The sequence below is a fragment of the Hungatella hathewayi WAL-18680 genome (assembly GCF_000235505.1).
Lineage (GTDB): Bacteria > Bacillota > Clostridia > Lachnospirales > Lachnospiraceae > Hungatella_A > Hungatella_A hathewayi_A.
In genome coordinates this window covers 137798-368483 of record NZ_JH379029.1, presented here as the reverse complement: position 1 = coordinate 368483, position 230686 = coordinate 137798, and the positions used below count along the sequence as shown (strand labels likewise).

Sequence of the window (230686 nt, the reverse complement as noted above, 5' to 3'; positions counted from 1 at the left end):
AAGAGCCACAGCCAGCAGATTGGCGGCACCGGGCTGGGGCTGTCGATTGTAAAACACGGCGCGATTTACCACAAAGCCCAGGTGCTGATGGACAGCCAGGTGGGGGTGGGGACTACGGTGAAAATTGTGTTTTGACGGCAAGCATGAATAAAAAGCGCAAAAGAGCAGAGGCGGCAGGTATCGCATCCTTACCGCTTCCTGCTCTTTTCTTTGTATTCAGAAGGTGAATCCCCGGTCATGTTTTTGAAGATACGGCTGAAATAGTGTGGGTCCGGATAGCCGGTCATCTCAGCGATGGCGGCAAAGCTCAAATCGCTGTTCTCGTCAATCAGCCGTTTGGCTTCCTCCATACGAAGATTGGTCAGACAACGCATGGGGGGCAGTTCCTTATATTTTTTAAATATCCTCGATATGTAGGAAGGACTGAAGTGGAACACATCACTGATGGTTTGGAGGGTGATAGGTTCCAGATAATGTTCATTGATGTATTGCCGGATGCTTAAAAACAGCTCCCGGGAGGATTCCTCCGGGGTACACAGGCAGTTTACATAATCCAGCAACTGGCTTTCCAGTTCCCGGTACATGGCATCCAGGTTCCAGGCAGTGGCGATAAGCTCCATAAGCTGAGAGTGGAGATACTCCGACCCTGGGGACGGGGATGAAGAATCACCGCGGCCAAGTTCCTCCAACTGGGTGGTGATGTCAGTCAGGTAGGTCTCTAATTCCGCCTGTGAGATTCCGGTTTCCCGGCACAGCTGCAAAAATTCGGATATATGTTCTCTGGCGGCGGGTATCTGCCCATGTTTACAGCAAAAAACTGCCGTGTGCAGAGACGCCGTAAGTGTCTCGGCTCCGGCGGCCTGAAGGCGGGACGGACTTATCAGTGATGCCTGGCAGGCGGCAGTACAGATAATATGCGAGCTGGTACAGGGAACCAGGCGGTGCTGCAGGCAGGTTCTCAGCTCCTGGGCACATCTCCATATCTCTGTGAAGGAGACGGAATCCTGGGCGCTGCAGACGGTAACAGTTGGATATGGCGCGGTTACCGCCTCATTGGTGGGAGCGGGTACCTGTACCAGATGGGAAAAGAATTCCGCCCCAAAATCCGGCCGCGCACAGGTGGTGATCAACATTTTGCGGTTCGGCGATTTTTCATCAGTCAGCCACCACCGGTCCTGCTCATCCAAAAGAGCCGCCGCGGTTTCCGGAACGTGGACGCGGTTCCACTGGCTGTGAATGGTGTTTACATTCAGTCCGCCCAGACAGTTATCATGAAGGTTGCCGACACAGATTAAATGGAGGGTAAACCGGTGCTCCGAGAAGGCGAAAGGCAGGTTTGGAGCTGTCTGGGAAAGCTGCTCTCCGTGCAGGCTTCCGGTAAGTATTTCCCGTTCATGAAACGTGGTCGAGTCATCCAGAATCCGGCATAATTTTTCTGCGGTCTCGGCAAGAGCCGCAATTTTTACCGGTTTCAGCAGGTAATCTGCGACTCCGAAGCGAAGAGCTTTTCTGGCATACTCGAATTCGTCATAACCGCTGATAATGACAATCTGCATGCCGGGAACGGTGGCGGCCGCCTGCTCAATCAGGGTCAGACCGTCCATCAGAGGCATACGGATATCGGTGAAGAGGATGTGGGGACGGTATTTCCCCACAAGCTCCAGGGCGTCCTCCCCGTTGTAAGCGGTTCCCACAATCTGAAGAGGCAATTCCAGGCTCTCAATTTTCTGAACAATATTTTCAAGAATCAATGGCTCATCTTCTGCAATGATGACCTGATATGGATTTCTAAAACTCTTCATAGGTAAGCTCCTTTCCTCCAATTGTCACGGTGGAACCCTCTCCGTCCAGGTTTAAGATTTGGAATATGGCGTCCTCTCCATAGCGCAGTTTCAAACGGTAATAGATATTGAGAAGTCCGGTTTTTTCCATGTTGTCGGAGGCAAAGTGGAATGTGTCGGAAGCCATGTTTTCCTGGAGGAATGCAAGAACCTCCTGGTCAAAGCCGACGCCATTGTCAGTCACGGATATACTCCAGAGGCCATCATGCATTTGGCCTTTGATCTCAATCAGCCAGGGAGCCCGTTTGTTGAAGGCATATTTGAAACAGTTTTCGATGATGGGCTGAAGAATCAGTTTTGGCACCTGGACACGGGTTAATTCTTCGGGAATTTCCGTGGTGACCGTAAACTGAGCCGGGTAACGGTTCTTCATCAACCGCAGATATTTCTCCAAATAGTCTAACTCCACGGCAATGGTGACAGATGCGGAACCTTCTTTGGCAATGTAACGCAGCATGGAGGACAGGTTGTCGCACATGTCCACAATGTCCATATCCCCATGATTTTCCGCCTTAATGCTGATGGTGGTCAGGGTATTGTAGAGAAAATGCGGATTCATCTGGGCTTGAAGCGCCAGCATCCGGGCCTGAATCTCTTGTGATTTGGCAGTTACCGTCTGCTCCAGCGAGGTTTGCAGACGGTTCACCATGCTGGCATAGGCATCATTTAACTGGTCCAGTTCATAGGTGGTGTTCGTCCCGCGGGCGGCATCTTCAGGGGACAGGTCTCCAAGATTCAGCCGATTGATACTTTCCTGGATGTTGTGGATCGGCACGGTGAGCTGGGAGGCGATGATATAAGTGATAAGCAGTGTCACCAGCAGCACCAGGAAGCCCAGCAGCAATAAATTGTTTCGAAAGCTTCTGAGAGGAGCCAGAAGCTCTGTCCGGGATTTCCCGGCGATGACGGTATAACCGGAGTAGTCGGAGACGGAGTAGGCGACGATGCGTGCCGTCCGGGCTTTTTTATCGCTTAAAGTTCCGTAAGGTTCCCCGGTTTCGGCAATCTGCCGATAGAATTTAAGACCCAGTGCATCGGCGGCGCCATCTGTGTACGGGTAAATCTGACTGCCACTTTTATCATAGACGAAGGCAAACGCACTTTCTCCCTGGGATGGAATCGAGATGTTGGATTCCACGAACTGGGCAAAGGTGCGGTATTTTTCCTGTATCTCAACAATGCTGGTATACTCAGCGCCGAAAACATCATAGAAGGCCCGGTTTAAGGAGATTACAGGCGCGCCGGAGGTGCGCCACTCACTGACGCGGGGGGAGGAGAGGGTGAAACGTCCTTCCTTTTCCAGACATTCCCGTACCCAGGGAAGTTCCCTGATGAAGTCCGGATTCTGCTCCCTGATATCGAAGGATTGTCCATACTCTGCAAAATGTCCGTCTGTGCAGATGAGATTAATCTGGTAGTCGAGGACGCTCCCGGATAGGGCGAATAACTGCTGGAACAATTTCCAGCGGTTTTCCAGCATCTGGGATTCGGAGGTATCCCTGTCATAGAAGATGTCCTTCACGATCTGGGAGGAGATGACCCGGTTGGCAAGCTGGTTCATATCCTGAAATTTTGCGTCAAAAGCCTGGTTGGTGTTGATGGTCAGCTGTAAAAGTGCATCGGAGGCCTGCTGCTCCAGGGTCTTCGAGGTATAGGAATAGAACAGGGAGACAAACAGAACCGTCAGAAGGATGACGATACTGGAATAATATATAAACAGCCGGCCCCGTATGGTGCGAAAAAATTTCATGACAGAATTCATGACAGGACTCCCCTCCCTCTTCCATCTCTGGTAATATCTTATAGTAAGACTATCCAATATATCCGGGAATGTCAATAGAGAATCCTGACCGGGAAGTTTTGGCAGGTGTTCATTTTTATCCAACAAAACTGTCCAGTTTCCTGTATTCCGTTTACAGGGAAAATCCGGTATGATTGAGTCATCAGTAAAGGGTGCGGCAAAGCACGAAAGGAGAGGGCGGTAATATGAGAAAGATATGGAAGAAACGTTTGGGGATTGCACTGACGGCAGCGATGATAGCGGGGCTGACAGGCTGCTCCGGTAGTGAGACATCATCTACAGAGGCGCCAAAGGAGACGGCAGCCACGACGGCCGGCACCACAGCAGCCAAACCGGAAGAGACGGAGGCTGCCAAAAAGAAGGATGTGACACTGACCTATGTGGTATCACAGAACTGGGTGAATAAGGGCTCCAATGTGGACGATGAATTAAATAAGAAATTCGAGGAAGAGACCGGTATCAAGATTGATATGCAGGTGATTCCGGATGACCAGTATGTCAACGTGTTAAAGACAAAGCTGGGCACCGGCGAGGTCCCGGACATATTTATGGTATCCGGTGGCGTGGGAGCACAGAAATTTATGCCGGAGAAATATTTTGCAGACCTTTCGAATGAAGAGTGGGTATCCCGATATGCGGAGTATGCAAAGCAGGGAACGACCATTGACGGTAAGATTATGGGGCTGATGACCTGGAACGTGGATGGCTGGGGCATTCTCTACAACAAGGATTTGTATGAGGAGAACGGACTTAAGGTTCCGGAGACCTTTGAAGAATTCTGCTCAAACGGTGACGCGCTTTTAGCCAAGGGTATCACGCCAGTATATGAGAGCGGGAAAGAGGCCTGGCATTGGGCCATCTGGCTTTCCAGCTATGGTCCTTACGCGGCAAAACAGCATGAAGGTCTGTATGACAAACTGAACAAAAATGAAATGAAGTTTGTGGACGTGCCGGAATTTGAGCAGTTCCTTGATGAATTCAAGACCATCTATGACAAGGGATATCTGGGACAGAACAGTTTAGCCAACACCTGGGATGCGGCTTATGAGGCGCTGGGAACCAATCAGGCAGCCGGCTATCTCGGGTACCAGTCCTACCAGAACGAGGTGAAAGACAAATATGCGGACAGCACGGCCGAGACCTGGGAAATGTTCCCGATTCCGCTGGCTGGCAACAACATGTATTCCCATTCAGCCGGAGGCAACATGAGAGTGGCCTACAAGGATTCTCCGAATCTGGAATACGTAAAAGAGTTTTTCAACTTCCTGACAAGGGAAGATAACCTGAAGATGTTTTATGAAGGCAGAGCCGACTTACAGTCCAACCCGTCCTTTGTAGACGTGCCTGGGAAAGCAACTGCGGCAGGCGAATCCATCTTAAAGAATTCTGAGGGAGAAGGCATGGAGATGGAGTATGGAGTCCTGTACTGGGATAATACGGCTGTGGGCAAGTATATCCAGGAAATGCTGCTGGGTCAGAAGAGTGCAAAGCAGGTGCTGGAATCCATTGATAATGACAGACAGAAAATGTTTGCCGCAACTGGTCAGTAAGCGCCGGTGAGTGTCAGATACGAGGTGCCGGAGAATAACCCGGCACCTCATTTTATACGGGAATGCGATAGTCTGTTCCGTCTTGGGAACTTTCGCAACCGGAACTTATGACTACACAGGGGGTAAGAAACATGGATTTAAATAAAGCGTATAAAAAAATATATATCCTTCCGGCGTTTCTGGTTTTCTTTGTACTGTTTCTTCTGCCGAGCATTCTGGGATTGTTCTATTCCTTTACAAACTGGAATGTGATGAGTGACGATATCCGTTTTATCGGCCTGGACAATTACAGGAATATCTTTTCGGACTCATCCATGTGGAAGGTGTTTCAGAATACTGGATTTTACGCGGTGCTGACCTCCATTTTGAAGGGGGCAGTGGGGCTTATGCTGGCGCTGGCCTTAAACAGGGAGATTCGAAGCCGGAATCTGCTGCGGACGTTGTTTTTCCTGCCTATGATATTATCCAACTTAATTGTAGGTCTTGTATTTCAGCAGGTATTCCATCCGGATACCGGGATTTTAAATGAGGGACTGCGCATGATAGGGCTGTCCGGTCTGACTCACGGCTGGCTTATTGAGCCGGATATTGTCATGTGGTCCTGTGTGGCGATTGAGGTATGGAAGGCGGCGGGATTTAATATGGTGATTTTCCTGGCCGGACTGCAGCTGGTTCCACAGGATATGTATGAGGCCTGCGAGATGGACGGGGCAAACGGCTGGCAGAAATTCCTAAATATCACGATTCCGTTTATTGTTCCATCTATCACGATTAATATGCTGCTCAACGTCATTTCCGGGCTGAAGGTATTTGATGTCATCTTCGCCCTGACCAATGGCGGGCCGGGAAGGTCCTCGGAGGTGGTCAACATTACTATTTTCAACCAGTTCTCCATGGGGGATTATGGATATGGCACGGCGCTCAACACGGTTATGTTTCTGGTGCTGTCGGTGATATCAATTGCGGTTATCTGGTTCTATACCAGCCGTGAGGAGGTGGAGTAGGATGAAGCGGAAAAAGAAAACTCTTAATATTGTGATAGCGGTTCTGCTCTGGATATTGAGTCTTGTTATTATTATTCCGTTAGTCATGATTGTTTTGAATTCAGTGAAAAATGTAACCGAGTCTGCGGTTATGAGTTTGAAACTTCCAACGGAATATCATTTTGAAAATTTCAGGGTGGTGCTGGAGGACCCGAAGATGGTGCGCTCGTTTGGCAACAGCGTGCTGATATGTGTCAGTTCCACGGTATTGACGCTGTTGATGTCCTCGCTGGCGGCCTATGTGCTGGTGCGTAACCGCAGCAGGAGCAACCGGGTCATCTACATCGTCATGCTTCTCGGTCTGGTGGCGCCGATCAACTATATTGCTACGGTGAAGGTGCTTCAGGGGCTTCATATCATTAATACTTATACCGGCGCTATCCTATTGTACACGGCGCAGTACATTCCGTTTACTGTGTTTATCTACTACGGATTCATCGGAAGTATACCCAGAAATCTGGATGAGGCGGCAATGATAGATGGGTGCCGGGGGATACGGCTGTTTTTCAATATCATTTTCCCGCTGTTAAAGCCGGTTACCATGACGGCGGTGATTATCAATATGCTGAACTGCTGGAATGATTTTATTGTGCCGCTGTATTTTTTGAATTCATCAAAAAAGTGGGGAATGATTATGCTGATGTACAATTATTTCAGCCAGTTTGTCAGCTCGTGGAATTTGGTGTGCGCGGTGATGTTAATCAATATAGCGCCGATTGTGATACTGTATATCTTTGCACAGAAATATCTGATTGCAGGGATGACGGCGGGAGCCGTGAAAGGCTAGGAAAGGGCAGGATAAGAAGATTATGTCGATTTCAGTGTATCAGGAACGGATATTCATGCTGAATACGGAGCGGATGTCCTATGTCATATATGTGGATAAAAGCGGGCTGCTCGGAAATGCTTACTGGGGCAGCAGGCTGGAGCGGGTGGAGGATTTTGAAGACGCGGCGGCCAAACCGGGGTATCACAACTGCAGTGAGAGCCATCATGTGATGGAGGAGTGCTCTTCCTACGGGAGTTTTCATTTTAAGGAGCCATCTGTGAAACTTCAATATAAGGATGGCACCGGGGACTTCCGTTACCGGGTGGATGGATATGAGATAGATGGAAATGTGCTGAGCATCCGTTTGCGGGATGTGGGATATCCGTTTGAGGTGGTGTTACATTACCGGGTGTATGAAAAGGAAAATATTGTGGAGAAATGGCGGGAGGCCAGGAATCTGGGCGAGGAGCCGGTGATGCTTCGAAGCTTTTATTCAGGAGAGTTCGGGGTGCCGGGTACCGGATACCAAAGCATCAATTTTACCGGATTCTGGGGCGGAGAGTTCCAGTATGCCCAGGATTCGCTGACAGCCGGAAAAAAAGTTTATGAGAGCCGGTTTGGTTTGACGGCCCATGAGGCTAATCCGTGTTTTATTGTACACAGGGATGCGGATGAGGAACATGGGGACGTGTATTATGGGGCGTTGGCCTATTCCGGTAATTTCAAGATATCTTTGGAAGCAGTTTCCTGTGATTATGTCAATATTCTGGCCGGGATTCAGGACATGGATTTTGAGTGGGAGCTGGGAAAAGGAGAGCGTTTTGTAACTCCCTCTGTGTATGCAGGATACAGCAGCCATGGGTTTGGGGAAATGTCCCGGACCATGTCCGGCTTTGCAAAGAGATACCTGATGCCGGAGGAGCGTGCAGGTAAGGTACTGCCGGTGCTTTATAATTCCTGGTGTGTGACAGAATTTGACGTGTCTATGGAAGAACAGCTGAAGCTGGCGGAGAAAGCGGCGGCGCTGGGGGTAGAGCTGTTTGTCATGGATGACGGCTGGTTTCAGGGACGGACCTGCGATAAGTACGGACTGGGGGACTGGTATCCCGATACGGAGAAATTTCCCCGTGGACTGGGAGAGCTGATTGGACATGTCAATGATATGGGAATGAAGTTTGGAATCTGGGTGGAACCGGAGATGGTAAGTCCACATAGCCAGCTGTATCGGAATCATCCGGATTGGGCGCTGCATTATGAGAACAGGGAAATCCTGATGTGGCGGAACCAGTATGTGCTGGATATGACGAATCCGGAGGTTGTGGCTTATCTGGTTGAGCAATTGGACGGTCTTTTGACGGAAAATCATATTGAATATATCAAATGGGATATGAACCGGTATCTGGCGGAGACTGGGAATTGGAAAAACAAAGAGACACCAAAGAGGGATTTCTGGTATCAATACGCACAGGGCTTCTACTCGCTGGCCGGAGAATTGAGACAGCGGCACCCGGATGTGGAGTTTGAGGCATGCGCTTCCGGCGGCGGACGGGTGGATTACGGCGTCATGCGGTATTTCGATGAGTACTGGACCAGTGACAATACGGATGCTCTTGACCGGCTGTACATACAGGAAAGTTACAGCCTGATGTACCCGGTACGGTATATGCGGGCCTGGGTCACAGATGACTTAGGGATGAATCACAGGACAAAGGTGCCGCTAAAGTTTAACTGCTATGCTGCCATGTGTGGAGTGCTGGGAATCGGAATGAATATCAACGCGATGCCGCAGGAGCAGCTTGAGGAGGTAAAATTTTATGTGGAGGAATACAAAAAAGTGCGGGGCATTATCCAGAATGGAGAACTGTACCGCATTGCTTCCATGAGAGAGGGCCAGCTTCAGGCAGTGCAGTATGTAACGTCCGGGGAATCACGTGATGAGCTGCAAAGTGTCGTTTTCGTGTTTTCAGACAGGGGACATTACGGGCGAAGGTTTTTCCAGATAAAACTGCAGGGGTTAAATCCGGATGTGATTTATCGGATTGAATCCGAGGGAATCTGTCTGGAGAGGAGTGGAGCATACTGTATGAAGGTGGGGCTGGAGACTGAACTCATCGGAGATTATGGATGCCAGATGTTTTGTCTGAAAGCCATTTAACGTCTTCAGTGTCAAACGCAATATAGTGCTGTGCATAAATCTGGAATTCTTGCTCCAGCCCGGAGCGGGTGAAATCGCCGGACAAGTTGAAGTAGGCATGGTTGGATGGATTAAAAGAGGAAAATTATATCTATGACGAGTGGATACGGTTTTAGATAGAAGATGGATTTGTAAAAAGAAAGCAGGGAGTTCTGGGCAAAGATGTGTATCGCCTGGAGTTCCCTGCTTTTTTGAATTGTGCAGTTGATGATTTTGAATCCTGGTGACTGGAGTTTAGTGTGTAAAATCCTGATGTCCGTAGCCCGGCACCTTTTGGTGATGTGGCGGTCTTTTATGAAATGTGTTCCGGGGTCTGGTTTACGATAATGACATCAAATTTATTTTTATCGCCACGGTAGCGTGCCAGGGAATATTCCAGGGGGATGCCGGCCTCAGTACATCCGATGGAGGTAAAAAACAGCAGAGGACTGCCCGTTTTGATATGCAGCTGACGTGCATCCTGGCTGGATGCACCGATGGATTCGATGGTACGTTTTACATAATGAATCTTCATACTGGCCTGGTGTGCTTCCAGTGTTTGATACAGGGATTCTTTTGAAAAGTCATGCTCCATTAAGAATGCGCATTTGTCATAGGGAAGGAAGGTGTCAAGGAGAACCAGAGGGACCTGGTCCGCAAAACGCCTGCGCTGCAGACAGATGACCTGGCTGCCCGAGTCAAGCATAAGGGCTTTCGCTGTCTTGGCGTCCGCGGGAATCACACGGAAGTCCAGAACCTCCGTGGAAGGGGTCATACCAAGACGGGCAATTTGCTCGTTAAAGGGTTCCAGCCGTTTGATAAAATCCTGGTTGATCTTGGGCGGGGCTACAAAGGTTCCTTTGCTTTTGATGCGATAAAGCCAGCCCTCCTGCACCAGTTCGGTGATAGCCTGGCGGATGGTGGTCCGGCTGATATCGAAAAGCTGGCTAATCTCATATTCTGTGGGAATCATGCTGTCCGTGGGATAATTGCCGTTTTTGATCTCGGTGAGTATAATGGATTTCAGCTGATAGTACAGCGGAATTGGAGTTGATTTATCTAACTGGTAGTTGGAAAGCACAAGGTTACCTCCTGAATATTGTATGGAATATCTTTAGTATAACATTGTGACATTACGCAATCAAGGATAGATGAGAGAAAATAAGAAAATAAGCGGTGAAATCATTGACAAATAGGAGATATCAGTGTATTCTTATACCACAAAGTAATTATGTCATTACAAAGGAACAAAACAAAAAAAGAAAAGAGACGGGCGGCAGAGCGGCAGGAAGAAGCAGTCAAATGGCAAAACAATATGAAGCGTAGTGATAAGGCGGCATGCAGAAAAAAGAAAGGGGTATTACATGGAGTACAAGTATCTGGGAAGGACGGGCATGAGAGTAAGTTCTCTTTGTCTGGGAACAATGAATTTTGGTTCCACTACGACGGAAGAGGAAGCATTTCAGATTATGGATGCGGCGCTGGAGGCTGGAATCAATTTTTTTGACACAGCTAACAACTATGGATTCCTGACGGGGGACCAGGGAATTACGGAACGGATCATAGGCAGATGGTTTGCCCAGGGCGGAGGAAGGCGAGAACGGGTAATTTTGGCGACCAAGGTTCATGAGGATATGCATGATGAGAACGACGGGCCGAACACGGTACCAGGACTCTCCATCTATAAAGTGAGACGGCATTTTGAGGCATCCTTAAAACGGTTGCAGACAGACCATGTGGAAGTGTATTACATGCATCATGTGGACAGAAGAGTGAGCTGGGAAGAGAAGTGGGATGCGTTCCAGAATTTGTACGAAAGAGGAATGATTGATTACATCGGCGCCAGCAATTTCCCGGCCTGGGAGATAGCCAGAGCGCAGGGGGAGGCGAAGGCCAGACATTTCATGGGGATTTCGGTGGAGCAGGATAAATACAATCTGGCCTGCCGTCTGCCGGAACTGGAGCTTCTTCCGGCCTGCCGGGAATACGGGATTGGAGTCACGACATGGAGTCCGCTGGAGGGTGGTCTTCTGAGCGGCAAGGGCGCGGAGACATTGCGCAAGAAGAATAATGCCGCACTGGAGCAGAAGTACGGACCGCAGCTGGCACAGTATAAGAAAATCTGTGGGGAGGCAGGTTTGGAGGAAGCGGATGTGGCTCTTGCGTGGCTTCTGCACAATCCAATTGTGACATCTCCGATCATTGGGGCAAGAACTCTGGAGCAGATGGAAAAATCGATCCGCGCTATGGAGATTAAGCTAGACGATGATATGCTGCGGGCATTGGATGAAGTATTCCCGGGACCAGGGGGAGAAGCCCCTGAGGCATATGCATGGTAGGCAGTATACAGTTAAACAGTGTGCATTAAAACAACACTCAATCAATTATCAAATATGAAAGAAGAAGGAGAATTTATCAATGAATACAAATTTAACCCCCAGCGGGCTGGCGGCCTATTTTGATCATACCCAGCTTCGGGCCTACGCAGTTCACGACGATTTTGTAAAACTCTGTGAAGAGAGTATGGAGTACGGTTTCAAGATGGTTGCCATCAATCCGGCCCAGGTCATCCGATGCAAAGAACTGTTAAAAGGCAGTCCGGTCCATGTGGGCGCCGCGATTGGCTTCCCGCTGGGCCAGACGACCATAGTGGATAAGATAAATGAGACAAAAACCGCTATTGAGAATGGCTCGGATGAAATCGATTATGTGATTAATATCACGGAATTAAAAGAAAAAAATTACAACTACATTGAGAAAGAGATGGCCGGAATTGTGGACATCTGCCGTGAAAACCATGTAATTTCCAAGGTGATATTTGAAAACTGTTATCTTACGGAAGCAGAGAAGGAAGAACTTTGCAAAATTGCTCTCAATGTAAAACCGGATTTTATTAAAACTTCCACCGGCTTTGGCACCGGAGGAGCAACTCTGGAGGATATCGCCCTGATGAAGCGGATGGTAGGCGATAAAATCATGATAAAAGCCGCCGGAGGAGTTAGAAATTTGGATACCGCTCTGAAACTGATAGACCTGGGTGTTAGCCGTATTGGCTCTACCGCCAGTGTGACGATTCTGGAAGAATATAAGAGCAGGCTGTAAGACTGGCTGATACATACGGAGAAAAGACCGGATATGACAGAAGGGGATTTACCTGGAGTTGTATCCGGTATCTTTATTTCTGACCATCAAAGATTGTGGGGGGGGGGGATTTCCGGATTGTTAAAAAATAGTTTACTTAAATCTAAAAATAAGACACCAAATAGAAAGAATGAACGTTTCTGAAAAATGGAAGAAAACGTAAAATAATAGACAGAGAAAGCAGGAGGTTTATATGAAAGCATTAATTGTAAATGAAAATGGGGAGTTATCAATTCAAGAGATTAAAAAGCCAACATACGGTCCCTGTCAGGCGCTGGTGAAACTGGAAAGCTGCGGGGTCTGTAATGGAACGGACACCAAACTGATTCACAAGACATTTAAAAATTTTCATGATTATCCGGCTATCCTGGGTCATGAGGGCGTGGGGCGTGTTGTGGAGACGGGGGCGCAGGTGGAAAATCTGCATGTGGGAGATTTAGTGCTGCTTCCATTTCTCGAGGAGAAGACGGACGGTTGTACGCCGGGCTGGGGAGCATTTGCGGAGTACGCGGTGGTAGGAGATGCAGGGAGCTATATTCGTCATGGCATGGGACCGGGCACGGAAAAATGGAGCGAAAGCTATCTGGCGCAGAGTATCATTCTCCCGGAGGACAAGACGGATGCCATAGGCGCGTCCATGATTATCACATTCCGGGAGGTGCTAAGTGCAATCCGGCGTTTCGATTTCCAGCCTAATGAAAATGCTCTGGTTTTGGGTGCGGGTCCCGTGGGACTGTGCTTTACAAAATTTTTAAAGCTGTTGGGGCTTAAGACAGTCATCACAACCGATATCTCGGATGATAAAGTGGCAGCGGCGAAAGAGATGGGAGCCGACTACGCATTCAATACCTCTGTCTGCGACATTGAGGCGGAGGTGAGAAACCTGTTCCCGGACGGTATCGACTATGTGGTGGATGCGGTGGGAATCAACGCACTGATTAACCAGGCCATGGGACTTATCAAGTATAATGGAAAGATATGCTGTTACGGGATATCTCCGAAGCTGGGAATGGAGCTGGATTGGAACTGCGCGCCTTATAACTGGACTCTTCAGTTTGTGCAGTGGCCCAGCAAGGCGGAGGAAGGGGAAGCCCATGCGCAGATTATGTCGTGGATTAACCAGGGAGTTTTGAACCCGATGGATTTCATCTCGAATGTGTTTGATTTTGAGCAGATTCTGGATGCATTTGCACTGGTAGAAGAACGGAAACCGACAACCAAAAAATTGTGATTAAATTTTAGGAGGAAAAACAGATGAGAGAGAGTAAATTATTCTGCACATTGCCGGATTATGTGTGTACACCGGACGGAATGGCGGTCGACAAATATGGAAACCTGGTGCTGTCATGCCCCAATTATGCGGATGAGAGCTTATCCGGCTGTGTGGTTAAAATTGACCGGGAGGGAAATGTCACCAAATGGTTTGATGTTCCGGTGCATCCGGAGACCGGTGTGGCGAGAAATATGGGGATTGCATTTGATGAGGAATGGAACATTTATCTCTGTGACAACCAGGGCTGGAGTGAGAGGGAAGAACTCTTGTTCAAGGGGCGGATTTTGAAGATCACCGTGGACGATGAGGGGACAATCCTTAAAACCACTGTGGTGGCCGAGCACATGGAGCATCCTAACGGTATTCGTATCCGGGATGGCTATATGTACGTGACGCAGAGTTATCTCCATCCGGTGAAACGTCCGGACGGAAAGCTGGCAAGCTGTGTTTACCGGTTTGGCCTGGACGAGGAAGGCATCCAGATAACCAATAGCCTGGAGGATTCCCACATCTTTGCAACGTTTGTGACGGAAAATCCGGAGTGCCAGTATGGCGCCGATGGCATTGTATTTGACCGGGAGGGGAATCTCTATGTCGGGAATTTTGGAGACGGAGCGGTCTATCGTATCACCTTTAACGGGGATGGAAGTTTAAAGGAGAATCAGCTTTTCGCGGTAAATCCAGAGCAGCTTCAGAGTACGGATGGCATGATTTTTGATGAGGACGGTAATTTATATATCGCTGATTTTTGCGCCAACGCAATTGCGAAGGTGACTCCTAATGGGACGGTGGAGCGGATTGCCCAGAGTCCGGACTGCCGCGGGGCGGATGGAGGGCTGGACCAGCCGGGAGAACCCATTGTCTGGGACGGGAAGATCATCGCCTCCTGTTTTGATCTTGTGACAGGACCTGATAAAGTGAACTTAAAGCATGAGATGCCGGCGGCCCTGGTAGAACTGTCGCTGTGAGGAGGTACTTATGAATGCGTATATGTTAGCCCATGATTTGGGAACCAGCGGAAATAAAGCCACGCTGTACCGTACAGATGGCCGCCTGATGGCTAGCTGTCTGGCCGGGTATCCAACCAGCTACCCCCGTGAGGGATGGGCGGAGCAGAATCCGTGGGACTGGTGGGAGGCGGTCTGTCGCTCTACAAAAGAACTGCTGGCCAAGGCGGATGTGGATGCCGGGGAGATTGCAGCCGTGTCCTTCAGCGCCCAGATGATGGGATGTCTGTTAACCGATGGAGAAGGGGCGCCTCAGCGCCCGATGATTATCTGGGCGGATACCAGGGCGTCTAAGGAAGAGGCCTGGATGATTGAGCGGATTGGAATGGAGCGTGGATATCGGATTACAGGTCACAGGCTCAGCGCCTCCTACTCGGCGGCCAAACTGTTGTGGGTCAGAAACCATGAGCCGGAGGTATACCGCCGGAGCCGCTGGATGCTTCACGCCAAAGATTTCATTATCTATCATCTTACAGGACAGTTTGTGACGGATTACAGCGATGCGTCCGGCACCAATCTGTTTGATATCGAAAGGAAATGCTGGTCGGATGAAATTTTGCAGGCACTCGAGATTGATAGAAACTTACTGCCGGTACCCAGACCGTCCACAGACCTGGCGGGAACGGTGACTAAAAAGGCGGCGGAGGCAACTGGGCTGCGGGAGGGGACACCTGTGATTATCGGTGGCGGTGACGGGAGTTGTGCCTGTGTGGGAGCCGGTGTGGTGGAGCAGGGAAGCGCTTATCATGTCCTGGGCTCCTCTTCCTGGATAGCAATGGCTGATAAATCGCCCTATTTCGACCCGGAGATGCGGACATTCAACTGGGTTCATTTGGACCCGTCCTTATATACACCCTGTGGAACCATGCAGGCTGCCGGATATTCCTATCACTGGTATAAGGATACCATGTGCGGTCAGGAAACCTATGATGCTATCAATGAAGGCGCTCTTTTAGCGGAGCCGGGAGCCGGTGGACTTTTGTATCTTCCTTATCTGCTGGGAGAACGGTCGCCTCGTTGGAATCATGACGCGCGAGGCGCGTTTGTAGGACTTTCCATTACTACCACGAAGAAGGATATGTCCAGAGCGGTTTTGGAGGGTGTGGGATATAATTTAAAGGTGATTCTGGAGAGCCTTAAAAGAGCGGGAACTGTCAGGGAGCTTATGATGATAGGCGGTGGGGCCAAAGGGGAAGCCTGGCTTCAGATACTGGCGGATGTATTTCAGATGCCGCTGAAACTTCCTGTCTATTTGGAGGAGGCCACCAGTCTGGGAGCGGCGGTCTGTGCTGGCGTGGGAGTTGGTATTTATCCTGACTTTTCTGTGGCAAAGAAGATAAACCAGATTGAGAGAACCGTTATGCCAGATGAAAATCTTGCAGAACGCTATGAGAAATTATATTGGATTTTCAACCATACTTATGAGGCGCTGACCGGTGTGTACGGGGAACTGGGGGATTACCGGCGGAACTTTTGAGATGATATCAAAGGAGAGGAGAAGAAGGAGCGCGGTGGAAGAACGAGAGAGAGAAAACAAAAGAAGAAAGGCGGCGCTTGCTTTGCTTAGTATGCAGCGGCATTCCTGGGAGCAGGGCGCAGCCATGCAGGCATTTTTAGAAATGGGCGAGATGGAGACCGTGTGTGCGATGGCAAGAGAGGCCGTGTACCGGAGCCTGCCAGATGGAAGGGCCGCTACAATTGGAGTGACGGATGGGGTGACGGACCCCTGTGCCGTGGGGGAAGCGCTGATAGCTGCCTGCCGACACACAGGTGATTCCATGCTGGAGAGCGGACTGGAAGCCCTTCTGGACTGGACCCTTCGAAAGGCGCCCAGAAATGAGGAGGGAATTCTCTACCATCTGACCACAGGTAAGCAGTTCTGGGTGGATTCCATGTATATGCTTCCGCCGTTTCTGGCAGCCGCTGGGAGACCCCGCGAGGCATGGGAGCAGATGGATGCATACTGGAACGCCCTGTATGACCGGGAAGCGGGGTTGATGTGCCATATGTGGGATGACGGGGAGCAGGTTTTCATCCGGGCGGCTCACTGGGGAAGCGGAAACGGCTGGGCGCTGGCGGGAATGACCCGGCTTTTAGGGCTTTTGCCCTCCGGGGAATACAGGGAGGAAAAACAAATTCTGCGTGAGAGAATAACTCGTCTGTTGGAGCGTGTGCTTACTTGGAGAAGAAAGGACGGACTCTTTCATGATGTGGTAGATGACGGGAGTTCCTTTGTAGAAACGAACCTGTCGCAGATGGCAGCATACACGATTTACTGTGGAATGAGGGAGGGGTGGCTAAATCCCGCCCGGTATGAAGCGGAAGGGGATGCCATGTGCGCAGCGGCGGAGCGCCGGATGGATGAATTCGGCTTTATCCGCGGAGTATGCGGAGCGCCAACATTTGATAAACCAGGCTTCTCTCCGGAGGGGCAGGCATTTTATCTTCTGATGGAACAGGCAAGAGAGGATTGGAGAAAATGAAGACAGTGCTGGTTACGGGAGCTGACCGGGGACTGGGGTTCAGCCTTTGTGTAGAGTTTTTAAGACGGGATTATCTCGTCTTTGCGGGACAGTTTCTGGCCGGATGGCCGGAGTTAAAACATCTGGAATGTCATCATCAGGGACGTCTGGTGATTGTCCCATTGGATATTGGGAATGATTTGTCCATCGAGAGGGCGCAGGCTGTGATTGCGGAGCATACGGCGGTTCTGGATGTGCTGGTTCACAATGCGGGCATTATCGGTGGGGAGGATGGGTTCTCCACCGGGGTTCGGGCGGAGGAAAACCGGAATGTTTTTAATGTGAACAGCATGGGGCCGGTCTGTGTAACCAGATATTTCCTGCCCATGATGGAGGAGGGAAGCAGAAAAATCTGTTTCGTTTCCTCAGAAGCGGGAAGTATCTCCCTGGCTCACCGGGATGGGATGACGGGATACTGTATGTCGAAGGCGGCGCTTAACATGGCGGTGAGAATCTTAAATAACGATTTGGGAAAGCGGGGATATGAGATTCGGCTTTATCATCCGGGTTGGATGCGCACTTATATGGAAGGCGGGGAACTGATGAATGGCGAATTGGAGCCGGAGGTTTCAGCCCGTGAGGCGGTCCGGTATTTTTTAAAGCAGGGAGTGGAACCGCTGGAGCTTGTGGATGTGTACGGAATGGCGTGGCCATTTTAGTGGAGGGAGATATGATGATGCAGGCAGAACAAGATCTGACCGCGGTTATATGGGGGAGAAAGACGGCGGTCTGTGCAGGAATCGAAGAATGTCTGAAACGTAACGGATGGAGGACTGTTTATGCTTCGGCGGAAGACGGCGGAGAACTGGTATGGGACTTAGAGTATGACTGCCCGGACTGTCCCCTGGACCTTCTGATTTTCGGGGATGACAGTGATCTGTTTACCCATACGGGAACTATATATGAAAACCAGGAGCGGGCGGCGGTTCTTGGGGCTTTTGACTTCCATGTAAACGGAGCGCTCTATGCCCTTCACACCCTGCTTCCGCGTCTGGAACGTGGAAAACTCAAGCGTATCTGCTATGTGACGACGAAGGAATCCAGCAACAATATGTGTTACGACAACGAATCCTACGGAGAACATATGATACGGGTGGCCAGGAATATGCAGGCCCGGATTATGATGAACCGGCTGCGCCCGGAAGGATATACCTTCCGCGTATTTTGCTGCTGCACTCCGTGGAAGCAGCAGGAATCGGGGAAACGGGCGGCGGCTTATTTTCTGAAGGACAGAAGCCGGGATGAATCGAATCTGCTGCATTCTGATGAGGACCGTCTTGTGATGCGTGATGAGGCGGGGAGGGAGATTCCATGGTAAGAAACGAAAAAAAGGCGCTGCTGTACGGAAAACGGGAAGCCAGGTATCATTCTATCCGTGGAGTGGACCTGGCTTTCTCGGAAATTCTCCCAAGGTGGCAGATTACGGTGACGGAGGACACTTCCGTGTTTGAGAGCGGGACGCTCTCGGAATATGATATGGTAATTTTATATGAAGAATTTGAGGAACGGCCGTGGACGGATCGAGAGACGGCAGGACTTTTGTCTTACACAGCGGGCGGTGGCGGGGTCATGGTGCTTCATAACGGGATCTCTGTGCAGACGAGACCGGAACTGGCGCAGCTTCTTGGGGCCGTGTTTGTGAGCCATCCGCCTTATGAGAAGCTGCCCGTGCTGACCTTTGCTCCGTCTGGCGGGGGACTTGCTGGCGCGGGGCATCCGGTGATGAAGGGAATCACTGGTTTTTTACTGGCGGATGAGGCGTATCAGTTTCAGTTTGATTCCTTTGTGGAGTTGGAAATTTTGATGGAATACCAATATGAGGGGGGAAGATATCCGGCTGCGTGGGTCCGCGGTTATGGAATGGGCCGGGTGGCATATTGCTGCTGCGGTCACGAGGTGGCAGGATTTGGACATCCGCAGGTTCGAAGGTGGATTTCAAACTGTGTGGACTGGCTGACTGAAAACAGGGAAAGGTAAGGATTAAGAGAGATGGAACAGAACGGTTATGAGGAAACATATAAAATAAACCTGTGTGACGGCAGGGGAGCGGTGAAGGAATGTTCGGGACAGGGGGAGACGGCGGAATTAAGACCGTCATCTCCCTACTGTCCGGGGGATGTGATTGAGGTTGTGTGCAGTCATGCGCCGTGTTATGCGCTGGTGTCGGCAGACCCTGCCCTGCCGCCTGCCAGGGTGTGGATTACAGAGTCCCCCATGCGGTTTCCCATTCCCTTCGGGGAAGAGCGTCAGGCATATCCGCCGGAGGCATTTACGGGAGAGAGAAGGGTGCGGGTGGAGCCGGTTCCTGAAACGGAGCGGAATACATATGGCAATTTAAGTGAGAATCCGCTGGACAGAAGAGGGGATACCACCTATTATCCCCACTGCACTGCGTCGGTTGAGACAAGAGGGGAATCGGTCTTTGCGGCCCGCAATACGGTGGACGGCAGATATGAGAATACTTATCATGGAGAATGGCCATATACCAGCTGGGGGGATAATGAGGACCCCGATGCCGAAATCTGTATCGAGTTTGGGCGCCCTGTTCTGGCCGACCGGATTGATATCCTGATTCGTGCAGATTTTCCCCATGACAATTACTGGAAGCATGCGGTAGTGGAATTCTCGGACGGAAGCGAGTTGTCGGCGGAGCTTAGAAAGACGGAGCAATGGCAGTCTATCCCGTTTGCGGCCAGAAGCATCACCTGGGTGAAACTGACACATCTAATCCGCTCGGAGGAGGAATCCCCATTTCCTGCATTGACACAGTGGAGGATTTTTGGACGGAATTGTCAATAAGATATAAAAATAATACACTATTTAAAAAGATTATGTGTTAATTAACCAAAAAAAACCTGTTATACTTTGGATATCAAAAAAAGGAATATTCCAAGGCCAATTGGTAACATGATGATAATGAAAAATGTATAAGATGGAGGAGTTCATATGAAAAGAAAGATAGTATCTCTTGCACTTGCAGCAGCGATGGTGTGTTCCCTGACTGCATGTGGCGGAAAGAATGAAACAGCAGGAACTACGGCAGCGGGTGCAGCTGAGACACAGGCAGCACAGAGCGACACAAAAGCAGAGCCGGCAAAGGATGCGTCAGGAGAGAAGATCACCTTAAAGGTATTCACAAACCTGCCGGACCGTACATCAGGACAGGGCCTGGTAGAGCAGACACTTCTGGATGAGTATACAGTGGCCAATCCAAACGTATCCATCGAGGTGGAAGCGCTGGATGATGAAGCATATAAGACAAAATTCAAAGCATATGCGGCAGGAAGCCAAATGCCTGACCTTGTCAGTGTCTGGGGACAGCCGGGATTTATTGATGAGGTGATGGATGCCGGACTTTTGGCAGAGCTGAATCCGGATGATTATAAGGATTATGGTTTTATCAACGGTTCCTTAGATGGCTTCAGCCGTGACGGAAAGCTGTATGGACTGGCCAGAAATACTGATGTTATGTGTTTCTACTATAATCAGGCCATGTTTGATGAAAATGGCTGGAAGGTTCCAACTACCTATGATGAGCTGATGACTCTTGGCGCAGCAATCAAGGAAAAAGGCATCATTCCCGTATCGATGGACGGCGGTGACAAATGGCCTCTGTACATTTATGTAACCGATATTATGCAGAAGCTAGACGGAGAAGGCGTGATGGAGAAAACCCACAACGCGATTGCCACCAAAGACTTCTCTGACCCGACATTTACCAAGGCAGTTGATATCTTGACAGATTCCGCGTCCAAGGGATTGTTCCAGAACGGATTTGAGACCACGGATTACGGTACGGCCCAGAACTTATTTGCCAATGGCCAGTCAGCGATGTTCTACATGGGAAGCTGGGATATGAGTATGGCTACCAACCAGGATATACCGGCTGAGGTCCGTGACAATATCAGAGTATTTACCATGCCATCCATCGAAGGCGGAAAAGCAGATGAGACAGCAATTACGGCCTGGAACGGCGGCGGATATTCTGTGACAGCCGGCGCTGGACAGAAAGAAGAGGCTATCAAACTGCTGAACTATATGTTCCGTCCGGAAGGCTGGACCAAGATTGCATGGGAAAATGGTGTCTGCATGTCAGCACAGGATTTCTCCCAGTTTGCAACAGGCAGTGAGACCGAGCCGCAGAAGCAGTTCATGGAGATTGTCAGCAAGGCGACAAACCTGTCCGGTAACCCTCTTGGTGATATGGGAACTTCCGAGTTCAAGACTACCTGTGAGGACCTGGTTCAGGAAGCTGCAATCGGCAAGATTACGACCGAAGACTTTTATAAGGGCATTGCAGCTGCATGTAAGTAAATAAGAACATTTGTAATGGCCGCCTCTCAGTTTTGGATAGGCGGCCATCTGTATAAAGGAGGATTACATGCGTAAGGCATACAGCAATAAAAAAATCATCTTTACTCTTGTTTTCCCGGGCGTGGCGATGTTCCTGTTTGCAATTCTGGCACCCATCTGTTTGAGCTTTTATTATGGGTTTACTGATTTCAGCGGGCTGGGGAAAGCAAACTTTATCGGTTTGCAGAACTACATAACCATGGCGAAGGATACGGCGTTTTGGTATTCCCTGCGCAATTCTCTGCTGTTGGCGGCCGGATTTATCGTGATTCAGCACCCCCTTGCCATTATGACGGCGGCGCTGCTGGACCGGATGGGGAGAAGGGCGGAAGGATTTTTCCGCTGTGTCTACTTCCTTCCCAATGTTATCTCTGTGGCAGTTATCGCGTACCTGTGGAAATTTATCTATAACCCTAATTTTGGCCTGTTGAATAATATTGCCAAGGCGTTTGGATTTGCAGGCGACACCAACTGGCTGGGAAGCGGAAGCGCTATCTGGGCGGTTCTGGTGGTTTTAATCTGGCATGGTTTTGGCTGGGGAATGTTAATCTATTATACCGGAATCAAGAATATTGACCCGGGACTTTATGAGGCCGCAGCCATTGACGGGGCGAACAACAGTCAGACGTTTCTGAGGATCACGCTTCCGTTGATGAAGCCGGTCATCCAGGTTAATGTGACGTTGGCCATCATTTCTGCGTTGAAGCAGATGGAAACCGTATACTTGCTGACTAACGGCGGACCGGGAAATGAGACCCAGTTTATGGCCAACTATCTGTATAAGCAGGCGTTCAGTTCCTTCCGGTACGGTTATGGAAACGCGATCAGTGTGATATTCGTGATTATCTGTATCCTGTCGACCCAGGTGCTGAACCGTATATTCCGCGAAGAAAAGGAGGCATGACCGGATGAAAAAGAAAAAATTTACTCCCGGAAAGATTGTGCTTTGGATGGTTCTGATTGCGGTAGCTGTCATCCAGATATTTCCGCTGATCTGGCTTTTGGATTTTTCCCTGGCCAGCAGTAATGAGATGTTTACCAACGGCCTTTTAATCATTCCCAAGGTGATAAAGTGGGATAATTATGTGAAAGCGTTCGTGGACGGCCATTTCCTGTTATATTTTAAGAACAGCCTTTTGATTAATGTGCTGGCGGTGGCCGCGGTTCTGGTGATCTCCATTATGGCATCCTTTGCCTGTACGAGAATGCACTGGAAACTGTCGGGAATGGTGAGAAACTTAATCCTCCTGGGGATGATGATACCTATCCACGCAACCCTGCTTCCCAACTATGTGATTTACGATAAGCTGCATCTGACAGACAGTATCTGGGCGTTGCTGATTCCCTACATCGCGTTTTCGCTGCCACAGGGGCTGTTTTTAACCAGCAGCTTTATGGACAGCATTCCAAAGGAAATAGAGGAAGCAGCCATGATTGATGGGTGTGGAATCTACCGGATGATTGCGGTTTTAATCACCCCGATGCTGAAATCTTCTCTGGTGACGGTATCTATCATGACATTTTTGAATAACTGGAATGAATTTATGATGGCCAGTACCTATTTGAGCAGTCCCAAGTGGAAGACACTTCCGTTCTCCGTGCTGGAGTTCACGGGAATGTACTCTTCGAATTACGCGGTACAGTTTGCGGTTATGGCGCTGACGGCGGCGCCGATGGTGATTATTTATATCATTTTGAACAAATATATTACAAAAGGCGTTGCCATGGGGGCGGTAAAGGGATAAACTGGAAGCAAAGTATTGCCGTAGGGAGGCCGCCATGAAGAGGGAGAAGGAATCATCAATGCTGAAGCAATTTTACCAGAAGTTGAAGATACGTCATAAAATTGTATTTGCCATTTATCTTGTTCTTTTCCCCACGCTAATCATAGGTGGCGGGCTGATTTACAGCAGGACATACCAGACGACCATGGAGGAAACTACACAGCTTTATCAGCGGTTTACGCAGACAGCCTGCGATGATATCGCGTATCTGCAGCAGGATGTACAGGATATCTCCACGTATTTTGCGGTGAATACGGATATTCATAACGTTTTAGTCGCGCAGAAGGAAACCTTGGGAGAAGACACTCTGTTTTGGGAGACCAGAACGCCGGTTTCATTTCTCCAGGACATCCTTGCAATCAAAAGCCAGATTAAGACGGTGATTCTCTACCCGGAAAACGGTGCGGAGCCATTCTATATCAGCCGTGATGCCAGTGTTCACAATACGAATCTTGAGGAAATCAGAAATCTTCCTATTTATCAGACGGTGGATGAAGCGAGAGGAGATGTGGTCTGGCTCAGGCAGGAGGCGGGACGGGGCGGAATCTATCTGAACAATAAATCGGATAAAATCATCGCCTGCCGGGCTCTTTATGATTTGTCGAAACGCCGTCGGCTGGGATTTCTCGCCATTGGAATGGAGGCGTCCAGGTATTATGATATCTGCCACCGGACGTTAAATGCACCCAATGAGGGAATCGTGGTTCTGGACCGGGAAGGAAAAGAACTGACGCGGGCGGGAGAAGTCAGTGAACTTGTGCTGGAGCATATTCGTGACAGTGAAAATGCAGGACCGCAGTCTGGAGATGACGGTCAGGGACGGTATGTCAGGCAGGAAGGGTATTATATTTTCTGTTCACAAAATGAGAATACGGGGATTGAGGTCTGCTATATGTCGCCCAAGAGTAACTGGAATGACAGAATCCGCCAGAGTCTGACGATGCCGGTTCTGCTGGCGTTTGCCATTCTGATTTTGACATGGACGCTTTCCAGCGTGGTCTCAAGAGCGCTGACCAAACCCATAGCCGCGCTGTGCCAGTCCATGGAGAAATTCAAGGAAGGTGATTTTAGCCAGACGATGAAGACGGACAGCCAGGATGAGATTGGGCAGCTGTCACAGACTTTTAACGACATGGTATTGGAAATCGGCAATCTAATCAATAAAAATTATGTCATGGCGCTGCGGGAGCGAGAAAGTGAATTGAATGCTCTTCAGGCGCAGATTAACCCGCATTTTCTGTATAATGTTTTAGATTCGCTGTACTGGCAGGCGATTGGCTCCGGCAATGAGGAACTGGGCGAGGATGTACTGGCGCTTTCCAAGCTGTTTCGTCTGTTGCTTAGCCAAGGGCAGAGTGAAGTGAACGTAAGTACGGAGATTGAGCTGATTACCTGCTATCTTCAGATTCAGAAGATGCGTTTTGCAAAGAGATTGTCCTATGAGATTCATGTGGATGAGGATATGATGAAGTGCATGATTGGGAAGCTCACGCTGCAGCCGTTTGTGGAAAACGCTATTGTCCACGGGCTGGAGGTGCGCCAGGGAGGCGGAACGGTGAGCGTTTCGGGGCGTAAGGAGTCAGGAAAGCTGGTTTTTGAAATCAGAGACAACGGTGTGGGGATGGAGCAGGAAGAGGCGGATAAACTTTTGGTGATTGACGAGAAGACCCGTTATTCCAGCGCAAGAATCGGCCGCTATGCCATACGAAATATTAAAGAACGGCTGACTTTAAAATACAACGATAACTATACTTTGGAGATGCACAGTGAACCGGGGAAAGGAACTCTGGTCAGAATTGTCATCCCGGAGGAATATTAATCGGAACACGGCAGGGGGAGTATCTATGGAACAGTCTTCATTCCGGCTGCTCATCGCGGATGATGAGGAGACGATATTGAGGGGAATGGAAGCATACATTACAAAATATACGCAGTGTTTTCACAAGATTTACTGTGCGTCGGATGGTCAGGAGGCGCTGGATATGATCTTCAAGTATCATCCGGATGTGATGCTGATAGATGTTCAGATGCCAGTGAAATCGGGCCTGGATGTAATGCGGGAGGCGTGTGCGGTGGGCCTGTGTCCGAAGACGGTGATCCTGTCCGGGTATGATACGTTTTCCTATGCGCAGCAGGCCATCCGGATGGGAGCGGTCGATTATTTGTTGAAACCCTGCCGCTCCTCCGAAATTCTGACAAAGCTGGAATCGGTGGCGGCCCCGTGGATGGCGGAGAAGGTGGAAACACCGGCAGGAGAAGGAAATCTGCTGGTTCGGACGGCCATGGAATATATGATGGACCATATGTCGGAGGATATCAATCTGACCATGGTGGCGGAAAAGGCGGGGGTATCTACGGCTTACCTTTCTACGTTATTTACGCAGAAGGTGGGCTGCGGTTTTGTGGACTATTTAAATAAACTGCGCATTGACTGCGCTTGTGATTATATGCATGACGGGCGCCTGAAGGTGTATGAGATTGCGTTTAAGGTCGGATATCACGATGAAAAATATTTTTCTAAGGTGTTTAAAAAGATAACGGGTCAAAGTCCGTCTACATACAGGCGGAATATTGGAATTGGTGAGTGAGTATAGAAAACGGAAGGGAAAATAAATATGAAATGTTTATGGGAATATACGACTTATGAGAACCGGGTGGAGAAAACTATGAAGGAGGAAATATCATCCTATGCGGATGAGGGACAGGAGAGAGACGCGGTGAACCTGTATCCCGATATGACATACCAGGTGTTTGAGGGCTTCGGAGGTGCGCTTACGGAGGCGGCGGCCTACACATGGCATCAGATGGGGGACAAGAATAAAACCCATTTTCTGGAAGCCTGTTATGGGAAAGATGGCTTGGGATATACGCAGGCGCGCATGGCTTTGGACAGTTGCGACGCATCTCTTGGCAATTATTCCGCCATGGAGGATGAAAATGACCGGGCGATGGAAAGTTTCTCCTTAGAGAGGGACGAAAAATATATTCTCCCATTTTTAAAAGCCGTTGAGGACGTAAAAGGAGAAGCACTGAGTGTAATGCTGTCTCCGTGGAGTCCACCGCCGTTTATGAAGACCAACGGGGAGAAGAACCATGGGGGAAAATTGAAAACGGAGTACTATGCATGGTGGGCGGAGTATGTTTGCAAGTATGTTGAGGAATATAAAAAACGTGGGGTTAAAATCGTGCGAATCAGTATTCAGAATGAACCCGATGCGACCCAGATATGGGATTCCTGCCGTTATAATGCCGCGGAGGAGAAGACATTTTTGAAGGATTTTCTGTATCCGGCTATGGTGAAACACGGACTTTCTGATATTGAGGTGTTTGTCTGGGACCACAATAAAGAGCGGGCTTTGGAGCGGGCTAACGGGATTATAGATGAGGAGACGCGGGATATGGTATCCGGGATTGCGTTTCACTGGTATTCCGGGGACCATTTCGAATCACTGGATATGCTTCATGAGAAGTATCCTGACAAAAAGCTGGTATTTACGGAAGGGTGTGTGGAGTACAGCCGTTTCACGTCCTCTGACCAACTGGAAAATGCGCGGATGTACGGGCATGATATTGCAGGGGATTTAAATCATGGGGCCCATGCTTTTATCGACTGGAATGTGCTGTTGAACAGCCAGGGCGGGCCTAATCATGTGGATAATTTCTGTGATGCGCCGATTATGTATGACGTGGAGAAAGATGTCATGGAAAAGAAGCTGTCTTACACTTACATCCGGCATTATAGCCGGTATCTGGTTCCGGGCAGCGTGCGGATTGGGATGAGCCGGTTTACCGATAAACTGGATGTAACGGCGTTTCGGCGTCCAGATGGAAAGCTGGCGGTGGTGATGATGAACCGGATAGGGGAAGATATGGCGGTTTATATCCGGGTCTATGGGGAGGTCATCCCGCTTACGGTGCCGGGGGACGGGATTGGAACGGCGCTGATTGAGATGTAGATAAAAGGATTATAAGTAAATTAGGTGTGATTGGGCTTTGAACAGGAAATAGGCCGGCTTTATTCTTCCAGCCGGCCAAAAATATCCGAAATAGAGAAGCAATCTGAATCAATATACGGTATAATGTCGTTAATGCCCGGTAGCAGCATGACTGCGGGGTGAGAAAAACAGCGGAAAACGAGGAGAGACGGGATGAAGCCTGTGTTGAGATTTGGAGAGATGGAGATTTTGGGGGCTGATTTGGGGGAGAGGTCCGGGGTGCCGGATTTGTCCGGGGAGGTGATTTTGCAGAATCAGCTTCGGTTTGACTTGGAGGAGGACGATGAGCTTTTTGAGGGGTATGGGAGAAGAAGGAATGCTTATCCCTATCGGAAATATGACAGCTATACCAGGGAATTGAAGAAGAGAACGGTGAAGACAGCGGAGCTGGAAAACCAGTATCTGAAGGCGGTGTTTCTGCCGGAGTATGGCGGCAGACTGTGGTCGCTGGTGGATAAGGAGACGGGGAGAAATCTGCTGTATACCAATGATGTACTCCGGTTTAGCAATCTGGCTGTGTGCAATGCCTGGTTTTCCGGAGGAGTGGAATGGAATATTGGGGTGATTGGACATACGCCGTTGACGACGGAGCCGCTTTATGTGGCGCAGACAGAGGATGGGGCCGGGAATCCGGTGCTTCGGATGTATGAGTATGAGCGAATTAGCGGCGCTTTCTATCAGATGGATTTCTGGCTGGAGGGAGAAGGGCGTTTCTTAAACTGCCGCATGAGAATCTCCAATGAGACGGATGAGGTGGTGCCGATGTACTGGTGGAGCAACATAGCGGTCCCGGAATATGAGGGCGGACGGGTTGTGGTTCCGGCCAGAAAGGCTTACACAAATCAGGGAACTCTGGTGTTGAAAACGGATATTCCATATGACGGGGAAGTGGACGTGACGGATTACAGGACGATTCCCCGCTCCCGTGATTATTTCTTTGATATTGAGGATGACAGCCCGAAATATATTGCCAGTCTGGATCAGGATGGTTATGGACTTTTGCAGTTGTCAACAAAACGGCTTCGGGGAAGAAAGCTATTTTCCTGGGGGAATGGGGAAGGCGCTGACCGATGGCAGGGATTCCTGACCGAGAATGCGGGAAGATATTTGGAGATTCAGGCGGGATTTGGTAAAACCCAGTATGGCTGTGTGCCAATGGCGCCGCATAGAACCTGGGAGTGGATGGAGCAGTATGGGGCCGTCCATATGGGGGCAGATTTTATGAAGACAGGCCATGAGGAGCGCTGGGAAGCTCTGACAGAGAAGCTTCAGGGGGAACAGGCTTTTGAAATGCTGGAGGGAAAACTGAAGGAGACGAAGTCCATGGCCAAAAGTCCGGCCGCGCGGGTGGAAAGAGGCAGCGGCTTCGGAGCTTTGGCTATGCGGGGAGAGAGCACCGGTCATCTGGAGTTTGCGGTGACGGAGAATGGACTTAAAAGGTGGCAGGAATTTCTGTCTACCGGAATTTTGCATACGCCTTCTTCCCAGGAGCCGCCGGAGGAATTTTTTGATGACAGGAAAAGTTTTATCCTTCTGAAGGAGACCGCATGGAAGGAGAACCGGGATAACTGGTATGCTCACTATCTGCTGGCGGTTCGCTATTTCCAGATGGAGGAGTATGAGCTGGCGGAACAGGAAGTGAGAGAATCCCTGAAACTGGAGGAAAATCCTTGGGCTTATCACTGCCTGGCCTGTGTGGAATACTTAACAGGAAGAAACGAAGAGGGCGCGGATGATATGAGAAAGGGAATGGAGTTCAGACGTGATGACTGTTCCTACCTGAAGGAGGGGTTCCGGCTGTTATATCAGTGCCAGGCGTATGAGAAACTGATTGCCTTTTATGATGGTCTGGCAGAATCGGAGAGGGCGATTAACCGCCTGCGCTTCTTCTATATCAGCGCACTCCATAAAACTGGGTGCGACGGGAAGGCCTACGAGCTGATGGAAGAAAACGGAGGTCTGGAGCTGGAGGATATCCGGGAAGGTGAGGAATCCCTGGGGCAGCTGTGGGAGGAACTTCATGAGGCATTGTACGGTGAAAAAGGGGAAATGCCAAAGAAGTATCATTTTAAAGCGATGTGAGCAATTGGCGTTTTAGAATACATACAGGATGGTTCTGTGTAGTTGTTGAGAGAGTGGAATAAGAAGAAAGCAGGGAGTTCTGAGCAGATGGAGGTGCTTGGAACGCCCTGCTTTTTTAGTATTTCGACAGAATGAAAAACAAAAAAATGTTGGTTTGTGTTGAAAGTGATTTAATAAACAAACATAAAAACTGTTGAATTTAAATAAAAACAACTAGGAAATATTGCCGTTATACATATAGATAAACTAACAAAAGGTATATATAATCAATTTAGAAACAACAAAAAACAACATAAAGTAAAATGGTAAAGGAGAAATGGATAACATGACTTGGCAGGAAGAAGTAAACAAAATGGCAAGAGGAATTCGATTAAGAGTGTTGGAGCATACAATAATGGAAAACGGAGGGTATTTATGTCAGGCATGTTCATCCGCTGAGATCATGTCTACCCTGTATAAAAAAATTCTTAAACTTGAAAAATTAGACAAGCCATTAATGCCAGGGCCATTTACAGGTACACCTGGAAAGGACCATAAAGCGGTAACCGGAGTAAGATTCAATGGCAATCACAATCCTGATTGTGATTCCTTTATTTTATCACCGGCCCAGTATGCGTTAGTCCTGTATGCCGCATTGATTGAAGCGGGGAGGATGGATGAAAACGGAATGAAGGAGTATAACATGGATGGCGGTTCCGTTGAAATGATAGGAGCCGAACACTCTCCGGGAATGGAGGTTACAACAGGTTCTCTTGGACAGGGTATCAGCCAGGCGGCAGGAATTGCATTTGCCAGAAAGCAGAGAGGAGACCAGGGCAGGGTTGTAGTATTATTGTCCGACGGGGAGTGCCAGTCGGGTGAATTTTGGGAGGCGGTGCAGGCAGCCAGTTTTCACCATCTGGACAATATCCTGGCATTTATTGATGTCAATGGATATCAGTGTGATGGTAAAATGACTACGGTCATGAATATTGAACCGTTTGAGGAGAGGCTTCGTTCTTTTGGGGCTTGTGTACATAGAATTGACGGTCATGATATCGAAAAGATTGCTGAAATGGGGAAAATGGAAGCCTGTGGCAAACCCACATTTGTGTTGTGTGATACAGATCCCTGCCATGGTCTGGAATTTTTAAGAGAGAGAGAACCCAAATATCATTATATCAGATTTTTAAATCAGGAAGATCGGGAGCGATATCGAGGATATTATGAAAAGCTTATTACGGAGGAAAATTAATATGGAAATACTAAAAAATGTCCATGCCCGCAATCTGGTTGAGTGGGCAAAAGATAAACCGGAAACCTATGTCCTTTCTGCTGACCTTACCAGTTCTTCGGAAGCGCACCTGTTCCGGGATGCCTATCCAGCAAGATTTCTTTCCATGGGAATAGCAGAACAGAACATGCTTGCCTTTGCCGGGGGAATGGCAAGAGAAGGTTTGATTCCTATGATTCACACCTTTGCAGTCTTTATTTACAGACGCGCGTATGATCAGATTGCCATGTCGGTGGCATATCCCAATCTTCCCGTCATTATGGTGGGTTTTCTACCTGGAATTTTAACACCTGGAGGAGCTACACACCAGGCCATTGAAGATATATCCGTGATGCGTTCCCTTCCCAATATGACGGTTTTGGAGACTGCTGACGCAACAGAGGTAGAATCGGTATTGGATGTGGCGCTTGAAGCACAGGGACCGGTATACATCAGAATGCTTCGCGGCGAGATTCCGAGACTCTTTGATCAGAAAGAACCGATGAAGCTGGGAAAGGCTAGAAAACTTCGGGAGGGAAATGATTTTGTCCTGATATCAAGCGGCATCTGTACAGAAGAAGGAATGAGGGCCGCTGCCGCTCTTGCGGATCAGGGAATCCATATAGCCCACTATCACATATCCACATTGAAACCGTTTGACCATCCGGAGATTATGGAAGAGATTGCAAAGAGCAAATATGGAGCCATCACATTTGAAAACCACAGTATTATTGGAGGGCTGGGAAGCATTGTGGCAGAACAGATGGCTGAATATGGAGTTGGTAAAAAGCTTTATCGCCTGGGATTAAATGACACGTTTGTCCACGGGGCCAGCAAAGAGTATCTAATGAAGGAATATGGACTTGATGCCATGGCTCTTATCTCAAAGGTAGAAGCTGTGACCGGGGAGCAGTACGGTATTAAAGAAGAATCTCTTGCGGAAACATATCATCCGGCATTACATAGTGAGGCAAAGCCAGAGGCTTTGTAAGAACGGGGAAGGGAGGTGTATGTGATACTATGTATTTTGAAGATTTTAATAACGAACTGCTAAAAAAACAGCTCAGTGGCGAGCGATTTACCATTGTCTATGAAATATTTGGTTCGGAGGGAGACGCTCGTCAAACAGCAGAAGAAATCTGCATTGAACAGACAGTTGAATTCCCTGAGTCAGCACTTCCCAAAGGAGAAATCAGGGATCAGATTTTGGGAAGAATTATGAACTTTAAAAATCTAAAAGAACATGTTTATGAAGCAGAGATAAGCTTTGCTGTGGAAATCGCGGAATGCGAGTTTACACAGTTGTTAAATGTAATATTTGGAAACTTCAGTATCAAAGAAAATGTCAGAGTGGCAGATATCAGACTAAGTTCTGCTTTACAGGCAACATTGCAAGGCCCGCGGTATGGCATTGAGGGAATCCGGAAAATAGTGGGAGAGGAGGAATTGCCATTATTATTTACCGCGCTAAAACCAATGGGATTATCTTCGGATAATTTTGCAAATTTGGTTAAAGTATTTGCAGAGAACGGAATCAATATTATTAAAGATGATCATGGTTTGACGAATCAGAGCTTTTCGCCGTTTAAAGAACGCGTGCGGGTCTGCAGTGACGCAATCAAAGCAGCATACGAAAAGACAGGGAAAAAGGCAATGTATGTACCTAATGTTACTGCTCCGTTAAAGAAGATTAGAGATAATGCACGGTATGCAAAAGAATGTGGTGCAGATGGAATTATGATTGCGCCTGGACTGGTGAGCCTGGATATCATGAAGGAATTAGCAGAAGATAACGAGATCGGTTTGCCGATTTTCTCACATCCGGCTTTTTCCGGCTGTTATGCTATTAACCGGCAGGGATTTACTTTTAAAGCCTATTACGGGCAGCTCATGAGAATGGCGGGTGCAGATGCAGTGATTTTCCCTAATTATGGGGGACGGTTTTCGCTGAGTTTGGAAGACTGTATTGCAATTGCCAATGCCGGTAAAGAACCCATGGGGGGGATGAAACAGATGTTTAGCTGTCCGGCAGGGGGAATGCAGTTAGATCGTATTGAAGATATGGTGAGCAATTATGGCAAAGATGTATTGCTTTTGATCGGTGGTGGACTGTTCACCTGTGGAGAGAATCTGGCGGCTAACTGCAGACAGTTTACGGCAGCAGTGGAGGCATTAAGAGGGTAGTGGTCTAAAGGGCCTGGGTGGAATCCACCGCAATCACTTTGTTCTTGGCAAGATGAGTACGCCAATTGGAATCTAATGCGTGATCGGTGATCAGGTAATCAATTTCAGAAATATCGGCAATATGGATAAATGAAGTAGAGCCGAGTTTGGTATGGTCTACTAAAAGGTAAGACTCATTACTTCTTTGGATTGCTAATTGCCGGATCACACTTTGGTTCTCATTGGAATCTGAAATTCCGTGGGCCTGGGACAGAGAACGGCATGAAACAAAGGCCTTATCTACATAGTAATTAGACAAAGCCTGGTTGGCGGCGGCACCTAAAAAGGACATGGATATCTGGTGAAAGTTTCCGCCTATAAGAATCAACGAAATATGGGGACACAAAGTTAATTCCTGGGCAATCATTAAGGAGTTGGTAATGACATACAAGGAATAATCTTTAATCATGGATGCAAGGCTGAGGGCTGTGGTGGAACAGTCAAGGAAGATCGAATCCCCATTGTGGATATATTTTAAAGCAGAATGGGCGATGGCCTGCTTGGCATCAATGAGGATATTTTCCCGGAGCACGACATTGACATCATTTTGTACGCCAAGTGTGCTGTAAGCACCGCCGTATACACGGGTAACCAGGCCCTCGCTTTCGAGTTTATTCAAATCGCGACGGATGGTTTCCTCTGTAACGGAAAACTGAAGGGCTAAATCAGCAACCATAACGCTTTTGTTTTTGCTGATGATATTTCGAATTTCATTTAATCGGTTGATTGCAAGCATGAAAGACCTCTTAATCTTTAATAATGTTTATTATACTTTAACCATTTCTATTATTCAAGAGGGCTTTGAAGAGACAGGAAAACAATTTTTTAAATGCAGAGGAGGGTTACGATGGGGAAGAAAGTATTGGTCATGATGCTGACCGTAGGAATGATGATTTCTTTAATAGCATGTGGAACAGGAACAAAAGACAACAGTAATGCAGCAGAAGATGGGTCTGTAAAAGTTCCAAGTATTTGTGTGGTAGTGGGCAATGCCAGTGACAAATCTTTTTCCGAATCAGCGGCGAGAGGGGCGGAAATGGCGGCTGAGAAGTTTGGCTGTAAAACAAAAGTAATTGAGTATGGGGAGGATGAGACAAAGTTTCTGCCAACCTTGGAGGATATATCGGATAGTGGCTGGGATATTATAGTGGCTACGGGATATGCATCAAAGGAGGGAATAGAGTCCATGGCGAAAGAATATCCCAATCAAAAATATATGTTGCTGGATCAACGGGTAGATGATGGATTCTCCAATGTGTATTCTGCGGATTACAAAGGAAATGAGGGCGCCTTCTTGTCGGGAGCATTGGCGGCTATGATAACAACCGCCTCCCAGGACGAACTGGCCTATGCCAACGAGGATAAGGTTGTTGGTTTTGTGGGCGGTATGGATATGACGCTGATCAATGATTTCACAGTGGGATTTATTCAGGGCGCACAGTTTATCGACCCAGAAATAAAAGTGATTACATCTTATACGAATTCTTTTACCGATGCGGCTAAGGGAAAAGAACTGGCAAAGATCATGTATGATTCCGGGTGCGATGTGGTATATAACGGTGCAGGAGGGGCCGGTATGGGGTGCCTTGAAGCGGGAAAGGAAGCCGGCAAGTATTCCATAGGAACGGACTCTGACCAGGCCTTGCTTTTTAAAGATGATCCGGATAAGGCAAACTTAATTCTGGCATCACAACTGAAGTGCCTGGATGAAAATATAATTCGGGTAGTTGAAAAATATATAGCGGGGGAAGAAATTTTCGGAAAAAATGAAACATTGGGATTGACAGAGGGCATGATCCGGCTGGCAGATAATGACTATTACAAAACCAATGTGCCAGAATGGATGAGAGATAAAATCCTGGAACTGACAGAGATGATAAAGAATGGCGAGATTAAAGTCGATACGGCATATGGGATGGAGGACGCTGATGTGAAGTCAATCATTGATGGTGCTCGTCCATAGAATAAGGGGTAGTTTGATGAAAGAACCTATATTATGTATGAAAAATATCACCAAAGTTTATGGGAATGGAGTTTTAGCTAATGACCGCATGAATTTTGAACTGGAAAAGGGGGAAATCCATGCACTGATGGGAGAAAACGGTGCAGGAAAATCCACGCTGATGAAGGTTCTGTTTGGAAATGAGACACCGGATGAGGGAACCATTGAATACAGAGGGGAAATCGTAACTATCGACTCGCCAAAAAAGGCAGTGGAATTGGGGATTGGTATGGTATACCAGCATTTTAATTTAGCGGAATCCCTGACGGTGGCTGAAAACATTGTAGTTGGACAGGAACCAAATGCAGGTGTGTTTTTTGATAAAGAGAATGCCTGTAAATGCATTAATGAACTGGCACAAACTTATGGATTTCATATTTCAGCCAAAGAGCTGGTAAGGAATATTTCGGTAGGACAGAAACAAAAGGTTGAAATATTAAAAATCTTGTATCGGAATTCCAAATTGATTATTCTGGATGAACCGACGGCTGTATTGACACCCCAGGAAACTGACGAACTATTTGAGCAGCTGCTGAAACTAAAGAAGAACGGTTATACCATTATTTTTATCAGCCACAAGATTGAAGAAGTGATCAGGATTTGTGATCGCTTAACAATCATAAGAGCCGGAAGAGATGTTGGAACATACCAGGTCAACTCCCTGACAGCACAGGAGATTTCCAGGCTGATGGTGGGGAGGGACGTAATACTGGAGACGGAGAAACCAGAGCATGAACCAGGCGGTACTGTTTTAAAGGTCCACGATCTGTGCTTTTATGATAAGCATGGGGTGAAGGTGGTTGATCAGGTGAACTTCCATCTTCATAAAGGTGAAATTCTGGGGATTGCCGGTGTGGAAGGAAGCGGACAAAAAGAAGTAAGCGAAATTATAACAGGCATTCTGAAGGCGTCATCGGGCAGTGTGGAGATCGAGGGGATGGACACCACAAATTTAAGTGTAAGAAAAATAAGAGATTTGGGGGTATCCCATATTCATGAGGACCGCATGGTATATGGCGCCGCGTTGGAAGAATCCATAGAAGAAAATATGATATCCACCCGTTGCGAGGATAAAAAACTGGGTAACCGTATGTTTTTTGACAAAAAAGCAATTGAAAAAATTGGGAAAGATTTGACTGAAAAATATTCAATTCTCTGCAAATCTCCAAAGGTTTTACTGAAAATGTTATCTGGTGGAAATATGCAAAAGGTCATCGTCGCAAGAGAAATGTCTGTAAACCCGAAGATTCTAATTGCAAACCAGCCTACCAGGGGAATTGATGTGGGGGCGGTAGAGTTGATTCACCAAAAATTAATAGAGGCAAGAGAACGAGACTGTGCGATCCTGCTGATCTCCTCGGATTTAAATGAGGTTCTGGATATGTCAGACCGTCTGCTTGTGTTCAGTGCAGGCAAAGTGGCCGGATGCTTTCGCGATGTGAAGGCGTTAACCGATGAAGAACTTGGATGGTATATGTTAGGCTTGAAACAACAAACAGAAGAAGAGTTGAAAGAGGCGATTGTGTAATGAATATCAGTAAAAAATTTAATTTAATAAAAACGCTTATGGCAATAGTCATTGCACTTTTTTTGACCATTGTAATTATCTTTTGCATTAGTGAACAGCCCCTGGATGCAATCAAATATTTTCTGTTAGGGCCGGTTATGAAATTTAAGAGGCTGGCAAATGTGATTGAGATGATGATGCCACTGTTATTTACCGGGTTGTCTGTTTCCCTGATCTGTCGTACCGGCATTTTCAATCTGGCAAGTGAATCTTCCTTTTTTATCGGAGGTTCTGTCGCGGCAATACTAGCCATTAAATTGCAGCTGCCAGGGATGCTTCTTCCAATTGCCTGTATTCTTTTTGGAGGCTTGGCAGGAATGGCCTGTATGTATATCCCGGTAAAAATCAGACAAAAATTTGGTTCCAGTGAGATCGTATCCTCGCTGATGCTTAATTACCTGATTTTCTATTTGTGCAGTTTTTTGATCCGAAGTTTCGTTAAGAATCCTGATTCCGGGGAATTGCGGTCACTGGATTTTCCGGAAAACGCCATGCTGTTTAAGTTGATTCCCACGACGAGGGTACATGCGGGTCTGCTCATTGCCATTGTGTTTGTGATTGTGTTCTGGCTGTATTTATTCAAAAGTAGATGGGGTTATAAAATGCGGATATCGGGAAGCAGTCCTAAATTTGCACTTTATTCTGGAATTGGAGTCAGTACATCGGTAGTCATTGCCCATTTACTTGCAGGATTAGCATGTGGAGTAGGCGGAGCCTGTGAAATGCTTGGAATGTACAGCGCGTTTAAGTGGACCATTGTCCCGGGACCTGGATACGGATGGGATGGAATCATAGTGGCGACTCTTGCCAGAAATAATCCGGCATTGGTGCCGGTCGGAGCGTTCTTTTTGGCTTATATGCGTGTTGGAGCAGATATTATGACCAGATTGACAGATGTTCAGAATGAGATTGTTTCCATTATCCAGGGAGTTGTAATCATTCTTATTGTTGCACAGAGCTTTCTTGGCAGCATGGAAAGGAAAGCAATTTATAAAGAGGCGACAGCGAATGCCGGAAAGGGAGGTGAGTAAAGTATGGATGTATTTCATCTTATATTTAACGCTGATTTTCTGGCGACAACGGTGAGGATGACAACGCCGATTATGTTTGCTGGTCTGGCCGCATTGATCGTCAGTCAGGCGGGGATGATGAACCTGGCGATTGAAAGTACGATGCTGACATCAGCTCTTGTAGGAGTTATCGTCAGTGCATGGACTCATAATGCGTGGGCAGGCTTAATCGGAGCAGTTTTGATTGGGATTCTCATGTCAGGAGTGATTGGATACGCGGCGCTTGTTTTAAAAGCTGATATGTATATGAATGGAGTTGCGTTTAACCTGATGATGTCAGGAGGAACGGTATTCATCATGTACTTAATATGTGGAAGCAAGGGTATGACCACAGGACTGCAGAGTGCGGTGCTCCCTACGGTGACAATCCCTTTGATTAAAGATATTCCTGTCCTTGGGAAAATTATATCAGGCCAGTATCTCTTAACATATGCAGCAGTATTATGCACGGTTTTTATGAATCTTTTTCTGTATAAAACCAAGATTGGATTGAGACTAAGAATGGTGGGGGAAAATCCGGAAGCGGCGGAATCAGTCGGTATCAATTCCGTAAAAATGAAAATGCTGGCAATGTGTATCAGTGGCGGGATGTCCGCGCTTGGCGGGGTATTTCTCTCCATGGGTTATGTCTCCTGGTTTCAGGCAGGAATGACAAATGGCAGAGGATTTATTGGAATGGCGGCTGCAGCGCTGGGAGGAAACAGGCCGTTAGGCTCATTGCTTGCCTCGCTGTTGTTTGGCTCGGCCGACGCGCTGGCGATGATACTCAGCACATTAAGTATCCCGTCGGAATTAGTTTCCATGATTCCATATTTTTTAACAATCGTAGGTCTTATAATTTCTTCGATTATAATGAAGAATCGGATGGAATATAAGGCTTCTTATCAAAAAACGGAGGAGGAAAATAAACATGGTTGAGTTTTTGCCAGATATGATTTGTACAGAACCGGATATGATCGCGGAGACAGTTCTGCTGCCGGGAGATCCGCTGCGGGCAAAATATATTGCGGAGCATTTTTTGGAGAGGCCGGTTTTATATAATACGGTCAGAGGTTTATATGGGTATACGGGGTGGTACAGGGGAAGCAAAGTTTCTGTGCAGAGCACGGGAATGGGGACTACCTGCATTATGGAATGTGCTTACCAGTTGATTGAAAAATATGGATGTAAAAACTTAATCCGTATTGGGACAAGTGGTTCTGATAATCCGGATATTCATGTGGGGGATACCATTTGTTCTTTAGCATCCTCCAATTTGTCTAACATTACGGTGGAGGAGTTTGGAACTTATGATTATATTCCTACCGGTGATTTTAAATTAATAAAAATGGCTTCGGAAACAGCGAAAGAAAATCATTTGAGACTTTTAGTCGGCCCCACAAAATGTGGCGACATGCTGTATCCGGAAACGGATTCTGTGCCATCATTTTTCTTAAACCCGTTAAGTGCTTATCGATTTGTGGGTGATGAAATGGAAGGAGCCGGCCTTCTTGTGGCGGCATCTCATTATGAGGATGTCAGGGCCATGGTGATGATTACATGCAGTGATCATCAGATTTATGGGGACGAGGATACCCCTCTTGCACTGAGAGAGAGTAAGTATACAAATATGATGAAAATTGCGCTGGAGGTTGCGCACAAGCTGGATGAGGGAGGAAAATAATATGGGGCTTTGTCTTACAGGAACTGCGGATGAGGTAGCAGATATCGTTTTCCTGACAAACGATTCTTTAAACGTTGAATGGATTGCCGCAAATCTGCTTACCAATGTAAAGTTTTATAATGATATTCGAAATATGCGGGGATGTACAGGTGAATATAAAGGAAAACGGGTATCTGTGCAGGGAGAGGGAATCGGACCGGTAAATGCCGCGATGTATGCAGTTGAAATTATGAACGAATTTGATGTAAAGAAAGTTGTAAAGATTGATACCTGCACAGCACTGAAACATAATATCCTGCTTGGAGATATGATTCTTCCCCAGTCCGCCCATACAACAAGTTCGATTAATAAACGCCGGTTTAATGGAATCACATTTCCGGCGGTGGCGGATTTTCAGTCACTTGACCGGGTATATGACCAGGCGGTCGAAAAGAACATTCCTGTTCATGTAGGTCCGGTTGTATCCATTGAACACAGAGGGGAGATGGAGCTTGCAAGGAAATTCGCATTAAGAGGGGCGATTGCTATTGATCTGGAGATGAATCAGACGTTTACAGCGGCACAGAGATTTGGGATTCCTGGCGTAGGGATATTGATTGCTACTGAAAATTTAATAACAGAGGAAACCATGCAGCGGTCGGATAAACAAAAGGCGTTTGCAAAGGTAGCTGAATTTGCTTTAGAGAGTATATTGATGGAGGAAGCATGATGAGTGTTGTGGATAAAATTGTATCGGTTCGGTTGGAGGATGATAAGGATGCTTTGGTGATTTTGGACCAGACTCTTCTTCCCAATGAGGTGAAATATCTGGAGTTAAAGAGCAAAGAAGCAATCTTTGAAGCAATTAAGAAATTGCGGGTGAGAGGTGCCCCTGCAATTGGGATTGCAGCGGCATTTGGAGTTTATCTGTGTACAAAACATGTGGAGACAGATGACTATGATGAATTTAAACAGGCATTTACCGAGGTCATGGAGTATCTGGCATCTTCAAGGCCTACTGCCGTGAATTTATTCTGGGCACTGAACCGTATGGAGAGAAAGCTGGATTCGGTAAAAGGTCTCGGTATCGCGGAAATTAAGAACTGTTTAAGACAAGAAGCATGGGCAATCAGAGAGGAGGATGCAAATGTCTGTAAGGCAATTGGCGAGTACGGACTTTCACTCCTGAAACCTGGTATGGGGCTGCTGACCCATTGCAATGCAGGAACTATAGCTACGGCCCAGTATGGTACAGCTCTGGCACCATTTCATCTTGGACAGGAAAGGGGCTATCAATTCAAAGCGTATGTGGACGAAACAAGACCATTATTACAGGGGGCCAGGCTGACCGCTTGGGAGTTAAAGGAATCCAATGTGGATGTGACTTTGGTTTGTGATAATATGGTATCGTTATTGATGCGCAATGGCTTTATTGACGCGTGTCTGGTAGGCTGTGACCGTATCGCTGCAAACGGAGATTTTGCGAATAAGATAGGAACTTCAACATTGGCAGTGGTGGCAAATCATTATGGAGTTCCGGTATATGTTTTTGGTCCGACATCTACGATTGACATGAAATGCGAGAGTGGGGACGATATAGTCATCGAACTTCGTGATGAAAGCGAAATCAGCGAACTGTGGTATGAAAAACGTATGGCTCCGGTAGGAATCAAGGCATATAATCCTGCTTTTGATGTGACATCACACGAATTGGTTACGGCAATCATTACAGAGAAAGGAATTATTAAGCCGCCTTTTGACAAGAGCCTTGCTAAAATAATGACCAGGGAGATGAAGCATGTTAAAAAAGATGTCGAATAACAGACGAATCACCATCACGGCTTTTTTCGTAGTGGTGTTCATGACGGGATATGCATTATCTATCGCCATGTATAGCGGTTTGCTGCCTGATTTAATACAGTATTATGGTTTTTCACTGATTGAGGCATCTTATTTTGACATGATGAATGAAATTGGCCAGATTCTTGCTATGGTAATTGGATTATTTCTTCTGGACCTCCTGGATAAAAACAGGACACTGACTTTGATGATGATGCTTTTTGGCGGGATGATGGTATTGACCGGCTTTGCGCCGGCAATCCTCCTGCTCATGATGTGCCGTTTGTTTATGGGAGTCAGTGGTTCTATTGTGGATAATCTTACCGCGACATATATTGCTGATTTGTATGGAGAAAAAAGAGCGCGCTATGTATCGTTGCTGCATACTTTTTTTGCCATAGGAAGCATGATTGGACCCCAGGTTGCCGCTTATATGATGGGGCGGAATTATGGATTCAGAGAGACCTATCAGATGGTTGGGTTTGTTCTGTTAGGAGCGGTGATTCTTTTCTTCCTTACAACGGTAATTGTTAAGAAACCTGTTCCGGCCGTGGCTTTTTCGAGAAATGAGAAAGGATATAAAAAGATTCCGATTGCCTTGATTTTAAAAAATCAAAACATTCAGTGGCTTTGTGTAGGAACGGCACTGGTTGGCGGCGTTTATTATATTGATATGTGGATGCCTACCTATCTGCAAACGGTATATGGAAGCCGGTTTTCACCTGGTTTTTGTTCGTTTATTATAACGCTGACGTATTTGGGGATGTTGCTCAGCCGTATTATTTTTGGTATTGTTTCATCAAAAATATCTGCTAATACCTATATGAAGTTCAGCTGCATCTCCAGTGCGATTGTGATTGTGGTAATGATTTTAATTCCGGGTCATGGGAGCATGATAGCAGGAATGTTTTTGCTGGGCCTGTTCAGCGGCGCACAGCATACTGTTCAATATATCATGGCATTTGAAGAGTTTCCTGATTATTCTGCAACGGTTGCTTCTATATCGGCTATTTTTTTGTCACTGGGCATTATGGTGATTCGGTTGATTATAAATGGGATTGCGGATTTGGGGTATTATAGAGAGGCAATGATGATTCCGGCGGCCGCGCTGGTTTGCTGTTTCTTTGTGTTTGGACTGGGGTATCAAGAAGTATCATTTTAAAGCGATGTAAGCAATTGGCGTTTTAGAATACATACAGGATGGTCCTGCGAAAACGCTCGCCGGGGGCGGTGAGATGATACTGTTCCGGTGCGATATGAGGAACGTCCGGAATATCCTGGGCTTCCAGGGCGATGGCACAGGAAGTGGAGGAGATGGTATTTCCCGTAAGGAGGTGGCCGTCTCCAATGTAGCCACCGGTGTACAGTACAACGGCGGGCGCATCAGTGAATAGGGTTAAGCTTCTGCCGGAGGCGTTGTCTTTTAAGGACAGCGCCTTTTTTAGTTGTCTGGAACAAGGCAGGGAGGCCGATGCAGGAGTTTCGTAAGCAGGAAAATCATCCAGCAAAAAAGCGTTATTGTAGCCGTGGGCAATTTTTAACTGACCGTCTTCCGGAAAGTTTTGCATCTGTGCAGCGGGTGCTATGGGCGTGGAGAAGTCAAAAGCGGTGCCGGCGCAGGGAAGGATTGCGGCTGGTATATGCTCTTTATCATTTGCAACGTAAAGAGTCGCATAAATCTGGAGTTCCTGCTCCAGCCCGGAGCGGGTGAAATCGCCGGACAAGTTGAAGTAGGCATGGTTGGATGGATTAAAATAGGTGGGCATGTCAGATTCTGCTTCATAAGCGACTTCCAGAATGCCGGGACGTTTCAGGGTATAACTGACAGAAAAATTGCGGTTTCCGGGAAAGCCATCCAAGCCATCCGGGAGATGGAGCTTGAAGGTTACGGAGCAGGAATCTGGGGATTCCTCATAGGTTTTGATAGACCAGTTTTGGAAGGAGGCATTTAAAAATCCGCCGTGCAGATTATGGCGGCCGTCGTTTTGAGACAGGCGACAGAGGCGGCTGTGAATGGGAAGTTCCGCCCCCTTAATCCGTCCGGCAGTGGGGGCGAGCGTGGCTCCGGCATAAAGCGGATTGTTTTGATAGCTGCTGTCAGTTTGATAGCCAAGTACGACATTTTCCAAAAGGCCGTTCCGATTTGGTATCATCAAACGGCTGATGGCGGCGCCGTAGGTGAGAAGGGTGATCTGCATCCGCTTTTCATCTTCTAAAATCACATGAGATACCTCGGTATTATTGTTTGAATTTGTCTTATAAAAATCAGGGATATTATCTATTTTTACATGCATCATGACACATCCTTTCCAGGGACACTTGCTGTTTTCAACAAGATTATATCAATTTATACGAAAACAAATCAATATAGGGAGTTGAATTGAGCAAAATTTATAAACGCATGGGCAATTTAAGGTAATGCTTTTGCCCTGTGCCTGCGGCTATAATAAAAAACATGAATTGACGGGAAAGAAAAGTTCCGAAAAATACAATACAAATATATTCAGTGCCGTTTCGTGACAGACACCGTGCCGAAAAAGTCATACACTGGATTTACAGAAAAGAGGTGTATGGTGTTTGAGGGAAAGTGAATGGAGGATATGGGAAGTCAGGCAGATACCTTCTTTCCGTTGCAGGCTGGGAGAAGGATGTGTCTGGGATGCGAGGAGCGGGCGGCTGTATTTTGTGGACATCGAAGGATGTAAAATCCATTGGTTCCGACCGGCGGATGGAAGTGCAGGCGGGATTGATACTGACGATATGGCTGGCTGTTTGGCGCTGTGCCGGGCTGGAGATGGAGACATAGTGGCGGCAATCGGCCACCGTCTGGTCCGTATCACAGAGGACGGGGCGAAATCGGAGATTTTGACGGAGCTTATTCTTCCGGACTATGTGAGATTTAATGATGGGAAATGTGATTCCCAGGGACGGTTATGGGTGGGAACGATGGCGAAGAACCAGGAGCATCCGAAGGCAAAAGGATGTGGAAGTCTCATCTGCATAGAAGATAACCGGGTGACGGCCGAATATCCGGGCTACACCATCCCCAATGGAATGGCGTGGGATGGGGAACGGTTTTATCATATCGATACTTCCAAAGGAATGATTGAGGAGTACCGGATGGAAGAAAACGGAAGGCTGGGCGGCAGAAAAACTGCGGTGTCCGTAAATCCGGCAGACGGTTCGCCGGATGGGATGAGCATTGATGAGGAAGGAAATCTCTGGGTGGCGATGTGGGGCGGCCAAAAGGTGTGCTGCTATCATCCACAGACAGGGGAGAAACTTGGGGAAATCCCGGTACCGGTGAAAAATGTGTCCTGCGTCACCTTTGGGGATGAGGACTTGAAGACTTTGTATATCACGACGGCTATGGACGGGGATGGGCTTGGAGGCCAGTTGTATGCGGTCCGGCTCCCGGTGGCCGGTGTATTGCCATATGAGTATGGAGGAAGAAGATGATGAGACAGAAAACAGCTTTGATTACAGGGGCAGCCAGAGGAATCGGCAGACAGATAGCCATCTCCATGGCGAAAGCTGGTTATGATATTGTTGTGAATTACAGAAGTGACAGGGAAGCGGCCAAGGAAGTTTGCCGGATTGCAAAAGCGTGTGGCAGAAGGGCCGAGGCGGTCTACGCCGATATGGGGGTGCTGGAGGATATCCGGCGGATGTATGAGAAAGCGTTTGACATATTTGGAGTGGTAGACGTGGTGGTGAATAATGCGGGAATCAGCAGCGAGGTGTATTTCCTGGATGCCACGGAAGAAGATTTTGACAGGATGACGGCGGTGGACTGGAAAGGCGTGTATTTCAGCAGCCAGATTGCAGCGAAGCGGATGATTGAAAAAGAGGTGAAGGGAGTGATTATTAACATCTCTTCCAACCAGGTGATGGGGTGCTGGCCACGGGCGACGATATACGCACCGACAAAAGCGGCGGTATCTAAGTTTACCAGGAACGCGGCAATGGAACTGGCCCTAAAAGGAATCCGCATGGTGGATGTGGCGCCTGGCTACACGGATGTAGGCTGGGAGCCGGGAGATATCCGGCTGGAGGCGGCAAAAAGACTGCCACTGAGACGGTTTGCTACCACAGAGGAGATTGCGCAGGGTGTTCTTTATCTGGCTTCCGACGCGGCGGATTATATAACGGGAAGCACGCTGACGATTGATGGAGCGGCTACGCTGCCAGTTGTGGCGGCGAACGATTTTGTGTAAGAAAGTGTATGAAAGGACCGTATGGAAAAACATTATTATAATCAACTGCTCCAGGGAGATGGCGGGGCGTTGAAGCGGGCGCTTTACAAATCCATGGGATTCACGGATGAGAGTTTGTCAAAACCGCTGATAGCCATTGTAAATACCTACACCAACGCAACCCCGGGGCATTACGGCATAGATGAGTTATGTAAACAAGCGGAACGGGGAATCGAGGCGGCCGGAGGCACGGCTATGACCTTTGGAACCATTGCTCCCTGCGACGGGATTGCGGAGGGACATGACGGGATGCGCTACATTTTACCGTCGAGAGATTTGATTACCTCCTCGGTGGAATGCATGGTACGGGCCCATAAGTTTGATGGCCTGGTGCTGCTTGGCTCTTGCGACAAAATTGTGCCGGGGCTTTTGATGGCGGCGGCAAGACTGGACATTCCGGCGGTGTTCTGCAACAGCGGTCCCATGATGCCGGCAGTGTACAAGGGAAAGCATTATGACGGCAATATCGTCACGGAGGCTGTGGGCTGGAAACAGCGTGGAGAGATTGATGAAACGGAATTTGAGGAGATAGAAAATCTGGCGGAGCCGTGTGCCGGTTCCTGCGCCATGCTGGGCACGGCTAATACCATGGGATGCATGGCGGAGGCCCTGGGAATGAGCCTGCCGGGAAGCGCGGTAGTGCCTGCCATCTACGCAAAGCGGATGCAGATTGCCTATGAGACGGGCCGGGCGGCCATGGAGATGGTGAGAAAGGGAATCACAGCCAGGCAGATTATCACGAAGCAATCCATTGAAAATGCGATTACCGTGCTTATGGGAATCGGAGGTTCCACCAACGCCATCATGCATTTGCAGGCAATACATAAAGAAGCGGGACTGGGGCTTCTGCCTCTGGAAACGTTTGGAATATTCAGCAGGAACATTCCCCAGGTGGCGCCGGTGTACCCGGCTTCTCCCTATGATATGGTAGATTTTTATGAGGCGGGCGGTGTACCGGCAGTGATGATTGAGTTGAGGGATTGGCTTCACACGGATTGTATGACGGTGAGCGGCCGCACGGTGGAAGAAAATCTGAACCAGGAGCTGGAGACTACCAGGAGAGAAGTGATTAAGACGGCGAAAGAGCCGTTTCATCCAAACGGCGGCGTCTCTGTGCTGACTGGCAACATGGCTCCCCTGGGGGCGGTGGTGAAACCTGCGGCAATCCCGGAACATCTTCTGAGATTTACCGGAACGGCAAACGTATACCAGAGTGAACAGGAAGCCTGTGCCGCCATACTAAACGGTGAGGTAAAACCGGGAACCATGGTTGTGCTTCGATATGAGGGGCCCAAAGGCGGACCTGGAATGCCGGAGATGTACCGGCCTATGAAATGTCTGGAGGGTATGAACTTATCTGACAGCTGTGCCGTGGTGACAGACGGTCGTTTCTCAGGCTCCAACCGTGGATGCTTTGTCGGACACATTTCACCGGAAGCCTATGAGGGCGGTGTGCTGGCCCTGGTGGAAGACGGAGATGTGATCCGGATTGATGTACCGGGCGGCGAGTTGAGCCTGTTGGTGGATGAGGCGGTTCTGGAAGAGAGAAAGAAACGCTGGGTTCGTCCTGAGAAAGAACTTCCGGACGGTTACTTGAGCACTTATCAAAAAATCAGTAAATCAGCGGCAGAAGGCGCGGTTGTGGAGTGAAGGACAGCGGGTGCCGCGGCCAGAATAGGAGTGTATCATGATAACATGGAAAAACGATGAAGAATTATTTGCGCTGATGCGGGTGGAGCTGTACTCCGCAGTCATCGGAGATATCTTAGATAAATTGCATTATTACCACCAGTTTCTGCCATACAGGATTCAGCCAGTCAAGGAGCATATGGTGGTGGCCGGCCGGGCGATGACCGTGCTGGAGGCAGATGCATTTGAGGAGTTGTCTGCCGGGCAGAATGCGGTTATGCAGAAACCGTTTGGACTGATGCTGGAGGCACTGGATGATATCAAAAAAGATGAAGTTTACATCTGCACCGGCTCATCGCCGTCTTATGCTCTGGTCGGCGAGTTAATGTGTACCAGAATGCAGATTCTCGGTGCGGCGGGGGCGGTAGTAAACGGATTCCACCGTGACACGAAAGGGATTGTAGGTTTGGATTTTCCCTGCTTTTCTTACGGCAGATACGCCCAGGACCAGGCGCCGAGAGGCAAGGTGATTGACTTTCGGGTGCCAATAGAGATTGAGGGTGTCCGGGTGAATCCGGGAGATATTGTTTTTGGTCGATTTGGACGGCGTGGTGGTTATTCCGAGGAGCATTGAGGAAGAGGTAATCCGGTTGGCCTACGAGAAGGCTACCGGCGAGAAAATGGTGTCGGAAGCCATCCGGGCCGGTATGGGAGCGAAAGAGTCCTTTGATAAGCATGGAATTATGTAAACTAATAACTGTGAAACAACGCAGGGGGCAAACATGAATAAGACAGAGCAGTTGATACTGGAACTCATGTCCGGGGGCGGTTACGAGGTGGTGATGCAGAATGCGGGAATTTTTCGTTTCCCATCCAACTACCGTTTTGAATCCCACAGCCACATGGCCTACGAAATCAATTACATCAATACCGGCTGCTGCATTATGGGAGTCGGGGATGATTATGTCCCACTGAAACAGGGGGACTGCATCATTGTCAATCCCTACGCGTCCCACTGCTTCATGGTGGACGTGAAAAATGCATGCAGGATTACCCAGGTGGAGATGGCTGTCATGATGCCGTCCCACATAAAGCCAGGTATTTCCTTCCTTGAGCATGTGGGCGACTACCATAAACTGTGTCATTGTGAGGGCATTTTGCGGCAGCTGGAAAATATCTGTTACCTTCACCGGATGAAGCGGGAGGACAGTTATATGAAGGCCCAGCTGGATTTTGCCATGGCCCAGCTGTACGCGGGTCTGTCCTACTATATTGATGAAAAGAAGGCGGAGCAGAGCCCCAGAAAACAGGACCGGATTGGCAAGATGATACGCTACATCAACCAGAATCTGGAGGAAGATATCAATCTGGAAGAACTGTCGGCCCAGTTTGGCATCAGTTCCCGCTACGTGCGAAAATATTTTTTGCAGCAGATGGGAATGAAATGTACCGAGTACATCACCATGCTGCGTATTGGCAAGGCGAAAGAACTTTTGTGGGAACCGTCCTACTCCATCACGGATGTGGCGTTGATGGCCGGTTTTAACAGTTCCCAGTATTTTTGCAGAAGCTTTCGAAATTATGTGGGCATGACACCGGCAGAGTATCGCCGCATGTGGAGAGATAAAGAGGCAGAGGGCTAAATGCAGAAGGATAAGGGAGCAAAGGAGAGGAGGAGGTAATATGGGAAGTGTCTTAGAGTTCAAACACATTTCCAAGTATTTTCCGGGCGTGAAGGCGCTGGATGATATCTGTTTTCAGGCATTCAGCGGAGAAGTGCTGGCGTTTCTCGGTGAAAACGGGGCCGGTAAATCCACGCTTTTGAAGGTCTTAAACGGGGACTATCAGCCGGATGAGGGAGAATACTGGCTGGACGGGGAGAGGAAGCATTTTAAATCCCCCCAGGAGGCGATCGAGGCGGGAATCAGCGTCATTTACCAGGAGAGGCAGATTCTCATGGAGCTGTCAGTGGCGGAAAATATCTACCTGGGCAGGATGCCGGTGAACAAATTTGGTGTTATCAATATGAAAGAGGCCAACCGGATGGCGGGGAAGATTATTGAGGACTTTGGTCTTCCCATTGAACCGGACGCAAAAGTGAAGGATTTGAGCATCGCCTACCAGCAGATGGTGGAAATCATGAAGGCGTACAGCCGGGATGGATTAAAGGTTATCTGCTTTGACGAGCCGACGGCCAGCTTGAGCGATTCGGAGATTGACAGTTTGTTTTCCATCATAGAGAAGTTGAAATCAGAAGGAAAAATCATCATTTACGTATCCCACCGTATGAACGAGATTCAGCGGATTACCGATAAGGTTGCCATCTTCAAGGACGGCAGATATGTGAACACCGTGGTGACCGGCGAGGTGCCGGAGAGCGAGATGATCAAGATGATGGTGGGCCGGGATTTGGGCGATATCTACGAGAACCTGGACAGGGACAAGGAGATAGGGGAAGTTCTGCTTGATGTGAGAAATGTCTCCTCCGACTACGTGAAACCGACCTCCTTCCAGCTGCGGCGGGGAGAGGTGCTTGGTTTCTCCGGACTGGTGGGAGCGGGCCGGACGGAAGTGATGCGGGCTATTATCGGGGCGGACCATTTAAGGTCCGGCGAGGTGTGGCTGGAAGGAAAGAAGATTGTGAACAAATCCCCGAAGGACGCCATGGACAACGGCATCGTCCTGGTGCCGGAGGACAGGAAAATGCAGGGCATTTTGGCAAATTTGAGTGTCAGCGGCAACATCAATATTTCCATGCTGGATAAAAACTCCAATAAGCTGGGGATTGTCAGCAGCAAAAAGGAGGCGGAGGTGGCGGACCAGGGAATCAGGGATTTCCGGATTAAGACACCTTCACCGGACAAGAAAATCGTGGAGCTGTCAGGCGGCAACCAGCAGAAATGTATCGTGGCCAGATGGCTGACAACCAATCCCAAGGTGCTGATTTTAGACGAGCCGACCAAAGGGATTGATGTGGGAGCAAAATCTGAATTTTATAACATGATTTGTTCCTTTGCAAAGCAGGGGCTGGGCGTTATCCTGATTTCTTCCGAACTGCCGGAGGTAATCGGACTGTCCGACAGGATTATCGTTATGAAATCGCTGAAGATATCCGGAGAAGTTTCCAGGGAGGAAGCAACCGAGAGCAAACTTCTCAGTCTAGGAATGATAGGAGAGAATGAATCATGAAAAATGTAGAAAAGATGAAAAAGGCAATAGGTGGAGACAAACTGGTACTGATGGCGGCCATTGTGGCGGTGTTTATCCTGTTTACATCTTTAAACCGGAACTTCATGACCATGGCAAATATCATTAACCTTCTGGTTGCGTCCTCTCTGGTTGGACTGGTGGCCATCGGGCATACATACCTGATTATTGCGGGGCAAAACGATTTGTCTCCTGGGTCTCTGGCGGCATTATCCGGCGTGATTGCGGCGCTTTTGGTGAGCTGGGGCGTGCCCTTTATGGCAGCGGTTCTGATTACCATTGTGATTGCGGCGGTAGTGGGCGTGTTCAACGCCTGGATGGTGAATAAAATCAAGCTGGAGGCATTTATTGCAACTCTGGTGACCCAGTCGATTATCCGTGGATTTGCTTATATTGTGTGCGGAGGAAAACCGATTGCAATCAGCAACAAGACGTTTATCACCCTTGGGAAGGCAAGGATTTTGAACGTACCGCTGTCCGTTTGGATTATGATAATTGCCATTGTGATATTTGGATTTATCCTGGCGAAGACCAAGTTTGGACGCAGTATCTACGCTATCGGAGGCAATAAGGACGCGGCCCGTCTGGCGGGACTGAATCCGGAGCGGATTGTGTTAATCTGTTATGTGATGATGGGCGTGCTGTGTGCCCTTGGCGGTGTGGTGTTTGCGGCACGTATGAATTCCGGCCAGCCGGCGGCCTGTGTGAACTTAGAGTTTGACGCCATCACGGCGGTTATTCTTGGCGGCGTGTCATTTGCGGGCGGCGTCGGAACCATGGGCGGGACGGTGCTTGGTATCATCCTGATTCAGGCGTTTAATATGGGACTCACCATGGTAAATGTGCCATCCTTCTGGCAGTATGTGGCAAGAGGCGGACTGCTGTTATTCGCACTGACATCCGACTATATCCGTAAGAGAAACCGCGATAAAGCGCTGCTGGCGGCAAGTATGAAGAACAGCTAAATAGAAACAATTCACATTATTTGTGTGTTGTGATAGAGCAAAGAAAATAAAAGGAGAGAGAGAACATGAAAAAAACAACAGCATTACTGATGGCGATGGCCATGACAGCATCCTTAGTGGGATGCAGCACTGGAACAGATGCACCGGCAACCACGGCAGCTCCGGCGGCGGATACTACGGCGGCACCGGCAGCAGACGCACCAAAAGCAGAGGAGCCAAAGGCAGAGGCACCGGCAGGCGACAAGCTGGTCGTATACGGAATCTACAAGGCTGGTGACCAGACCTGGTTTATCGACGAGGGAGCGGCGGCACAGAAGGCCGTGGAAGATTTGGGCGGAGAGTTCATTTATGTAGATGCAAAAATGAGTCCGGAGGAATATTTGAAGGCCATTGATAACGCCATTGCCAACAAGGCATCCGGTATCGTGACCTGTATTCCGGACCAGACCATGTCACAGGCAGTGGTTGACAAGGCAAATGAGGCAGGCATCCCCATCGTGGCGGCCGATGATGCGCTTCAGGATGCAAGCGGCAGCAAGCTGGCTCCGTGGGTAGGGATCAACGCCTATGTGATTGGTGAAGCCAACGGCGAGTGGCTGGCTAACTATGCCAAGGATAACAACCTGGTGACAGACCCGGAGGTAGGACTTCTCATCATGACCATGGACACCGTGTCCAGCTGTGTGCCGCGTGCGGAAGGCGAGTTTGATAAATTTACGGAGCTGTGCCCGGACTTTGACCAGAGTAAAATCTTCAAAGCAGATTATGACGGAACAACCGATAAGGGCAATACCGCCGCTACCGCGGTGATTACCGCTCATCCGGAAATCAAGAAATGGCTGGTTACCGGTGCAAACGAGGAAGGCTGTGTAGGCGCGGCACGTGCATTGGAGAGCGCCGGTCTTGATGCGGACGCCTGTGTAGTTGGTCTTGGCGCGTATATGGCAAAAGATGAGTTCAAGAAAGAGGGCGGTTCCTGTATGAAGGCTTCCGCATACTTCTCCGCTGATTCTGTGGGCGCAGGTTCTGTCAATGTGCTGATGGATATCATCAATGGAAAAGAGCCGGTGATGGAGACCGCGGTGGATGCCATTGTTGTAACACCTGAGACATACAAAGAGGTAATGGGCAAGGCAGCAGAGTAGAGATAGAAGAAGGGGCCGTCCTGCTAGACGGTCCCTTCTGTGCTGCTGTATTCCCGGTAGCTGCTGGGGGTAGCGTTTACCCATTTTTTAAAGGTGGTGCAGAAGCTGCTCTCACTGGCAAAACCGGTGAGAAAGCAGATTTCCTTGATGGAGGCGGATGTGGTCTTTAATAAAAATTTAGCCGAGTTGATCCGCATGGCAATGAGATATTCGTGGGGAGTGAAGCCGGTTTCTTTCTTGAATAGCCGGGTGAAATAGTAGGGGCTTAAGGAGGCTCTGGCGGCTAAGTCGTCCAGGGTCAGCGGTTCGGTCAAATGCTCGTTCATGTAGGCCGTGGTTTCCTCAATGATATCCGAAGGCTCCGAATGCCCGGACGGATTGTCCCGGGAGACTAAAAGTTCTGTCAGAATGTTGGTAATGTACTGGGATACCAGCGCTTCCTTGATGGAAGCATTTTCCCGGAAAAGCTGGTAGATTTTATGTAAATATTTTTCAAAACGGTAGGAATCCCGGAGGGTGATAATAGGGCCGGAAGCCTCGGTAATCATCTGGAAGTAAGCTCTGGCGGCAATGCCGTCAAAATGAATCCACTCCGACTCCCAGCCGGTGTTGGTGTAGTAGCCATGAGGCTTGTAGCAGTCCAGGAGGATAATCTGGTTTTCCCTGGCGGTGTAAGTCTGGTTGTTGGTAGTGACGATGCACTGGCCTTTTTTCATATATACAATCAGGAAACTGTCGTAGGAACTGCGCTTCAGCGAGTAGGTGGCATCATAGAGAAAATGTCCCACGCACACGGGATAAAAAAATGTTTTTTCAGCCAGGGAACTGGCGGTATAGACATAATAATCGGAGTCTTTCATCACTCCGGGCTCATAAGAAATCATAAAATCACCTCCGTTAGATTCAGTATAGTTTCTTTTAATAAAATAATCAATGGATAATAGCAATTTTTTAAAATTAACAGGCAAGTTAGGATAATGAAAAACGAATAAAATCAGTATATAGTTGTATTGTAGAGATAGATGGTTAAGAATTGTTTTTTGAAATATAGAACAGGAGGAAATGACAGATGGAGCAGGTGAAAATCTGGGAGGAGCAGGTGGTTATCCCGACGTATGAGATTGGGGAAGCGGATAAGAATCCGATATTTCTGGATAAGCGTGTGTATCAGGGCAGCTCCGGGAAAATTTATCCCTATCCGACGGTGGAGACCATCAGCGATGAGAAGGTGGATAAGGCGTACAGGGCGGTCTGGCTGGAAAATGAGTATCTCCGGGTGATGATACTGCCGGAGCTTGGCGGGAGAATCCAACGGGCTTATGACAAGACCAATGACTATGATTTTGTGTATTACAATCATGTGATTAAACCGGCGCTTGTGGGGCTGACGGGACCGTGGATATCCGGCGGGATTGAGTTTAACTGGCCCCAGCACCACCGGCCGACGACCTACAATCCGGTGGATTATAAGCTGTCGGAGGGAGCGGATGGAAGTAAGACGCTCTATGTCAATGATGTGGACCAGATGTATGGGACCAAGGGGATTGCGGCATTTACCCTGTATCCGGGAAAGGCTTATATTGAGATTCGGGGCCAGCTCTATAACCGGACGCCGCTGCCGCAGACCTTTTTGTGGTGGGCCAATCCGGCGGTGCCGGTCAACGACTACACCCAGTCTATTTTCCCACCGGATGTGCATGCGGTGATGGACCATGGGAAGCGGGATGTGTCGAGATTCCCGATTGCGACAGGCGTGTATTATAAGCATGATTACAGTGAGGGCGTGGACATTTCCAGATATAAGAATATTCCGGTGCCTACCTCCTATATGGCGGAGAAGTCTAGCTATGATTTTGTGGGCGGGTATGACCATAGGCTGAGGGCGGGGATTCTTCATGTGGCGGACCATCATATCTCTCCAGGGAAGAAGCAGTGGACCTGGGGATGCGGGGATTTTGGAAAGGCGTGGGACAGGAATTTAACCGATGAGGACGGCCCGTATATTGAGCTGATGACGGGAGTTTACACGGATAACCAGCCGGACTTTACCTGGTTGAAGCCTTTTGAGGAGAAGACGTTTAAGCAGTATTTTATGCCGTATAAGGCGGTGGGAGAGGTGAAGAACGCCACCATCCGCGGCTCGGTGAACTTAGAAGTGAGGGAAGAGGGAATTTATGTCTGCGCTTATGCCACGGAGAAGTTTGAGGATACTGTGGTTTTGGTGAGCTATGACGGGGAGGATGTGTGGAAGGAGTCGGTGTGTCTCTCCCCGGTGGACATTTATGAGAAGACGATTGATGGTAAGAGTATTAGTGAAAAAATGCTGCTTGGTGAGTGGGCTTATGAGAAGGCGGCTGGAAGTTTTGATGAGACAAAACTGAAGGTAGAAATCCGATGTGGAAATGCTTTGATTGTGGAATACCGGCCGGAGAGGCAGGAGATTTCGAAGATGCCGGAGCCGGCGCAGGCCGCGAAGGAACCGGAGGAGCTTAAGACCAATGAGGAGCTTTATCTGACGGGCTTACATATTGAGCAGTACCGGCATTCCACTTATCTGCCGGACCCGTATTATCTGGAAGGATTGAAACGGGACCCGGGGGATATCCGTATCAACAATGCGTATGGGGTTCTGCTGATGCGCAGGGGAATGTTTGTGGAGGCGGAGCATTATTTCCGAAAAGCTCTGGAGCGGGCGGTGTGGAAGAATCCGAATCCCTATGACAGTGAGCCATATTACAATCTTGGCTTGGCGCTGTGGTATCAGGGGAAGATGGATGACGCTTACGACGCGTTTTACAAGGCCACTTGGTCCAATGAGCAGCAGGAAATGTCCTTCTACTATCTGGCGGCTATTGATGCCAGGCGTGGGGAGTTTGTCCGGGCGCTGGAATTGGTGGAAAAGGGACTGGTGAAGAATATCCATAACGTGAAGGCCAGAGGGCTGAAGGCATATCTGCTTCGGAGGCTGGGACGGATGGAAGAGGCGAAACGATGGACGGCAGAGAACTTAAAAGTGGATGCGTTTGATTATGTTTCGCTTTATGATACGGTGCTTTTGGAGGAAATGCGGCAGAATGAGGGAGAAGACCAGGAATGCCGGGACGGCAAACTGGAACAGATGAATCATCTGATGCGGGATTTTGCGGAAAATTATCTGCAGGCGGCCAGGGACTATGTTGAATATGGCGCTTATGAGGAGGCGGTACAGGTACTCTCTTTGTGTACGAAGGATCGACCGATGCTTGCTTATTATAAGGCATATTACCTTGGAAAGCTGGGTGATGGGAATGGGAAGCAGAGCGCATTGGCGGCGGCGGAACATGCCTGTCCGGATTACTGCTTCCCCAATAAGCTGGAGGATATCCAGGCGCTTGAATATGCGATACGAGAGAATTTAGATGGTGCAAAGGCTTATTATTATCTGGGGAATCTGTACTATGACAAGCATCAATGGGAAAAAGCGGTTGCTTTGTGGGAAGAATCTGTCAAACTGGATGGCACGTTCCCAACCGCATTCCGCAACCTGGCGCTGGCTTACTATAACAAGGCAGGACGAAAGGATGAGGCAAGAGGGGTGATGGAGAAGGCATTTTCCCTAAATCCGTCAGATGCCAGAATCTTCCTGGAGCTGGACCAGCTTTATAAGAAGCTGGGAGTGACGGCGGCAGAGCGGCTTCGGAATTATGAGAAGAACCGGGAGACATTTGCGAAGCGGGATGATGCGTTTATTGAGTATATCACGCTGCACAATCTGCTGGGGCATTATGAGGAGGCGTACCGCCTGACCATGAGCCGGAAGTTCCATCCGTGGGAAGGTGGAGAGGGCAAAATAACGACCCAATACACGGTGTCACTGGTAGAGATGGCGAAAGAGGCTATGAGGCAGAAGGCGTGGGAGAAGGCGAGAGAGCTTCTCAACCGTGCGCTTGTCTATCCGGAAAATTTGGGCGAAGGAAAGCTGGAGGGAACGAAGGATAACCACGTGTATTATTATCTTGGGTGTGTGGCGGAAGCTTTGGGAGAGGACAGTGAAGCGGCGCTTTGCTTCGAGCGCGCCACGATTGGAACTGATGAACCAGCCGGCATGATGTACTACAACGACCAGCCGGCGGATATGATTCTTTACCAGGGACTGGCAAAGAATAAGCTAAACCGGACCGCCGAGGCCAAAGCCCGGTTCTACCGCCTGATTGATTATGGTGAGCAGCATGTGGATGATGAGGTGAAGATTGAGTATTTTGCTGTATCACTACCGGATTTCCTGATATTTGAGGATGATTTGAATGTGAGAAACAAGGCTCACTGCTATTATCTGATGGGGCTTGGGAAACTGGGGCTGGGGGATAAAAAGGAGGCCGCCGCCTGCTTCGACAAAGCCCTGAACTATGACCCAAATCACCAGAATGCGCTGCGGTATCGGGCGGAGACGGTGTAAAGGGGAAAGTTTTATTTATAAAAATAAAATATCGTACCGGCTTTTGTTACAGTCAGCCGGTACGATATTTTTAATTCAGCAAATCTACATTGTATCGTTCAATCTCCGAGAGACTGCTTTCCTGAAAGTCTTCTGCCGCATACTCTCCTCTTTGATACCATCTTTTTCCGGAAAAATATTGATTTAGTTCTTCGTTTTGGAAAGGATATCCATGTCTGGCATAAATCTCATTCTTTGCAAGCCAGCGGTTATGTTCGTCCAAAGCGGCTGCTTCCTGTGCAGATAGTTTTCTTGTGCTGCTGTCGAATATAATAAAATCCGAAGAGTTTAGTCGAATATAGGTTGCAGGTGTTTCAACGCCTCCTTTTGTCACTTGAATCACGTCGTCCTCCACAAGTTCAAACTCAGAACGGCCATAGGCACTGTATTGTGTTTGAAATTTATTTGAATCTTCCTTGTAACGAAATTCCTGCTGGATTTCCAATACGTCCTCTGCTGACTGAAGAACAAATGTTATCATGTCATATGTTTCGTCTGCTGACTGGCTAATCTCCAGATAGCTGTTGAAATTTCCATATTGATAGTATCTGCCGTAGAGGTGTTCTTCTTTATATTGCTGCAATTTCTGTTCTTCTTCCTGTTGTTCTTGAAGCTGGCTTTCGATAGCTTCCTGGGACATAAATCCCTCAGGAAGGCCGATTCGTTTCTGCAGATTTGGTAATACCCGCTGCATCAGCGCGGTTTGGCCTGTTTTAAATGGTATCTTATACAGTTCATATTCCAAAGGGGAGACCTTACCCTCTCTTTTCAGTAATTGAGATCGATATAATGCGACCGTGTATTGACTTAATATCTGGTCATGGATGGATTCGCTCTGTGCTGTCTCGGCAGCCATTGCGACACTTCCCATCATTGTAATGGCGGTTGCGAAATTCGCTGCCTGTCCGTCCTCCGGAATATGCTCTCCAACCATTATCAGATTTTCACAAAAGTCCTGGACTTTGGCGCTGCTCTGGATTCCGGGAAGAACGTCCCAGAGCGTTTTCGTGTCTGCTTTATGAAATAAATATAGACTGGCAGCCATCAAGACAAACAGGCATAGGAAGCTGCATGCTGCTAAGCGTCTTAATTTTTTTCGTTTTCTCATAAACGACTCCTCCCATGTATGATTATTGTATGGTATCTGAATTTTACCATAAATAGGGTTCTTTTTCTATGATACTTGGTTGGGTGTTGATTTTTTTGTGGGCAAAGTTCATTGCATTTTCATCATATATGTTCTATAATTGGAGCAGGGGGTTCCGCTTGGAGAGTTGCGCTTTTAAAAGAAAGCGAGGAACCAATATGAGAGAGGCGTTGTTAGAAATGAGTACAATTGAGGATGTTTATGCTCTTCCAGATGGGGAGCGGGCTGAGCTGATTGACGGTGTGCTTTATATGATGTCAACACCTACGAGGAAGCATCAGCGGATTATAGGCGAGGTCTATTATGCCATTTCAAAACACATTAAAGAGCATGGTGGCAACTGCGAAGTGTATTTTGCACCATTCGGGGTCTATCTGTTTGACGATGACAGTACTTACCTGGAGCCGGATGTCATTGTGATATGTGACGGCGGGAAGCTGGATAATAAGGGCTGTCACGGCGCGCCTGACCTGGTGATTGAGGTGTCGTCTCCATCAACCAGAAGCAGGGACTGTCTGCTGAAACTGCGAAAGTATGAGGCGGCCGGTGTGCGGGAGTACTGGATTATTGACCAGGAGAGAGAACAGATAGACGTGTACCGTTTTGAAAAAGAGCGGGTAGATAAATATTCTTTCAACGACCAGATACCAACCGATATTCTGGAGGGATTGTCTATGGACTTTCCTGTTATGAATATTCAGTAAAGATAATATTATAAGAAAAAGGCAAACGCCTTCTGTATCTAAATCATATTGGATGCAGAGGGCGTTTGCGTGTTTAATAGGCAATGGTTTAAATGCCATGTTTGCCCTCCTCGCCATTCATGCAGCCATTTTAAAGAGGAGGCTGTTTTCAAATATTATGATTGCCTCACACATATTTCTACGGTATAATGAAACTGGGATTTAAAAATTCATAAGAGAAACGAGGTAGAGTATGGAAGAAAACACATTAAAAGAAATTTTACAAAAGCTGGGGCTGTCTAAGAAACAAGGTAGTGAAATTGATACCAGCGAATTAAAGGTAAAAGAAAATATCATTTACTACTCTGACGGGGATAGCCATGAGACAGCCTTGCAGATATCCAGTATTTCACAGATTAATGCCGGACCTGCTCCGAAGGAAAAAGTTCCAGGCATTGTTTGGGGATTATTAATAGTTGGATTAATTATCATGTCTTTTAATCTGGTCGTAGGTTTTCTTTTCTGTGCATGTGCGGTAGGGATTATTTATTTTCTTATTCAGATTAACAAAAAAGCAGGCGATGATTTGACGATTTTCTTAAATAGCGGGCGATATTATATTTTTAATTTTAAAAATAAGGCTTTTCTGGAAAAGGTTTTTTTGACCTTGATTGATTGTATTAACCACAAGGTGTCTGGAGAAATGACGATAAATATCTCCAATAGCACTATCCAGTCAAGCACTATCGGGAAAGATAATATCGTAAATTATTGAAATTATATGCAGGCTAAATAAACATGGTTTGTAAGGAGGAATATTGTAATGAATATCTCTATATCAGGCAATAATGAGATTCATCATTCTGTAATTGGAGCAAACAACGTGGTTATAAACAGTGACAGTGACATAGATTGGGAACAGTTACAATCCCACTGGCTGAATATTTTAAAACAACTTCCCCAGAACTCAGAAGAATATAATGTGAGCAGTAAAATGCTTAATTCTATATTAAATAAGGATAAGGCAAAGTTATTAGCAAATCTGCAGGCATATGCTGCTTCTTTTAGCAGCAGCTTATTTGCGAATGTTGCCAGTCCATTTTTATTAGAGTTTATTAAAAGATTTATATAGTACCTGATTCCGTGAAACTGAGTGTTTTTTTATGCTGACCCTGACACAAGCCAGAATCAGGTACTTGTTGACTTTTTATGGACTAAGTTCATTGCATTTTCATCATATATGTTCTATAATTGGAGCAGGGGGTTCTGCTTGGAGAGCTGCGCTTTTAAAAGAAAGCGAGGAACCAATATGAGAGAGGCATTGTTAGAAATGAGTACAATTGAGGATGTTTATGCTCTTCCAGATGGGGAGCGGGCTGAGCTGATTGACGGTGTGCTTTATATGATGTCCACACCTACGAGGAAGCATCAGCGGATTATTGTGGAAACTTTGTATGTGTTTAACAAACACATCAAGGAACATGGTGGAAACTGTGAGGTAGATATCGCGCCATTCGGGGTCTATCTGTTTGATGATGACAGTACTTACCTGGAGCCGGATATCATTGTGATATGTGACGGCGGGAAGTTGGATAATAAAGGCTGTCACGGCGCACCTGACCTGGTGATTGAGGTGTCGTCTCCATCAACCAGAAGCAGGGACTGTCTGCTGAAACTGCGAAAGTATGAGGCGGCCGGTGTGCGGGAGTACTGGATTATTGACCAGGAGAGAGAACTGATAGATGTTTACCGTTTTGAAAAAGAATGCGTAGATAAATATTCTTTCAACGACCAGGTGCCAACCGATATTCTGGAGGGTTTGTCCGTGGATTTCTCTGCCATGAATATACGTTAAAAAACATGGCTCTGTCATCGGTATGATACCGGAGACAGGGCCATGTTAGTGTATAGCAAGTTTTTTACCATCCTTTTACTTTAGATAGATTTAAAAGTGACGTAGACTCATGGTCAAAATACAGGAACCAGTTTGGATGGTCTAACAGTGCGGTCCCTGGTATATTGATATCCCTTTCAGGAGCTTCCAACACTGCTTTTACGGCAGCAGCTTTCACCTGGTAAGGAATCAGGCTGACAATATTCTGAAACGAATGGATGAATGGCACCGAAGCGCTGACTGCCTGGTCCGGTACATCCTCAATGGATGCAAACCATCCTTCTCCGACCTGCTGCTTTTTGCATCTTGCCTCCAAGGTGACAATGTGGTAAGCGTCAGGACATTCAAAATCAGCAGGCGGGTCATTGAATGCAATATGTGCGTTTTCCCCAAAACCAATCATGCCTACGTCAATGGGTTTTTCCGCAGCGATTATATTTAATTCGGAAAGTGTCTGGTTTAAATTTGACATGCCGTCAATGTAGTAAACACATTTTGGGGTAATGTGGGAAACGAAGCGCTCACGGATATATTTTTTAAAGCTGGCGGGATGTGTTTCCGGCAGGTTGCAATACTCGTCCAAATGAAAGATTTCAATCTTATCCCAGGGGATATCTTCGGCAAGCAGTGCGTCATAAAAGGGCATTTGTGACTGGCCGGTGGCAGCCATAAACCGCGCTTCGCCTTTTTCGAGAACGGCCGCTTTCAGCAGTGCAGCAGCTTTCTTTCCAGCCAATTGGCCGGCTTCCTGTGCATTTTTTAAAATACGAATTTCCATTAGTAGATCTCCTTTTTATTTATATTGATAGGTTGTGTTACCTTGAATCATAACCCGTTTGATGTTAATGTCATCATCAAAAATAACCAAATCGGCATCTTTTCCACAGGCAATTGCCCCTTTCTGTTTATCAATTCCGATAATTCTTGCGGGGGTTTCACACATCATTCGGACACAGTCGATTAACGGAACATCGGCATCTTTATACATAGTTCGGATTAAACGGTCGTCTGTGGCAATGCTGCCTCCAAAGCCGCTGCGGTCCATAAGTTTGGCTACCCCGTCTTCAATCAGAACAGGAAGGCCGTCAGTAAGACATCCCAACACCGATTCCTTTGCATCAGTTCCGGCACATCGCATGGAATCACAGGTAAGTGATGTGTAGTCAGCCCCTTTGGTGCGATAGGTCATGGAGAGAAGCTCCGGCGGCAGGTGACAGCCATCTGCAATTATCTCTACCGTCATTCCGTCCAATATAAGCGCACTTTCCAGCACACCCGGATATCGGAATCCGTCCCGGCGCGTGATGGAAGACATAGCCGAGTACAGATGAGTTACATGGGTATAGCCGTGGCGGAAAGCCTCCTGTACCGTCTGGTAATCAGCGGCGGAATGTCCTATGGAGGCACAGATTCCGTGACTGGTCAGATAGTCTCCCATCTCCAGGGCTCCAGGAAGCTCAGGAGCTGTGGTCCAACGTAGAATTGCCCCTTTGTAATTCTCAATTAAAGAGATATATTCATTCGGATTGGGCAGGCGCAGATAGGATTCATTCATGGCTCCCTTGTAGATAGGATTTAAATAAGGTCCTTCCATATGCAGGCCTAGCAGGTTAGGGCCATTTTTTAGTTTGCTTTTGGCTGATATAAAATTTTCCACACATTTCTTCGTATCTTCCGGACTTGCTGTCAGGGAGGTGGGAAGCAGACTGGTAGTTCCATGTTCCATATGGGTGCGGGCAGCTGTGAGGAAAGCGGAAACCGTTCCATCCATAAAATCAGCCCCCCCAGCCCCATGGGTGTGCAGTTCCACAAAACCAGGTGATAAGTATTGGCCATCCACATTAATTTTTTCATCGGCCTCAATACCATCCGCTGGTACTCCTGACTCGACTGCAAGAATGGTTCCATGGTCAGTCAGAACATATCCATACAGAATCTCGTTTCGCAAAATTATGTTTGCGTTATACAACAATACCCTCATCGTTTCCTCTCCTTAAAAATCACATAAAAATCATTCTAATTGCAGTGAGTCACACAGTAGGTTAAATGGCGTTCCAGCACTTCCAATGCCTGCTTTTCATCACACCGTTTGATAGCATCCAGAAGTTCAATATGTTCTTTGTGTGCCAGAGCCATGTTGACTTCCTTCAGATTCATGATACGTACCCGGTTGAAATGAAGCATGATATCATCGAAAAGATTGTAGATTTGTTCTTTGCCACAGGCTCTAAAAATCAATCGGTGAAAGGCATCGTCCTGAAGGAACCACTTGTCAACATCCCCTCTGGAAATATAGTAGGAGCTAAGAAACAGATTCTCATCCAGCTGGCTGATATAATCTGCTGAAATACCCTTACAGGCGATAGACATAACGGCCCGCTCGATGGTCAGACGCAGAAAACAGGCATCGGATACCAGGTTGTTATCAATCTCCGATACGAAGGTTCCACGCTGGGGCTCAATCTGTACGATATGTGCTTTTTCCAAATCCTTAAATGCTTCACGGATAGGGGTGCGGCTCATGTTCAGCTGTTCTCCGATTTCTGACTCGCTTATGAGCTGGCCAGGAGCCAGGTTCAAGTGCAGGATGTTGTAACGCAGAACGCGAAACGCATACTGATGAGCGGTTTCAGATTTTTCACGAGGTAAAATTTCTAACATAGGACATCTTCCTCTCAAGTTTATTGATGGAACGTGAATAGAGCGAAATATTACCGTTCACAACTTTATACTAGCATACAAGCTTGGGAAAGTCAAAGGGTAATTTACATGTATTTCCATTAATTTTAGATAAAATAACGAAAAATTAAGAGATTTTAGTTAATAAATATTAAATGTTGACAATGAATAAAAATACATGTATACTAGTATCATAACAAAGGGGAGGAAATACCGAATGAATGAAAATGAAAGAAGACGGCTTCTGGGGTTCTATGAGAACGAGTTGACAAATCATTTATTATATTTTTGGCTTGGTCGATGTGAGGACAAGGAAAACGGAGGTTTCTTCAACTGTTTTGACAATACCGGAAGCCATCTTATGAGTAAGGATAAATACATTTGGTCCCAGGGACGATTTGTGTGGATCTTTGCTTCGCTTGCCACGATGAGAGCAGCGACTTTCAGTGAGCTTCAGAAAAAAGAATTCAAACGACTGGCAAGACAGGGACGGGATTTCTTATATAAGTACTGCTTAATCGCTGAGAATGATTACCGATGTGTCTATCTCACGGATGAAGCGGGGAGACATAAGCTGGCAGACGGATGTGATGTGCTGGATTCCAGCATCTATGCAGATTGTTTTGTGATTAATGCGTTTGCGAAGGTTGCCTGGATGGATAATGATATGGAAACGTGGGAATTTGCCAAGCGGTTATACCGGTCAGTCCGCCGGAGACTGAAGGCAGGAACATATTATACACTTCCCTATCCCATGGGACATGAATACAGAGCGCATGGGATACCTATGATTATGACCAATGTAGTGAAGGAGTTGTATGATGCGGCACTTGTATTGGAGCCATCCTGGTGTGGGGAATTGAAAGAGGAACTTTCAAAAGATGTGTGTGATACACTGGAGCATTTCACAGATGGGAATCACATGATACGAGAGGTAATCCGTTCGGATAATACCTATATTGATAATCTGTTCGGTACACACGTGAACCCTGGCCATACCATAGAGAATATGTGGTTTATTCTGGATGCAATGGAGATTTCGGAGGATTTGAATACCCCGGCTCTGCTGGAAGAAATCTGCATGATTACCAAAAAGGCACTGGAGGCAGGGTGGGATAAAGAGTACGGTGGTTTGTTTCATTATGCCAGTCTTACAGGCGGACCTCTCACAGGAGACGCGGGGGAACTGGAAGAAGAGCCAGTGATGGTTTATGCCAGACGAAACTGTATGGGAAAAATTTGGTGGGTTCATTCCGAGGCTCTTTACACAACACTGCGGCTGTATCTGGAAACCGGTGAGAAAGAATTCTGGGATTGGTATGAGAGGATTGAGGCCTACGTGTTCCAGCATTTTCCAAATCCGGATTCAGAGATACGTGAGTGGATTCAGACGCTGGACCAGTTTGGACATCCAAAGAAAGAGGCTGTGGGACTTCCGGTCAAGGACCCTTATCATATTATGAGAAATGTACTGCTGCTCATTGAATTACTCAACAAGTAAGAGGGAAAGGTAGGCAAACAGCTATGAATAAAAAACCAAGATGGTCGAAAAAAACCAAACGGGAAATGGTGAAAGGGTATTTGTTTATTGCACCGAGTTTCATTGGTTTTATTGGGCTTTCTCTGTTTCCGTTGATAATGACTCTGGTTTTAAGTTTATCAAAATGGGACCTGGTATCTGGTCTTGGCGGCATGGAATTTATTGGGATGGAGAATTTTGCTAAATTACTCCGAGACAATACATTCAAGATTTCCTTTAAGAATAATGTGTTATTTGCAGTCTGGTCCATGCCGGTTCTTCTGGTTATGGGTTTTATAGGCGCGGCGATGATTAATGGGCTGCGGCGGGGAAAATCCTTCTTTAAGGTGATATATTTTCTTCCTTATATATCCAGCTCTATAGCCGTGGCGGCGGTGTGGAGGGTTATCTTTCAGCCGACTTATGGACCGGTCAACAATATTCTGCGCGGATTGGGAATGGCAAACCCGCCAAAATGGCTGGTTTCACCGGATTGGGCGCTGTTTGTCATCACACTTATGTTTGTATGGCAGCAGCTGGGATATTATATCCTGCTTTATACAACGGCGCTGGCGGCGGTGCCTAATGATTTATATGAGGCAGCACAGATTGACGGAGCGGGTAAGATTCAGACCATGCTTAAGATTACGGTGCCGATGGTGACTCCGACTACCTTTTTTCTGTCGGTCACCGGAATTATTGCATCATTTAAAGTGTTTGATTCTATTCAGGTACTGACACAGGGCGGTCCCGGAAATTCCTCTTCCGTTTTAGTCTACTATTTATATAAGGTTTCGTTCCAGCAGTATAAGTTTGGTTATGGTGCAGCCATTTCCATGATTCTGTTCCTCGTGGTGTTCCTTATCACTGCCATTCAATGGAAAGGGCAGAAATCATGGGTTAATTACTAAATGATTCAGTGCATAGGAGAAGAGCATATGGAAAAGAAAAAAGCATGGAGCTTACGCCAGATTATATGCTGGCTGATTATAGCGGGGCTTGGCGTGATGATGGTTTTCCCGTTGGCCTGGATGATTAGTACCTCATTTAAATTTGAGGCGGATGTATTCAAATATCCGATTGAATGGATTCCTTCCCGGAGTAAAGGGTTTGAGAATTATACAGAGGTCTGGAACGGACGGATGCCATTTGGTCTATATTATTGGAACTCCATCAAGACAACTGTAATTTCTGTGTTTCTGTCACTATTGATTGGATGCATGGGGGCATATGGTTTTTCCAAAATTGATTTTCCGGGGCGGGATAAGCTGTTTGTTTTGTATTTAACGACTATGGCATTGCCGGAACAGGTTACTCTGATTCCACGATTTCTGCTGTTTAAACAGATGGGGCTGGTGGACAGTCATTGGTCGATTATCTTAAACAGTGTATTTAGTGTTATGAGTGTGTTTATTCTGCGTCAGGCCATGGTGGCGATACCGGATGAATATTCCCAGGCGGCAAAGATTGACGGTGCGGGACATCTAAGGACCCTGTTTACTATCATTATGCCGATGGCAAAACCGTCGATTGCAACTTTTGCGATTCTGAAATTTGTATGGACTTGGAATGATTATCAGAACCCGTTGGTATTCTTGACGAACTCCAGGCTTTACACCATCCAGCTGGGAGTGAAGATGTTCAGTGATGCGTTTGGAAGTTTCTACGCGCTGACCATGGCGGCTGCGGTATCTGCAATCGTTCCACTGCTGATTATCTTCTTAATCGGTCAGAAGCAGATTATTGCCGGAATCAGTGACGGTGGTGTCAAAGGATAAGTATCCGGATGGCTTATGAGAGCATTTTGGTTACCTATAACATTTAGAAGCAAAAAATGAAAAGAAATGAAAGACAAAGGAGAGAGTAAAATGAAAAAGAGGTATGGTAAGAAGTTATTGTCGCTGCAGCTTGCAACAGTGATGGCAGCATCGATGCTGACTGCCTGTGGAGGGGGACAGGCAGCGAAAGAAACGGCAGCGGATGCGGGAACAACGGCAGCTGGCGCAGAAACAGCCGGCGGTGAAGAGAAGGTAGTCTTGAAATGGTATACCGATACCGATGAGATTGCCAATGAAACCCTTTATAAGACTCAGGACATTGCAGATGAGTTCATGAAGCAGAATCCCAATGTGGTCATAGAGATTCAGCCTCTGGTTGCAGCCACGGATACCACGAACTATCTTCAGAAGGTAGACTTGATGCTTGCGTCAGATGAACAGATTGACATCATTTATTTCAGTGGAGGAAACCAGGCTTATCAGAAAATTCTTTCTGATTCCATCATTCCGTTAAATGATTTGGCTGCAGAGCGCGGTATTGATCTTGCAACGGAGTATACCAACTCTCTGGCGTTTGGAGAGGACTATTATACACTTGCAAGAGAGGATTCAGTTTACATAACATTCCTGAATAAGCAGATGCTGGATGAGGCAGGTCTGCCGATTCCGCCACTGGACTGGACGTGGGAGGACTACTATACCTATGCAAAGGCATTGACAAAAGGAGAGGGCCCTGACAAGGTATATGGCTCTTACTTCCATACATGGGATACCATGTACCAAATGGGGTATTTCCCGGATACGTTATTCTTTAAAGAGGACGGAAGTTCTAATTTTGATAATCCATCCTTTGGCGATTTCCTGCAGCTGCGCTATGATATGGAGCAGGAGGGAGTTTCCACACCGCTGGCAGAAATCAAATCCCAGGGTATGGCATATCGCGAAATGTTCTTTAACGGCAAGGTTGCCATGATGCCTCAGGGCACCTGGTTATTGGGGGACTTAAAGGATATTGACAAATATCCTCATGATTTTGAGACCACTTTCGCATCACTGCCGCGCCTGACGAAGGACCAGACGCCGAATGCAACCATCGGTTCAGGCGGAAGCGGATATGCGATTGCAAAATCCTGTAAGCATCCTCAGGAAGCGTTTGATTTTATTTATTTCCTTACCACATGGGGGGCAGATTATAATAAATCACGTATTTCGGCCTGGGCAAAATCGGATGCGGATGCGGTAGCAAAAGCAGTTATGGGAGAAGATGAGTCTCTGTATGATTTTGAGGCATACAAGAATGTGATGGATTCTATCTACCAGATTCAGTTATCCCAGTTTCCGGAATATAACACGGATGTAATGCAGGTGTTCAGTGAGGAATGTGAGATGGGGATGACGGGAGCACAGACTATTGAACAGACAGTAGCAAATATGGTGAAGCGCTCTAACGAAATTATAGATGAAAATAAATAGGACATCCCTGTGGAGGAATGAATAATGGTTATCGTGGAACATAAAACGGCAAATGCAGTGATAGTCATGCCAAAAGAGCCGACTCCCGTAGAGAGGTTTGCGGCATTAGAATTACAATATTACATTGGGAAAATGTCAGGTGCGATGATTCCGTTGATTACCGATGCGGAGACATTTGCAGGTAACAGACTTCTTATTGGGGGTCCGGAACACAACGCGTATACCAGAGATTGTATCAGTTCTGAGGATTTTAAAGCTAAAGTTCCCGGGCCGGAGGGGATGATGATTCAGACCTTTGGGGAACAGAATCTGGTGCTGGCCGGCAGTGATGGGGCGGCATATGAGCGGGAGAGAGGGACTCTGTATGCGGTGTATGAGTTCTTAGAGCGTTGGTTTGGATGTTCCTTTGCGGCGTATGGCTGCCGGGGCTCTGAGATAGGAGAAGTTGTGCCGATGTCAGAGACATTGAGCGTAGGTGATATTTCTTATGTCAAGAAAAACTGTGATTTATGGTATCGTACCGCGATTGTCCAGTTTGATGCGTTTGAAGTGAATTCCCTTCCGCATCATGAGTTGACAGTGTCTCTGATTGACTGGCTGGCGAAGAACCGTATAAACCGTGTAATGCTGATGCTTACATCTTATGAAATGGTTAAGAAGAGTGAATTGTTTGAAGAATTTGTAAAACGCGGTATTTGCATGACTGTTGGGCATCACGATTCCGCCATGTTTTTCCTGCCACCCTATGGCAATGAATTCTTCACGGAGGAGTACTATGTATCCCATCCGGAGTATTACAGGCTAGAGGAAGATGGTACCCGTTTTAATCCTTCGACGAAATGGCATGGACAGCTGATTTTTGATATGCGGAATAAGGAAGGGATTGAGCAGATAGCAGACAATATGGTTCGCTGGGTGGAAGCCAATCCGTATGTAGATATTATCAACTTCTGGCCAAATGATGACGTGGACCCACAATGCTGCTGCGAGGAATGTGGAAAACATGATAAGGTTGACAACTATGTGTGGATGACCAATGAGATTGCTGCACGGGTGGGAAGAAAATGTCCTGATGTTCAACTGGACCTCCTGGTTTACCAGGATTTGTGGGAAGCGCCGGAGAAAATGTCATTTGAGAAAAATCTACTGATTGATGTTGCTACCTGGGGACCAAATATGATACGGAAGTTTGGGGCGAAGGACGGCAGCGGTTTGATTGGAAGCGATACGGAGAAGAATGCTCTGGGCTGGGCGGCCTATACGGATAATCTTGTATATTACGATTACTATATGACGAATTTTGGAAGTAACCAGGTCTATTGCCCGATGGCAGATGAGATTATCAAAATCTATGAGCATTTTGTGAAGACAGGATACTGTAAGGGATCCGGTACGCAGATGGAATGTTACAATCTTTGGAATTATTTGTTCAACTTCTATGTACATGGAAGAAAGGGATATGATGTGTCACTTTCTTATGAAGAGCTGGAAGATAGATTTCTGATAATCTTTGGAAAAGCGGCTCCTTATGTGAGAGATTACCTGGATTATGTGGAAGATTTCAGTGACGGTCAGGGAGAGAATGGAAATGAGTGCGCCGCCTATTTTGCGGCACATGTGGACACTGACAAGGTATACCATCTCTTTGAACAGGCGTATGTGGCAGAAGAGAATGAGATTTTGAGAGACAATCTTCGTTTGCTGCGTATGGCGTTCCGTTACTCAGACTTGCAGACCAACGAGCCGGATGCGGATGAGATAATTTATATATCAAAAGAATTTGGAAGTTTCTGGGGAGAACTGGGGCAGGCGGGGTATGGCATATCAGCGTATGCCAAGCCTGGTGAGGTGGCTTTTATACCGGATAAGTGGTACCAGATTTATAGTAAATAATCATAGCAATAAAACACCCTCGGACAAGATTTAGAAAGGAATCTGTCGGAGGGTGTTTTATTGTATTAATCTTTTCGAACCACGACCGTATGAAATTCATAGACATCATACCGATGGTAACAGACAGAATACTCAAATAACTGTCCATTGCTTAAAAAGGCTGTCTGAGTGACGGCAATCACCGGTTCCTCAGGTTTTAAATTTAAATATCCGGCGATTTCTTCGGTGCTCTTGATGGCCCGGATGGATAAGTGTGAGCTTGTTACCTTCAATTGCAAGGTATTTTCGATAAAGGAATAAATGGAAGTCTCCGCGTTGGCAAGTTTTAAGCCGGGCATAAGTTCCAGAGGCATGTAAGTTTCCTCAAGTACGTTGGGGAAATCATCTACGGAGCGAAGGCGCTTGATGAAATATACAAAATCGGAAGGCTGAATCCCCAACTGCTCCGCTATAAAATCAGATGCGGGAATGACTGTGTATTCCAGAACCTTCGTATGAACGGTCTGTCCCTTGTGGCTGGCGCTGAATCCGGTCAGGTTCTGGTCTTTATACCGGTCACGAATATTATTCAAAGGGGACTCCGTTAAATTTTTGACAAATGTGCCAACCCCTCTCTGCTTGTAGACCAGTCCCTCGTCCACGAGAATATCAATGGCTTTTTTCAGAGTCATTTTACTTACATTATATTCTTTGCACAGTTCTACTTCTGTCTTTAAGGCCTGATTCGGTGCCAATTCCTTGGTATTTAGGATTTTGTCACGAATCTGATTGGCAATATAGGTTGACTTGTTCATAGAAAGCTCCTTTTGCAACAAGATAATATCATCATACAGCCTTAATATATCATATTTCTGAGTCAGAAACAATGAATTGAAATATATTTAAAATTTTTGTTAACTATGCATATAAAATAAAATGTATATTTGTATATTATTAATAAGTATATACTTTTAAAATAAAAAGTATTGACCTTGGTAGTGGAATGTGCTAATATCAATTCACAGGCAATGCGAGAAAAGCCGTGATATTTCACAGTAAAAGGAGAAGGAAATTTATGAAAAAACGGATGGTAAGCATGTTAACGGTTATGGCGCTGGCAGTATCCATGATGAGTGGATGCGGTTCATCAGGAGAGAAGACAACTGGGGGTCAAAGCGGAGAGAACGGCAGTGCGAAAGATGGAGTTGAATTAAGCATCGGATTTAATGTAGAAACATCTGATGCCACCTATGAGAGAGATATTGTTCCAATATTTGAAGAATTTAAAAAAATGCACCCGGAGGTGACCAATATCACGCTGACCGGTATGGGGAAAATGGGAGAGGACCAGCAGGTGACACGTCTGACAGGCGGAAAGTACGACGATGTCCTGTTATTGCCTATGTCTATGAAAACAACGGATTTGCCACAGTATTTTGCACCTCTTGGGGATGCGAAAGAGTTGGGTGAGAAGTATTTTTATGGAGATTACATTCAAACCGGCGGGCAGAGTTATGGACTTCCCATCGGCGTGGTATATGAGGGCCTGATTTACAATCAGGAAGTGCTGGATGAATGCTATGGCGGGAAGGTACCAGTCACCTATGATGAATTGATGGAATGCTGCGAAGCAATCAAGGCCAGCGGGAAGAACTGTTTCTATACTAATGCCGGAGCTCAGTGGCCGCTGCGTTTCTGGGACAATCTTGCAATCACTATCTCGGAGGACCCGGCTTATGCCAATACCATCGTTGATAACAAGACACCGTGGGCTGAAGGGGAGCCATTATATCAGTCCTGCAAACTATTAGGTGATTTGGCAGCAGGGGGATATATTGAAGGCGATGTGGTGACAGAGCAGTGGGATAACTCCAGAGTCTCCGTAGCCACAGGCGATACCGCGTTTATGTTAATTGGGACATGGGCGCTGCCACAGATAAAAGAAGTGGCACAGGAGATGGGAAAAGACCCGGAAACTATTAAGTTTGCACCGTTTCCATATAAGAACAATGTAAGCGCGGACAATAAACTTCAGGTGCGCGTGTCAGAAGACCTCTTTTTAGGGGTGAATAAGAATTCACCGAACCTGGAACTGGCAAAAGAATTCTGTGTATTTTTCTGTGAAAATGTATCGCTCTCAAGAGGTATGAATGAGAGTATGAAGGAAGGCGGAAGACAGGTGGAGGACTTAAAGTCCCTTCAGGATTTGGATTACGTTGAGTATTACAGTTCTCCTGCAAAGGATACAAAGATAGCAGATATGGCAGGAGCTGCAAAGATAGATGTATTCTCTGTGGGAACCTATCTTCAGGAATATATTATCCAGCCGTCAATAGATGGAAAAGGGGCGCAGTTTGAGGAGCTTAACAAACTCTGGGCACAGAATTTCCAATAAGGAGCTAACACGATATGAAAAATACAAGGGGGACGTTGCGGCGTCAGAAACGGGAACGTTCGATTTTAATCTTTTTGTTTTTACTGCTGCCAATGGCATTGTTGATACTGTTGACTGTGTATCCGGTGCTCAGCATCTTTTTTTACAGTTTTACTGACTGGGGCGGAGTATCGAGACCGGAACATTTTGTGGGACTGGACAATTACATAAAAGTATTTACAACCCAGAAGTACTGGAATGTATTCCGGACAGCGATTTATTACCTGGTGGCAGGATTGATTCAACAGGTGGTGGCGCTGTTCCTGGCCACTATCCTGTACAAGGGGCTTCGGGGAAGCAATTTTTTCAAGGGCGTGATATTTTTCCCGTTTATTATGAACACCGTGGCGGTAACCTTAATTTTTCAAATGTTTTTTGAAATCAACGGCGGTCTGGACAGCATTCTCACCATGTTGGGACAGGAAGCATGGATTCGGAAATGGATTGCCGACAGCTCCATTGTAAATATGAGCCTTGCGTTTATCTATCTCTGGAAAAATATCGGATACAGCTTTATTATCTATCTGGGCACAATGCAGTCTGTGCCCAGAGACTTATACGAGGCGGCGGAGATTGACGGGGCAAACAGCTGGGCGCAATTCTGGGCGATTACATTTCCAAATATCAAGATGATTATTGGACTTCTGACTACTTTTGCGGTGGTCAATTCGGTGGCAATCTTTGATATTCCGTTCATTTTAACGAAGGGACAGAATGGAACCAATACCTTTACTACCACACTGATTGAGACTGCATTTAAGTTTAATCTGTATGGGGAGGCAAGCGCCATGGCTATCGTCCTTCTTATGGTTGTGGCAGTTGTACTGGTCTTTAAAAATATTGTCTTTAAGGAGGAGGATTGAGATGGCTAAGCTGAAAAAATATGGAATAGCGCTGCTAAAATATGCCGTATTAATTGTGGTCACGCTCGTTACCCTGATTCCGATTATCAGCGTCATACTTTCATCTTTCAAGACAAAGATTGAATATCTGACTACCGGAAGACTGGTGCTGCCGGAAAACTGGCTTAATTTTGAGAATTTTGTTACATTATTTAAACATGGCAGAGTGCTGACCGGTTTGATGAATACGGGTATCATTATCGTGGTTACCCTGATAACCTCTACCCTGTTTGCAACCATGGTGGCATATTGTATCACACGGTTTGAATTTACCGGAAAACGGTTGATAGAGAAGATGTATCTGCTGGCCTCGTTTGTTCCCGGAGTGATTGTACATTTGATAATATTTAAAATATTTGCAGGATGTAATCTGGTGGATAATCTGATGAGTATTGTGATACTGTACTCCGGTGTGGATGTGGTAAGTCTCTATCTGTATAAGCAGTATATCAGTCAGATACCGTTATCACTGGACGAAGCGGCTATGGTGGAAGGCTGCTCTTATTTCAACATTTACAGGACAATCATCCTGCCACTTTTAAAGCCGGCTATTACGACAGCGGCAATTTTGAAGGTGACTTATATTTACAACGATTTTTATACGGCATTTCTCTATCTTCCATCGGAGGATAAGGGCGTAATGTCAACAATTTTATACCGCTTTATCGGTCCGTATTCGTCCAACTGGAGTGTGATTGCGGCGGGAATCCTGATAGTGACAATTCCGATTTTTATTGGATTTTTGTTATCACAGAAATTCATTTACAAGGGATTTATTGACGGAGCGGTGAAATCATAGGAGCATGATCATGGAAGGTTATTTGGTATTTGATATGGGAGGTACCGGAGTTAAATATGCGGTATGTACCGGGGAAGGCGAAATAGTAAAAAAAGGAACCTGTGAGGCATATCCGGATGATTTTGACCAGCTTTTGGAATCGATGGGAAGAATTTTTGATGCGCAGCAGAAGGAGTATTCTCTTTCCGGGATTGCCATAAGCTCTCCGGGATTTGTGGACCAAAGGCGTGGCATTGTCCATGGACTGAGCGCGCTTCCCTGTATTCATGAGTTTCCAGTTGCAAAAGCGTTGTCAAAGAGGATGGGCGGCCTGCCTATTGCGATGGAAAATGACGGTAACTGCGGCTGTCTTGGAGAGTATTGGAAGGGCAGAGGAAAGGGCAGGCAGAATGTAGTCACGCTGGTATATGGAAGCGGCATCGGCGGCGGGTATGTCAAGGAAGGAAAGATAGGTCAGACCCGAAGGTTTTGTTCCAGTGAATTCGGGTTTATGCCACTGATTTATGAAAATGGAAGATACCGGAGTTGGTCCAGCTATTCCGTGGTAAACACGGTGAACCGGTTTAATGAAGAACAGCAGAAAAACCTGACAGGAGAGGAGCTGTTTTGGTTGGCAGAGACAGATGAGAAGGCAAGGGAATACATAGAACGTTTCTATTATTATATGGCGGCAGGATGTTTGTCAGTCAGCTTTGCCTTTGACCCGGATATCATTTTAATAGGCGGAGCGATAAGCAGACGGCCGGACTTAAAGGCAAGGCTGGAAGAAAAACTGGTACAGCTGAAACAGGAAGATGAAGCGTTTGGATATAGTGACACGGAAGTGGATACGGCGGCACTGGGCAACGATGCTAACTTATACGGCGCTCTTTATAACTTCCTTTATTTAGAAAGGTGCAAGTTGGAGGGATAGAATAGATGCAGTATTATTTTAAAGAGAATTTTATGTGGGGTGCGGCATGTTCGGGACCTCAGACTGAGGGAAGTAAGGGGAAGGAAGCGGAGTCCATCTGGGAGTATGACTGTACACGCCAGGCGGATAAATATTTTGACGGGGTCGGCAATATAACAGCCTCCAATTTTTACAGGGATTATGAAACTTATATTCAAAATATGAAAAAAGTGGGAATCCGCTCTTACCGCACTTCCATTCAGTGGAGCAGAATCATGAATGACCGTGATGGCAGTATTAACCGGGAGGGAGTGCAGTTTTATCACCAAGTGATTGACTGTCTGCTGAAATATGGGATAGAACCCATGATTTGTCTGTTTCACTTTGATACTCCCATGTTCTGGATGGAAAAGGGGGGATTTGAAAATCGGGATATCACCGATGCATTTGCGGACTATGCGGAGTTCTGCTTTCGAGAATATGGTGACAAAATTCACTACTGGTCAACCTTTAACGAGCCGGTGGTGGTGGCAGAGCAGGGATATCTGTACCAAGTGCATTATCCGGAGGTGTGTGATATGAAACGGGCCGCCCAGGTGGCATTTCACATTCAGCTGGCCAGTGCCAAAGTGATAAAACGCTTTCGGGACATGGAGATGAGTGGAGAGATTGGGATTATTCTGAATCTGACCCCAACCTATGTGCCAGAAAATGCCTGCGCGGAGGATGTGGAAGCGGGAGAGCGGGCCAATCTGTTGTTTAACAGATGTTTCCTGGATCCTTCCGTAAAAGGATATTATCCGGAAAAATTGACAGCATTGGCCAGGGAAGATGGTTTCCTTCCGGAATATCAAGAGCAGGATATTCAAATAATTCGTGAGAACACGGTGGATTATCTTGGTGTGAATTATTATTCTCCGAGGCGGGTGAGGAGGAGAAGTACACCCTGGGAAGAAAAGAAGCTGATGCCGGAGAAATACTTTGAAACCTATACATTCGATGGCATGAAAATGAATCCTTACCGGGGATGGGAGATTTATGAGGAGGCGCTTTATGATATCGCCATCAACATCCGGGACCATTATGGAAATATCAAGTGGTATGTGTCAGAAAATGGGATGGGTGTGGAGGATGAAGAGCGTTTCCGAGATGATCATGGACAAATCCAGGATGATTACCGGATTGCATTCATCAAAGAACATCTGCGCTGTCTGCATCGGGGAATTGCAGAAGGCAGCAATTGTTTCGGGTATCATTTATGGGCGGCGTTTGATAATTGGTCCTGGAGAAATGCTTATAAGAACCGCTACGGTCTTATCTCAGTAGATTTAAAAAATGACTGTGCACAGAGCATAAAAAAATCCGGGGAATGGTTTTTAGAACTGTCTGCAAACAACGGATTTGAGGATTTATGAAAATCCCCGGCCGGCGAAGAGGCATTGTGCCGCCCGCCGGCCGGGGTTTTATACTTTTATGGTGGTATCGGATATCTGTTCCCGGCAGAGTTTCTGATACTTTTTAGGGGAAAGGCCATAAAAGGTTTTGAACAGATGGTAAAAATGGCTTAGATTGTGAAATCCGCAGCTATCGCACACATCCAGAATATCGGCAGAAGGTTTTGACAAAAGGAGAGCCGCCTGGTTCAGCCGGATGTTGTTGATAAACTGAGTGGGGGTTAAATCCAGGTATTTTCGGAATACACGGTTTAGATATTCCTGTGAGTAGCCGGAGAGACGAAGCAGAGCTGGGAGGCCTTCCTGCATGTTTTCACCGAGATGCATGTCGGTGATCAAATCAGAAAGCCATGCTGGCAGCAGCGGCTTCTCCGGAGAAATATCTAATGTCTGAAAGCAATGAGTCAGAAACATGTTGGCCAGAAGCAGTTTAAAATGAATTTTCGCCAGAGAATGCTTTTGCTGTTCCACCAGGTTCATGATTTCTTCGAATTTTAGACGCACGTTGGAAAGCTCCGGTTCTTCCAGCTGAATGATGGGGGAGGAAGCGCGGGAGAGAAGCCCGGTTATGTGGCTGTCACCGTTAAACAGATTGATGACCTTATTGAACTCGTAGTTTTGAAGACTGATATTGTAAAAATCAAACTGCTCGGACTGGTAAAAGCTGTAACAGTGGACGTCACTCTGCCGGACCAACACGAATGAACCTTCGGTCAGTATATCGACCTGATCGTTGGAGATGTGCAGGGCTTTGCCGTGGATGACAAGAAATGCCTCTATGAAATCTTTGTGGGAATGCAGGGGAGCTGTCTGAGATACACTGGTCTGGTGAAGAACTCCGATGCCTTCCGGTTCATTGGTATAGGTGACAAATTCCATATGGGCCTCCTCTTTATCAATATCTATAACGAGTATAGAAGGAAAGAAGAAAAATGTCAATATAGTACAAAAAATGGTCAACGCCAGACAAGATAAAATACGGTGGTTATTTTATAGTAGAGATAACATAGATAGAAACCTTTGGAGGGAAAAAACGATGATAAATGCAGCAGAAGCAAAGAGACAGGCTGAATATTGTATCCATTTTACGAACGTGTACCGGGAGGAGAACGATAAGTATCTGCGGGAGGCCAAATGCCTTAAAATGCAGACAAATCATATTCTGGTGGACATGGATGAGGATGACCTGATTGTAGGACGGGTGAAACATGGGATTGTGGGGTTCAGCCCTCAGTACGGCGGACTCTATACGTACTATTTTAACGAAGAAATTGCCCAGGATATTCTTGATGCCTATCCGGAGGACTGGGGGAAAAACCAGGAGTTTCTGGAAGCTGTATCCTACTGGAAAGAAGAGAACACGTTAAAGAAGTTGAATGACCGTTTCACAGAAAAACATGCCGATCTGGAGAAGTACAAAAAGACAGGCGGAAACATGGGAAAAGATATCCGGCTGGGAACAGGAAGCACTCCTACGGGAAGACTGGCGCTCACAATTCCGGATTTGGATAAATTAATACAATTAGGTATTCCAGGTCTGCGGGTAGAGGTGGAGGCAAACCGCAAGGATGACAGTCGTCTTTCCGATGCATTTTTGCTGGCGATTGATACCGTAGTGGACGCAATTGAATTTTATGAGAGAGAGACGGAGACACTTATCGAAAACGCAGGCGAACAGGAGCATCTGGTAACTCTTCTAAAGGCATTGCGGAATATAAAAACAAATAAACCGGAGACTTTTATCGAGGGATTGCAGCTTTATTGGATTTATGCGGTGCTTTCTGATTTGATGAACCACGGGCGCATGGATGTCTATCTGGGAGATTTGTATGCAGGCGATATCGATGCAGGGGTAATGGATGAGGAGACAGCCATACGATACCTGACTCATCTGTATAAGCATTATGACTTTATTGGAAAAGTGCATGATACCAGAGTGGTTATCGGAGGGAAAGGCCGCAGGAACGAAGAAAATGCGGACAGACTGGCGATGGTTATCATGGAGACCTCCAGAAGAGTGAAAGGGGTGGTTCCACAGCTGACGCTGAGATACTATAAGGGAATGAAGGAAGAACTGTTCGAGAAAGCGCTTAAGGTAAATGCCGAAGGCTGTTCTTATCCTATTTTGTACAGCGATGATACCAATATACCGGCGGTCATGAAGGTGTTTGATGTGCCGGAGGAGGATGCAGAATCCTATATACCGGCCGGATGCGGGGAATATGTGCTGGAGAGCCGGAGTATTGGGACGCCTAACAGCGGTGTTAACCTGTTGAAGGGTCTGGAACTGACGCTTCACCATGGCAGGGACTGCTTTTACAATGTGACAGCCGGACCGGATACGGGGGATGTGGAGGAGTTTGTCAGCTTTGATAAATTGTGGCAGGCATTTACAACCCAGATTGACAGTGAACTGGCTATCGTGGCATGGGCCCAGAAGGAATGTTATAACCTGATGGAAGAAAATGGGGCATTTCTGCATTTGAGTATATTGATGAAAGACTGTGTAGAACGTGGAAAACCGATTTTTGAAGGCGGTGTGCGGTATCTGAACGGAACAACTGAAATTATGGGAATGATATCGGCTGCAGACAGTCTGACTGCAATTAAGAAACTGGTATACGATGACAAGGTTATGACCTTAAAGGAACTGGTACATATTCTGGACTGCAATTTTGAGGGGTATGAAAAGGAACGCAGAATGATGCAGAATTGTCCGAAGTATGGCAATGACGATGCTTATGCGGATGATATGGCACTTTTAGTATTTAACTATGTTGCACGGAAAAGTATCGAATATACGGATATTATCGGTTTGAACAAATATAACATGGTGAGTGTCAATAACAGTGAAAGCGCCGTGTGGGGAACTTATACTATGGCTTCCGCCTGCGGCAGAAAGAATGGAGAAGCCATGGCCAATGCCAACGGCGCTTCCATCGGCGGGGACAAAAACGGAGTTACGTCACTTCTCAATTCCATGAGTAAATTTGACCACTCCATCCATGCTGGGGTTATCAACAATGTGAGATTCTCCAAGGAACTGTTCCAGACCAGCTATGAGAAGGTGAAACTGGTAATCCGTACGTTCCTGGAGCATAACGGGAACCAGATGAATCTGATGGTAATAGGAAGAGATGATTTGATCAATGCGAAGAAGCATCCGGAAGAATATCAGAATCTGATTATCCGGATTGGCGGTTTCAGCGCCCGCTTTGTGGAACTTGATTCTGTGGTGCAGGATGAATTGATTGCCAGAACGACCTATGAGGCAAGTTAGGAGAACGATGGGAATTGTATTTGATATTCAGAAATTCAGCGTACATGACGGACCGGGAATACGGACTACCGTGTTTTTAAAAGGATGTAATATCCGGTGTCTCTGGTGTCATAACCCGGAATCCTTTACGGTTTCTCCCCAGCTTTCCTATAACAGAGCGCAATGTGTTTCCTGTGGGGCCTGTGTTTCGGCCTGCCCCACAGGGGCACATAGGATGACGGCAGAAGGCCACAAGGTAGACTTTTCCAAATGTAAAGCCTGCGGGGCCTGCATTACAGAGTGTCCGGAGCAGTGTCTGAAGATATTTGGCAGGGAGATGTCGGCTGAGGAAGTGGTGGTGGAGGTTTTGAAGGACCGGGTCTACTATGAAAGCTCAGGGGGCGGCGTTACCATATCGGGCGGAGAACCGACGGTGCAGTTTGATTTTCTCATGGAGCTTTTAAGGCTGTGTAAATCTTCCGGTCTTCATACCTGTATTGAGACAAATGGAATTGTGGCAGGAGATAAATTCAGGGAGCTGGCAGAAGCGGTGGATTTGTTTTTGCTTGATTATAAAGCAACGGGGGCCAAAAAACATGAGGAGTTGACGGGGCATACCAATGAAAAGGTGCAGGAGAACCTGTCATATCTGGCATCCGTGGATAAACCAGTGATACTGCGGTGCCCAGTGATTCCGGGGTTAAATGATACGGAAGAGCATTTCAGTACGATCCGGCAATGGAAGCAGTTATACCCGAATATCCGTCAGGTAGAGATTATGGCGTATCACTCACTTGGTAAGACCAAATGGGACTCTCTGGGGAAGGATTACAGTTTAAAAGAACTGGAAGATGTGGATGCTTCATTGAAGAAACAGTGGGAAGAAAAAATCTTATAGGGAAGAGAATTGATGGCAATATGGAAAGAGGGCAATGGGAGGGCGCTGATAGAAGATTTGAGCAGGCGCTGTTTATCTCTACAATATCCGGCACACTGATAAACAGTATGCTTGTGGTGCTTCTAGTTCAGGGAAAAGGATATCAGAGCAGCCAGGTGGGACTGGTTGCCGGTGTCACTCCCCTTCTGGCAGCCTGTACCTGTATTCCCTGGGGAAGAGTGCTGGATGCGGGAAAGCGGCTTGTGGCGTTCAGTAGTGTGATTCAATTTTTGAACGCGGGCCTGATTTTTCTGATGCTTGTAGTCAAAGATTTTACACTATTTTTTATTTTAAATCTAATACGGAATATTCTGACACTGCCATGTTCGGGCATGCAGGAGGAATATCTGCTTCATCTGGTCAATACCAAGGAAGTAAAATACGGAAGAATTCGAAAGTGGGGTACCATCGGATATGCGTTTACCGGTCTGGTGGCACCGGTACTGGTGGGCAGTGCTGGGCTTGATGGTATTCTGATTTTGGGCGCGGTTCTTGCACTGGTGGCCGGAGGTCTATTTGGAACTCTGCCTGAGATTGGAAAACGGTCCAAGGAAGTCCAGGTGGAACGTGTGGAGAAAGCGGAAGACCATCTGTTGGGACAACTGATTAGACTGATACATAACCGCCAGTTTTTGACCATCATGATATTGTCATTTACCGTATATGGAGTCCTTACATCAGCGTCTAATTATGGGATACAGACAATACTGATGGACATGGAGGCGCCGACGGAGATAATCAGTGCGCTGCCGTTTATCACAGTGGTGATGGAAATTGTGTTTCTGACGGTGGCGGACCGAATGGACTTGAGGGGGAAGGAAAATCGGATTTTTCTACTGGCGGTATTCTTGTGTATGGTCCGGTGGGGGATGATGTCGGTTACAGATTCCTACTGGGTGGTGTTTTTGCTGGCTGGAATTCATGGGATTGTCTGTGGTATGACGCTTGGGATCCAGACATCCATGGTAGGGAGAGACGTAGAGCCGGAAGTGCGGTCCACGGCATTTTTAATACTTTCCGTGGGGGGATTTCACATTGTACCGGCGGTGTTGAATCTGATGTTGTCTTTTGAGGAAGTTAATATAGGAGCGGTATATTTTCTGATATCCGTACCGGGAGCATACCTTGTTATCCGGCAAGTAATTTGGGAGATACAGATTCGAGGGGCTCAAAACGTGAAAGTGTAGAGATAATCACACCGTTCCGTCTCTTGGGGTTGTCCGTTTATCGTTTATCTGCTAAAATGGATAAGGAAAGACAAGGGAGGATTACCATGGACGACAGGGAGAAGGCCGAAGAGAGATATTGCTTATACTGTGATATGATTAACCAGTTGGATGAAGGGTGCCGGCTGATTCTGGAATATGATTCCATACCGCACAACTATGGGACGGAGACGATGTACCAGGCGGAATCGCAGATTATTCATATTGTGGGGAAGAATCCGGGGATCACTGCGGCGGAGATTGCGGCTCTTTTGACAAAGACGCCAAGCGCCTGTTCCCAGCTGATTCGAAAACTGAGAAAAAAGGACTGGATTGAGCAGATTCGCAATCCCGAGAATAACCGGGAATATCAATTGTTTTTGACGGAATCCGGCTGGAAGATTTATGAGGAGCACGACCGGTTTGAACAGGCCTGTTATAAGAGAAGTTTCAATAATCTAAAAGAATTTTCTGAAGAAGACCTAAAAAAATACATCTCCATACAAAAAAAGCTAAATGAAACCTTCGCAATTGATGTAAAAGAGAGCAAAAATACCTGAATATAAAACGGATAAAAGTAACGCATTGTGAAAATGAATATTTTTAATGGAAATATGGAAACAGATATTGACAAAGTGCACAACAGGTGTTATTCTTTAATCACATAGTAAAGGTGCTTAACGATTCATATACTTAATTGCTTCCTGATAGCGGCGGGGAGCAATTTTGTCCCGCTACTGTTAAGCAACTTAATAATTTAGAAACTCACTGATGGTTTTAGGAGGGAATACCTATGAGAGAAAAGAAAAAATTTAAAATGCCGCATCTGTTGTGGATTATGACCGGTCTTATTTTGCTGGCCAGTATCTGTACCTACATCATTCCGGCGGGACAGTTTGGAACCAACGAAGCCGGCCAGATTATGGGAGACTCATTTTCCTATCTGGGATATCAGACGCCGGTATCACCGTGGAGAGCGATCTTCCTCTTTTTAGACGGACTTACCGGTTCCGGTCTCATCATTTTTACGGTTATGGCAATGGGGGCCAATGTAGCCGTTATTTTGGAGACCGGCGCTGTGGATGACTTTTTGAACTGGGCCATCTACAAGCTGAAGGATAAAGGAGAGGGAATCCTGATATCCATTCTGTTCTGCCTGATGGTTTATCTGGGCGGTTTTGGCGGAAGCGACGCTTTGATTGCGGTTGTGCCGATTGGTCTTTTATTTACCAGGAAATTAAAGCTGGACCCGATTGTCGCTATCGGCGTGACGACATACGCTACACTGATTGGATTTGGTACTGGACCAACCAAGCAGGTGACGACACAGATGCTTATGGATGTGCCGGCCTACTCAGCCTTTGGAACCCGATTCTTCTTTATGAATCTTTTTATGGTGATTGGGTTGATATTCCTGCTTAGATATGTTAAGAAAGTAAAGAAGGACCCAACAAAATCTCTGATGTACGGCGCCGGATGGGACCCGAACCAGGTTGTGGCGGCAGACGAGGAGTCCAGCCTGATTAAAGAGACCAAGCTGACCTGGAGAACAGCGGCGATTATGACGATTTTCTTTGGACAGTATTTCATCATTGTGTTATTTGGCGGCGGCGGAGCCGGGCTTTACAACTTTATGGTGGCAGTCAGCCTGATTAGTGCCGTGATTGCAGGAATTATCGGGAAAATGAGCGCGGACCAGCTGGCCGGCGCGGTTGCGAAGGGCCTGGCCAACATGGCATTCGTAGGATTCGTTATCGGTCTTGCCAGAGTTATGAGCCTGGTTATGACAGAGGGAAATATTATCCACACGGTAGTTTATGCACTTACAAGACCGCTTATGGGTCTTCCAAAATCCGTATCCAGTATCGGTATGACCGTTATCATTGCGATTATCAACCCATTTATTCCATCGGCGACTTCCAAGGCTGCAATCCTGGTGCCGATTATCAAACCGATTGCGGAGACGCTTCATCTGGCTCCACAGCTGGCAGTTCAGGCATTCCAGTTTGGAGATGGTTTTACCAACCTGATTTCCCCGGCTCTTGGATGGACCGTGGGCTCCTGTGCGATGGCCAATGTACCCTTTGATAAATGGTTCCGCTGGGTATTGCCGAAGGTAATCTTTTTCATGGCTCTTTCCTTTGCATTGATGTTTGTTCTGACGAGCATCGGCTGGGGGATATAGGCAGCGGATAGCAGAAAGGAGCAGTAGATGAATCAGGATATAAATCAGCTTATCATGGAGAAGGCGAAGGAGTATGAGTCCTATGTGATTCAGCAGCGGAGACATTTCCATACATACGCGGAGGTTACGGCAAAGGAATTTGAAACTTCCAAATATTTAAAGGAGGAGGCTGCAAAGCTGGGTCTTCCCATTCAGGAACTGAAAGGAACCGGTTTTATTGCCACTCTGGACACGGGGAGACCTGGGAAAACACTGGCAATCCGCTCGGATATTGACGCCCTGCCTATGGATGAGGATTCGGAGAATTTAAAAGGGCCAAAGACCTGCGTGTCGGTCAATCCGGGAGCCTGTCATGCCTGCGGGCATGATGCCCACATGGCGATTGCCCTGGGCGCAATGAAAGTGTTGTGTGATATCAGGGAGCAGCTTAGCGGAAAAATCCTGTTCGCTTTTGAGGAAGGGGAGGAGCAGGGCACCGGCTGGCCGGTCATGTCGGAGGCGCTGATTGCCCATAAGATTGACGCTATTTACGGAAACCATGTCACGGCGTTTATGGATGCGGGCACCTTCTGTGCGGACGAAGGCCCCAGGATGGCGGGAGCCATCGGCATCGAGGTGACGGTGAACGGAAAGAGCGGCCACGGTTCCAGACCGGACCTTGCGGTGAATCCGATCGTGGCAGCCAGCCAGATTGTGACCCAGCTTAACACGGCGTGGAGCACCAGGCTGGATGTGACCAAAACGGTGACGCTGTCTGTCTGCATGTTCCAGGCGGGCCATATGTCCAATATTATTCCGGATTCGGCCTTTTTGGGCGGTTCCTGCCGTTACTTTGATATAGAAGAATCCCACAAGGCCGCGGCTATCATCGAGCAGGTGGCAGAAGGCGTGGCGGCGGTCAATGAATGTACCGTTACCTTTGGGAAAAAGCAGGGAATTATCACAACTCCCGTTATGAATACGCCGGAGCTGGCGCAGTTGTCACAGAAGGGAATCCAGGAGATGATGCCGAAGGGATCGCTGGTTCATGATGTGAAATGGTTTGCCTCGGAGCCGTTCAGCCGTTATTACGACCTGTTCCCCTGTATGTTCAATTTTATCGGGGTGTGCAATGAAGAAAAAGGCTGTGGCGCGGAACATCACAACGGGAAGTTTGATATTGACGAGGATGCGCTGCAGGGCGGCGTGGCAGTGACGGCCAAATTTGCAGTGGATTTTCTGGCAGGCGGGAAAGGAGAAGCCGATGATTAGTGAGTTATGTAAGAAGTATGAAGACTATATGATTGAGCAGAGACGGTGTTTCCATATGTATCCGGAGGTGTCTCTCAAGGAGGAGAACACCTCCAGGATGATAAAGCAGCAGCTGGACGAGATGGGGGTTCCCTATGAGGAGCTGCCTCCAAACCATGGCCTGGTTGCCACGATCCAGGGGAAAAGCGGAACAAAAACCATCGGCGTCCGGGCGGATATCGACGCTCTTCCCATGCAGGAGGAGAGTGATATTCCATACAAGTCCAAATGTGACGGAGTGATGCACGCCTGCGGGCATGATGCCCATATCGCCATGCTGCTTGGCGTGGCGAAAGTGCTGAACGATTATAAGGAGCATCTGGAAGGGACAGTCCGGCTCATCTTTCAGTCGGCGGAGGAAATTGGCAAGGGATATGTGGAAGTTCTGGATTATCTGGACCGGACCGGCGGCGTGGACCGGTTGATTGGACTGCATATCTGGAGTACACTTCCGGTGGGGGAGATTCTCCTGATACCTGGCTCCGTATTTGCGGGCGGAAGCGGATTTACCATTACGGTGAAAGGGCAGGGCGGCCACGGCGCCAGGCCGGATTTGACCAGGGAGCCAATCAAGGCGGCCTGCGACATGGTGCTTAAGATGTCGGCCATTCCCAGCAATATGTACGATGTGCTGGACCACTCGGTTGTATCAACAGGTATGATTGAAAGTGGAACTTTGGGCAATATTTTCCCGGACACTGCCACGATTAAGGGTACGACCCGGTATTACAAACCGGGCGGCGATGAGGCTCTGATGGAATGTATCAGAAGGATTGGAGCGGGCGTCGGCATGGCTTATGGCGTGGAGGTGGACTGCAATTTCAGCGGAGGCATCCCGCCGGTATACAACCAGCCGGAGCTGATTGCCCATGCGAGAGAGCTGGTGGACGGCATTGACGGTTTGGTAGTCAGCCCCCAGCAGGACCCTATCTGTGCCGGTGATAACTTTGGATGCATTCTTCGGAAATATCCTGGTTTTTACGGAGTTTTAGGCGCGGAGAATAAGGAAATCGGATGCAGCTGGCCACAGCACAATACGAAATTCAATGTGGATGAAAGTTCCCTTAGAAAGGGCTGTGAGTTTATGGCTGCCTATGTGGCGGATTATTTGAGATAACCGCATCTGCCGGTTTATCCGGCGGCGGTGGGAAAGGACAGGAAAGACAGCTATGCTGAAGATGAAAAAAGCGGTTCTGTTTGCAATTCTTGGAAATGTGATTTTCGGCTTCAGCTTCCTGGCTTCCAAAATCGCCCTGCGGACGGTGGACCCGGTGCTTTTGCTGGCCATCCGTTTTACAGTTGCATTTGTTGTTTTGAATGTACTGCTTTTACTGGGAGCGTTCAAGGTCCGGTTTAAGGGGAAGAGCCTGGGAGTACTGATTCCCATGAGTATCTGTCAGCCGGTGATATACTTTCTGTGTGAGAATTATGGGCTTCAGTATGCCACGTCCTCTTTTTCCGGACTGATGATTGCGATGATACCGGCCGTGACATTTTTGCTGGCGACCGTCATTTTAAAGGAGCCATTCCGTATGAATAAGTTTGCCTGGGCCCTCTGCTCGGTCGCCGGAGTCTGTGTGATTTCGGTAACCGGGGGAGGGGACGGCGGCGTGAGCGTGAAGGGAGTGCTGTTTCTCACGGGAGCTGTTGCTTCCGGCTCCCTGTACGCGGTGCTCAGCAGGAAGTGTTCGGATACCTTTACCGCGATGGAGCGGACCTATGCCATGTTTGCGGCAGGATGTGTCAGTTTCCTGGCAATCGCGTTCACCCGGGAAGGCGGAAATCTGGTGCCGGCCTGTGTTCAGGCATGCAAAACCCCGGAGTTTGTCGGCGCTGTGCTGTATCTGGCCGTGGTGTCATCCATTGTAGCATTTTTCAGTATGAATTATGCGGCAACCTATCTGCCGGTAACGCAGACCAGCTCGTTTGCCAATCTGGCTACGCTGGTTTCCATTGTGGCCGGTGTGGTGTTCCTCGGTGAGACGTTTGGAGCGAAGGAAGTTGTGGGAGCAGTGTTGATTTTATGTGGTGTATTTATGCTGAACCGGGCAGATAACAAAACGGCTGCGGCATAGAAACAAATATAGGAAGAAATGGAGATAGTGATATGAAGTATGATTTTACATCAATTATGGACCGTTGTGGAAAGGATGCTATTGCAGTAGATGGTTTGGGAAGCAGACCGGGATTTGCTCCGGACCCGCCTAAGGAGGGCTTTGATATTATTCCCATGTGGGTTGCGGACATGAATTTCCCCACCGTGCCGACGATACCGGAGGCAATGATTGAGAGAGCAAAACACCCGGCTTACGGGTATTTTGACGCGTCGGATGCGTATTATGAGTCTATTATCCAGTGGCAGAAGGTGCGCAACGGTGTGACGGACCTTACCAGGGAATGCATCGGATATGAGAATGGCGTGCTGGGAGGCGTAGTGTCCACGCTGGATGCATTTTCCGCACCGGGAGACGCGGTGCTGCTGCACAGTCCGACTTATATCGGATTTACCATGGGTATCGGCAACTGTGGGCGCAAGATTGTACATAGTCCGTTAAAGCTGGATGAGAACGGTGTCTGGAGAATGGACTACGAGGATATGGATGCCAAGATTAAGGCGAACAAAATCCATGTGGCGGTATTCTGCAATCCTCACAACCCCTGCGGACGTGTCTGGGAGCGCTGGGAGCTGGAAAAGGCTATGGAAGTGTACAAGAACAATGACTGTGTGGTAATCTCGGATGAAATCTGGTCGGATATTCTGCTCAACGGACATAAGCATATTCCGTTGCAAAGCATCAGTGAGGATGCGAAATACCGCACCGTGGGCCTGTATGCGCCGTCCAAGACCTTCAACCTTGCGGGTCTGGTTGGCTCCTACCATATTATTTACAACAAATATCTGCGGGAGCGGATTGTGGCGCAGAGCACGAAGCCTCATTACAATGAGATGAATGTGATGAGTATGCACGCGTTAATCGGAGCTTACAAGCCGGAGGGCTATGAGTGGACGGATGAACTGTGCCAGGTGCTCAGTGAAAATGTGAACTATGCCTGTGAATATATCGCGGAGCATTTTAAGGGCGTGAAGGTTTCAAAGCCGGAGGGAACTTATATGCTGTTTGTGGACTGCGAGGAGTGGTTGAAGGAGCACGGGAAGACGATTGAGGAGCTTGAAAAGGCCGGCTGGGATGTAGGCGTGGCATGGCAGGATGGGAAAATGTTCCACGGCCCCAGCTCCATCCGTATCAATCTGGCGCTGCCTCTCAGCCGTGTGAAGGAAGCGTTTGAGCGGATGGATAAGTACGTGTTTAACGCATAAAAAGGAGACTCTATGGGACGGTTAAATGAAGGACAGAACATGCCGGACTTTTCCTTTCGGACTCCGTTTTGCCCGAAGCTGACCTTGAAGGAGTTTATGGCAGGGCAGAAGACGGCGATTGTTTTCCTCCGATATTTTGGCTGCACGCTGTGCCAGTATGATATGGCGCAGTATGCGGCTGGGTATGAGGAGATAAAAGCGGCAGGCGGGAAACTGCTGGTGGTGTTACAGAGTGACCCGGAGCTTCTGGCCCAGGATTTGGGGACGGAGGACGCGATGCCATTTACCATCGCCTGCGATGCGGAGGGAGAACTGTACCGTGAGTATGGGATTTTGCCGGCGGAGAGTAAGATGAAGATGGCGGGAGCGAAGACGGTGGTCAAGCTGGCCAAGGCAACGGCAGCCGGTTATAAGCATGGGCGCTATGAGGGGGAGGAGCTGCAGCTCCCCGCAGCGTTTGTGGTGGACGGGAAAGGAACGATCACCTGGGCCCATTATGGGACTACGGCGGGAGACGCTCCTGACGTGGACAAACTGGCCGGGTATTTGAGGAAGGCGTCATGTTAAAGCTGTGTATCGTATTTGCAGTGATTGTGCTGTTGATTTGGATGCGGCGGCCGCTGTTTATCGCCATAAGCGGCGGACTGGCGGCGGCCGTTATCTGTTACCGGATACCGGTTCCGGATGCGGCGGGCATTATCGGGAGAGGGGCGGTGGCGGCGGAGACGATCTCCGTGGCGCTGAGCTTCTATCTGATTACCTTTTTGCAGCGGATGCTGGAAATGCGTGGGCGTCTTGGACAGGCGGAGGAAGCGCTGGACGACATTTTCCACAACCGGAGGGTGAACGCTTCCATGGCGCCGGCTGTGATTGGGCTGCTGCCGTCGGCAGGGGCTCTGCTTATATCAGGAGCTATCGTGAAGAATTCCTGCGGGGATTATATGAGCGATGAGGATATGACGTTCACAACCAGCTTTTTCAGGCATATACCGGAGAGTTTTCTGCCCACCTACGCTTCTATCCTTCTGGCGATTACGCTGAGCGGCGTCAGCACCGCCGGGTTTGTGTTTTTCATGCTGCCTATGGTGGCGGCGCTGTTTGGGCTGGGGTATTTGTTCATGCTTCGCAAGCTGCCGGTTGAGGATAAGCGTGAGAGCGGTGTCTCCAGGAGGGAGGCATGGGGGCGTTTTGCAAGAAGTCTCTGGTCAATTGCTTTTATTGTGCTCCTGATTCTGGTGTTTGACATGCCGGTTTATGTGGCGGCCCCGGTGGGAATTGCGGCGGATTTTCTGGTGGACCGGTTTTCCGTGAAGGAGATACTGCCGGTATTTCGAAGTGCGTTCGAGCCGGCGATTATCGGAAACACGATTCTGGTCATGATTTTTAAGAATGTGCTGGCTTATGTGGGAGTGATTGAAGAACTCCCGGTGGTATTCTCCCAGCTGCCTTTTTCACCGGTGGTTATTTTTGCCATGATTTTCTTTGTGGGCACAGTAATCAGCGGCTCCCAGGCTATCATCGCCCTGTGCATGCCGATGGCGGTTGCCGCGGTGCCGGCAGGCGGTCTGCCGTTCGTGATACTGCTGATGTGCATGACCTACGCCGCCATGCAGGTATCCCCAACCCATATCTGCCTGTTTATCGCGGTGGAATATTTTGGGACGCAGATGGGGGCTTTGATACGAAGGACTTTGCCGGTGATAGCATGTTTTTGCGCGATTGCGTCGGCTTATGCGTATGTTTTGTGGATGGTTATGAGATAATGAATTGTTGATAGTAAAAGGAGAGAGACCGAAAAATTGGCATTGGTAAATGCTGGTTTTTCGGTCTCTTTTTTCGATGAAATTTTATTTTTTAGATTGATTTAAGGAATGGTAAGTATTAGAATAGTATTAGAAGGTATTAGAATACTATCAGAAAGTATTAGAATATATTAGAAGGTATTTGAATATAATAGAATCATAGTAGAAAGGAGTCAGAGTATGCTATTTGAAAATAAAGTAATTGAGTTTAAACGGGAATATGTGGATGATATCAAAAAGACGGTGATTGCATTCGCCAATACGAATGGCGGGGATATTTATATTGGGATGGAAGATGACGGGATGCCGGTCGGCGTTGAGGACCTGGATGGAACGATGCTGAAGGTGACGAATGCGGTCAGGGATTCTATTCATCCGGATGTGACCATGTTTGTTTCCTGTGAGGTGGAACGGATTGGCGCGGCGGATCTTGTGGTGGTGCGGGTGCAGAAGGGGACAGCGTGCCCCTATTATCTGGCGGGAAAGGGAATTAGACCGGAAGGAGTTTTTGTCAGGCAGGGGGCATCCACTGTGCCGGCCAGTGAGCAGGCCATTTTGAAAATGATTAAGGAAACGGATGGGGAGCGCTATGAGAGATGCCGCTCTTTGAACCAGGACCTGACATTTAAGAAGACAAAAGAAGTGTTTGAGGAAAATCACCTGGAGTTTGGCGTATCGCAGATGAGGACCCTGCATTTGCTGAATGAGGCTGGACTATACAGCAATCTGGGGCTTCTTTTGTCGGACCAGTGCAAGCATTCTATTAAATTAGCAGTGTTTGAAGGAACATCCAAAACGACATTTAAGGACAGAAGAGAATTTTCGGGGGCTTTGTTTAGCCAGTTGGAGGAAACCTTTGACTATATAGACCGTTACAACCGGGTTCGCTCAGAGATTTATGGATTAAAACGGGTAGACATACGGGATTATCCGGTGGAAGCATTGAGGGAGGCGCTTTTAAATGCGATTGTCCACCGGGATTACGGTTTCAGCGGGAGTACGCTGATTAGCATTTTTGATGACAGGATTGAGATTGTAACGCTGGGCGGGCTGGTGAAGGGGATATCAAAGGAGGATATTGATTTAGGGGTATCCATACTGCGCAACCAGTATCTGGGAGATATTTTTTACCGTCTGCATTTTATTGAAGCGTACGGAACCGGAATGCCTAAAATCAGAGAATGCTATATGGATTATGAGGTGAAACCTAAAATAGAGATTTCGGACAATGCATTTAAGATTACACTGCCAAACATCAATATTCCGGCAGAGCAGCCGGTCATTCAGCCTTTGGAACGGGAAATTCTGACAGAAAGAGAGCAGGAGGTGGTCGCCCTGTTTGAGGAAAACGATTTGATTATCAGAAAAGATGTGGAGAGCGCACTGCACGTGTCTCAGCCGATGGCGGTAAAACTTCTGCGCCAGCTGACGGATAAAGGGGTAATCGAGCGTCTGGGAGGCAGTAAAAATATAAGATACCGTTTGAAATAACCAGAGATTCCCGGATTGGGGCTGGAGAGAAAACTGTGGAAAGCGGCGGGTATTAATGGTATACTATAAAGGCAGTATGATGGAAGGAGACAAAAGAGATGACGAAATTGATTTCCTGGAATGTCAATGGACTCCGGGCCTGTGTGGGTAAGGGGTTTTTGGAATATTTTAATGAGGTGGATGCGGATGTATTCTGTATCCAGGAGAGTAAATTGCAGGCGGGACAGATTGACCTGCCGCTGGAGGGATATTATCAGTACTGGAATTATGCGGAGAAGAAGGGGTATTCCGGGACGGCGATGTTTACGAAGGAGGAGCCGGTCTCGGTGGCCTATGGAATTGGGATAGAGGAGCATGATAAGGAGGGGCGCGTGATTACGGCGGAGTTCCCGGAGTATTATGTGGTGACCTGCTATACGCCAAACTCCAAGGACGGGCTGGCGAGACTGCCTTACCGGATGGAGTGGGAGGACGCGTTTCTGGCTTATTTAAAGGGGCTGGAGGAGAAGAAGCCGGTGATATTCTGCGGGGATTTGAATGTGGCCCATCAGGAGATTGACTTGAAGAATCCCAAGACTAACCGGAAAAATGCCGGGTTCTCGGATGAGGAGAGAGGAAAGTTCTCGGATGTGCTGGCGGCGGGATTTATCGACACGTACCGGTATTTTTATCCGGATAAGACGGAGGTTTACTCCTGGTGGTCTTACCGGTTCAGCGCGAGAGCCAAGAACGCGGGGTGGCGGATTGATTACTTCTGTGTGTCGGAGGCTCTGAAGGACAGGCTGGTGAGTGCGGACATTCATATGGAGGTGCAGGGCTCTGACCATTGTCCGGTGGAGCTGGTGATATCATGAATTTAGTGACGATTGAACATTTGACAAAATCATATACGGAGCGGCTGTTGTTTGACGATACCAGCTTCAGCATGGGAGAAGGGGACAAGATTGGGCTGATCGGCATCAACGGAACCGGGAAGTCCACGCTGTTGAAAATCGTGGCTGGGCTGGAGGAGCCGGATGAGGGGACTGTGGTGAGAAGCAGGAATCTGGATATCCGGTATCTGTCTCAGAATCCAAAGTTTCATGATGGGGACACTATCATTGAGAGTATTGTCCGGGACAACGAGGGCCACGACCATCCCTGGGATTTGGAGAGCCAGGCGAAGACCATGCTGACGAAGGTGGGCATCTTTGATTTTGACGCGAAGGTGGAGACTCTGTCAGGCGGCCAGCGCAAGCGTGTGGCTCTTGTCAGCACGCTGATGTCCAACACGGATTTGCTGGTGCTGGATGAGCCGACCAACCATCTGGACAGCGATATGGCGGAGTGGCTGGAGGATTACCTGAAGAAATTCCGCGGGGCGCTGCTGATGATTACCCATGACCGATATTTTCTGGACAGTGTGACCAACCGGATTGTGGAGCTGGATAAGGGGAAACTTTACAGCTACCAGGGCGGTTACGAGGCGTACCTGAAATTGAAGGCGGAGCGGATGGATATGGAGCTGGCTTCGGAGCGGAAACGCCAGTCGATCCTGCGGGTGGAGCTGGAGTGGATGCAGAGAGGCGCCAGAGCCCGCTCGACAAAGCAGAAGGGCCATATCCAGCGGTATGAAGCGCTGCGGGACCAGAAAGCGCCGGAGTTTGACCAGGAAGTGGAGTTAGAGTCCGTTTCCAGCCGGCTTGGCAGGACGACGGTGGAAGTGAAGGAGTTATGCAAGGCCTACGGCGACAAGGTGCTGCTTCGGGATTTTACGTACATCTTTTTGAAAAATGACCGAATTGGAATCATCGGACCCAACGGCAGCGGGAAGTCCACGCTGATGAAGATGATTGCCGGATGGGTGGAGCCGGATTCCGGCAGCATTGAGATAGGACAGACGGTGAAGATGGGATATTTTTCCCAGGAAAATGAAGCCATGGACGAGAGTCTGAAGGTGATTGACTATATTAAAAATGTGGCCGAGTATGTGCAGACGAAGGACGGAAGCGTCAGTGCGTCCCAGATGCTGGAGCGGTTTCTGTTTCCGGGAAGTGTGCAGTATACGACCATTGACAGACTGTCCGGCGGGGAGAAGCGGCGGCTGTATCTGCTGAGAATTCTGATGGATGCGCCCAATGTGCTGCTGCTTGACGAGCCGACCAACGATTTGGATATCCGGACGCTGACCATACTGGAGGATTACTTAGACAGCTTCCAGGGGATTGTGATTACGGTCTCCCATGACCGGTATTTTCTGGACCGCTGCGTGAGAAGGATTTTTGCTTTTGAGGGCGACGGGAAGGTGGAGCAGTATGAGGGCGGCTTTACGGATTACCAGGCGGCATACGCGCTGCGACATCCGGAGGAGGACGCGGGGAGCAGCAGGAAAACTGCCGGCCCGGTGTCAGGGGCTTTCGGCATATCCGGCGCTTCCGGGGCCAATGGGGCCGGCGGGAAGAAGTCGTCCGCGGAGACCAGAGGCGGTGAGCGGAAACTGAGGTTTACCTATCAGGAGCAGAAGGACTGGGATGTGATTGAGGATGAGATAGCCGGACTGGAGGAGGAGATTGCTAACCTGGAATCCGCTATCGAGGCGTCCGCCCATGATTTTGTGAAGCTGAATCAGCTGATGGAAGAGAAAGCGGCGAAGGAAGAGACGCTGGAAGAGAAGATGGAGCGCTGGATGTATCTCAATGAACTGGCGGAGAAGATTGCCAATCAGTAAGGAGAGCGGCAGCGCGGGAAAAGGACGGTGTCACCGATGGAAACTTATAAAATATTGACGGAAGATAATCTGATATATCCCATGGGCATGACGGTGATAGGGAATAAAATTCACGTTTCTGCGGCCAATGAGGGAGAGTCTTGCAGTCTGGCGCTGTTTCGGAAACAGGAACAGGAGCCCTTCTGTGTGATTCCCATGTCAAAAGAGCAGCAGATTGGAAATGTGTGGAATTTGACGGTGGAAATGCAGACGGCAGGAGAAGATTTGGAATATTGCCTGGAGGTAGACGGGGAACTGGTACCTGATATTTACGCCCACTCCTTTCACGGATGGGAGCAGTGGGGACGGCTTGCCAATGTGGGGGAGACGCTTCGAAGCCCTGTCTGCCAGGACACCTTTGACTGGGAGGGGGACAAGCCCCTGTGTCTGCCATTTGAGGACAGCATCATTTACCGGATTCATACCAGAGGTTTCACGAAGCACGTGTCCTCCAAGGTGCCGGATAAGGGGACGTTCAAGGCCATCATCGACAAGATCCCTTATATGAAGGAGCTGGGAGTCACCACGGTGGAACTGCTGCCGGTGATGGAGTTTCAGGAAGTGATGGTGCCTGACGGCGTGGACGGCAATCCTTACGGGGCGATGGAGCCCACGGGAAAGATCAATTACTGGGGCTATACTGGAGGCCATTATTTCGCCCCAAAGGCGTCTTACAGTTCCGGCCGCGAGAAACACCCGGTGCAGGAATTCAAGCAGTTGGTAAAAGAGCTTCATAAGGCCGGTATGGAACTGGTGATAGAGCTGTATTTTAACGGCAAAGAGAAGCCGGCTTTCGTGCTGGATGTGGTGCGGTTCTGGGTGCGGGAATACCATCTGGATGGCATTCATCTGGTGGGATACGCGCCGGAGGAGCTGATTGGCCGTGATGAGTATTTAAGCCGGACGAAATTGTTTGCCACAAGCTGGGACGGCATTGACGGTGGAAAATACCGCCATCTGGCGGAGTACAACGACGGATTTCTGGTGGACATGCGCCGCCTGTTAAAGGGCGATGAGGACCAGATGAACCAGCTGATTTTCCGCACAAGACAGAATCCGGCCCGCTGTGGAATCGTCAACTATATGGCCCATACCAACGGATTCACCATGATGGACATGGTGTCCTATGATATGAAACACAACGAGGCCAACGGCGAGAACAACCAGGACGGCAACAGCTATAACTACAGCTGGAACTGCGGCGTGGAAGGGCCGACCAGAAAGAAAAAGCTGGTGGAGCTGCGGCGCAAGCAGATAAGAAATGCAATTCTCATGGTGATGCTGAGCCAGGGAACGCCTCTTTTGCTGGCCGGCGACGAGTTTGGGAACTCCAAGTCCGGCAATAACAACAGCTACTGCCAGGACAATGAGATGTCATGGCTCAATTGGAACCAGTTAAAGACGAACCGGGATATCTATGAGTTTGTCCGCTATGCCATCGGATTCCGGAAAAAACACCCGGTATTTCATATGGACCAAGAGCCCAGGGTGATGGATTACAAGGCATGTGGCTGCCCGGATGTGTCTTACCACGGAGTCAACACCTGGTGTCCGGAATTTGAGAATTTCCGCAGACAGATGGGGATATTATATTGTGGGGAATACGGGAAAAGGGCGGATGGAACGAAGGATGATTATTTCTTCGTCGTCTACAACATGCACTGGGAGCCCCATGAATTCTCACTGCCTAACCTGCCAAAATCCAGAAAATGGTATCTGGCCATGAACACGGATGACGCGGCGGTCAACGGCATTTACCCGGAGGGGGAAGAACTGTTATTGGAAGACCAGAAGCAGTACGAGGTCCCGGAGCGGACGATTCTTGTATTGATTGGAAAATAAAATAAGAAGTGATAATGTGAGAATACAAAAAACCGTTGTCTGGCAGGAGAAATACAGTCCCGCCGGACAGCGGCTTTTTTGCGCATGCGCCAGACAGAGGCGCATGGATTTCACCCGTTATTATTCCGGGTAAACCAGATGCTCCTCTGTGATGCCATATAGCACCTGTTTCAGAAAACGGTCCGCCAGGAATTTTGTCATGGGCAGGTTCATGTCCAGATAATTGCCGCAGTCCCTGGCGCTGGCGCCTGGAACTTCCCCTTCATAGTCCCGGATAAACTCAAACATCTCCGTCACCAGCGGCACAATGTCAGTGGAAGTCCAATCGCCGGCCAGCAGCAGATAAAACCCGGTCCGGCATCCCATAGGCCCGAAGTAGAGAACCCGGTCCTGAAATTCTTTGTGGTTGCGCAGAAATGTGGCGCCCAGATGCTCCATGGTGTGCACCTCCGCCGTATTCATAACCGGTTCATAGTTGGGGCGGGTCATGCGGATATCAAAGGTGGTGATGGTGGCGCCCCCTGCATTGTCCTTCCGTGACACGTAAATGCCAGGAAGCAGTTCCAGATGATTGATCGTAAAACTTGTTATTTTTTCCACGGTAGTTCGCTCCTTCTTTCTCAATTCTTTTAGTATACAGAAATTTCCGGAAGAACTCAAGGCCGGGAGTGAAATCCATGCATGAAACCTCTTTCCCCCCACATAAACATGGTAGGAGGAAGGAGCGTCGAACGAACATGAAAGAATGGTATCAGAATTCCGGTAAAGAGGTGCTGGAGGCGCTCGGGGTGACGCCGGGGGGCCTGTCAGACAGTCAGGTGAAGGAACGAAAACAGAAGTATGGGGGAAATGCCCTGCAGGAGACGAAGAGAAAAGGGAGCCTGCAGGTCTTTCTGGAGCAGTTTCAGGATTTACTTGTGATTATCCTGATCGTCGCGGCGGTGATTTCCATGTTGACGGACAACGTGGAGAGCACGGTGGTTATCTTTGCCGTGATTATCTTAAATGCGATTTTGGGGACGGTGCAGCATCAGAAGGCGGAGAAGTCTTTGGAGAGCCTGAAGTCGCTGTCGTCCCCCTGTACCAGAGTGATGAGAAACGGAAGGAAAATGGAGCTGTCCTCCGTGGACGTGGTGCCGGGGGACATTTTGATTCTGGAGACCGGGGATTTGGTGGTGGCGGACGGGCGGGTGCTGGAAAGCTATGCCCTCCAGGTAAATGAAAGCTCCCTTACGGGGGAATCCATCAATGTGGAGAAGCAGACGGCCCCCATCAAAAGGCAGGCCCCGCTGGGCGACAGAATCAATATGGTTTACTCCGGCTCCCTGGTGACAGCAGGGCGGGGGATGGTGGTGGTGACGGAGACGGGGATGAACACCGAAATCGGGAAGATTGCCCAGCTGATGAACGCCACCAAGGAGAAGAAGACGCCGCTCCAGGTCAGTCTGGACCGGTTCTCCAGCAAGCTGGCGGCGGGGATTATGATTATCTGTGCGGTGGTATTTTTCTTAAGCCTGTACCGGAAAATGCCGGTGCTGGACTCCCTGATGTTCGCGGTGGCCCTGGCAGTGGCGGCCATACCGGAGGCGCTCAGTTCTATTGTCACCATCGTTCAGGCCATGGGGACCCAGAAGATGGCTAAGGAGCACGCCATCATCAAGGAGCTGAAAGCGGTGGAGAGTCTGGGCTGCGTGTCGGTGATATGTTCCGATAAGACGGGAACGCTGACCCAGAACCGGATGGAGGTGCAGAAGGTGTATCTGGGCGGCCGGGTGTGGGAGCCGGATAAGCTGCGGGTGGAGCAGAAGCCCTTTGCCTGGTTTCTATACGGGGCGGTGCTGGCCAACGATTCCTCCTGGCAGGACGGCCGGGGAATCGGGGACCCGACGGAACTGGCGCTTCTGGAGATGGCCCACGCCGTCGGCATGAAGGAAGGAAGACTGCGGGAGCAGTTTCCAAGAATTTCGGAGCTGGCCTTTGACTCGGACAGGAAAATGATGAGCACGGAGCACCGGGTGGATGGGAAGGCGGTCATGTTCTCCAAGGGGGCCATCGACACGCTGTTGGACAGAACTGACTGGATTCTGGACGGGGAGAAGAGAAGGCCCATCGGAGTTTCCGATAAGAGAAGAATTCAGAATCAGAATCTGGAATTTTCCAGAGACGGGCTCCGGGTTCTGATGGTGGTCTGCAAGGAGCTGGAAAAACAGGTGCCGCTGAAACCGGAGCTGGAAAACGGCTTTACGTTCCTGGGGCTGGTGGCCATGATGGACCCGGCGAGACCGGAGTCACGGCCGGCGGTGGCCAGCGCCAGGAGAGCCGGAATCCGGACGGTGATGATCACGGGGGACCACAAGGTCACGGCGTCGGCCATCGCGGAGAAGATTGGCATAATGGAGCCGGGGGATGTGGCGGTGACGGGGCAGGAACTGGATGGCATGTCGGATGAGATGCTGGGTGGAAAGCTGGAATCCATCTCCGTCTATGCCAGGGTTTCACCGGAGAATAAGATTCGGATTGTGGATGCTTGGCAGCAGAAAGGGAAGATTGTGGCCATGACCGGGGATGGAGTGAACGACGCCCCGGCTCTCAAAAAGGCGGACATCGGAATTGCCATGGGCATCACCGGGACGGAGGTGTCCAAGGACGCGGCTTCCATGATTCTGGCGGACGACAATTTTGCCACGATTATCAAGGCGGTGGCCAACGGCAGAAACGTTTATCGGAATATCAAGAATGCAATTAAGTTTCTGCTATCAGGAAATATGGCCGGAATTCTCTGTGTACTGTATACATCACTGCTGGCGCTGCCGATTCCCTTTGCGCCGGTTCATCTGCTGTTTATCAACCTGTTGACGGATTCCCTGCCGGCTATCGCGATTGGCATGGAGCAGCCGGAGGCGGGACTTTTGGAGCAGGGGCCCAGGGACCCGCAGGAGGGGATACTGACGAAGAGCTTTCTGTCCAGTCTGGTCCTTCAGGGGGGACTGATTGCCGCCTGCACCATGATGGCTTACCGGACGGGGCTGTGGACCGGCGGGGCGGCGGTGGCCAGCACCATGGCATTCACCACGCTGACGCTTGCCAGATTGTTTCACGGATTTAACTGCCGGAGCGAGCATTCCATCATTGCGCTGGGGGTGGGAAGCAATCTCTACACGGTGATGGCGTTTGAGGCGGGGGTGCTGCTGTTGCTGGCGGTGCTGTTTGTGCCGAGGCTGCAGATTCTGTTTGCGGTGTCGGATTTGAGTCTGAGGCAGCTGCTCAGTATCGTGATATTTGCACTGATTCCAACGGCGATTATCCAGGCGTGGAAAACCATACGGGAGGGATTGGCGTAAAAGTGGCTTGAAATATTCCCGGCGGTATGATAACATATTCTTAACATAAAACCTGTGAGAGTGGAGAGCAAGGTGATGATGCGGATGGGCCGTATATCGCCCTGCTCTCTTTTGGTTTACTAATGGGGAAAGAAGGGAGTTTTTTACAATGGAGAAGTATGTAATTGCGTTGGACCAGGGGACGACCAGTTCCAGATGTATTTTGTTTGACCACGAGGGGGATATCTGCAGTGTGGCACAGAGGGAGTTTACCCAGATTTACCCGCAGCCGGGATGGGTGGAGCATGACCCCATGGAGATATGGTCCAGCCAGCTGGGCGTGATGGTGGAAGCCATCGGGGGAATCGGCGCCCATATCAGCGAGGTGGCGGCCATCGGCATTACCAATCAGAGAGAGACCACCATCATCTGGGATAAGCAGACGGGGGCTCCGATTTACAATGCCATTGTGTGGCAGTGCCGGAGAACATCGGACATGATTGAGAAATTAAAAGCGGACGGTATGGAGCAGCTGGTGAAGGAGCGGACCGGTCTGATTCCGGATGCCTATTTCTCGGGAAGCAAGATTGCCTGGATACTGGACCATGTGGAGGGGGCCAGAGAGCGGGCGAAGCGGGGAGAGCTGCTGTTTGGAACCGTGGACACCTGGCTGATATGGAATCTGACAAGAGGGGCCGTGCATGTGACGGACTACACCAACGCCTCCAGAACCATGCTGTATGATATCCGCAAGCTGTGCTGGGATAAGGAGATCCTGGACTATTTTGACATTCCGGCCTGTATGCTGCCGGAGGTGAAGCCGTCCAGCTGTCTGTTCGGTTACACTTCCGAGGAAGTGATAGGAAGACGGGTTCCCATCGCCGGCGTGGCCGGGGACCAGCAGGCGGCGCTGTTTGGACAGTGCTGTTTTGAGGCAGGCGAGGTGAAGAATACATATGGAACCGGATGCTTTCTGTTAATGAACACCGGGGAGAAGGCGGTGGTATCGGAGAACGGCCTGCTGACCACCATTGCGGCCAGCTGCGGCGGCCAGGTGGAGTATGCGCTGGAGGGCAGCGTGTTTGTGGCGGGAGCTTCGATTCAGTGGCTGAGAGATGAACTGCGGATGATAAAGACGGCGGCCCAGTCGGAGGAGTACTGCAATTCGGTGGATGACACGGCAGGCGTCTACATTGTGCCGGCATTTGCAGGATTGGGAGCGCCTTACTGGCACCAGTACGCCAGAGGGACGATTGTGGGGCTGACCAGAGGGGCCAGCAAGGAGCATTTCATCCGGGCCACGGTGGAGTCGCTGGCTTACCAGGTCTATGATCTGCTGGAAGCCATGCAGAAGGACTCCGGAATCAAACTCCACGCCCTGAAGGTGGATGGCGGGGCCTCCGCCAACAATTTCCTGATGCAGTTCCAGTCTGATATTCTGGACACGGCCGTGATACGGCCCCAGTGTATCGAGACCACGGCTCTGGGCGTGGCCTATCTGGCGGGACTTGCGGTGGGATACTGGAAGGACAAGGAAGACATCAGGAAAAACTGGAAGATAGACCAGCGGTTCCACTCGGAAATCACCGCTGAGCGCAGGGCGGAGCTGGTGAAGGGCTGGAAGCGGGCGGTCAGATGCGCGCTGTTCTGGGCGGAAAATGAAGACGAAAATGAGGTGTAAACCGGGGAAACCAAGAAAGATTCCATGTGACTTTTGACAGAAAACGGCGGTCATGGTACAATGGCGACAGTTTAGAAAAGCAGATTGCTGTTGGCTGTGATGGTCAGGGGGTCATGGAACATGTTTAAAATCGCGATTGTGGAAGATAACGGCGCCGCCGCGGAGAAGCTGCACGGTTTCTTGACGCGGTATGCCACGGAGAATAACGAGACGTTCGATATCACCGTGTTTGGCGACGCGGTATCGTTTCTTGACAATTATAAAAGTATTTATGATATGGTTTTTATGGATATTGAGCTGCCATACATAGACGGGATGGAGGCGGCAAAGCGTCTCCGGGCGCTGGACAGACAGGTGATACTGATATTCGTCACCAACATGGCCAGGTATGCGGTGAAGGGCTATGAGGTGGACGCGCTGGACTACCTGGTCAAGCCCATTCATTACGGGGATTTTGAGCTGAAGCTGCGCCGGGCGGTTCTGCGGCGCAGTGGGGACCAGGAGGCGATTCTTGTGGTGCGCCAGAGCGGTTTCCTGCGGTTGAAGCTTCAGGAAATCCGCTATATCGAAGTGAGGGGCCATACCCTGATTTTCCACACGGAGACAGATTCCATCCAGGGCAGCGGGACGCTGCTGGAGACGGAGGAGAAGCTGAAGGGCAAAGGATTTCTGCGGTGCAACAAATGTTATCTGGTCAACCAGAAGCATATCGCGGCGGTCCAGGGCTATACCCTGGTGATGACCGGCGGGGAGGAACTGCAGATCAGCCGGCCGCGCAAGAAGACCTTTATGAACGAGCTGGCGGAAACCCTTGGGAATGAGTATGTACTATGAGTATCTTATACAATTTTTTTATTACAAACGGTTATGTGTTTGAGATTCTGATTGCGGTGGGGTTCTTCTGCTGGTGGATGGACAGAAGGCCCCGCTTTCTGCTGCGCGCGGCCGGGACGGCGGCGGTACTGCTGGCCGTCTCCATGCTGTGGGTGCTGATGCCTTTTGATAATGCGTGGATGAAAAGTATCCGGAGCATTCTGTTTTTTGTTCTCTGCATCGTGGGGGTGAAGGCCTGTTTTGCGGTTTCTGTCAACCATGCTATTTTTTATGTGACGGCGGCGGGGGCGGCCCAGCATTTTTCTTTCCAGACGGCCAGGATGCTGTCGGTTTTGGGCACGGTGATTCTGAATCTGCCGGAGGAGGTGACGGTGTTTACCTATCCGGTGCTGTCCATTGCGTTTTTGTTTCTGTGCTACCGGATGTTTGGCAGGGAGCTTAAGAAAAAAGGCACGGACCATCTGACCGGGTCCCCCACGATTCTGTTTCTTTTGACGGGGATGCAGCTGTGCACCAACATTTTCCAGAATCTGTTTAATGAGTACAGCGCGGGAAGCGGTTTTGCGGTTTACACTATATACAGCATGTTTGACATGGTGTGCTGTCTGTTCCTGCTGACCCTCCAGTGCGAGATTGCCAGGAAGGAAAGTGAGCAGCAGAATAATGAGATATTGAAGCATGTGCTCTATCAGCAGAAGCAGCAGATGAAGATATCCAGGGAAACCATGGAGCTGATTAACATCAAATGTCATGATATTAAAAACCAGATTGCCATGCTGGGAAGTCATGTCCCCCAGGAAGAGATATCGGAGTTAAAGCGGGCCATCAACATCTATGACATGACGTTCAAGACGGGAAATGAGGCGCTGGACGTGCTGATGGTGGAAAAACTGATGGTGTGCGAGAGCAAAAACATTCGGTTTGACTGTATGGCGGAGGGGCGAAATCTCGACTTTATGAAGCAGTCGGATATCTATTCCCTGTTTGGAAATGCGGTTGACAATGCCATCGAGGCGGTGGACAGGATTGCCAACCCGGAGAAGCGGTGTATCAGCGTCAAGGTCCGGATGGAAAAGGGGATGCTGATGATACACTTTGAGAATTTTTATGAAGGGGAACTGACATTTACCAACGGGCTTCCCCAGACGACCAAGCAGGATAAACGGTATCACGGCTTTGGTATGAAGAGCATCCGGATGATAACGGAAAAGTATCATGGCTATCTGTCGGTGAAGGCGGAGCAGGGGATATTCACCCTGAATATTCTGCTTCCTATGGCGGAGTGATGTGCATTTTGCGCAGATAAAATTACAGTTCAGGAAGGCAGTCTTGTGGAAAAAAAGAAAAACTGTTATGGTGGCATCACAAAGCGTTGGTCACGTGAGAACAGTTATGATAGAAATGCGGAGGGATAACGGCGCTGTCAGGGCGTCGTTTTTTCTGCTTTTTCTACTTATCGCTGTTTTAGTGTGGCTGGGTAAAGGAAGGTTTATGGAGGAGGAATATCATGTTCAGAAAAACTAACATTTGGCGTGGGCTTTCTCTGGTGTGTGCGCTGTTTTTAACATTTTCCATGTTGGCGGCAAACATACTGGAGACCTACCGGACATCGGTTGACGCGTTCTTTGGGACACGGAGCCAGCAGACGGTGACCGAGTCATCGGAGGACGGGGAGGATGTATGGACGTATCAGTCCAAGTTTCAGACGGCGGAGGAAGCATACGAGGGATTCAAAGAGCTGGCCGTCCGCGCATCACAGGAGACCTATGCATTGTTGAAAAATGAGAACGGCGCGCTGCCGCTGTCCAGTACGGCGAAGATTACCATGCTGGGGGTCAGAAGCTATGCGCCGGTGTATGGAAATAACGGCGGCAGTGTTCCGGACGGAAAATCGACGGTAGAAATCTTTGATGCGTTCAGCGAGAGAGGATTTGAGATTAATCCATCCATGCTGGAGACGTATCAGAACTTTTTCAAGGATAAGCAGTGGACAGTGCCACAGTTTGGCGGCGGAATTTTACCTAGCTATGCGGAAATCAGCGCCTATGACAATCCTCATGAATTGACATTTGAGGAGCTGGCTGCTCTGAATCCGGACTATAACAAAGATTATGCGTCCTACAACGATGCGGCTATCGTGGTGGTAGGCCGTATCGGCGGGGAAAATGGCGACGGCTATTATCCCGGCGAGGCGGGACGGGCCGACGGCGTGGAGACGGTTACCGGCAATATTTTAAGTCTCAGCGACGAGGAGATGGCGGTGATTGAGGAGGCGAAGGCCAATTTTGACAAGGTCATCGTGTTAATCAATGCCACAAACCAGATGGAAATCGCCAATCTGGAGGAGGACCCGGATATCGACGCGATTCTGTGGATTGGCTATCCCGGAGCATACGGTTTCTACGGCGTGGCGGATGTGTTAAACGGCACGGTTTCCCCATCAGCCCATCTGGGGGATACCTTTGCTAAGAACAGCGCCCTGGCGCCGGCCATGCAGAACTATGGCAACATCCCGTGGGAAAATGCAGGCAGCTTCTCCGAGGCCGCCAATGTGAATTCCTACCTGATTGAGGCGGAGGGAATCTATACGGGTTACCGCTATTATGAGACACGTTACGCGGACATTGTTCTGGGCAACGGCGGGGAAAAGGCTTCTGCCGGTACCTATGCCAATCCGGACGGCACCGTGGCGGAGACGGACGGGACCTGGGATTATACCAATGAGGTGGTGTATCCCTTTGGCTACGGGTTATCCTATACCACGTTTGAGCAGACCCTGGATTCCGTGGAAATATCGGGAGACAAGAAGACGGCAGCTGTCAGCGTGACTACGGAGAATACGGGTGATTATGCCGGTAAAGCGGTGGTGCAGGTGTATGCACAGGCGCCTTATACGGACTATGATAAGCAGTATCATATTGAAAAGTCAGCGGTGCAACTGCTGGATTTTGAGAAGACCAATCTGTTACAGCCGGGTGAGAGCCAGACGATTACCATGGAGATTGATATGGCCAATCTGGCAAGCTACGATTCGGAGCATGCGGGAACCTATGTGGTGACTCCGGGCGATTACTATCTGGCTGTCGGTGAGGATTCCCATGACGCGCTGAACAATATTCTGGCGGCCCAGGGGAAGACAACCGAGGACGGAATGACCGAGGAAGGCGATGCGGGCAAGAGCTGGCAGTGGACCTGGGATGGCGACGTGGATACGGTGACATTTGCCACAAGTAAAGCGGGAGTGGAGATTACCAATGCCCTTTCGGACGGGGATTATGCCACGGATATCAATTCCTTTATGCCGGATACGGTGACTTATCTTTCCAGAAGCGACTGGGACGGCACATTCCCGAAGACCTATTCGGGGCTGGCGGCCAATGAGGCATTGTCCAGGCTGCTTGGCAATGATTTTATCGAGTTAAAGACGGGGGAAGATACCTCGGATATTATATTTGGAGATACTTCCAGTGATTTGACTATCAATGATTTGAAGGGGGCCGATTTTGATGACCCGCGCTGGGAAGAGCTGCTCAATAAGGTGACGATTGACGAATTCCTGAATTTTGCGGCCAATGCGTTTCACAACATCGCCCCGATTGAGTCCGTGGGGCTGCTGCAGTATGCGGCGGACGATGGACCGAATGGCTCCGATTCCCATTATCTGACAGAGGGGTCTTATCAGGGAACGGCGTATGAGGATGCGGCGGAGTATGATTACGGGACACGTGTGGGTCCCACACCTCAGAACATTGCTTACAGCTGGAACAAGGAGCTGGCGTATGAAAACGGGGAGATTGTACTGGGGGAGAGCACGCTGGTGCTGAATCTGCCGATTATGATTGGGCCGGGGATGAATATCCACCGTCACGCCTACAACAGCCGTGGGGCGGAATATTATTCGGAAGACCCGATTCTGACCGGTTACATTGGCAGCGCCGTGGTGCAGGGAGCGCAGTCCAAGGGGACGCTGGTCAACATCAAGCATGCGGCATTTAACGACCAGGAGATTAACCGCTCCGGTATCGCCGTGTTTATGAGCGAGCAGAAGGCCCGGGAACTGGAACTTCGCGGTCTGCAGCAGGCATTTGAGGCCAACGGAAAACCTGCTTCCTTCCGGGAAAATGATGACAGAGCGGAAACCTATATCCAGGGAGCTCTCGGCGTGATGAGTTCCTACAACCGTATCGGCGCCGTGGCGCCAAGTGCAAACCGTGGTGTGCAGGTGCAGATTATGCGGGAGGAATGGGATTTTAACGGCTACAATGTGACGGACTTTACCGGTGTGTCCTTAAAAGCGGCGCCGAAGGAGTCGATTCTGGCGGGAACTACGGCATTCTGTGGATTTGGCGTCTCGGAGGAGATTGGTTACTGGAACGGAGCGGCGCTGAGCGGTGACCGTGATATGGCTCTGGCGATTCGGGAGAACACCCACTACGCGCTGTATGCGCTGGCCAACAGTGCGGCCATGAATGGCATTAACGCAACCACTCATACGGTGGATGTGATGACATGGTGGAGAACACTTTATATGGGCTGTATTGGCGTATTTGCCGTGTTGGCTGCATTGAGCGTTATCTTTTATGCAATCAGCAGACGCAGGAAAACTGCAGAGAGGAGCAAATAGATGGAAGCAGGATGGATAAAAAAGAATGGTGTGACCGTTGCGGCGGTGTTGATGGCTGCGGCGGGGATGGTGATTTATTTGGTGACATCCATGACCGGTTATCTGGCGTCGTCTGCGGTGAATCCGTGGCCGATTGTCTGTACGGTGGCAGCGGTTGTGATGCTGGTGGTATCGGCCGGTATGGGAAGTAAAATGACTGCGGTGATGGGAGATATTCTGGTGATGGCAGCGTCGGTGCTGCTGCTGGTAAGCTTTTACTACTTTGTGCTGGCCAGGGTGCAGCTGGCGGCGGACGTGTACTTTATCCCGGTGAATTATCCGGCTTCGGAGGCCACGACGTTACATATTTCTGTCGCAGGGGCGGTGCTTTATCTGCTGGCGGATATTGCGGTGATAGTGAAAGCATTTTCGAAAAAGACAGTGCAGGAATAAATGGGAAATGTTATCCCGCCCGGGTCAGACCCGGGTGGGGCTTTTCCGTATTGGAGTAATGATAGGATAGAAAGTGAGGCGAGAGTTTATCTATGAGAGGGATTCCGTTTAATACTGGCTGGACTTGGAAACGTCTGACAGAGGATGGGCCGGGAGAGCCAGTTACCCTGCCTCATGACGCCATGCGCGGTGAGAGGCGCACGGAAACTGCGGCCGGGGGGACCAATACCGGGTGGTATGAGGGATATGACTACCTGTATGAAAAAGAGTTTGTCCCCGATGACTCTCTGGCGGGGAAGAAGATGATACTGGAACTGGAGGGCGTTTACCACAACGCGGAAGTGTGGGTGGGGGAGCAGAAGGTGATGTTCCGGCCGTACGGTTATACGAACTTTTATACGGATTTGACGGCCTGTCTGGAATTTGGAGTGAAGAACCGGATTCGCGTTATTGCCAGAAATGCGGACCAGCCAAACAGCAGATGGTATTCGGGAGCAGGGATTTACCGCCCGGCTACGCTGTGGGTGGGCGATGCGGCGCATATTCTGTTAAATGGAGTCCGTGTGCGGACGCTGTCCATTTCCCCGGCGAAGGTTGAGGTGACGGTGAAGACCAGCGGGCCGGGGGCGGTGAAGGTGGAGATTTGTGATGGCGGGAAGGCTGCGGCCGCGGAAACGGCGGAGAGTGACGGGACTGTGACCATGGTTCTTGAGGTGCCGGACGCGAAGCTGTGGAGCGTGGATACGCCTTATCTTTACACCTGCCATGTGACATTTGGCGGGGATGAGTGCCGGGAGAGCTTTGGCATCCGCAGTTTGAGCTGGGGAGATAAGGGCTTCTGCATCAACGGGGAGCGTGTGATTCTTCAGGGAGCGTGCATCCACCATGACAACGGGCTGTTAGGCGCAGTCTGTGATGTGGACGCGGTGGAGCGGAAGGTGCGGCTGCTTAGGGAGACCGGGTACAATGCCCTTCGAAGCGCTCACAATCCCTGTTCCAAGGCACTGCTGGACGCCTGCGACAGACAGGGAATGCTGGTGATGGATGAGTATATTGACCACTGGTATATCCACAAGACGGAATATGATTATGTGCCCTATTTTGAAGAGTGGTGGCGCCGGGATTTGGCGGATATGGTGGAAAAGGATTACAATCATCCGTGCGTGGTACTGTATTCCACGGGAAATGAAGTCAGTGAGACCGCCCAGGCCAGAGGCATTTCCCTGATGAGGGAGATGACGGATTATCTTCACGGGCTTGACGACAGCAGGCCGGTGACCTGTGGCATCAATATCTTTTTTAACTTTTTAAGCTCGATTGGATTTGGCGTGTACAGCGATAAGAAGGCGAAGAAGGAAGCTGACAGGGCGGAGAAAGCGGCGAAGGCGGGAAAGACCAGCAAAAAGAAGGCGGTTGGCAGCCAGTTTTTCAACAATCTGGCGGGACTGCTTGGAGATGAGTTTATGAAGCGGGGGGCGACTCTTCATGGCTGTGATGTGAAGACGAGAGAGGCGTTCGCCAATATGGATATTGCCGGATATAACTACGGCATTTACCGCTATCGCCATGATTTGAAAAAATATCCGGACCGGTTGATTCTGGGCACGGAGACATTCTGCAATGACGCTTACCGGTTCCGGGAACTGGCGAAACAGAATCCCAGGATTTTGGGTGATTTTGTCTGGGCCGGGATGGACTATCTGGGAGAGGTGATGATAGGTTCCTGGGAGTATGAGGAGTACGCCAAACGGTTTGACGGCGGCTGCGGCTGGGTGTCGGCGGGCTCCGGCCGGATTGATTTGACGGGAAAACCGTTGTGCGAGGCGCTGTATACCCAGGTGGCTCTGGAGAAAGAGAGGGGGCCGTTTATCGGCGTATGTCCGGTGAATCACACGGGAGAGCGGCACAGCCCCTCAGCCTGGAAGATGTCCAATGCAGTCTCCAGCTGGAGCTGGCGTGGATGTGAGGGCAGGACGGCCCATGTGGAAGTCTATGCCAGAGCTGATTATGTGGTACTCTATGTCAACGGCAGGGAAGTGGGAAGAAAGCGGATGAAGGACGACTGCATCGCGAAGTTTTCCTGTGCTTATGAGAATGGCGTGATTGAGGCGGCGGCTTTTGACGCTGACGGGCAGGAGATTGGGAGAACATCTCTGAAGACAGCGGAGGAGGAGACCGTACTTCTGGCGGAGCCGGAGGAGACATCGGTTCGTGCCGGACATCTTTGTTACGTCCGTCTTCGCTACGCGGACAGCCAGGGGATAACCAAGCCGATGGCAAGAGGAATGATAAAGGTGGAGACAGATGGCGGCGAACTGCTGGCTTTGGGCAATGCCTGTCCCTACAATGAGAGAGGATATCTCACCGATGAGACCGAACCTTATTATGGGGAAGCGCTGGCGATTGTGCGGGCCGGTTCCGGCCAGAGTATCCGGCTGCGGGCAGTTGGGGAGACGGAAAACTGCCGGACGGAGATTGTGATTCCTGTCATAGATGAGTAAAGCAGGCGGCATCGCCTGATAGCAGGACAGGAAGAGCAGTGGAGCAGAGTAATAGAAAGAAAAGGGTAATAGGTCAGCAAGATAGAATTGAACAGCGAAATTACAGGATATTTACATAGAAATGGAGTTTGACATGCAGGGAATCAAAGACTGGTGGCTTAAATTTGCACCGAAACATAAACTAATTGCACAATTCATAAAATTCTACGCCTTTTCCATGCTGGTGACGGTGTTCCAGTACCTGGTGCTGACGTTCCTGCCGGGTGTTTTCTACCGGTTTACGGACTGGTGCGATATCCCCTGCCAGCTGATTCATCTGGCGCTGGGACCGGTGGACACATATGTGTTTAACTACCCCGTTACCGGGGATGCGACAGGCGGTATGGGGTATTTTGCCGCCTTTGCGATTACCCTGTTTCTGGCACAGTGCATCAATTTTCCCATGCAGAGGAATATCACGTTCCGCTCCAGGGGAAATGTGTATTATCAGATGGCGTGGTACGCGGTGGCGTTTGTGCTGATTACGGTGGCCTGCAGTTTCCTGATGGGGCTGTATGTGCCATTTTGCAAGCAGTATTTTTCTCCGGCCGTCTATAATATATTGATTACGGTTATCAACGGCGGAGTGCAGATGGTGATTTACTTTCCGATTTATAAGATTATCTTTCCTGAGAGCGAGGCGAAATCAGGAAGGTGATTTAGTGTGAAAGTACTCTTGACAACCGGCCACTGAATGTGATAGCATGGGTTTAAGAATACGAATAGAATATTCAGCCTATGAGATGAGAGAGTAAGGTGAACCATACGGGGACGTCCCCTGTGTGTTTTCCTTGCTCTTTTTTGTGTGTAGGTATTGCAATCGGTCGATAACCGGAGAAAGGGAATGGGATATGAGTCAGTGGGAGTATGATGTGGCTGTCATCGGCGGCGGAGTGACGGGCTGTGCGGTGGCGAGAGAATTGTCCAGATATGAGCTTCGGGTATGTGTGATGGAGCGGGGGGAGGACGTGTGCAGTGGGACGTCCAAGGCCAACAGCGCCATCGTTCACGCCGGGTATGATGCTATCCCGGGGACGAGAAAGGCGGAGTTCAATGTGGCTGGAAACGCCATGATGGAACAGTTGTCGAAGGATTTGGATTTTTCATTTAAGAGAAATGGCTCGCTGGTGCTGTGCTTTGCCAGGGAGGAGGAGCCGAAGCTGAAAGAGCTTTACGAGCGGGGCGTGGCCAATGGAGTTCCGGGTATCCGGCTTATCACCGGGGATGAAGCCAGGAGTATGGAGCCGAACCTGACCGATGAGGTGACAGCGGCTATCTATGCCCCCAGCGGCGGAATTGTCTGCCCCTTCGGTCTGACCATCGCTCTGGCGGAAAATGCATATGAGAACGGAGTGGAATTCCGCCTGCTCACGGAAGTGGAGCGTATTGAGAAAATGGAGTCTGGCGGATATGGTTTGACAATCAGGCATGAAGGGACAACGAAAGCAATAACTGCTCATTATGTGGTAAATGCCGCCGGCGTCTACGCTGACACCTTCCACAACATGGTCAGCAGCCGCCCCATCCACATCACGCCGAGAAAAGGTGATTACTGTCTGCTGGACAAAGAGGCCGGCGGCCATGTCACTTCCACCATATTCCAGCTTCCCGGCATTTACGGAAAAGGTGTGTTAGTGACCCCGACCGTGCACGGGAACCTGTTAATCGGCCCCACCGCCACAGATATAGAGGACAGGGAAAATGTGGCGACAACCGCGGAGGGACTGGCGGAAGTCATCAGCAAATCTGCCTGGAGTGTGAAAAACATTCCCTACCGCCAGGTCATCACCTCCTTTGCCGGTTTAAGGGCACATGAGGACGGAGACGACTTTGTGATTGGCGAGGCGGAGGGAGCGGAAGGCTTTTACGACGCAGCCGGAATCGAATCTCCGGGACTCTCCTGCGCCCCGGCCATCGGAGTCTATCTGGCTGAGCTGATTGCGGATGCGGCGGCCGCCGGGAAAAAAGAGCAGTTTATAGCGTGCCGCAAAGGAATCCCCCATCTGGATTCCATGGAGAAAGAAGAGCGGGCCAGACTCATCAAGGAGCGCCCGGACTACGGAACCATCATATGCCGCTGTGAAAATGTCAGCGAGGGCGAAATCATAGACGCCATCCGTCGTCCCCTGGGAGCAACATCTCTGGACGGGATTAAGCGCCGGGTGCGCCAGGGCATGGGACGGTGCCAGGCAGGCTTCTGCACGCCGAGGACTATGGAGATTCTGGCCAGAGAGCTTCACATCAGTATGGAGGACATTTGTAAAAATGCACCTGGTTCCCAGATGCTGACAGGAATAAACGGAGGGGAAAAGCGATGACACATCATGATATTGTAATTATAGGCGGAGGCCCCGCCGGGCTGGCGGCAGCCGTGTCTGCCAGAAAAGCAGGTGTGGAGGATATTCTGATTCTGGAGCGCGACGGCGTGCTGGGCGGAATCTTAAACCAGTGTATTCATAACGGGTTTGGACTTCACACGTTTAAGGAAGAGCTGACCGGACCGGAGTATGCGGCCCGCTATATTGACATGGTAAAAGAGGCGGGAATTCCCTGCAAGTTGAATACCATTGTGATTGAAATCAATCAGGAAAAGGAGATTACATACATCAACCGGGAGGATGGTCTTGTGACCATCAAGGCGAAGGCCGTTATCCTGGCCATGGGATGCCGGGAGCGTCCGAGAGGCGCGCTTAATATCCCGGGATACCGGCCGGCCGGCATTTACTCCGCGGGAACCGCCCAGCGGCTGATGAATATCGAGGGATTCAGCGTGGGGAAGGAAGTGGTGATTCTCGGTTCCGGCGATATCGGACTGATTATGGCCAGAAGGATGACGCTGGAAGGCGCCAAAGTCAAGGTGGTTGCGGAACTGATGCCTTACTCCGGCGGTTTGAAGCGGAATATTGTGCAGTGTCTGGACGATTACGGAATTCCGCTGAAGCTGAGTCATACCGTGATAGATATTCAGGGAAAGGAACGGGTTACAGGCATTACGCTTGCGAAGGTGGATGAAAACCGGAAGCCGATTCCGGGGACGGAGGAGCATTACAGCTGTGACACGCTGCTGCTGTCCGTCGGCCTGATTCCGGAAAATGAACTGACAAAAGCTACCGGCGCCTCCATGAACCCGGTCACCTCCGGTCCCAATGTCAATGACAGGCTGGAGACTGGGGCGGAAGGCATTTACGCCTGCGGCAACGTGCTTCATGTTCATGATTTGGTGGATTACGTATCGGAGGAAGCAGCCCTGGCCGGCGCCAATGCGGCTGCCTATGTAACCCGGTCTGCCGCCGGTGATGATGCTGCCAATGACGGCCTCTCAGGTAACGGAACTCCTAGCGCTGCTACCGCCCATAACGCCGTCACCAGCAGTTCCGGTCACCCGGTACCCATCCAGGCGGAAAACGGCGTCCGCTACACCGTTCCCCAGACAATCGATGTAGAGCGGATGAGCGACAAAGTGACCGTCCGGTTCCGCGTGGCGGATGTCTACAAGGACCGCTATATCACCGTCCTGTATGACGGAACTGTGATATCAAAGAAGAAAAAGAAGGTTCTGGCTCCCGGCGAGATGGAGCAGATTATTCTGAAAAAAGAGAGCTTTGCGGACTACCCGGATTTAGAGAAGATTGTGATCAGGACGGAGGTGGAATGACATGGAGACAAGAGAATTAATCTGCATCGGCTGCCCCTTAGGCTGCCCGCTGACGGCCAGCGTTGATGGCCAGAACATTTCCGTCAAGGGAAATACCTGCAAGCGGGGGGAGGATTATGCGGTCAAGGAAATTTTGAACCCGTCCAGAACGGTGACTTCCAGCATTCACGTGGACGGCGGCGAGATTGCCATGGTATCGGTCAAGACAGCCCAGGATATCCCGAAGGGGAAAATCATGGATGTCATGAAGGAAATCCGCCGCGCCAGAGTCAGCGCTCCGGTTCACATCGGCGACATTCTCATCGACAACTGCGCCGGGACTGGCGTGGCAATCGTGGCGACGAAGCAGGTGGAGCAGGGAGAAACGACTGCTGTGAACGGCCGCCAATAGAAGAATCAGGATGACAAATAGATTCCAATGTTGTATGATAAAGCCAGTTAGAATAGATACCGCACGATGGGGGGAGCCGCTTGAACATCAGAGAACTATTTGAAATATCACCGATTATTACCGCAGTCAAGAACGAAGAGGGACTGAATCACGCCATGGAAACCGACAGTACGGTGGTATTTATCCTGTATGGCACCATATTGAACATTCAGAAAATCGTGGACAGAATTAAGGACCATGGGAAACTTGCCATCGTCCACGTGGATTTGATAGCCGGATTCAGTTCGAAGGAAGTTGTGATTGATTTTATCAGGGAGAACACCAGTGCCGACGGCATCATCAGCACCAAACCCATGCTGGTCCGCCACGCCATCGAACTGGGTCTCATAGGAGGCCAGCGCACCTTCCTGATCGATTCCATGGCCCTGGACAACATGAAAAAACAGCTGGAAAGTTTCAGGCCGGATTTCATGGAACTGATGCCCGGCGTCATGCCCGGCGTCCTCCACACAATCCGCCAGGTCACCGACATCCCGCTGGTAGCCGGCGGCCTGCTGTCCGATAAAAAAGACATCATGGCAGCCTTTGACGCCGGTGTGGACGCGGTCTCCACCACGAAGGAGCAGTTGTGGTATGTGTAGGGGTAATGTTGAAATGATAACGGAATACATATAAAAGACAGAACCAGGCGCCCGGATGGATAAAACCGTTCGGGCGCCTGATTTCGGTGATTATTGTTCATTTAAAACATAAGTAGTGTAGGGATGAGACATATGATACCCCAATTTTTCAGCTAGAGCAACGGAACGCAGGTCATGGGCATCCCAGCTGGGATAGAGATTCCGTTCCAGACATTCCAGTATCAGTTTGGCGCCGCACACCGTCGCCAGACCCTGTTGTCTATATTCCGGTTTGGTGTCAATTTCGATTTCGATTCCGCCATCATACACGGAATAAGGGGAAGCGCCCGCCACCAGCTCGCCCTGATATAGAATTGCCACGCCCAATGCCTGCCTTTGATAATCCGCATAATTTGCAAACTGAGAACACAAATCCACGGACCATTCCTCTTTGCCAGCCATTTCAAATATCATGCTGTCAATCATCCGGAGCTCATAACGACTGTCCAGGGCGGATACATAAGCGTTCAGCCGGTCTCTGTCGAACACATCGCCTTCTTTTTTGATTGCGTAACGCTGTATCTTTTCAACTGCATTTCCGAAGAAGTATTCTATCTGCTGTGCCCAAGCGTCATCTCTTGGGACGAGGAGCTTAGTACCATGGATTGGTTTCAGGATGTCATCACATGGCTGTCCGGCAAAGAAACAGAAATCTCCATGGATAATTCCGGCCGATTTTGGCTCTTCTTCATCAGCTAAAATTAAAGTACCCATATGTCCCTGAAGACAGGACCATATCATGGCCTCCTCCCAGCCGGAGAATAATTCTTTTGCTTTGCTGTTAACCATTTCTATCACCTGTTCCTTGATTAGTTTCATATATTATCTAATCATAACCCAAGGTGTTATAAAATGCTACTGAAATATCATTGGATATTTATAAATTACCGGCCGCTTTTCTCTTATAATCCAAACACTCTCTCCGCGTTTTTCACACAGATTTTCTCATACACTTCTTTAGAAAGTTTCCCTTCCGCCAATTTCTCATCCAGCCAGGCGCCCAGCGGGAAGGTGGTTTCCGTATTTCCCATATCGGTTCCGAACATCAGTTTGTCCTGGAACTTCTCGAGGAAGGAGAGGCCGAACGGTTCATCTCTCATAACTGCGCCGCCGCCGCTGTTGGCTGACAAATCGCCGTAGAGGTTGGGATAGCGCTCTAAGAGTTCCACGAGGCGGCCGCCGGGAGTGACGGGGCCTTCGCCCCAGGTGTTGCGGGCTACCTTGTCGGCGGACGCATCTCCGGATATCTCGTGCCAGAAGGGCTGGCTGTGGCCCACTAAAACCAAATCCGGGTGGCGTTTCAGGGCTTCCTCCAGGAGGGGGAGTCCCGGTTTGTCCGCGATGCCGTAGTTGAAGCCTTCCTCCGGGCTCATGTGAAAAAGAATCGGCAGGTGCAGTTTTTCCGCCGCGGTGAACACCGCCTCGATGAACGGGGTTCCAATCCACTTGTTGACGGCAAATTCTCCGATGCCGACAGCTCCCGCCTGCTTATAATTGCGCAGCCGCTCCTCCACGGTGTCGATGTCCCTCTCGTCCAGATTGCACATCCAGGCGAACACACCGGGGACGGCTTCGGCGGCCTGGCGGGCGGTATCATTTTGATAGAAGGGGGCATCCGCCTCCCCCATGGACAGGATGATACCTCTGCTGATACCAAGCTCTTTCAGGTGGGGAAGCATGTCCACGGAGCTGCTGGACTTCATGATGGCCGGCTGAGGTGTGATGCCCGAGGAGTAACTCTGCTGGCCATCGGCAAATCCTCTCATACGGTGTTCGCTGGTCACAAGACCAAGATGAAGATGTATATCTGTTTTTCCCATTGTCAATTTCCCTTTCCTGTTTATTCTGAAATAGCCGCGCGCATCACATTGATTTCGTTGATGTCATCTTTTGCCAGTTCCCCTGTGATGTGGCCGTTGCTGATGACGATGCAGCGGTCGCTCATGGACACCAGCTCCGGCATATCGGAGCTGACCATCACGATGGAGACACCCTGCTCGGTCAAATCGCTCATCAGCTGGTAGAAATCTGCTTTTGTCCCCACGTCGATTCCCTTTGTGGGCTCATCCATAAACAGAATCTGGGGATTGTTCAACAGCCATTTTGCCAGGATAACCTTCTGCTGGTTGCCGCCGGAGAGCTGAATCAGCTTGGTGTCCATGTCCGGCGCCTTGATGCGGAGCTTGTCGGACAGCGAGCCGACTTCCTCGGTCTCTTTTTTCTTATCGATGAAAATGCCTTTGGATACCTTGTCGAGACTGGCGACGGAGACATTTTCCCGGATGCTCAGCATCCAGATGATGCCGTTCCGCTTCCGCTCCTCCGTGACGAACCCGATGCCGTGGGCGATGGCGTCCTTGGGGCTGTTGATCTCCACCTTTTTGCCGTGGATATAGACCTCTTTCTTCACATGCTCCGTGTACTGGCCGAAGATGGCGCCCAGACTTTCGCTTCTGCCTGCGCCCACCAGACCGCCGATGCCCAGAATCTCCCCTTTTTTCAGATTGAAGGAAATGTCCTCCACAATATATTTTCCCTGGATGTTGGGGTGGGGAACCGACAGATGCTCCACCCGGAACACCTCCTCCGACTCGTCCACATGGGGGGATTTGGGGTATAGGTTTTCCACCTTCCGCCCAACCATCTCCTCAATCAGTGTGGCTTCCACCACATCCTTCACATCGTAGCAGGAGATGGTGTGGCCGTCCCGCAGTACCAGGACGCGGTCGCACAGCTTGTAGATTTCCTCCAGCTTGTGGCTGATGTAGATACAACTGATGCCGGAGTTACGCAGCTCATTTAGCAATTTCATCATAACTTCCACCTCAGAATCGGTCAGGGCCGTGGTGGGCTCATCCAGCACCAGAATCCGGGGATTCTTCGCCACGGCCCGCATCAGGCTCAGCATCTGCATCTGTCCGCTGTTTAAGGGGCGCACCGGCTCCCCAGGCTTTAAATCCAGATTGACCCGGTCTAACAGCTTCTGGGTGTCGGCGTACAGTGTTTTGTAGTCCACCCACCCGTTTTTGCCGGGGAGATTGCCCACAAACAGGTTTTCCGCCACGCTGCTGTCCAGCATCATATTCATTTCCTGGTAAACCATCTCGATACCGGCTTTCTGGGCCATGGCCACCGTCTCAAAAGTCTGGGGGACGCCGTCGATGACAATCTCCCCCTCGTATTCCCGGTTGGAGTAGCTTCCGGAGAGGACCTTCATCAGCGTGGATTTTCCGGCGCCGTTCTCCCCGCAGATACCCAGGATTTCCCCTTTTCTCAAGTCCATATTTACGTCATCCAGTGCTGTCACGCCGGGAAAACGCTTGGTCACATGGCGCATTTCCAATACGGTTTCACTCATGTTCCAAAACCTCCTTTCCCGCCTCTACATTCCGCTTCCGCTCTTCTCACGGCGGTACTTGTCAATGATGATGGAGATAATCAAAATCGCACCGAAAATGAGATTCTGCCAGAAGCTGGACACGTGCATCAGCACCAGTCCGTTGTTGATAACCGCCAGTAACAGACAGCCGAGAAGGGAGCCGATGATGGTTCCGCTTCCGCCCATCATGGAAGTTCCGCCGATGATTACGGAGGACATGATGGTCATCTCGGTTCCGGTTGCCACCGCTGTCTGGGCGCTGTTGAAACGGCTCGCCATGCAGACGCCGCAGAAGGCCGCCAGTACGGATACCAGTACGTTGACGATGGTCCGCGTTTTCCCGACGTCGATACCTGCCAGTTTGGCTGTCTCCTGATTGCCGCCCACCGCGCATATCTGGCGGCCAAATTTGGTCCGGTTCAACATCACGTGGATGATAATGCCCTCGATCACCGCCATGATGACCGTCCAGTAGACGCCGAAGACCTTGCCCTGGCCCAGGACCTTGAAGCTGTCGGAGAAGCCGGTGATTGGCAGGCCGTTGGTGCTGACCAGCACGAAGCCGTTAATTACATACTGGAGGCCCAGAGTCATGATGAAAGGCGGCAGAGCCATTTTCACCACGATTCCCGCTTTTAACAGGCCGCACAGGGCGCCTACCAGCAGGGTGATCAGGATGGCCACCGGGATGGGGAGTTTCAGCTTCGCCATGGCAAAACCGCACACGATACCGCCCAGGTTCGTGACGGCGCTGACAGATAAGTCAGAGCCGCCGGAGATGAACAGGCAGGTCAGCGGGGCCGCAATGATAAAGGAATAGCTGGTGGCTCTCAGCACGTCCACCATGTTCCGCATGGCGAAAAAGCTGGGGTTGACCATGCCGATGACAAACACCAGCACCAGAATGGGGATGACTGCCCCCATTTCCGGTCTCTTGAATATCAGGGCGGCGTTGCGTTTCCGTCTGGCCGCGTTCTTGTTTTCTGTATTCTGCATATTGTATCCGCTCCTTTGTCCGTAAGATGAGAACCTGTTATTTGGCGGTTGCCGTCACTTCGTAGCCGCGGGATGCACCGTACTCCACCGCGTCGGCGCTGGTCACACAGTTCATGCCGGAGTCTACTTTTTTCTCTACTTCCTTGCCGTCCCAGACATCCTTCAGCATGTAGACGCTCTCATAGCCCATCTTATAGAAGTTCTGGTCCAGGGTGCAGTCCAGCCCGCCGGTCATGACATAGTTTAAAATGTCGGCGGAAGCGTCGATACCGATGGAGTAGAACTCATCCTGTAAGTTGTTTTCCTCGATGAAGTTTGGAATGCCAAGGCTGGCGCCTGAGGAATCGTTGCAGACTACGGCGTTGATGGCCGGGTCGGCTTTCCAGAGGTTGTTCATCTTGTCGGCGGCCGTGGTCGGGTTGTTGTCATCCAGCTCGATGCCGTGGATGGAAATATTGTCGTGACCCTCCAGGGCCTGGCAGAAGGCGTCGTAGGTCTCCATAATGCTGGCGTTGCTGATATTCATGGTCATCCAGACCACCTTGCAGGGGTTGTCCCCAACCAAATCAATCAGAGTCTCCGCCTGGGTCACACCCATGTTCTTCTGGTCGGTGCCGATGTTGAAATCCTCGATGCCGTCCAAGTAGGTGTTGGTGGTGCCCACCAGCATGCCCTGCTCGTGAGCGCGCTCGATGATGTCGGTAAATACATCTTTATCAAATAACGGGCCCAGGATGGCGTCCGCGCCGCTTGTCATCGCGGTCTCACAGAGGTTCGCCATCTGGGAAGAGTCGTTGGCGGTTGTGGGGGCCACGTAATAGCCATCCCATCCCAGCTCCTTGCAGGCGTCCTCAAATCCCTGCTGTGCCTGGCTCCAGGCGGCTCCGCCTACCTTCAGGCTGACGAAGTAGATAGTCTTTTTATCGCCTGTGGCTGTTTTCGAGCTGTCACTCTGCCCCGTGGTGCCGGAAGTTGTGGTGCCGGATGTTGTCGCGGAAGTGTTGTCCGCGGAGCCGCAGCCTGTCAGCGTGAGACCCATACACAATACGGTGGCCATAGCCACTTTAAAAAATCGTTTCATAATCGTTTCCTCCTTTAAACTGATTGACGTGTCGTCACTATTGATATGCCTAGATTATCACAACCGGCTATGTAAATCTTAGGTTAATCAATAGGAAATATTGCAATTTTTGACATTTTGACTATATTACACTATAATCTGGTTATATAAAAAATATTTTTGGTTATAACTACTGGAATTTTGGAGAGATTGTTGGAAAATTAACGATTTTGGGAGAAAAATATGATTCGAAAAGGGAATAAATTTACGCATTTTGGAAGAGATATCGACCATCCACCGTTTTTTGAAGGTATTGAAATGCTACATTTTACCGATGTGACATTTGGCTCCTTTCTGCTTCATGACCATGATGTGATAGAGATAATGCTGATACTGGATGGTGACGTGGGGGTGGCTGTCAAGGGGGAACGCTATGAACTTCCCCGGGGATGTATGGTGCTCATTCCGCCGAAGCTGGTTCATCAGACCATTGTCCCGGAGGGGACAAAGCGGTATGAGAGGATGGTGCTGCATATCTTTCCGGAGTATGTGAAGCTGATTACGAAAGGGCTGCCGGCCACGACTTACCGGTTTCAGTTTACGGATAAGGTCAATATCTTTGACTATTCGCCGGAGACCTTCTGGATGTTCCGCACGTTATTTGAGCGCGCCTACTATGCGATTACCCAGGATAAGGAGTATCAGAGACTGGTGATCCCCAGTCTGGTGGTGGAGCTGTTTGTGGAAATGGAACACATTTTGCTGGACAGAGTGACGCCTCCCATTCCGGCTACCAACAATCTGGTGACCACAGTGGTGGACTATATCGACGAGCATTTTGCGGAACCGGGGCTGACGGTGGAGCAGATACGGGAGTCGGTCTACGTCAGCCAGGGATATCTGTCGAGGGTTTTTAAATCATTTACCGGAAGCAGCGTCTACAATTTTTTGACCTACAAACGCCTGATTCGGGCCAAGGAGCTGCTGGTCTCCGGTGAGACCGTGCTGGATGCATGCCTGTCTAGCGGCTTCACCGACTACACCAGCTTTTTAAAAACCTTCAAAAAAGCCTTCCACATGACCCCCACCCAGTACCGGAAAAAATACCGGCAGATGGTGGACAACCGGGAGAGTACGTTTGGCGGGTTTACGTTGACGGTGCTGGAAGGGGGAGAGTGAGGGGAGTTATAATAATTCCCTGGTTTTCCTGATTAAATAAAGAGGGATATTGGTGATGGATTCATTTTTCAGATATCCTCTTTGTGAGTAGCGGATGGCGGCATCACATGGTAAATGTCATAATTTTCCACCTGAATATCATTTTATTATTCTTGAGTCCCTGGTAGTAGTTCTGTAAAATAGAGACAGCAAGAAATGATGGGGAGGGGAGACTTATGCTGCCAGATATATTGAAAAAAGATGAGGTAAACACAGTAGAGACATGGGAAAAGGTGAGACGACCGGAGATAATGAGGATGTTTGAGACCTGGGTGTATGGGGTGACGCCGGTGGAGCCGCTTGACTGCCTGGAAGCGAAGGTTACGGAGACGGAGTATTTGATGGAGGGTGCGGTAAAGAAAGAGACATACTATCTGCACATGGAGCGTAAGGGGAAGTCCTGCGGATTTCATTACCGGGTGTTTTCTCCGGCAATGGGAAAAGCGGCGGGAGCGGTTCTCATGATTAACCCATTTTCCAGGAATCAGGCGCTGGATTATCCGGGAAAGGAACTGGACCATATGCCATATGACCTCATCACTGCCTGTGGGTACATTGGTGTCCATGCGGATGTAGATGAACTGTGTGCGGATGACGCGGAATGTTACAAAGAAGGTTTGTGGGAGCTGTTCCCGGAATCCATGGAGGGAGCTGCGGCCTGGGGAGCCATCGGAATGTGGGCTTACGCGGCCAGCCGTGTTGTGGATTGTCTCATAATGCAGGATTTTGTCGAATGTGGTAGAATAGTCGTATGTGGCTGCTCCCGGGCTGGCAAGGCGGCTTTGTGGTGCGGCGCCCAGGATGAGCGAATCGGTCTTGTGATATCCAACGTTTCCGGCTGTACTGGCGCTGCGGTTACAAGGGGAAAGACGGGGGAACATATTAAGGATATTACTACTCAGTTTCCACATTGGATGTGCAAGCATTATGCTTCCTTTGCGGACCGGGAGGAGGAACTGCCGGTGGACCAGCATATGCTGCTGGCTCTGTGTGCGCCAAGGCCGCTCTATGTATCCAGTGCGTCGGAGGATTCTTGGGCGGACCCGCAAAAAGAATTTGAGGCGGCCAAACTTGCAGGAGAGGTCTATGGTCTGTACGGAGAGACAGGACTGGAAGGGGAGACATTTCCAAAGGCGGATATACCGGTGGGGAATGGGTTTATCTGCTATCACAACCGTCAGGGCGTTCATGGATGCCGGAGATATGATTGGGAACAGTACCTGCCATTTATACAGAACCATTTTAATTGACAGAAAAGAGTGATTACAGTTGAACATGCATTCCATTCGTGGGAAATTTACCATAAGCAGTGCCATCGTCATAACGGCGATGATACTGCTTATTGAAGTTAGTATTTATATGGTAGCGGTCCGCCAGCATTTAAAGGATTCCGGCCAGCTATACTCGGACCTGGTGGATACCATGGGCAAGAGTTTTGATGACATGCACCTCTCATTTAAGAGGGGAATTAATTTCATTACCATGAATGAGGACTTACAGCAGGTGTTGGCCGCGCCTTATGACACCCAGGACGAGTATGAGGAACTGAACGGCCGGCTGAAGGTACTGTTAACTGACCGTGCCCTTTTGGTCAACGAGATTAAAGGTGTCTATTTATTTGATGCCGATGGGAAGTTCCGCATGCTCTGGAAAAAGAAAAATATTATGGGGGAGGTTTATCTGCCGTTTTCTGAGATAGAAGAGGAGTGGTTTCTGCCCTCCGGTAAAGTGTCCAGCCAGATGATAGGGGACAGTCTGGTGTTCACCAGAGCTATCCGCAGAATGAAGAATTTACAGACCATCGGTTATCTGATGGTGGTCTATGACGATGAACTGTTAAACCAGAGGGTGGAGGGAGTGCTGCCCAATGATGCCAGTTCGATTCTGGTGTTTGACGCGGATGGCTGCATTATCACCCACAATTATCACGACGAGGAAGTTCCGGAGCATGTGCTGGAAGAATTGGATTTTGCGGCCATGTCGGAATATGAGGTGGTAAAGTTAAACGGCGGCGGTCAGGTGATGGTGTCCCAATATCTCAGTGACAGTACCGGCTGGAGGATTGTATCGCTGGTGGATGTGAGTTATATTATCCGTTCCTCGGTACTGCTGCGGAATCTGGTATTGATTCTCGGCATCGCGGCGGTGCTGGGGGGTACTGCAATCCAGTGGGAGATGGCGAGGCGGATTGTGAAACCTTTAAACCATATGGTGGAGGTGGTGGGTTATGCCAAGGATGGAGATTATACGAAGCGGATGGAGATTAACACCCGGGACGAACTGATGATTCTGGGGGATGCGTTTAACCATATGCTGGCAAAAACGGACGTTCTGGTCAACCAGGTGCTGAAGGATGAGATTAAGTTCAAGGAGGAACAGCTGGCCCTGATGCAGGCGCAGATTAACCCCCATCTGCTTTATAACACACTGGAATGTATCAACTGGCTGGCGGAGTTTGACCGGAAGGAGGAGATTCGGCAGGTGACTATCGCATTTTCCAACTTGATGAAATCCCTGACTTCTGAACGAAAAATGGTGACGGTGGAGGAGGAAATCTCCTATGTGAGAGATTTCCTTTCGATTTATCAGATTATGCTGGAAGGGCATATGGAGTACCAGATTGAGGTGGCCTCCGAACTTTTGAAGGTGGAGATTCCCCGGCTTTTGATTCAGCCTCTGGTAGAGAATTCAGTGGTCCACGGGATAAAACAGAGTTTGGACGGCGGTCAGATTCATGTGAGTGTGATGCCAAGCGAGAGGGGATTCTTAATCTCGGTCCTGGATGACGGGGCGGGGATGAGTGCGGGACAGGTAGAACGGATTCTGGCGTTTGCCGCCGGGGAGAAGCGCTTTGGGGAGGAGATAGGACTGGGGCTTCGCAATGTGATTGAGAGGCTGGCGCTGGTGTACGGAGACCAGGCAAGGTTTCACGTAACCAGCGATGAGGGCTGGGGAACCACCATGGATATCTTTATCCCTGCGGGCAGCGAGCCGGTGGACAACAGGTTTGAGACAGAAGAGGAGCAGGAATATGGCATATTCGATTGTAGTGCTGGATGATGAACCGTTGATTCTGGAGGGGCTGACAAGGAGAGTGGACTGGACCGCCATGAATTGTGAGGTGGTCGGCTCTGCATCCAATGGGACTGTGGGGAAGGAACTGCTGGAGCAGCTGCGGCCGGACCTGGTGATATCGGATATTAAGATGCCGGGGCTGTCAGGGATGGAACTGGCAGAACTGAATTATAAACACGGGTATGCATCCAAGTTTATCATTCTGACGGCATACAGTGACTTCGCGTTCGCGCAGAAAGCCATCCGGTATCAGGTAGAGGACTATATTTTAAAACCGATTGACTTTCAGAAACTGAAGGAGGCGGTACAGAAGGCTATCAGTGGGATTCAGGAAATGGAACGGAGAGAACAGAAAGTGCAGAAGCTGGAGGAGGGGATGAAGAACACTCAGGAGCTGGTGACGGCCTCTCTTCTGTTTAACATCGCCCGGTACAGCAGTGATTCCGTGGACTGGGAGCAGGAGTTCTTAAAGAATTACATGATGTTTCGCCAGGGCGTCTTTCTGTTTGTGAAACTGTACAATCGTAACAAAGAAAAGGAAGCAGGTTCTCTTGGAAATATTCAGAATGAGATTGTAAAACGGTTTTTAGATCAGGGGACAATGATCCTGCGGGGAAGTGCGGATGATAAGCTGATTTTCTTATGCCAGATTGAGACTAAAGTGGATACGGAAACTGCAAGGAAGCGGATTGTAGATTTGGCGGACCGGATTATGAGGGAGATTGGAGCGGAGGAGAAGATGATCTGCACTGGCGTGGTCAGTGGCGTTTACCGGACGAAAGAAGAATTAAATGACCGGTACCAGGAGGGAATCGAACGGCTGAAGGAGAGCTTCTTCGCCGTGCGCAGCGGGGTACTTGTGGAAATGCTTCCCACGGAGGAACCGGTGGAGGTGGCGCTGGATGGACTGCTCCATCACTTGAAGCATGGAAACTTAAGGGAGATGAACGAAGAGTACTTAGCGTTGTGCAAAGCCCTGCGGGGGGCTAAGGACGCGGACTACGCTGCCCATGTGCAGAAGGAACTGCACCATCAAGCAGCCAAGGTGGCTTCCGGCGCCGGGATGGTACACAAACCTGCTATGGAACAGCGGTATCTGGCTGCCAATTATGACCAGCTTTCCCGGATGCTTGGCAGTTATTTAAATGCAATCTGCCAGTATATCGGCAGCGGCCAGAACTTAATCGGCAAAGTAAAGCTGCTGGTAGAAGAGTGCTACGGTGACAGCCAGTTTGGGCTTTCTGCGGCAGCCGACCGGCTGGGGGTGAACAACTCCTATTTAAGCAGGTTGTTTAAGAAGGAGACTGACGAGAACTTTGTTGATTATCTGGTGGATGTGAGGATTGGGAAGGCGGAGTATTTACTGAAGACGACAAAGCTGAAAAATTCAGAGATTTCGGCCATGGTGGGCTTTGAGGATGAGCGGTATTTTGGGAAGGTATTCAAAAAGAAATGCGGTGTGACCCCGAGGCAGTACCGGGAGAGTATTACTTAGAATGGGCAAGGTATAATTTTTCCATACAAACGTCAAAAATGTCTCCATTTTTTGAATGTGCCGTTTGGTAGAATAAAGACATCAATTGAACGTACAACGAACGGAGGAAGGTTATGAAGAGAAGAATTCTATCACTGGCATTGGCAGGAGTTGTAGCGCTTGGTATGCTTGGAGGCTGTGGGAAGAAGGAAGAGACGCCGGCAGGCACGGACGGACAGACAACAGGGGCAGCGGCGGCCGGGGATACCACCCAGGCAGCAAGTGGGGAAGTGAAGACCCTGGACATGTTCTGGTTCGCGGACGGTGCGGAGACGGACGCCATGAAGAAGCTGATTGCGGAATACGAGGAGTTGAATCCGGACATCAGGATCAACTTGCTGGAGGTGCCATTTGCAGAGATGGAGAACAAGATTATGATGTCCGTATCCGGTGGGGAAGCACCGGCGCTTTCCAGAACCACGGAGACTATCATCAGTGCGGTACATGAGGCAACCCTGGATTTAGGCGACTATGTGGACCGGGAGGAATTCTTATCCCAGTTTATGCCATCTATCGAGAATTATTATGTAGTAAATGGGAAAATCTGTGCGGCTCCCACCGATGTGACAGCCAACGGTATGATTTATAACAAGACCGCGTTTGAGAAGGCGGGCGTGGAAGTTCCCACAGACCCGGATGATGTATGGACCTGGGATGAGTTTGTGGAGGCAGTTAAGAAAGTGATGCAGGACGGTGGAGTCCAGTACGGTCTTGTGATTGACAATCCCACCCACCGCTGGGCCACAATCATGTATCAGTTTGGCGGACATTTTTTAAGTGAAGACGGACCGGATTTTAACCGCCAGGAAAATATCGACGCTATCAATTTTACAAAAAAACTGTTTGACGACGGTATTATCCCCAAGTCCACATGGCTTGGCGGGGAGGACCCCAACAATATGTTCCGCTCCGGCCAAGTGGCAGTTCACTTATCCGGTAACTGGATGTTAACCAACTATCATGACAATATCAAAGACTTTGAGTGGGGCGTGACCTACATGCCGAAGCAGAAAAACCGTTCTTCCGTACCGGGAGGCAAGCAGCTGGCGGCGTTTAAGGATACCGGAGTGGAGCAGGAGGCGGTTGACTTTATCCAGTTTGTGACTTCCAAGGAAGCCAATGAGCAGTACTGCCGGGAATCCTTATTCTTAAGCCCGAGACTGGATAATGCGGAGATTGAGTATCCATTTGGAGAAGAATATTTCGCCGTGTTTGCCAACGAACTGGCCAACACCGTTCCCGATGCCAGCTATGACATGGGATATCCGGGATTTACAGGAAAGATTAATCCGTCTCAGAAGGAGGGTATGTTCGAGGTGATTGCAGGGAATAAGACTGCGGAAGAACATGTGAAGGAGATCGACGAGCTGGCGGCAGAGGTATTCCAGAAATAAGTCATTCAGGGACAAGGGAGGAAGAAATACTTCGTTTCCCCTGTCCCTTTTTGTTACTTATCTTTAGGGACTTTTATGGGAGAGGATGTGTGGAGCGTGAAGGGAAAAAAGATGACTGGCGCGATGGAGAAGAAGCTGTTTCCGTATCTGCTGATTGCGCCTAATGCGTTAATTTTTACCATATTTATTGTGGTACCGGCCTGTTTTGGATTTTATTTCTCCTTGACGGAGTGGAAGGGAATTGGGACGCCGGATTTTATCGGTCTGGCCAATTATGTAAAGGCATTTGCGGATGCAAAATTCTGGAGGTCCTTTACCAGAACCTGTATCTATGTGGTGGTTTCTCTGCCGCTAATTATGGCTGTTCCGCTGCTGCTTGCCAATTTGATGGTGAAGGAGATTCGGGGAAGAGGGTTCTTTCGGGCGGCGTTTTACTGGCCGTCGATGATTTCTTTTATTGTGGTTGGTATCTCTTTTAAGTTTATCTTTGGGGACAACACGGGTATCATCAATTATCTGCTGTCGCTGTTTGGAGCGGCGAAGGTGGAGTGGCTGACCAACCAGACCATGGCTATGCTGGTGGTGGTGTTATCCACGGTGTGGTGCCGGTCGGGGTTTTATATGGTAACTTATATCTCAGGGCTTCAGAGTGTTTCCACCTCCTACTATGAGGCAGCAAGAGTGGATGGGGCCAGCGGGATGCAGCAGTTTTTCTATATCACGCTGCCGCTGATTAAACCGACTACATTTCTTGTTATGATTCTGGGGCTGATTGATCTATTTAAGGCCTACGGTCTGGTGATTTCTTTAACGGGAGGCGGACCGGGGACCGCCACGAAATTTGTGGTGCAGTATGTGTATGAGAAGGCGTTTCGGCAGCAGGAGATGGGGTATGCCAGTGCATTATCCATGATTCTTCTGGTGGTTATGGCCTGCTTTACGATTCTGCAGTTTAAGGTGAACAAAGGAGGGCAGGTCGATGCGTAAGAGTAGTCGGATGTTGGTTTATGCGGCATGTGTGGGCTTGTCCCTGTTTTTTCTGTTTCCCATCTTCTGGATAATCCTGTCTTCGTTTAAGAGTGGTTCGGAACTGTTTCGGTTTCCACCGACGCTGTTTCCGGAGGCGCCCACGATTGATAATTTTGTGATGGCTCTGAAGAAGGGAAACTTTGCCCTGTTCTTTAAGAACAGTACAGTGGTTGCTATTTTATCTACGATTGTGACGGTGATCATCAATACCATGGCGGGATATGCATTTGCCAAATATCAGTTTAAAGGGCGGGATATCATCTTTATCTTCTTCATTTCCACGCTGATGCTGCCACTGGAGGTATTGATGATTCCTATCTTCCAGGTGGTGAAATTCCTGGGAATGTACAATACCTTTTTAGGGATTATCATTCCGCCGGCGGCGACTCCGGCCGGTGTGTTTCTGCTGAGACAGTATTTCTTGTCAGTGCCGGATGATTTGATTGAAGCCGCGCGGATTGACGGAGCCAGTGAGGCGGGAATCTTTATCCGGCTGATGCTTCCCATTGCGAAGCCGGCCATGAGCGTGCTGGCCATCTTCTCCTTCATGTGGAGATGGAATGACTTTATGTGGCCGCTGCTTGTTATCCGGGATACGGAGAAATACACGCTGCAGCTGGCATTGTCCAATTTCAACGGACAGTATTCCGTGGACTGGAACAGTCTGATTGCTATGTCGGTGGTCACTATGATTCCGGTGCTGATTGTGTTCCTCATCTTCCAGCGCCAGTTTATCCAGGGAATGGTAACCAGTGGGATGAAGGAATGAAAAAATTTATTTTATCGATTGCGCTGCCCTCCGCTCTTCAGGGGATGATAACAGTAGCTATGAGCTTTATCGACACGCTGATGCTGGGGAGTCTGACGGAGAGTTCCATTGCGGCGGCCTCTCTGGCCAGCCAGCCGGTGTTCGTGTTTACGGTCGTTCACTTCGGGCTGTCCGGGGGAAGCAGTGTGCTGACAGCCCAGTTCTGGGGCAGTAAAGATGTGGAATCGTTAAAGAAGACCATGGGGCTGATGTACCGGATTTCAGCGGTGATTTCCATGGGATTCTTTGGGGTGTGCCAGTTGGCTGGAGCAAGGATTCTGGGAGTTATGTCATCGGACCCTGAGGTGCAGGCCCTGGGCTTGATTTATCTGCACACGGTGTCCTGGGGCTTTCTGTTTCAAGGGGTGACTCTGTGCACCATGGCTGTGCTGAGGTCTGTGCGGACCGTACGGATTGCTGTGGTGACCTCCATGGGGGCCTGTGTGTTCAATGTGGTTGGAAACTATCTGTTGATATATGGGCATGGTGGGTTTCCTGCACTGGGCGTGAGGGGAGCGGCTATTGCCACCATGGCGGCACGTGTGGCGGAATGCCTGATTGGAGTTGGCTATCTGCTGGTCTTTGAGAAGAAAATCAGATTCCGCATCAGCGATTTATGGAAATCCAGTCGGGAGATACGGAAAAAATTTCTGGAAAACAGCGCTCTTGTGATTGCTAATGAGAGTATCTGGTCTCTGGGAATGTCGCTCTTCATGGTAATTATCGGACAACTGGGGACGGCGGCTGTGACGGCATACAGTGTGTCTCAGGTGTTGATTCAGCTGGCGGAAACCTTTGTGTCAGGAATTGGTTATGCGGCGGGAGTGATGAGCGGCAACTTGATTGGAGCCGGAAAGCGGCAGGAAGCGCAGCGGAGTGCGGAGCAGTTTATCCGCATCAGTGTACTGTTGGGTATCGGCGTGGGACTTCTCATCTGGTTCGGCCGGTTCCCCTATCTTGCTGTGTACCGGATATCGGGAGAGACAAAACAACTGGCAGGCCAGATTTTGAAGATTCTGGCGGTGCAGTCATTTTTCCAGACGATTTACTTTGTCAATATGATGGGAACCCTTCGGGGCGGAGGCGATACCCGGTTTGTGTTGTGTACGGATATTTTATTTTTGTGGTGTGTGTCTTTGCCTTTTGGGTATTTATTTGGAATCAGGCTTCAGGCGCCGGTGTGGCTGGTGGTTTTAGCGCTCAAGTCAGAAGGTGTGTTTAAATCATTAATTGCGCTGGCAAGAATTAAAAGAAAGCGGTGGATACATAATCTGACCGTGGAACCATCAAATACGGAACAATAAAGGTGCAAGCGGCTGGTCAGAGAGAGTTCTGGCGGGCCGCTTGCCTGTGTTTTCGGAAAAGGTTCTTGACGAAACCGTTTTCATGAGATATGATGCATTTATAAGAAACCGTTTTCATGGAAGAGATGCAGGAGAGTGAGACAGGAATGAAGAAGAAAAAATGGGCGGTTAGGGTGTTGGCGGCGTTGGGGCTGGGAATGGCGTTGGTACTGGTAAATGGGATACCGGGGGAAATGCAGGGAAAGCGGACACCGGAGGAGACGGTGAAGCTGGTTCTGGCCAACAACCAGCCGGAGGATAACTGTACCACGGCCGCGGTGGAGTGGTTTGCCGGGCAGGTGCGGGAGAAGACAGATGGGCGTGTGGAGATTTCCGTGTATAATGACGGGGAGCTGGGGGATGTGATGTCCTCGCTGGAACAGCTTCAGTATGGGGCGGTTGATATTGTGAAGGCGGACGTTTCCGCCATGTCCAACTATGTGGGGGAGTACCATGCATTTTTGATGCCTTACATTTATCAGGACGATGCCCACTTCTGGAAGGTTCACAGCGGGGAGATTGGAATGGGAATTCTGCGGGGTAAGCAGATGAAGGAACAGAACATGTATGGACTCTGCTACTATGATGGAGGCACCAGATGTTTTTATAATACGAAAAAAGAGATTCACACTCCGAAGGATATGAAGGGAATGCTGGTGAGAATTCAAGAATCCCGGGTGATGATGTCCATGGTGGAGGCGCTGGGGGCGCAGCCGATGATGATTCCCTACTCGGAGGTGTATTCTTCCCTGCAGCCCGGCGGGGTGGATGCGGCGGAAAACTCGATTGTGAATTATCTTGGGCAGTCCCATTATCAGGCAGCTCCTTATTTTGTGGAAGACAACCATACCAGGTCTGCGGATATGCTGGTTATGAGTGAAGAGAGCAGGGAGAAACTGTCAGAGGCGGATTTGGATATCATTGACGAAGTGGCGGAGGAATCCTGTGAGTACCAGAAGAAGCTGTGGGCCGAGGCAGAGCGGCAGGCGCGGAAAACGCTGGAAGAGAAGGGCGTGACGATCACGAAACTGAGCGAAGAAGAAATGCAGGAATTTCGTGAGATATGTGAACCCATCTGGTATTCCTACGATAAGGGAAAGTACAATGACCTGGTTGATAGAATTGTGGCAGCCGGTATGTGAGGAGGTGCAAAAATGGCGGGAATCCGTGATGTGGCAAAATATGCGGGAGTTTCACCAAGTACGGTGTCAAGAGCGCTGTCCGGCGTTGCATTTGTGGAGCCGGAGACGAAGGAAAAAGTATTAAAAGCGGTCAGTGATTTAAATTACAAACCCAGCCTGGCGGCCAGAAGCTTAAAGCGGGGAGGCAGCCGGCTGATTGGTCTCATCATACCGGATATCACCAATCCCTATTTCCCGGAGGCGGTAAAATACATGGAGCTGCGCGCCGCCGAGGCCGGTTATTCCCTGATTCTCTGTGATTCCCTTGGGGATGTGGAGAAGGAGAGGGACTATTTTGAGCGGCTGAAATATCTGTTCGTAGATGGAATTCTCTACATTTCCGCCACGGATTCCGTGGAACATGTAAAACCATATATCGGAGAGATTCCCATGGTGATTGTCAACCGGACATTCGATGTGGATGCTCCATGCTTCAACATTGACAACAGGGAAGCCGCAGGCCAGGCGATGAAATACCTTATCCAAAACGGCCACGAAAAGATTGCTCTGTATAGTAATGACAAGAACCGGCAGTATAATCAGGAACGTCTGGAGGGCTGTATGGAGGCGTGGAGTCAATATCATCAGGAACATAACCTGACGGTCATCCGGGATGTCACGTCGGAGGAGGATGCCTGCCAGAGAACCATGGAGTTGATGAAGAGCCCTGACCGGCCAACCGCTGTTTTCCTGTTCAGTGATTCCATGGCGGATGGAGTGTACAGCGGAATCAGAAAAAGCGGTCTGACAATTCCCAATGACATCTCCGTGGTAGGTTTTGACGATATTCCCCACGTGAAATATTTAAACCCGCCCCTGACCACGGTACGCCATTCCCTGCCAGAGGCATCCAAAGCCATTTTTGACTGCCTGTTATCCCAGGTGACGACCCAGACCTGCGCCCCCCACAGCAGCGTTTATCTGAAAGGGCAGCTGATAGAGAGGGAATCAGTGCGGAAGCTGATATAATACAAAATCTCCCATGGAAGCCAGTTATACTAGGTTTCCATGGGAGATTTTTCGTTCCTGTTAGATATCCAACACGTAAGCCACCAACAGCTTCGCCGTATTGTTCAACCCATCAATATGGGTCCGCTCCATGCCGTGGCTGCAGTAGCAGGCCATGCCGATGGCGGCGGCGTAGACGTTGTTGCCGGCCTTTAAGGCGGCGCTGGCGTCGGTGCCGTAGCGGTAGAAGATGTCCACGGCGTAATCGCAGCCGGCCTTCTTGGCCTGGTTGATGATTCTTGTGGTGAGTCCTCTGTCGTAAGGAGAGTGGAAATCCTTACAGCAAATGCTGACGGCGTGCTCATTGCCATTGTAGTCCGGGCCGATGAGACCGATGTCTACGGCTACGAACTCTTCCACCTCAGGCGGAAGATAAGCGCCGCCGTGGCCAATCTCCTCGTAATGAGGGAAGGCCAGAAGGGTCCGGTATTTCGGTTTCAGCTTCTGCTCCGTCATGTATTTCAGCATGCCGAAGATGGAAGCCACAGCAGCCTTGTCATCTAGAAAACGGGACTTGATAAAGCCTTTCTCCGTGTACTGGAATCTCGGCTCCACATAGATGATATCGCCGTGCTGGATGCCCAGCGCCTCCACCTCGGCTTTGGTGGAAACCTCCTCGTCCAGCCGGATAAGCATGGTGTTCTCATCACGCTCCAGGCTCCTGGCGTCCTCAAATACATGGGTGGAATGGGACTGGCAGGCGAAGAGGCCGCTGTATTTCCGGCCGTCTCTTGTGACAACCCATACCGTTTCCCCCTCCAGGCTGGTGTAGGATAACCCGCCCAGGTTCCGGATACGGATGCTGCCGTCGTCGTCAATCCGGCGGACCATCATCCCTAAGGTATCCAGGTGCCCACCAATCAGCACGGTTTTGGAATTGTCTTCCCCCTCCATGGTAATGTAGGGCGTATGCTTTCTGTCATAAGTCACCTGATATCCGAACATGGCGGCATATTTCTCCACCACCGGATTCACTTCCTCATAATAGCTGACGGGGCTGGGCGCATTGATGAGCTCTTCCAGACAGTCCCTTAAGAACTGGTTATCAATTATATATTCCATAAGTCAGATTGCTCCCGATTATAAATTTAATTGTAATGCCTCCTAAAAATCCTTGCTGAAATGGCAGGACACAAAATGTCCGTTCTCCGTCTCCTGCAACTCCGGTGATTCCGAGAAACAACAGTCCTTTGCGTACTCACACCGCGGTGCGAACCGGCAGCCCGGCTTCGGATCGATGGGGGAGGTAATCTCGCCCTTCAACAGAATCCTGTCCTTCTTGGCTCCCAGACGCGGCACCGGAATGGCCGATAACAGCGCTTTGGTATAAGGATGGGTGGGATGGGCAAACAGCTGCTCCGCAGGAGCGTGCTCCACCACCTTTCCCAGATACATCACCATAATCTCGTCGGAGAAATAATTGACTACCGACAGGTCATGGGTGATAAAGATATAGGTCAGTCCCAGCTCCTTCTGAAGTTTTTTCAGTAGGTTCAAGATCTGTGCCTGAATGGACACGTCCAGCGCCGACACCGGCTCGTCGCAGACGATGAATTTTGGATTCATGGCCAGCGCCCTTGCAATTCCGATACGCTGCCGCCGTCCGCCATCCAGCTCGTGAGGATAGGTGTTGGTGAGACGCTCGGAGAGGCCCACCAGTTCCATCAGCTCCAGCACCCGCTTTTCCTGGTCCTGTTTGTTCTTATATACTTTATGAAGACGCAGCGGTTCCGCAATGATCTCGCTGACCGTCTTTCGCGGGTTTAACGATGCAAACGGGTCCTGGAAGATAATCTGCATGTCGGAGCGCAGTCCCCGCATTTCCTGTGAGGAAAGTTTTGTGATATCTCTTCCCTCAAAGATGACCTCGCCGCTGGTCGGCTCATGAAGCCGCAGGATGGCACGGCCCGTGGTGGACTTGCCACAGCCGGATTCTCCAACCACGCCAAGGGTCTTTCCCTTTTCCAGACGGAAGCTGACATCATCAACAGCGTGAAGCACTCCGTTTGGCGTATCAAAATATTTCTTTAAATTCTTTACTTCCAATAAGACTTCACTCATGAGTTGTCACCTCCTAACGTCACTCCGGTGCCTTCCTCGTAAGCCAGACAGGATACGGTGTGGGTGTCGGATAATTCGGTTCTTCCCGGAATCCTGGACTTGCAGATATCCTGGCAGTATTTGCACCGTGGGTGGAACGGACATCCGGATGGAAGGTTGGTTGGGTCCGGCATCAGTCCCGGAATCGGTTTCAACTCCTCCGAACGTTTCTCGATGTCCGGAAGGGAACCAAACAGTCCCTCCGTGTAAGGATGGCTGGTGTGATTAAAGATATCCTCCAGCGTCCCGTGCTCCACGATATGTCCGGCATACATGATGCTCACTTCGTCACAGACCTCAGCCACGATACCTAAATCATGGGTAATCATCAGCATGGAGGTGCCGTATTTCTCTCTCAATTTCTGCATCAAATCCAGCACCTGTGCCTGGATGGTCACATCCAGAGCGGTGGTCGGCTCATCGGCGATAAGCAGATGAGGATTGCAGGCCAGCGCCATGGCGATGATAACACGCTGCTTCATGCCGCCGGAAAACTGGTGGGGATATTCCCCGCTTCGGTTTCCTGGGATACCAACCAGTTCTAACATCTCTTTGGCTTTCGTCATGGATGCCTTCTTGTCCGTATTTTCATGGAGCTGGATAACCTCGGCAATCTGCTCCCCGACGGTGACCACTGGATTTAAGGAGGTCATAGGGTCCTGGAATATCATGGACACCTTGTCGCCACGGATGGTCTCCATCTCTTTCTCACTGTATGAGAAAATATCTTTGCCCTCCAGGGTAATGCTTCCACCGGTAATCTCTCCCGGAGGATTGGGTACCAGGCGGAGGATGGACAAAGCCGTGGTTGTCTTACCGGCTCCGGTCTCGCCCACCAGCCCCAGGGTTTTCCCCTTTTTGATGGCTAAATCAATGCCGTTGACCGCATTGACAACACCATCCGAGGTTTTGTATTTAATTTCCAAATTTTTAATTTCAACGGTATAGTTTGATTCTGTCATGATCCGGCCTCCTACTGTTTCAGTCTCGGGTCAAGCGCATCGCGGAGACCATCGCCCAGCAGGTTTAATGCCAGGATGGTAATAACGATTGCCAGTCCGGGGAATAACGTCAGATGAATGGCGTCCCTTAAATAGTTACGGCCGCCGGATAACATGGCGCCCCACTCCGGTGACGGAGGCTGCACGCCAAGTCCGATAAAGCTCAGTGATGCGGTGGACAGGATAGCACCTGCCACAGCCAGCGTTGCCTGTACAATGATGGGAGCCATACAGTTTGGCAGAATCTCGCGGAAAATGATGGTGACGCTGTTCGCGCCGATGGCCCTGGAGGATTCTACAAACTCCTGGTCCTTCACACTCATCACGGCCGCCCGGACGATTCGGGCAAAGCTTGGCATACCGGAGATACCGATGGCCAGCATCACGTTGAACAAGCTGGTACCCAGGGCCGCCACGATGGTGATAGCCAGCAGAATACTGGGCACAGCCAGGAAAATGTCCATGATACGCATGATGATATTGTCCACTTTGCCGCCATAGAAGCCTGCAAAAGCGCCGAGTGATCCGCCGATAATCAGGGATACGGACACGGAGATGATTCCCACTACCAGAGAGACTCTGGAACCGTGAACCAGACGGGCGAAGATATCGCGGCCGAATTCATCCGTTCCAAACCAGTGAGCCGCGCTTGGCCCCTGGAGGCGCTCCGCAATGTTCTGGGTGACAACTTTTGTATCGTAATCAGCGATTACATCGGCAAAAATTGCTGCCAGAACCAGGATGATAAGAATGGCAAGACCAAGCATAGCCATCTTGTTCCGAACCAGACGCTGCCAGATTTCGGCAGCCATGCTGCGTTTTTTGTTTTGTTCTTTACTCACGTTGTCACCTCCTTATTTATATTTTGATTTGATTCTCGGGTCTATGTATGCGTACAGGATATCCACCGCCAGATTCACAATACTAAAGCAGATGGAGAAAATGATGACGCAGCCGAGAACCGCGTTTGTATCCTGGGCCTTGATGCTGTTGACAAGATAGGTGCCAATACCGGGCCAGGAGAACACGGCCTCCGTCAGCACGGCGCCTCCAAGCAGGGAGCCGAACTGCAGGCCGATAACCGTTACCACGGGAATCAGCGCATTCTTGAGTGCATGCTTGTAAATAACATTTTTGCTGTTTACGCCCTTGGCCTTCGCCGTACGGATATAATCCTGGCGGATAACTTCCAGCATGGACGAACGGGTTGTTCTCGTAATATTGGCCATGCAGCCGGTACCCAGGGTAATGACTGGCAGCACCAGAGCTCTCCAGCCCTCGGAACCGCCTGAGGGGAACCAGCGCAGATGCAGGGAAAATCCAATAATCAGCATAAGTCCCAGCCAGAAGTTAGGCGTTGCAACTCCCAAAAGGGCAAACACCATGCTGGCGCTGTCCATAAAGGAATACTGCTTCGTTGCTGAGATAATACCGATGGGAATGGACAGCACGATTGCAAATACCATGCCCCAGAAGGCCAGCTTTAACGTGTCAGGGAACCGGGACATCACTTCATTGAATACCGGCCGTCCTGACTTATAAGATGTTCCTAAATCACCCTGAACCAAGTTCCCCATGTAGCGCACATAGCGCACTAACACGGGGTCATTGAGTCCTAATTCTTCATTCAGAGCTTCAATTGCTTCCATAGGAGCGTTGTCACCGAGAATGGTTCTGGCCGTATCACCGGGGGCCAGAGACATAATGAAGAAAACCAGGAAGGAAACACCTAATATAACGGGAATCAGCATAAGAAGACGCTTTAAAACATATTTATGCAAGGTTATATCCTCCTTTTAATCAGTTGTTCTGGTTATAAACTTCATTTTAGTAGTGTAAGGTATAAAAATCATGCATGTCGATTGGTGACGGCACAACTCCCTGTAAATCCTTGTTGTGAGCCATTAAACCGGTTGGGGAGTATAACGGTACCCAGACAGCGTCATCGGACAGAGTCTGTAAAACAGTCTGGTAATCTTTTGCTACGGCATCTTTGTCACGGTTGATTGCCGCGTCATCCACTAAAGCATCAACCTCAGGGTTACGGTAGAAGGAACGGTTACCGCCGGCGCCTGCATTGACGCTGGTGAACAGTGGACGGTAGGTGTTGTCAGGCTCTGCGTTGGCAACCCATCCTGCCATACAGGAGTCATGCTCGCCGTTGCCGGTCTTTTCATAGAAGGTGGAAGCCTCCATCTGCTCGATTTTCATGGTAATGCCAAGCTCGGCCAAGTTAGCCTGGATGACTGTTGCACTTCTTGCACGAACGTCACCGGTTAAGTAGCAGTTGAAGGTGAAACCTTCCTGGATGCCAGCTTCCGCCAGAAGTTCTTTTGCTTTTTCAGGACTATATTCATATTTGGTTACCGTGTCATAATAACCGATGGCAGCAGAACCAATATAGTTATCGAAAGTAGTTCCCTCGCCATTGATGGCGGCAACTAAAATATCATCTTTGTTGATCGCATAGCTTAATGCCTGTCTGACTTTCACATCATCAAATGGCGCTTTATCTGCGTTTACACAGAAATATTCCACCTGTGTGTTGGTGTATTCTTCCAGTTTCAGTTTATCATTACTTCTAATCTTGTCAGCGTCATTGGTAGGCACACGAAGCAGTAAATCCACCTCGCCGTTTTCCAGAGCGATGGTGCTTGCAGACTCCTCAGAGATAATCTTGAACACCAGCTTGTCGTTCTGGGCAGCGCGCTCCGGGTCAAAGTAGTCTTCATTCTTAACTAACGTATAGGAAGCTCCCGGAACCCACTCTTCGAATTTGTAAGGACCAGTTCCCATAGGAGCGTCCTCAATTTTCTTGCCGGCGGCCAGCTGCTCTTCCACATAGGCTTTGTTAAGAATAGCACAGCCGGAGTGGTTCAGAGAAGAGATTAACGCGTTGGAAGGAGTATTCAGGTGAATGATAAAGTGAGTGTCATCTACTACTTCCACAGAGTCAATCATGGATACCAGATGTCCGACTCTGGAGGATTCTTTCTGGGACTCCAGAGAATATTTCACATCCTCGGAGGTCAGTACGGAACCGTTCTGGAACTTCACACCTTCTTTTAAGGTGAAGGCTACGGTGGTGTCATCCGTATATTCCCAGGAGTCTGCCAGGTCGCCTACGAATTCATTGTTCTCTGTCAGGCGGACAAGGTTGTTGTAGATATGTCTTGTGGCGGTGGCAGAGATACTGTCGTTGTGGCTATGGGGGTCAAACGAGGATATATCTGATTTTACCGCGATGGTAATGGTACCCTTGGAGTCAGTGCCTCCTGATGTCTTTGAGCTGCTTCCACAGCCGGTTAACAGACTGGCTGCCATTGCGCCTGCCAGTAACACGCTTAATAATTTCTTTTTCATGTTATGTTTCTCCTTTTCCTATTTTCCTAATTGTTTTGTAACACAAATGCCGCGATTAACTGGGCTGTCTGCATCACCCCTTTGATGTGGGTTCTTTCCATTCCGTGGGAAGAGAAGGTTCCCATACCGAATGCCGCGGCCTGGATGTTGTTGCCGGCGCGCACGGCAGCGCTTGCATCGGTCCCATACTTGTAGAATACATCTTCTACATAGTCAATTCCGGCTTCTCTGGCGCATGTCACCAGCCGGTCGGTCAGCTCTCTGTCATAGGGCGAGAAATTGTCCTTGACACAGATAGACACCGTCTGCTCGGTTCCTGAGTGGTCCGGTCCGATGACAGCGATGTCCACGGCAATGTATTCACTGACTTCCTCCGGCACGTAGGAGCCCCCATGTCCAATCTCCTCGTAGTGCGGGAATGCAAACCAGGTGTTGCAGGCCGGTGTCAGGTTCTGTTCCTTCAAATACTTGAGAACAGCCAGCGCACAGGCGACGCATGCTTTGTCGTCGATAAAGCGGGATTTGATAAATCCCTTCTCCGTAATGGTGAACCGCGGCTCGATGGAGATGATATCGCCGTTCTCGATGCCCAGGGCTTTGACGTCCTCCTTGGAGTGAACGTCCTCGTCCAGGATAATCATCATGGTGTTTTCGTCTCTTGTCAGGGTCCTTGCATCGTCAAAGACGTGGACGGAGTGGGACTGGCAGGCCACCAGACCTGTGTAGCGTTTCCCGTCCCGGGTATGTACGACCACCGTTTCCCCTTCGATGTTGTTAAAGTTGATGCCTCCCAGGTTGCGCACCCGAATCATGCCGTCGGAATCGATGCGGCGGACTATCAGTCCCAGGGTGTCAAGATGCGCCCCGATACAGATGGTCTTCCCGGTGTCTTTTCCGGGAACCTTGATGTAACCAGTCCGTTTGCGGTCAAAGGTGACCTCGTAGCCTAACTCGTGGGCAAATCTCTCCAGCAGCGGATTAATTTCCTCATAATAGCTAACCGGGCTTGGGGTATCAATCAGCGCTTTCATGACCGCCAGGAGATAGTCCTGGTCCAGTTTTACTCCCATATGAAACCTCCCGTTTTATTTTCTTGGCCTAAAAAAATGTATAATACAACCAATTTTACTATTTTAATATATTTTTCAAATAAAATCTACGCCAAATGACAAAAAGAATCAAATAACTGAAAAAAATTGGAAGCGGTGGTCACAAAAAAGGCAGGAACGTAAATGTTCCCGCCTTTTCTGTGACGTTTTTTGAATTTTATAGTTCCAATGACAGTTACAATGGTGATTAGTAGTTCTCTACTTTGCGCTCAAAGTATGCTTTTGGATGTGCGCAGCATGGGCATACATCCGGCGCTTCGTCGCCCTCGTGGATGTATCCGCAGTTGCGGCATTTCCAGCCTAAAGGTGCATCGGTCTTGAAGGTTTTGCCAGTCTTTAAGCTCTCCAACAGTTTGCGGTAACGTCTCTCATGTGCAGCCTCAACCTTGGCAACCAGCTCAAATTTCACAGCCAGCTCCTCGAAGCCCTCTTCTCTGGCTTCTCTGGCCATGCGTGCATACATGTCAGTCCACTCAAAGTTCTCACCCTGGGCGGCATCTTCCAGATTCTCGTCAGGTGTTCCAATGCCGTGGAATTCCTTGAACCACATCTTTGCATGCTCTTTCTCCTGGTCAGCGGTCTCCAGATATAAAGCGGCCATCTGCTCATAGCCGGCTTTCTTTGCAACAGATGCATAATAGGTATACTTGTTGCGTGCCTGGGACTCCCCTGCGAAAGCGTCCATAAGATTCTTCTCTGTTTTTGTTCCTGCGTACTTTGACATAACATAACCTCCATCTTTTTTGTGATATTCTTGACCCATGACTCTTTATAAAGCAGGACGCAGCTTTGTATTTATGCTGCGCCCTGATGTATCAGTTCCTGTATGGTTTAGCCGAAGTATCTCTTTAACAGACCCTCGAATGCTCTGCCGTGACGAGCCTCGTCTCTGGCCATCTCATGTACGGTGTCATGAATAGCGTCAAGGTTAGCGGCCTTCGCACGTTTTGCAAGGTCGAACTTACCAGCGGTAGCGCCGTTCTCAGCTGCAACTCTTAACTCCAGGTTCTTCTTGGTGCTGTTGGTTACGCACTCGCCAAGTAACTCAGCGAACTTGGATGCATGCTCTGCCTCCTCGTAAGCAGCTTTCTCATAGTAAAGACCAATCTCAGGATAGCCTTCTCTGTGAGCAACTCTTGCCATTGCTAAGTACATACCAACCTCAGAGCACTCGCCCTCGAAGTTTGCTCTTAAATCCATCATGATGTCCTCGCTGGAACCCTGAGCAACACCAACTACGTGCTCAGCTGCCCATGTCAGCTCGCCCTTCTGCTCCTCGAACTTGGAAGCCGGAACCTTACATACTGGACAGAACTCTGGTGGAGTATCTCCCTCGTGAACATAACCGCATACTGTACAAACCCATTTTTTCATAATGATATTCTCCTTTTCTTTTATAATTATTTTTGTGAATATTCTTGGTTAACAATAATAGTAATTGTTACTGATATTAATTTAGCACATCTGATTCTGATTGTCAATACTTAATGATTAAATTTTTTTGAATTTGTTTTCAGGCACTGATTGCAGGTTCCATAGAAATAGGTAATATGGCTGTCAATCTCCCCATCGCAGTACTCCTGGGCCGCCTGATTCATGGAGTCTAATGTCTCCATAGGTAAATCGAGAACCTCTCCGCAGCTTCTGCACACGAAATGGTAGTGGGGGGTGGTATCCGCATCGAAGCGGTCAGCGCCTTCACCGCAGCTCAGCTTGCGCACCTCGCCCAATTCCACCAGAAGGTTCAAATTGCGATAAACCGTTCCAAGACTGATGTTTGGATATTCCTCCCGGATACTCATATATAAGGTATCGGCGGTAGGGTGGTCGTGGCGGTTCATCAGACAGGTCTTGATGGATTCCCGTTGTCGACTGTACTTTAGTGTCTTCATAGCAACTCCTTTTTCGATAACAATAATCGTTACTATTTTATTCTAACATCGATACAGTCCCGTGTCAAGCGGGAATTTCCTATATTATATGGTCTCTTTAGCGATATTTATGAATTCTTTTGTAGCCCGGGACATATAATGTCCTTTGTGGTAGCCAATCGCCAGCACGGAATGGGCCTTTGGATAGTTCAGCGAGTAGAAATTCAGGCCGCCATGTTCCGCTGCCAGATTCTGAAGAGGTGTGTGGCTGGAGATAAACATCTTGGGATAGAAGGTGATGCCCATGCCTTTGGCGGCCAGGGCCATGACCGTCTCAATGTTTTCCGTCTCCAGGATGATGTTGGGCGTAAACTGCGCCTCCTCAAACATCTCATCCGCCAGGGTGCGCACCCGGTTGCCGGGATTGATGAGCAGAAACGGACATTCTTTTAATAGGGAAAGGTCCGTGTCCCTGGTGAGCCGCTGCCTGATTTCCGACAGCCTGCCGGGAAATGCTTTCTCCAGCACGGAGTCGGGAACTACCAGCAGAATCTCCTCCTCGCAGATGGGAACGGTCTCGATATTCTCCACCTTAAAGGGCAGAAGGCCGATAATCAAATCCACATCGCCGTGAAGCAGGTCCGCGTCCAGCTCCGAGGAGTTTCCCTCTTTTAAATGCAGCTGGATACCGGGAAAACGCTCCTTGTAGACGGGAAGTATCTCCGGCAGTATTTTGCAGCCCCTGGTGTGGGATACGCCGATGGTCAGCTGTCCCTTGGAGAAATCCTTGATGTCCGCAATCTCCTGGCAGGTCTCCTCCCGAAGGTCCAGAATGGCCCTGGCCTTTGCGCGGAGCGCCTGACCCGCGTAGGTAAGGGTCAGAGGGGAGGTGCGGTGAAACAGCTCCACATCAAACTCCTTCTCCAAATTGGAGATGTGATTGCTGAGGGACTGCTGGGAGATATAGAGCCGTTTGGCGGCCCTGGTAAAGTTAAGCTCCTCGGCGGCCACCAGAAAATACTCCAGATTCAGAAAGTTAATCATGGCGTTTACTCCCCGCTTATGTAGGTACCGAGAACCGGAATATAAGGAACCAGCTTCTCGATGGAAGTGTTGACAATCAGCTCCTCCGGAAATGCAAGCTCCTCCAGCATGGCATGGGCCAGCCTGTGGTCTCCGACACTGCTGGAAATATGGGCGTCGCTGTCGATGATGATGGGAACCTGGTACTGTCTGCACAGCTCCAGCATTTTCTCATAATTTTTTCTGGCTCCCGGTCTTGGACTCTTTGGGTGGAGGGACGATGAATTGACCTCCAGCAGAGTATGGTGTTCTTTGGCCGCCGCCACGATGGTGTCGTAATCGCAGGGAAAGCGGTCGTCGTCCGGGTGGCCGATGATGTTGATATGAGGATTTTCGATGGCTCCCAGATAGGCGGCCGTGTTCTGGGCCACAGTGCCGGAATCGTAGCATGGCTCGTGGAGACTGGCGATTGTATAGTCCAGCTTCTCTAAATAGAAGGGACTCAAGTCCACGTGCCCCTCGTAGTCGATGATGTTCAGCTCACTTCCCATCAGCAGATGGAGGCCGTACAAGTCTCTCGGTATCACTTTGAAATTAATAAAATAAAAGGCGTCACAGCTTCCCGGCATATTGGGAGCGTGGTCGCTGCAGCCGAAAACCCTGACCCCTTTTTCCGCCGCAGAACTGGCCATCTCGTAGAGGGTATTATATGCATGCCCGCTGGCAATGGTATGTGTGTGAATATCGATAATATCGTTCATGGTGTTCCTTCCTGTTGCAATAAATTTGTTCGTATATCGTCTGAAATGTCGGTATTATCTTCAATATAACACATTTTTATAAAGAAAACTATAAAAATGTAGGAAAAACAGTAGGTAGAATCGGAAATTTATAGTATAATGTCAATAATGAATCTTAATATCGGGAGGAGAAAGAATATGAGCGAAGAAACAAGACAGGAAACAATGGAAGCTGTGACGGAGCCGGAGACAGCAGCGGCTGTGGAGCCGATGGCAGAGGAGACTGTGGCGGCAGAGCCGGAGACAGTAGCAGAGGAAACTGTGGCGGCGGAGCCGGAAGTGGCAGAGTCTATGGACGATTATGCTGACGAACTGGAAGCCTCGTTCAAGGAGTTTGATGAGAAACGCAGCAGAACCTATGTGGAGGATGAATCCCCTGACGCTGAAAAATGGCAGGAGCTGCGGCAGATGCTGGACGAGAAGACCATCATCAAGGTAAAGGTGAAAGAGATTGTGAAGGGCGGAGCTATCGCCTACGTTGACGAGATGAAGGCATTTATTCCGGCATCCCAGTTGTCCTTAAGCTATGTGGAGAACTTGGAGGAGTTTGTGGGCCAGTATCTGGAAGTGCGTGTGATTACCACGGACCCGGAGGCCAAGCGTCTGGTGCTTTCCGCCAGAGATATCTTGAAGGAGCGCCAGGAAGCGGAGAAGAGCAAAGCGCTTGAGAGCTACAAGGCCGGCGATATCGTGGAGGGTACCGTGGACAGTATCAAACCTTACGGAGCCTTTGTCAATCTGGACGGCGGCGTATCGGGACTGCTTCACATTTCCCAGATAAGCACCCAGAGAATCAAACATCCAAGCGTTGTGCTGAAGGAAGGCCAGAAGATTAAGGTGAAAGTCCTTTCCGTGGCCGACGGCAAAATCAGTCTCAGCATGAGAGTGCTGGAGGAGGCGAAAGCCGAGGCCGACGAGCATATCGATTTTGACTACAAGGGTGACGGGGCCATCTCCACAGGACTTGGAGACCTGCTGAAAGGTTTGAAATTATAGTGTTTTATCCAGTAAGTTTAAGGAGGGATAGCTTATGATGAATATCCCCAAAAGTTATGACCAGATAGACCAGTGGACATCACTGATGTTTTTGTACAGTTCCGCCTTGAAGGAGATTAATGTTAAGATTGAGATACTGAACAACGAGTTTGTTCATATCTATAACTATAATCCCATTGAGCATGTAAAATCCAGGCTCAAGACGCCGGACAGTATTGTAAAGAAGTTAAAAAGGTACAACTATGACGTGACTATGGAGAATATGACGGAGAAGCTGAGCGATATCGCCGGCATCCGGATTATCTGCTCCTTTACTTCGGATATCTATCAGATTGCGGATATGATATCCAGGCAGAGTGACGTCACGGTGCTGTATGTGAAGGATTATATCAAGAATCCGAAACCCAATGGCTATAAGAGTTACCACATGGTGGTGACGATTCCCATCTATCTGTCGGACGGACCGGTGGAGACCAAGGTGGAGATTCAGATTCGGACGGTAGCCATGGACTTCTGGGCAAGCCTGGAGCATAAGATATACTATAAGTTCGAAGGCCATGCGCCCGCATATCTGCAGAAGGAATTGAAGGCCTGCGCGGATGTGGTGGATATGCTGGATGCGAAGATGTATTCGCTGAATGAGGCCATTCTGGAGTTGAGCCAGGACGGCCAGGAGGAAGAGGAGGCGCCAGAGCCGGCGCCTTCGAACATCCGGGAAAAGACATAAGTAAGTCCAGGCAGCGGATGACAGCGGCCTGGAAAGGTGGAACTGATGAAGACATTGACAAAAGAAACCTATCAGATGATAAAATTGAATCTGAAGAATCTGCTTATCTTCGAGGTCGTCTACCGGCTGATAACCGGTTCGGTCTTTTTGCAGGCTGTGAACTATGGCCTCAGGTTTTCCCTTCGGATGGCTGGATACAGTTATCTGACTATGGGAAACCTGGGGCATTTTCTCATAAAACCCTGGACAATACTGGTGATACTGGGCATTACCCTGGTTGGTCTCCTGCTGATGATGATTGAGGCGGGGGGCTTAATTGCCGCCTATTCAAGCGCGGCCTATTCCCTGCGCCTGAGTCCGGTGGACATCCTCCTGGAGGGCGTGGGAAACCTGGTGGACGAGATAAAGAAGAGAAATGTCAAGCTGTTTGGCGTTGTCTTTATCGAGATAGTTCTGATTAATTCTTACTATTTATATCGGATCTTAAGCCATGTGAAGCCCCTGGATTTCATGATGAAGACCATGCTGGGTGAGGGCTGGGTGAGAGTGCTTTTGTTGGTGGTGGCCATTGTGTTTATTGTGATTGCCATTCCTTCCACCTTTGCGCCCCATGGGTGCATGATTGAGCGGAAATCCTTCCGGGACAGCATGAACTTGAGCCGGGATTTGCTGGCTGGCAGACGGAAGCTGGCGGTGCCCCAGTTTGTGTTATACCAGGTGTTTCTGGTGCTGGGGCTGATAGGGTGTTACCTGCTGTGCATGGTGTTTGCCGGCGTGTTTGTGGTGACATTTGTGGATAAGGCGCTGGAATTTGCCTTTCTGATGGAGGCGGGGGCCAGGATTGAGTGGGCGCTGCTGTTTATCGCAAGTATCGTGTCCGGCGTGGTGTATTTCGCGTCGGTGACGGTATGGTATTACCAGATGCACAACCGGGTAAGGCATGAGGCCAGATGGGATTTCAACTACGGGCAGGACCGGGCGCTGAGCCGGAAGAATGGTGTTATCGTGGTGGCTGTTCTGGGGATTGCCAGCGGTGTGTGCCTGTTTGACACGGCTTATAACGGAAACATTTTCACAAAGGCGGTTGTGGTGGAGACGGAGATAACGGCCCACCGGGGCAGCTCTAAGACGGCGCCGGAGAATACCCTGGAAGCGCTGGCGGCCGCTGTGGAGGAGATGGCGGACCGGGTGGAGATTGACGTGCAGGAGACTGCTGACGGGCTGGTGGTGTTAAGCCATGACTCCACGCTGAAACGGACGGCGGGAGTGAACAAGAGAACTGCGGATTTGACCTATGACGAGCTATTGCACCTGGATGTGGGGAGCTGGTTTTCCAAAGAGTTTGAGGGGACGAGGATTCCCACGCTGGAGGCGGTGATGGATTACGCCAAAGGGAAAATTGATTTGAATATCGAGATTAAGAATCTGGGTAATGCCAGCGGTCTGCCGGAGAAGGTGCTGGAGCTTGTCAATGACCATGAGATGCAGGAACAGTGTGTCATTACCTCCACCAACTTAAATTATCTGCGGCGGATTAAGGAATTGCAGCCGGAAATCAGGACGGGGTACATCCTGTCGGCGGCTTATGGAGAGTACTATAACAATGAAGATATCGATTTTATCAGTATCCGCTCCAACTTTGTGACGGAGAGTATGATGGAGAAATGCCATGAAGCCGGTAAGACGGTCCATGCGTGGACGGTGAACAGCAAGGATGAGATGGAGCGGCTGCGGGTGCTGGGAGTGGATAACGTGATCACGGACTATCCGGTCCGGGCCAGGGAGGTTCTGTACCGGGAGGATGTGACGGAGAGTCTTCTGGAATACCTGCGGGTGCTGTTAAAATAGAGGTGTTAGATGGAGGTTGAATATGAAGGTTGTATTGCAGGTGGTATCCAGGGCCAGTGTATCGGTGGATGGAGAGGTGGTTGGCGCCATCGGAAAGGGATTTTTGCTGTTGCTGGGAGTGGCGGATAGTGATACCATACAGATAGCGGACAAGATGGTGGATAAAATCTGCAAGCTGAGAATCTTTCATGATGAGAATGGGAAGACCAATCTGTCCCTGGCGGATGTGGGTGGCGAGCTGCTGGTGATCAGCCAGTTTACGTTGTATGCGGACTGTAAGAAGGGGAACCGGCCCAGCTTTATCCGGGCGGGAAAGCCGGATAAGGCGGAGCAGCTTTATGAACATGTGACTGAGCGGTGCCGGATGTATGTGCCGAAGGTGGAGCATGGAATCTTTGGGGCGGATATGAAGGTGGAGCTGGTGAATGACGGGCCGTTTACGCTGGCGCTCGACAGTGAGGAACTGGGATTTCAGTAAATGGCCGTGACAGTAAAGTGACCGTCAAATGGCAGTCATAAGAAGCGGTTAAAGGAAATAGGGTTAAGAAAACGAGATAAGAGAAAAGGAGAACAAAAGACATGGAACAGTTGACAGGAAAAGAGTTACAGGAAAAATTGACATGGAAATTTCCTCATATCGGGCAGAAGGCGCCGGAGCAGGTAGCGGAAGCGGCGGCATTTTGCGAGGGGTATAAGGAATTTCTGGACAGAGGCAAGACGGAGCGGGAGTGTGTCAACGCGGCAGTTGAGATGCTTAAGAAGGCCGGTTATGTGGAATTTGAACCTGGGAAACGTTATCAGCCGGGGGATAAGGTGTACATGAACAACCGGGGGAAGGCGGTTATCGCCACTACATACGGAACGAAACCGGTGGCGGAGGGAGTGCGCATCAACGGCGCCCATATCGATTCCCCGCGCCTTGATTTGAAGCCGAATCCACTGTATGAGAAGAGCGAGATTGCATTTTTCAAGACCCACTACTATGGCGGTATCCGCAAGTACCAGTGGGGGACGATTCCGCTGGCCATGCATGGTGTGGTGATTAAGAAAGATGGGGAGATGGTGGAGATTAACCTGGGCGAGAAGCCGGGGGACCCGGTGTTCTGTGTGACGGATTTGCTGCCACATCTGTCCGGGGAGCAGAATAAGAGAGAACTTCATGAGGGACTGAAGGGCGAGGAACTGAATATTGTGGTTGGCTCCGTGCCTTATGTGGATGAGGAAGAGTTGAAGGAGCCGGTGAAGCTGCTGGCGTTAAAGCTGCTGTATGAGCAGTATGGCATCACGGAAGGTGATTTCATGCGGGCGGAGATCGAGATGGTGCCGGCTCATAAGGCCAGCGACGTGGGACTGGACCGCAGTCTGGTGGGAGCTTACGGACAGGACGACCGTGTCTGCGCTTACACGGCGCTGATGGCAGAGATCGAGATGGTGAATCCGGCTTATACCACGGTGACCATTCTGACGGACAAAGAGGAGATTGGCTCGGTGGGAAATACGGGGCTCAATTCCAATTATGTTGGAGATTATATCACATATCTGGCTGAGGCGGAGGATGCGGACCCGAAGCAGGTGTTTCGGAATTCCGTGTGTCTGTCTTCGGATGTGAATGCGGCGTTTGACCCCACATTCCCGGCAGTGTACGATACGTATAATTCCTGCTATGTGAACAAGGGGTGTGTGCTGACGAAGTATACCGGCGCCAGAGGAAAGTCCGGTTCCAGCGACGCGGGAGCGGAATTGATGGCGAAGGTGATTAAGGTGATGGAGGATGCAGGCGTGTACTGGCAGATTGGGGAGCTGGGAGCCGTGGATGCGGGCGGCGGCGGAACCATCGCACAGTATGTGGCGCATCTGAATATTGACGTGGTGGATTTGGGCGTGCCGATTCTGTCCATGCATGCGCCGTTTGAGCTGGCGTCCAAACTGGATGTGTACAATACTTATAAGGCATTCCGTGCGTTTTATACTGCGGTATAATATGGGAAAACCCTGAAATTTTTCTTAATTCTCAGGAAAGACTTTTTTTGAAGAGGTAATATGGTATAACATAGGTTAACTGCCGTTTGAGGCGGGTAATCATTATGGAAAGAAAAGGGAAGTAAGAATGAAAAAAATTACAGCAGTATGCATGTGCGGATTGATGGCGGCAGCTCTCATGACCGGATGCGGCAAAAAGGCAGCAGTTGACAGTGTGAAGCTTGGTGAGTATAAAGGAGTGAGTTATACCCCTGTTCCGGTAGAGGTGACGGATGAGCAGGTGGAAGCGGAGATTCAGGGGCTGCTCGATGAGCACGCGGTGGAGACGGAAGTAGACCGCGCGGCAAAAGAGGGCGACATCGTGAACATCGACTTTGTTGGTATGAAGGATGGCGTGGCTTTTGAGGGTGGAACAAGCAGTGACTATGATTTGAAGCTGGGTTCCGGTTCCTTTATTGATGGATTTGAGGATGGACTGATTGATGCTGTGAAGGGGCAGGAGTTAAGCTTAAACCTGACGTTCCCGGATCCGTATCCGAACAATGAGGAGCTGGCAGGACAGGACGTTGTATTTGACGTGACAGTCAATGCGGTGAAGGAGTCGAAACCAGCAGAACTGAATGACGCATTTATTAAAGAGAACACGGAATCCGCTACGGTTGATGAGTACCGGAAAGTTACCAGGGAGAATCTCCTTGCTGCAGCTCAGGCTGATGCTGACGACCGGAAGAAGTCCGAGGTATTCCAGAAGGTGATGGATTCCTCAGAGGTTACCGTTGCGGACGCTACGGTTGATGCTTACTACAATGAGCAGCTCTCCAACTACGAGAGCCAGGCATCCCAGGCAGGGATTGATTTGGAGACTATGGTGAGCTATTACGGCTCCGATTTGGATACGTTCAAGTCCCAGCTGAGAGCCATGTCTGAGGAAGCCAGCAAGCAGAACCTGGTGGTCAAGGCCATTGCGGATGCGGAAGGGATTGCCATTGCGGAGGAGGACAAGGACGCTTTGGCGACCGAGTTCGGTTATGCGGACAAGGACAACATGGTTGAGATGGTTGGCGACACCATTGTGAACAATTACATCCTGACTGAAAAAGTGGTATCATTTATCGCAGATAATGCAGTAGAAGCATAAAATCAATTCAAAAGATACAGGGGGATTCTTTGATGCAGTTATTGAAAGACAGGATACGGAAAGATGGCAAGATTAAGGGCGGCAATGTGCTGAAAGTGGACAGTTTCCTAAACCATCAGATGGATATCAAGCTGTTTGGAGAGATTGGAAAGGAATTCAAGCGCCGGTTTGCCGACGTGGAAGTGAACAAGATTCTGACGATTGAGGCTTCCGGAATTGGGATTGCCTGCGTGGTGGCTCAGTACTTTGATGTGCCGGTAGTCTTTGCCAAGAAGAACAAGACCAAGAATATCGCCGGGGATGTGTACACCAGCCAGGTGGAATCCTTTACCCACGGCCGGGTGTATGACATCATGGTGTCCAAGGAGTTCCTGGGCGAAGGCGACAAGGTTCTGCTGATTGACGATTTCCTGGCCAACGGGAAAGCGCTAGAAGGTCTGGCGGCTCTGGTGAAGGATTCCGGTGCGGAGCTGGTAGGCGCCGGCATCGTCATTGAGAAGGGCTTCCAGGTAGGCGGTGACAATATCCGCAGACAGGGAATCCGTCTGGAATCTCTTGCAATTGTGGAGAGTATGGATGAGGAGACAGGAACGATTGTGTTCCGCGGAGACGAGCAGTGAGCAGGAAAGCATTATTTTTTGACGTAGCTGGAACACTGATTAATCAGTTAAACGGAGGTGTGCCGGAGAGCGCGGCGGCGGCCATTGCGGCGGCCCGCAGAAACGGTCACCTGGTATTTATCAACTCCGGGAGGACGTACGGCTACATCGGGCCTGTGAAGGGCATGGTGGAGGCCGACGGCTACCTGTGCGGTTGCGGCACTTATGTGGTGGCGGAAGGCGAGGTATTGTACTCTCACCGGATTCCCCACGAGAGAGGCGTCCAGATTAAGAAGGATATCCTGCGCTATGGATGTGACGGGGTACTGGAGAGTCTGGAGTCCTGCTATTTCCGCAAGGAGAAGTCCTGGATACCGGTGGTGGAGGAGATTCGTGAGGCCGTCAAGCATTCGGGCCAGGAATCGCCTTATAGCTGGGAGGAGGACTGTTATGAATATGACAAGTTCTGTGTGCTGACCGATGAGAACAGCGACTGGGAAGGGCTGTTAAAAACGCTGGAGCCGGATATAAAGGCTATCGACAGAGGCAAGGGCTTTTATGAGTGCGTGCCGGCCGGACATTCCAAGGCGACGGCCATTGAGATTGTGCTGAAGCATTATGGGATTCCACTGGAGGATGCCTATGTGTTTGGCGACAGTACCAATGATTTGCCGATGTTTGAGTATGCAAAGAACTGCATCCTGATGGCGGACCATGATAAGGAGCTGGAGCCTTACGCTACGTTTGTGACAAAGTCGGTGGAAGAGGACGGAATCGCTTATGCGATGAAGGAACTGGGACTGATTTAGGACTGACTGGGAATAAGAAGTGATACTAGGATAATGAGATAAGAAAAAGAGTGGAGATATCCCGCACGCTGGTGAGAACCAGACGACGGATGTCTCCACTCTTTTGGTTTTATGCCTCTGTCTTCCAGAAGCCGTGAAGATTGCAGTAGGCGTAGGCGGCCGCCGGGGCGTCGCCCTTCTCCACGGTGAAATGTGCCACCGGCTCGCAGTCCGGGCTTAAGTAGACACGCATGACTTCTCCGGCCTGGGTTAAGAGGCAGACGAAGGAGATGCTGTGCTCCTCGGACATGGGATGGGAGTTGCTGCCCACCTTGACGGTGACGTGGGAGCCGTTTGTCTCGATGATGGGGAGATGTTTCTCCGCCGCTCCGTCGGAGGTGTTGGGCACCAGCACCTCAAATGGCTCCAGGCTGTCAGGAATGGCGGCGTTGGCTGCGCCAATGATGGCTTCCAGCACGATGATGTGGTTCTTGTCTGTCAAAAATGTTGGTTCTTTATATGCTTTCTCCATAAGAGAGTCCTCCATGTGAAATGTTTTGGGGCTTCTCTGTTAGGATTTCTAAATCTTGTGAAAATTATGCATTGGACGCTGGCCAAAGACATCAAGTTTCCTCTAAAAGTTTTCGCACCCGCGCCTGTGGCAGGATGGAAAATGCACCTTGGGCGTAGGTGTACATGGCCGCGAGGACACAGCCATCGTTTTCGCTCAAATCAAACATGCCGTCCAGTCCGTCCTCCAAATCCCGGAGGAGACGGATTTCTGTCTTTTTAAAATCCTGCATCAGCAGATGGCAGCACTGACGGTTATTTTGGACGTAAGGTGTGTAGTTTGGGTTGTACTCGCTGATGAAGCCGGAAGCATTTTCGCAAAATTTCATCAGAGGCAGCAGGATGGGATGGTAGACCTGCTTCCAGCGGGCCATCAGCTCCTGGCTGCGGCTCAAGGCGCGCAGTGATTCCAGGCATTTTTGGTGGTAGGCTTCCATGCCGGCGGGCGTCAATTCGGCGGCCTTCATGGTTATGAAATAGCGCCGGATGGATTCCTCGTTAATCGCTTCCCGGTCCAGGGCCATCAAGTAGCGGTACGTCTGGCGCAGGGGGCCGTCTATCTCACTGCGGGCCATGTCCACCAGACGTTTCCACAGGTAGGAGCGGTATTCGGTGGCGGAGACATTTAAGAAGGAGCCCCAGATGAGGATGGACAGCATGACCGCATTTTCATCGTGGAAATACAGGTCATAAATCCGCTCAATCCTGTCCTCAAAATTCAGCCGCCCGGACAGGGAGTTGGTGCGCAGAAAATCCACGTCGGTTTTGGGGGGAAGCGTGTCTAAGAGATAAATCAGCTTCTGGACCTTCTGCATCAGGTCGTGAAGTTCCGGGCGCAGATTCTCCAATAGATTGTGAAGAAAATAACAGCTCATCTGCGGGTTATTCAGCATGCTTTTTACCTCCGTCACCGGCATGCCAAGCTGGCGGAGAAGGGCGATATTCTGCAAGGTCTGGATGTCCTGGGCGCTGAACTCGTAATAGCCGTTGTCCGCGTTGGTTTCCGGCTGTAACAGCTCTTCCTTGATGTAAAAATGGATGGCTTTTTTGGTCAGTCCTGTGGTTTTTGCTACTTCATTTATTTTCATGGTTATCTCCTGTAAAGTGTGACCCTGGGGGATGGTTTTTCCGGGGCGCTTTGTGCATTATGTTAGAATTATGATATATTTTTGTCATTTTTACAAGGGGAAAACTTATGAAAATGGTGAGATTGACAATCCTTTAACAGGAGGTGGTAAGATAAAGGTATCATAAACCAGCAATCAGGAGGAGAGAAAGCATGAGAATGAAGAAAATTGCGGCAATTGCGCTGGGGGCATCCATGGCGGTGTCACTGACGGCCTGTCAGACGAAGACGGCGGCGCCGGAGACAACCAAAGCGCCGGAGGCCACGGAAGGGACTACGGTGAAGGAGACAGCGGCTTCCGGTACCGGGATGTCCTACACACCGGGGACGTACACCGGCGAGGGGACCGGTATGAAGGGGGCGGTGAAGGTGGATGTGACCTTCAGTGATTCCGCCATCACGGATATTGTGGTGAAGGAGCATTCGGAGACCTATGGCATCGGCTATGGCCTTTCCACCACACCGGTTGAGGTATTGCCGGGTGAGATTGTGGCGGCGCAGTCTCTGGGCGTGGATTTGATTTCCGGAGCTACTATCACCTGCTCGGCCATCAAGGGAGCGGTGAAGGACGCGGTAAGCCAGGCGGGCGGAGATGTGGATGTCCTGAAGGAAGTGCCGGTGGTAAAACCGGAGGCGGAGGACGAGACGCTGGAAGCGGACGTGGTGATTGCCGGAGCCGGTGTTGCGGGGCTGGCGGCCGGTATTGAGGCGGCCAACCATGGCGCGAAGGTGGTAATCGTGGAGAAGCAGGGAATTCCAGGTGGCGCTACCACACGAAGCGGCGGCAAGCTGCTGGCGGCCGGAACCAAATGGCAGGAGGAGCAGAACATCGAGGACAATGCGGATATGATGTTTGATTATCTGAAGGGCATTGGCGGAGATGAGATTGACGATGAGAAGTTAAAGCTGTTCAGCGACACGGCCTATGACAATATGTTGTGGCTGGAGGAGATGGGCATGAAGGTTCAGGATGTGGAGCCGATTCATTCGTCCTTAAAACCATGGCGTGTGCACAACACCGAGGGCGGCGGCGGAATGACCGACGGCCACGGCGGACAGATTATCGTTCCTATGGTGGAGACGTTTGAGAAAGCCGGCGGAACCATTGTTTACAATACGACGGCGGATAAGCTGCTGGAGGCAGAGGACGGAAGCATTGTGGGACTTTCCGGGACCAGAGAGGACGGAACTACGGTTACAGTCAACGCGAAGGGAACCATTATTGCAACCGGCGGCTATGCGCAGAATAAAGAGATGATGGCCCGTTATCCTTTTGCGGAGGGATATTCCACCCAGGTGCCGAAGGGAAATGTGGGCGACGGCCTGGTGATGGCCAAAGCGGTTGGAGCCGACGTGTATGACGCGCCAGGCGTGCAGGTGGTATTCTGCAGCTTTACCTCCGGCGTAGGCATCAACGAGGAGGCCGGACTGATTGTCAACAGCGACGGAAAGCGCGTGGTCAATGAGGACACCTACCAGTACCACGTGGCGGTTGCATTGCAGAAGAACAACGGAAACCGCGGCTACTACATCGCCGATGCAAACGACCCGAATCCTACGGTGCAGTACGCGCTGACGCTGGAGGATACGCCGAAGGCGGACAGCATTGAGGAACTGGCGGAATTAATCGGTGTGGATAAAACCGCGCTGTCTGAGACAGTAACCCGTTACAATGAGTTGTGTGCCGCAGGCGAGGACAAGGATTTTGGCAAACCGGCGGACAAGATGATTGCAGTGGAGGGGCCACAGTACGCGGCCATTGAGCTGAAACCGGCAGCCACCGTAACCTACGGCGGCCTGGTGACAGACACCACCTCCCACGTCCTCGACCCCGAAGGCAAGACCATCCCAGGTCTGTTCGCCGCAGGCGAAGTGGCCTTCACCGGATTATTCGGCGACGAGTACCCATGCTGCGGCATGGCCATCGGCGGCGGCGTATACTTCGGCCGGGAAGCTGGGCGTGAGGCGGCGGAGATGAAGTAAGGCGGTATCCGGATCGTTATCAATATCAGGATACAAAAAAGAATGGGCACCTTTTCTGAAGGATGGCCCATTCTTTTTTGCGTATCTTTCTTTTATTTAGGCATTATATTAGCCAGCTCGGCAAGATTTTGGTTCCATTGGCGGTAGACCACCAGAAGTTTTTCGTAAAGAGCGTTGCGCTCCGGGTCCGGCATGGAGATGGATTCCACTTTATGGATGAGAGGAATCTGCCCGTATCCGCTCCACAAACCGCAGGCATTGGCGGCCAGAGCCGCCGCGCCGAGAGAAGCGGCATCCTGGTCTACATTAGTTTTTAAAATTGGCAGATTGTAGATATCTGCAAAGATTTGTCTCCAGACAGCACTCTTGCTGCCGCCGCCGCAGATTAGCATCTCTCTGTTGATAGTTGTCTGCGAGAGAAGAATATCCAGGGTACAGCGGAGGGCCATAGCGATTCCTTCCATGGAAGCCCGGACTAAATCTTCTCTGGTGGTGCCGAGAGAAAGTCCCATAAATCCACCCTTTAAATCAGGGGAGGGTTCCTGTGCGCTGCCACCTGCCAGTGTGGGGTTAAAGAGTACCCCGTGGCTGCCGGCTGGCACACCCTCAGCCATCCGGTTCATGGCGTCATAGGTGTCTGTGTCGTCATCAAAATCCCGGCACAGATTATCCCGCACCCAGCGGAAAGAATTGCCTGCGGAGAAGATAGAGACCGCAGAGGTGTAATAACCTTTTTGAGCATGAGCAAATACAAAAGGACGGGTGGCGGTATCAATAATCGGTTTGGAGGAGGTAACGGCAATCCAGCTGGAAGAACCGAGGGAAGTGTAGGCGACGCCCTCATCCATTCCTCTCGCGCCAAGGGCCATGCAGGTGTTGTCCACGGCCCCACAGGCGACGGGAGTTCCTTCGGCCAGCCCGGTGAGACGGGCAGCTTTCGCGGTTACTGTTCCGATGATGGAGTCGCTGGGACGAATCTCAGGAAAGATGTCCGGCCTGATACCGGCAGCTTCCATGAAAGCTGGTTCATAATCCCAGTGGTTCAAGTGAAATACACCAAAACCGGAGGCGTAGGACGGGTCCGTACAAAGAACGCCGGTCAGCATATAATTGATAAAGTCTTTGGAGCCAAGGATTTTATAGGTATCAGCGTACAAATCGGGCTGATGGTTTTTCATCCACATCAGTTTTGTGATGGTATAACATTCGGCAGGGTCTCCGTTGCCGGTGGTGCAATACCACTGGTTATAATCCAGCCTCGTAAATAACTCCCGGGCTTCCTGCGTGGCGCGCATATCGCACCAGATGGGCACCTGCTCCGCTAACAGCTTCCCGTCTCTGGAGATGGGGACGGCTACCAGACTGTGGCCGGATAAAGCCACACCGGCTATCTCGCTGGCAGTGGAATTAGATGATGCCAGCAGTTGTCTGGTGGCAGTGCATACGTGGTTCCACCAGTCCATGGGGCGCTGTTCGACAAAATGCTCTGCACCAAACAGTGTATCATACTGGATAAAAACGTCGGCCAGAGAAGTTCCTTTCTCGGAAAACAGGGAAGCCTTGATTCCTCCGGTTCCCAAATCATAAGCAATCAGTTTTTTCATAATCATCAATCTCCCTTCAATACGGAATACAAAAATTCACTGGTAATCTGCCTGGCCGGGTACAATCCAACCTGCTCTCCGGCCCGAAGCAGCAGAATACGGTCGCACATTCCAATCAACTCTGAGAAGTCGCAGGATATCAGGATGATGGAAGCTCCCTGTTGGAGCAGGGCATTGTATATATTGTAAAGCTCACTTCTGGACTGAATATCCAGATTGCTGGATGGTTCGTCAAAAATATAGAGCTTGGCATTCTGATAGAGAGAACGGGCAATCAGCACTTTTTGCTGTTCTCCATGGCTTAAATGTGCTGCCGGTGTGTGGCAGTCCGCTTTTTTGATGCCCAGGCGGTGCATGTAATCACGGGCGTAGATATCCAGCTTCTGATGGGAAACTATCTGGAAACGGGATGCTTTTTGAACATTGGAGGAAGTAATATTGAAAGAAATATCCTTGTCCGAAAAAAGCAGGCCGTCCTTGTCGTCATTTGGGAGAATGCTGATGGCACCCGGCCGTTCCAGGGATGGGGCATAGTGCAGGCGTCCGGAAGAGATATTCCGTTCCCGGCAGATGGCGTTGATGAGGGTTGTTCGCCCGGAACCAACGACCCCTGCGATTCCCAAAAGCTCTCCTTCCTGAAGAGAGAAGGAGATATCATGAAGAATTCCACAGCAGATATGTTCTGCTGTCAATAGCGGCCGGCCCAGTGTATGAGGAAGGCGTGGGTAGGAAAAATCCTTTTTTAAATCCAGCACCCGTTTTAAAAAATTTTCATCCCCAAGCTCTTTCCGTGAATGGGAGCTGGTGACAAGTCCATCTTCTATCACGGTTATGGAGTCGCAATGACGGATAACGCTGGAATACTTGTGGGAGATGAGGATAATGCAGATGTTCTTCTGTTTCAGCTCATCCAAAAGCCCCAGAATCCTCCGGGTCTCCAGGTCCGTGAGAGATGCCGAAAATTCGTCCATAATTAATATTTTCGGATTGCACAGCAGAATCCGCCCAATCTGCAGCAGACATTTTTCTCCGGCGGCCAGATGGTCAGTAGAGTCATTAAGTTCCAGCTCAAGGCCCAGGGTATCCAGAATTGAGCGGCATACGGCTTCTTTGGCAGCTTTTGACGGATTGAAAAATCGGTTGTGAAAAATCAACTGCTCAATTCCGAGCAGCAAATTATCCATGACATTTTTGCCAGGGAAAAGCTGGAGAGATTCCTGAAGCAGGAATATCCCATTGCGATGGGCAGAGGCTATACTGTGGATATCCAGTTCGCTATCATTGAGATAAATGTGGCCGGAACGCTTGGGAATGATGCCGGCCAGAACTTTGGCAAGGGTAGTTTTCCCTTCTCCGTTATTCCCGATAATGGCGGTAATTTCCCCTGAAGCGGCCTGAAACTGAATCGGGCTCTCCGGAAATGAATCTGTACAGATATCTGCCATGCGAATTACAAAGTCTTCCATAAACAATCCTCATGAAGTCACAGCTTCAACGGAGCTAAGTCAAAAGAGGTGTAAGTCCGGATGCCGTGCTCGGTATAGTATTTGTGATATTCTGCCGGAACACTGCTGTTGGTTACTACGGTGGGAACATAGTCCAGGTCTCCCAGCCGCGAAAATGAGCGCTGGTCATATTTCTTGCTGTCAACGCAGATGATAGGCTCCTGACATCGGGATGAGACTGTACGTATAATGTCCAGAACGTTGATATCTGACAGGCAATAACCGCCCTCGAGGCTGGCAGCGTCCACGGAAAAGAAAAATTTACTCAAAAAGATATGTTCTAAATCCTTATTCAAGTCCTCCGGCACGGTATACATTCCGGAGTGCTGCATCTGTCCTCCCAGAAAAATCAACTGGACGGACGGACTGTTGGCAAATACACCGGCAACCGAAAAGTTGTTTGTCATAATATTCAAATTCTGCCGTTTGCTCAGCGCTTTGGCAATATAATAGCAGGTGGTGCCAGGTCCCAGGAAAATCCACTCCCGTTCCCGCACCAGATTGGCGGCGACGTATCCCAGCTCTTCCTTTTCTTTGTCATAAGATATATTGAAAAAGTCTACCTGTCCGTTGGAATCCGGCTGTTCAGGAAAGGCCGAGGCGTTCAGTGTGGCTCCGCCGTGGTACCTGGTTAAAAACCCGCTTTGTTCCAACTGTTCCAAATCATTCCGGATGGTAACTTCTGTTACATTCAGAAGAGAACTGAGAGTGGCGACATCTATTTGTTTTCGCTCAAAAATAATTTCTTTAATTCGATGGATTCGTTCCGCTTTAAACATTCGGTTTCCCCTCCTCCAAGCGTTGATTTCTAGTACTAGGATAACACAAAAATACCAAAACATCAATAAAAAAGAAAAAGAAAAACGAAATTAAAAGAAAAAATAAAAAATAAAACAAAAAATAACAAAAGAAAATAGTTGAAATTCGAAAAGGCATGTGATATAATGACGGAAAAGAGAGGTGGAAGCATCTCATTTTTGACTGTTTGGCCAAAACAGACGCAAGATTGTTATTAAAATAACGAAGATGATATTGAGGAGCTGCAAACGAAAATAAAAGATAAAATCTGAAGTTTATCAAAATGTATTGGAAAGAGAGGGTAATATGAAGAGAACATTAGCGGTATTAATGGCGGTGGCAGTGGCTGCGGCAGCAACGGGATGCGCGGGAAAAGGCCAGCAGGTGTCGGGGGAAGGAAACAAGACGACAGCAGAAGCAGATGCGAAAAGTGGTAGTGCGGAGAGTGGTAAAAAATATAAAATCGGTTTTGCCAATGCATCTATCTCCAACAGCTGGCGCGTTAAGATGCGGGATATGCTGGTGGCGGAATGCGAGAATCTGGGCGTGGAACTTGTGGAGACAGATGCTCATGATGACGCAAACACCCAGAACAGCAACATTGAAGCCATGCTTCAGCAGGGACTGGACGCGATTCTGATTACTCCCTGTGTTGAGGATGCGGTGAATCCGGGAATTGAGGCAGCATACGAGAGTGGAATTCCGGTCATCATCTTTGACCGCACCTGTACTACGGAAGATTACACACATTTTGTTGGATATTCTGATAAACAAAACGGTGCGGAGTGTGCGAGAATGCTGGTGGAAGCGCTGACGGAACGCTACGGTGAGCCAAAGGGTAATATCATCGCACTGGATACAATAGCCGGTTCCAGTACCGATAATTTCCAGAAAGAGGGCCAGGATTCCGTATTTTCCCAGTATCCTGATATCAAGATTATTGCAAGACAGTATACTGATTTTGAGGTCAGCAAGGGCAAGAGCTTCATGGAGGATTGTTTAGCTAAGTTTGGCAGTGGTGAGATTGATGGTTTTATCTCCCAGGATGGCGGTGTGACGCTGGGGGCTGTGGACGCCATCAATGAAGCTGGGCGTGACAAGGATAATATTATTTTTACCAATGCAGACGGAATCAATGGTGTTGTGAAACTGATTCAAGACGGAAGCTGTGTAGGAGTAACACAGTTCCCATGTGCGGCCAGTGTGGATGCTCTTCATATGGCGATAGCCTGTATCGAGGGAACCGACCCGGAAGAGAAGGATATTATGATGGATTCCATTGTTGTCACCAAGGATAATGTGGATGAATATCTGATACCGGACGGTGATGACTATGACTGGACTTATTAAATAGGAGGACATTTCAATGAAAATCGGATTTTGTGTAGTAAATTATTCGGAAAAACCGTTAGAGGAGGTTGTTAAACTTGCGGCGGACAACGGTTATGACTGCGTGGAACTGCCGGCATATGTGGGCAATGGGCAGGTAGATGTGGAAGACATTTTGAAAAATCATAAGGCGGGAGAAGTGAAAAAAATGGTGGAGAGCTATGGCATGACCATAGCCTCCCTGAGCAACCATGCGGATTCCCCGTTGATTATGGGGCCATACAGTGATGGAACCGTATCCAGCTGCAAGGGAACCAGGGAAGAGAAGATTCAGTTTGGAACTGAGAGCATGATACGTTCCGCACAGCTTGCCGCGGAGCTGGGAGTGCCGGCCGTGGTAGCATTCTCCGGTATGGAAAACTATGGGCATATCAATGACTGGCCGGAGCCAAACGGCTGGAAATATGAGGAAGAGCAGTTTGCCGAGAAGTGGGGACGAGTGTTTGATAAATATAAAGAGTACGGTGTGAAAGTGGCGTTTGAACCCCATCCGAACAATGTGGTGTATGATACGCAGTCAGCACTCCGGCTTTTGGAGGTGGTGGACCATCACCCCAGCTTTGCCATCAATTTGGACCCTGCCAATATTCTGTTCTCCGGTGTGAATATCCAGACATTTGTGGATGAACTGAGGGGGAGAATTGTGCTGGTACATGCCAAGGACTGTGAGATAGTTTACCACAATCTGGCAAAGGGCGGCCTTAATATGTACATGCAGGATGGCTGGGGACGTCTCGACCGCTCCTTCCGTTTCCGAATTCCGGGCTGGGGAGATGTGGATTGGAAGCGTCTTATCAGCGAGTTATTTATCACCGGATACGACGGAGTATTTAACTATGAGCATGAGGATGTGATTATGAGCCGGGCGGATGGCGTGAAAAAGACTATTGAATTCCTGCGCCCGCTGATGATAGAGGCGCCATATGAGGGACGTAATGACGCCCTGTTTACGAAATAGAGAGAGGGGAAAAATAATGCGGAAAATGAGAGCACAGGTGTTAACAAAACCTTACCACTATGAATTTTCAGAGGTACCGGTACCGGAAATCTCTGACGATGAAGTTTTAATCAAAATCAAATACTGCGGAATCTGCGGTTCCGACTGGGGTTCCTATACAGGAAAATATGCGGATGAGGTGGCATGTCTGCCGCTTATCACCGGGCACGAGTTCTATGGAACCATCGAGGAACTGGGGGCGAATGCCCAGGGCCTGAAAGCGGGAGACCGGGTAACCTGTGATATCTGCAAGCCTTGTGGAACCTGCTATCACTGCCGGATTGGAGAGCCTCTTCTCTGTACGGATTTCAAACAGATTGGAATCCATGTAGATGGCGGTTTTGCAGAGTATGTGAAGGTTCCGTGGAAGAATGTCTACAAAGTTCCGGATGAAGTGTCTGATGAGAAAGCTGCCTTTGTTGAACCGCTGACAGCCTGCCTGAACGCATCAAGAAAGATGGACTGTGTGATGGGACGGAGCGTGGTGGTCATCGGCGCCGGACTGGGTATTATACATGCCTGTATGGCAAAGCTGCGGGGGGCAGCGCCAGTGATTGTCATTGACGGCAATCCTGACCGTCTGGAGATGGCAAAAGAGATGGTAGCCGATTATGTGATTAATTTTAAGGAGACTCCGGATGTGGTTGGCGAGGTTATGAAGCTGACCAATGGCGTAGGCGCCGATTTTGTGCTGGAAGCCGTAGGGAATTCCAAGACCTATGAGCAGGCTTTCCAGATGGTAAGGCGGGGAGGAAAGGTGGAAGCTTTCGGTATCTGTGCGGATGATGATTACGCCAAACTGCCACCGGTCCAGTTTGTACTGGAGGAGAAGAAGGTCAGCGGAAGCTGTGCCGGCATCGGATATGATTGGGGCGATGCATTGACCCTTCTCAAATATAATCGTATTGACCCGACTCCGTTAATCTCCATGATTGTTCCACTGGAGGAACTGGAGGACGCAGTCAATGAAATCCGCAAAAATCCAAAGCTGGTGAAGGTCTTAGTAAGTCCGGAGGCTAAAGAACGGGTTATCCTGTATCAATAAACCAATAAGGGGGAACGTAACAAATGAAAGAAAAAACCGGAACCGGAATGGTGAAACGAGTGCTGAATAATCCAATCAGCGGACCCTACATAGCATTGATTGTTCTGGTACTCGCCGCGAGTATTGTGTCACCGATTTTTCCTACCTTTAAGAATATCACCAATATTCTGCGCCAGGCATCGATTGTGGGTGTTGTCAGTATCGGTATGACTCTGGTTCTGCTCATTGGTGGAATTGATTTATCGGTGACCAGCACCATGGCGATTGCCGCCTGTGTGATGGCCAGAATGATGCAGCCATATGTGGAAGCGGGAGGGACCGGAATCTATATTGGGCCGGTTCTGCTGGTACTGCTCTTCGGATTTGTCATTGGACTGATTAACGGAAGTATCATTGTGTGCAGGGGTGTGGAAGCCTTTATCATCACTTTGGGCACCGGACAGGTGCTGAAGGGGCTTAACTATATCTATACCAACGGCGCACCGGGAGGCACGGTTTCCGAGTTCTGGTCAACCTTTGGCTCCAAATCACTGGGAGGGGTTGTTCCCTATGCGGTGGTATTGTATGCGGCACTCATGGCAATCTTTATGATACTGCTTCATAAGACCGTGTTCGGACGTCATGTCTATGCGATTGGAAGCAACTCGGAAGCGGCAAGACTTTCCGGTGTCAAGGTGAAGTTCCATAAGATTATGGCATATGGCCTGTGTGGCCTGACTGCGGCTATGGCCGGTGTTATGCTGGCGGCCCGTGTTCGTGTGGGCGAACCAAACGGAAGTACCGGATATGATATGGATGCAATCGCCGCGGTGGTTATTGGCGGCACTTCCATGGCAGGAGGACGTGGTTCTCTCATCTGTACCTTTGCCGGAGTGCTGATTATGGCGGTGATGAACAATATTTTGAATCTGCTTGGCGTCAACCCTTATCTTCAGATTGTGATTAAAGGTCTGATTATTCTGGTGGCGGTGCTGATTCAGAAAAAGAATAAATAATCCGAGGTGGGTATATGAGCGAGTACGCGTTGGAAATGCTTGGTGTGACCAAGACATTTTCCAAAGTGACCGCTTTGAATCATGTGGATTTAAAGGTAAAGAAAGGAGAAATACACGCTCTCATTGGAGAGAACGGCGCGGGAAAATCGACTCTTATGAAGGTTCTGGCAGGTGTTTATCTGGCAGATAGTGGAACTGTACGCATTTTTGGGGAGGAAACGCACTTTCATACCCCTCAGGATGCCATTCGTAAGGGGATTGCCGTTATCTACCAGGAACTGAGCCTTATCCCTGATTTAAATGCGGTTGAGAATCTAATGCTGGGGCATGAGATTCAGAAACACAATTTTATAATGAAAAAAGAAGAAGAGAAATTTGCTCAAAAGTGGCTGGATTATGTCAGTGCCGGTACCATTTCGGATTACCATGTTCCGGTGCGGCATTTGAGCGTAGCACAGCAGCAGATGATTGATATTGCAAAAGCGGTTTCCTGCGAGGCGAGAATCATTGTCATGGATGAGCCTACGGATAGTCTGACTCAGAATGAGATTGATGTACTTTTTAAAATAGTCAGGAAATTAAAACAGGATGGTATTACGGTTATTTATATTTCCCATCGGCTGGAGGAGTTATTTGAAATTTGCGACAGAATTACGGTACTGCGGGACGGCGGATATGTGGACAGCGCCAATATTGCGGATGTGGATAAAAATTGGTTGATAGGGAAGATGATAGGCCGCGATTTGAAAGACACGTTTCCCGCGCGGCACCGGGTTGCCTCTGACGAGGTGGTAATGGAGGCACGGAATCTGAGCGGTGAGCGTTTTCACGATATCTCCTTTCAGCTTCATAAAGGAGAAATTCTGGGATTTTCCGGACTGGTTGGCGCAGGAAGAACCGAGGTCATGCGGGCTGTCTTTGGGGCGGACCGTCTCACTGGCGGAAACCTGGTTTTATTTGGAAAACCGGTAAAAATCACTCATCCCTCCCAGGCGGTAAAATATGGGCTGGGCTTTGCGACGGAGGACAGAAAGGCCCAGGGATTGTTTTTGAACCAAACCATCCGAGACAATATTGCAATAGCGGCGCCGGGCAGAGTATCCACTCATGGTTTTGTGAAGGGTGGAGAGGAGAGCAGACTGGCAGATGAATATATGCAGGAACTCAAAATAGCTGCCCCCGATATCTATAAACTTTGTAAATTTTTATCAGGAGGCAACCAGCAGAAGGTGGTATTGTCCAAATGGCTGGCTTCGGAATGCAGAATATTGATACTGGATGAACCTACAAGGGGAATCGATGTGGGTGCCAAATATGAGATTTATCTTCTGATGGATAAACTGGTGAACGCGGGAGTCAGTATCATAGTGATTTCATCGGAGATGCCGGAAATCATGGCGGTATCGGACCGTATTCTGGTGATGCATGAAGGCGCCATGACAGGAGAGCTTAATTACAGGGAATATTCAGAAGAAAATATTATGAAACTTGCCAGTGGCGAAAAACAGAAAAAGGAGAGTTAATATATGGGATACAAAGAGACATTGTTACAGCCGATTATGATTGGTGGACTGGAATGTAAAAACCGTTTTTTTGCACAGCCAATGGAATGTGTGGACTCGGATGAGGAAGGCAACCCAACTGACTTAACGTACCAGCGGTATGAAAACTTGTATAAAGGGCAATTTGGCCTGGTGGATTTGGAGGCCATTACGGTAACTAATGAGAGCAGAGCCAGAAAGACCCAGTTGGAGATCATGCCGAGAAATGAGAAGGCGCTGGAGAAATTCATACGCCGGTTAAAAGAAGTCAATCCGGATGCATTGATTGTGTTCCAGCTGACGCACTCTGGGGAAATCAGTGAGCCGGAGTTTTCGAGAAGAGTCTGTGTAAAGCCGGTTTACGGCCTGGGCGGGGATATTCTGACGGAAGAGGAAGTGGAGCATATCATCGACCAGTTTGCACTGGCAGCTAAGATATGCCAGAACGTAGGCGCGGATGGTGTGGATATGAAACTGTGCCACGGATACCTTGGCTCCCAGATTATCCGTCCTTACAATGACAGGGACTGGAAATATGGCGGTTCCTGGGAAAGACGCTCCGCCTTTGCCTATGACTTGATGGAGCGGATTCAGAAAGCGGTTAATTTTGATAAGAAGTTCCTGATTGGCTCCAAGATGTCCATGTGGGAAGGGTTCCCAGGCGGATTTGGTTCTGCCGGTCCGGATTCTCCGCTGATGGATATGAGTGAACCTATTGATTTGATTAAAGGACTTGAAAAGATGGGAGCCAGCTATTTTGTGGAGTCTCTGGGAAACGTTCATTCCAGCATGAGTTTTATGGAGGCAGCCACTAATGACCCTTATTTCTCCTATCTTCACATTTACTTTGCAGATTTGATGAAGAAGGCGTTAAAACCGGAGACTGTGGTCATCGGTTCCCATTTCTCCTCCTTCCGGGGCGGGAAGAACAAACTGCTTTCCATCGAGCCGGAGAAATCATCCATGTTTGCTATGGGAGCAAGATGTATCGAGGACGGTATGATGGATATGGTTGGCCTGGGACGCCAGTCCTTTGCGGACCCGTTAACTCCGCTTAAGCTGATAGAAGGCAGAGAGAATGAGATAAAATACTGTACCCAGTGTATGAATTGTGAGGAGCTGATGATACGTCAGCAGCCGGTGGGATGTGTGGCATTTAATAAGCCATACACGGAGCGTTTTGTCGAGATTCGCAAGAAGATGGGAAAACTGAAAGAATTACATACGTGATGCTTCGGGGGGAGTTTCCATATAAATCCGTGTAACTTAAAATTTTTATATCAATGAAAACAAGAAAGGGAAAGAAAATGAAAGAGTACAGAAAAGACGTGTTAACAGTAAAGGATATTGCTTACATGATGGACCCAAGTGTATTAAAACTGGATACCTCCATCAAAGATGTGGAGGCCATGGTGGAAGCCTGCAAGAAATATGATTTCGGTTCCTGCTTCTGCTGGCCATGCTACTATCCACAGCTGGTAGAGATGTTAAAGGGTACCAACACCGCATTTGGAACCTCGCTTGCATTTCCGTCCGGTCAGGAGACCACGGAGACAAAGGTATATCTGGCTCATGAGTTTATGAAGCTTAATCCGGCGGAGAACGATATGGTGATGAATGTGGGTTATTTAAAGGCAGGACAGTACGATTTAGTGCTGGAAGATATCAAAGCTGTCCGTGAAGCAACAAAGGGTACCTCGCTGAAGGTGATTATTGAAGCCATGGTTTTAACCGATGATGAAATTAGAAAAGCATGTGAACTGGCCATTGAAGGGGGAGCTGATTATGTAAAATCAGGCACCGGATTCTCCAAGGACCCCACCACACTTCATCATGTGGAGGTAATGAAGGAGGCTGTTGGAGACCGTGCGAAAATCAAAGTTGCCGGCGGCGTGAGAGATTTGGATACTATGCTGAAAATGTATAAGAGAGGCGCCTGCAGATTTGGTATCGGCTTTACTTCCGCACTCAAAATTATCGAGGAAGCCATTGCCGTTGGTCATGACATTGATATGTCCACCATCGATTAAGCGGAGGATATTGTAATATGAAGGTACGGATAATTCTGGCTTCCCACGGGAGTCTGGCTGAAGGGATGCAGACGGCAGTGCGCATGGTGATTGGAAGCATGGCGGATGAGATTCTGGCCTTTGGCCTTGACCGGTATGAGACACCCCAGAATATCAGAAAAGAGATTTCTCTTGCCATGGAACGGGAACCGGATGACCGGTATCTGATATTTTGTGACATCAAAGGGGGAAGCGTTGCCAATGAGCTGATGACTCTTGGCGCGCTTCCTGGAAACGTAGTTATCACCGGGATGAATCTGCCGGCAGTGATTGCCCTGGTTCTTCAAAGTCAGGGCAATGCAGATTGTGGCAGGGAAGCTGTCGAGGCGGTTTTAAGAGATGCAAGAGACGGAATCTGCTGCTTTGATGCCAGTGATTTTGAAAATCAGGAAGAAGAAGGAGATGGAGATTTATGGTAAAGTACCTGCGTGTAGACGAGCGTCTGCTTCATGGCCAGGTGGCGGTAACCTGGATCAATCAGGTGTCCCCGACTTCCATTCTCATAGCCAATGATGAGATTATGGAAAATGAGGTCGCCAAAATGGCCTTAAAAATGGTAAAACCAGCCGGCATCAATCTGGCAATTCGCAGTGTGGACGATGGAGCGAAATTGTTAAACGACCCAAGAACGGAGAAACTTCAGGTATTCGTGATTGTGAGGACCGTTCAGGATGCCCTGCGTCTGGTGCGCCAGACGACTGGAATTCAGCATATCAACATCGGTGGAATTAAAAAGAAAGAGGGCAGCCGCCTGGTTGGCGCGGCGGTCTATGTAAACGATGACGATATAGAGACAATTAAGAAACTGGTGGAGGAAGTGGGAAGTGTGGAATTCCAGATGGTTCCTGCGGACACACCGAAGTCTGCCAAGAACATTTTATAGAATAGAGGGGGATTTGTATGATAGTTCAAGCATTGTTGATTGCACTTGCAGTTTGGCTGATTGTCGGATTGGAGGCATGGCTGGCTTATCCGATGATCAATGCACCCATTGTACTGTGTCCGATTGTCGGATTGATTATGGGAGATGTCCATACGGGAATTGTGGCTGGAGCCACGCTTCAGCTGATATTTTTAGGCGTGATGCAGATTGGCGGAACGCTTCCGGCAGATGCGACTCTTGGCTCTGTGTTTGGTACGGCTATGGCCATTGCTATGGGGCAGAGTGTTGAGGTAGCCATGTCACTGGCGATTCCGGTGGCTATGGTTGGTTCGATGTTTACATTTCTTGGTTATGTGGTAAGAGGTCTGTTTAACCCATGGGTTTCAAAATACTGTGAAGAGGGAAATATGAAGGGCCTGGAGAGACTTCAGCTGGGACTGGCATTTTTACCGGAGCTTCCCAAATGTATCGTGCTGTTTGTGGCACTGGCCTTTGGAAGCGGCCTGGCAGAGTCCATTGTGTCCATGATTCCGGAGGTAGTGACCAGCGGCCTTGACTATGCAACGGGCTTGATGCCGGCAGTCGGAATTGCACTTCTGCTCAAAATGATGTGGTCCAACAAAATGGCTGTTTATTTCTTCCTTGGTGCGGCACTGGTAACATTTTTAAATGTTCCAATGATTGGAATTGCAATCCTGGGCGTGATTCTTGCAGTCATCATGATTATGGAGGAGCGTGGGATACAGGCCAAAGCTCCGGCAGCGGTAGTATCCGCGGAAGAGGAGGATTTGTTCAATGATTAAAGACAGGCTGAACATTAAAAAAGAAGATGAAAAAATGCTCAACTCTATTTACTGGCGGACAATGACTCTGAGCAGTACCTATAACTATGAGAAAATGCAGGCTCTTGGTTATATCTACTCCATGATTCCGGTGATTAAACGTCAGTATAAAGAGAAACAGGAGCAGGTGGAAGCATTAAAGCGTCACAATGAGATTTTCAACACGACCCCTACCATGGGTGCTTTGATAACAGGACTTTCCGCATCTATGGAAGTGGAGGCATCTCAGAATCCGGATTTTGACAAGAATTCCATCAATGCACTGAAAGTCAGCCTGATGGGACCGTTTGCCGGTATCGGTGATTCTGTCTTCTGGGGCTCCCTGAGAATTATCTCCCTGGGTGTGGGAATATCTCTGGCAATGGCAGGGAATCCGCTGGGAATTTTACTGCATCTGTTAATTTATAATCTGCCGGCACATTTTATCCGTTACTATGGAGTCTTTTTCGGATACTCTATGGGAAGCAGCTTTATCAAGAAGGCGACGGAGAGTGGATTGATGGGGTATATCACCAAGGGGGCCAGCATCGTAGGGTTGATGACAGTTGGGGCGATGTGCTGTACCATGGTTTCATTTAATATTCCCAAGGTATTTGATATTCAGGGCTCGGAGCTGGCAGTTCAATCAATTCTGGATTCCATTCTGCCGAATCTGCTGCCGCTGCTGTTGACATTTGGCTGCTTTAAGGCGATTAAGAAGAATGTGAAACCAATTACGATTATGCTGGTATTTATGGTGATTGGTGTGCTTGGAAAGGTGATTGGATTATTCTGATAAGAGAGGAGGAATGAATATGGGAGAGAGTATGTTGGACTGTATCAGGAAGAGCGGAGCAGCTTTACCGGACATTTTGAAAAACTGGAAGCAGGTATCGGATGCATGTTTCCAGGGACTGCAGGAGAGACTTTCCCTGCTGGATGAAATTATTTTTGTTGGTTCCGGAACTTCCAATACGGCGGCGGTGACAGCCAGAGGACTGGTGGAAAAGGTGAGCGGTGTTTCGGTGAGAACTGTCACTCCCAATGAGTTTCTCAATAATATGTACGTGTACCCGGAAAATGCTCTGTACGTGTTTACGTCCCAGACAGGAACCTCTATCATGACCCGCCAGGCGCTGGAACTGGTGAAGCAGAAAAAATTTGCCAGTATTTGTATTACGGAGTCAGCAGACACTCCCATGGCCCGGGAGTCTGAACATCATTTGACACTCGGCTGTGGAATTGAGACCTATCCGATGAGGACTTTGGGTTACTGTGCCTCTGTTCTGGTGCTTCAGCTGGTGGGAATGGAATTTGCTTCCAGGAGAGGAACACTTACTGACAAAGAATTTGATGGATTGATTCAGGATGCGGCTATGGCTGCCAGCAATATTGTGCCGGTTGTGGAACAAGCTATGAATTGGCTGGATAAAGCCAGGCATTCCATGCTGCGGGCGGAGAGTATCATCTTTACCGGAGAGGGCGCCTTATATGGGGTAGCTCTGGAGGGAGCGATGAAAGTGTGGGAAACGCCACAGATACCATCCTTTGGATATGAGGCGGAGGAAGGCATTCACGGTCCGAACTATGGATATAACAGCCGCCACTGTGTCATCGCACTCAATGATGGCGGGCCTTCTGCAAAGAAACTTATGGCACTGGCCAGATATATGAAAGAGGTTCATGGGTGCGGGTTTGTGATTGGAGAAGAAACGCTCGGAGCCGATGATTTGAAACTGGAGTTAAAGAGCCGTGAATTTCGTGCCCTGGAATTTGCACCGGCAGTACAGTGTGTGGCTTATCATCTGGCAATTGATTATGGAAGAAGTATGGCGCTTCCACATGACAACAGCCGTATGGAGACTTACTTTGTGACACATTCGGAGCCTGTGGGGGCACAGGGGTGAGAATGACCAGAAGGTATGTTGGCAATAAGAACGTGCAAAAATAGAGAAAAGAAGGGATAAAAGCATGGGAAAACTTACAGGAAAAACGGCATTGATTACTGGTGCATCGCATGGGATTGGGGAAGGAATTGCCATTACGTTTGCGAAGCATGGAGCAAAGCTGATTCTGTTAGATATTTCGGAAGAGGTAGAACTTTTGGCGCAAAAGCTGAATGAGCAGGGATGTCCCTGTATTGCTCTCAATGCAGATGTCAGAAACCCGGAGTCAGTGGCAGCGGCAGTGGCAAAAGGAAAAGAAGCGATGGGCGATATTGATATCCTGGTGAACAATGCAGGTGTATGCCGTCTTGGCGGTTTTCTGGAGATGAGTGATGCGGACAGAGATTTCCATATTGATATTAATATCAAGGGAGTATGGAACGTAACGAAGGCCGTACTTCCGGGAATGGTGGCCAAAAAGGATGGCAGAATTGTAATTATGTCTTCCGTGACAGGAGATATGGTAGCAGACCCGGGAGAAACTGCTTATGCACTGTCAAAAGCGGCGCTGGTTGGTTTCACCAAATCTCTGGCGGTGGAGTTTGCACAGTCAGGTATCCGTGTCAATGCAATCTGTCCGGGATATGTGCGGACACCGATGGCGGAGAGTATTGCCCGGCAGTCCAATGCGGAGGATCCGGAATCCGTTTTGACGGAGATGGCAAAGGCCATTCCAATGCGAAGACTTGCAGCGCCGGCAGAAATTGGAGAACTGGCTGCTTTCCTGGATTCCGACGAGTCCAGTTATCTGACGGGGACCCAGTCAGTAATTGATGGTGGAAGTACGCTGCCGGAGAGCGTCAGTGTAGGAGTATAAAAGATGATAGTTTCGAGAGGCATTGTATTTATTATGGCCCTCTTTCTGATTGCCGGCGGTTTGGATAAAATTGCCGGCAATCGTTTTGGATTGGGGGAAGAGTTTGATAATGGATTTCATGCGCTGGGCCCGCTGGCGCTGACGATGATTGGTATTACCACATTCTCACCGCTGCTTGCAGGCTGGCTGTCCGGGGTGGTAGGACCTGTGGCTGCGAGAGCGGGGATTAATCCTGCCATGATGCCGGCTCTGCTGATTCCCATTGATACGGGCTGCTATCCACTGGCGCACAGCATGACAGCTAATGGACTGGAAGCCGACTTTGCATCTCTGGTGGTGGCATCCATGATGGGGGCCACTGTCACGTTCAGTGTGCCGGTAGCATTGTCCGTACTGCGGCAGGAAGACAGGGAGCCGATGGCGCTTGGAACTATGGCCGGATTGATAGCGCTGCCAATAGGGTGTTTTGTGGGTGGTCTGATAATGGGACTGGCACCGGTACAGGTTTTACGAAATCTTCTTCCAGTGCTGTTATTTGCACTGCTATTGGCGCTGGCGCTGCTTGCGTTTCCGGAGAAGTCAATCCGGGGATTTATTTTGTTTGGAAAATGTGTGACCTGCCTGATTACACTGGCTTTAATTACGGGGTGCTTTCAGGAGATGACAGGCATTGTCTGGGTGAAGGGGCTGGCGCCGCTTCGAGAGTCCTTTGAGATACTGGGAAGTATTGCGGTGATGCTGGCAGGAGCTTACCCTATGGTGGCAGTTATGCGAAGAGTTCTGGAACGCCCTTTGGGAGTGTTTGGAAAGTTCTTGGGAATCAATGAGACTGCAGTGGCGGGACTTCTCTCATCTCTGGCAAACAATGTGCCGATGATGTCTCTGGTTCATGAGATGGACTACCGTGGGAAAGTCATGAATTTTGCCTTTGCTGTCTGTGCTGCCTTTACGTTTGGAGACCACCTCGGTTTTTGTTCTGCCGTGGCACCGGAGCGGATTGGAGCGTTGACGGCTGGGAAACTGGCGGGAGGTGGTGTGGCCATTCTGGCGGCAGCAGTTTTGCTTCGGGTTTCAAAAGGAGAGAAGAGGAAATAAGAATCATAAAAAGCCTTCGCAGATGGACGAATAGCTGTCCTTTACGTGGAGGCTTTTATTTTCGCCGAAAGGAGAGCGGTGTCTCTCCGGTTTCGTGCTTGAACATATAGGAAAAGCTGGAGAGATTGCCGTAGCCAACAGCTGCCGCAATATCGCTGATGCTTTTGCTGGTGTGAAGCAGAAGATCTTTGGCCAGTTCCAGTTTTTGCTGGAGTACATACTGGCTGATGGACAATCCCAGCTCATTTCGAAAGCAGCGGTCAAGGTAGTCCGCATTCAGAAAGACCTGGCTGGCAACCTCTTTTCGGGAAAGATTTAATTGAAGGTTATGGTCAATATAGTTTCTGGCTTTGTTGACAGTGAGACGGCTTTGCTGGTATTGCCGCAGTTCATGATTTAACTGGGCCAGCAGCTGCTGGGCCCAGGTGAGAAATGCTTCCGAACCGGTGATGGCGTTTCCGCGCAGCGCATGGATTTTCTGTTGGGGCATGGCTTCAGCAGGAGAAATATCCTGGCAGGCCAAAACAGTAAAGAACCAGTCTTCCAGTTCCCGCCGGAGGGCAATCAATGTCTCCTGATGGCGGGTGGGTTCCGGAGAAATGGAGGAAAGCTGCTGCCGGATTGCTTGAAGGAGGACTTCCTCGTCCAGCTTGGGATAAGGGGAATCCGGCAGTAGTAATCGTGTCTTTGATGCGCCGGTCCCTCTTGAGATAATACGGATACGGCTTGTTCCACTCTGTCTTGCAATACTCCGCAGGAGAGAAAATGAGCGGACAGCAGTGGGGATATCGGTGGATTCCTGAATCAGAGCAGTGATGCACCAGGGCATGAAGTAGCGCTGGGCTTCCAGACGATGGCAGATGGAGGCGGCCAGAGGAGCCAGTTCCTCAGGAGCAGCCGAGAAAATACCAAATATCGTATGGGTATTGTCCAGAAAAAACAGGTGATGAAACTCCGTATCAGAAAAAGAACCGGATACGGCAGTGAGCAGAGACTGATACATCCCACTGTCATCCAGACAGCGTTTTTCCAGATTAGTGAAATAAATGGACACAGTGACATAAGCGGCTGTCTCGGAACTAATTCCATATTGTTTTGCGACAGCCGGAAGTGACGATGCGTCGGGATAAGCCCCCTCGGCACAGTTTTTCCAGAATACCTCCTGGGTACGAAGCGGGGAGGTGCGAAGAAGCTCCCCAACACTTTTTTTCAGAAGTTCTTCCAGCGCATCCGTATCGATCGGCTTTAAAATATAGTCAATACAGTTTAAATGGATAGCTTCCTTGGCGTAATCAAACAGTGGGTGACAGGTCAGAATAATACTTCTGGTGTTTGGCGAGTGTTCTTTTACCCATGCCAGGAGTTGAAGACCGTTGATGTGGGGCATTTCCACATCGCAGATAATCAGGCCGATATCATATTCTTCGAATTTTTCCATGGCCTGGGAAGCGCTGTACGCGAGAAGAACATGGCGGACGCCAATAGAACTCCAGTGTATGGATGCGGCAATATCCTGAATTACAAGCGGTTCATCATCTACAAGCAGTACGTTCATGGTAAATCCCTCCTGATAACTTGTGTGCTGTCAAATGGAAGCCGGATTACTGTCCGAGCGCCACCCTCTTTGGCGTTGGAAAATGAGATAGATGCGGTTCCCCTGTAATAGTAATAAAGACGGTGCTGAAGGTTGCGGATTCCGATATGGGAACCGGTGAGCGGCTGGGCGGCAAATTCCTGATTGAGTGAATCAAGGATGTCTGCGGAGTATCCTGTGCCATTGTCCTGGACGGTGATTTCCAGGATATCCTGTTCATCGGAGAAAAGTCTTCGAACCGTAGTGGTGATACAAAGGGCATCCAGATTCTCCATGGCATATTTGATGGAATTCTCCAGGAAGGTCAGGATACACATGGGTGGGACATAGCAGTCCAGTAAGGACTCATCTATGTTGTAAACAACCTGAATACTTTTGAAGCAGCGAATCTGGTAGGCGCAGATATAATTTTTACACTGCTCCAGCTCCATGGAAAGCTGGGTGGAATCAGAACTGGATTGAAAAACACTGCGAAAATATCCGGTCAGACTTTTTAAAAGTGACTGCAGGTTATCTAACTCCCCGGCTTTCACAAGCAGGTAGGCAGTGTTTAAGGTGTTTAGAAAAAAATGAGGATTTAGCTGCAGGTGCAGGCACTGGAGTTCCAGACGGCTCTGGGCCAGCTTTTCTTCATAGACCTGTATCTTTAACAACTGAATCTGTTCCATCATCTGGTTGAAGGTACCGGCCACCTGTGTCATTTCCGGTCCTCCAAGTCTTGCCGGAAGCCGCTCGTCCGTTTGGCCGTCCTCTATTTTTTTCATGTGATGAACCAAAATTTTGAGAGGTACGTAAAACTGTTTCTCCAGCAGACGCCTTGAAATGGGAACCAGCCCCAGCAGCAGAAGGGAGAGAAGCAGGATGGCACAGTACACAATCATAGCAGGAGTGAAAAAACTGCGGTGATTGATAATCAGGGAGATGGAGTAATCGCCCTGGCTGGAATTTAAATGAATGACGGCGTCCGTAAAGGGAAGTCTGCGGGATTTCAAACCGTTAGATTCCATATAAGAATCTGATATCTGAAAAACGCAGTTGTTTAAATTATATTTTTCCAGTTTACCAAGCAGCAGATTGACCGGAACATTGGCGCCCAGATAGGTATTGCCAAAACGAAAAGTACGAAAAAGCTGTTTTTCTCCGTTGACCTCCAAAAGCGTCCACTGGCCTTCCTCCACAGGCGACTCTGCCAGATATCCGGACAGGTAGTCTGTCATGTCAGAATATGAGACAGAGGACTGGGTGGAAAAATCAGAACAGGGAACCAACAGCAAATCTGCCCAGTCCTGTTGATACAGAAAAAAGTACTGGGCACCGGGATATAAATCAATGTTCTGGCGGAGAGACTGGTAAAAACGGGTTTTATACAACTGGTATTCGGAATCGCTCTGGGATTGTGGCTGGTCGTAGGCAATTCGCCCGAAGTCATAATTCTCAGACGCATTTTTAACCAGATACTTTTCAATGTTATGGAGAGAATCATCTGTCTCGGCCAGAAAATAAGAAGCCATCCGTTCCATGGTCTGCATAGCCTGCTGCTGGTAGGAATCCATGGCAAAGGCACTGGTGATGATAAGAAGTATGATCAACGGAAGGATAAAAGCCAATACAAATATGGCGATAATTTTCTCACTTCCGGAAGTTTCCTGGAGTTGTTTTAAGCGTAAAATAATCGGTCTTTTCATGATTTGGTATAGTGATTCTCCAATCTATTTTTATACAATAATTATACAATGTTCACCATAAAAAATCAAAGAATATGGAAATGGTAGTCTATTTTTCCTAAAAACAGGTCGAGATTTATATAGAGCCGGGATGAGAAAAACGATAAAGTAAACGTACAACCTTGATATGAAAGCAGTTGATAAAAATGGAGGAGGATAAGGAAATGAAGAAAAACAAATATGCCAGCCGTTTGGCTGCGGCAGTACTGGCAGCGTCTATGCTGGCCGGATGTGGGGGAAAGCAGGCAGAGGAAACTCCAGTGGCAGTGAGTGAACCGGATAAGATTACATTTGCATTTTTCTGCAATGTATTGATTCCCACAGATATGGACAAGGTGGAAGCCGCCCTCAATGAAGTGACAAGGGAAAAAATTAATGTGGAAGTCAAACTGGTTCCGATGAGTATGAGTACCTATATGCAGCAGATTAACTTGATGATATCGGGTGGGGAAAAACTGGATTTGTTTAATATGTTTGGAAGTGAATTTGCGGTAGCGGTGGCTCAGAATAAGCTGGCAGCTATGGAGCCGGAACTTTTAAGCGGAGAGGCAAAAGACGCCACGGAAGCGCTGGGAGATTACATAAAGGGAGCGACAGTGAACGGCAGTGTTTATGGATTTCCGGTATTAAAGGATATGGCGAACGTGAGAGGCGTCAGTATGAATAAAGATATATTGGAAAAGCATGGACTTTTGGAGGAGGCGGAGAAGGTCAAATCACCGGATGAGCTGGCTGGTCTGTTTGATAAGCTGATGACATTGGAGCCGGACATGGTTCCGGTGTGTGCCCAGAATAACGGCACTTCAATCATGGATTCCGGTTTTGCCACCTATGATAGCCTTGGCGACCGATTTGGAGTCCTGATGGATTATGGGCAGGGGGAGTTGAAGGTAGAAAACCTGTATGAAACCCAGTGGTATGAGGATACCGTAAATTATATACACGACTGGTATGAGAAAGGCTATATTCTGAAGGACAGTTCCGTGAATCCGGATACCGGGATGCCGCTTTATAAGTCAGGAAAGGTATTTGCCAATATGTGTGATTACCATATTGCAACGGCACCGGTTATTGAGAATATGAGCGGGATTCCGACGCAGGGCGCCTGGCTGGCTGACCCGCTGACCACTACCACATCCATGAATGGTGTTGTGATGGCGATTCCTGTTACCTGCAAGGACCAGACACCAGTAATGAAATTTTTAAACCTGATGTATACGGACCCGGAAGTCATCAATATCATTGACTGGGGCGTAGAGGGTGACCATTATGTGCATGTGGATGGAACGAAGAATATCATTACATATCCGGAGGGTGTAACATCGGACAATACCGGATATGGCATGAACTGTGGATGGGAGTTTGGCAATCAGTTAATTTCCTATGTATGGGAAAATACTGGGGAAGATGATTATTACGATAAAATGGCAGAGTTTAATAACAGTTCGAAAAAATCGAAAGCCTGTGGTTTTTCGTTTGATTCCGGTGCAGTTAAGACGGAGATTGCGGCACTGAACAATGTCACCAATGAATATCGGTTTGGACTGGAAAATGGAGAAATGGACCCGGATGTTTATCTTCCAAAATTCCGTCAGGCATTGAAGGAGGCCGGAATTGAGAAGGTTATAGCGGAGAAACAGGCACAGCTGGATGCCTGGGCCGCAGCACAGTAAAAGGGAGCTGGGAACGTTGGAAGATATGGATAACATGAAGAAAAAGACTAAAAAAATCAAGTGGAGACGGTATCTGCCATTGTATCTGATGGCACTGCCTGGATTGGGATATCTGTTGATTAATAATTATATTCCAATGGCTGGGCTGGTGGTCGCATTTAAGAATTTTAACTATAAGGATGGAATCTTTGGGAGCCCCTGGTGCGGCTGGCAGAACTTTACTTACCTGTTCAGCACCTCTACCTCGTTTGTCATTACGAGAAATACGATATGCTATAATCTGGTTTTTATCGTACTGAATACGGTAACAGGGGTGACGGCAGCAATTCTTCTGAATGAGATACGAAGCAGCAGGGCGGTGACAGTATTTCAGACAACCATGATTCTGCCATACCTGTTGTCGACAATTATTATAGGATATCTGGCTTTTGCGTTCCTGAGCACTGACAATGGTTTTATAAATACCCAGTTGTTTCCGCTGCTTTCCAGGGAGCCGGTGTCCTGGTATGCGACACCTGGTCCGTGGCCGTGGATACTCTTATTCATCAACACACTAAAGAATTTTGGTTTTCTGGCGTTAATCTATTATGCGGGCATTATAGGAATCAGTGAGGAGTATTATGAGGCGGCAAAGCTGGACGGAGCGTCCAGAATGCAGCAAATTCGATTTATAACGCTGCCCTATTTAAAACCGACGGTTATAACGATGGTGCTGCTGGCAGTTGGAAAAGTGTTTTACTCTGATTTTGGACTATTCTATCAGGTGCCTCAGAATTCAGGGGCTCTATATCAGGTGACCAATACGATTGATACCTATGTATACCGCTCATTGATTCAGCTGGGGGATGTGGGGATGGCGTCGGCAGCAGGTGTATATCAGTCAATTGTGGGATTTATTCTGGTGCTGGCGGCAAATCTGATTGTCCGCAGGACCAGCCCGGAAAATGCGTTGTTTTAGGAGGTGTATGTGATGAAGAAGAGACAATATTCTGGAAGCCGAAAGATAGAGGTAATTGCCTATGTGTCTTTTACTTTGGCGGCACTGGCATGTGTGCTTCCCATTTTGCTGATGGCAGCTGCCTCCTTTACGGACAATGATATATTAAACACAAGAGGGTACTCCTATTTTCCGGAAAAATGGAGCCTTGCGGCCTATGAGTTTTTATTTACCCAGTCCACGGCTATCATCCGCTCGATTGGCGTTTCAGCTTTAGTGACGGCGGCAGGCACGGCAGCAGGTCTGTTCTTCACCATGATGCTGGCTTATGCGCTGGCACGGGATGAACTTCCGTTTCGCCGGGTACTGATGTTTTTTGTGGTGTTTACCCTGCTTTTTAATGGGGGAATGGTGCCAACTTATTTTATGTATGTGAATTATCTTCATATTAAGAATACGCTGTTTGGTCAGTTGATTCCCAATCTTCTGGTCAATGGATTTAATGTGATGCTGATGAGAAACTATTTCCGGAATAATGTACCGAAAGAATTAATTGAATCTGCCCATATTGATGGTGCTGGAGAACTGCACACCTTTTTTTCGATTGTTTTACCCATTTCCACACCGATTTTGGCGACGGTGGGGCTGCTCATAGGAATCAGTTACTGGAATGACTGGTACAATGGGATGCTGTATGTGACGGAACCGAAGCTGTTCAGTATGCAGAATTTTTTAAACAAGATAATGATGGATATTCAGTTTCTGTCACAGAATGGAAATGTCACTTCGGACGTCAATTCAATTATGGCAAATATTCCGTCAGGGACTGTGCGTATGGCTATGGCTTTTATTGCCACCATACCGGTTATGATTACATTTGGATTTGTAAGAAAATATTTTGCCAAGGGACTGACGGTTGGCTCGGTAAAGGGGTAAGTGAGATTGACCGCAGAGGAGGAAAAGTATGGAACGACAGAGAGGAAAAGAAGTTTTTCTGGGACTGGATTTAGGGGGGACTAAATTGCTGGTGGGAGAGGTGGATTCATCAGGAAACGTACTGCGAAGCAGACGTTATCCGTCCGCCATCGCTGCCGGGGCAGGGCAGACGGAGGTGATGGCTTCTGTCTTAGCATGTACGGATGAATACCTGAAAGAATATTTGTTGGAACCGGGGCTGGATTTTAAGGCAGTCGGCATGGGGATGGTTGGACGTGTCGATTCAGCAAATGGGCTTTGGCTGGAAATCCAGAAGCCGAGAATGGAGACGGTGGATGTGGTAAAAATCCTGAGTGGGCATTACAAAATACCCTGTGGCATTGATAATGATGTGCGCAGCGGGGCGGCTGCGGAGCAGGTGTTTGGAAAGGCGAAAGACTGTAAGAATTTTATTTATATGAATATTGGGACAGGAATCGGAGCGGCATTCGTGATAGATGGGAAGATGCTGACCGGAGCTCATTTTTGTGGAGGAGAAGTGGGACATCATGTGACAGACAGCAAAAGTGGGATGCAGTGTGCATGCGGACGCATGGGCTGTGTGGAAGCGCTGGCCTCCGGTATGGGATTACATGACAGGGCGAAAGCATTGAGAGGGCTATATCCATATACGGCGCTAGTATTTCCGGAAAGCGGGCGGATTGATGGGAGAAGCGTGTTTGAACTGGCAGACAGAGGCGATGCGTTGTGTGAAGTTTTGGCTCAGGACGCGGCGAAGGCTGTTGCGGAAACGATCAGCAACCTTTTGTGGATGGTGGATCCGGAAAAGATTATTATGGGTGGAGGTCTGATTACGGACGGACGTCTGATGGAACGGGTGAAAAAGCAGATAAGTCCTATGGCTGCCAGATTTCTGAAGGAGGGGATAGAAGTGACTGGTTTAAACAGTGATTATGTTGGACTTATTGGCGCGGCGGCGGTTGGAATGAGAGCGGCGGCCTTTGGGGAGGGTGAGTGATGAGAGGTGACTGTCGGGAACGTTTAGCCATTCAAATGTATACGGTACATGAACATGCGTGGGCGAATCTGGAGGAAACTCTTCAGGCGCTGGCAAACATGGGGTACCGCGGAATTGAATATTATGGACATCACAGCATGTTTGATAGAAATGTGACAGCACAGATGGAAGCGCGTACCGGAATGAAGATGATTGGCTGGCATACGGAGTGGGCGGATCTTCAGGAGGATACCTACGAGGAGACTGTGTCATACCTGGAAGCGGTGGGATGCCCTTTGATAGTAGTTCCGTGTCTGGGGGGCGACTGGAACATCGGCCACAGCAGAGAGCAGGAATGCAGAGATGTCTGGCTGCGCCATTTGGACTGGTTGAATCAACTTTACGAAAAACTGTCAGCCAGAGGTCTTGGACTGGCTTATCACAATCATAATCATGAGTTCCTGTTGAATTATGACGGGCAGAAGGTATTTGAGTTGTTATTTAACAATCTCAGGCCGGAAATTATGATGGAATTTGATACCGGAAGAGCCATTTGTGCGGGAGAAGACTGCTGTCAGACTCTACGCCAATACAGTTTTCGGGAAGCACTTCTCCATCTGAAACCATATTCCAATATTACAGGATATGAAAGTTTTCTGGGTCGACCGGACGACTGTAATAATGTAAGAGAAATTCTTCGCGCTTATGAGGGGAATTTTGATTGGATTATGCTGGAAAGTGAGAACCGGGCTGTGGATGAAATGGAGAATGCAAAGAAGAATTTTGAGTATCTGAACTTGATTCTCGGGGACGTGTAGAAATTGTACATTGGTGTGCTAATCCTGTTTTTCCATGCATATGATGTAAAAAACATCTTCAGGAGATTCATTTTGAAGGAATATATCGAAGAACGTGCGGTAGCCATCGCCAATTACATCATAGACCACAATGCCACGGTACGGCAGACGGCGAAGAAATTTGGGATAAGCAAATCTACGGTACATAAAGATGTCACGGACCGTCTGGAGGATATCAATCCATCCCTTGCGGCCCGGGCCCGGGTGGTTCTGGATGTGAATAAGTCCGAGCGCCATATCCGCGGCGGCATGGCCACGAAAGAGAAGTATCAGCACAGACTGCAGATTTGCAGTAATGATGAGGAGAGATAGGTCACAAGCGGTCATAGGGATGTCAGGTGACAACATTATGGGGCTGGCGTATCAACATAAGTTGTACGCCAGCCCCATTTCATCTATTCAAGGTCTGTCCCGTCTGATTCGATGACTTTTTTGTACCAGTAGAACGAATCTTTTTTGTATCGGTTGAAGGTGCCGTTTCCTTCATCATCGGCATCCACATAGATGACTCCGTACCGCTTGCTCATCTCGATGGAGCCGCAGCTGACCAAATCGATGATTCCCCACATGGTATAGCCTAACAGCTCAACGCCATCATCGATGGCGTCGCTCATGGCCTTTACATGGTCCTTTAAATAGGCGATGCGGTAAGGATCATGAACCGTGTTATCGCTTTCCAGGGTATCCACGGCGCCAAGTCCATTTTCTGCTACAAACATCGGTTTCTGATAGCGGTCATAAACCTGGTTCAGTGTGATTCGAAGCCCGATGGCATCCTTCTGCCAGCCCCACTCGCTGCTCTCCAGATATGGATTCTTATTGGCTATCACCAGATTGCCGTCCGTCTTTTCCCATGTCTCATCGGCGGTGGAAACCTGGGTGAAGTAGTAGGAAAATGCGACAAAGTCCACAGGATAATTCAGCAAAAGCTCCTCATCGCCCGGCTCAAAATGAATGCTTACATTCCGCTGTTTAAAATGCCGTTCGATGTATTTTGGATAACGGCCTCTGGCCATGACATCCGTGTAAAACCAGTTGGTGTACTGTTCGTCAAACATCTGTGTCAGCTGGTCGGCCGGATTGCAGGTGGCAGCATAGTGGCAGAATCTGGCAATCATACAGCCCACCTGGCTTCCAGGCATCATTTCATGGGCCAGCCTGACGGTCAGCGCATTGGCGATAAACTGATGGTGGATAGCCTGATAGACGGACTGGTCGTAATGCTCTTCCCTGTCTTTTATCAGCCCGACACCATTGTAAGGATTAAAACGGCCCGCGTTGATTTCATTGAATGGCAGCCAGTAATCAACGTCATCCTTAAAGTTCTCAAACAGCGTTTTGGCATACCGCAGGTAGAAATCCACCAGTTTCCGGTTTTTCCACCCGCCATAGGCATCCACCAAATGAACCGGTATGGCGTAATGGAGCATAGTAACAAACACTTTGATATGATGTTTATGGCATTCTTCAAATACATTTTTATAATATTCAATTCCAGCCTGGTTTGGTTTCTCGTCATCTCCGTTGGGATAAATTCTGGCCCAGCTGATGGAGAGACGGTACACTTTCATTCCCATTTCCGCAAACAGAGCGATATCTTCTTTGTATCTGTGATATTCGTCACTGCCGAAACGGAACGGATAGTTTCCCACTTCCTGACAGGCTTTTCCGTCCTCAAATTTCTGGCTGGTCATCTGTTTGTACTCCCAGCTGTTCTTCTGCTCCCTTGTAAGATTGGAAAACTGTGGTTTGCAGTCCTGAGTATCCAGTCCCTTTCCACCTTCATTCCAGCCACCTTCTACCTGGGATGCGGCAGTAGCGCCGCCCCACAAAAAATCCTTTGGAAAACTCATGTTATCTTTCCTCCTTATATGACATTTTTCTTTTCTGCTTCAATTGCTTTCTGGTCTTTTTCAATCGTTTCATCAAAACCCAGGATGTAGGTTAGCGCCGCAGTCAGTACAAAGGCGATGACCAGCCCCGCCAGCACGGTGGGGATAGAACCTACGTAAATCGGCAGTGAGATAAGGGCCGGCATGGCAAAGCTGATGGCTTTTGCCCCCAAAGCCGCCACAAATCCGCCGGCCACACCGCCGCCAACCATGAGGGCCAGCAGTGGTTTCTTGAACCGGAAGGCCACACCGTAAAGAGCCGGTTCCGTGATTCCGATAAACGCAGAGATAAACGCGGAGAAGTTTGCCGCTTTATTGTCCTTATTTCTGGCCTTCAGGAAAGCACCGAAACACATACCGGCTGCTGCCATGGCCTGAACACAGTGTACGGGACTCAGCATATCGTAGCCCAGCGTCTGGATATTGTTTATCATAATAGGCCCAAGCGTCACATGGGTTCCTGTAAAGACAAGCAGCGGTCTGGTAAATCCATCCACGAAACCGCCAACAATCGGGGCTTTGTCAAATAACCACTGGAAGGCTTTTCCGATAAATACCGCAACCGTATTTCCAATTGGTCCAATCACAATTAAATTAAGCGGCGCCATAATCAGCAGAAGAATGGCGGAAACCAGAACAACTCTCAGGCAGCTTGGAATATGCTTCTCCAGCCATCTGTGGATGTATCCCATAATCCATACGGATAACAGGATTGGCAGCGCGGTTGACGCATATTTGATAAGAGTGACATCCAGCCCCAGAACATTTATGGAGCTGCCGGCATTGTTGAGGATGGTCGGGTACATGTAAATACCCGCGATGACGAGAGCCATCACCTCGTTAACCTTGAATTTCTTCGCACTGGTATAGGCGAGAATAAAAGGCAGGAAATAGAAGACAGCGTCAGCCGCCGCATTCATCATGATATAGAGACCGGAATCTCCGGACATCCATCCGTAGGTGCTCACCAGAGTGAGAATTCCCTTCAGGACACCGGCGCCGGCGAAAGCCGGAATAACGGGAGCAAAGCAGCCGCTGATGATTTCCAAGAGCATTCCGGGAGTAAATTTTTTCTTCTCCGCAATGCCCAAATCCAGATTTTCGTTGATACCGTCCTTTTTTTCCAGGCCGGCCAGTTCGCAGAATGCAGCGTAGACCTCGTTTACCTTGTTTCCGATAATCACCTGGAACTGTCCGTTTTGTATCTTGGTGCCGAGGACGCCGTTTAACTTGCCGATGGCCTCCTCGTCTGCCAGGCTCTGGTCCTTTAAGTTAAATCTGAGACGTGTGACACAATGAGTAAAAAAACTGATATTTTCTTTTCCACCAATCAGCTTCAAAATCTCTGCAGCCAGTTCGTGATAAGTTTGATTTGCCATGATTTCCTCCTAAATATAATTTTATTTTTCAAAACAATGGATTGCGCGCCAGTCCATTGTATCGACTCAAAAAAAGAACCAATGCAAAAAGAATGACATTCCTCATCCTTTTATGCATTGGTAATGCCCTTAACGGTTACAATCCTCTCTTGCATAAAGCCGGTTTACATGTAAAATTAAATAAAGCTGTTCTTCCTCGTTGAGTTCCCACTCCAGTTTCTTTGCCATATAATCTCTGATTTTCAGCACACATTGGTAAATCTGTGGGAATTCCTGTTTCATTTCCATACATAGCTTGATATTGTCGCTGGAGGCATTTCCCGCGGTATCTTTTCGCTTGATGAGATACTGAAGGTGGGAGACGAATCTGGAGTAATTAAAGTCTTCCCGCTTGATGCGGATGTCCAGCTCCTTCTCAATCAGATGGGTAACCTCCTCTATGATAGTATCGCTGAAGTTGAATTCCTTATCTTTTTCGTTCAACGCCTCCGCATTGATAAAGTGGAGGGCGATATTTCCTGCTTCCTCCTCCGGCAGATTGACCTTTAAGTATCTCCGAATCATTTTTAAGGCCAGATTGCCGATATCCATTTCTTTTTCATAGAAATACTGGATATCATATAGAAAGGGATTTTTGAAATTCATATTGGCCCGGTTTCTCTCGATGGCAAAGTTGATGTGGTCTGCCAGCGTAAAGACCAGGTTGCTGCTCAACTCACAGTCAATATAATTGACGGCCATATCCACAATTTTGGCGGACACCTCAAAGATATTTTCCGGAATTTCATTAATCAGTCCCAGATAGGAGGAATTTACCCCATAATAGGTTCTGTCTATTTTACTGATATCGTTCAATTCGTACGGCGTCGGCGGAAATCCGATTCCGCGGCCAAAAGCAATCAGTTCATGATTGTTGTTATCCAGACAAATCACGACATTGTTGTTGATTTTTTTGATGACCTGCATGACCCTCCCCCGTTTCTATTGAAAACGAATCACAACACTTTCTCCTGCCACAACCTCTTTACCGGTGGTCTCCGGCGTGAACGGACAGCCGGCGCTGTTGGATATCAGCACGGGTGTGATGAGGCAGGCATTTTGAGATTGAAAAAACTCTCTGTCCAGCCGGATAATTGGAGTACCTTTTTTCACTCTGTCGTTCACCGCTTTTAATGCCGTGAATCCCGTACCGTTAAATTCCACCGTATCGAGGCCGATATGAACCAGAACCTCAACGCCGTTGTCAGCGGATATTCCAAATGCATGCTTCGTGTCCGCCAGCATGACAAGCCGCCCGTCGCAGGGAGCGCAAATCTCCTCGCCCGTCACCTCAATGGCGGCGCCGTCCCCCAGCACCTTGGATGCAAATACCTGGTCCGGCACATCTTCCAGTGCAATCAATCTGCCGTCTGCCGGCGCATAAATGTTACTGTCCACATTTTTCTTAAATCCAAACATTATCATTACCCTCTTTCCAGAAATAAAAAAACTCCTTACAAAGACGCCCAAAACAGCCATAGTACACTATTTCGGTAATGCCTTCCAAGAAGTTACAATCCGTATCCCTCAGGGTAATGCCTTTTGTGAAAAGTTACAATCCCTGTTTCATTTACTACGCTCATGTTATCATTTTGTTGGAACGATGTCAATAGGGATTTTAATTTTTTGCTAATTTTGCACAAGAGGGCCTGACAGGAAAAATCCACTTGCAGCTTGTCAGACAAGATGGTATGATGAGTTTGAGGTGGGAAGTTATGAAGGTGGTTAAGAACAATGTCACGGGGCAGATTATTGCCTATATGAAAGAGAATATTGAGAATGGGACCTGGAAGGTGGGGGAGATGATTCCTTCGGAGAATGCGCTGACCAGAGAGCTGGGGGTGTCGCGTGCCAGTGTGCGGGCGGCGATTCAGCAGTTTATCGCCCTTGGGATGATGGAGAGCCGGCACGGGAAGGGGACATTTTTGATATCCGGCGACCTTACGGTGTTTGGTCATCCGGGAGCGGAGGGGAATGCTTACAGTTTTCATGATATTATGAAGTCCCTGGAGTACCGCATCATTGTCGAAAAAGGGGCCGCGGCCCTGGCGGCGGAGCATATCACGGAGGAGGGACTTGGCAGGCTGCGGGAGGAACTGGAGCAGATGCGGGAAAACGTGGGGAACTCCGAGGAATTTGTGCGCTGTGATATGGCATTTCATCGGGAGATTGCCAGGGCGTCGGACAATATGCTGCTGTACCATGGGCTGAACGAGGTGTTAAACAATACGGTGGACTATCATCGCCAGCTGAATCATCTGGTGGGATATCAGAATGGTATTTATTATCACACGGTGATTCTGGAGGCGCTGGAGAAGCGGGACGGAAAGAAAGCGGCCCGGCTGATGAAGAAACATCTTCAGAGTACCAGAAAAGAAGTGGAAGATTATCAGGAGCGGGAATTGGAAGCGTAGATAGGAATCAGATAACTTCACAACTGCGCCAGGCCGCATCAGCTGGGCGCAATTGTTCATGATAAATGGAGGATGGAAATATGAGTATGGAACAGACGGTTTTAAACGGGAAAATGCTTGTGGGCGGATGCGCCGACAGGGAGGAATATGACACCCAGCTTTTGTATTTCACCTGCTCGTCTTTAAGTCAGGATGACGGAAGGATTTATATGCTGACAGATCGGATGGGGAGCCCCAATGTGATGGTGCGGGATATGGTTACCGGGGAAGAACGGATATTGACGGACAACCGGAAGGGAACGCTGAAAAGCTATGTGTACTTTGACGGGGATTATAACCAGGGGCTTGGAAAGGCCAGCGTGTGCCTGGATTCGGTCCGGGATATTGTGTATTATATTCAGGATGATAAGATTTGCAAAGTGGGACTGGACGGGAAGAGTCAGGTACTGAATACGGTGCCGGACGGGCGGATGACGGCATTTACCCATGTCAGCAGCGACGGAAAATTACTCTGCGTGCCAATGACGGATGGACGCTGTCTGGATTATAATCCGGAGACGGAGGGCAGTGGTCTGGATAAGCGGCCGGTATACGATATTGACGGCCGGTGCCAGGAGGAGAATTTGAGCAGTTATCTGTGTGTGTACGATACGGACAGCGGTGAGCTTCTATATGAGAAAGAGGTGCCAAAATGCTGGATTACCCATGTTCAGTTTAACCCACAGAACTCGGAGCAGGTGATGTACAACCATGAATGGTCCAGCTTCGACTGTGGAATCCGGAGAATCTGGCTCTATGACCACAGCACTGACACCATAACCAGGATTCGGACGGAGGGAAATGACACGCTGGGCAATCCGGCCGGCTATGAGAGAAAGGCGGAGGACTGGGTCTGCCATGAGATGTGGAGCGATGACGGCAGAACCATCATCTATCACGGCGGCTATGCAGACGGCCCCGCCATGGTGGGCAGATATGAGCCGGAGAGCGGGAAATACTGGGAAATCGCACTGCCAAAAGATTATGACGCCTACGGCCATTTCACCATGGACAGCCAGGGGAATCTTGTGTGCGACGGCTATTTTAAATATCCATGGGAAGTAAAGAAGGTACGGGAAAACAGCACCGACAACGGTCCGGACCCTCATAAGAAAGATGCGGAATATATCTGCAAGGTCGTGCCTGACTGGGAGAGCGGAACGCTGACGTGGATACCCCTGTGCCGCCATGAGAGCGACTGGCTGGGCCAGGACGCCCATCCCCATCCCATATACAGCCACGCCGGTGACCGGGTATTTTTCAACAGCAGGATGGGGACGACCGTCAATGTGTACTGCGTGTCCGCCAGGACGCCTCTGTAAAAATCATAAAAACGGGAGTATCCTATCAGCGATACTCCCGTTTTTCATACACCTGTCAAAGCTGGTCATTATGTTTCAGCGCCGCGTAGATATGATTTCTCGCATTGCTGATATGGATGGTAATCAATTCTTTTGCCTTATCTTCATCCCCGTTCACCAGGGTTCCCAGAATATTCTGGTGTTCCCGGATGCCCTCCAGCGTCTGCTCCTTGGGCTGCCGCCCGTAGATAAAACTGGAGTACACGTGGGAATTTAAGTTGTGAAAGACCTCCAGCGCCTTGGAGTTGCCGCTGGAAGCGATGTACAGCTCATGAAACCGGTTATCCAGCTCATAGGTCCGGTTATAGTAATCCGCATCCTCAATCAAATCCAGACAGGCGGTCTGACACAGGATGGTATTGTTCAACTGTTCCGTCAGCTCCGGATTCTCCCGTAGGTTCTTTATCACATCGGACACAAAGAACAAATCCAGCATCAGCCGCAGCTCCAAAATCTCATCGATCTCCGCCCAGGATATCATCCGCACCCGCATCCCCTTTCTGGGAATGCTCTCCACCAGACCCTCCGTAATCAGCCGGTTCAGCGCCTGCTTGATAGGCGTCTCACTGACCTGGTACCGCTCCGCCAGAACTCGGCTGTTCAACTTCTCCCCCGGTTTTAAGTGGGAGGCGGCAATCTCTTTCTTGATAACATCATAAATCGTGTCCACCAGGGTCCCTGGCGGGTGAAGCGGATAGTCCATTTCCATCATCCATCTCCTGTAAAATATTCCAAACATACTAATTAAAATTCTATCCCAATCCCATAGGAGTGTCAAGGAAAGAATCCATAAATTCTACGATAACTTGTTTGATATGCATAAACAAGTTTAGAAATTAAAGAATTTTTTATATATTATTTACAAATAAAAAATACCGTGTTATAATCCAAATATGTAAAGTAGATTTTGTATACAAAATATAAAATCTAAAAATCAAAATTACCATCATATCAAACAAAGGGAGGTTAACAAATGAAAAAGAGACAATTGGCAATCACAATGGCAACCGTAATGATTCTTTCCTCACTGGCAGGCTGTGGCAGTTCCTCAGGGGGAGGGGGACAGACCACTGACACAAAGGCGGCGGATACCACAACCGTGGCAGCCACCGATGCACCGCAGACGGAAGCGGCGGCAGTTGACGGGATGTCGGAGGAGGAACTGATTGCAAAGGCGAAGGAGGAAGGCAAACTGGTAGTCTATTCCTGTACGTCCGTGGTGGAAAAATCAGGCGCTCTGTTCACTGAGAAGTATGGAATTCCGATAGAGTTTACCCAGCTGGGCGACAGCGAGATGATAGAGAAGGTTTCCGGCGAGGCGGTGGCAGGTGTCAGCGGTGGTGCGGACGCCATTTTCTGCCAGGACGGCGCCCGTGTGATGGCGGAGCTTGTGACTCCCGGTTATATCCGCAACTATTTGAGCGACAGAATCACGGACAAGGTTCCGGAAAAATGGCAGAATCCGCTGGTGTTCCAGTTCTGTAACAAGATATTCATCTACAACAGCGAGAACGCGGATGAGAATACCTACACCAATATCTGGCAGTTCACGGACCCGCAGTACAAGGGCATTCTCCAGATGAAGGACAGCAACTCCGAGGGCGTGAACATGAACTTCTTCACCATGCTGACCAGAGATGATATCGCGCAGGAGATGGCGGCGGCCTACAAAGATTACTATGGAAAAGACATTGAGCTGACAACGGACAACGCCGGCTACGAGTGGATTAAGATGATTTACGCAAACGGTATGGTGCTTGGCACCTCCGACACGAAGGTATCCGAGGCCGTAGGCGCCAAGGGACAGAGCACCGCTCCGGTTGGACTGTTTACCCTGAACAAATATTCCAAGAAGGATGAGAAGGGGCTGGAGCTTGCCATTGCGGACACCATGCAGCCATTTGCAGGCTTCTACTACCCGATTTATTCCCAGGTGACGACTTACGCGGAGCACCCATATGCGGCACAGCTGTTTATCGAGTATCTGTATACAGAGGAGGGCTGGTCTCCTTACGCACAGAGAATGGGCGATTACAGCGCCAACCCGGCGCTTCCGGCAGGCCCTGGCGACAAGAGCCTGGAAGAGTGGGAGAAGATTCTGATTGCCGAGGACGTGAACTGGGTATATGAGCACAGAATGGATATCGAAGATTTCGTACAGAGCATTGCCCAGTAAACGTGGGAAATGTGAGAGACAACGGTAAGTAAGACAGGAACGGAGGGACAGGCCGTTGAAACAGTGGAATAAAGTAAAAAGTTTTTTGAAAAAACCGTATAATGTGATTCTTCTGGCCCTGGTGATTGTATTATCCTATCTGGTGCTTCTGCCGCTGCTGACCATCCTGAAGGATACGGTGACAGTGCATAACTCGGAAGTGATGAGGATTAAAGGCTCGCAGGTGGGAGATTTCACCTGGTATCACTGGATTAAGATTTTTGCCGATTCCGGCAGCGCCAATATATTTTATAAACCGCTGCTCAATTCACTGGTCTGCGCTGTGGGACCGTGTATCGTGGCGGTGGCCTTCGGTGGCGGGTTCGCCTGGCTGGTGACGAGAACGGATATGAAGTGGAAGGGCGCTATGTCGACTCTCTTCATGTTCCCGTACATCATGCCATCCTGGACCTTGGCGCTGGCCTGGATGAACTTTTTTAAGAACAGCACCGTTGGCGGAGCCCAGGGCATTTTCGCGGCCCTGACGGGGATGGAGCCGCCCAACTGGTTTGCCTACGGACCGCTGCCCATTATTCTGGTGACCGGTCTGCATTACGCCCCGTTTGCCTATATTCTGATTGGCGGTATTCTGCGGAATATGGACGCCAATCTGGAGGAAGCGGCGGTGGTGCTGAAAACCTCGAAGAAGCGGATGATGTGGAAGATTACCGTACCCATGGTAATGCCGGCGGTGCTGTCCGCCATTATCCTCACGTTTTCGTCGGCCATGAGTTCCTTCGCGGTGCCGTCCTTCTTGGGACTGCCAGTGCGCTACTACGTGCTGACGACCCAGTTATACCGGACCCTGAACGGCATGAATCCGGGTTATGGCTATATCATCGCCCTGGTGATGATTCTCATCAGTCTGGTGATTATGTTTATCAATCAGAGGATTATCGGCAGCAGAAAATCCTACACCACGGTGACCGGCAAGAGCGCCAACATTTCCCTGTTCAACCTGAAGGGGGGAAGAAATGCCATCAGCATCATTATGATGGCGCTGGTGCTGTGCGTGTCCATTATCCCCATGGTCAGCTTTGTGCTCCAGTCGGTGATTAAGATTCCGGGGAACTATTCTCCGTCCAACTTCACCCTGGATTTCTGGCTGGCAAGCGCGGGAAATGCCAACGATGTGCAGGACAAGGCCGGCATCCTGGTGAACCCCAACGTTTACAAGGGCTTGATAAACAGTCTGAAGCTGTCCGTGGTCTGCGCGCTGGGCGCCGGAACCGTGGGCTTCCTGGCAGGTTACGCCATTGTCCGCCGCAGAGGGACCAAATTATCCTCCTTTGTGGAGAACCTGACGTTTATCCCGTATCTGATACCGGCGATGGCATTTTCCGCTATCTATCTGTCGCTGTTTGCAGTGAGAAGAGGGCCGATTCCGTCGCTGTACGGAACCTTTGCCCTGCTGGCGATCATCGGCAGCGTGAAATATATGCCCATGGCTTCCAGGTCCGGCGTCAATTCCATGCTGCAGCTGAGCAAGGAGATTGAGGAGGCCGGAATGATTATGGGAGTCAGCTGGTGGAAGCGGATGGTGCGGATTATCATTCCGATCCAGAAATCCACGGTGATTTCCGGGTATCTGCTCCCCTTCATCTCCTGTATGAGAGAGCTGTCCCTGTTTGTGCTGCTGGTGACTCCGGCCAACAAGGTGCTGACGACGATTCTGTTCCAGTACAATGAGAAGGGCTGGGACCAGTACGCCAACGCTATCAACCTGGTTATCATAGCGATCGTGCTGTTTGTAAACTGGCTGGTAAATAAACTGACCGGAGCTTCCATAGACAAAGGAATAGGAGGGTGATGAGATGCCGGAAATCGTGCTGAAACATATTACGAAACAATTTGGGAAATCAAAAGCTGTGGATAACTTAAACCTGGTGATTAACGATGGGGATTTCGTATCCCTTCTGGGACCTTCCGGATGTGGGAAGACCACCACCCTGCGCATGATTGCCGGGCTGGAAACGCCGACGGAGGGCGAGATTATCATTGACGGGAAGGTGGTATTTTCCTCGGAGAAAGGGATTGATTTATCACCGGACAAGCGGGGCGTGGGATTTCTGTTCCAGAACTACGCGCTGTGGCCCCACATGACGGTGTACAAGAATATTGCCTTCGGGCTTGAAAATCTAAAGTGGGAGAAACAGAAGATTAAAGAGCGGGTGGAGGAACTGCTGGACGTGCTGAAAATCCGGGAGTATGTGAACCGGTATCCGGCAGAACTGTCCGGCGGGCAGCAGCAGAGAGTGGCGATTGCCAGAACCCTGGCAACCAACCCCAGCATTCTTCTGATGGATGAACCGCTGTCCAATCTGGATGCCAAGCTAAGAATGGAGATGAGGACGGAACTGAAACGGCTTCATCAGGAGACAAAGGCGACGTTTGTCTATGTGACCCATGACCAGCTGGAAGCCATGACGCTGTCCACGAGAATCTGCCTGATTGAGAAGGGAATCCTTCAGCAGTACAGCCCGCCGCTGGAGATATACGGCCAGCCGGACAATCTGTTTGTGGCTGACTTTGTGGGGAATCCGAATATTAATCTGTACGCCATGGAGGCAAAGACGGTGGACGGACAAGTGGAACTGTCAAGCGATGCGTTCCGGGTCAGCTTTCTGCCAAAGGGCGGTGTAAAACTGCCGGCTGACGGCAGGGTGGTATTGGGGATTCGCCCGGAAGGGATTAAACAAACATCAGATAATTCTCTGAAAGCGGTGGTGGAATCATCTCTGCCGTCCGGCATGGAGACCATTCTGATGAGCCGGATTGGAAGCCAGAAGGTGACGTCGGTTATCTTCGGAAGCGTGGATTTCGCGGTGGATTCGGAGGTGGATTTGGGATTTGACGGGGACCAGTATCTGCTGTTTGAGGCGGAGACGGGGAAACGTCTTGGAAGTGGAGCAATACGAATCAAAGAATAAGCACGCAGCCCCTGCTTTGGCGGGGGCTGTATCAAAGAATTAACATGTCAGACAACTTACAAGTACAGGAGAGATACGGACATCATGAATAAGAACAGATTATCCAGGAGAAACACAATTTATCTTCCGCAGTTTACCATCGGGGAGGATGCCTTTGACGCCTTTGGTGATGAGATGCTTCCCCTTGGGAATACGGCCGCCGTCATTTACGGGGAGAAGGCGTGGGCGGCGTCGAAGGAGGTGGTGGTCCCGGCGCTTAAGCGGGCCGGAATCCGGATGGCGTGCGGGATGCCATACGGTCAGGACGCCACTTTTGAAAACGTGGAACATATGACGAAGAACCTGCAGGTACGGGAGGCAGACTATCTCCTTGCGGTGGGCGGCGGGAAATGTATTGACACGGTGAAGCTGGCGGCGGACCGTCTGGGGAAACCGGTGTTTACCATCCCAAGCATTGCCTCCAACTGTGCGCCGGTGACAAGAATCAGTATTATGTATCACGAGGATGGTTCCTTCCGGGAAATATCCAGGCTGAAGACGGTGCCGGTCCACTGCTTTATCAATCCAAGGATTATCCTGGCGGCCCCGGTCCGCTATCTGTGGGCGGGAATCGGTGACGCCATGGCAAAAAATGTGGAATCCGAGTGGTCTGCCGAGGCGGGAGAGCGGCTGAATTACGGCAGTGAGCTGGGGATTATGGCGGGGCGGCTCTGTTTTACTCCCATCATCCGTGATGCCGGGCAGGCGCTTCGCGATGCAGCGGAGGGGCGAAATTCCGACTCATTGGAGCAGATAATCTTAAACGTCGTCATTTCACCGGGCATCACTTCCGTGACGGTGGCGCCGGAATACAACGGCGGGGTGGCCCACGCCCTGTTCTATGGTTTGACAAGCCGCCATCATATTGAGAGACACCATCTTCACGGGGAGGTGGTCTCTTACGGCACCCTGGTAAATCTGATGCTGGATGTGATGCACGGCGGCAGCAGGGAGCGGTTAAAGGCGGCCTATGAATTCAACCGCTCCCTGGACCTTCCCGTCTGTCTGGCCAATCTGGAGCTGGATGCGTCGGACACGCTTGAGGACGTGCTGGAGGTGACTATGAAAAACCAGGAGCTGCTTCACACTCCCTATCCGGTCAGCAAAGAGGCCATCCATCAGGCAATATTAAACCTGGAAGACTACTCTCCTGGGGCTTGAGTTCCCTCCTCTTGTCCGACATGTATGTCGAAAAAAGTAAAAATTACCGAAACGATATTCCTTTTAAAATTTACCGTGGCACAGCTGCATGTGATAAATTTGAGATAACTTAAAGAAAGGAGGGGCTGATATGAGGATACTGGCAATCACGGCATGTACCGCGGGCATTGCACACACCTATATCGCGAAAGAAAAACTGGAGAATGCGGCAAAGGAATTGGGGGATTCCATCAAGGTGGAGACACAGGGCTCCATCGGTGTTGAGGATGAATTGACTCCGGAAGAAATCAAGGAGGCGGATGTCATTGTGATTTCGGCGGACATCCGGGTCGGCAAAGAGCGGTTCGCGGGCAAACCGGTTGTGGACATTCCCATCAGTATGGTGATGAAATCGCCGAAGGGAGTGCTGACAAAAATCCATGAGAAGCTGGGGAAATAGTTACGGTATGGAATAGCGGAAAGTGAAGGAGGGTTTATAATGGGAACGAGTACAAGAAAGTTTGATATCAAGAAACATGTTATGACCGGTATTTCCTATATGATTCCGGTTGTTGTCTGCGGCGGTATTTTGTGTGCGCTGGCAAAGGGGTTCGGCGGATATGACATCGGCAATGCGGTAGCGGCCGGGGCGACGCCATTTTCCAACTTGAATCCATTTTCATGGCTGGGATTCTGGTGGGGCGTCAATAAGTTAGGTTCTGTGGCTATGGATTTTGCAGTGGCCGTGATGACGGCAGGCGTGGCTTACTCCATCGCCGGACGGCCCGGTATTGTGCCAGGTATCGTCATCGGTTACTGTTCGGCCCAATCGAAAGCCGGATTTTTGGGCGGCCTTTTGATGGCATTTATCATCGGTGCATTTGTCAACTGGATGAAGAAATGGAAGCTGCCAAAATGGTGTGTGGGACTGATGCCGGTTATGTTTATCCCGGTTATCTCCACCTTTGTGTGCGGCATGATATTCCTGTGTGTATTCTCCATTCCTCTGGCTTACATCATGGATGTGTTCCAGCAGTGGATTATCTCTTTGAACGGCGGAGCGAAAGCGGTGATTGGCGGCGTGATTGGCGCCTGTATGGGATTTGATATGGGCGGCCCTGTCAACAAGACGGCTTCCATGGCGGCCAACGCACTGGGAGCGGACGGTATCTACGGACCTATGGCAGCCAAGATTATCGGCGGTATGACTCCTCCGATTGGTATTTTTATCGCAACCTTACTGGCTAAAAAGAAATTTACAAAGGTGGAAGTTGAGACGGCAAAGACCGCGCTTCCTATGGGACTCTGCTTTATCACAGAGGGCGTGCTTCCCTTCGCGGCGGCTGACCCGGCCAGAGTGATTCCAAGTTCCATGCTGGGCTCCGCAGTGGCGGGCGCTCTGGCGGTAGGAATGGGATGTGAGTCCGTGGCGGGACATGGCGGAATCTTCGTCGTGCCGATGATGACGAAGCCCATATGGTTCCTGGTTGCGCTGCTGATTGGCTCGGTGGTGACAGGTGTTGTCTACGCCGCTCTGAAGAAACCGGCGTCCGAGGAGCCTGAGAACAAAGAGGAAGAGGACGTGGACTTCGATTTGGATATACAGATTCAGTAGGGCAGACGTAACAGTTACATATATGACTTTTAAATTGACAAAGAAAGGCAGGATAGATATGCTGGTTTCAATGAAAGCAATTCTGGATGATGCAAACAGAAACAACTATGGCGTGATGGCCATGAACAGTATCAATATCGAGATGGCACGGGCCGGAATCATGGCGGCGGAGGAGGAGCATTCCCCCATCATCATCCAGTTCGGACCGGGTCAGATGAAGAATCATGCACATATGGAGGAAATGGTTCCGGTTGTGAAGGAACTGGCAGAAAGAGTCCACGTTCCGGTGGCGATGAATCTTGACCACGGTGCAGACTTTTATATCATAACGGACTGCATCAATGCGGGATTTACAAACGTGATGTTTGACGGCTCCTCCCTTCCATACGAGGAAAATGTAAAACGAACGGCCATCATCAGCGCCCTTGCCCATGGCATGGGATGCTCCACAGAGGGGGAGCTGGGCCACGTGGGACAGGCGGCGGATGCTGACGATACGGATTTGGATTTATACACCAATCCTGACCAGGCGCTGGACTTCGTGGAGAGAACCGGCGTGGACGCCCTTGCGGTTGCCATCGGCACGGCCCACGGCGCGTACCCGAAAGGAAAGATTCCGAAGCTGGATTTCGAGAGACTTCACCAGTTGAAGGAGACGCTCAAGATGCCTCTGGTACTTCACGGCGGCTCCGGCTCCGGTGAGGAGAACTTGAGAAAGGCCGTGGCCGGCGGCATTAACAAGATTAATGTGTGTACCGACGCCTTTGAGGCCGGGAAAGCGGCCACCTTAAAACTGCTGGAGGAGAATCCGGGGGCGGATTATCTGCATATGTGCATGGCGGCTGAGGCCGGTATCAAGAAATTCGTAAAAGATTATATGAAAGTTATCGGTTCCAGCGGACGCTATATCTATGGCGAAGAAGTGGCTGCCGGCAACGAATAGGAGACAGACAAAAGCGGCAGCCATATCGATAGGAGTGGCTGCCGTTTACGCTAAGAACAGGGTGAGGATTTGAAGAACGATAAAAACGCATTGTATTACAGCAAAATACTGGAATATCTTTTGGATGGGCAGACATATCCCATTGCCCAGCTGGCGGAGCACGTGGGATTGTCCGAGAAGACCGTGAGGACAAAAATCGACCAGCTGAATGCCCGTTTGGAAGAGGGCAATGCGGGATGTATCAGGAAAAAGCAGGGGACCGGCATCTGGCTTGAGATAACCCAGGAGCAGAAGGACGCCATCAGCGCCATGCTGGATTCCGAGAAAATGGATGTTGTGGCGGATTTGGATGCCAGGAACAACCAGCTGATTGGAAAGCTGTTAAAGCTGAATCCCGGCGAGCTTACCACGATTTCACAGATTGCGGAAAGTCTGTATTTAAGCCCGCCGACGGTGGCCAGCCTGATGAAATCGCTGCAGCCCTGGTTCGAGAAGCGGAGCCTTCATATAAGCGCCATCCGAAACAAGGGCGTGTGCCTGGTGGGTGACGAGTACAATTATAGGCTTGCCATCAAGGATTACCTGTTATATATGATGCCGGAGGCCATGGAAGCCCTGCTTGGCAACTTTGCTGCCGGAATTGATATCTACCGGATTCGGCGGATTATCGTCAATGCGGAAAATGCCTGGCGGATTGAACTGGCGGATACCTCTTTTAACATGGCGTGGATTCTGGCCTGCCTGTCTCTGACCAGACGCCATCCGGAACAGGAACACCGGTTTAAGGAGAGCCAGGAGGAGAATATCCAGTATTATGTGGAGTATTCCTTTGCGGAGTCCATCTATCAGCGCATCAGCCGGGAGTTCCAGGTGGAACTGCCGGGCAATGACATTGTGCTGATGGCGATTCTGCTGATTTCGGCCAAGCGGATGAACACCATCCTGGATATCAACAGCGAGGACTACACGAGACAGTACGATGAGAATCTCCAGAATTTTGTGCGCAAGGTCATCGAGACCATCGATTCGGTGTTGGACGCGGGGCTGGTGCAGGATGCCATCTTGTTTGACAGCCTGCTGATTCACATGAGGTCCGCCATCTTCCGGATGAAATATTCCACGGCGGTGATGTCGGAGAGTATTACCAAATATGTAAAAAATGAATATAAACAGACCTTTCTTGCCACCTGGTCCACCAGTTACCTGTTTGAGGAGCAGTATGGAATTCAGGTGACGGAGGATGAGCTGGCGGGGATTGCCCTGTATATCCAGGCAGCTCTGATTCGCCAGAAGAAGGAGAAGCCGCTGTCAGCGGTGCTGGTCAGCCAGAAGGGTCAGGCCAGCAGCCAGCTGGAGATGGAGATGATTAAATACAATCTTCCGGAAATCACGGAGATTAAGGCGGTCAGCAACCATGATTTCTCCACCAGACAGTTCCCGGATGTGGATTTGATTATCAGCACGGCTAACCTGCCCCCTGTGGACACCCGCATTGTCAATGTGGGAGACAGAATCACGGAGCGGGCGCTGGAGGTGATACGGGAAAAGACCAGGGAGATTCAGACAGTACGCCACAGGCAGAGATTCTGTTTCAGCAACATCTGCCACCAGTTGTTCGATATTGATTTGATCTTTGTACGGCCGGATGTGAAGGACAAGACCCAGCTGATTACCATGATGGTGAAGAAGATGGAGGAGAAGGGCGATGTGACGGAGCATTACCTGGCCAGTGTGCTGGAGCGGGAAAATGCAACCACCACCAGTATCGGGCGGGGAATCGCCATCCCCCACGGCAATATGGCGGAGAACAACGAAGCCCGGGTGGCGGTGGCGATTCTTGCGGAGCCGGTGGACTGGTACGGGGAGCCGGTGGACGTGGTATTTCTGCTGGGGGTCAAGATGACATCCTCGTTTGAGATTAAGAAGACAAAACAGTTTTACAAGGATTTTCTGGTTTTGACAGAAAATGATGAGAATCTGGAGACATTGAAAACATTTAATTCCGCATTGGAAATTTATCAATATTTTATTCGGTAGGAGGACAAGGCAATGGCAGTGAAGGAAATTCTGGACAAACGGGTGATAGACCTGGATATGACTGCGAAGACAAAAGACGAAGTCATCCGCCATCTGGCAGGACTTTTGATGGAGGCTGGGTATATCCAGGATTTGGAAGGGTATGTAAAGGATGTGTATCTGCGGGAATCCGAGGGGATTACCGGAATCGGAAACCATGTGGCGATTCCTCACGGAAAGTCCGACTACGTGGACCATGTGGGACTTGCGGTAGGGCGCACCAGGGATATGGTGGAGTGGGAATCCTACGATGAACAGCCGTCGGATTTGTTCTTTCTGTTTGCGGTTCCGGCGGATTCGGAGGGGGCGAAGGACCATTTAAGGCTCATTGCGGAGCTGGCCGGCAAGCTGGGAAATGACAGCATTATGACGAAGCTGCAGACGGCCAAGTCTTACGACGAGCTGCTGGAAGCGTTTGCGTGAGAGCATTTGTGCCCGTGCGCGGGGATGAAATGGGAATAGAAGGAGGCAGTTATGGCAGATGTATTTATGGCGCCGGGGCGGATTGTCAGCGGTGTGGATGCGCTTGGCGGGGCGGCTGACGCCATTCGGGAGCTTGGTGAGAAGGCGTTAATTGTCACGGACGGGATGATGCGCAAGCTGGGGAATCTTGACCGGCTGACGAACATGCTGGAGGCAAGCGGAATCAGGTATGCGGTGGAGGATGGGATTAACGGGGAGCCGGATGACGGGATGATTCTTCATGGATTATCGGTGTATCAGAAGGAGAACTGCGACTTTCTCATTGCGCTTGGCGGCGGAAGCCCGATTGATTCTATGAAGGCCATCGCCATGCTGGCTGTCTGCGGCGGGAGACCGGCGGATTATATGGGAAAGACGGTGACACGGAAGCTGTGCCCCATGGCGGCGGTGCCGACCACGGCGGGGACCGGCTCGGAGGCGACGCAGTTTACTATTATTACCGACAGGGCCACCCAGGTGAAAATGCTGCTGAAGGGTCCGTCCCTGATGCCGGACCTGGCGGTGATTGACCCGGCCTTTACCGTGACGGCGCCAAAGGGCGTGACGGCAGCCACCGGTGTGGATGCGTTGACCCATGCCATCGAGGCGTACACGTCGAGGAAGGCACAGCCGTTGTCGGATACCTTTGCGTTGTCGGCATGCCAGCGGATATTTGCCAGTCTGAGGAAGGTCTGGGAGGACGGGCAGGACAGGGAAGGGCGGATTCAGATGTCTCTGGCGGCGCTGGAGGCGGGGATGGCGTTTAACAACGCTTCCGTCACGGTTGTACATGGCATGAGCCGCCCAATCGGGGCTATGTTTCATGTCCCCCATGGGATATCCAATGCCATGCTGCTGAATGTCTGTCTGGAGTATGTGCTGGACGGGGCGGTGGAGCGGTTTGCGGGACTGGCGAGAGCCTGCGGGCTGGCGGATGCAGGTGACAGTGATGGGGAGGCGGCACAGGCTTTTGTGGATGCGGTGCGGCGGCTGTTGAGGGAGATCGAGATTCCGACACCGGCTGAGTACGGCATTGCCAGGGAGGAATTTCTGGCCGCGGTTCCAAAGATGGCCCGGGATGCCGCGGCGTCGGGGAGTCCGGCCAATACACGGAAAGAGATAACCGTGGAGGCCATGGAGGAACTTTATAAAAAGCTTTGGTGAGAGAGAAATGAGGGAGAGTCATGAGATATATTACGTTTGATGAAAGCCGACCCTATGATTTGATACTGCTGGGGCGGATTGCCATTGATTTTAACCCGCTGGATTACTACAAGACGCTGGCGGAGAGCGAGACCTACCGAAAGTACGTGGGCGGCTCCCCGGCCAATATCGCGGTGGGGATGTCCAGACTTGGGATGAAATGCGGGTTCTTTGCCCGGGTTTCGGATGACCGGTTTGGAGAGTTTGTGACAGAGTTTTTCGAGAAAGAGGGGATTGATACATCCCATATCAGGAAGTGCGGGAATGGGGAGAGTCTCGGACTTACCTTCACGGAGATTCTGAGCCATGATGAGAGCAATATATTGATGTACCGCAATGGGATTGCAGACTTGTCGCTGTCGCCGGAGGATATTGATGAGGAGTATGTAAGCCAGGCGAAGGCGGTGCTGATATCCGGCACGGCGCTGGCGGCCAGCCCGTCCAGAGAGGCGGCGCTGAAGACAGTGGCATTGGCGAAGAAGTGTGGGGCGAAAGTGATTTTTGATATTGATTACCGGGCCTACAATTGGAAGAGTGAGGATGAGATTGCGGTCTACTATTCGGCGGTTGCCAGGGACAGCGACATTATCCTGGGGTCCAGGGAAGAGTATGATTTGACGGAGCGGCTGCTGGGGCTGGATGGGACGGATGAGACATCCGCGAAGTACTGGTGCGGGCAGCAGGCTTCCATTGTGGTGATTAAGCACGGTAAGCAGGGCTCCACCGCTTACACGAAGGATGGGAAATCCTACTCCATCAAGCCGTTTCCGGTGGATGCGCTGAAGGGATTTGGCGGCGGGGACGGATATGCGTCCAGTTTCCTGTATGGTGTATACAAGGGGCTGGAGATGACGGACTGTCTGGAACTTGGCTCCGCGTCGGCATCCATGCTGGTGGCTTCCCACGGGTGCAGTCCGGATATGCCGGTCCTGGAGGAATTGCAGGCGTTTATGAAGAAGGAAAAAGAGACTTACGGGGAAATGGTGGCGAGAGTGGAGTAGGACGGCCGTGTGGGGTGAAGTTTAAGGCATGAGGTGAGGAAGCACTGGGATGTTTCGGAGCAGCGGGTAAGGGAGCAGCCGGGAAACAGGGCAGAAAGGGAGGACAGAATGGAGAAACGGATGATTGGTAAATCCGGTTTGGAGTCCAGCGCGCTGGCACTGGGGTGCTGGGCGATTGGCGGCGGAGAATGGTGGGGGGATAACGACGATAAGATGTCGGTTGACACCATTCTCCGTGGGATGGAGCTGGGGATTAACTGGATTGATACGGCCCGTGTCTATGGATTCGGGCACAGTGAGGAGGTTGTGGGGAAGGCGCTGAAGGCAGCAGGCCGCCACAATCTGCTGGTGTCCACTAAGTGCGGCATTCAGTGGTATGACGGCGGCGGAGAACTGCATTTTACAAAGGAAGGGCATGAGGTGCGCAGGGATTTGTCACCGAAGGCGATTCGGCGTGATTTGGAGTTGAGCCTGAAAACGCTCCAGACGGATTACATTGATATCTATTATACCCACTGGCAGTGCATGACCTACGGTCTGGTGCCGGTGGAGGAAACTATGGGCGAGCTTCTGAAAATGAAGCAGGAGGGAAAGATTCGGGCGATTGGCGCCTCCAATGTGAATCTTCAGGTGATGAGGGATTATGTGGCGGCCGGGCAGCTGGATGTGATTCAGGAGAAGCTGAGCATTCTGGACCGGAAGCCGGAGGCGGAGCTGCTGCCGTTCTGTGAGGAGCACGGCATTACCCTCCAGACCTACTCGCCCATTGAGCAGGGACTGCTGGCCGGCCGGGCGTCTGACGATTATGTGCCACAGAAGGGGGAGGTCCGGGATGGAAAGGTCTGGTGGAAGCCGGAGAATATCCGCAGGGCCAACCGGATGCTTGCCGGGTGGAAGGATTTGACGGAGAAATATAACTGCACGCTGGCCAATCTGTGCATCCGCTGGAATTCCATGCTGTCGCCAAATATCAATGTGCTTTGCGGCGCGAGAAAGTTGTCCCAGATTGAAGACACGGCAAAATCCATGGATGTACCGTTGTCGAGAGAAGATTTCCTGCGGATGAAGATGGATGCGGACGAGGCCATCGCAGAGCAGGTGTAACCAGGTTATTCTAACAAATAATATAAAAATCAATTAGGAAAAGTGAGGAGAATGAACATGAAAATTGCAGTATTAAACGAATTCAGCCAGGCACCGAAGAATGAGATTGTTGTCAACGAGTTAAAGAAGGTGGTTGAGCCTATGGGGCATCAGGTATACAATGCAGCCATGGAAAAACCGCTGACAGACCAGGATATCCCGGAAGCCTATACACCGGAGAATCCACGTCTGACCTATTTACATCTGGGCATCCAGGCCGCCCTCCTGTTAAACTCCGGCGCCGTAGACTTCGTCGTCACCGGCTGCGGCACCGGCCAGGGCGCTTTAATGTCCTTAAACATGTACCCAGGCGTTGTCTGCGGCTACTGTATCGAGCCAACCGACGCCTATCTGTTCTTACAGATCAACAACGGCAACGCCCTGTCCATCCCCTACGCCAAAGGCTTCGGCTGGGGCGCGGAGCTGAACTTAAACAACATCTTCACAAGAGCCTTCGGCTCCCCCAAAGGCATGGGCTACCCAGATGGCCGCAAAGAAGCCCAGAACCGCAACGCCAACCTGCTGTTCGAAGTAAAAAAACAGGTAGCCAAACCCCTCCTGGAAGCCCTGAAATCCATAGATCCCCAGCTGGTAAAAGAATGCATGATTCCGAGATTTTTGGAGTGCTTTTATGAGGGATGTAAGGATGAGGAGATTAGGGCGTTTGTGGATGAGGTGGTGAAGTTATAAGATTGTATTTAGTGGGCGGAGAAGACTCGAAAGAGGATTCTCCGCTTTTGAATTTATAGCGTGATAACTTGATTTTCTCGTATATTATGGATATAATAAAATCATCAAAAAAAGCGCGAATTCATTAAATGGATAGAACAGGCGGAGAGATGGGAGAGAATTTTGTTGTCCGTCCGAAACGTTCGGATAAAAAAGAAGATAAATCGGTTATCATGACAATCCGCATAGATCGAGAGTTACAGGAAGAGTATGATAAACTGGCAGGGAAGAGCAGCCGGTCAAGAAATGAATTGATAAACATGGCTCTCCGCTATGCCCTGGCAAATCTTGAATTTGTGCCAGATGAGGAATGAGTGCTTGAATAATTGTATGTACAAAGTTATAATACTCATATAAGAAAGTCTATAATGATTGTGAACCGCTTGTGTCCAGTGAGGAGATGATAGATATGACAACGACCACAAAGCAGGAATACGAGGCTGAGAGAAAGAATAATCAGTCGGATGTCAGAGAGATGGTTATGAAGGCGATTGACCAGATAGGTCAGGGAAAGACAAAAGATTTTAGCGAAGTATGTAAGCGACTGGAGAAAAAATATACAAATGCATAGATATAACTTAAGAATTACGGAGTATGCAGAGCAGGACTTGGAAGATATAGGTGATTATATTGCTTTTGAGTTGAAAAATTCCAAATCTGCTGTTCAAATGATCCAGGACCTTCGCAAGGAGATGACGTCACTGGCAATGCTTCCGGAACGCCATGAATTGGATGAAGATGACGTTTTGGCTTCTTTGGGCGTAAGGAAGTGTTATTATAAAAACTATAAGATATATTATATGCTGCAAAAACAGACGGATGCTGTCATAATCCTCCGTATTTTACATATGCTTGTTGATAGCAGAGCAAAGTTATACCGGTTGTTTGGTATTTAGATAGAATAAAAAATATAAATGCATAATTACGAACCCCCTCTCATAGAATGTTAATAATCAATCTATGAGGGGGTTCTTTTATGAGAAAATCGTTGAGCTTGAAAGCAGCGCTGCTGACGTTGATGGTAATATGGGTGGTTGTGGCGAGGATGTTGAGTGGGTGTAGTCTGGCGAAGGACGATGGGGGGAAGGTTCGGGATTTGGATTTTACCGTGGTAGGCGAAACGGATATTCCGGAAGAACTTCGCAGTATCATCGCAGAGAAAAAAGCGCAGCCGTTTAAACTGACGTACAGCGACAATGAAAATCTGTACATAGTGGTGGGCTACGGTCCACAGAATACCGGCGGATACAGCATCGCCGTAAAGGAACTGTACTTAACGGATAATTCCATCGTGATAGACACGGAGCTGATTGGCCCGGCCAAGGGAGAGAATCCGGCGGCGGAGACTTCCTATCCGTATGTGGTGGTGAAGACGGAATACCTGGAAAATCCGGTGGTGTTCCAGTAAAGCAGCAGTGTTTCAAAAATAATACCAGGCGTTTTCCCGAAACCCGGCCCGCGTTGCGGCGGCCGGGTTTTTTGATGCCGTTTTTTATGTTACAATCAAAATAAGAATATTTTACATTCCCATGCAACACTTCCGGTGAAAAATGACACTTATAGGATATAGAAAAGGGGGGATACAGGTGTCTCAGATAACGTTTGAGGAGAATTACAGACAGGTTTACAGAGATTTATACCGATTTGCATTGTACACTCTTGGCAATCCCCAGGATGCGGAGGATGTGGTCAGCGACGCGGTGGTGGATGCCTATCAGAGCTATGGAAAGCTGCGAAACCAGGAGGCATTTCGCGCCTGGATATTCAAGATACTGACGGCAAAATGCAAACGGAAGCTGAAAGAGTATGTCAATAAGACGGTGGAACTGGAGGAATCCGGTCTGGCGCAGGAGGACAGAGAGTGGACGGTGGAGGAGTCCCAGGACGTGAGGGACGCATTTTTCACCCTCAGCGAGGAGGAGCGGCTGATTATCTCCATGTCCGTGTTTGGCGGGTACAACAGTAAGGAGATTGGAAAGAGTCTGCTGATTCGTGACACGACGGTCCGCTCCAAACTGTCCCGGGCGTTTGACAAAATGCAGAAGGTTCTGGAAGGCCAGAAAGGAGGAGCATATGAAGCAGGATGAGATTGACAGATTTTTAAAGAAAATAGAAAAGTCCGCCCAGGATGTTCCTGTGCCGGAGAAACTTCGGCCGGAGCAGATGATGAAGAAACTGGAAGGACTTGAACAGGAACAAAAACAGGATGAGAAACCGAATCATTATAATAGAAGGAAATGGAGCCGCCCCGCAGAATTCGGCGTGCTGGCGGCGGCCGCCCTGGTTACGATTTTGGCCGCCGTCCAGATTCAAAATGCCTATATAACCGTGGAACCTGGCAAGAAGGGCGAAACAGCGACCGAAGCCGCCATGCCGGAAGATGCCAACACTGAAACAGAAGCAGAAACAGAGGCGGAAGGCGCCATCGAGGAGGCCGAGAACCCTGAGGCAAAGAAATATGCCGCCAAAAGCTACCAGGAGATTTACCAGAAAATCAAATTATACGGGGACGCCAATTACATGGACGGCGGCATAGTGGAATCCCCGACAGGGGCAAATCCGGCTGAGGGGGAGGCCATGGCAGGCGGCGGCACCACTACCGGCTCCGCTATGAGAGAAGAATCCGCAGGGAGTTCCCAGATGACCCAGATGGAGAAAGAAACCGCCATTGCAAACACCACATCCAAGGAGTTCTCCGACACCAACGTACAGGTAGAGGGCGTAGACGAGGGCGACATCGTCAAGACAGACGGAGCCTATCTCTACATCATGTCCTTCGACTCCGGCAGGATACAGATTGTGGAGGCCAATGGCAGCAATCCGAAAAAGCGTGGAGTGATATCAGACACCTCAACCACCAGAGAATCCCGTTCCATCCAGGAATTCTACATTAACGGCGACAGATTGTCTGTTATCCGCCAGGCATATGTCCCCTATGAGGAGGATGACAGAGTGAAAAGCTACTACCAGGACCAGGGAGTTGAGGACATCGGCGGAATGCGTGCCATATATAGTTACGCTTACCCGGCAAAGAGCATCACCTACTTAGAGACCTATGACATCAGCGACAGGGATAATCCGAAACTTCTTGGCACAATCACCCAGGATGGAACCTACAAAAGTTCCCGGCGTGTGGACGATGATATTTACCTGTTCACCATCTACTACGCCAATCATTTCCAGGATGTGAAGAGGACGGAAAGCTACATTCCGGCGGTGAATGGAACCGTACTTCCCTACGACAGCATTTACATCCCGGAACAGGTAGACGGGGCGGGGTATACGGTGATTTCCTCAGTAAATATGAAGAATCCGTCCAAAACAACCAGCCAGAAGGCCGTGGTTGCGGACGGGGACCAGTTCTATGTCAGCGGGTCCAACATTTACATCGGTTCCACCCGCTACGATGGAAGGGCCAGCCAGTACGACTATACGGAATTGATAAAGCTGTCCTACAAAAACGGCAGGATCACTTTTCAGGCCCATGGAAATGTGGACGGTTATCTCAACGACCAGTTCTCCCTGGACGAATACCAGGGCAAGCTCCGCCTTGTGAGCACTCTGTCTCATAATAACGGCAGCAGTACCAACTCTCTGCTGGTGCTGGATGAAAATCTGAAGGTCATCGGCGAGATAGAGGACCTGGCTCCGGGAGAGCAGATATACTCAGCCAGATTTATGGGCGATACGGGCTACTTTGTCACCTTCCGAAACATGGACCCGCTGTTCTCCGTGGATTTGAAGGACCCGAAGAACCCAAAGATTTTAGGTGAGCTGAAAATCACCGGCTTCTCCGAGTACCTTCACCCCTACGATGAGAACCTGCTTCTCGGCATCGGCCGTGAAATCAGCCCGGATACCGGCAACTTCAAGGGACTGAAATTGTCCATGTTCGACATTTCCAATCCGAAGGATGTGAGGGAGATACGGAAAACCGTGGAGAAATCCTATGAATCCAGCCCGGCCTGGGATAACCACAAGGCTGTGGCCATTTCCTCCGGGAAACGGGTGATTGGCTTTGCCGTGGAGGAGTATGACAAGGTGTCCAGAGAGTGGAAATACAATTATGTGGTATACTCCTACGACAAAAACCAGGGATTTAAACAGGTCCTGTCCTACGAACTTCAGGACGACTACAATTATGAAAATGTCCGGGGACTGTACATCGGCCAGTACTTCTATGTGGTGGAGAGCAGACGGGTCACCGTATTCGATATGAAGAAATTTGTGCAGGCCGGACAGGTAAAATATTAAAAAAGGTTCTTTTTTATCTCGTTCACATATGTTATACTAGGCTCAATTATTCTTTTTTATAGTTGACCCGCTAATGCAGACAAGAAGGAAGTAAGCATATGATAATACGAGATATATGGTTGGATATTAAAGCGGTTCAGGAGCGGGACCCGGCGGCACGCAACGCGCTGGAGGTCCTGCTGCTATATCAGGGAGTCCATGCCCTTATCTGGCACCGGATTGCCCACTGGTTTTACCGGCATAAGATGTTCTTTATTGCCAGACTCATTTCCCAGATTGCAAGGTTCTTTACGCTGATTGAGATTCATCCGGGAGCCCAGCTGGGCCACGGGATATTGATCGACCATGGCTCCGGCGTTGTCATCGGGGAGACTACGGTTGTGGGAGACAACTGTACGATTTACCAGGGCGTGACCCTGGGCGGCGTGGGGACCCAGAAGGGGAAACGTCATCCGACTCTGGGGAGCAACGTGACCGTGGGCGCGGGCGCCAAGATACTTGGCTCCTTCGAGGTGGGGGACAACTGTACCATCGCGGCCAACGCTGTGCTGTTAAAGCCCCTGGAGGACAACATCACCGCCGTGGGAATTCCCGCAAGGCCGGTGAAAAAAGACGGAATCCGTATTCCAAAGGAAGAGAAGAAGCTGGTGTCCATGGAGCATTACTGCAAAATGGAGGCGCGGGTGGAGGAACTGGAAGAGGAAGTGCTCCGCTTGAAAGCACTGGTAGAGCAATCACAAAACCAAAAGTAATCAATAGGAGGGAGCCGGAATCATATGGCTCCCTTTAGAGAGGAATCGACAGACCATGGAAGACCGCTGCCGCGAAATTGAGAGAAGCATCATCAAACAGTACCGCAAAGAAATCTGGCGCCCCTTCGTGCGGGCCCTGAACGATTACGACATGATACGGCCGGGAGACAACATTGCCGTCTGCATTTCCGGGGGGAAGGACTCCATGCTGCTGGCCAAATGCATGCAGGAGATTCTCCGCCACGGAAAGATGGAGTTCGGACTGCATTTCATCGTTATGGACCCGGGATACCATCCGGACAACCGGAAAATGATAGAAGACAACGCAAGACTCATGGGAATCCCCGTCCAGATATTTGACTCCGATATCTTCAATATCGTGGTGGATGTGGACGAGTCCCCCTGCTATCTCTGCGCCAGAATGCGCCGGGGCTATCTGTACGCCAAGGCGAAGGAGCTGGGGTGCAACAAGATTGCGCTGGGCCACCATTTCGACGACGTGATAGAGACCATCCTCATGAGCATGCTGTACGGCGCCCAGGTCAACACCATGATGCCGAAGCTTCACAGCACCAACTTCGAAGGCATGGAACTCATCCGCCCCCTCTATCTGGTGAAGGAGGAGCATATCCTGGCCTGGAAGGACCACAATGACTTGAAATTCTTGCAGTGCGCCTGCCGTTTCACCGAGCAGATTGCAAGAGAGCAGGCTATAAAAGGACAGAACCCGGCCGACATCGTGCATACCTCCAAACGCCAGGAGATGAAGGAGTTGATGAAGCAGTTTCGCAAGGTCAGCCCCAACATCGAGATGAACATTTTCCGAAGCGTGGAAAATGTCAACGTGGACGCCTGCATCGGCTACGTAAAGAATGGGAAACGTCATCATTTTCTGGAAGAGTATTAGCATAATCGGAGAAGCACTCACATAAACTTTCTTAAAGTATGTAGAAAGACAGGTGGGTGCTTTTTTATGATGGAACTGGTGAAAAAGAACATACATATGAATCGGTGGAAAGGTAATGCGTCAACGCAGATTACCCTGGATGATGATTTTATCGTGCCGGATACCATGGACGACATGGCGCAGGTGATTCTGGATACAGGCGATGTGGTCGTAGAGTCCGTGAAAAACCAGGGAGAAAGGGTGCAGGTGAAGGGAAAACTCAACTTCCAGGTCCTGTACCGGAAAGCAGAGGGCGGGCTCCAGGCGCTGGGAGGCAGCATCCCCTTTGATGAAATGATTAACGTGCCGGATTTGGATGAGAAGGATTACGTGGGGTTATCCTGGGAGCTGGAGGATTTGAACGCCGGCATTATCAATTCCAGAAAGCTGAGCATGAAGGCCATCGTGACGCTGGAGGTCCGTGTGGAAACGCTTTACGATGTGGAGGCGGCTTCCGATATTGACACGGGCGAGACGGACGCGGCGGACAATGTCAATGTGGAGTCCATGAAGCGGGACGTGGATGTGGCCGCTATCGCCTGCCGGAGGAAGGACACCTACCGGATAAAAGAGGACATCTCCCTCTCAGGCAACAAACCCAACATCGACCGGGTGCTGTGGAATGAGATGCGTCTTCGCGGCGTCAATACAAGGCCCATGGACGGGCAGATTCATGTGGACGGCGAACTGACGGTCTTTATCATTTACTCCGGGGAGGGCGAGGAAACGCCTATGCAGTGGCTGGAGGAGAGCATCCCGTTCTCCGGCGAGGTGGAACTTCCTGAGGCTGTGGAGGAAATGATTCCGGTCATCAATGTCCGTCTGGTACATAAAGATTTGGAGGCCAAACCGGATTACGACGGGGAAATGCGGGATTTGGAAGTGGATGCCGTACTGGAGCTGGATATGAAGCTCTACGAGGAGCAGAATATGGAATTGTTGAGCGACATGTATTCCACCAACCGGGAGCTGGTATTGCAGACCGGCGAAGTCTGTTTCGACAAGCTGTTAACCCACAATGTGGGAAAATGCAAGGTCTCCGAGAAGGTCAATATCAAAAATGCCGAGCGCATTCTCCAAATCTGCCATAACGAGGGGAATATCAAGATTGACGAGGTGGAGGTGAAGGACGACGGTCTTCACATTGACGGCGTTCTGGAAGTGAAGCTGTTATATCTGACAGCCGACGACGCCGAGCCGGTGCGCTCTTCCACCGAGGTGGTTCCCTTCCACTATGTGGCCGAGGCGCCGGGCATCAACGAGGACAGCGTTTACCAGATGAACACCGGGCTGGAGCAGATGACGGCGGTGATGATGGGCAGCGATACCATTGAAATTAAGGCGGTTATCACCCTGGATATCCTGGTTCTCCAGCCGGTCTGCGAGCCGGTGATCACCAATGTCAACGTGGAGCCTATGGATATGCAGAAGCTCCAGGAACTCCCCGGCATTGTGGGTTACATTGTGCAGCCTGGGGATTCCCTGTGGAAAATCGCAAAGAAATTCCACACCACGGTGGATAATATCATGATGGCCAACGGCCTGACCGATTCCAACATCCATCCCGGCGAACGGCTGATTCTGGTGAAGGAGATTGCCAGATAAAGACTTTACGGATTTGAAAAATCATCCTATAATCAAAAGAAGAAAGACTAAAAAGTACAAAAGAATTTTTGAGTATGATTTTAGCATTTCAGGAGAACCTACAATAGAGGGCAATGTTGGATGCACACAAATGCTATTTTGCGATATAATACAGTATAGGGTTCATGAATAAAAGAAATGCCAGTACCGTATCCGCATCCAGCTGGTGCTTTAGATAGATTCAGGGAAACCTGGGGCGGTGATAATGTATTGCAAGCATTATTGCCGTTTACATAGATTGCTGAGGATGAGAGAGATGAATTACACTTATATACTGCGCTGTGCGGACGGAAGTCTGTACTGTGGCTGGACAAATCATTTGGACAAGCGTATTGAGGCTCACAACCTGGGGAAAGGCGCCAAGTACACCAAAGGCCGCCGCCCCGTAACTCTGGCTTACTATGAAGAGTTCACCACCAGGGAAGAGGCGATGAAACGGGAGGCCGCGATTAAGAGATTGAGCAGACAGGAAAAACTGAAATTGATTGACTAATATCCAAAGATGGACTATAATCGAGATAGGGCGATTTGTTAACTTGGAGAGCTGCGCTTTTAAGAAAGCGAGGCTAAAATATGGGAGAGGCATTACGAAAGATGAGCACAATTGAGGACCTTAATAACTTGGACCTGCCGGAAGGGCAGAGGGCAGAGTTGATTGACGGCGAGCTTTACTTGGTTGGCGTGCCAACCCGGAAGCACCAGGAGATTGTGGGAGGAGTTTTTTACGCAATCTACAATCATATTGCGGAACACAACGGATCGTGTAAAGTATACGTATCCCCGCTGGGCGTCCGTCTCTTTGCGGACGACAGCACCTATGTGGAGCCGGATATCTGCGTAATCTGTGACCGGGACAAGCTAAACGATGAGGGCTGTAATGGCGCGCCTGAACTTGTCGTTGAGGTGACATCGCCAAGCACCAGAAGCCGGGACTGCTTGTTAAAGTTTATGAAGTACAAGGCGGCCGGGGTGAAGGAGTACTGGTTGATTGACCCGGAACGGGATATCCTTGATGTGTACTATTTCGAGACGGAACAAACGGAGCGATTCACGTTCCATGACAAGGTTCCTTCAACCGTCTGCGATGGTTTGGTCGTAGATTTTGCAAAAATGAATCTTGATTAAGACTAACCACTGTTTCGAATCTTTCAGATGTTAAAGATGATAAAAAGGCTGGCTCCACATAGGAAGCCAGCCTTTTCGTGTTATATTTTTAAAGACTTTTATTTATCTATCCTAAATCCCGCATAAGCCGTCATCCCATGCTCGTGCAAATCCAGGCCGTCCAGCTGCTCATGGTCACTGACTCTCAGGCCCACGGTCTTGTCGAGGATGGTGAAGATGAGGAAGGCCATGACGGCCACGAAGGCGAGGACGGAGCAGACGCCTATCAGCTGGGTGGCCAGGCTGCAGCCTTCGCCGAAGACGCCGGTGAGTACGGTTCCAAGGAAACCGCAGCAGCCGTGGACACCGATGGCGCCTACCGGGTCGTCGATTCTCAGTTTTTTGTCAACGAATTCGATGGCCAGGACTACCACGATACCGGCGATGGCGCCGATTAAGATAGCTTCGTAGGGAGTTACCACGTCACAGCCCGCCGTGATAGCCACAAGACCGGCCAGAGCGCCGTTTAAGGTCATGGATACATCCGGCTTACCATATTTGACCCAGGTGAATATCAGGGTGGCTAAGGTGGCAGCGGCGGCCGCCAGGTTGGTGGTCATGGCGATGTCGCCCAGCGTAGTCGTGGCGGCTGTGGTGGAGCCGCAGTTGAAACCGAACCAGCAGAACCACAAGATAAACACGCCCAAAGCGCCCATGGGGATGTTGTGTCCCGGAAATGCGTTCGGAGTGCCATCCTCCTTGTATTTCCCAAGTCTCGGTCCCAGGATTTTAGCGCCAACCAGGGCGCAGACACCACCTACCATGTGAACTGCCGTGGAGCCGGCAAAATCGTGAAAGCCCATGGCTGCCAGCCAGCCGCCGCCCCAAATCCAGTGTCCGCTGACCGGGTAGATGAAGATGCTGATAGCCGCGGAGTAGATTAAATAGGCCACAAACTTGGTCCTCTCAGCCATGGCGCCGGACACAATCGTGGCGGCCGTGGCACAGAACACCGTGTGGAAAATCATAAAGACCCCGATGGGCAGCCCATTGATCATCCCCTGTGCATCAGCCAGGGATGTGGGGTTAAAAAATCCTGCCGTCCCGATATAGGGATTGCCGCCTCCAAACATAATTGCAAATCCGATGATGAAGAAAAACAGGGAACCCAGCACGAAATCCATCATGTTCTTCATGATGATATTGCCCGCATTTTTGGCCCTGGTAAATCCGGCTTCCACCATGGCGAACCCGGCCTGCATAAAGTATACTAGAAAGGCGCCTATCATCGTCCACATAATATTCATCAATAATGTCATATCTTCCATAATTATTTCCTCCTCATTCTCTTTCTTTACACATCCCATATGTTTCAACTAAAAAACGGAGGTGACTGCATGTGCAATCATCTCCGTTGATAATTGGGGGATTGTGTATGAACTTGAACTGTTACAGAGCTTCGACGCCTCTCTCTCCAGTGCGGATACGAACCGCATCCTGAACATCATAAATAAAGATTTTGCCATCACCGTAGTTCCCGGTAGTAATCTCCTTCACAACCTTGTCAATGATCGTCTCCGCGATATCCTCCGGGACAACCGTCTCCACTTTCATTTTCGGAAGCAGGTTCACCGTGTACGTGGTACCGCGGTACATCTGGGTATAACCCTTCTGGTTCCCATAGCCCATGATATTGCTTATCATGATACCGTTGGCCCGGCAGCCCTCCAGAATGCCTTTCAAGTCTTCCAGCTTCTCCGGCCGGACAATGATTTCCAGTTTCTTCATACAGCACATCCTCCTCATAAATAATTTAGTGATACAAATGATGCTAAAGAAAAAGGGCGTCTCCGTCTTCACGGAACGCCCTCGTTCAATATACACCATATTATACACGTGGGAAATCATTTGTCAAATCTTTTTTGATTCGCTTGTGTTTTTCCCTGGGGGAGTTTATAATATATTGTATACAAAAAAATGCATTAGTACAATCTGAAGTTAAGGAGCAGTATTATGATAAAACACCTGGGCCTGAAGGCCTACGGCAAGATTAACCTGGGACTGGATGTCCTTCGAAAACGGGACGATGGCTATCATGAGGTGCGGATGATTATGCAGACGGTGGGTCTGTATGACAGAATCGACATCATTTACCGGGACGAGCCTGGGATAGAGGTTGAGACAAATCTTTATTATCTTCCCAACAACGAGAATAACCTGGTCTACAAAGCGGCGGACCTGTTATTAAAAGAGTTTCAAATCCCCCATGGGGTTCACATTAAATTAAAAAAGTTTATTCCTGTGGCTGCCGGTATGGCCGGAGGCAGCAGTGACGCGGCGGCGGTGCTGTTTGGCGTCAACAAGATGTTTGGACTGGGTCTGACCATGGAGGGGCTGATGAAACGGGGCGTGCGCATCGGCGCGGATGTGCCTTACTGTGTCATGCGTGGAACCGCTCTTGCGGAGGGAATCGGTGAAGTATTGACCCCCCTGCCTCCCATGCCACAGTGTCAGGTTCTCATAGCCAAGCCCGGCATCAGCGTATCCACCAAATTTGTCTACGACAATCTTCACGCCAACGATTTGCGCCCGGAGCAGCATCCGGATATCGATGGCATGATAGAGGCCATCAAAAACCGGGATGTCCAGTTGCTGGCGTCCAGATTCGGCAATGTGCTGGAGACAGTCACCATAAAGGAATATCCGGTGATTGAGAAAATCAAAGATGTGATGAAGGAGTACGGAGCCGCAGGCGCCATGATGAGTGGCAGCGGACCCACGGTATTCGGCCTTTTCACCAGCCCCAGAGCGGCCCAGGAGGCCCACGAGGTGCTGCGCTACGGCCAATACCAGCATTTGGCGAAACAGGTTTATTTGACTAATTTTTATAACAACAAAGCATAAGGAGGCACCCGATGGACAATGATTTAAAGGTAAATATGAATGAATATCTGCCACTCAGGGACGTGGTATTTAATACACTCAGACAGGCGATTTTAAAGGGAGAGCTGGCGCCGGGGGAGCGTCTGATGGAGATTCAGCTGGCGGAGCGGCTGGGAGTGAGCAGAACCCCGATTCGCGAGGCAATCCGCAAACTGGAGCTGGAGGGCCTGGTTCTGATGATTCCAAGAAAGGGCGCCGAGGTAGCCAAAATCTCTGAGAAGAGTCTGCGGGACGTGCTGGAGGTGCGCCGCTCTTTGGAGGAGCTGGCCATCGAGCTGGCCTGCCAAAGAATGGGAGAGGATGAGGTAAAACAGCTGGAGGAGGCGCAGCTTGCCTTCCGGGAAGCGGTGAACAAAGGCGACGCCATGGCCATCGCGGAGAGCGACGAAGCCTATCACGATATCATTTACTATGGAACCGGCAATGCAAGGCTGGTACAGATTCTCAATAACTTAAGAGAGCAGATGTACCGCTACCGCCTGGAGTACATCAAGGACGCGGACAAGCGCCAGGTGCTTCTCATCGAGCATGAGAAGATATTGAAGGCCATCAAGGGCCGTCATGTGGCGGAGGCCAAGGAGGCCATGAGAGAGCATATTGACAACCAGGAAATTACGGTATCCCGCAATATAAAGGAGAAAGAATGACATTTAAAGAGCGTTATCTGGCCGGTGAAATTGAATTTGAGGAGATAGACCGGTACGTGAGCCAGTGGAACAACAGCGACGACGAGCGGAGGCTGGCCCTGTTCCTGGGACTGAACGGGGACGAGGAGGACGTCTGGATTGATGACGGCGATGAGGCATTGAAGGAGATGCTGGACGGACAGAAGTCATAGAATCAAGACGGTTAAGAATTTATCAGAACATGAATGAACTATAAACAATTATAAAATATTTATAACCAGCATTGACAAGGTGACAAGGTGTCATTATAATGATGACATGTTGTCACTTTTTTGTAATGTTGGATAATCTATCCGAATATTCATGATACAGGAAGCGGCGGATTAGGAAAGGAGTGGAAAGAGCATGCCCACAGCGCGGTTTTATCGTCTTCCGGAAGAAAAGAAAAAGGCAATCCGTGATGCGGCCATAAGAGAATTTATCAGAGTACCTTATGAAAAGGCATCTATTAATAAGATGATTCAGAGCGCGGATATTTCCAGAGGAAGTTTCTATACTTATTTTGAAGACAAAGCGGATGTTCTGTCGTTTATATTACAGGACACGAAAAGTAAGGGAAAGGAACTAGCGATTGAACTCCTCGAAGAGAGTCACGGAGATATCTGGGAAATGTTTCATGGATTACTGCAGCAGGGATTGAAATATTGCAGCAACCACGATGTATTTCAACTGTTTCGAAATGTCGCGACATACCCGGAGGTGGAACAAATACTCCGGAGAGAATGTGAAACGGATGACGGAATGGGAGCCTGGATTCGCAAATATGTCGATACCTCAAATCTGTGCAGCCCGGATGACGAAGGGATGCACGATATTATGACAATTGGCTGTGGAATTCTTGGTGAAGCGATTGGACAGTTTTACAAGAATGGAGCCAGCCTGGATGAGGTAAACAGAGTTTTTACAAGACGCCTGGAGATATTGAAGCGCGGCGCGAGTAAGAATATACAAGATTAAGTATGACATCAAAAAGAGGAGAATAGAGAAATGAAAAAGAGTGCAAAAATCGCTATTGGTGCAGTGGTAGTCATCGCGCTGGGGGCGCTGATACTTCCCCGATTCTTAAAGCCCAAGGAACAGTCGGAGGCGGTAGCGGCGCCGGTTGTCAGAGTCCAGAACCCGCAGACGGGAAATATCGAACTGTCAACGGGGCTGATTGGCAAGGTGGAACCGTCCGATTTAGTTTACATAATCCCGAAAATGGGAGGAGAGGTGACAGAAGTCCTGGTGAAAGCCGGAGACGTGGTGACAGAGGGCCAGCTGCTTTGCAGGATTGACACCAAGCAGGTGGACAGCGCCAAGTTGAATCTGGATGCGGCGACGATTGCGCTGAACGATGCCAGAACCAATCTGGCCAGAATGCAGGTGCTGTACCAGAGCGGAGACATTTCCGCCCAGGCGTTTGAGCAGGTGCAGTCCGGTGTGCAATCCGCACAGATTCAGTATGACGGAGCAAAACTGGCATATGATATGCAGGTGGAGTACAGCAACATTACCGCCCCCATCTCCGGTGTGGTGGAAAATGTGGATATGAACGTCCATGACCTGGTGTCCCAGCAGAACCTGATATGCGTGATTTCCGGTGAGGGAAGCAAAGCCATCTCCTTCTCCGTGACAGAGCGTGTGGCCGGGGGACTGAGCGAAGGCGACCAGATCCGCGTGGAGAAGAATGGCAGCAATTACGATGGCACCATTACGGAGGTCAGCTCCATGGTGGATGCGGCCACAGGACTGTTCAAGGTGAAGGCTTCCGTAGCGGACGGCGATGCCCTGGCAACGGGAACCTCCGTCAAGCTGTATGTGATATCCGAGAAGGCAGACAACATTATGACGCTGCCAATCGACGCCATCTATTATGAGGATGGGGATGCATTTGTCTATACCTATGACAGAGGAATTGTACATAAAATACCGGTTACCACGGGAATCAGTGACGCCGAACAAATTGAGATTCTCACCGGCCTGACTATGGAAGACCAGGTTATCACCACATGGAGTCCGGAACTGTATGAGGGCGCACCGGTAGACCTGGCAAAAGAGAAGGCGGGAGCCAGTGAAATGACAACTGAATCAGAGACAACAGAAGAACCGTCAACTGAAGTTCAGGCACAGTAGAGGAGGGGACATCATGGGTTTAACAAAATACGTCCTCAAACGGCCGGTTACAACAGTATTGGCAATTCTGTGTCTGGTGGTATTTGGTCTTTCTTCCGTTACCTCCTCCAAGCTGGAGCTGATTCCGGAGATGAACATGCCGATGATGCTTGTCAGCACGGTATATCCAGGCGCCAGCCCGGATGATATCAACGAGCTGGTGACGGGACCGATCGAGGATCAGGTAGGTATCTTAAACGGAATTAAAAACACCACCTCCATGTCCAGTGAAAATGTATCCATCGTTCTTCTGGAATATGAGTACGGCACTGACATGGATAAGGCATACACCGATTTGAAGAAGAAAATGGACAGTGTCCAGTCGGAACTGCCGGAGGATGCCCAGACCCCAAGCATCATGGAGATGGACATCAACAGCCAGCCAAGTATTTATCTGGCGATTAACAATGATGCGCAGGAAAACTTATATAACTATGTAGATAACGAGATTGTACCGGAATTTGAGAAGCTGTCCAATGTAGCAAGCGTGGACATGAGCGGCGGCCAGGCACAGTATGTGAGAATTGAGCTGCTGTCCGACAAATTAAACCAGTACCATCTGAATATGAACTCCATTGTATCCGCGATTTCCAGCGGAAGTTTCTCCTACCCGGTGGGCGACACCATGGTGGGCTCCCAGAGCCTTTCCGTGACCTCCGGTGTGGATTATGATACGGTGGAGAAGTTGAAGAGTATTCCCATTACGGTGGGAAGCGGCGACATTATTTATCTTGAGGATGTGGCCAATGTCTACGCGGCGCTGGAGGAACAGAGCAGTATCGGCCGTTACAATGGCAAAGATACCATTTCTCTGGGCATCAAAAAACAGCAGAGCAGCAGTGACATGGAAGTGGCAAGCTCTGTGAAGAGAGTTGTGGAGAAGCTGAAAGCGGCGGACCCGGATTTGGATATCGTGGTGGTCAGCGATAACAGTGAGATGATTCAGTCGTCCTTAAAGACCGTGGTGGAGACCATGATAGCGGCGATTATTGTCTCCATGATTGTTATCTTCCTGTTCTTTGGGGACTTTAAGGCTTCCATGATAGTCGGAAGTTCCATTCCGGTATCTATCATGACGGCATTGATTGCCATGAATGTGATGGGATTTTCACTGAACGTAATTACGCTCAGTTCCCTGGTGCTTGGCGTCGGAATGATGGTGGATAACTCCATCGTTGTACTGGAAAGCTGTTTCCGTTCCACAAAAGGTGTGGGATTTAGAGAGTATACGGGGGCGGCCCTGCAAGGCAGCGGTATCGTGCTCCAGTCCATCATCGGTTCTACGATTACCACCTGCGTGGTATTCCTGCCGATGGCATTCCTGGAGGGAATGGTTGGGCAGATGTTTAAGCCGCTGGGCTTTACCATTGTATTCTGTATGCTGGCATCCTTAATCTCCGCTATGACGGTGGTGCCGCTGTGTTACACCATGTACCGTCCGAAGGAGAAGGAAAATGCCCCGCTGTCCAAGGGCGTGGATGCGCTTCAGAGGGGTTACCGGAAGCTGATGGTGAAGATACTGCCGAAGAAAAAGACGGTAATGTTTACCTCCATCGCACTTTTGATATTGTCCTTCCTCATGGCATCACAGCTTCGCTCGGAGCTGATACCGGCCAACGATGAGGGTACCATCTCCGTCAGCATTGAGACGAGACCGGGACTTTCACTGGAGGAAGTGAACGGAATTATGCAGCAGGCGGAAGCGGTTGTGACGGCGGACCCGAACATGAAGTCCTATATGCTTTCCTACGGTGGAAGCGGACTCAGCATGGGAGGTTCCGGGGCGAGTCTGACGGTTTACTTAAAGAAAGACAGAACCATGGAGACAGCCGATGTGCTGAAATCCTGGAAGCCGGCTATGAATGCCATTCCAAACTGTAACATCACCATGTCCGAGAGCAGCACGGTCAGCATGATGGTTGGAAGCAGCGATAATTTCGAGGTTATTTTACAGAGTACCCAGTATGACGACTTGAAGGCGGTGTCGGACCAGATTGTAAATGAGCTGGTTGCCCGGCCGGATGTGACCAAGGTTCACTCCAGCTTAGAGAACGCGGCGCCGCTGGTGAAGATAGATATTGACCCGGTGAAGGCAGCTGCCGAGGGCCTGGCTCCTGTCCAGGTGGCAGGAACTGTCAACATGATGCTGAGCGGCAAGGAAGCCACCACCCTGGATGTGGATGGCCGTGAAGTCAGCGTTATGGTGGAATATCCAAAAGGCGAGTATGAGACACTGAACCAGATTAAGGGGATTGTGCTCATGACACCGACCGGCTCTTCCGTGGCGCTCACGGATATTGCGGAAGTCAACTTTAAGGACAGTCCGCTCAGTATCACCCGTGAGAACAAACAGTATCAGGTGACCATCAACGGTGATTATACCGAGTACGCAGATGCGGACCGTGTAAAGGCGAAAACGACGCTGATGAATGAGGCCGTGAATGTGAACTTGAAGCCGGAGATATCCGTGGCGCAGAACACCATGGATGAAATGATGGCCGAGGAGTTCGGTTCCCTGTTCCAGGCCATTGCCATAGCGGTATTCCTGGTATTTGTCGTGATGGCGGCCCAGTTTGAATCACCGAAGTTCTCCATTATGGTAATGACGACGATTCCGTTTGCGCTGATTGGTTCCTTTGGATTCCTGTTCCTGGGAGATGTGAGTATCAGTATGCCGTCCCTGCTTGGATTCCTGATGATGATTGGTACGGTTGTAAATAACGGTATTCTGTATGTGGATACGGTGAACCAGTACAGGCGGGATATGGATATGCAGACGGCGCTGATTGAGGCGGGTGCGACAAGACTTCGCCCTATCCTTATGACGACCCTGACAACAATTGTAGCCATGATACCGATGTGTCTGGCGCTGGGGGACAGTGGAGAGATCATGCAGGGTCTTGCACTGGTAAATGTGGGCGGTTTGACAGCATCTACCATATTATCCCTCTTGATGTTACCGGTATATTATTCTATAATGAGCCATAGGAAGAAAGAATTGCCAGTTTTGGATTAAGGTAACTCCCCCTGGGTGTATGCCCAGGGGGAGACATAAGGAGGATATCCAATGAAAATGATAAAGAAGATTGCACCGATTTGTCTGGCGGCGGTTATGGGCACCACATACGTGGTGCCGGCCCTGGCCAGCCCGGAATTTTCGCGGACGGAAGAAGAGTGGGCGAAACTGCGGGACAATGTGATGGAATATGATGAGCTGGAGGCGCTGATACATGAATATAATGTGACGGTGCTGAATAACCAGGATAATTTGAAGAGTGACAGGGGGAAGACCCGAGATGAACTTGCATCAGATTTGCGTGACCGGGCCAATAGTATGTATGGTTCGATATCCTATCCGGATGATGAGACATCTCCTACATATGGATATGAATACGCGGCGGCTGCGGGAATGGAGAGTCAGGCGAAGTCCCTTGAAAAGCAGGCGGATGAGTTGGAGGACGATTGGGAGATAAAGAAACTCCAATTTGATAAAATAGAGGCTACACTGGCAAGTGGAGCTCAAAATTCTATGAATAGTTATATGCAGCTTCTGGAAAGTAGAAAGGTTTTGGAGGCAAATTATGAGGTGGCCAAAGCCGCCTATGATAGTACGGTAGCACAGGCAAGTCTTAATATGGTTACACAGGCTGATGTATGGAATGCTCAAAATAAGGTACAAACATTAGAAGCTAATCTTATTAGTACAGATGCAAATATAAAAAAATTAAAACAGAACTTATGTGTATCGACTGGCTGGGCTTATGATGCCAATCCGGTTATTATGGCTTTACCTTCAGCAGATATTAATCGTATAGCCAATATGAATCCTTCAGTAGATTTGGAAAAGGCAAAGGAAAATAATTATACATTAAAAATTGATAAAAGAAAATTGCAGAATGCTGCATCAACCAGCACGGTATCTACTTGGGAAAAAACGATAAAAAATGATGAGCAGCAGTTAGGCGCCGCATTAAATAATCAATACCAGGCAGTGCTTCAGGCAAAAACGGCTTATGACCAGGCGCAGACAGACCTCGCTTTGGAAACTAAGAACATGGAAACCGTACAGCGTAAATATGATTTAAAGATGGTAAGTAAGCTGGAATATTTGCAGGCACAAGCAGCTTACGTGGAGAAACAGGTAGGAAGTATAACGGCAGATATGAAGTTATTACAGGCAATGGATACTTATGATTGGGCAGTAAGAGGACTACTCAATCTGTCAGCAGCTCAGTAAAGAAGGGAATTGTGATATGAACAGATGGAGACAGATAACCGCATGTACCATGTTGGCACTATTTGTAGTTGCAGTTCCTATAAATTCCTTTGCGGCAGAACTTTCCGACTATGATGAAGAGACTCAGGAGCGTTTGAAAGATAATAAACTAGAGTATGATGAATTGGAAGATTTAATTTCAGTTTATAATCCTGATTACAAAAAAGGGACAGATTCTATACAGGAAAGTATTGATGCGCTGGATATGGATGTCAGTGAAATTGAGATGAATATTGAGATGCTTAAAAGAGAAGCAGACAATATGAAAGACGTAGGCAATATGATAGGATATCAATCCTATATGACAGCGGCGGCGTCTATGAAAGCCAGTATGTTAGAAATGCATAAAACTATGCGTAAAAATTATGATACCCCAACCGTGAAGCATAATCTGAATGTAGGGAGATATCAATTAACATCTGTGGCTCAAATGTTAATGAGTCAGAATCAGGTGCTTACATCTAACAGGGAAATGGCTGCAAAGGCGGAAGAGTTAGCGGAAGAGGCATATCGGTCAACTCAGACACAGTTATCGCTTAATATGGGGACAGAGGCGGATTTGTTGAATGCTAAGAAAGGTGTTGAACAGTCGTTAAATGGTCTGGCCCAGATAGATGCAGGTCTTCTGCAGATCAGACAGACCCTCTTCATGATGACCGGCTGGAGTTATGATGCAAACCCTGAAATCGGGATTGTACCGGTTATAGACCCGCAGGTAATAGCAGGTATCAACCTGGAAGAGGATAAGATAAAGGCAATTGGCAATAATTCGACGTTGATTGATAGCAGACAGAAAGACACCTCCAGAGGGACCACCGCTTCCCGCCTGACTTATGACAGAACCATGAGCGAGAAGGAGCAGAAGGTATGTATTGCTATCGAGCAGCTGTATGACACTTTGCAGCAGAAACGGATCGAGAGCGAAGCGGCCAACGCAGCCTTTGCAAGCGCCGAGGCTGTCAAACGCGGCGATGATGAGAAATATCGGATGGGGATATATGGAAAACTGGAATATCTCCAGGCAGAAGTGGCCTATCTGACACAGAAGTCCGCAAAAGAAGCGGCTGATATGGCACTGGTGAACGCTTATAATGATTACCAGTGGGGAGTCAAAGGGATATTGACAATCGAATAAAAGATAAACGCATCATGGACATGGGGGCCGTCACACTGAAAATTCAGTGGGATGGCCCCAGTGACTTCCATAGATAGCATTGAAAGGTTTGGTCAATACTGTAAAATAGAATATATCACAGGATGGAGGATATCGTATGGGGCAACAATATTTATTTTATAACGGGACTGTAATCACCATGGAGGAAGAACTGTATGCGGAGGCGGTCCTGGTGGAAGATGGAATCATCGCCGGCGTGGGCAGCTTTGATACACTTTTGGGGCAGACGGCCGCGGATGTCAAGAAAGTGGATTTGAATGGAAGAACGCTGATGCCGGCATTTATCGACCCCCACAGTCATTTTTCTGCATATGCCAATTCCCTTTTGCAGGCAGCGCTGGATGAAACGGTCAATTTTGAGGAAATAACTGAAAAAATCCAGGATTTTATTAAGAAGAAACAGCTGCCGAAGGGACAGTGGGTCGTGGCCAAAGGTTATGACCACAATGCGCTGGCAGAGCATGCCCATCCAAGCCGGGAAGTGCTGGACGCAGCCGCCCCGGATAACCCGGTGATTATCCAGCACAAGTCCGGCCATGTGGGAGTCTTTAACACGGCGGCCCTGGAGCTTCTCCATGTGACGGAGGATACGAAAGCGCCGGATGGCGGAGTGATTGAAAAGAAAGATGGAAAGCTGACCGGCTATATGGAAGAGGCAGCTTTCATGAAATACCTGAAAGAAATTCCCATGTCTTCCGTAAAAGAACTGATGGAAGCCTACGAGAAAACACAGAAGGTATACGCCTCCCACGGAATTACCACCATTCAGGAAGGCATGATGGTGGACCAGATGCTGCCCATGTACCAGGGGCTGATGCAGTCAGAGATGTTGAAACTGGATTTGGTGGGCTACGTGGATGTAAACAACGGAAGTGAGCTGATGCGGGAGTTTGGGGAGAATCCCAGGGAGTATCGAAATCATTTCCGGATAGGCGGATATAAAATATTTTTGGACGGCTCTCCCCAGGGCCGCACGGCATGGATGAGAACCCCCTATGTGGGAGATGATGATTACTGCGGCTACGGAACCATGACCGACGAGGCTGTCTATGAGGCGATAAAGCGCTCTCTTGAGGAGAACCGCCAGATTCTGGCCCACTGTAACGGTGACGCCGCCAGCGAGCAGTATCTGAGAGCCTGGGAGAAGGCCGCTAACGATGGAATCTGGAATCCCGACGCGAGACCTGTCATGATACACGCCCAGCTGGTAGGTGTAGACCAGCTTCCCCGCGTAAAGAAACTCCGCATGATACCATCATTTTTCGTAGCCCACGTTTACCACTGGGGTGATGTCCATATGGCAAACTTCGGAAAAGCAAGAGCCGATGAAATCAGCCCGGCATCCTCAGCCCTGAAAGAAGGAATCCTCTTCACCTTCCACCAGGATGCCCCCGTCATCGAGCCAGACATGCTGGAAACCATCTGGTGCGCCGTAAACCGGATAACCAAAAAAGGTGTCCTCCTCGGAGAAAATGAACGGCTCCCCGTCCTGGAAGCCCTAAAAGCAGTGACCATCAACGGCGCCTATCAATACTTCGAAGAAGATAAAAAAGGAAGCATCCGAAAAGGAAAACGCGCCGACCTCATCATCCTCGACAAAAATCCCCTGGCCATCCCCCCGGAAGAAATCCGTGATATCCAAGTGTTGGAGACATACAAGGATGGTGTGCAGGTGTTCCGGCTTGAGGATTAAATCTATACCGCCTACGGAAAGGCAGGCTGTGTGAAGAGACGAGCAGACGCATTTCCATACGAGGACAGGGGGATGAGCCACTCACCAAACAGGACCTGCTGAGAGAATGTGAAAAAAAGGTTAATAAAGAACTGAGCAAAGAGGATATCAAGAAACTGGAGTCGATTGTGTATGCATTTGCGAATAAGTTTTTGAATCCTGCGGAATTGGAAAAGGTAGAGGAGGTGTTGAAATTGTCATTACTGGGGCAGATGATATTTGAAGACGGGATAGAAACTGGCATGGAGAAGAGCGTGGTGAAAATTGTCACTACGATGTTGAGAAAGAATAAGACGGCAGAAGAAATCCATGAAGATACCGACATCCCGATGAAACAGATATTGAAGATTAAAGAATCACTGGATAGTCATAGCAGCAAGCGATGACAGCTTACTGAAATTTCATTGAGAAAAGGAAGAATGCAGAGCTTCGTTAGGTTTGCCTAGCTCTGCGTTCTTTATTTCGTAGAAAGCGATACTGATTTGCTTGAAATATTTGCCAGGATTGTATAAGATTTATTTAAATCAATATTAAATAAAGGGGGGTTTTTTTAATATGGAAGAACGCAGAAATGTGAAAAATTTAACAGATGAAGAACTGACAGCGTATGAGCAATATCTGCGAGAGGAGGAGCGGAGCCGGGCTACGGTGGAGAAATATCTTCGGGATGTGAGAAAGTTTCGGGATTATATTTGTGAAAGAGGTAGTGGGGGATTTGATAAGGAGTTGGTTTTGGAATATAAACAGTACCTGAATGAGAATTATAAGACAACCAGTGTGAATTCTATGCTGGCAGCGGTGAACAGCTTTTTTGACTACCTGGGGTGTGGGGAGTGTAAGGTGAAGTTGTTTAAGATTCAGAGAGTTCAGTTCAGTGAGAAGGAAAAGGAACTGACGGAGAAGGATTATGAACGGCTGGTACATATGGCAGAGCGGAAAGGTGATATTCGGATGAGTATGCTGCTACAAACAATTGGCAGTACGGGAATTCGAATCAGTGAGTTGCGGTTTATCACGGTGGAAGCGCTGGAGAAGGGACGGGCGGAGATTTATAATAAGGGGAAATCCAGAGTGGCATTGCTTCCTGTGGAGCTGGTGAAGGTGTTGAAGCGGTATTGCCGGAAAGTAGGAATAAAGAGTGGGAATATTTTTATTACCAGGAACGGGAAGTTGATGGATAGGAGTAACATCAGTAAGCGGATGAAGGTTCTGGGGAGAGAGGCTGGGGTGGATACGGCGAAAGTATTTCCTCATAATTTTAGGCATCTGTTTGCAAGAGTTTTTTACAGTATTGAGAAGGATGTGGTCCGGCTGATGGATTTGCTGGGACATTCGAATATCAGCACGACAAGAATCTATACTATGAGTACGGAAGAACAGCCGAGGAGGCAGATGTCGCGGATGCGGATGGTGCTGAGTTAGCTGGAAATGGCCATCAGGCGTAAAAAAATAAAAGACCCCATAATATGTGTTATGAGGTATCGAAATCAAACAGATAAGGGATTCTTCCCTTACGATATAGTCTATTATACCCACTTTCGTAAAAATTGCAAGGTTTGAATTGGAAAATAATGCAAAACTTGATGGAAAATTCGCAGAATTGTGGTATGGTGGGTAGGAAAAAGGGTGATTGGGCGTGAAAGGCCAAAATCGCCTTCTTGTTGTGTCCAAATATCTATGAGCAGAGTTTCTGCTTTCTGAAGTATCTTTGAAATATCTCTTAAATCAATCAAAAAGTTATCCCAGATAGCAGCCAATCGGTTCTTTTCATATGCCATGTGATAAAGCTATGGTTATGCTTTACTTCATAACACATATTACCGGGTCAACCCTGAAAGGAAGGTGCCAAACCGTGGAAACGGCGGGATACAGAGGCAGGTCCCGCAGGCAGGAGCCGAAGGGGAAAATAAAAAAGAGAAAAGTCTCCCATTTTCGGACGGTCCGATTCGGGGGATTCGATGAGAACCAGATCATCTGTTACCTGTGGGATATTGTGAAATCCGTGGAGGCGGCGCAAGATGCCGGAATCAGCCATGAAGCTGGAACTGGCCGGGATGCGGAAACACTCACCAGGCTGGGAAAACAGATGCGCAGCCAGATACGGGTGGAAATCCGGCGTTATTTTGTGAGACGAAGGCGCAGAAATGTGAGGATGGCGCTTGGCGTGGTGGCGGTCATTGTCTGCATTGCGGTTGTGTTTGGCTGTTTGATTGGAGTGGACAGGGTGTCAGGGAATTCCATGTATCCATATCTGAATCACGGAGACTGGATTGTATATAGCCGGATAGGTGAAAAGTATCAGAGGAATGAGGTTATCGTCTTTGAAAAAAATGGTGAGAGCATGGTAAAGAGGATAGCGGGCCTGCCGGGAGACCGGGTGGAAGTCAACTCGTCGGGAAGCCGTGTGGTGGTTAACGGGCAGGAGATTCAGGAAGACTATGTGACGCTGTCGGATGCAGATGTCGGAAATAAAAAAGCGAGTACAGAAAAAGTAGAGGAACATCCCGGAATGACCCAGACGGTGATGAATGGTCAGTATCTGGTGCTTGGTGATAACCGCAGCGTGTCAATCGACAGCCGTGACAGCAGCATCGGGACGGTGCCGTCCGGAGAAATACAGGGAAGAGTGATTTTGATTATCAGGGGGAATGGAGGATAACATGAGTCATTTTATATTACATACGAAAACAGGAAAGAGGGAATATCTGAAGTATCTGGTGGCAGGGACCGCCTGTCTCATCCTGGTATTGGTGACAGGATATACGATTCACAGCATCGGGACGGCGAGAGCCAAGAGCCGGGAGCTGGTGCTGCTCTACACAGAGGAGGAATTCTCCCAGTACCTGCTGGATACGGGAAGTGAGGAATACAACCTGAATGGAAGATATCAGTTGGAGGAGGATTTGGATTTAAGCTGGCTGGATTATTCCATAGGAACAAACATAGAGCCGTTCACCGGGAAACTGGACGGGAACGGCCATGTGATAAGCGGCCTTGGAAGACCGCTGTTTGGAGTGGTGGAGGACGCGGAGATAGAAAATCTGTTTTTGAGTGAAGCGGAGATACTGAGTCCATTTACCTATTCCGATGGGGAGCATTATGTGGACGGGTATGGAGCGCTGGCGGCGTATGCCATAGACTCCCGAATCGTAAACTGTGGGATGAATGGAGCAATTTACACGGCGAGTCCGGCAGAAGCGGAATATCTGCTGGAGAAAGCAAGTCCCTCAGATGCCGAGGAGAGAAAGGGGCCTGGGATGGTAGAGAGCACGGCTGTTTCAGATACGCAGGAAGAGATAGGCCCCGGTCTTACAGAGGAAGAGGAAGGGAAAACCGAAGGAAACACCGGAATGGAAGCAGGCCCCGGATATGAGACTGAGTCCGGAGAAAGTATGGAATCTGAAAGCAGTGTGGTAGAAGAGAGCAGTACAGATGGAGAGAAAGGCCCTGCGGGGGAAACCAGTGTTACGGAAGAAAGCAACAGTGAAGGAACTGGTGGCAATACTGGAGAAACTGGCGGAAATGCCGGGGGAGCTGGTGGCGGCGCCGGAGAAACCGGCGGAAGTACCGGGGGAACTGGTGGAAGTACCGGAGAAGCTGATGGGAATTCAAACGCAGAACATAACAGTGGCGGGACTGTGGAAGAAACCAATAACAACGAGACATCTGGCAACACTGACGGAGGAAACAACGCAGAGTCTGGCAGTATGGAAGGTGGAAACAGCAGTACAGATTCTGGTAATTCTGGCAAAGAAAACGCAACTGATAAAAACACGGAGGATTCTGATACTGCGGATAACACAACACCAAAACAGGAAGAGACAAATCAGTCATCATTTGAATCCGATGGAATATCCGGAGGCGGAGATGAGGTATTACTAAGTATTTCAGAAACCGTAGGCTATCAGGCTATCAACCGCAGACAGCTGATGTTAAAACTACCCGTCATGGTAGATGCCGATACGGAATCTATTCAGGACTCTATCCAGACAGCCAGTCCATCCGACGCAACCCCGTCCGACGCCCAAGGCCCGGCGGGTAGCGATGCGCCATCCGATTCCGGCGGACAGAATTCGCAGATTGATGAGAACGACATGACATTTGAAGAACCAGAAGAATCAATTGAATACATCGGCAACCCGGACGGCGACATTTACATCCTTGTAATAGCGGAACGGGTGGCCGTCGGTGGGCTTATCGCAGAGACATCCGGGGAAACATTGATATCCAACAGCTTTACGCTGGCAACCATCAGCTCTGCACTGCAAGATATCGAGACATATACCGGAGGTTTTGTCGGAATCACAGGACAGGACACCCGGATTGAGAACAGTTATGCCTCCGGGCTGGCAGACAGCGATGACATTACAGGAGGTTTCACTGCCATCCATAACGGATTCATTCAAAACAGCTACTCTGCCATGATAATCGGAGAATCAGGAAACGTTCGTGCAGCATTTTGCGCATCAGGGGACGGTCAGCTGGACGGCTGTGTGTTCGACATTCAGATGGCCTGTACCGGTGAGATCGTCCAGTTCGCGGAGGAAACTTCCGGAGAATTCGGACTTCCGTTGAAGGGCCTTAGCACCAGCCGCATGACAGGAGCAGACCCGGAGATTCCGGGAACCTGGTATACCACTGATGGAGCCTATCCCCAGATAGAATCCTTCGCATTGAGTGACCAGGAAACAATCGCATCCGCATCCAAGGTATCCGCCATTGCCCTGTCTCTGGCCCGGAGGACCGGTTACTTTTAGCCGATCGCGG

General features: G+C 49.4%; 206 protein-coding genes and 1 pseudogene (1 of these 207 only partly in view). 162 read left to right on the top strand and 45 right to left on the bottom strand.

The features are described from left to right. Nucleotides 1-135, top strand: partial view of a sensor histidine kinase gene (locus tag HMPREF9473_RS22460; RefSeq protein ID WP_006782517.1) — the end only. Its footprint begins 1539 nt before the window's first position; the window shows 135 of its 1674 coding nt (coding positions 1540-1674); its start codon lies beyond the left edge, outside the window; it ends in the stop codon at nt 133-135. Between the two features lie 53 nt (nt 136-188). On the opposite strand, the gene HMPREF9473_RS22455 is transcribed toward HMPREF9473_RS22460, so the two are convergent. Together HMPREF9473_RS22455 and HMPREF9473_RS27050 are read right to left on the bottom strand one after the other, a co-directional pair. Further along, nucleotides 189-1802 carry a response regulator transcription factor gene (locus HMPREF9473_RS22455; protein ID WP_006782516.1) on the bottom strand — a complete coding sequence of 538 codons (1614 nt, stop codon included), beginning with the start codon at nt 1800-1802 and terminating at the stop codon, nt 189-191. After that, nucleotides 1789-3591 carry a cache domain-containing sensor histidine kinase gene (locus tag HMPREF9473_RS27050; RefSeq protein WP_187388729.1) on the bottom strand — a complete coding sequence of 601 codons (1803 nt, stop codon included), beginning with the start codon at nt 3589-3591 and terminating at the stop codon, nt 1789-1791. Before HMPREF9473_RS27050 ends, HMPREF9473_RS22455 begins: the two co-directional genes overlap by 14 nt. Nucleotides 3592-3827: 236 nt before the next feature. Between HMPREF9473_RS27050 and HMPREF9473_RS22445 the strand changes: the two genes are divergently transcribed. From HMPREF9473_RS22445 to HMPREF9473_RS22430, 4 genes are all read left to right on the top strand, one after another. After that, complete coding sequence (locus tag HMPREF9473_RS22445; protein WP_006782514.1) at nt 3828-5192, top strand: ABC transporter substrate-binding protein; 1365 nt, start codon at nt 3828-3830, stop codon at nt 5190-5192. 131 nt (nt 5193-5323) lie between these two features. After that, nucleotides 5324-6196 carry a carbohydrate ABC transporter permease gene (locus HMPREF9473_RS22440; protein WP_006782513.1) on the top strand — a complete coding sequence of 291 codons (873 nt, stop codon included), beginning with the start codon at nt 5324-5326 and terminating at the stop codon, nt 6194-6196. A 1-nt stretch (nt 6197) separates the two neighbouring features. After that, on the top strand, nt 6198-7022 hold the full coding sequence (locus tag HMPREF9473_RS22435) for a carbohydrate ABC transporter permease (protein ID WP_006782512.1): 825 nt from the start codon (nt 6198-6200) through the stop codon (nt 7020-7022). A 22-nt stretch (nt 7023-7044) separates the two neighbouring features. After that, nucleotides 7045-9159 (top strand): alpha-galactosidase, encoded by a 2115-nt coding sequence (locus tag HMPREF9473_RS22430; protein WP_006782511.1) that lies wholly within the window; start codon nt 7045-7047, stop codon nt 9157-9159. A gap of 331 nt (nt 9160-9490) precedes the next feature. Here the strand turns inward: HMPREF9473_RS22430 and HMPREF9473_RS22425 are convergent, their stop codons facing one another. Continuing rightward, complete coding sequence (locus HMPREF9473_RS22425; protein WP_006782510.1) at nt 9491-10258, bottom strand: GntR family transcriptional regulator; 768 nt, start codon at nt 10256-10258, stop codon at nt 9491-9493. Between the two features lie 283 nt (nt 10259-10541). Here HMPREF9473_RS22425 and HMPREF9473_RS22420 point away from each other — a divergent pair, with 283 nt between their 5' ends. The 21 genes from HMPREF9473_RS22420 (at nt 10542) to HMPREF9473_RS22325 (ending at nt 32770) form a co-directional block, all read left to right on the top strand. Next, complete coding sequence (locus HMPREF9473_RS22420; protein WP_006782509.1) at nt 10542-11516, top strand: aldo/keto reductase; 975 nt, start codon at nt 10542-10544, stop codon at nt 11514-11516. A 79-nt stretch (nt 11517-11595) separates the two neighbouring features. Then, the gene (deoC, locus tag HMPREF9473_RS22415; RefSeq protein WP_006782508.1) at nt 11596-12279 is read left to right on the top strand and encodes a deoxyribose-phosphate aldolase; all 684 of its coding nucleotides are present in this window, start codon (nt 11596-11598) and stop codon (nt 12277-12279) included. 33 nt (nt 12280-12312) lie between these two features. Next, the gene (locus tag HMPREF9473_RS27490) at nt 12313-12462 is read left to right on the top strand and encodes a hypothetical protein (protein ID WP_157140238.1); all 150 of its coding nucleotides are present in this window, start codon (nt 12313-12315) and stop codon (nt 12460-12462) included. A gap of 49 nt (nt 12463-12511) precedes the next feature. Further along, on the top strand, nt 12512-13549 hold the full coding sequence (locus HMPREF9473_RS22410) for a zinc-dependent alcohol dehydrogenase (RefSeq protein WP_006782507.1): 1038 nt from the start codon (nt 12512-12514) through the stop codon (nt 13547-13549). A 23-nt stretch (nt 13550-13572) separates the two neighbouring features. Beyond that, nucleotides 13573-14559: an SMP-30/gluconolactonase/LRE family protein gene (locus tag HMPREF9473_RS22405; RefSeq protein ID WP_006782506.1), complete on the top strand. Its 987-nt coding sequence runs from the start codon at nt 13573-13575 to the stop codon at nt 14557-14559. A 10-nt stretch (nt 14560-14569) separates the two neighbouring features. Further along, nucleotides 14570-16075 carry a xylulokinase gene (gene xylB, locus HMPREF9473_RS22400; protein WP_006782505.1) on the top strand — a complete coding sequence of 502 codons (1506 nt, stop codon included), beginning with the start codon at nt 14570-14572 and terminating at the stop codon, nt 16073-16075. Continuing rightward, nucleotides 16035-17081 carry a glycoside hydrolase family 88 protein gene (locus tag HMPREF9473_RS22395; protein WP_242830882.1) on the top strand — a complete coding sequence of 349 codons (1047 nt, stop codon included), beginning with the start codon at nt 16035-16037 and terminating at the stop codon, nt 17079-17081. The genes xylB and HMPREF9473_RS22395 overlap by 41 nt, the downstream gene beginning before the upstream one ends. After that, nucleotides 17078-17779, top strand: a complete 702-nt coding sequence (locus HMPREF9473_RS22390) for an SDR family NAD(P)-dependent oxidoreductase (RefSeq protein WP_006782503.1) — start codon at nt 17078-17080, stop codon at nt 17777-17779. Before HMPREF9473_RS22395 ends, HMPREF9473_RS22390 begins: the two co-directional genes overlap by 4 nt. A gap of 11 nt (nt 17780-17790) precedes the next feature. After that, complete coding sequence (locus HMPREF9473_RS22385; protein ID WP_006782502.1) at nt 17791-18438, top strand: hypothetical protein; 648 nt, start codon at nt 17791-17793, stop codon at nt 18436-18438. Continuing rightward, the gene (locus tag HMPREF9473_RS22380) at nt 18432-19097 is read left to right on the top strand and encodes a ThuA domain-containing protein (protein ID WP_006782501.1); all 666 of its coding nucleotides are present in this window, start codon (nt 18432-18434) and stop codon (nt 19095-19097) included. The genes HMPREF9473_RS22385 and HMPREF9473_RS22380 overlap by 7 nt, the downstream gene beginning before the upstream one ends. Nucleotides 19098-19109: 12 nt before the next feature. Then, complete coding sequence (locus HMPREF9473_RS22375; RefSeq protein WP_006782500.1) at nt 19110-19919, top strand: hypothetical protein; 810 nt, start codon at nt 19110-19112, stop codon at nt 19917-19919. A gap of 147 nt (nt 19920-20066) precedes the next feature. Next, nucleotides 20067-21434: an ABC transporter substrate-binding protein gene (locus tag HMPREF9473_RS22370; RefSeq protein WP_006782499.1), complete on the top strand. Its 1368-nt coding sequence runs from the start codon at nt 20067-20069 to the stop codon at nt 21432-21434. Nucleotides 21435-21501: 67 nt separating this feature from the next. Next, entirely contained in the window at nt 21502-22377 is an 876-nt protein-coding gene (locus HMPREF9473_RS22365; protein ID WP_006782498.1) for a carbohydrate ABC transporter permease, read from the top strand. 4 nt (nt 22378-22381) lie between these two features. After that, nucleotides 22382-23218, top strand: a complete 837-nt coding sequence (locus tag HMPREF9473_RS22360) for a carbohydrate ABC transporter permease (protein WP_006782497.1) — start codon at nt 22382-22384, stop codon at nt 23216-23218. Between the two features lie 34 nt (nt 23219-23252). Beyond that, nucleotides 23253-25076, top strand: coding sequence for a histidine kinase (locus HMPREF9473_RS22355; RefSeq protein WP_006782496.1), 1824 nt, complete (start codon nt 23253-23255; stop codon nt 25074-25076). Nucleotides 25077-25101: 25 nt separating this feature from the next. After that, nucleotides 25102-25845: a response regulator transcription factor gene (locus HMPREF9473_RS22350; RefSeq protein WP_006782495.1), complete on the top strand. Its 744-nt coding sequence runs from the start codon at nt 25102-25104 to the stop codon at nt 25843-25845. A 27-nt stretch (nt 25846-25872) separates the two neighbouring features. Continuing rightward, nucleotides 25873-27213: a glycoside hydrolase family 30 protein gene (locus HMPREF9473_RS22345; RefSeq protein WP_006782494.1), complete on the top strand. Its 1341-nt coding sequence runs from the start codon at nt 25873-25875 to the stop codon at nt 27211-27213. Between the two features lie 192 nt (nt 27214-27405). Next, nucleotides 27406-29334, top strand: coding sequence for a DUF5107 domain-containing protein (locus HMPREF9473_RS22340; RefSeq protein ID WP_006782493.1), 1929 nt, complete (start codon nt 27406-27408; stop codon nt 29332-29334). Nucleotides 29335-29659: 325 nt separating this feature from the next. Continuing rightward, entirely contained in the window at nt 29660-30568 is a 909-nt protein-coding gene (locus HMPREF9473_RS22335) for a transketolase (protein WP_006782492.1), read from the top strand. A 1-nt stretch (nt 30569) separates the two neighbouring features. Beyond that, complete coding sequence (locus tag HMPREF9473_RS22330; RefSeq protein WP_006782491.1) at nt 30570-31577, top strand: transketolase family protein; 1008 nt, start codon at nt 30570-30572, stop codon at nt 31575-31577. Between the two features lie 29 nt (nt 31578-31606). Further along, entirely contained in the window at nt 31607-32770 is a 1164-nt protein-coding gene (locus HMPREF9473_RS22325; protein WP_006782490.1) for a RuBisCO large subunit C-terminal-like domain-containing protein, read from the top strand. A 4-nt stretch (nt 32771-32774) separates the two neighbouring features. Here HMPREF9473_RS22325 and HMPREF9473_RS22320 read toward each other — a convergent pair whose 3' ends face one another. Continuing rightward, a complete protein-coding gene (locus HMPREF9473_RS22320) occupies nt 32775-33545 on the bottom strand; it encodes a DeoR/GlpR family DNA-binding transcription regulator (protein ID WP_006782489.1) in 771 nt (256 codons plus the stop codon). 111 nt (nt 33546-33656) lie between these two features. Between HMPREF9473_RS22320 and HMPREF9473_RS22315 the strand changes: the two genes are divergently transcribed. Genes HMPREF9473_RS22315 through HMPREF9473_RS22280 form a run of 8 tightly spaced genes read left to right on the top strand, consistent with a single transcriptional unit; the run spans nt 33657 to nt 42091 of the window. Further along, complete coding sequence (locus HMPREF9473_RS22315; RefSeq protein WP_006782488.1) at nt 33657-34772, top strand: BMP family ABC transporter substrate-binding protein; 1116 nt, start codon at nt 33657-33659, stop codon at nt 34770-34772. Between the two features lie 16 nt (nt 34773-34788). Beyond that, on the top strand, nt 34789-36339 hold the full coding sequence (locus tag HMPREF9473_RS22310) for an ABC transporter ATP-binding protein (RefSeq protein WP_006782487.1): 1551 nt from the start codon (nt 34789-34791) through the stop codon (nt 36337-36339). Then, a complete protein-coding gene (locus HMPREF9473_RS22305; RefSeq protein WP_006782486.1) occupies nt 36339-37409 on the top strand; it encodes an ABC transporter permease in 1071 nt (356 codons plus the stop codon). Before HMPREF9473_RS22310 ends, HMPREF9473_RS22305 begins: the two co-directional genes overlap by 1 nt. A gap of 3 nt (nt 37410-37412) precedes the next feature. Beyond that, complete coding sequence (locus HMPREF9473_RS22300; protein WP_006782485.1) at nt 37413-38366, top strand: ABC transporter permease; 954 nt, start codon at nt 37413-37415, stop codon at nt 38364-38366. Beyond that, nucleotides 38359-39111, top strand: a complete 753-nt coding sequence (locus tag HMPREF9473_RS22295; protein ID WP_006782484.1) for a purine-nucleoside phosphorylase — start codon at nt 38359-38361, stop codon at nt 39109-39111. The genes HMPREF9473_RS22300 and HMPREF9473_RS22295 overlap by 8 nt, the downstream gene beginning before the upstream one ends. Beyond that, nucleotides 39095-39820 carry a hypothetical protein gene (locus HMPREF9473_RS22290; RefSeq protein ID WP_080568918.1) on the top strand — a complete coding sequence of 242 codons (726 nt, stop codon included), beginning with the start codon at nt 39095-39097 and terminating at the stop codon, nt 39818-39820. Before HMPREF9473_RS22295 ends, HMPREF9473_RS22290 begins: the two co-directional genes overlap by 17 nt. Further along, nucleotides 39820-40911 (top strand): S-methyl-5-thioribose-1-phosphate isomerase, encoded by a 1092-nt coding sequence (mtnA, locus tag HMPREF9473_RS22285; RefSeq protein WP_006782482.1) that lies wholly within the window; start codon nt 39820-39822, stop codon nt 40909-40911. Before HMPREF9473_RS22290 ends, mtnA begins: the two co-directional genes overlap by 1 nt. After that, entirely contained in the window at nt 40889-42091 is a 1203-nt protein-coding gene (locus tag HMPREF9473_RS22280) for an MFS transporter (RefSeq protein ID WP_006782481.1), read from the top strand. Before mtnA ends, HMPREF9473_RS22280 begins: the two co-directional genes overlap by 23 nt. A 22-nt stretch (nt 42092-42113) precedes the next feature. Here HMPREF9473_RS22280 and HMPREF9473_RS22275 read toward each other — a convergent pair whose 3' ends face one another. Further along, nucleotides 42114-43226, bottom strand: coding sequence for an aldose epimerase family protein (locus HMPREF9473_RS22275; RefSeq protein WP_050810104.1), 1113 nt, complete (start codon nt 43224-43226; stop codon nt 42114-42116). 388 nt (nt 43227-43614) lie between these two features. On the opposite strand from HMPREF9473_RS22275, the gene HMPREF9473_RS22270 reads away from it, so the two are divergent. The 8 genes and pseudogenes from HMPREF9473_RS22270 (at nt 43615) to HMPREF9473_RS22235 (ending at nt 52131) form a co-directional block, all read left to right on the top strand. Beyond that, on the top strand, nt 43615-44388 hold the full coding sequence (locus HMPREF9473_RS22270) for an SMP-30/gluconolactonase/LRE family protein (RefSeq protein WP_242830890.1): 774 nt from the start codon (nt 43615-43617) through the stop codon (nt 44386-44388). Further along, on the top strand, nt 44385-45146 hold the full coding sequence (locus HMPREF9473_RS22265; RefSeq protein WP_006782478.1) for an SDR family NAD(P)-dependent oxidoreductase: 762 nt from the start codon (nt 44385-44387) through the stop codon (nt 45144-45146). Before HMPREF9473_RS22270 ends, HMPREF9473_RS22265 begins: the two co-directional genes overlap by 4 nt. A gap of 21 nt (nt 45147-45167) precedes the next feature. Then, nucleotides 45168-46835: a dihydroxy-acid dehydratase gene (gene ilvD / locus HMPREF9473_RS22260; RefSeq protein WP_006782477.1), complete on the top strand. Its 1668-nt coding sequence runs from the start codon at nt 45168-45170 to the stop codon at nt 46833-46835. A 37-nt stretch (nt 46836-46872) separates the two neighbouring features. Further along, nucleotides 46873-47563: pseudogene (locus HMPREF9473_RS22255) on the top strand (RraA family protein). 33 nt (nt 47564-47596) lie between these two features. Beyond that, a complete protein-coding gene (locus HMPREF9473_RS22250) occupies nt 47597-48457 on the top strand; it encodes an AraC family transcriptional regulator (protein WP_006782474.1) in 861 nt (286 codons plus the stop codon). A gap of 40 nt (nt 48458-48497) precedes the next feature. Next, on the top strand, nt 48498-50003 hold the full coding sequence (locus HMPREF9473_RS22245; protein WP_006782473.1) for a sugar ABC transporter ATP-binding protein: 1506 nt from the start codon (nt 48498-48500) through the stop codon (nt 50001-50003). Next, nucleotides 50000-50986: an ABC transporter permease gene (locus tag HMPREF9473_RS22240; RefSeq protein WP_006782472.1), complete on the top strand. Its 987-nt coding sequence runs from the start codon at nt 50000-50002 to the stop codon at nt 50984-50986. The genes HMPREF9473_RS22245 and HMPREF9473_RS22240 overlap by 4 nt, the downstream gene beginning before the upstream one ends. Before the next feature lie 65 nt (nt 50987-51051). Continuing rightward, entirely contained in the window at nt 51052-52131 is a 1080-nt protein-coding gene (locus HMPREF9473_RS22235) for an arabinose ABC transporter substrate-binding protein (RefSeq protein ID WP_006782471.1), read from the top strand. A 23-nt stretch (nt 52132-52154) separates the two neighbouring features. Here the strand turns inward: HMPREF9473_RS22235 and HMPREF9473_RS22230 are convergent, their stop codons facing one another. Beyond that, the gene (locus HMPREF9473_RS22230; protein WP_006782470.1) at nt 52155-53015 is read right to left on the bottom strand and encodes an AraC family transcriptional regulator; all 861 of its coding nucleotides are present in this window, start codon (nt 53013-53015) and stop codon (nt 52155-52157) included. A gap of 185 nt (nt 53016-53200) precedes the next feature. On the opposite strand from HMPREF9473_RS22230, the gene HMPREF9473_RS22225 reads away from it, so the two are divergent. Then, entirely contained in the window at nt 53201-56566 is a 3366-nt protein-coding gene (locus HMPREF9473_RS22225; RefSeq protein ID WP_006782469.1) for a DUF5107 domain-containing protein, read from the top strand. Nucleotides 56567-56636: 70 nt separating this feature from the next. On the opposite strand, the gene HMPREF9473_RS28285 is transcribed toward HMPREF9473_RS22225, so the two are convergent. Further along, a complete protein-coding gene (locus tag HMPREF9473_RS28285) occupies nt 56637-57713 on the bottom strand; it encodes a YARHG domain-containing protein (protein WP_006782468.1) in 1077 nt (358 codons plus the stop codon). A 197-nt stretch (nt 57714-57910) separates the two neighbouring features. On the opposite strand from HMPREF9473_RS28285, the gene HMPREF9473_RS22215 reads away from it, so the two are divergent. The 4 genes from HMPREF9473_RS22215 to HMPREF9473_RS22200 all read left to right on the top strand — a co-directional run bounded on the left by HMPREF9473_RS22215 (nt 57911) and on the right by HMPREF9473_RS22200 (nt 60290). Then, the gene (locus HMPREF9473_RS22215) at nt 57911-58456 is read left to right on the top strand and encodes a Uma2 family endonuclease (RefSeq protein ID WP_006782467.1); all 546 of its coding nucleotides are present in this window, start codon (nt 57911-57913) and stop codon (nt 58454-58456) included. A gap of 232 nt (nt 58457-58688) precedes the next feature. Next, entirely contained in the window at nt 58689-59210 is a 522-nt protein-coding gene (locus HMPREF9473_RS22210; RefSeq protein ID WP_006782466.1) for a hypothetical protein, read from the top strand. A 48-nt stretch (nt 59211-59258) separates the two neighbouring features. Beyond that, the gene (locus HMPREF9473_RS22205) at nt 59259-59567 is read left to right on the top strand and encodes a hypothetical protein (protein ID WP_006782465.1); all 309 of its coding nucleotides are present in this window, start codon (nt 59259-59261) and stop codon (nt 59565-59567) included. A 177-nt stretch (nt 59568-59744) separates the two neighbouring features. Then, nucleotides 59745-60290, top strand: a complete 546-nt coding sequence (locus HMPREF9473_RS22200) for a Uma2 family endonuclease (protein ID WP_006782464.1) — start codon at nt 59745-59747, stop codon at nt 60288-60290. Between the two features lie 64 nt (nt 60291-60354). On the opposite strand, the gene HMPREF9473_RS22195 is transcribed toward HMPREF9473_RS22200, so the two are convergent. From HMPREF9473_RS22195 to HMPREF9473_RS22185, 3 genes are read right to left on the bottom strand one after another with little or no spacing between them, the layout of a single operon-like run. Next, nucleotides 60355-61107 carry a 6-phosphogluconolactonase gene (locus HMPREF9473_RS22195; protein ID WP_006782463.1) on the bottom strand — a complete coding sequence of 251 codons (753 nt, stop codon included), beginning with the start codon at nt 61105-61107 and terminating at the stop codon, nt 60355-60357. A gap of 15 nt (nt 61108-61122) precedes the next feature. After that, a complete protein-coding gene (gene nagA, locus HMPREF9473_RS22190; RefSeq protein ID WP_006782462.1) occupies nt 61123-62310 on the bottom strand; it encodes an N-acetylglucosamine-6-phosphate deacetylase in 1188 nt (395 codons plus the stop codon). A gap of 35 nt (nt 62311-62345) precedes the next feature. After that, entirely contained in the window at nt 62346-62990 is a 645-nt protein-coding gene (locus HMPREF9473_RS22185; RefSeq protein WP_006782461.1) for a GntR family transcriptional regulator, read from the bottom strand. A gap of 235 nt (nt 62991-63225) precedes the next feature. Here HMPREF9473_RS22185 and HMPREF9473_RS22180 point away from each other — a divergent pair, with 235 nt between their 5' ends. The 5 genes from HMPREF9473_RS22180 (at nt 63226) to HMPREF9473_RS22160 (ending at nt 69671) form a co-directional block, all read left to right on the top strand. Next, nucleotides 63226-64509, top strand: a complete 1284-nt coding sequence (locus tag HMPREF9473_RS22180) for an AGE family epimerase/isomerase (protein ID WP_006782460.1) — start codon at nt 63226-63228, stop codon at nt 64507-64509. 23 nt (nt 64510-64532) lie between these two features. Next, the gene (locus tag HMPREF9473_RS22175; protein WP_006782459.1) at nt 64533-65438 is read left to right on the top strand and encodes a carbohydrate ABC transporter permease; all 906 of its coding nucleotides are present in this window, start codon (nt 64533-64535) and stop codon (nt 65436-65438) included. A gap of 27 nt (nt 65439-65465) precedes the next feature. Beyond that, nucleotides 65466-66305, top strand: coding sequence for a carbohydrate ABC transporter permease (locus tag HMPREF9473_RS22170; RefSeq protein ID WP_006782458.1), 840 nt, complete (start codon nt 65466-65468; stop codon nt 66303-66305). A 90-nt stretch (nt 66306-66395) separates the two neighbouring features. Continuing rightward, nucleotides 66396-67778, top strand: a complete 1383-nt coding sequence (locus HMPREF9473_RS22165) for an ABC transporter substrate-binding protein (RefSeq protein WP_006782457.1) — start codon at nt 66396-66398, stop codon at nt 67776-67778. Between the two features lie 24 nt (nt 67779-67802). Beyond that, entirely contained in the window at nt 67803-69671 is a 1869-nt protein-coding gene (locus HMPREF9473_RS22160; protein WP_006782456.1) for a DUF4838 domain-containing protein, read from the top strand. Between the two features lie 65 nt (nt 69672-69736). Here the strand turns inward: HMPREF9473_RS22160 and HMPREF9473_RS22155 are convergent, their stop codons facing one another. Beyond that, the gene (locus HMPREF9473_RS22155) at nt 69737-70465 is read right to left on the bottom strand and encodes a GntR family transcriptional regulator (protein ID WP_006782455.1); all 729 of its coding nucleotides are present in this window, start codon (nt 70463-70465) and stop codon (nt 69737-69739) included. A gap of 260 nt (nt 70466-70725) precedes the next feature. Between HMPREF9473_RS22155 and HMPREF9473_RS22150 the strand changes: the two genes are divergently transcribed. From HMPREF9473_RS22150 to HMPREF9473_RS22130, 5 genes are read left to right on the top strand one after another with little or no spacing between them, the layout of a single operon-like run. Beyond that, entirely contained in the window at nt 70726-72045 is a 1320-nt protein-coding gene (locus HMPREF9473_RS22150; protein WP_006782454.1) for an ABC transporter substrate-binding protein, read from the top strand. 14 nt (nt 72046-72059) lie between these two features. Beyond that, nucleotides 72060-72947, top strand: a complete 888-nt coding sequence (locus HMPREF9473_RS22145; RefSeq protein WP_006782453.1) for a carbohydrate ABC transporter permease — start codon at nt 72060-72062, stop codon at nt 72945-72947. Nucleotide 72948: 1 nt separating this feature from the next. Continuing rightward, nucleotides 72949-73785, top strand: coding sequence for a carbohydrate ABC transporter permease (locus HMPREF9473_RS22140; protein WP_006782452.1), 837 nt, complete (start codon nt 72949-72951; stop codon nt 73783-73785). Between the two features lie 10 nt (nt 73786-73795). Continuing rightward, nucleotides 73796-74698: an ROK family protein gene (locus HMPREF9473_RS22135; RefSeq protein ID WP_006782451.1), complete on the top strand. Its 903-nt coding sequence runs from the start codon at nt 73796-73798 to the stop codon at nt 74696-74698. A gap of 5 nt (nt 74699-74703) precedes the next feature. After that, nucleotides 74704-76092 carry a glycoside hydrolase family 1 protein gene (locus HMPREF9473_RS22130; RefSeq protein WP_006782450.1) on the top strand — a complete coding sequence of 463 codons (1389 nt, stop codon included), beginning with the start codon at nt 74704-74706 and terminating at the stop codon, nt 76090-76092. Between the two features lie 48 nt (nt 76093-76140). On the opposite strand, the gene HMPREF9473_RS22125 is transcribed toward HMPREF9473_RS22130, so the two are convergent. Continuing rightward, entirely contained in the window at nt 76141-77010 is an 870-nt protein-coding gene (locus tag HMPREF9473_RS22125) for an AraC family transcriptional regulator (protein ID WP_006782449.1), read from the bottom strand. A 157-nt stretch (nt 77011-77167) separates the two neighbouring features. Here HMPREF9473_RS22125 and HMPREF9473_RS22120 point away from each other — a divergent pair, with 157 nt between their 5' ends. The 15 genes from HMPREF9473_RS22120 (at nt 77168) to HMPREF9473_RS22050 (ending at nt 96207) form a co-directional block, all read left to right on the top strand. After that, nucleotides 77168-79411, top strand: a complete 2244-nt coding sequence (locus tag HMPREF9473_RS22120; protein WP_006782448.1) for a pyruvate formate lyase family protein — start codon at nt 77168-77170, stop codon at nt 79409-79411. After that, entirely contained in the window at nt 79398-80288 is an 891-nt protein-coding gene (locus HMPREF9473_RS22115) for a glycyl-radical enzyme activating protein (protein WP_034859957.1), read from the top strand. The genes HMPREF9473_RS22120 and HMPREF9473_RS22115 overlap by 14 nt, the downstream gene beginning before the upstream one ends. 20 nt (nt 80289-80308) lie before the next feature. After that, complete coding sequence (locus tag HMPREF9473_RS22110; protein WP_006782446.1) at nt 80309-81514, top strand: MFS transporter; 1206 nt, start codon at nt 80309-80311, stop codon at nt 81512-81514. An 86-nt stretch (nt 81515-81600) separates the two neighbouring features. Beyond that, nucleotides 81601-82092: a MarR family winged helix-turn-helix transcriptional regulator gene (locus HMPREF9473_RS22105; RefSeq protein WP_006782445.1), complete on the top strand. Its 492-nt coding sequence runs from the start codon at nt 81601-81603 to the stop codon at nt 82090-82092. Between the two features lie 233 nt (nt 82093-82325). Then, entirely contained in the window at nt 82326-83717 is a 1392-nt protein-coding gene (locus HMPREF9473_RS22100) for a YfcC family protein (protein WP_006782444.1), read from the top strand. Nucleotides 83718-83744: 27 nt separating this feature from the next. Further along, nucleotides 83745-84968 carry an amidohydrolase gene (locus HMPREF9473_RS22095; RefSeq protein ID WP_006782443.1) on the top strand — a complete coding sequence of 408 codons (1224 nt, stop codon included), beginning with the start codon at nt 83745-83747 and terminating at the stop codon, nt 84966-84968. Continuing rightward, a complete protein-coding gene (locus HMPREF9473_RS22090) occupies nt 84961-86124 on the top strand; it encodes a M20 metallopeptidase family protein (RefSeq protein WP_006782442.1) in 1164 nt (387 codons plus the stop codon). Before HMPREF9473_RS22095 ends, HMPREF9473_RS22090 begins: the two co-directional genes overlap by 8 nt. A gap of 52 nt (nt 86125-86176) precedes the next feature. Further along, entirely contained in the window at nt 86177-87082 is a 906-nt protein-coding gene (locus tag HMPREF9473_RS22085; protein WP_006782441.1) for a DMT family transporter, read from the top strand. Between the two features lie 32 nt (nt 87083-87114). Next, a complete protein-coding gene (locus tag HMPREF9473_RS22080; RefSeq protein WP_006782440.1) occupies nt 87115-88326 on the top strand; it encodes a MalY/PatB family protein in 1212 nt (403 codons plus the stop codon). 12 nt (nt 88327-88338) lie between these two features. After that, complete coding sequence (locus tag HMPREF9473_RS22075; RefSeq protein WP_006782439.1) at nt 88339-88893, top strand: peroxiredoxin-like family protein; 555 nt, start codon at nt 88339-88341, stop codon at nt 88891-88893. Further along, complete coding sequence (locus HMPREF9473_RS22070) at nt 88887-90089, top strand: DUF401 family protein (protein ID WP_006782438.1); 1203 nt, start codon at nt 88887-88889, stop codon at nt 90087-90089. Before HMPREF9473_RS22075 ends, HMPREF9473_RS22070 begins: the two co-directional genes overlap by 7 nt. 219 nt (nt 90090-90308) lie before the next feature. Continuing rightward, nucleotides 90309-91619, top strand: a complete 1311-nt coding sequence (locus HMPREF9473_RS22065; protein WP_006782437.1) for an RNA-binding domain-containing protein — start codon at nt 90309-90311, stop codon at nt 91617-91619. Between the two features lie 98 nt (nt 91620-91717). Beyond that, nucleotides 91718-92473, top strand: coding sequence for an exodeoxyribonuclease III (locus HMPREF9473_RS22060; RefSeq protein ID WP_006782436.1), 756 nt, complete (start codon nt 91718-91720; stop codon nt 92471-92473). After that, nucleotides 92470-94326 carry an ABC-F family ATP-binding cassette domain-containing protein gene (locus tag HMPREF9473_RS22055; protein ID WP_006782435.1) on the top strand — a complete coding sequence of 619 codons (1857 nt, stop codon included), beginning with the start codon at nt 92470-92472 and terminating at the stop codon, nt 94324-94326. The genes HMPREF9473_RS22060 and HMPREF9473_RS22055 overlap by 4 nt, the downstream gene beginning before the upstream one ends. A gap of 36 nt (nt 94327-94362) precedes the next feature. Continuing rightward, a complete protein-coding gene (locus HMPREF9473_RS22050) occupies nt 94363-96207 on the top strand; it encodes an alpha-amylase family glycosyl hydrolase (RefSeq protein ID WP_006782434.1) in 1845 nt (614 codons plus the stop codon). Between the two features lie 120 nt (nt 96208-96327). Here the strand turns inward: HMPREF9473_RS22050 and HMPREF9473_RS22045 are convergent, their stop codons facing one another. After that, complete coding sequence (locus tag HMPREF9473_RS22045) at nt 96328-96807, bottom strand: S-ribosylhomocysteine lyase (protein ID WP_006782433.1); 480 nt, start codon at nt 96805-96807, stop codon at nt 96328-96330. Nucleotides 96808-96944: 137 nt separating this feature from the next. Between HMPREF9473_RS22045 and HMPREF9473_RS22040 the strand changes: the two genes are divergently transcribed. The 12 genes from HMPREF9473_RS22040 to HMPREF9473_RS21980 all read left to right on the top strand — a co-directional run bounded on the left by HMPREF9473_RS22040 (nt 96945) and on the right by HMPREF9473_RS21980 (nt 114325). Beyond that, the gene (locus tag HMPREF9473_RS22040; protein ID WP_006782432.1) at nt 96945-99548 is read left to right on the top strand and encodes a cation-translocating P-type ATPase; all 2604 of its coding nucleotides are present in this window, start codon (nt 96945-96947) and stop codon (nt 99546-99548) included. Between the two features lie 148 nt (nt 99549-99696). Further along, nucleotides 99697-101208: a glycerol kinase GlpK gene (gene glpK, locus HMPREF9473_RS22035; RefSeq protein ID WP_006782431.1), complete on the top strand. Its 1512-nt coding sequence runs from the start codon at nt 99697-99699 to the stop codon at nt 101206-101208. Nucleotides 101209-101328: 120 nt separating this feature from the next. Next, the gene (locus HMPREF9473_RS22030) at nt 101329-102042 is read left to right on the top strand and encodes a LytR/AlgR family response regulator transcription factor (protein WP_006782430.1); all 714 of its coding nucleotides are present in this window, start codon (nt 101329-101331) and stop codon (nt 102040-102042) included. Continuing rightward, nucleotides 102039-103328 carry an ATP-binding protein gene (locus tag HMPREF9473_RS22025; protein ID WP_006782429.1) on the top strand — a complete coding sequence of 430 codons (1290 nt, stop codon included), beginning with the start codon at nt 102039-102041 and terminating at the stop codon, nt 103326-103328. Before HMPREF9473_RS22030 ends, HMPREF9473_RS22025 begins: the two co-directional genes overlap by 4 nt. 221 nt (nt 103329-103549) lie before the next feature. Next, nucleotides 103550-106666, top strand: coding sequence for a glycoside hydrolase family 3 C-terminal domain-containing protein (locus HMPREF9473_RS22015; protein WP_006782428.1), 3117 nt, complete (start codon nt 103550-103552; stop codon nt 106664-106666). Then, nucleotides 106667-107098, top strand: a complete 432-nt coding sequence (locus HMPREF9473_RS22010; protein WP_006782427.1) for a hypothetical protein — start codon at nt 106667-106669, stop codon at nt 107096-107098. 92 nt (nt 107099-107190) lie between these two features. After that, nucleotides 107191-109599 (top strand): glycoside hydrolase family 2 TIM barrel-domain containing protein, encoded by a 2409-nt coding sequence (locus HMPREF9473_RS22005; protein WP_006782426.1) that lies wholly within the window; start codon nt 107191-107193, stop codon nt 109597-109599. A 133-nt stretch (nt 109600-109732) separates the two neighbouring features. Beyond that, a complete protein-coding gene (locus HMPREF9473_RS22000; RefSeq protein WP_006782425.1) occupies nt 109733-110296 on the top strand; it encodes a hypothetical protein in 564 nt (187 codons plus the stop codon). Between the two features lie 193 nt (nt 110297-110489). Continuing rightward, nucleotides 110490-111956, top strand: coding sequence for an NAD(P)/FAD-dependent oxidoreductase (locus HMPREF9473_RS21995; protein WP_006782424.1), 1467 nt, complete (start codon nt 110490-110492; stop codon nt 111954-111956). Further along, on the top strand, nt 111953-113293 hold the full coding sequence (locus tag HMPREF9473_RS21990) for an NAD(P)/FAD-dependent oxidoreductase (protein WP_006782423.1): 1341 nt from the start codon (nt 111953-111955) through the stop codon (nt 113291-113293). Before HMPREF9473_RS21995 ends, HMPREF9473_RS21990 begins: the two co-directional genes overlap by 4 nt. 1 nt (nt 113294) lies before the next feature. Then, a complete protein-coding gene (locus HMPREF9473_RS21985) occupies nt 113295-113684 on the top strand; it encodes a DUF1667 domain-containing protein (RefSeq protein WP_006782422.1) in 390 nt (129 codons plus the stop codon). Between the two features lie 80 nt (nt 113685-113764). Further along, nucleotides 113765-114325 (top strand): glycerol-3-phosphate responsive antiterminator, encoded by a 561-nt coding sequence (locus HMPREF9473_RS21980; protein ID WP_006782421.1) that lies wholly within the window; start codon nt 113765-113767, stop codon nt 114323-114325. 90 nt (nt 114326-114415) lie between these two features. On the opposite strand, the gene HMPREF9473_RS21975 is transcribed toward HMPREF9473_RS21980, so the two are convergent. The 5 genes from HMPREF9473_RS21975 to HMPREF9473_RS21955 all read right to left on the bottom strand — a co-directional run bounded on the left by HMPREF9473_RS21975 (nt 114416) and on the right by HMPREF9473_RS21955 (nt 119820). Continuing rightward, on the bottom strand, nt 114416-115153 hold the full coding sequence (locus HMPREF9473_RS21975) for a GNAT family N-acetyltransferase (protein ID WP_006782420.1): 738 nt from the start codon (nt 115151-115153) through the stop codon (nt 114416-114418). 113 nt (nt 115154-115266) lie between these two features. Then, nucleotides 115267-116184 carry an amidohydrolase family protein gene (locus HMPREF9473_RS21970; protein WP_006782419.1) on the bottom strand — a complete coding sequence of 306 codons (918 nt, stop codon included), beginning with the start codon at nt 116182-116184 and terminating at the stop codon, nt 115267-115269. 20 nt (nt 116185-116204) lie between these two features. Further along, a complete protein-coding gene (locus HMPREF9473_RS21965; RefSeq protein WP_006782418.1) occupies nt 116205-117722 on the bottom strand; it encodes a sugar ABC transporter ATP-binding protein in 1518 nt (505 codons plus the stop codon). A 24-nt stretch (nt 117723-117746) separates the two neighbouring features. Further along, nucleotides 117747-118739, bottom strand: coding sequence for an ABC transporter permease (locus HMPREF9473_RS21960; protein WP_006782417.1), 993 nt, complete (start codon nt 118737-118739; stop codon nt 117747-117749). 37 nt (nt 118740-118776) lie between these two features. Then, nucleotides 118777-119820 (bottom strand): sugar ABC transporter substrate-binding protein, encoded by a 1044-nt coding sequence (locus HMPREF9473_RS21955; protein ID WP_006782416.1) that lies wholly within the window; start codon nt 119818-119820, stop codon nt 118777-118779. 222 nt (nt 119821-120042) lie between these two features. Between HMPREF9473_RS21955 and HMPREF9473_RS21950 the strand changes: the two genes are divergently transcribed. From HMPREF9473_RS21950 to HMPREF9473_RS21905, 10 genes are all read left to right on the top strand, one after another. Further along, nucleotides 120043-120978: an AraC family transcriptional regulator gene (locus HMPREF9473_RS21950; RefSeq protein WP_006782415.1), complete on the top strand. Its 936-nt coding sequence runs from the start codon at nt 120043-120045 to the stop codon at nt 120976-120978. A gap of 215 nt (nt 120979-121193) precedes the next feature. Continuing rightward, on the top strand, nt 121194-122267 hold the full coding sequence (locus HMPREF9473_RS21945; protein WP_006782414.1) for a glucuronyl esterase domain-containing protein: 1074 nt from the start codon (nt 121194-121196) through the stop codon (nt 122265-122267). A 25-nt stretch (nt 122268-122292) separates the two neighbouring features. Further along, nucleotides 122293-124077, top strand: a complete 1785-nt coding sequence (locus HMPREF9473_RS21940; RefSeq protein WP_006782413.1) for a sensor histidine kinase — start codon at nt 122293-122295, stop codon at nt 124075-124077. Continuing rightward, nucleotides 124049-125587, top strand: a complete 1539-nt coding sequence (locus HMPREF9473_RS21935) for a response regulator transcription factor (RefSeq protein ID WP_006782412.1) — start codon at nt 124049-124051, stop codon at nt 125585-125587. The genes HMPREF9473_RS21940 and HMPREF9473_RS21935 overlap by 29 nt, the downstream gene beginning before the upstream one ends. Before the next feature lie 113 nt (nt 125588-125700). Then, complete coding sequence (locus HMPREF9473_RS21930; protein WP_006782411.1) at nt 125701-127020, top strand: ABC transporter substrate-binding protein; 1320 nt, start codon at nt 125701-125703, stop codon at nt 127018-127020. A gap of 96 nt (nt 127021-127116) precedes the next feature. Next, nucleotides 127117-128007: a carbohydrate ABC transporter permease gene (locus HMPREF9473_RS21925; RefSeq protein ID WP_242830879.1), complete on the top strand. Its 891-nt coding sequence runs from the start codon at nt 127117-127119 to the stop codon at nt 128005-128007. Then, on the top strand, nt 128000-128818 hold the full coding sequence (locus HMPREF9473_RS21920; RefSeq protein ID WP_006782409.1) for a carbohydrate ABC transporter permease: 819 nt from the start codon (nt 128000-128002) through the stop codon (nt 128816-128818). The genes HMPREF9473_RS21925 and HMPREF9473_RS21920 overlap by 8 nt, the downstream gene beginning before the upstream one ends. Beyond that, complete coding sequence (locus tag HMPREF9473_RS21915; RefSeq protein WP_006782408.1) at nt 128815-130161, top strand: MATE family efflux transporter; 1347 nt, start codon at nt 128815-128817, stop codon at nt 130159-130161. The genes HMPREF9473_RS21920 and HMPREF9473_RS21915 overlap by 4 nt, the downstream gene beginning before the upstream one ends. A gap of 146 nt (nt 130162-130307) precedes the next feature. Further along, nucleotides 130308-131342 carry a TRAP transporter substrate-binding protein gene (locus tag HMPREF9473_RS21910; protein WP_006782407.1) on the top strand — a complete coding sequence of 345 codons (1035 nt, stop codon included), beginning with the start codon at nt 130308-130310 and terminating at the stop codon, nt 131340-131342. A gap of 12 nt (nt 131343-131354) precedes the next feature. Continuing rightward, entirely contained in the window at nt 131355-132350 is a 996-nt protein-coding gene (locus tag HMPREF9473_RS21905; protein ID WP_006782406.1) for a LacI family DNA-binding transcriptional regulator, read from the top strand. Nucleotides 132351-132410: 60 nt separating this feature from the next. Here HMPREF9473_RS21905 and HMPREF9473_RS21900 read toward each other — a convergent pair whose 3' ends face one another. The 12 genes from HMPREF9473_RS21900 to HMPREF9473_RS21845 all read right to left on the bottom strand — a co-directional run bounded on the left by HMPREF9473_RS21900 (nt 132411) and on the right by HMPREF9473_RS21845 (nt 143617). Further along, nucleotides 132411-133451: a M42 family metallopeptidase gene (locus tag HMPREF9473_RS21900; RefSeq protein ID WP_006782405.1), complete on the bottom strand. Its 1041-nt coding sequence runs from the start codon at nt 133449-133451 to the stop codon at nt 132411-132413. 42 nt (nt 133452-133493) lie between these two features. Continuing rightward, nucleotides 133494-134450, bottom strand: coding sequence for an ABC transporter ATP-binding protein (locus tag HMPREF9473_RS21895; RefSeq protein WP_006782404.1), 957 nt, complete (start codon nt 134448-134450; stop codon nt 133494-133496). After that, nucleotides 134447-135451, bottom strand: a complete 1005-nt coding sequence (locus HMPREF9473_RS21890; RefSeq protein WP_006782403.1) for an ABC transporter ATP-binding protein — start codon at nt 135449-135451, stop codon at nt 134447-134449. The genes HMPREF9473_RS21895 and HMPREF9473_RS21890 overlap by 4 nt, the downstream gene beginning before the upstream one ends. Before the next feature lie 11 nt (nt 135452-135462). Then, nucleotides 135463-136302 (bottom strand): ABC transporter permease, encoded by an 840-nt coding sequence (locus HMPREF9473_RS21885; RefSeq protein ID WP_080568931.1) that lies wholly within the window; start codon nt 136300-136302, stop codon nt 135463-135465. Between the two features lie 42 nt (nt 136303-136344). Continuing rightward, the gene (gene nikB, locus HMPREF9473_RS21880; protein WP_006782401.1) at nt 136345-137271 is read right to left on the bottom strand and encodes a nickel ABC transporter permease; all 927 of its coding nucleotides are present in this window, start codon (nt 137269-137271) and stop codon (nt 136345-136347) included. Between the two features lie 46 nt (nt 137272-137317). Further along, nucleotides 137318-138853, bottom strand: coding sequence for an ABC transporter substrate-binding protein (locus HMPREF9473_RS21875; protein ID WP_006782400.1), 1536 nt, complete (start codon nt 138851-138853; stop codon nt 137318-137320). A 26-nt stretch (nt 138854-138879) separates the two neighbouring features. Further along, nucleotides 138880-139923 carry a M42 family metallopeptidase gene (locus tag HMPREF9473_RS21870; protein ID WP_006782399.1) on the bottom strand — a complete coding sequence of 348 codons (1044 nt, stop codon included), beginning with the start codon at nt 139921-139923 and terminating at the stop codon, nt 138880-138882. A 226-nt stretch (nt 139924-140149) separates the two neighbouring features. Beyond that, the gene (gene rbr, locus HMPREF9473_RS21865) at nt 140150-140686 is read right to left on the bottom strand and encodes a rubrerythrin (RefSeq protein WP_006782398.1); all 537 of its coding nucleotides are present in this window, start codon (nt 140684-140686) and stop codon (nt 140150-140152) included. Nucleotides 140687-140793: 107 nt separating this feature from the next. Continuing rightward, on the bottom strand, nt 140794-141336 hold the full coding sequence (locus tag HMPREF9473_RS21860) for an NADH peroxidase (protein ID WP_006782397.1): 543 nt from the start codon (nt 141334-141336) through the stop codon (nt 140794-140796). Nucleotides 141337-141446: 110 nt separating this feature from the next. After that, a complete protein-coding gene (locus HMPREF9473_RS21855; RefSeq protein WP_006782396.1) occupies nt 141447-141854 on the bottom strand; it encodes a Fur family transcriptional regulator in 408 nt (135 codons plus the stop codon). Between the two features lie 84 nt (nt 141855-141938). After that, nucleotides 141939-142877, bottom strand: a complete 939-nt coding sequence (locus HMPREF9473_RS21850) for a LysR family transcriptional regulator (protein ID WP_006782395.1) — start codon at nt 142875-142877, stop codon at nt 141939-141941. A 5-nt stretch (nt 142878-142882) separates the two neighbouring features. Continuing rightward, a complete protein-coding gene (locus HMPREF9473_RS21845; protein ID WP_006782394.1) occupies nt 142883-143617 on the bottom strand; it encodes a phosphatase in 735 nt (244 codons plus the stop codon). Nucleotides 143618-143866: 249 nt separating this feature from the next. Between HMPREF9473_RS21845 and HMPREF9473_RS21840 the strand changes: the two genes are divergently transcribed. The 8 genes from HMPREF9473_RS21840 (at nt 143867) to HMPREF9473_RS21805 (ending at nt 151753) form a co-directional block, all read left to right on the top strand. Further along, nucleotides 143867-144652 (top strand): S1 RNA-binding domain-containing protein, encoded by a 786-nt coding sequence (locus tag HMPREF9473_RS21840; RefSeq protein WP_034860019.1) that lies wholly within the window; start codon nt 143867-143869, stop codon nt 144650-144652. 34 nt (nt 144653-144686) lie between these two features. Next, nucleotides 144687-145379 (top strand): GTP pyrophosphokinase, encoded by a 693-nt coding sequence (locus HMPREF9473_RS21835; RefSeq protein WP_006782392.1) that lies wholly within the window; start codon nt 144687-144689, stop codon nt 145377-145379. Between the two features lie 45 nt (nt 145380-145424). After that, on the top strand, nt 145425-147227 hold the full coding sequence (locus HMPREF9473_RS21830) for a glycerophosphodiester phosphodiesterase (protein ID WP_006782391.1): 1803 nt from the start codon (nt 145425-145427) through the stop codon (nt 147225-147227). A 22-nt stretch (nt 147228-147249) separates the two neighbouring features. Next, nucleotides 147250-147705, top strand: coding sequence for a D-aminoacyl-tRNA deacylase (gene dtd, locus HMPREF9473_RS21825; RefSeq protein WP_006782390.1), 456 nt, complete (start codon nt 147250-147252; stop codon nt 147703-147705). Between the two features lie 101 nt (nt 147706-147806). Beyond that, on the top strand, nt 147807-149207 hold the full coding sequence (locus HMPREF9473_RS21820; protein ID WP_006782389.1) for an aminopeptidase: 1401 nt from the start codon (nt 147807-147809) through the stop codon (nt 149205-149207). Between the two features lie 127 nt (nt 149208-149334). Beyond that, a complete protein-coding gene (gene tig, locus HMPREF9473_RS21815) occupies nt 149335-150345 on the top strand; it encodes a trigger factor (protein ID WP_034859951.1) in 1011 nt (336 codons plus the stop codon). Nucleotides 150346-150377: 32 nt separating this feature from the next. Next, nucleotides 150378-150965: a xanthine phosphoribosyltransferase gene (locus HMPREF9473_RS21810; RefSeq protein ID WP_006782387.1), complete on the top strand. Its 588-nt coding sequence runs from the start codon at nt 150378-150380 to the stop codon at nt 150963-150965. Continuing rightward, nucleotides 150962-151753, top strand: coding sequence for an HAD-IIB family hydrolase (locus HMPREF9473_RS21805; RefSeq protein WP_006782386.1), 792 nt, complete (start codon nt 150962-150964; stop codon nt 151751-151753). The genes HMPREF9473_RS21810 and HMPREF9473_RS21805 overlap by 4 nt, the downstream gene beginning before the upstream one ends. Nucleotides 151754-151862: 109 nt before the next feature. Here HMPREF9473_RS21805 and HMPREF9473_RS21800 read toward each other — a convergent pair whose 3' ends face one another. Continuing rightward, the gene (locus HMPREF9473_RS21800; RefSeq protein WP_006782385.1) at nt 151863-152264 is read right to left on the bottom strand and encodes a desulfoferrodoxin family protein; all 402 of its coding nucleotides are present in this window, start codon (nt 152262-152264) and stop codon (nt 151863-151865) included. Between the two features lie 91 nt (nt 152265-152355). Further along, the gene (locus HMPREF9473_RS26565) at nt 152356-153390 is read right to left on the bottom strand and encodes a MerR family transcriptional regulator (RefSeq protein WP_006782384.1); all 1035 of its coding nucleotides are present in this window, start codon (nt 153388-153390) and stop codon (nt 152356-152358) included. A 191-nt stretch (nt 153391-153581) separates the two neighbouring features. Between HMPREF9473_RS26565 and HMPREF9473_RS21790 the strand changes: the two genes are divergently transcribed. After that, entirely contained in the window at nt 153582-155411 is a 1830-nt protein-coding gene (locus HMPREF9473_RS21790; protein WP_006782383.1) for an FAD-dependent oxidoreductase, read from the top strand. A gap of 92 nt (nt 155412-155503) precedes the next feature. Here the strand turns inward: HMPREF9473_RS21790 and HMPREF9473_RS21785 are convergent, their stop codons facing one another. From HMPREF9473_RS21785 to HMPREF9473_RS21775, 3 genes are read right to left on the bottom strand one after another with little or no spacing between them, the layout of a single operon-like run. Next, on the bottom strand, nt 155504-157015 hold the full coding sequence (locus tag HMPREF9473_RS21785; protein ID WP_006782382.1) for a xylulokinase: 1512 nt from the start codon (nt 157013-157015) through the stop codon (nt 155504-155506). A 5-nt stretch (nt 157016-157020) separates the two neighbouring features. Then, a complete protein-coding gene (locus HMPREF9473_RS21780; RefSeq protein WP_006782381.1) occupies nt 157021-158481 on the bottom strand; it encodes an ATP-binding cassette domain-containing protein in 1461 nt (486 codons plus the stop codon). Between the two features lie 17 nt (nt 158482-158498). After that, a complete protein-coding gene (locus tag HMPREF9473_RS21775; protein ID WP_006782380.1) occupies nt 158499-159299 on the bottom strand; it encodes a DeoR/GlpR family DNA-binding transcription regulator in 801 nt (266 codons plus the stop codon). A gap of 325 nt (nt 159300-159624) precedes the next feature. On the opposite strand from HMPREF9473_RS21775, the gene HMPREF9473_RS21770 reads away from it, so the two are divergent. The 14 genes from HMPREF9473_RS21770 to HMPREF9473_RS21705 all read left to right on the top strand — a co-directional run bounded on the left by HMPREF9473_RS21770 (nt 159625) and on the right by HMPREF9473_RS21705 (nt 172916). After that, nucleotides 159625-160668 (top strand): substrate-binding domain-containing protein, encoded by a 1044-nt coding sequence (locus tag HMPREF9473_RS21770; RefSeq protein WP_006782379.1) that lies wholly within the window; start codon nt 159625-159627, stop codon nt 160666-160668. Nucleotides 160669-160684: 16 nt separating this feature from the next. Further along, entirely contained in the window at nt 160685-161665 is a 981-nt protein-coding gene (locus HMPREF9473_RS21765) for a sugar phosphate isomerase/epimerase family protein (protein WP_006782378.1), read from the top strand. Between the two features lie 16 nt (nt 161666-161681). Further along, nucleotides 161682-162749 (top strand): zinc-dependent alcohol dehydrogenase, encoded by a 1068-nt coding sequence (locus HMPREF9473_RS21760; RefSeq protein WP_006782377.1) that lies wholly within the window; start codon nt 161682-161684, stop codon nt 162747-162749. A gap of 23 nt (nt 162750-162772) precedes the next feature. Then, on the top strand, nt 162773-163744 hold the full coding sequence (locus HMPREF9473_RS21755; RefSeq protein ID WP_006782376.1) for an ABC transporter permease: 972 nt from the start codon (nt 162773-162775) through the stop codon (nt 163742-163744). A 14-nt stretch (nt 163745-163758) separates the two neighbouring features. Next, entirely contained in the window at nt 163759-165267 is a 1509-nt protein-coding gene (locus tag HMPREF9473_RS21750; protein ID WP_006782375.1) for a sugar ABC transporter ATP-binding protein, read from the top strand. 3 nt (nt 165268-165270) lie between these two features. Continuing rightward, the gene (locus HMPREF9473_RS21745; RefSeq protein WP_006782374.1) at nt 165271-166515 is read left to right on the top strand and encodes a 2,4-dienoyl-CoA reductase; all 1245 of its coding nucleotides are present in this window, start codon (nt 165271-165273) and stop codon (nt 166513-166515) included. A gap of 98 nt (nt 166516-166613) precedes the next feature. After that, nucleotides 166614-167315 (top strand): deoxyribose-phosphate aldolase, encoded by a 702-nt coding sequence (gene deoC / locus HMPREF9473_RS21740; protein ID WP_207636810.1) that lies wholly within the window; start codon nt 166614-166616, stop codon nt 167313-167315. 17 nt (nt 167316-167332) lie between these two features. Next, nucleotides 167333-167773 carry a PTS sugar transporter subunit IIA gene (locus HMPREF9473_RS21735; RefSeq protein WP_006782372.1) on the top strand — a complete coding sequence of 147 codons (441 nt, stop codon included), beginning with the start codon at nt 167333-167335 and terminating at the stop codon, nt 167771-167773. Beyond that, nucleotides 167767-168237 carry a PTS sugar transporter subunit IIB gene (locus HMPREF9473_RS21730; protein WP_006782371.1) on the top strand — a complete coding sequence of 157 codons (471 nt, stop codon included), beginning with the start codon at nt 167767-167769 and terminating at the stop codon, nt 168235-168237. Before HMPREF9473_RS21735 ends, HMPREF9473_RS21730 begins: the two co-directional genes overlap by 7 nt. Nucleotides 168238-168254: 17 nt before the next feature. After that, a complete protein-coding gene (locus tag HMPREF9473_RS21725) occupies nt 168255-169040 on the top strand; it encodes a PTS mannose/fructose/sorbose/N-acetylgalactosamine transporter subunit IIC (RefSeq protein ID WP_006782370.1) in 786 nt (261 codons plus the stop codon). Next, nucleotides 169033-169854, top strand: coding sequence for a PTS system mannose/fructose/sorbose family transporter subunit IID (locus HMPREF9473_RS21720; protein WP_006782369.1), 822 nt, complete (start codon nt 169033-169035; stop codon nt 169852-169854). Before HMPREF9473_RS21725 ends, HMPREF9473_RS21720 begins: the two co-directional genes overlap by 8 nt. A gap of 19 nt (nt 169855-169873) precedes the next feature. Then, a complete protein-coding gene (locus HMPREF9473_RS21715; RefSeq protein WP_006782368.1) occupies nt 169874-170965 on the top strand; it encodes an SIS domain-containing protein in 1092 nt (363 codons plus the stop codon). A 64-nt stretch (nt 170966-171029) separates the two neighbouring features. After that, complete coding sequence (ucpA, locus tag HMPREF9473_RS21710; RefSeq protein ID WP_006782367.1) at nt 171030-171821, top strand: SDR family oxidoreductase UcpA; 792 nt, start codon at nt 171030-171032, stop codon at nt 171819-171821. A 3-nt stretch (nt 171822-171824) separates the two neighbouring features. Beyond that, nucleotides 171825-172916 (top strand): ethanolamine utilization protein EutH, encoded by a 1092-nt coding sequence (locus HMPREF9473_RS21705; protein ID WP_006782366.1) that lies wholly within the window; start codon nt 171825-171827, stop codon nt 172914-172916. A gap of 55 nt (nt 172917-172971) precedes the next feature. On the opposite strand, the gene HMPREF9473_RS21700 is transcribed toward HMPREF9473_RS21705, so the two are convergent. Together HMPREF9473_RS21700 and HMPREF9473_RS21695 are read right to left on the bottom strand one after the other, a co-directional pair. After that, nucleotides 172972-174471, bottom strand: a complete 1500-nt coding sequence (locus HMPREF9473_RS21700) for a response regulator (RefSeq protein ID WP_006782365.1) — start codon at nt 174469-174471, stop codon at nt 172972-172974. Then, complete coding sequence (locus tag HMPREF9473_RS21695) at nt 174468-176195, bottom strand: sensor histidine kinase (RefSeq protein WP_006782364.1); 1728 nt, start codon at nt 176193-176195, stop codon at nt 174468-174470. The genes HMPREF9473_RS21700 and HMPREF9473_RS21695 overlap by 4 nt, the downstream gene beginning before the upstream one ends. 203 nt (nt 176196-176398) lie before the next feature. On the opposite strand from HMPREF9473_RS21695, the gene HMPREF9473_RS21690 reads away from it, so the two are divergent. From HMPREF9473_RS21690 to spoIIID, 6 genes are all read left to right on the top strand, one after another. Next, nucleotides 176399-177907, top strand: a complete 1509-nt coding sequence (locus HMPREF9473_RS21690) for an ABC transporter substrate-binding protein (protein WP_006782363.1) — start codon at nt 176399-176401, stop codon at nt 177905-177907. A 34-nt stretch (nt 177908-177941) separates the two neighbouring features. After that, complete coding sequence (locus HMPREF9473_RS21685) at nt 177942-178865, top strand: ABC transporter permease (RefSeq protein ID WP_034860015.1); 924 nt, start codon at nt 177942-177944, stop codon at nt 178863-178865. Between the two features lie 12 nt (nt 178866-178877). Beyond that, nucleotides 178878-179780: a carbohydrate ABC transporter permease gene (locus HMPREF9473_RS21680; protein ID WP_006782361.1), complete on the top strand. Its 903-nt coding sequence runs from the start codon at nt 178878-178880 to the stop codon at nt 179778-179780. Nucleotides 179781-179808: 28 nt separating this feature from the next. Next, nucleotides 179809-180798 (top strand): ROK family protein, encoded by a 990-nt coding sequence (locus tag HMPREF9473_RS21675; RefSeq protein ID WP_006782360.1) that lies wholly within the window; start codon nt 179809-179811, stop codon nt 180796-180798. Next, nucleotides 180798-181595: a sugar phosphate isomerase/epimerase family protein gene (locus HMPREF9473_RS21670; protein WP_006782359.1), complete on the top strand. Its 798-nt coding sequence runs from the start codon at nt 180798-180800 to the stop codon at nt 181593-181595. Before HMPREF9473_RS21675 ends, HMPREF9473_RS21670 begins: the two co-directional genes overlap by 1 nt. A gap of 72 nt (nt 181596-181667) precedes the next feature. After that, the gene (spoIIID, locus tag HMPREF9473_RS21665; protein WP_006782358.1) at nt 181668-181946 is read left to right on the top strand and encodes a sporulation transcriptional regulator SpoIIID; all 279 of its coding nucleotides are present in this window, start codon (nt 181668-181670) and stop codon (nt 181944-181946) included. 83 nt (nt 181947-182029) lie between these two features. On the opposite strand, the gene HMPREF9473_RS21660 is transcribed toward spoIIID, so the two are convergent. From HMPREF9473_RS21660 to HMPREF9473_RS21645, 4 genes are all read right to left on the bottom strand, one after another. After that, on the bottom strand, nt 182030-183487 hold the full coding sequence (locus HMPREF9473_RS21660; RefSeq protein WP_006782357.1) for a glycoside hydrolase family 1 protein: 1458 nt from the start codon (nt 183485-183487) through the stop codon (nt 182030-182032). 14 nt (nt 183488-183501) lie between these two features. After that, complete coding sequence (locus HMPREF9473_RS21655; protein WP_006782356.1) at nt 183502-184905, bottom strand: PTS transporter subunit EIIC; 1404 nt, start codon at nt 184903-184905, stop codon at nt 183502-183504. A gap of 129 nt (nt 184906-185034) precedes the next feature. After that, a complete protein-coding gene (locus HMPREF9473_RS21650; protein WP_006782355.1) occupies nt 185035-185871 on the bottom strand; it encodes a PRD domain-containing protein in 837 nt (278 codons plus the stop codon). Nucleotides 185872-185886: 15 nt separating this feature from the next. After that, nucleotides 185887-186369, bottom strand: a complete 483-nt coding sequence (locus HMPREF9473_RS21645) for a PTS sugar transporter subunit IIA (protein ID WP_207636809.1) — start codon at nt 186367-186369, stop codon at nt 185887-185889. A 266-nt stretch (nt 186370-186635) separates the two neighbouring features. Here HMPREF9473_RS21645 and HMPREF9473_RS21640 point away from each other — a divergent pair, with 266 nt between their 5' ends. Next, nucleotides 186636-187358: a FadR/GntR family transcriptional regulator gene (locus HMPREF9473_RS21640; protein WP_080568910.1), complete on the top strand. Its 723-nt coding sequence runs from the start codon at nt 186636-186638 to the stop codon at nt 187356-187358. 80 nt (nt 187359-187438) lie between these two features. After that, complete coding sequence (locus HMPREF9473_RS21635; RefSeq protein ID WP_006782352.1) at nt 187439-188719, top strand: hypothetical protein; 1281 nt, start codon at nt 187439-187441, stop codon at nt 188717-188719. A gap of 55 nt (nt 188720-188774) precedes the next feature. Here the strand turns inward: HMPREF9473_RS21635 and HMPREF9473_RS21630 are convergent, their stop codons facing one another. Continuing rightward, the gene (locus HMPREF9473_RS21630; protein WP_006782351.1) at nt 188775-189467 is read right to left on the bottom strand and encodes a GntR family transcriptional regulator; all 693 of its coding nucleotides are present in this window, start codon (nt 189465-189467) and stop codon (nt 188775-188777) included. Between the two features lie 264 nt (nt 189468-189731). Here HMPREF9473_RS21630 and HMPREF9473_RS21625 point away from each other — a divergent pair, with 264 nt between their 5' ends. The 24 genes from HMPREF9473_RS21625 (at nt 189732) to HMPREF9473_RS21515 (ending at nt 212975) form a co-directional block, all read left to right on the top strand. Next, nucleotides 189732-190934 carry an ABC transporter substrate-binding protein gene (locus HMPREF9473_RS21625; protein ID WP_006782350.1) on the top strand — a complete coding sequence of 401 codons (1203 nt, stop codon included), beginning with the start codon at nt 189732-189734 and terminating at the stop codon, nt 190932-190934. 55 nt (nt 190935-190989) lie between these two features. After that, entirely contained in the window at nt 190990-192783 is a 1794-nt protein-coding gene (locus HMPREF9473_RS21620) for an ABC transporter permease (protein WP_006782349.1), read from the top strand. A 4-nt stretch (nt 192784-192787) separates the two neighbouring features. Beyond that, nucleotides 192788-193903, top strand: a complete 1116-nt coding sequence (locus tag HMPREF9473_RS21615) for an ABC transporter ATP-binding protein (RefSeq protein ID WP_006782348.1) — start codon at nt 192788-192790, stop codon at nt 193901-193903. A gap of 84 nt (nt 193904-193987) precedes the next feature. After that, nucleotides 193988-195103, top strand: coding sequence for an iron-containing alcohol dehydrogenase family protein (locus tag HMPREF9473_RS21610; protein ID WP_006782347.1), 1116 nt, complete (start codon nt 193988-193990; stop codon nt 195101-195103). Nucleotides 195104-195233: 130 nt separating this feature from the next. Further along, nucleotides 195234-195542 (top strand): PTS fructose transporter subunit IIB, encoded by a 309-nt coding sequence (locus HMPREF9473_RS21605; protein ID WP_006782346.1) that lies wholly within the window; start codon nt 195234-195236, stop codon nt 195540-195542. 39 nt (nt 195543-195581) lie between these two features. Continuing rightward, entirely contained in the window at nt 195582-196697 is a 1116-nt protein-coding gene (locus tag HMPREF9473_RS21600) for a PTS fructose transporter subunit IIC (protein WP_006782345.1), read from the top strand. 58 nt (nt 196698-196755) lie between these two features. Then, a complete protein-coding gene (locus HMPREF9473_RS21595) occupies nt 196756-197640 on the top strand; it encodes a class II fructose-bisphosphate aldolase (protein ID WP_006782344.1) in 885 nt (294 codons plus the stop codon). Between the two features lie 69 nt (nt 197641-197709). Next, nucleotides 197710-199677 (top strand): BglG family transcription antiterminator, encoded by a 1968-nt coding sequence (locus HMPREF9473_RS21590; RefSeq protein ID WP_006782343.1) that lies wholly within the window; start codon nt 197710-197712, stop codon nt 199675-199677. Between the two features lie 12 nt (nt 199678-199689). Beyond that, nucleotides 199690-200139, top strand: a complete 450-nt coding sequence (locus HMPREF9473_RS21585; RefSeq protein WP_006782342.1) for a PTS sugar transporter subunit IIA — start codon at nt 199690-199692, stop codon at nt 200137-200139. A gap of 51 nt (nt 200140-200190) precedes the next feature. Then, nucleotides 200191-201342, top strand: coding sequence for an iron-containing alcohol dehydrogenase (locus HMPREF9473_RS21580; RefSeq protein ID WP_006782341.1), 1152 nt, complete (start codon nt 200191-200193; stop codon nt 201340-201342). Nucleotides 201343-201362: 20 nt separating this feature from the next. Further along, nucleotides 201363-202382 (top strand): 5-dehydro-2-deoxygluconokinase, encoded by a 1020-nt coding sequence (gene iolC, locus HMPREF9473_RS21575; protein WP_006782340.1) that lies wholly within the window; start codon nt 201363-201365, stop codon nt 202380-202382. Nucleotides 202383-202490: 108 nt separating this feature from the next. Next, on the top strand, nt 202491-203486 hold the full coding sequence (locus tag HMPREF9473_RS21570; protein WP_006782339.1) for an aldo/keto reductase: 996 nt from the start codon (nt 202491-202493) through the stop codon (nt 203484-203486). 57 nt (nt 203487-203543) lie between these two features. Further along, on the top strand, nt 203544-204215 hold the full coding sequence (locus tag HMPREF9473_RS21565; RefSeq protein WP_006782338.1) for an RpiB/LacA/LacB family sugar-phosphate isomerase: 672 nt from the start codon (nt 203544-203546) through the stop codon (nt 204213-204215). A gap of 149 nt (nt 204216-204364) precedes the next feature. Further along, the gene (locus HMPREF9473_RS21560) at nt 204365-204568 is read left to right on the top strand and encodes a CopG family transcriptional regulator (protein ID WP_006782337.1); all 204 of its coding nucleotides are present in this window, start codon (nt 204365-204367) and stop codon (nt 204566-204568) included. A gap of 95 nt (nt 204569-204663) precedes the next feature. After that, a complete protein-coding gene (locus HMPREF9473_RS27865; RefSeq protein ID WP_006782336.1) occupies nt 204664-204825 on the top strand; it encodes a hypothetical protein in 162 nt (53 codons plus the stop codon). Then, on the top strand, nt 204818-205150 hold the full coding sequence (locus tag HMPREF9473_RS21555; protein WP_006782335.1) for a type II toxin-antitoxin system RelE/ParE family toxin: 333 nt from the start codon (nt 204818-204820) through the stop codon (nt 205148-205150). Before HMPREF9473_RS27865 ends, HMPREF9473_RS21555 begins: the two co-directional genes overlap by 8 nt. Nucleotides 205151-205272: 122 nt before the next feature. Next, on the top strand, nt 205273-205662 hold the full coding sequence (locus HMPREF9473_RS21550) for a protease complex subunit PrcB family protein (RefSeq protein ID WP_050810109.1): 390 nt from the start codon (nt 205273-205275) through the stop codon (nt 205660-205662). A gap of 178 nt (nt 205663-205840) precedes the next feature. After that, the gene (locus tag HMPREF9473_RS21545; RefSeq protein WP_006782333.1) at nt 205841-206341 is read left to right on the top strand and encodes an RNA polymerase sigma factor; all 501 of its coding nucleotides are present in this window, start codon (nt 205841-205843) and stop codon (nt 206339-206341) included. Continuing rightward, the gene (locus HMPREF9473_RS21540; protein WP_006782332.1) at nt 206328-208508 is read left to right on the top strand and encodes a beta-propeller domain-containing protein; all 2181 of its coding nucleotides are present in this window, start codon (nt 206328-206330) and stop codon (nt 208506-208508) included. Before HMPREF9473_RS21545 ends, HMPREF9473_RS21540 begins: the two co-directional genes overlap by 14 nt. 98 nt (nt 208509-208606) lie before the next feature. Beyond that, nucleotides 208607-209260 carry a serine O-acetyltransferase gene (cysE, locus tag HMPREF9473_RS21535; protein WP_006782331.1) on the top strand — a complete coding sequence of 218 codons (654 nt, stop codon included), beginning with the start codon at nt 208607-208609 and terminating at the stop codon, nt 209258-209260. 55 nt (nt 209261-209315) lie between these two features. Further along, on the top strand, nt 209316-210167 hold the full coding sequence (locus HMPREF9473_RS21530; protein ID WP_006782330.1) for a tRNA 2-thiocytidine(32) synthetase TtcA: 852 nt from the start codon (nt 209316-209318) through the stop codon (nt 210165-210167). Between the two features lie 69 nt (nt 210168-210236). Next, complete coding sequence (locus tag HMPREF9473_RS21525) at nt 210237-211811, top strand: DUF3794 and LysM peptidoglycan-binding domain-containing protein (RefSeq protein WP_175422939.1); 1575 nt, start codon at nt 210237-210239, stop codon at nt 211809-211811. A 295-nt stretch (nt 211812-212106) separates the two neighbouring features. Further along, nucleotides 212107-212343, top strand: a complete 237-nt coding sequence (locus HMPREF9473_RS21520) for a GIY-YIG nuclease family protein (RefSeq protein ID WP_006782328.1) — start codon at nt 212107-212109, stop codon at nt 212341-212343. 101 nt (nt 212344-212444) lie between these two features. Continuing rightward, a complete protein-coding gene (locus HMPREF9473_RS21515) occupies nt 212445-212975 on the top strand; it encodes a Uma2 family endonuclease (RefSeq protein WP_242830878.1) in 531 nt (176 codons plus the stop codon). Nucleotides 212976-213073: 98 nt separating this feature from the next. Here HMPREF9473_RS21515 and HMPREF9473_RS21510 read toward each other — a convergent pair whose 3' ends face one another. Continuing rightward, entirely contained in the window at nt 213074-214282 is a 1209-nt protein-coding gene (locus HMPREF9473_RS21510; RefSeq protein WP_006782326.1) for an ammonium transporter, read from the bottom strand. A gap of 121 nt (nt 214283-214403) precedes the next feature. Beyond that, nucleotides 214404-214742, bottom strand: coding sequence for a P-II family nitrogen regulator (locus tag HMPREF9473_RS21505; RefSeq protein WP_006782325.1), 339 nt, complete (start codon nt 214740-214742; stop codon nt 214404-214406). Between the two features lie 225 nt (nt 214743-214967). On the opposite strand from HMPREF9473_RS21505, the gene ispE reads away from it, so the two are divergent. The 11 genes from ispE to HMPREF9473_RS21450 all read left to right on the top strand — a co-directional run bounded on the left by ispE (nt 214968) and on the right by HMPREF9473_RS21450 (nt 227341). Further along, the gene (gene ispE, locus HMPREF9473_RS21500; protein WP_006782324.1) at nt 214968-215858 is read left to right on the top strand and encodes a 4-(cytidine 5'-diphospho)-2-C-methyl-D-erythritol kinase; all 891 of its coding nucleotides are present in this window, start codon (nt 214968-214970) and stop codon (nt 215856-215858) included. Nucleotides 215859-215869: 11 nt separating this feature from the next. Continuing rightward, nucleotides 215870-216544 carry a GntR family transcriptional regulator gene (locus HMPREF9473_RS21495; protein WP_006782323.1) on the top strand — a complete coding sequence of 225 codons (675 nt, stop codon included), beginning with the start codon at nt 215870-215872 and terminating at the stop codon, nt 216542-216544. Continuing rightward, nucleotides 216541-216735, top strand: coding sequence for a hypothetical protein (locus HMPREF9473_RS21490; RefSeq protein WP_006782322.1), 195 nt, complete (start codon nt 216541-216543; stop codon nt 216733-216735). The genes HMPREF9473_RS21495 and HMPREF9473_RS21490 overlap by 4 nt, the downstream gene beginning before the upstream one ends. 193 nt (nt 216736-216928) lie before the next feature. Continuing rightward, nucleotides 216929-217540, top strand: a complete 612-nt coding sequence (locus HMPREF9473_RS26560; RefSeq protein WP_006782321.1) for a TetR/AcrR family transcriptional regulator — start codon at nt 216929-216931, stop codon at nt 217538-217540. A gap of 30 nt (nt 217541-217570) precedes the next feature. Further along, nucleotides 217571-218698 (top strand): efflux RND transporter periplasmic adaptor subunit, encoded by a 1128-nt coding sequence (locus HMPREF9473_RS21480; protein ID WP_006782320.1) that lies wholly within the window; start codon nt 217571-217573, stop codon nt 218696-218698. 13 nt (nt 218699-218711) lie between these two features. Next, nucleotides 218712-221753 carry an efflux RND transporter permease subunit gene (locus HMPREF9473_RS21475; protein ID WP_006782319.1) on the top strand — a complete coding sequence of 1014 codons (3042 nt, stop codon included), beginning with the start codon at nt 218712-218714 and terminating at the stop codon, nt 221751-221753. A gap of 51 nt (nt 221754-221804) precedes the next feature. Next, entirely contained in the window at nt 221805-222974 is a 1170-nt protein-coding gene (locus HMPREF9473_RS21470; protein ID WP_006782318.1) for a TolC family protein, read from the top strand. A gap of 16 nt (nt 222975-222990) precedes the next feature. Further along, nucleotides 222991-224148, top strand: a complete 1158-nt coding sequence (locus HMPREF9473_RS21465) for a hypothetical protein (RefSeq protein WP_006782317.1) — start codon at nt 222991-222993, stop codon at nt 224146-224148. 136 nt (nt 224149-224284) lie between these two features. Next, nucleotides 224285-225880, top strand: a complete 1596-nt coding sequence (locus tag HMPREF9473_RS21460; protein ID WP_006782316.1) for an amidohydrolase — start codon at nt 224285-224287, stop codon at nt 225878-225880. Nucleotides 225881-226107: 227 nt separating this feature from the next. Beyond that, nucleotides 226108-226305: a hypothetical protein gene (locus HMPREF9473_RS21455; RefSeq protein ID WP_242830877.1), complete on the top strand. Its 198-nt coding sequence runs from the start codon at nt 226108-226110 to the stop codon at nt 226303-226305. Nucleotides 226306-226474: 169 nt separating this feature from the next. After that, entirely contained in the window at nt 226475-227341 is an 867-nt protein-coding gene (locus HMPREF9473_RS21450; protein ID WP_006782314.1) for a tyrosine-type recombinase/integrase, read from the top strand. Nucleotides 227342-227445: 104 nt separating this feature from the next. Here the strand turns inward: HMPREF9473_RS21450 and HMPREF9473_RS27980 are convergent, their stop codons facing one another. Further along, complete coding sequence (locus HMPREF9473_RS27980; protein WP_138669780.1) at nt 227446-227697, bottom strand: hypothetical protein; 252 nt, start codon at nt 227695-227697, stop codon at nt 227446-227448. A gap of 74 nt (nt 227698-227771) precedes the next feature. Here HMPREF9473_RS27980 and lepB point away from each other — a divergent pair, with 74 nt between their 5' ends. Together lepB and HMPREF9473_RS21440 are read left to right on the top strand one after the other, a co-directional pair. Continuing rightward, nucleotides 227772-228578, top strand: coding sequence for a signal peptidase I (gene lepB, locus HMPREF9473_RS21445; RefSeq protein ID WP_034859946.1), 807 nt, complete (start codon nt 227772-227774; stop codon nt 228576-228578). A gap of 1 nt (nt 228579) precedes the next feature. Beyond that, nucleotides 228580-230676, top strand: coding sequence for a hypothetical protein (locus HMPREF9473_RS21440; protein WP_006782312.1), 2097 nt, complete (start codon nt 228580-228582; stop codon nt 230674-230676). The last annotated feature ends 10 nt before the right edge of the window (nt 230677-230686 follow it).

What these genes read in the sequence shown, in the direction of transcription:
- HMPREF9473_RS22455 (WP_006782516.1), bottom strand. Translation starts at nt 1,802, where the DNA reads ATGAAGAGTTTTAGAAATCCATATCAGGTCATCATTGCAGAAGATGAG.
- HMPREF9473_RS27050 (WP_187388729.1), bottom strand. Translation starts at nt 3,591, where the DNA reads ATGAAATTTTTTCGCACCATACGGGGCCGGCTGTTTATATATTATTCC.
- HMPREF9473_RS22445 (WP_006782514.1), top strand. Translation starts at nt 3,828, where the DNA reads ATGAGAAAGATATGGAAGAAACGTTTGGGGATTGCACTGACGGCAGCG.
- HMPREF9473_RS22440 (WP_006782513.1), top strand. Translation starts at nt 5,324, where the DNA reads ATGGATTTAAATAAAGCGTATAAAAAAATATATATCCTTCCGGCGTTT.
- HMPREF9473_RS22435 (WP_006782512.1), top strand. Translation starts at nt 6,198, where the DNA reads ATGAAGCGGAAAAAGAAAACTCTTAATATTGTGATAGCGGTTCTGCTC.
- HMPREF9473_RS22430 (WP_006782511.1), top strand. Translation starts at nt 7,045, where the DNA reads ATGTCGATTTCAGTGTATCAGGAACGGATATTCATGCTGAATACGGAG.
- HMPREF9473_RS22420 (WP_006782509.1), top strand. Translation starts at nt 10,542, where the DNA reads ATGGAGTACAAGTATCTGGGAAGGACGGGCATGAGAGTAAGTTCTCTT.
- deoC (WP_006782508.1), top strand. Translation starts at nt 11,596, where the DNA reads ATGAATACAAATTTAACCCCCAGCGGGCTGGCGGCCTATTTTGATCAT.
- HMPREF9473_RS27490 (WP_157140238.1), top strand. Translation starts at nt 12,313, where the DNA reads ATGACAGAAGGGGATTTACCTGGAGTTGTATCCGGTATCTTTATTTCT.
- HMPREF9473_RS22410 (WP_006782507.1), top strand. Translation starts at nt 12,512, where the DNA reads ATGAAAGCATTAATTGTAAATGAAAATGGGGAGTTATCAATTCAAGAG.
- HMPREF9473_RS22405 (WP_006782506.1), top strand. Translation starts at nt 13,573, where the DNA reads ATGAGAGAGAGTAAATTATTCTGCACATTGCCGGATTATGTGTGTACA.
- xylB (WP_006782505.1), top strand. Translation starts at nt 14,570, where the DNA reads ATGAATGCGTATATGTTAGCCCATGATTTGGGAACCAGCGGAAATAAA.
- HMPREF9473_RS22390 (WP_006782503.1), top strand. Translation starts at nt 17,078, where the DNA reads ATGAAGACAGTGCTGGTTACGGGAGCTGACCGGGGACTGGGGTTCAGC.
- HMPREF9473_RS22385 (WP_006782502.1), top strand. Translation starts at nt 17,791, where the DNA reads ATGATGATGCAGGCAGAACAAGATCTGACCGCGGTTATATGGGGGAGA.
- HMPREF9473_RS22380 (WP_006782501.1), top strand. Translation starts at nt 18,432, where the DNA reads ATGGTAAGAAACGAAAAAAAGGCGCTGCTGTACGGAAAACGGGAAGCC.
- HMPREF9473_RS22375 (WP_006782500.1), top strand. Translation starts at nt 19,110, where the DNA reads ATGGAACAGAACGGTTATGAGGAAACATATAAAATAAACCTGTGTGAC.
- HMPREF9473_RS22370 (WP_006782499.1), top strand. Translation starts at nt 20,067, where the DNA reads ATGAAAAGAAAGATAGTATCTCTTGCACTTGCAGCAGCGATGGTGTGT.
- HMPREF9473_RS22365 (WP_006782498.1), top strand. Translation starts at nt 21,502, where the DNA reads ATGCGTAAGGCATACAGCAATAAAAAAATCATCTTTACTCTTGTTTTC.
- HMPREF9473_RS22360 (WP_006782497.1), top strand. Translation starts at nt 22,382, where the DNA reads ATGAAAAAGAAAAAATTTACTCCCGGAAAGATTGTGCTTTGGATGGTT.
- HMPREF9473_RS22355 (WP_006782496.1), top strand. Translation starts at nt 23,253, where the DNA reads ATGAAGAGGGAGAAGGAATCATCAATGCTGAAGCAATTTTACCAGAAG.
- HMPREF9473_RS22350 (WP_006782495.1), top strand. Translation starts at nt 25,102, where the DNA reads ATGGAACAGTCTTCATTCCGGCTGCTCATCGCGGATGATGAGGAGACG.
- HMPREF9473_RS22345 (WP_006782494.1), top strand. Translation starts at nt 25,873, where the DNA reads ATGAAATGTTTATGGGAATATACGACTTATGAGAACCGGGTGGAGAAA.
- HMPREF9473_RS22340 (WP_006782493.1), top strand. Translation starts at nt 27,406, where the DNA reads ATGAAGCCTGTGTTGAGATTTGGAGAGATGGAGATTTTGGGGGCTGAT.
- HMPREF9473_RS22335 (WP_006782492.1), top strand. Translation starts at nt 29,660, where the DNA reads ATGACTTGGCAGGAAGAAGTAAACAAAATGGCAAGAGGAATTCGATTA.
- HMPREF9473_RS22330 (WP_006782491.1), top strand. Translation starts at nt 30,570, where the DNA reads ATGGAAATACTAAAAAATGTCCATGCCCGCAATCTGGTTGAGTGGGCA.
- HMPREF9473_RS22325 (WP_006782490.1), top strand. Translation starts at nt 31,607, where the DNA reads ATGTATTTTGAAGATTTTAATAACGAACTGCTAAAAAAACAGCTCAGT.
- HMPREF9473_RS22320 (WP_006782489.1), bottom strand. Translation starts at nt 33,545, where the DNA reads ATGCTTGCAATCAACCGATTAAATGAAATTCGAAATATCATCAGCAAA.
- HMPREF9473_RS22315 (WP_006782488.1), top strand. Translation starts at nt 33,657, where the DNA reads ATGGGGAAGAAAGTATTGGTCATGATGCTGACCGTAGGAATGATGATT.
- HMPREF9473_RS22310 (WP_006782487.1), top strand. Translation starts at nt 34,789, where the DNA reads ATGAAAGAACCTATATTATGTATGAAAAATATCACCAAAGTTTATGGG.
- HMPREF9473_RS22305 (WP_006782486.1), top strand. Translation starts at nt 36,339, where the DNA reads ATGAATATCAGTAAAAAATTTAATTTAATAAAAACGCTTATGGCAATA.
- HMPREF9473_RS22300 (WP_006782485.1), top strand. Translation starts at nt 37,413, where the DNA reads ATGGATGTATTTCATCTTATATTTAACGCTGATTTTCTGGCGACAACG.
- HMPREF9473_RS22295 (WP_006782484.1), top strand. Translation starts at nt 38,359, where the DNA reads ATGGTTGAGTTTTTGCCAGATATGATTTGTACAGAACCGGATATGATC.
- HMPREF9473_RS22290 (WP_080568918.1), top strand. Translation starts at nt 39,095, where the DNA reads ATGAGGGAGGAAAATAATATGGGGCTTTGTCTTACAGGAACTGCGGAT.
- mtnA (WP_006782482.1), top strand. Translation starts at nt 39,820, where the DNA reads ATGAGTGTTGTGGATAAAATTGTATCGGTTCGGTTGGAGGATGATAAG.
- HMPREF9473_RS22280 (WP_006782481.1), top strand. Translation starts at nt 40,889, where the DNA reads ATGTTAAAAAAGATGTCGAATAACAGACGAATCACCATCACGGCTTTT.
- HMPREF9473_RS22275 (WP_050810104.1), bottom strand. Translation starts at nt 43,226, where the DNA reads ATGATGCATGTAAAAATAGATAATATCCCTGATTTTTATAAGACAAAT.
- HMPREF9473_RS22265 (WP_006782478.1), top strand. Translation starts at nt 44,385, where the DNA reads ATGATGAGACAGAAAACAGCTTTGATTACAGGGGCAGCCAGAGGAATC.
- ilvD (WP_006782477.1), top strand. Translation starts at nt 45,168, where the DNA reads ATGGAAAAACATTATTATAATCAACTGCTCCAGGGAGATGGCGGGGCG.
- HMPREF9473_RS22250 (WP_006782474.1), top strand. Translation starts at nt 47,597, where the DNA reads ATGAATAAGACAGAGCAGTTGATACTGGAACTCATGTCCGGGGGCGGT.
- HMPREF9473_RS22245 (WP_006782473.1), top strand. Translation starts at nt 48,498, where the DNA reads ATGGGAAGTGTCTTAGAGTTCAAACACATTTCCAAGTATTTTCCGGGC.
- HMPREF9473_RS22240 (WP_006782472.1), top strand. Translation starts at nt 50,000, where the DNA reads ATGAAAAATGTAGAAAAGATGAAAAAGGCAATAGGTGGAGACAAACTG.
- HMPREF9473_RS22235 (WP_006782471.1), top strand. Translation starts at nt 51,052, where the DNA reads ATGAAAAAAACAACAGCATTACTGATGGCGATGGCCATGACAGCATCC.
- HMPREF9473_RS22230 (WP_006782470.1), bottom strand. Translation starts at nt 53,015, where the DNA reads ATGATTTCTTATGAGCCCGGAGTGATGAAAGACTCCGATTATTATGTC.
- HMPREF9473_RS22225 (WP_006782469.1), top strand. Translation starts at nt 53,201, where the DNA reads ATGGAGCAGGTGAAAATCTGGGAGGAGCAGGTGGTTATCCCGACGTAT.
- HMPREF9473_RS28285 (WP_006782468.1), bottom strand. Translation starts at nt 57,713, where the DNA reads ATGAGAAAACGAAAAAAATTAAGACGCTTAGCAGCATGCAGCTTCCTA.
- HMPREF9473_RS22215 (WP_006782467.1), top strand. Translation starts at nt 57,911, where the DNA reads ATGAGAGAGGCGTTGTTAGAAATGAGTACAATTGAGGATGTTTATGCT.
- HMPREF9473_RS22210 (WP_006782466.1), top strand. Translation starts at nt 58,689, where the DNA reads ATGGAAGAAAACACATTAAAAGAAATTTTACAAAAGCTGGGGCTGTCT.
- HMPREF9473_RS22205 (WP_006782465.1), top strand. Translation starts at nt 59,259, where the DNA reads ATGAATATCTCTATATCAGGCAATAATGAGATTCATCATTCTGTAATT.
- HMPREF9473_RS22200 (WP_006782464.1), top strand. Translation starts at nt 59,745, where the DNA reads ATGAGAGAGGCATTGTTAGAAATGAGTACAATTGAGGATGTTTATGCT.
- HMPREF9473_RS22195 (WP_006782463.1), bottom strand. Translation starts at nt 61,107, where the DNA reads ATGGAAATTCGTATTTTAAAAAATGCACAGGAAGCCGGCCAATTGGCT.
- nagA (WP_006782462.1), bottom strand. Translation starts at nt 62,310, where the DNA reads ATGAGGGTATTGTTGTATAACGCAAACATAATTTTGCGAAACGAGATT.
- HMPREF9473_RS22185 (WP_006782461.1), bottom strand. Translation starts at nt 62,990, where the DNA reads ATGTTAGAAATTTTACCTCGTGAAAAATCTGAAACCGCTCATCAGTAT.
- HMPREF9473_RS22180 (WP_006782460.1), top strand. Translation starts at nt 63,226, where the DNA reads ATGAATGAAAATGAAAGAAGACGGCTTCTGGGGTTCTATGAGAACGAG.
- HMPREF9473_RS22175 (WP_006782459.1), top strand. Translation starts at nt 64,533, where the DNA reads ATGAATAAAAAACCAAGATGGTCGAAAAAAACCAAACGGGAAATGGTG.
- HMPREF9473_RS22170 (WP_006782458.1), top strand. Translation starts at nt 65,466, where the DNA reads ATGGAAAAGAAAAAAGCATGGAGCTTACGCCAGATTATATGCTGGCTG.
- HMPREF9473_RS22165 (WP_006782457.1), top strand. Translation starts at nt 66,396, where the DNA reads ATGAAAAAGAGGTATGGTAAGAAGTTATTGTCGCTGCAGCTTGCAACA.
- HMPREF9473_RS22160 (WP_006782456.1), top strand. Translation starts at nt 67,803, where the DNA reads ATGGTTATCGTGGAACATAAAACGGCAAATGCAGTGATAGTCATGCCA.
- HMPREF9473_RS22155 (WP_006782455.1), bottom strand. Translation starts at nt 70,465, where the DNA reads ATGAACAAGTCAACCTATATTGCCAATCAGATTCGTGACAAAATCCTA.
- HMPREF9473_RS22150 (WP_006782454.1), top strand. Translation starts at nt 70,726, where the DNA reads ATGAAAAAACGGATGGTAAGCATGTTAACGGTTATGGCGCTGGCAGTA.
- HMPREF9473_RS22145 (WP_006782453.1), top strand. Translation starts at nt 72,060, where the DNA reads ATGAAAAATACAAGGGGGACGTTGCGGCGTCAGAAACGGGAACGTTCG.
- HMPREF9473_RS22140 (WP_006782452.1), top strand. Translation starts at nt 72,949, where the DNA reads ATGGCTAAGCTGAAAAAATATGGAATAGCGCTGCTAAAATATGCCGTA.
- HMPREF9473_RS22135 (WP_006782451.1), top strand. Translation starts at nt 73,796, where the DNA reads ATGGAAGGTTATTTGGTATTTGATATGGGAGGTACCGGAGTTAAATAT.
- HMPREF9473_RS22130 (WP_006782450.1), top strand. Translation starts at nt 74,704, where the DNA reads ATGCAGTATTATTTTAAAGAGAATTTTATGTGGGGTGCGGCATGTTCG.
- HMPREF9473_RS22125 (WP_006782449.1), bottom strand. Translation starts at nt 77,010, where the DNA reads ATGGAATTTGTCACCTATACCAATGAACCGGAAGGCATCGGAGTTCTT.
- HMPREF9473_RS22120 (WP_006782448.1), top strand. Translation starts at nt 77,168, where the DNA reads ATGATAAATGCAGCAGAAGCAAAGAGACAGGCTGAATATTGTATCCAT.
- HMPREF9473_RS22115 (WP_034859957.1), top strand. Translation starts at nt 79,398, where the DNA reads ATGAGGCAAGTTAGGAGAACGATGGGAATTGTATTTGATATTCAGAAA.
- HMPREF9473_RS22110 (WP_006782446.1), top strand. Translation starts at nt 80,309, where the DNA reads ATGGAAAGAGGGCAATGGGAGGGCGCTGATAGAAGATTTGAGCAGGCG.
- HMPREF9473_RS22105 (WP_006782445.1), top strand. Translation starts at nt 81,601, where the DNA reads ATGGACGACAGGGAGAAGGCCGAAGAGAGATATTGCTTATACTGTGAT.
- HMPREF9473_RS22100 (WP_006782444.1), top strand. Translation starts at nt 82,326, where the DNA reads ATGAGAGAAAAGAAAAAATTTAAAATGCCGCATCTGTTGTGGATTATG.
- HMPREF9473_RS22095 (WP_006782443.1), top strand. Translation starts at nt 83,745, where the DNA reads ATGAATCAGGATATAAATCAGCTTATCATGGAGAAGGCGAAGGAGTAT.
- HMPREF9473_RS22090 (WP_006782442.1), top strand. Translation starts at nt 84,961, where the DNA reads ATGATTAGTGAGTTATGTAAGAAGTATGAAGACTATATGATTGAGCAG.
- HMPREF9473_RS22085 (WP_006782441.1), top strand. Translation starts at nt 86,177, where the DNA reads ATGCTGAAGATGAAAAAAGCGGTTCTGTTTGCAATTCTTGGAAATGTG.
- HMPREF9473_RS22080 (WP_006782440.1), top strand. Translation starts at nt 87,115, where the DNA reads ATGAAGTATGATTTTACATCAATTATGGACCGTTGTGGAAAGGATGCT.
- HMPREF9473_RS22075 (WP_006782439.1), top strand. Translation starts at nt 88,339, where the DNA reads ATGGGACGGTTAAATGAAGGACAGAACATGCCGGACTTTTCCTTTCGG.
- HMPREF9473_RS22070 (WP_006782438.1), top strand. Translation starts at nt 88,887, where the DNA reads ATGTTAAAGCTGTGTATCGTATTTGCAGTGATTGTGCTGTTGATTTGG.
- HMPREF9473_RS22065 (WP_006782437.1), top strand. Translation starts at nt 90,309, where the DNA reads ATGCTATTTGAAAATAAAGTAATTGAGTTTAAACGGGAATATGTGGAT.
- HMPREF9473_RS22060 (WP_006782436.1), top strand. Translation starts at nt 91,718, where the DNA reads ATGACGAAATTGATTTCCTGGAATGTCAATGGACTCCGGGCCTGTGTG.
- HMPREF9473_RS22055 (WP_006782435.1), top strand. Translation starts at nt 92,470, where the DNA reads ATGAATTTAGTGACGATTGAACATTTGACAAAATCATATACGGAGCGG.
- HMPREF9473_RS22050 (WP_006782434.1), top strand. Translation starts at nt 94,363, where the DNA reads ATGGAAACTTATAAAATATTGACGGAAGATAATCTGATATATCCCATG.
- HMPREF9473_RS22040 (WP_006782432.1), top strand. Translation starts at nt 96,945, where the DNA reads ATGAAAGAATGGTATCAGAATTCCGGTAAAGAGGTGCTGGAGGCGCTC.
- glpK (WP_006782431.1), top strand. Translation starts at nt 99,697, where the DNA reads ATGGAGAAGTATGTAATTGCGTTGGACCAGGGGACGACCAGTTCCAGA.
- HMPREF9473_RS22030 (WP_006782430.1), top strand. Translation starts at nt 101,329, where the DNA reads ATGTTTAAAATCGCGATTGTGGAAGATAACGGCGCCGCCGCGGAGAAG.
- HMPREF9473_RS22025 (WP_006782429.1), top strand. Translation starts at nt 102,039, where the DNA reads ATGAGTATCTTATACAATTTTTTTATTACAAACGGTTATGTGTTTGAG.
- HMPREF9473_RS22015 (WP_006782428.1), top strand. Translation starts at nt 103,550, where the DNA reads ATGTTCAGAAAAACTAACATTTGGCGTGGGCTTTCTCTGGTGTGTGCG.
- HMPREF9473_RS22010 (WP_006782427.1), top strand. Translation starts at nt 106,667, where the DNA reads ATGGAAGCAGGATGGATAAAAAAGAATGGTGTGACCGTTGCGGCGGTG.
- HMPREF9473_RS22005 (WP_006782426.1), top strand. Translation starts at nt 107,191, where the DNA reads ATGAGAGGGATTCCGTTTAATACTGGCTGGACTTGGAAACGTCTGACA.
- HMPREF9473_RS22000 (WP_006782425.1), top strand. Translation starts at nt 109,733, where the DNA reads ATGCAGGGAATCAAAGACTGGTGGCTTAAATTTGCACCGAAACATAAA.
- HMPREF9473_RS21995 (WP_006782424.1), top strand. Translation starts at nt 110,490, where the DNA reads ATGAGTCAGTGGGAGTATGATGTGGCTGTCATCGGCGGCGGAGTGACG.
- HMPREF9473_RS21990 (WP_006782423.1), top strand. Translation starts at nt 111,953, where the DNA reads ATGACACATCATGATATTGTAATTATAGGCGGAGGCCCCGCCGGGCTG.
- HMPREF9473_RS21985 (WP_006782422.1), top strand. Translation starts at nt 113,295, where the DNA reads ATGGAGACAAGAGAATTAATCTGCATCGGCTGCCCCTTAGGCTGCCCG.
- HMPREF9473_RS21975 (WP_006782420.1), bottom strand. Translation starts at nt 115,153, where the DNA reads ATGGTTAACAGCAAAGCAAAAGAATTATTCTCCGGCTGGGAGGAGGCC.
- HMPREF9473_RS21970 (WP_006782419.1), bottom strand. Translation starts at nt 116,184, where the DNA reads ATGGGAAAAACAGATATACATCTTCATCTTGGTCTTGTGACCAGCGAA.
- HMPREF9473_RS21965 (WP_006782418.1), bottom strand. Translation starts at nt 117,722, where the DNA reads ATGAGTGAAACCGTATTGGAAATGCGCCATGTGACCAAGCGTTTTCCC.
- HMPREF9473_RS21960 (WP_006782417.1), bottom strand. Translation starts at nt 118,739, where the DNA reads ATGCAGAATACAGAAAACAAGAACGCGGCCAGACGGAAACGCAACGCC.
- HMPREF9473_RS21955 (WP_006782416.1), bottom strand. Translation starts at nt 119,820, where the DNA reads ATGAAACGATTTTTTAAAGTGGCTATGGCCACCGTATTGTGTATGGGT.
- HMPREF9473_RS21950 (WP_006782415.1), top strand. Translation starts at nt 120,043, where the DNA reads ATGATTCGAAAAGGGAATAAATTTACGCATTTTGGAAGAGATATCGAC.
- HMPREF9473_RS21945 (WP_006782414.1), top strand. Translation starts at nt 121,194, where the DNA reads ATGCTGCCAGATATATTGAAAAAAGATGAGGTAAACACAGTAGAGACA.
- HMPREF9473_RS21940 (WP_006782413.1), top strand. Translation starts at nt 122,293, where the DNA reads ATGCATTCCATTCGTGGGAAATTTACCATAAGCAGTGCCATCGTCATA.
- HMPREF9473_RS21935 (WP_006782412.1), top strand. Translation starts at nt 124,049, where the DNA reads ATGGCATATTCGATTGTAGTGCTGGATGATGAACCGTTGATTCTGGAG.
- HMPREF9473_RS21930 (WP_006782411.1), top strand. Translation starts at nt 125,701, where the DNA reads ATGAAGAGAAGAATTCTATCACTGGCATTGGCAGGAGTTGTAGCGCTT.
- HMPREF9473_RS21920 (WP_006782409.1), top strand. Translation starts at nt 128,000, where the DNA reads ATGCGTAAGAGTAGTCGGATGTTGGTTTATGCGGCATGTGTGGGCTTG.
- HMPREF9473_RS21915 (WP_006782408.1), top strand. Translation starts at nt 128,815, where the DNA reads ATGAAAAAATTTATTTTATCGATTGCGCTGCCCTCCGCTCTTCAGGGG.
- HMPREF9473_RS21910 (WP_006782407.1), top strand. Translation starts at nt 130,308, where the DNA reads ATGAAGAAGAAAAAATGGGCGGTTAGGGTGTTGGCGGCGTTGGGGCTG.
- HMPREF9473_RS21905 (WP_006782406.1), top strand. Translation starts at nt 131,355, where the DNA reads ATGGCGGGAATCCGTGATGTGGCAAAATATGCGGGAGTTTCACCAAGT.
- HMPREF9473_RS21900 (WP_006782405.1), bottom strand. Translation starts at nt 133,451, where the DNA reads ATGGAATATATAATTGATAACCAGTTCTTAAGGGACTGTCTGGAAGAG.
- HMPREF9473_RS21895 (WP_006782404.1), bottom strand. Translation starts at nt 134,450, where the DNA reads ATGAGTGAAGTCTTATTGGAAGTAAAGAATTTAAAGAAATATTTTGAT.
- HMPREF9473_RS21890 (WP_006782403.1), bottom strand. Translation starts at nt 135,451, where the DNA reads ATGACAGAATCAAACTATACCGTTGAAATTAAAAATTTGGAAATTAAA.
- HMPREF9473_RS21885 (WP_080568931.1), bottom strand. Translation starts at nt 136,302, where the DNA reads ATGGCTGCCGAAATCTGGCAGCGTCTGGTTCGGAACAAGATGGCTATG.
- HMPREF9473_RS21875 (WP_006782400.1), bottom strand. Translation starts at nt 138,853, where the DNA reads ATGAAAAAGAAATTATTAAGCGTGTTACTGGCAGGCGCAATGGCAGCC.
- HMPREF9473_RS21870 (WP_006782399.1), bottom strand. Translation starts at nt 139,923, where the DNA reads ATGGGAGTAAAACTGGACCAGGACTATCTCCTGGCGGTCATGAAAGCG.
- rbr (WP_006782398.1), bottom strand. Translation starts at nt 140,686, where the DNA reads ATGTCAAAGTACGCAGGAACAAAAACAGAGAAGAATCTTATGGACGCT.
- HMPREF9473_RS21860 (WP_006782397.1), bottom strand. Translation starts at nt 141,336, where the DNA reads ATGAAAAAATGGGTTTGTACAGTATGCGGTTATGTTCACGAGGGAGAT.
- HMPREF9473_RS21855 (WP_006782396.1), bottom strand. Translation starts at nt 141,854, where the DNA reads ATGAAGACACTAAAGTACAGTCGACAACGGGAATCCATCAAGACCTGT.
- HMPREF9473_RS21850 (WP_006782395.1), bottom strand. Translation starts at nt 142,877, where the DNA reads ATGATTAACTTTCTGAATCTGGAGTATTTTCTGGTGGCCGCCGAGGAG.
- HMPREF9473_RS21845 (WP_006782394.1), bottom strand. Translation starts at nt 143,617, where the DNA reads ATGAACGATATTATCGATATTCACACACATACCATTGCCAGCGGGCAT.
- HMPREF9473_RS21840 (WP_034860019.1), top strand. Translation starts at nt 143,867, where the DNA reads ATGGCAGAGGAGACTGTGGCGGCAGAGCCGGAGACAGTAGCAGAGGAA.
- HMPREF9473_RS21835 (WP_006782392.1), top strand. Translation starts at nt 144,687, where the DNA reads ATGATGAATATCCCCAAAAGTTATGACCAGATAGACCAGTGGACATCA.
- HMPREF9473_RS21830 (WP_006782391.1), top strand. Translation starts at nt 145,425, where the DNA reads ATGAAGACATTGACAAAAGAAACCTATCAGATGATAAAATTGAATCTG.
- dtd (WP_006782390.1), top strand. Translation starts at nt 147,250, where the DNA reads ATGAAGGTTGTATTGCAGGTGGTATCCAGGGCCAGTGTATCGGTGGAT.
- HMPREF9473_RS21820 (WP_006782389.1), top strand. Translation starts at nt 147,807, where the DNA reads ATGGAACAGTTGACAGGAAAAGAGTTACAGGAAAAATTGACATGGAAA.
- tig (WP_034859951.1), top strand. Translation starts at nt 149,335, where the DNA reads ATGAAAAAAATTACAGCAGTATGCATGTGCGGATTGATGGCGGCAGCT.
- HMPREF9473_RS21810 (WP_006782387.1), top strand. Translation starts at nt 150,378, where the DNA reads ATGCAGTTATTGAAAGACAGGATACGGAAAGATGGCAAGATTAAGGGC.
- HMPREF9473_RS21800 (WP_006782385.1), bottom strand. Translation starts at nt 152,264, where the DNA reads ATGGAGAAAGCATATAAAGAACCAACATTTTTGACAGACAAGAACCAC.
- HMPREF9473_RS26565 (WP_006782384.1), bottom strand. Translation starts at nt 153,390, where the DNA reads ATGAAAATAAATGAAGTAGCAAAAACCACAGGACTGACCAAAAAAGCC.
- HMPREF9473_RS21790 (WP_006782383.1), top strand. Translation starts at nt 153,582, where the DNA reads ATGAGAATGAAGAAAATTGCGGCAATTGCGCTGGGGGCATCCATGGCG.
- HMPREF9473_RS21785 (WP_006782382.1), bottom strand. Translation starts at nt 157,015, where the DNA reads ATGAAAAAACTGATTGCTTATGATTTGGGAACCGGAGGAATCAAGGCT.
- HMPREF9473_RS21780 (WP_006782381.1), bottom strand. Translation starts at nt 158,481, where the DNA reads ATGGAAGACTTTGTAATTCGCATGGCAGATATCTGTACAGATTCATTT.
- HMPREF9473_RS21775 (WP_006782380.1), bottom strand. Translation starts at nt 159,299, where the DNA reads ATGTTTAAAGCGGAACGAATCCATCGAATTAAAGAAATTATTTTTGAG.
- HMPREF9473_RS21770 (WP_006782379.1), top strand. Translation starts at nt 159,625, where the DNA reads ATGAAGAGAACATTAGCGGTATTAATGGCGGTGGCAGTGGCTGCGGCA.
- HMPREF9473_RS21765 (WP_006782378.1), top strand. Translation starts at nt 160,685, where the DNA reads ATGAAAATCGGATTTTGTGTAGTAAATTATTCGGAAAAACCGTTAGAG.
- HMPREF9473_RS21760 (WP_006782377.1), top strand. Translation starts at nt 161,682, where the DNA reads ATGCGGAAAATGAGAGCACAGGTGTTAACAAAACCTTACCACTATGAA.
- HMPREF9473_RS21755 (WP_006782376.1), top strand. Translation starts at nt 162,773, where the DNA reads ATGAAAGAAAAAACCGGAACCGGAATGGTGAAACGAGTGCTGAATAAT.
- HMPREF9473_RS21750 (WP_006782375.1), top strand. Translation starts at nt 163,759, where the DNA reads ATGAGCGAGTACGCGTTGGAAATGCTTGGTGTGACCAAGACATTTTCC.
- HMPREF9473_RS21745 (WP_006782374.1), top strand. Translation starts at nt 165,271, where the DNA reads ATGGGATACAAAGAGACATTGTTACAGCCGATTATGATTGGTGGACTG.
- HMPREF9473_RS21735 (WP_006782372.1), top strand. Translation starts at nt 167,333, where the DNA reads ATGAAGGTACGGATAATTCTGGCTTCCCACGGGAGTCTGGCTGAAGGG.
- HMPREF9473_RS21730 (WP_006782371.1), top strand. Translation starts at nt 167,767, where the DNA reads ATGGTAAAGTACCTGCGTGTAGACGAGCGTCTGCTTCATGGCCAGGTG.
- HMPREF9473_RS21725 (WP_006782370.1), top strand. Translation starts at nt 168,255, where the DNA reads ATGATAGTTCAAGCATTGTTGATTGCACTTGCAGTTTGGCTGATTGTC.
- HMPREF9473_RS21720 (WP_006782369.1), top strand. Translation starts at nt 169,033, where the DNA reads ATGATTAAAGACAGGCTGAACATTAAAAAAGAAGATGAAAAAATGCTC.
- HMPREF9473_RS21715 (WP_006782368.1), top strand. Translation starts at nt 169,874, where the DNA reads ATGGGAGAGAGTATGTTGGACTGTATCAGGAAGAGCGGAGCAGCTTTA.
- ucpA (WP_006782367.1), top strand. Translation starts at nt 171,030, where the DNA reads ATGGGAAAACTTACAGGAAAAACGGCATTGATTACTGGTGCATCGCAT.
- HMPREF9473_RS21705 (WP_006782366.1), top strand. Translation starts at nt 171,825, where the DNA reads ATGATAGTTTCGAGAGGCATTGTATTTATTATGGCCCTCTTTCTGATT.
- HMPREF9473_RS21700 (WP_006782365.1), bottom strand. Translation starts at nt 174,471, where the DNA reads ATGAACGTACTGCTTGTAGATGATGAACCGCTTGTAATTCAGGATATT.
- HMPREF9473_RS21695 (WP_006782364.1), bottom strand. Translation starts at nt 176,195, where the DNA reads ATGAAAAGACCGATTATTTTACGCTTAAAACAACTCCAGGAAACTTCC.
- HMPREF9473_RS21690 (WP_006782363.1), top strand. Translation starts at nt 176,399, where the DNA reads ATGAAGAAAAACAAATATGCCAGCCGTTTGGCTGCGGCAGTACTGGCA.
- HMPREF9473_RS21685 (WP_034860015.1), top strand. Translation starts at nt 177,942, where the DNA reads ATGAAGAAAAAGACTAAAAAAATCAAGTGGAGACGGTATCTGCCATTG.
- HMPREF9473_RS21680 (WP_006782361.1), top strand. Translation starts at nt 178,878, where the DNA reads ATGAAGAAGAGACAATATTCTGGAAGCCGAAAGATAGAGGTAATTGCC.
- HMPREF9473_RS21675 (WP_006782360.1), top strand. Translation starts at nt 179,809, where the DNA reads ATGGAACGACAGAGAGGAAAAGAAGTTTTTCTGGGACTGGATTTAGGG.
- HMPREF9473_RS21670 (WP_006782359.1), top strand. Translation starts at nt 180,798, where the DNA reads ATGAGAGGTGACTGTCGGGAACGTTTAGCCATTCAAATGTATACGGTA.
- HMPREF9473_RS21660 (WP_006782357.1), bottom strand. Translation starts at nt 183,487, where the DNA reads ATGAGTTTTCCAAAGGATTTTTTGTGGGGCGGCGCTACTGCCGCATCC.
- HMPREF9473_RS21655 (WP_006782356.1), bottom strand. Translation starts at nt 184,905, where the DNA reads ATGGCAAATCAAACTTATCACGAACTGGCTGCAGAGATTTTGAAGCTG.
- HMPREF9473_RS21650 (WP_006782355.1), bottom strand. Translation starts at nt 185,871, where the DNA reads ATGCAGGTCATCAAAAAAATCAACAACAATGTCGTGATTTGTCTGGAT.
- HMPREF9473_RS21645 (WP_207636809.1), bottom strand. Translation starts at nt 186,369, where the DNA reads ATGATAATGTTTGGATTTAAGAAAAATGTGGACAGTAACATTTATGCG.
- HMPREF9473_RS21640 (WP_080568910.1), top strand. Translation starts at nt 186,636, where the DNA reads ATGATGAGTTTGAGGTGGGAAGTTATGAAGGTGGTTAAGAACAATGTC.
- HMPREF9473_RS21635 (WP_006782352.1), top strand. Translation starts at nt 187,439, where the DNA reads ATGAGTATGGAACAGACGGTTTTAAACGGGAAAATGCTTGTGGGCGGA.
- HMPREF9473_RS21630 (WP_006782351.1), bottom strand. Translation starts at nt 189,467, where the DNA reads ATGGAAATGGACTATCCGCTTCACCCGCCAGGGACCCTGGTGGACACG.
- HMPREF9473_RS21625 (WP_006782350.1), top strand. Translation starts at nt 189,732, where the DNA reads ATGAAAAAGAGACAATTGGCAATCACAATGGCAACCGTAATGATTCTT.
- HMPREF9473_RS21615 (WP_006782348.1), top strand. Translation starts at nt 192,788, where the DNA reads ATGCCGGAAATCGTGCTGAAACATATTACGAAACAATTTGGGAAATCA.
- HMPREF9473_RS21610 (WP_006782347.1), top strand. Translation starts at nt 193,988, where the DNA reads ATGAATAAGAACAGATTATCCAGGAGAAACACAATTTATCTTCCGCAG.
- HMPREF9473_RS21605 (WP_006782346.1), top strand. Translation starts at nt 195,234, where the DNA reads ATGAGGATACTGGCAATCACGGCATGTACCGCGGGCATTGCACACACC.
- HMPREF9473_RS21600 (WP_006782345.1), top strand. Translation starts at nt 195,582, where the DNA reads ATGGGAACGAGTACAAGAAAGTTTGATATCAAGAAACATGTTATGACC.
- HMPREF9473_RS21595 (WP_006782344.1), top strand. Translation starts at nt 196,756, where the DNA reads ATGCTGGTTTCAATGAAAGCAATTCTGGATGATGCAAACAGAAACAAC.
- HMPREF9473_RS21585 (WP_006782342.1), top strand. Translation starts at nt 199,690, where the DNA reads ATGGCAGTGAAGGAAATTCTGGACAAACGGGTGATAGACCTGGATATG.
- HMPREF9473_RS21580 (WP_006782341.1), top strand. Translation starts at nt 200,191, where the DNA reads ATGGCAGATGTATTTATGGCGCCGGGGCGGATTGTCAGCGGTGTGGAT.
- iolC (WP_006782340.1), top strand. Translation starts at nt 201,363, where the DNA reads ATGAGATATATTACGTTTGATGAAAGCCGACCCTATGATTTGATACTG.
- HMPREF9473_RS21570 (WP_006782339.1), top strand. Translation starts at nt 202,491, where the DNA reads ATGGAGAAACGGATGATTGGTAAATCCGGTTTGGAGTCCAGCGCGCTG.
- HMPREF9473_RS21565 (WP_006782338.1), top strand. Translation starts at nt 203,544, where the DNA reads ATGAAAATTGCAGTATTAAACGAATTCAGCCAGGCACCGAAGAATGAG.
- HMPREF9473_RS21560 (WP_006782337.1), top strand. Translation starts at nt 204,365, where the DNA reads ATGGGAGAGAATTTTGTTGTCCGTCCGAAACGTTCGGATAAAAAAGAA.
- HMPREF9473_RS27865 (WP_006782336.1), top strand. Translation starts at nt 204,664, where the DNA reads ATGACAACGACCACAAAGCAGGAATACGAGGCTGAGAGAAAGAATAAT.
- HMPREF9473_RS21555 (WP_006782335.1), top strand. Translation starts at nt 204,818, where the DNA reads ATGCATAGATATAACTTAAGAATTACGGAGTATGCAGAGCAGGACTTG.
- HMPREF9473_RS21550 (WP_050810109.1), top strand. Translation starts at nt 205,273, where the DNA reads ATGGTAATATGGGTGGTTGTGGCGAGGATGTTGAGTGGGTGTAGTCTG.
- HMPREF9473_RS21540 (WP_006782332.1), top strand. Translation starts at nt 206,328, where the DNA reads ATGAAGCAGGATGAGATTGACAGATTTTTAAAGAAAATAGAAAAGTCC.
- cysE (WP_006782331.1), top strand. Translation starts at nt 208,607, where the DNA reads ATGATAATACGAGATATATGGTTGGATATTAAAGCGGTTCAGGAGCGG.
- HMPREF9473_RS21530 (WP_006782330.1), top strand. Translation starts at nt 209,316, where the DNA reads ATGGAAGACCGCTGCCGCGAAATTGAGAGAAGCATCATCAAACAGTAC.
- HMPREF9473_RS21525 (WP_175422939.1), top strand. Translation starts at nt 210,237, where the DNA reads ATGGAACTGGTGAAAAAGAACATACATATGAATCGGTGGAAAGGTAAT.
- HMPREF9473_RS21520 (WP_006782328.1), top strand. Translation starts at nt 212,107, where the DNA reads ATGAATTACACTTATATACTGCGCTGTGCGGACGGAAGTCTGTACTGT.
- HMPREF9473_RS21515 (WP_242830878.1), top strand. Translation starts at nt 212,445, where the DNA reads ATGAGCACAATTGAGGACCTTAATAACTTGGACCTGCCGGAAGGGCAG.
- HMPREF9473_RS21510 (WP_006782326.1), bottom strand. Translation starts at nt 214,282, where the DNA reads ATGGAAGATATGACATTATTGATGAATATTATGTGGACGATGATAGGC.
- HMPREF9473_RS21505 (WP_006782325.1), bottom strand. Translation starts at nt 214,742, where the DNA reads ATGAAGAAACTGGAAATCATTGTCCGGCCGGAGAAGCTGGAAGACTTG.
- ispE (WP_006782324.1), top strand. Translation starts at nt 214,968, where the DNA reads ATGATAAAACACCTGGGCCTGAAGGCCTACGGCAAGATTAACCTGGGA.
- HMPREF9473_RS21495 (WP_006782323.1), top strand. Translation starts at nt 215,870, where the DNA reads ATGGACAATGATTTAAAGGTAAATATGAATGAATATCTGCCACTCAGG.
- HMPREF9473_RS21490 (WP_006782322.1), top strand. Translation starts at nt 216,541, where the DNA reads ATGACATTTAAAGAGCGTTATCTGGCCGGTGAAATTGAATTTGAGGAG.
- HMPREF9473_RS26560 (WP_006782321.1), top strand. Translation starts at nt 216,929, where the DNA reads ATGCCCACAGCGCGGTTTTATCGTCTTCCGGAAGAAAAGAAAAAGGCA.
- HMPREF9473_RS21480 (WP_006782320.1), top strand. Translation starts at nt 217,571, where the DNA reads ATGAAAAAGAGTGCAAAAATCGCTATTGGTGCAGTGGTAGTCATCGCG.
- HMPREF9473_RS21475 (WP_006782319.1), top strand. Translation starts at nt 218,712, where the DNA reads ATGGGTTTAACAAAATACGTCCTCAAACGGCCGGTTACAACAGTATTG.
- HMPREF9473_RS21470 (WP_006782318.1), top strand. Translation starts at nt 221,805, where the DNA reads ATGAAAATGATAAAGAAGATTGCACCGATTTGTCTGGCGGCGGTTATG.
- HMPREF9473_RS21465 (WP_006782317.1), top strand. Translation starts at nt 222,991, where the DNA reads ATGAACAGATGGAGACAGATAACCGCATGTACCATGTTGGCACTATTT.
- HMPREF9473_RS21460 (WP_006782316.1), top strand. Translation starts at nt 224,285, where the DNA reads ATGGGGCAACAATATTTATTTTATAACGGGACTGTAATCACCATGGAG.
- HMPREF9473_RS21450 (WP_006782314.1), top strand. Translation starts at nt 226,475, where the DNA reads ATGGAAGAACGCAGAAATGTGAAAAATTTAACAGATGAAGAACTGACA.
- HMPREF9473_RS27980 (WP_138669780.1), bottom strand. Translation starts at nt 227,697, where the DNA reads ATGGCATATGAAAAGAACCGATTGGCTGCTATCTGGGATAACTTTTTG.
- HMPREF9473_RS21440 (WP_006782312.1), top strand. Translation starts at nt 228,580, where the DNA reads ATGAGTCATTTTATATTACATACGAAAACAGGAAAGAGGGAATATCTG.